We start from the raw sequence: 230686 nt of genomic DNA, 5'->3' as shown, positions 1-230686 counted from the left end.
ACCTCCACCGCCGTGTCGTTCCAGGCGGTGAGCAGCTGCCCACGCTCCTGCTCACCGAGCAGCCGGGCCCGGCCGATCGGCAGCGACGGGTCGGCCGTCAGCTGCGCCAGCAGCCGCTGGAAGCGCGCCAGGAGCCCTTCGACGGTGGCCCGGTCGAACAGGTCGGTGGCGTACTTCAGCGTGCCCGCGATGCCGGCCGGCGCGCCGTCGGCGCCGTGCCGCTCCAGCACGTTGAGGGACAGGTCCACCTTGGCGGTCTCGATGTCCACCGCCTCGCCGCTGACCTCCAGCCCCGGCAGGGTGAACCCGCCGGACGGGTCGTCCTGGAGGACCAGCATCACCTGGAAGAGCGGGTGGTGGGAGGTGGAACGGCGCGGGTTGAGCAGTTCCACGAGGTGGTCGAAGGGCACGTCCTGGTGCGCGTAGGCGGCCAGGTTGGTGTCCCGTACCCGTTCGAGCAGTTCCCGGAAGCTGGGGTCGCCGGAGGTGTCCGTCCGCAGCACCAGCGTGTTGACGAAGAAGCCCACGAGGTCGTTGAGCGCGTCGTCCATCCGGCCCGCGACCGGCGATCCCAGCGGAATGTCCGTCCCCGCGCCGAGCCGCGTCAGCAGCGCGGCCAGCGCCGCCTGCAAGGCCATGAAGACGGTGCCGCCGGAGGCGCGGGCCAGCTCCGCCAGCCGCGCGTGCGTCGCCGCGTCCAGCTCGAAGGGCACCGCGGCACCCGCGTACGAGGCCACCGCGGGGCGAGGGCGGTCGGCGGGCAGGCTGATCTGCTCGGGCAGCCCGGCCAGCGCCTCGCGCCAGTAGGCCACCTGCTGTCCGTACATGCTCTCCGGGTCGTCCTCGTCGCCGAGCAGCTCGCGCTGCCACAGCGTGTAGTCGATGTACTGCACCGGCAGCGGCTCCTGGTGCGGCGCCGTACCGCGCTTGCGTGCCTCGTACGCCGTCACCACGTCACGGGCCAGCGGCCCCATGGACCAGCCGTCGCCGGTGATGTGGTGCAGGAGCAGCAGCAGGACGCAGTCATCCGGGCCCAGCTCGAACAGCTGGGCGCGGAAGGGCAGCTCGGCGGTCAGGTCGAAGGGGTACCGGGCCGCCTCGTCGAGGGCGGCGGGCAGCTCCGCCTCGGTGACCGTGCGGCGCTCCCAGCCGAAGTCGGCGTCGGCGGCGTCCAGCACCACCTGGTGCGGTTCGCCGTCGGTGACGCGGAAGACGGTGCGCAGCGCGTCGTGGCGGACCACCGCGTCGTGCAGCGCCGCCCGCAGCGCCTCGTGGTCGACGGTGCCCTTCAGACGCAGCGGCAGCGGCATGTTGTACGTCGCCGACGGGCCTTCGAGCTGGTGCAGGAACCACAGGCGGCGCTGCGCGAAGGACAGCGGGACCAGGTCAGGGCGCGGCATCGGGCCCAGCGAGGTGCGGGTCGGGCCGCCGAGACCGAGCTGTTCGACCAGCCCGGCCACCGTCGGCGCCTCGAACAGCACCCGGAAGGGCAGTTCCACGTCCAGTTCGGCACGCACCCGGCTGACGAGCCGGGTGGCGAGCAGCGAGTGCCCGCCCAGGTCGAAGAAGCTGTCGTCGAGGCCGACCCGGTCCACGTCCAGCACCTCGCGGAACAGACGGCACAGCGTCTCCTCCTGCGGAGTGCGTGGGGCACGCCCGTCGTCGGCCGCGGCACCGGCCGCGTAGTCCGGTGCGGGCAGGGCCCTGCGGTCGAGTTTGTCGTTGGGTGTCAGCGGGAGCCGGTCCAGCAGCAGCACGGCGGCCGGGACGAGGTGTTCGGGCAGCCGCTCGGCCAGGTACGCGGTGAGGGCGGCGGGCTCGGGCGCGGCCGTGCCGTCCGGTACGGCGTAGGCGACGAGCCGCTGGTCACCGGGGGTGTCCTCGCGGACGACGACGACAGCCTGCCGTACCCCGTCGAAGCCGGTCAGCACGGACGCGATCTCGCCGGGCTCGATACGGAAGCCGCGGATCTTGACCTGTTCGTCGGCCCGGCCCATGAATTCGAGCTGGCCGTCGGCGCGCCACCGCGCCAGGTCGCCGGTCCGGTACATCCGCTCGCCGGACGCGAAGGGCGAGGCCACGAACCGTTCCGCCGTCAGCCCGGCGCGGCCCGCGTAGCCACGGGCCAGCCCCGCGCCCGCCGCGTACAGCTCACCGGTCACCCCCACCGGCACCGGGCGCAGACCGGCGTCCAGCACGTACGTACGGGTGTTGGCGATCGGGTGCCCGATCGGCGCGGCCGTCGCGTCCATGGCCCCGCTCATCGAGACACAGACCGTGGACTCCGTCGGGCCGTACGCGTTGACGACCTCGCGGCCGCCCGCCGACCAGCGGGCGATCAGCTCCGGCGGCGCGGCCTCACCGGCCAGTACCACCGTCGTGAGCGCGTCCAGCGCCGTCTCGGCGCCCGCGGGGACCGCGCCCAGCACGGACGGCGGCAGCGTCAGGTGCGTCACCCGGTGACCGGCCAGCACCTCCTGGAGCGCCTCGCCGACCAGCCGCCCGCCCTCGGGCACCACCAGCGTGGCGCCGGACCCGAACGCCATCACCAGTTCCCACCAGGCGGCGTCGAAGCTGGGCGAGGCGAATTGCAGGACCCGGCTGCCCGCCGTCACCCCGAGCCGCGCGGCCTGCGCGTACGCCAGGCTCGCCACACCCCGGTGGGTGACCACGACGCCCTTGGGGCGCCCGGTGGAGCCGGAGGTGTAGATGACGTACGCGGGGTTCTCCGGTGCGACGGCCACACCCGGGTCGGTGACCGGGAAGCCCGACAGTTCCCGGCGCAGCACCGCCTCGTCCAGGACCAGCACCGGCGCGGCGTCGGCGAGAATGAACTCCCGCCGCTCCCGCGGGTATTCGGGATCGACGGGCACGTAAGCGCCGCCCGCCTTGAGGACGGCGAGGATGGCGACCACCATCTCCACCGACCGCGGCAGCACCACACCCACCAGCTGCTCCGGACCCACGCCCTGCCCGGCCAGCCAGTGCGCCAGCCGGTTCGCCCGCGCGTCCAGTTCGCCGTACGACAGCGACTCTGTGCCGCAGACCACCGCGAGGGCGTCCGCGTCCCGGCGCACGTGGCCGGCGAACAGCCCGGCGAGGGTGGCGGCCGGTACCTCGGCGGCCGTCCGGTTCCACCCGTCCACGATCCGGGCGCGCTCGTCACCGGTCAGCAGCTCGACCTGGCCGAGCCGCAGCGACGGGTCGGCGGTCACCTGCTCCAGCAGCCGCGTCCACCGGCCCAGCAGTCCCTCGACCGTCACCCGGTCGAACAGCTCGGTGGAGTACTGGACGGCGGAGACGACACCCTGCGGCGCGCCGTCCGCACCGTGCCGCTCCACGACGTTCAGTTCGAGGTCGGCCTTGGAGATGCTGAGGTCGACGCCCTCGACGTCCACCTGGATGCCCGGCAGCGTGAAGCCGGCCTCCCCGGCGTTCTGGAGGCCGAGGATGACCTGGAAGAGCGGGTGGTGGGAGGTGGAGCGCTCCGGGTTGAGGAGTTCCACCAGGTGCTCGAACGGCACGTCCTGGTGGGCATAGGCGGCCAGGTCGGTGTCCCGGACGCGGCCGAGCAGCTCCTCGAAGCGGGGATCGCCCGAGGTGTCCGTACGGAGCACCAGCGTGTTGACGAAGAAGCCCACCAGATCGTCGAGAGCATCGTCCATCCGACCCGCGATCGGCGAACCCAACGGAATGTCCGTCCCGGCCCCAAGACGCGTCATCAGCGCCGCCATACCGGCCTGGAGCACCATGAACACCGTCGTGTTCGTCCGCCGGGCCAGCTCCACCAGCCGCCCGTGCAGCTCCGCGCCCAGCTCGAAGACGAGCGACGCTCCCTCGTAGGAGGCGATGGCCGGACGCGGCCGGTCGGCCGGGAAGGTCACCTGCTCCGGCAGGCCCGCCAGCTGCTCACGCCAGTACTCCACCTGCCGCGCGTACACGCTGTCCGCGTCGGCCTCGTCGCCCAGCAGCTCACGCTGCCACAGGGAGTAGTCGGCGTACTGCACGGGCAGTTCGGCCCACTGCGGGGCCTCGCCCTGGACGCGGGCGGTGTAGGCGGCGACCACGTCGCGGGCCAGCGGGCCCATGGACCAGCCGTCCCCGGCGATGTGATGCAGCAGGAGCAGCAGCACACAGTCCTGCGGCCCGGCGGCACCGGCCGTGCCGGTTTCGAAGAGCAGCGCGCGTACCGGGACGTCCGTGGCCAGCTCGAAGGCATAGCGTGCCGCCTCGTCGAGGGCGGCGGGCAGCTCGTCCTCGGTGACCGTGCGCCGCTCCCAGCCGAAGTCCGCCCCCTCCGGGTCCAGCACCCGCTGGTACGGCTCGCCGTCGCGCTCCGGGAAGACCGTACGCAGCGACTCGTGCCGCCCGACCACGTCCCGCAGCGCCGCGTGCAGCGCCTCCGCGTCCACCTCCCCCACCAGCCGCAGGGCCAGCGGGATGTTGTACGTCGCTGAGGGGCCCTCCAGCTTGTGCAGGAACCACAGGCGGCGCTGCGCGAACGACAGCGGCACCCGCTCGGGGCGTACCGCCCGGGTCAGCGCCGTACGGGCCCGGCCGTCGGCCGTCGCCAGACGCGCGGCCAGCCCGGCCACCGTCGGCGCTGCGAACACGTCCTTGATCGGCAGCTCCGTCCCCAGAACGCTGCGGACGCGGCTGACCAGGCGGGTGGCGAGCAGCGAGTGCCCGCCCAGATCGAAGAAGCTGTCGTCGACACCGACCCGGTCCACGCCCAGCACCTCGGCGTAGAGCCCGCACAGGACCTCTTCCTGCGGGGTCCGCGGGGCGCGGCCGTCCGCACCGGCCGCGTACTCGGGTGCGGGCAGGGCCTTGCGGTCCAGCTTGCCGTTGGGTGTCAGCGGCAGCCGGTCCAGCACCATCACCGCCGACGGCACCATGTACTCCGGCAGCCGCTCCGCCAGGTCCGCGAGGAGGCCGGCAGGGCCTGCGGCAGCACCGTGGCCGTCCTCGGGCACCACGTACGCGACGAGCCGCTGGTCGCCCGGGGTGTCCTCACGGACGACGACCGCCGCCTGCCGTACGCCCTCGGACCGGGCCAGGAGCGAGGCGATCTCCCCCGGCTCGATACGGAAGCCGCGCAGCTTGACCTGCTCGTCGGCGCGGCCCAGGTACTCCAGCTGGCCGTCGGCGCGCCACCGCGCCAGGTCACCGGTGCGGTACATCCGCACGCCCGGCTCGAACGGCGAGGCCACGAAGCGCTCCGCCGTCAGCCCGGCCCGGCCCGCGTAACCACGGGCCAGCCCCGCACCGGAGACGTACAGCTCACCGGTCACGCCCACCGGCACCGGCCGCAGTCCCGCATCCAGCACATACACCTTGGTGTTGGGGACCGGGCGGCCGATCGGCGCGACGTGCCCGTCGGCCGTGCCGCTCATCGACACACAGACCGTGGACTCCGTCGGGCCGTACGCGTTGACGACCTCGCGCCCGCCCACCGCCCACCGGGCGATCAGCTCCGGCGGCACCGTTTCACCGGCCACCAGCACGGTCCGCAGCGCGGGCAGGCGCGCCTCGGTGCCGGGCGGCAGGGCGCCCAGGACCGACGGCGGCAGCGTCACATGCGTCACGCCGTGCTCCGTGAGCACACTGGCGAGGGCTTCGCCGACCAGCCGGCCGCTCTCCGGCACCACGAGCGCGGCGCCCGAGGAGAACGTCATCACCAGTTCCGCCCAAGCGGCGTCGAAGCTGGGCGACGCGAACTGGAGCACCCGGCTGCCCGGGCCGACGCCCAGAGGACGGCCCTGCGCGTGGGCCAGGCTCGGCACGCCGCTGTGCGTCACCAGCACGCCCTTGGGGCGCCCGGTGGAGCCGGAGGTGTAGATGACGTACGCCGGGTTCTCCGGTGCCACGGCCACACCCGGGTCGGTGACCGGGAAGCCCGACAGGTCCCGGCGCAGCGCCGCCTCATCCAGCACCAGCACCGGCGCGGCGTCGGCAAGAATGAACTCCCGCCGCTGCTGCGGGTATTCGGGATCGACGGGTACGTAAGCGCCACCGGCCTTGAGAACGGCGAGGACCGCGATCACCATCTCCACCGACCGCGGCAGCACCACACCCACCAGCTGCTCCGGACCCACGCCCTGCCCGGCCAGCCAGTGCGCCAGCCGGTTCGCCCGCGCGTTCAGCTCGCCGTACGACAGGGTCAGGGTGCCGGACAGTACGGCAGGGGCCTGCGGGTCCCGCCGGACCTCGTCCTCGAACAGCCCGGCCAGCGTCTTCGCGGGCAGTTCGGTGCCGGTGGCGTTCCAGTCGGCCAGCAGGCGGGTGCGCTCCTCGGGCGTCAGCAGTTCCGCCCGGCCGATGGGGCGCGCCGGGTCCGTGACGGCCTGCTCCAGCAGGCGTGTCCAGCGGGCCACGAAGCCCTCGACGGTGGCCCGGTCGTACAGCGCCGTGGCGTACTCGGCCAGCGCCTCGATCCCGGCCGGCTCGCCGGTCCCGCCGTACTGCTCGGCCACGTTGAAGACCAGGTCGGCCCTGGCCACGCTGAGGTCGACGCCCTCCACCTCGACCTGGAGACCGGGCAGTCGGAAGGCGGCTTCCTGGCCATTCTGGAAGCCGAGGATGACCTGGAAGAGGGGGTGGTGGGAGGTGGAGCGCTCGGGGTTGAGGAGTTCCACCAGGTGCTCGAACGGCACGTCCTGGTGGGCGTACGCGGCGAGGCTCGACTCCCGTACGCGGCCGAGCAGTTCCTCGAAGCTGGGATCGCCCGAGGTGTCCGTCCGCATCACCAACGTGTTGACGAAGAAGCCCACCAGATCGTCGAGAGCATCGTCCATCCGACCCGCGATCGGCGAACCCAGCGGAATGTCCGTCCCGGCCCCCAGGCGCGTCATCAGCGCCGCCATACCGGCCTGGAGCACCATGAACACCGTCGTGTTCGTCCGCCGGGCCAGCTCCACCAGCCGCCCGTGCAGGTCGGCGTCGAGGGTGAAGGCCAGGTGGCCGCCCTCGTAGGAGGTGACGGCCGGGCGGGGGCGGTCGGCGGGGAAGGTCACCTGGTCGGGAAGGCCGGCCAGTTGCTCGCGCCAGTAGTCCACCTGCCGCGCGTACACGCTGTCCGCGTCGGCCTCGTCGCCCAGCAGCTCACGCTGCCACAGGGTGTAGTCCGCGTACTGCACCGGCAGCTCCGCCCACTGCGGGGCCTCGCCCCGGACGCGGGCGCCGTACGCCGCCATGACATCGCGGGCCAGCGGGCCCATCGACGAGCCGTCGCCCGCGATGTGGTGCAGCAGGAGCAGCAGCACACCGGTGTCGGCGTCGATGTCGTGCAGCCAGGCCCGGAGCGGGACCTCGGCGGCCAGGTCGAAGCCGTACCGGGCGGCTTCCTCCAGGGCGGTGGGCAGCTCGGCCTCGGTGACCGTGCGGCGCTCCCAGCCGAACTCCGCCTCATCCGGGCCCAGCACCAGCTGGTACGGCTCGCCGTCCCGGCTCTCCCGGAAGACGGTGCGCAGCGACTCGTGCCGCGCCACCACGTCCCGCAGCGCCGCCCGCAGGGCGTCCGCGTCGACGCCGCCCTTCAGGCGCAGCACCAGCGGCATGTTGTACGTCGCGGACGGGCCCTCCAGCTTGTGGAGGAACCACAGGCGGCGCTGCGCGAACGACAGCGGAACCCGCTCGGGCCGCTCCCTGCGCACCAGCGCCGTACGGGTCTCTCCCCCGGCCGCCGCCAGCCGGCCGGCCAGCGCCGCCACCGTCGGCGCGCCGAACACGTCCTTGATCGGGATCTCCACGCCGAGGACGCTGCGGACGCGGCTGACCAGGCGGGTGGCGAGCAGCGAGTGCCCGCCGAGATCGAAGAAACTGTCGTCGACACCGACCCGGTCCACGCCCAGCACCTCGGCGAACAGGGCGCACAGAGCGGCTTCCCGGTCGGTGCGCGGCCTGCGGCCGCTCGTGGTGGCGGCGTACTCGGGAACGGGCAGGGCCTTGCGGTCCAGCTTGCCGTTGGGCGTCAGCGGCAGCCGGTCCAGGACCATCACCGCCGACGGCACCATGTACTCCGGAAGCCGTTCGGCGAGGCGCGCGCGGGCCGCCTTGACCACGGCACCGATGCCACGGGCGGCGACGGGATTGTTGGTCCACGGGCCGCCGTCGGCGGCCGGCAGGTACACGCCCGACAGGGCAGCGTCTTCCGCTCCGGCCGGGAGGAGCACCGCGTCGAACCGCGCCACCGACCGCGCCGACCAGGTGGGAACCACATACACGCCGTGTTCCCGGCCGCGCGCGACCAGGTCTTCCGGGTCGACCGGGGCGCTACCGCCGAAGTCCTCGGCGTCCAGGCCGTCCAGGGCCCGTTCAGCCGCCACCTCGGCGGCCAGCCGCGCACTGGGGATGCCGGTGACACGCAGCGGCGCACCGTCGAAACCGGTCATTATGGCGGTCAGATCCAGCCCGGCGGCCCATATCAGCTGACGGACCCCGGACAGGTCCACGACCTTTTCGGGCGCCTTGTGCAGGACGACCTCGTAGCGGTGCCGGGTCAGCTCGTTGTGGTACGCGCCCGGCTTGAGCCGGATGTCCAGCGCGCCCACCCGCTCGTCCCGCTCCGTCAGCTCCGCGAAGAACTCCGGAGCGGTCACCAGCTCCTTTTCCAGCAGCACCGCCCGGTCCACGACCGCACGCGCTGACGCCCCACGCCCGGCGTTGACCGCAGCGTGCAACGCTCGCAGCGAACCGGCATGCCGCACGTCACCGATCACCAGCCGACCGCCGGGCGCAACGAGGGCGAGCAACTGGCCGACGACCTTGGCCAGGTACGCGCCATCCGGGAAGTACTGCACAACGGAGTTGATCAGTACGGTGTCGAAGTGACCGGCGGGCAGCCCCGTCACGTCGTCGGCGGCCTGGCTGCGCAGCCGTACGCGGTCGTCCAGACCCGCCTCGGCCACCTGCGCCGACAGCCGCTCGATGACCTCGGCCGACAGGTCCGTACCCCAGTACTCGTCCACGTCCCGCGCGAGGTGGGCCATCAGCAGACCGGCACCCACACCGACCTCCAGCACCCGGCGGCCACCGAAGCCGCGCACCCGCTCCACGATCGCGTCCCGCCAGGCCCGCATCTCGTCCAGCGGGATCGGCTCACCGGTGTACGAGCTGTCCCAGCCGGAGAAATCCTCACCGAAGGCGATGCCCTTCGTGCCCGTCTCGGCGTATACCGAGTCGTAGATCTCCCGCCACTCCTCGACCTGCGCGTCCCCGTCCGACTCCGCGCCGGCCCGCATCGCCGCGTCGAGGTCGGGCACCACGTACGCGGCCAGGCGCTGGTCACCGGGGACGTCCTCCCGCGCGATGACGGCGGCCTGCCGTACGCCCTCGGAGGCGGTCAGGGCGGACTCGATCTCCCCCGGCTCGATACGGAAGCCGCGAAGCTTGACCTGCTCGTCGGCGCGGCCCAGGTACTCCAGCTGCCCGTCGGCGCGCCACCGCGCCAGGTCACCGGTCCGGTACATGCGCACCCCGGGCTCGAACGGCGACGCCACGAACCGCTCCGCCGTCAGCCCGGCCCGGCCCGCGTAACCACGGGCCAGCCCCGCACCGGAGACGTACAGCTCACCGGCCACCCCCACCGGCACCGGCCGCAGCGCCGCATCCAGCACATACGCACGCGTGTTGGTGACCGGACGCCCGATCGGCGCAACCAGTTCCTCGGTCGTGTCGCTCATCGAGACGCACACCGTGGACTCCGTCGGGCCATACGCGTTGACGACCACGCGCCCGTCCACCGTCCACCGGGCCACCAGCTCAGGCGGCACCGCCTCACCCGCCAGCGCCACCGCCCGCAACTCCGGCAGTCCGGACTCGGCCCCGGCCGGAAGCGCCCCCAGTACGGACGGCGGAAGGGTCGCGTGAGAGATCCGCTGCTCGGCCAGCACCTCACGCAACGCCTCGCCGACCAGTCGCCCTTCCTCCGGCACCACCAGCGTGGCACCCGACGAGAAGGCCATCACCAGCTCCCACCACGCCGCGTCGAAACTCGGCGACGCGAACTGGAGCACCCGGCTCTCCGCCGAGACTCCCAGCCGCCGGGCCTGCGCGTACGCGAGGCTCGCGACGCCCTGGTGGGAGACCACGACGCCCTTGGGGCGCCCGGTGGAGCCGGAGGTGTAGATGACGTATGCCGGGTGCGCCGTGTCGACGTCGATCCCGGGGGCGTCCTCCGGATAGCCGGACAGGTCCCGGCGCAGCGCCGCCTCGTCCAGGACCAGCACCGGCGCCGCGTCGGCGAGGATGAACTCCCGCCGCTCACGCGGGTAGTCGGGGTCGACCGGGACGTACGCGCCACCGGCCTTCTGGACGGCGAGGACGGCCACGACCATCTCCACCGAGCGCGGCAGTTCCACCCCCACCAGCTTCTCCGGGCCCACGCCCTGGCCGGTCAGCCAGTGCGCCAGCCGGTTCGCCCGCGCGTCCAGCTCCCCGTACGACAGGGTCTCGGCGCCGTACACCACCGCGACAGCCTCCGGGGTGCGGCGCGCGTGCCCGGCGACGAACCCGGCGAGGGTGGTGCCGGGCACGTCGGCGGCCGTCGCGTTCCAGCCGGACACCACCTGGTCGCGCTCGGTGTCCGACAGCAGCTCCAGCTGCCCGACGCTCAGCGAAGGATCGGCCGTCACCTGCTCCAGCACCCGCACCCAGCGGGCCAGCAGGCCCTCGACCGTCGCGCGGTCGAACAGCTCCGTGGCGTACTCGACGACCGTCTCGATGCCCGTCGGACCGTCGGCCGCGTCGTGCCCCTCGGTGAGGGAGATGAGCATGTCGAAGCGCGAGGTGCCGGCGCTCACCACCTCGGCCTGCACCTGGAGGCCCGGCAGCCGGAAGTCCTCGCTCGGTGCGTTCTGGAGGACCAGGGCGACCTGGAACAGCGGGTGGTGGGCGGTGGAGCGCCGCGGGTTCAGGCGCTCCACCAGGTGCTCGAACGGCACGTCCTGGTGCTCGTACGCGGCGAGGCTGGTGCGCCGTACGCGGGCGAGCAGCTCCTCGAAGGCGGGGTCGCCGGACGTGTCGGTGCGCAGCACGAAGGTGTTGACGAAGAAGCCGATGAGGTCGTCCAGGCCCTCGTCGGTGCGGCCGGCCACGCCGCTGCCCAGGGGGATGTCGTGGCCGCCGCCGAGGCGGGTGAGCAGCGCGGCCATCGCGGCCTGGAGCACCATGAACACGGTCGTGTTCGACTGCCGGGCCAGCGCCACCAGCCGCCGGTGCAGCGCGGGGTCCAGGTCGAAGGCGAGGTGCTCACCCGCGTAGGAGGCCACCGCCGGGCGCGGGCGGTCGGTGGGGAAGCTCACCAGGTCGGGCAGGCCGGCCAACTGCTCGCGCCAGTAGGCGACCTGCTGGGCGAAGACGCTGTCCGGGTCGCTCTCGTCGCCGAGCAGTTCCCGCTGCCACAGCGTGTAGTCCACGTACTGCACCGGAAGCTCGGGCCAGTCCGGGTCGCGTTCCTCGGTCCGCGCGGTGTACGCCTCGACGACGTCACGGGCCAGCGGGCCCATCGACCAGCCGTCGCCCGCGATGTGATGGAGCAACAGCAACAGGACGTGGTCCTCCGGCCCGGTCTCGTACAGCCATACGCGGACCGGGACCTCGGTGGCCAGGTCGAAGGGGTGCCGGGCCGCCTGCTCCAGTGCCGCGCGCAGCTCCGCCTCCGGAACCTGCCGGTGTTCCCAGGCGAAGTCCGCGTCGGCGGCGTCCAGGACGACCTGCCGCGGCTCGCCGTCCACCTCGGGGAAGACCGTGCGCAGCGTCTCGTGCCGCGCCGTCACATCCCGCAGGGCCGCGAGCAGCGCCTCCGCGTCCACCTTGCCCTTCAGGCGCAGCGTCAACGGCATGTTGTACGTCGCCGACGCCCCCTCCAGCTTGTGCAGGAACCACAGCCGGCGCTGCGCAAAGGACAACGGGATCATGAGCTGTTTCCTTCTTCCTGCCCCGCACAGGGCAATGCGGCGCTGGTCGGTCGTCGGCCGGGTCGTCGGCCGGGCCGGGTGAGCGGCGTCGGAGGGACGGCGTCGGTGGACGCCGTCCGCGGGCGGCACGGCGGGCACACCGCGTACGGCGCCCCGGCGCAGGGCGCTGACGCCCGGCGGGAAAGGCACGCCGAATGGAGTCGGATGAAAAAGGGCCGGAATGACCGGCCGGGGTCGCCGGCCCGCTCCCTTGGGAGAAGGCCGGTATTTCCGGGCTCCGGCTGGTCGGTCCGGGGCAGGGAAAAGCAGGACGGGAATCCGGGCGGGCCGGGTTTTGAAGCCGTGTTCTCACACACCCGGGACGCATGTCAAGGGTGCACAGTCCCAGGACATCTCCACCGGTTACCCGTTCGACGAACTGCCGTACAAGGTGCGGCCGATGCATGAATCCAGGAAAGGACCGGGACGCACAACCGTGCGCGGGCGGTCACGTCTCCATGGACCGGCGCTCCGCCGGAGCCGTACGGAATGTCAGGGCGATCGCAGTGGGTGCGGCGGAACGGAATCCGCGCGGCACGCTGCCGCGTTCTCATGGGCGCGACTGGGCCACGGCCCCGGTCGTACGTCTTGTGGCATGGATACACAACCCCCGAAAGTGCACACCGTCCGGACCCGCTCCGGGTCCGTCGATCAAGCCATCGCGAGTTAATCAGCAGTCCCGCGAAGGCGTCAAGGAGATACCCGCGCCGCCCGGGCAGCTGCCCAACTGAGCCGCCGCAACAGGAGTATGCCCTGGTCAGCCGGGTTTCCCGGGCAACCCGGCGCTTCCCTGTCCGTACCCGCGCGGCGGCCCCGACGACCGCCCGGCGGGTACGGCGGCGGCATCGGCCGAAGGGGCCCGGTTCTTCGGCCCCACCCGGAATGGCGTCTTCGTTTTCCGGTCGGCCCGCACCCTGGCAGCGCAGTCCCCAGGGACGCCGAAGGTGACCTCCGCCGATACGCGGCGAGTTGCTACTGTGCAACAACGGAGCGGCCGCCTGGGCAACTCCCACCGACAGGCCACGGGGGATCGTGGCCGGCCGCCGGCGTACACCGCCGGGGCCGCAGAGGAACAGCGGCGACCACGGCCAGAGCGCCGACGCCGGCCAAGAAGCCTGAGGAGCAGGAGAATCCATGCCCAGCCGCATCATGCTGAATCCGGGTGACATAGCGACGCTGGACCTGACCGATCCGCGCACCCACGCCGAATACGACCTGTCCGAGGTCTGGCGGCATCTGCGCACCACACAGCCGTTCCACTGGCACCCGTCCACCGGCGGCGCACCGGGTTTCTGGGTCGTGTCCCGGCACGCGGATGTGTCCGAGATCTACCGGGACAACAAACGGTTCACCTCGGAAAAGGGAAATGTGCTCACCACGCTGCTGATGGGCGGCGATTCGGCGGCCGGCATGATGGCCGCGGTCACCGACGGGCCCCGGCATTCCGACCTCCGTAAAATTCTGCTCAAGGCGTTCTCGCCGCGCGCCCTCGAAGGCGTCGTGGACAACATCCGCCAGTCCACCCGCGCACTGGTCGCCGAGGCCATCGCCCGCGGGGAATGCGACTTCGCCGCCGACGTGGCCGCCGACATCCCGCTCACCGCGATCTGCGACCTGATGGGCGTACCCGAAGCCGACCGCGCCAAGGTGCTGGAGCTGACCGCGACGGCCCTCGGCAACGACGGCGCCGCCCAGTCGCCCGCCGCCGCCTGGCAGGCACGCAACGACATCCTCGCCTACTTCGGCACGCTGGCCGCCGAACGCCGCGCCAACCCGGGCGACGACGCGATCAGCGTGCTGGCCACCGGCACCCTGGAGGGCAAGCCGCTGACCATGGACGAGATCGTGGTCAACTGCTACAGCCTGATCATCGGCGGCGACGAGACCAGCCGGATGTCGATGACCGGCGGCGTACTCGCCCTCATCGAACACCCCGACCAGTGGCAGGCCCTCAAAAGCGGCCAGGCCGATATCGCCACCGCCGTCGACGAGATCCTGCGCTGGACCACCCCCGCCCTGCACTTCGGCCGCACGGCCCTGGAAGACATCCCGGTCGGCACCCAGGGCCAGGTGATCAAGGCCGGGGACATCGTCACGCTGTGGAACGACTCGGCCAACATGGACGAGGACGTCTTCGAGGCCCCGGAACGCTTCCGCCTCGACCGCACCCCCAACAAACACCTCTCCTTCGGCTACGGCTCCCACTTCTGCCTCGGCGCCTACCTCGGCCGGGCGGAAATCGCCGCCATGCTCAGCGCACTGCGCGACCTCGTCGCCTCGGTGGAACTGCGCGGAGACACCCGCCGCAACTACTCCAACCTCCTCAGCGGCGTGACCAGCCTGCCAGTCACCCTGCGGGGCGAGTAGTCGAGTAGTGGGGCGGCGGACCGCCCCCTCGGACCATGTGCGACGTGTGTACTTCTCCCCCGCCCTCCCCGAACGCCTCGGCTTCGTGCAGAAGTCGGCTTCCTGTAGAACGGACCGGTCAGGTCACCAGTTGAGGTAGCGAGGAGCGGATGAGCGTGAGCGCGTCGGTGGGCAGTGGCGGGGAGCTGAGCGATGAGCGGCTGGCGGCGCGGCAGGCGGAGTTGCAGGCCGAGGCCGATGCGGTCAGTGCCGACCTGGGGCTGGCGCGGCTGTTGTCGGAGGAAGGGGAGGCCGTGCGGGTGGGAAGCGCGGCCCTGGGGCTGATGGTGGTGCCGGATCTCGACATCACGGTGATCTGCCCGGAGCTGACGGACCGCACGAAGCGGGCGGTGGCCGGGATCGGGGCCGAATTAGCCGTGCACGACCGCGTGCGGCAGGTGTGCTTCCGCGACGACACCGGGCGCTGGAACACCGATCCCGGCTATCCGGACGGGCTGTACCTCAACGTCGACTGCCGCTCCGAGGCCGGGCGGGAGTGGACCCTGGACATCTGGTTCGTGGACGAGCCGGACCGCCAGCCCGACCTGGCACATGTCCGTACGCTGCCGCCGCGGCTGACGGACGCCCATCGGGCGCGCATCCTGCGGATCAAACAGGCGCTGGCCCTGCGGCCCGACGGCGGCGGGCGGGTGCCCAGTTACGAGGTCTACCGCGCGGTGCTGGAGGGCGGGGCCACGACGGCCGATGAGTTCGACCGGTGGTACGCCCGCCCGTAGGCGGCGGACGGTGATGGCGGGGCGCCGGGAGGCGGAGCCGGGTGCGTCCGGCTCCGCCTCTCCGACGTCCAGGCCGCGCGGGCCGTGCGGGCCGTGCGGGCCGTCCGAGCCGCGCGGGCCATCCGTCACCCGAGAATTCGAGGCCCTTCGGCGAGCGGCCGGTAGTCGTTGACGGGGAAGTAGTCCTCGGCCGTTCCCTCCCGGTTGACGTCCCAGGTGGCGCAGTGCAGCGATCCGCCGTATTCGAAGACGTCGCGGAAGGGCACGGGGAAGACCTCGAACCCGAGCTTGTCGAGCAGGTCCTGCAGCGGCTTCTCCCGCTCCTCGCACACCACCTTCGTCGGGGAGATGCTCAGCACGTTCATCGACAGCCACTTCGAGGACTGGCAGTACTTGGGCATCTCGTCGTTGGTCGACGTCGGCTGGGGCACGTCGACCAGTTCCCAGCCGTTGCGCAGGAACAGCTGTTCCTCGCCCTCGCGCAGCGGCCGTTCGGGGTTGGTCAGCACCAGACCCGGCCGCAGCGGCACGAAGGTGCAGTCGATGTGCGAGGGGAAGAAGTCGAGCGGGAAGTGCACCGGGTGAACCCGGAATCCGCGCGGCTCCAGGTGGCGCTTGAGCCAGTGGATGCCCGAGCGGTTGGTGGTCATCGACTCCTGTACGACGATGTCGCGGCCGAACCGGCTGATGTCGGCGGCGTCGAATACCACCTCGTCCTGCGTGACGCAGAATTCCGAGGAGTGCATCCGGCGGTGCCGCTCCTCCAGCGGCCATTCCCAGAATTCCTGGCGGTACATGGAGTCGGCCATCGACGGTTTGGGCGCCACGGTCCACACCATGCCGGGGTCGTTGTTCCAGTACGAGTAGACCAGTTTGCGGTACGCCTGGTATTCGAAGTAGCGGGCGCGGCGGGACATCGTGGCCTCGATGATCTCGTTGCCGAGCGTGATCATGACGTCCCTGGGGCACACCACGCAGTACTGGTTCTCCACCTGGAAGTCCGGCGTGCGCAGCGGGCTCGCCAGGTCGGGCGCCACGGGCCGGTGGACGGTGACGCCCTGCGATTCCAGCAGCCTCACCAAGCCGTCCAGCTGCTCATTGGCACGCTCGATCATCTCGGCCGGTTTGGGTCCGGTCGGGAAGGGAGCCGAACCGCCGTCCGGGGTACGCAGCTGCGGCCGGTGACCGGGCTCGGTCGGCTCGAAGCAGGCGTTGTCGGCGACTCCGACGACGATTTCGCGCAGCGGGTCCCATTCGTTCCAGGAATTGACCAGGTTCGTCGGCCGGCTCATGGTGTACGCCCTTTCGTTCGCGCTTCGGTGCGGGTGCTTCCGTGCTCGTGTCAATCCGTGCTCGTGCGTCTCATTACTGGCGCATTCCGGTGTTCGGGGTTTCCGGTACCGGTGCGCCGTGGTCTTCGCTCTCCATACGGCCGGGTCAGTCCGCGCCCCCGGTCCCCAGCGGGAAACAGCGCAGTCCGGGGTCGCCCAGATGGGCGGCGAGGGCGGCACAGGCGGGCCCGGCGCGGTGGCCCGGTGCGGGGGGCGAGATGGCGGTCAGCGCCGCGACGCCGTCCGCCGTGCGGTAATCGATCACCGATCCGCCGTGCCGGAGCCGCGCGGCGCCGTCCGCGGCGCCGTCCGCGTGGCCGGTACGCGCCACGGGCACCGTCAGCGCATACGACGGCGCCGCCGCCACCGCACGGCGTACGACCCGTTCGAGCGCGGCGCTGCGGATCCCCTCCAGCCCGGGCAGCTCCTCCTGAACCGCCCGGTTGAACAGGTAGACCGGGAAGTCCGGCAGCGCGGCCCGCAGACCGAGGCCGGAGGCGTGCCGCGGGTTGAGTTCGGTGGCCGTGAAGCCGTCGGGTGTCAGCAGCCCGTCCACGCTGAAGATGCCGCGGTAACCGGTGGTGCGGACCAGTTCCCGGCCCGCGCGCCGCGTGGCGTCGCGCATCTCGCGTTCGGCGGACGCACCCGGCCGCCAGTGGGTGGAGGAGCCGCAGAACAGCAGCCTGCCGGTGGCCGGGTCGCCGAGGGTGACGATCTCGATCGGTGCGAACACCGCGATGCCGTCGGGCAGCGCCATACCGAGCACGCTGCACGGCACGCCGTCCGCGAAGCGGGCGATCCGTACCCGGTCGGCCCGGTCGGCGAGGTCACGTACGGACTCCTGGAACCTGTCCGGGTCGGGGACCCAGCGCAGTCCCAGCGAATCGCCGACATGACCGCGCGTGGAGTCGGCGGCGGCCACGACGCCGGCTGGTCCGGCGATCTTCCCGATCCCGATCTCCTCCGGCGCCCGCCGCAGCGCCTCGACGTCGACGACGACATGGGGCGGCGAGGCCACTCCGGCGGCGTCCCACAGCCGGTCGATGGTGGTCTTGTCCTCGACGGCGGCCCATTTGGGGCGCCGCCACCCGTACACCTTCCGCCCGAGGAACTCGGCGACTCCCGTGCGGGGGGTGCCGAGTGCCAGCCAGCGCCGTTCGGGGTCCAGCCCGTCCAGCCACCGCCGTACCTCCTGGGACGGGTTCCGCAGCCATGCCTCGAACTCGGGCCGGGTCATCTCCGGGCCGGATTCCCGGCACTGGCGGCTGTGGGGGACGGCAGGTGCCCCGGGCCCCGGACCGGTGCGCGAGAGCACCGCTTCCACCCGTGCGCCGCACGCCCGCAGTTCGCCGACGAGCGAAGTGGCCCGGTGGTCGAAGTCGTCGAGCAGGAGTACCACGCCGCGACCGGACCACAGGCGCCGCAGTGCCTGGTTCACGGTGCCGAGGAGGTCGGCCTCCTCCGCGTCGGCCCCGGAAAGCGGGGTGTCCTCGGTGTCCTGCGGGCGTGATCCCGGGGCCCGCCCGGTGGTGCTGGTCATCGCTGTCCCTTCCGGCCGGCCGGATCACCGTCGCGCGGCCCGGCTGTCCGCGCGCACGGTGTCGTCCGCGCGAGCCTGAGATAGACGGCGGCGCCCAGGAGCAGCGCGCACGCCATGACGGTCCACGGCGCGCTGCCCGACGCCGACAGCAGCAGCGTGTGCACACCGGGGCCGAGCGCCCCCGACAGTCCCCACGCGAGCTGGTACAGAGCGCTGTAGCGCCCGGCGTCCTGCCGGGTGGCGAACGACAGCACGATGGTCATGGCGACCGCCCCGAACACTGCCTCGCCCAGGCTGAACACCAGGACGGTCAGCGCGATCCAGACCGTGGCGCCGGCCTTGTCGAACCGGCCGAGCGGGACCAGGGACGCCAGCGAGACCGCGATGAGCACGGCGGCCAGCGCCATCAGCCGCATCGGCCGGTACCTGCGGCCCAGCCACAGGGCCAGTGGCTGGAACGCCGGGATCGCCACACAGGACAGCACGTAGGCCACGGGGGGCAGCCACAGCGGCATTTCCAGTGAGCGGAGGTAGACGGGCAGGATCGAGTCGAAGGCGACGCTGGAGAGGGTGATGGACAAGGTGGCGCCGGTAAAGGCGAGGAAGGGGCGGTTGGCCAGGACCCCCCGGTAGGAGGGCCGGTCTCCCGCGCCCTTGCGTGGTACGGGTGCCGCCCTCAGGGGCCGCCCCACCCAGCGGAACATCATCCCGGCGACGGCGAAGCTCGCCGCGTTGACCAGGGGGATGGCGTGCCACAGGGTGGCGCCGCCGGCTTCCTGGAAGGAGGCGCCCAGGGCCACGGCCAGCGCGCCCACCCCGAGGCCGACGTTGCGCAGGGAGTTCATCAGGGCGAACAGGCCGCGCTGCGCGTGCTGGGTGGCGGTGACGCTGTCGACCAGGCCCGCGTGTGCCGCCCAGTAAAGCCGGTCGCCGAAGCTGATGGTGAAGGCGATGGCGGCGACCGTCACCGGGGTGTCCGCCAGCAGGTAACAGGGGAAGCCCACGGCCCGCAGCGCGCAGCTGAGCGTCGCGGCCGGGAACGGCCCCATCCGGTCCGTGATCACTCCGACGGCCAGCCCGCCCGCCAGCAGCGCGGCCAGCGCTCCCGTGCTCAGCGCGGAGCCGGCGGTGGTCAGTGCCATGCCCTGGCCGTAGGTGAAGTAGAGCAGGGAGAAGGTGATCCACACGCCGCTGCCCACGGCGTCCACGACCATCGCCGTCATGAAGGCACCCGTACGCGCCACGGGCCGGGTCACCGGTTCGCCGGGGGCGTCGGCCGCGCCGCGCCCCTCGCCGGCGGCGTCCGTACCTCCCATGCCACCCGACCCTTCCGTCTCCGAGGTCAGCCGGTCTCCCACAACGCCTCCCCCGACCACCAGTCCTCGACCGCTCGCAGTTGCGGCTCGACCTCCTCGCCACCGTCGACGCGGAAGATCAGCTCGGCGACGCTGTCCGTACTGGACCCGGGCCCCTGGTAGGACGTGCCCACCACGCCGTACGCGGCGAAGCGGTGGGCGCGGGGCAAGGGGCAGGCGGCGGGCAGGTGCCGCAGCATGCCGCGCCGGGGCGGGAACCAGGCCCATCCGTACCGGGAACGGGCGCCGTCCCGATCCGGTACGCCGACCGGCAGCCCGGCCTGTCCGCGCAGGTGCGCGGCGTAGAGGTTGACTCCCGTGGCGAGTTCGTACGCCTCCACGATCCCGCAGCCGCCGGGACGGCAGGCGATCTCGCACAGGAGGAGTCCGTCGTCCGGCATGTGGAAGAACTCGGCGTGGAAGGCGGTCACTTCCTCCACGGCGGGCAGCGCGGCGACCACGGCGGCGGTCGCACCGGCCAGCCGGTCCGCGAGGGGGTCCGACGGTGTCAGCATGCCGCTGATGCTCGGGGCGCCGTGGGTCGCCGTGTCGAGGTTGGCGTGCAGGTAGCGCGACGCGATGCCGTGCAGCACCTCCCCCTTCGCCATCAGCCCGTCCACGTGGCACACCACGCCGTCCACGAAGCGTTCGGCCAGCCAGGTGCCGTCGCCGGGAAGCTCGCACTCCCCTACAGCGCGGTGGTCGCGCAGTACCCGGACCCCGACCGAGCCGGCGCCGTCCGCCGGTTTGACCACCACCGGCAGACCGTGGACCGCCGCGAAGGACCGCAGTTCGCCGGTGTCGCGCACCAGGGCCATGGGGGGCACCGGGACGCCCTGCCGGGCCGCCAGCGCCTTCATCCGGTACTTGTCCCGGTAGGCCAGGGCACCGGCCACCGTCTGGCCGGGCAGCCCGTGGCGTTCCCTGGCCCGCGCCGCCCGCACCACGTCGATCTCCGCCGTGGTGATCACCCGTTCCACGTCCTCGTCCGCGCAGAGCGTGTCGATCAGCTCGTCGACCTCGGCCGACGCGTAGTCGTCCACGGTCACCAGCCGTGTGAAGCACTCCTCCGGCGGGCAGGGCCAGGGCCCGGTCAGGGCGGACTTCGCCGTCAGGACGATCAGGGACGCCTCCGGCAACCAGGCCGGCAGGTACGGGAGTATGGGCCTGCGGTTGAGCAGCAGCAACGCCATGGACGGTCTCTCCGGGGCAGGGGCAGAGGGAGGAGCTACTAGGGCATTCCGGTAACGCGTGGCGCCTTCCAGCGGGGGCGCCCGACCGGAGCTAGGACACGGGCTCCGAGCACTGGGCGATCAGTTGCCGCAGCGCCGCGGTGGCGTAGCAGCCGGACGGCAGCAGGAAGCTCACCTCCACAGCACGGCGCCCGGGGAACTCCTCGTCCGGCCCCTCCTCCTCGGCGGTCACCGTCGTCTGGATCACGGTGGGACGCACCGTGGGACGCTCCACGGGCCCGTCCTGGTACGCGTAGCGCATGTACGGCAGTTCGTGGCAGGCCGCCAGGAGCGCCGCCACGGCCCGCCCGGTGGTGGGGAAGCGGTAGGGCAGGCCGTCGACGCGGGTCTCCGCGGACTCCTCGGGGCAGCTGGTGGCCACCAGCTCCCGCACCTGGGCGTTCCATTCGTACGAGGAGTGCGCGGCCAAGTAGAAGGCCACGGTCCTGGGGTCGAGTTCGCGGAAGAGGTCCTGGTCCGTGCCGTCCCACCGCTCGGCGATCCCGCTTTCCGGAGCGCCGAGCCCGGCCAGTTCCCGCCGCGCCAGCGCCCAGTCCTCCTTCAGCAGGGCCTCGCCGACCAGGTGGGTGCGTTTGGGACCGCCTGGGACGCCGAAGCGCTGGGTGTCGTAGTAGTTGACGAACAGCAGGTTCATCCGGTGCCGGTCCGCGAGGCGGGCGGCGGTCGTCTCGTCCAGGCCGCGCAGTACCACCCGGAATCCGTTGCCGTTGAGCCGGCCGACGCGCAGCGGCTCACGCCCGTAGCCGTAGTGGCTCAGGCTCAGCAGCCGGTCCGGGCCCCTCTCCTCGACGAGTCCCGCCGATGTCAGTTCGCCGAGCGCGGCAGGCACCTTCAGCGGTACGGACAGCAGTTGCTCCGTGATGCCGTCCTCGTCCTTGAGGCCGGCGTAGCCCACGTCGCGGCTGGGTACCCCGAGCCGGTCCGCCACCAGCCGCACGGCCTCCATCGTGGTGTAACCGCGCTTGTGCAGCAGGAGGTAACGCTGGTCGGCGGCGGCCTCGTCGGTCAGCGCCAGGACCAGGTTCTCGCGTACCCGGAAGTCCTCCGGGCGGTGCTTGAGCACCAAGGTGCCGGTCATGTTCCGCTCCCCTCGCGTCCGGTGTGTTCCTGGGCGGACCACGCGGCGACCCGTTCGCCGATGACGAGGGCGACCAGGTGGGTGTTGGCCCGTATCGGCACCGGTATGACCGAGGCGTCGGCCACTTGGAGCCGCTCGGTGCCATGGACCCGGCAGCGGCCGTCCACCACGGCGTCCGAGTCGTGGGCGGGACCGATCCTGGCGGTGCCCATGGGGTGGTGCGCCGTCCGTGCCGCCTGGCGGATGTAGTCATCCAGCCGCTCGGACGAGCCGGCCGCCTCCGCGTCCACGGCGTCCATGCCGATGAGTTCCTTGGTCAGCGCGGTGAACGGGGGCTGCCGCAGCAGTTCCCGGCACAGCCCGACCCCGGCCCGCTGACGGCGCAGGTCCTCCGCGTCCGCGGTGTAGTCGATGCTGACGCGCGGCAGTACCTCCGGGGAGCGGGAGACCGCGGTGACGGTTCCCCGGCCCCGGGGTGCCATGAGGTTGGAGGTCACCATGAACGCCCGGCCGCCGGGCACCCGGTCGGCCAGGTGCGGGGCGTACACGTCGAGTTCCACGTGGTTGAGTACGTAGAGCTGCATGTCGTTGGGGAGGTCCGAGCCCGGTGCCGTGTACCGCAGGACGACCTGCGCGCACGGGTCGGACGGATCGCACAGTCCGGGGACGGGGATGACGCCGATGGGGACCTGGGAGTGGTCCGACAGCCCGGCGCCGACGCCCGGCAGGTCGGCGACGACGTCCACGCCGAGCGAGCGCAGGTGCGCGGCCGGTCCGACGCCGGAGCGGTGCAGCAGCGCGGGGGTCGCGTAGGCGCCGGCGCACAGGGTGACCCGGTCTCCGTACACCCGCGTGGTGCGGCCCGCGGAGACCGTCACGACACCGGTCGCGGTGTTTCCTTCGAACAGCACCCGGTCGACCAGGGTGTCGGCCGCGATCGTCAGGTTGGGCCGGCCGCGCGCGGGATCGAGATAGGCGGCCACGGCGGAGACGCGGCGTCCGCCGTCGGCGAGGTTCAGCGGCAGCGGCCCGACACCGGCGGACCCGGGCGCGTTGTGGTCGGCGACGTACGGATGGCCGACGGCGGTCGCGGCCTCCACCAGGGCGGCCGACAGCGGGGAGAACTCGGAGCGTGCGGGCCGGCGCAGCGGCAGCGGTCCGCCGGAGCCGTGGTGGGGGCCCGAGAAGTCCGCGTCGCTTTCCAGCCCGGTGAAGTACGGCAGGACGTCCGGCCATGACCAGTCGGTGCCGCCCGTCAGCTCCGTCCACCGGGCGAAGTCCTCCGGTTCGGGGCGCAGCGCGATACAGCTGTTCACCGCCGAGGAGCCGCCGACCACCCGGCCCCGCGGCAGCGGCAGCCGGGCGCCGTCCGGGCGTTCGGCCGTCAGTGACCAGTCGTGGTCCACCATCGACGGGGTGCACCCGTTGCGGAGGTCTTCAGGCAGGCGGGCGGGGTCCGGGTAGTCGGGGCCCGCCTCGATCAGCAGGACCCGGCGGTCCGGGTCCTGCGAGAGACGGGCCGCGAGCACCACTCCCGCCGGGCCCGCGCCGACGACGATGTCATCGAAGCCCTGACGCACCGGTACTCCTCTCCGTAGTGTGCGGTCCGGACGAAGCCGGTGCCGGCCAGGTCCCGGCCAGTCGCAGCAGCCAGCCCGACAGGTCGGCGGGCCGGGTGAAGCGCAGTACGTCCAGTTCGATGTCCGGGGCGTCGCGGGCCAGCGCCCGCACCTGGTCGGATGCCGAGTGCCGGGTGGCCCAGCCGTAGCGGAGGATGTTCTCCGGGTCGGTGAACACCGACCGCAGCGGCGGTTCCTGGTTTCCGCTCCACAGCACTTCCTTGTGCAGCGACCGCAGCAGGGTCCGCAGCACGAGGCTGGTCATCGTGGTACGTACCGGGTAGTCGAGCCAGATGAGCAGATCCGCCCGGCGCGCGAGCACGGTGGCCACCTCCGGGTAGTGCCACTCCGTGACCCAGCGGGGCTGTCCGGCCGCCCGGGCGACCTCTTGGGGGAACTCGGGACGCACCTGCCAGCCGGACTCGTAGTACAGCTCGTCCAGTTCGATACGGGGCAGCGCCAGCAGGCCGGCGCATTTGTCGGCGACCGTCGTCTTGCCCGCGCCGCTGCCGCCCGCGACCAGCACCCGGTCCGGCCGGCGCGGCAGGGCCGCCTGCGGATTGAGCATGTGCAAGACCACCGTCGGCGTTCCTCTCGCTCCGTTCCACGGGCCGCTGCCGGCCGTCGCAGCCATGATCACCGACCACCGGCGGATTGACACCCTGACAGGTGTACGGGTGTGTGCGGCCCGGCGGAGCTGCATGATCGTTGGCATGTCGCTTACCAACGGTGAGATCTCCGGCGTGGCCGCCGACATGGACGAGGGCCGCGCCCGTGAGCGTGACAGGCGCTACGTATGGCATCCGTGGTCCCCCGTGGGCGGTGCGGACCAGGACCGTCCGGTCCTGGTGTCCGGCCAGGGATACCGCGTACGGGACGCGGCAGGACGCGAGTACCTGGACGCCATGGCGTCGGCGATGAACGCCAGTTGCGGGCACGCGCACCCCGCGCTGATCGCGGCGGCCGAACGGCAGATGTCCCTGCTGCCGCACTTCGACCTGAGCGTGGGCACGCATCTGCCCGTCGGACGGGCCGCCGAGCGGATCGGCGCGCTGCTGCCGCAGGGGCTCGACCGTACGCTGTTCGTCAACAGCGGCTCGGAGGCGACCGAGGCCGCGGTGCGCATCGCGCACAACTACTGGACCAACAAGGGCGAGCCCAGGAACCGGATCGTCACCTTCGCCGCCGGCTACCACGGCACGACCTATGTCGCCCAGCACCTGTCCGGGCTGCCGACCAACGCCGTGTACGGCGGCGAGCCCTTCCCGGTCACCCGGGTACGGCCCTCGCTCCCGCCGAGGGAACTGCGCAGGCCCGAGGCGCTGCCCGTACTGGTCGAGGAGTTCGAACGCGCCGTACTCGACGGCACGCCGCCCGCGGCGGTGTTCGTGGAGGCGCTCCTCAACGTCGGCGGAGGAGTGATCCTGCCGGACGGGCTCCTGCGGGCGCTGCGCGACCTGTGCGACCGGACCGGGGCCCTGCTGATCGTGGACGAGGTGTTCTGCGGATTCGGCCGTACCGGGCGGATGTTCGGCTTCGAACACGACGGCGTCGCACCGGACCTGGTCACCATGAGCAAGGGTCTGAGCGGCGGGTACGTACCGTTCGCCGCGCTGACGACCACGGAGGCGGTCTACTCCTCCTTCGCGGCCGATCCGCTGATCGGCGGCCTGCGGTACGGGCACACCACGGGAGGACACGCGGTGGCGTGTGCGGTGGCCTGCGCCGTGCTCGACGTCATCGAGGAACGCAAGCTGGTCGAAGCGTCCGCGGTACTGGGCGAACAGCTGCTGGCGGGCCTGCGCCCGCTGCTGGACCACCCGGAGGTCAGCGACGTGCGGGGGCTGGGCCTGGTGGCGACGGTCGAGTGTGCCCGTCCCGAGGCGGCGGCGGACCTGGTCGCCGGGGCCAGGGCGCACGGTGTGCTCCTGCGCCGGCAGGGCACCGCCGTGATGGCCATACCGCCGCTGGTCATCGACGAGAGCGGCGTGGCGGAACTGGTGCGCGTAACGGGTCAGGCGCTTGCCGCCCTGTGACGCGCTGGTTGGGGAGCATCTTCAGGTGCTCTTCCCCGACCAGGCCGGAGCGCAGGGCCATCGCCACGATCGCTTCGCGCTTCCAGTAGCTGCGCTTCCCGTCGGCGGCCCCGGCCCATTCGCCCACCCGCAGCTTGTGCGTGGCCAGGTAGTCGATGTGGTGATTGACCGCGGCCCGGCTGATCCGGTACACGGGCCGGCAGCCCCTGAGCCGTTCGACCACCTCGGCGATCGTCGGCACCGCGCCGGGCGGGGAACCCCGCAACTGGGGTTCGCACAGGGCGACCAGGACCCGGAAATACACACAGCTTTCGTCGAGCCGGGGCCAGTTGGCGGCGCTTTCGGACAGCGAGGAGGGAGCCAGGTAATGCGGTTCGGGACCGAATACGTCGACCTTCCCGGCTCCCTTCGGCACCGGCAGAACGATCCGGGCCAGTTCGAAGGGAATGGGTATGTCCCGGCGGCGCGGCACCACCTTGACGAACTCCCCACCGCTCTCCATGTTCTCGACGAAGTAGGTGTCCTCGGCGTGCAGGTTCGTCAGGCACCAGTGTCCGTCCCGGGCCGTGACGACGGCGAGTCCATGCGGATGCGGGCCGGTGTCCGGGGCGAAGACCAGGGAATCCGCCCCCTCGTCGTACCGGATGACCGCGCCTTCGCCCTCGGTGAGTTCGCAGTGTCCGGCCGCGGCCGGACGAGCCAAGTCCCCGAGAATCCACCCGGAGAACCGAAGCGTCACAGTCCACACAATGCATACCCTTCTCCCGAACGGTGGTGCATGAAACTGAACATCGGCACCAGAAACAGAATTCACCGTTCCGCCGGCCGGGATCACAGTAACCGGGAATTTACATCCCGGGCAATGCCCTCATCTGATCTCCCGGAATACCCCGGTCGGCACGCTTACCAGCTCTGTGCCCGCCACGCACGATGACCAAAAGACGCCGGTGCCCGCCAAACGCCGAGGACGCGATAATGTCAATTTCCTTGTCACTGAACTCCGAGTTGCAGCCGGCCACGGCGAGTGGCGAGCAGGCGGTCTCGGCGGTCGCGAAACTCCAGGACTTCCTCACCGAGCAGGCGGAGGCCACCGACCAGGACGGCCGCTTCGCCCGGGACAGCGTGGACGCGCTGGTCGACGCCGGGGTGTTCGCCGCGAGCGTCCCCACCGACCTGGGCGGTTTCGGCGTCGAGCGGCTGCACGACCTGACGGTGATCACGTCCCGGATCGCCCGGGCCGACGCCTCGGTCGCGGTCGCCTACTACATGCACATCGCCCTGGCGTGGTACTTCGCCCGCGTCGTACGGTTCGAGGCGGACGGCGAGCCGGGCTACCTGCCGCGGGCGGAGTGGCTGGAAGCCATCGGCCGCCGCCGGATGCTGCTGTGCTCGGCGGTGGCCGAACGCGGCGCCGACTACTGGAATCTGGCCACCACGGCGACCGCCTCGTACAACGGCTGGGTGGTCAACGGCCACAAGATCCTGGCCTCCGTCTCCCCTGCCGCGACCCACTTCTACTGCCGGCTCAAGGCGGTACGCGGCGAAGGGAACCACCTGGCCAGCGCCATGATCCCCGCCGATACACCGGGCGTGCGGGTCGAGGACGACTGGCAGGGGCTGGGACTGCGCGGCTCCGGCAGCGGCAGCGTCCTGTTCAGCGAGTGCGTGGTGCCCGACAACGCGCTGATGGTACGCGGGCCGTGGGGCAAGCGGGACGCCGGGATGCTGGAGGGCCGCGCGGTCAGCGGCATGGGGCTCAACGGCGTCGGCCTCGGGATCGCCGAGGCCGCCCGCGATCACGCGCTGGAGGCCCTGACCAGGCCGTCGTCCAGCCGCAAGCGGTCGGGATCGGCCGTGAAGGCCGCCGTCACCGAGATGGAAGCCGCCCTGACCGCGGCCCGCGGCACACTCTCCGCGGCGCTGCAGGACTTCGACTCGCTGCTGCTGCGCAACAAGCCGCAGGTGGTCACCGATGACATGAGCCGGGCGATGATGAAGGAGTGCCAGCTCGTCAGCATGACCGTCGAGCGCGCCGCCACGACGGTCGTCGACCTCGCCATGCGCCTGACGGGCGGCGCGAGTTACCAGGCACGCCACCCCCTGGCCCGCGCCTACCGCGACGTACGGGCGGCGGCCTTCATGCCCCCTTACTCGCCGCCGGAGGAGGCGGTGGACTTCGTCGCCGACACCACGCTGGGGCTCCCGGAAGCCCGTACCCCGGGCCCCCAGGAGGGGGACCGGTGACGAGCCCCCCTTGAGTTTCCGCGGCACCTGCCGCCGCGGACACCCCTAGGCGACCGCCGACCCAACGACACCATGTCGCTACCGGTCCAGACCAGGGGTGATGCAGCGGGGTGCGAACTCCGCTGCGGCAAGTGCGGCCCGGCCCGGCTCCACGGGCCGGGCCGCAAGCATGCCGTGGGGTGCCGGTGTACGGCAGGGCGGGCCGGGTGACCGGTCACAGTCTGCGACAGTGCTCGGCCAGGCCACGCAATCCGGCTGTGAGGATGCCGGTCCGAAAGGTTTCCGTCAGCTCGTCGGTGTTGGAGCGATCGCAGTCGAAGTCCACCGACCAAGCGACGAACGTCTCATCGGTGGCGGTAAGAGGCACGACCCGCATGGTGGCCCGGTAGGACTGCACTGCGTACGGGGAACTGACGATGCCGTAAGTCAGCGATCGTCTGTGGTCGTCCAGCGCCAGGAGGGACTCGACCACGGTCTCCCCGTCGGCCATGGACAGAGTGCGGACGCAACCGACGCGGTCGGGGGCTTCCGCCTCCGCCAGGACGCAGCCTGCGACGGCCGGCTGCCAGGTGGCCAGGCCGCCGAAGTCGCGGACCACGTGCCAGACCGTGGCGACCGGGGCCGGGATGACGGCGCCGGCGAATGCTTCGGGCATGAAAGGACTCCGGTTCTGCAGAGGGAGGGGCCGGCGGACGGCCGCCGTAGCGGCTTGCCCCGATCTGCCCGTACGAGGACGGCAGGGGCATCGGTATGCGGTCGGCGGCGCGACCGTTCATGGCGCCGACGCTACGAGGGCGGCCGCGGATGCGGGAGGGTGCGCCGCGCCCACCCAGGGCGCGGGGCTGACGGCCCCGGGTGGGTGCAGCGCACCCACGCCCTGAGCTGCGCGAGGACTTTAGTGTGGCGGCCATGGAACGCGAGAACGAACTGGGTGACTACCTGCGCGCCCGTCGCGCGGCGGTCGCGCCGGCGGATGCCGGTCTGCCCGATGACGGGCCCCGGCGGGTGCCGGGGCTGCGGCGCGACGAGGTGGCGCTGCTGGCCGGGGTGAGCACGGACTACTACATCCGTCTGGAGCAGGGCCGTGAGCGGCACCCGTCCGAGCAGGTGCTGCGGGCGATCGCCGGGGCACTGCGGCTCGACGACGCGGCGGACGCCCACCTGTTCCGCTTGGGCCGGTCCGTCTTCGGAACGGCCGTTGCCGCGACGACCGTGGCTCCGGAGCTGCTGAGGCTGATGGACGCCATGCGCGAGGTGCCGGCCTTCGTGGTCGGTGCGGCGCAGGACGTACTGGCGGCCAACGCGATGGCGAAAGAGCTGTACGACGGTTTCGCCCGGTACGACAACCTGCTGCGGATGATCTTCCTCGACCCGTACGCGCGCGAGTTCTACGCCGACTGGGACCGCGCGGCGAGGATCGCGGTGGGCAACCTGCGGGCGTCCTCCTCGCAGTTCCCCAAGGACGAGCGGATCGAGCGGGTCGTCGGCGAACTGAGCGTGCACAGCCCCGCGTTCACCGGCCTGTGGGCGCGCTACGAGGTCCGTCCCCGTACGCACGAGGACAAGCACGCCCGCCACCCGCGGGTGGGAGAGATCCGTCTGCACTTCGAGGCGCTCGCCGTCACCAGCGCCCCCGGACAGCACCTGTCCGTCTACAGCGCGGAACCCGGCGGCGCCGGCGCCGACGCCTTGGTCCTGCTCCGCCGGCTGACCGAGCGGGAAACGGCCTCGGCGGACCGGGCCGCTCCCGCAGAGGAAGAAGAACTCCGAGCATGACCGCCTCTTTGTCGGACGCCGCCGGCACCTTCGAGGTAACCGGCAAGAAGGTCGCCCGTGTCGGTTTCGGCGCCATGCGCCTGACCGGGCCGGGGGTGTGGGGCGAGCCCGACGACCGGCGGGAGTGCGTCCGTATGGTGCGCCGCGCCGTCGGGCTCGGCGTGCAGCTGATCGACACCGCGTACGTGAGCGAGGAGACCGTCCGGGTGGCGATCCCTCCGCTACCGCGACGATGCGCTGATCGCGACCAAGGCCGGGCCGACCCGCAACGGGCCCGACGTGATCGAGACGGACGAAGGACCGGTGCGCCTCGGTCCGGTGGCGTGGCCGCCGGTCGGGCGTCCGGAGTACCTGCGCCGGCAAGCCCTGATGAGTCTGCGCCGACTCGGTCTGGACCACATCGACCTGTTTCCGTTTGGCCCGGGTCGATCCGAAGATCCCGCTGGAGGACCAGGTCGGCGAGCTGAAGAGGCTCCAGGATGAGGGCTTCAGGAGGACGAGGGCTCCAGGACGAGGGCAAGATCGTCGCGATCGGGCTGTCCCAGGTCACCGTCGGCCAGATCGAGCAGGCCCGCGCGGTCGCGGAAATCGCCACTGCCCAGAACCGCTACAACCTCACCGACCGCGGCTCCGCCGATGTCCTGGAGTACTGCACCCGCCACGGCATCGGCTTCATCCCCTGGGCGCCGGTGGCCCGGGTGAACCGGCCCGTACGGGCGGCCCGGTCGACCGGATCGAGACCACCCACCTCGCCGCCCCATCGCAGGTGGCGCCGGCCTGGCTGCCGGCCCGCTCCCAGGTTGTCCGGCCCATCCCCGGTACCTCCAAGGTCGCGCACCTGGAGGAGAACCTGGCGGCGGCAACCCTGCGGCTGAGCGACGCGGAGAGCGACGAACTGACCGCCGAGGCGTGATGGCCACCCCAGGAAGTCGGAACTCCCGCCCCTTCGTACCGCGGTCCGACCGCCTTCCCCTCTCCTTCCCCTCCCCTTCCCTGCTCCCGCTCCGTCCCTGCTCCCATCAAACCTGTTCCCATCAAAGAAAAGACGCTCGCCATGTTGCTGCCCTCCGATGAAGCGGGCCGAGGCCGCCCCGTCGTCCTGCTGCACGCCCGTCCCACCGACCGCACCATGTGGGACGCCCACCTTCCCCTGCTCGCCGACGCGGGCGTACGGGCCATCGCCCTGGACCTGCCCGGCCACGGCGACGCGCTCGTGCCCGACGGCCATGAGGCGGCTCCCTGGGGGGACGTACTCGACACGCTCGACCATCTCGGGGCCGACCGCTTCGTCCTGGCCGGGAACTCCCTCGGCGCCCTGGTGGCGCTCCAGATCGCCGTCACGGCGCCCGAGCGGGTCGAGGGCCTGGTGCTCGTCGGGTACCGGCCGCACGACCAGCCGGCCTCCCCACGTCTGCAAGCCGCCTGGGACGCCGAAAGGTCGGCACTCGGCGCCGGTGACCTGGACACGGCCGTGGCAGCCGGCGTCCAGGCATGGACCTCGGCCGACGCGACCGGCGAAGTACGCGAACACGCGGCCCGTATGCTGCGCCGCCAACTGACCGCACAACTCGCCCACGGCGAACCGTCACTGGCCCCGGACCCGCTCGGCAAAGGTGCGGAGGCGCTGCGTACGCTGACGGCTCCCGCCCTGGTCGGCGTCGGAGCACACGACATGCCGGACTTCTTCGAGGGCTGCGAGGCACTGGCCCGCACCCTCAACGCAGGCGAGACCGTGGTCATCCCCGCCGCAGGACACCTCGCACCGCTGGAACGGCCCACTTCGTTCTGCGCCCTGCTGCTGGACTTCGTTCGCCGGCTACCGCAGCGGTAGCGGTGGGGTCTGTCCCTCGCGGCGGGTGCCCGGCCGCACCGTCCCCGAGGCGATCACCACAATGCCGGATGGTGATACGCCGGTGACCGCCGTCTCGCACGGAGTGCGAGAGGCGGCCCGGCGTCCGGCCCCTACCGGCTTCATTGCCGGAGGTCCCAGATTGCGGCCTGTTGCCGCTTCACCTCCTCGATACGGTCTGCCGGGAGGAAATTGCGGAAGAGGCCGGACTCCCCCTCCGCGACTTTCACGAAAAGTTCGACGATCTCCTCGGGGTCCTTCTGGCTTTCCCCGGTCATCTCGCCGTAGTCGTCGGCGAGCCGGACCTCTACGCCGAGATCGGTGGTGAAGTGCTCGGCGCTGATGGACTTCTCCCGGTCGAACCAGACGCGTAGCGCGTCGCCCATCCGGTCGTTGAAACCGGTCCGGTACGGGCCCGGGTTGATGGTGCACACCTGGACGCCCAGCGGTTTCAGTTCGTCGTGCATCGCCTGGGCGATCGACTCGATGGCGTACTTCGACGCGCAGTACGGGCCGAGATACGGATTGGTCGTCAGGCCCGCGATGGACGACAGCCAGACGATGCGCCCGTTACCGCGTTCCACCATCTGCCGGGCGAATCCCTGGGCCAGGGCGAGATGGCCGAACACATTCACCTCGAAGACCCGCCGGACGAGTTCCAGGGGAATCTCGGCCAGCGGGCCCATTTCCCCGACGGCCGCGTTGTTGAACAGCACGTCCACGTCCCAGGCGTGCGCCTGGCTGCGGTGCAGCGCATCGGTGACGTCCAGATTCTCCACCTGGAGACCGATACCGCGCCGGTCCGCTTCCTCGATCAGCCCGGTCATCTGCGGGCGGTTCTCGGCGGCCGCGATGACATGGTGACCGCGTTCGGCGAGACGCAGGGCAGCGTCACGGCCGAAGCCGGAACCCGCGCCGGTAATGAGAATGCGCTTGCCGCCTGCCACGGCAATCTCCTTTCCGGGAGGGCCGGTTTACGACGGTCGGCCTCAACCCATTCGGCGTCGCAACACAAACAGTAGCCGAATGAATACCGGTTGTGCGTGAACCTCGGCGGGAGCGCGGCCCCGCCGAGGCTGACCGTGAAGCCGCTGGTGGCGCGTGGGGACATGCCAGGCCGATACCGCCGGGCCGTCAGGGCGAAGGGCGGGCTGCATCCGTTTCCCCGTCACTTCGCCAGGGCCGCGCGGAGGAACGCGAGGATTTCCTCCCGGGCGGCCTCGGCCTGTGGTTCCACGCCGGGCATGCTGAGGAACGCGTGCTTTGCGCCCGGGTATTCGGAAAGCCGCACGGGGGTCCCTGCTTCGCGCAGCCGCTCGGCATAGCGGCGGCCGTGGTCGGCGACCGCGTCCTGGGTGGGTACCACCACGAGCGCCGGGGCGAGCCCGCTCAGGTCGTCCGCGTACAGCGGCGAGAATGTGCGGGCATCGGCTCCCTGCGGGACGGCGAGCCGTTGCATGAGCTGCAGTTGCGGCAGGGCCCGGGTCGGGCTGTACGCGTACTCGGTGATCGAGGGGTAGTCGTATGCCGTCCCGGTCACATCGACCGCGGGATTGACCAACACCTGCGCCGTGAGCTCCAGGCCGGCCTCCCTGGCCCGGATAGCCGTCAGCGCGCTGATCAGCGCGCCGCAGCTCTCGCCGAAGACGGCCGCGCGCGCCGGATCGACGCCCCACTGCGCGGCGTGTCGCACCACGTGGTCGAGCACATCCCAGCCATCGTCGGCGGCGTTCGCGAGCGGGCTGTCCGGGGCGAGGAGGCGGTGCTCGACCGAGACCACGACGGCGGGCAGTCCCACGGAGAGGTGGCTGTTGATCCAGTCGGACTGCACCGCCGTGCCCACGAAGCCACCCCCGTGGACATGGATCACGAGTGGCAGGTCGGCCCGGGCCGCGGCTTCGCCGTCTTCCGTCGGCGCCGGCCGGTAGACCCGGACCGGAAGGTCGCGGCCGGGCAGCGCGATCGTCTGCCAGTCGATCGCGGCGCCGGCGGCCGGCTCCCCGAGGATCGCCCGCGCCGCGCCGGAGGCCCGGAAACGGTTCTCCGCCTCACGGTAGGTGCGCAGCTCCGCTGCCGTTATCACCGTGAAATCCGGCTCCGGCGGCCGTGTCGCGTCAGTGGTCTGGCTCATGTGTCCTTCTCTCCTCCCGGCCGAGGGCCGGGTGCGTCGTTGTGGCCGGACAGTGCGCCGTCCTCATTATGCACGCGGTGCGTGCAACAGCAAGTGCATGGTTTAGGCTGAGTCCTGACGAGAGGGGCGAGATGACTGGCCGCAGGCGTTGGTCGACCGAGGAGATCCTGGACACGGCGGTGGAGCTGCTGCACGCGAGCGACGCCGAGTCGTTCAGCGTGCGCAAGCTCGCCGCAGCGCTCGGGACCGACTCCTCCAGCCTCTACCGGCACTTCCGCAACAAAACCGAACTGCTGCGCGCGGTTGCCGACCGGATCCTGCTGGCCGCCATGGACGGCTACCGCCCCGAGGGCGACTGGAAGCAGCGCGTCACCGCCCTCGCCCTGCGCCTGCGCGAGGCCTTCGGCGAGCAACCCCAACTCGCCGCGGTGTGGGGACGGCATGGATCCGGCGGCGCCGGATCCCGATTGATCGTGGAGGAGCTGCTGCAGGCTCTGCGCACGTCCGGCCTGCCCGACGAGGAGATCCCGGTGCGATACCACCGCATCGCGGTCCTCCTCGCCGCACTGGTCACCTCCGAGGCCGGCATCGGCACCCTCACCCCCAAGGAGTACGAACAGGGCATGGAGCAGTTCCGCGTCGCGGTACTCGGCGCCGACCCCGCACGCTTCCCCGCCCTGGCCCACTTCGCCCGCGACATCCGCCCCCTAGGAGCAGACCGCCGCGCCGCATTCGAAGAAATCCTGGCCGCGCAACTCGCCCATATCGAGGCCCGGATTCCCTGATGTGCCGGATCGCGAGTGCGTTGTCGGCGCTGAGCCCACCGGGGGCGCGTCTGATGCCGCCCCGGACCGACCGGCCGCGGACACCACGCGGGCATCACACGCCGTCGTCAGCGCCCCACCTGCGCCAGCAGACCTGCCGGGGGCAGCAGAGCCAGAAGTGATACGCGCAGCCGGTGGCCGGCGCCGCCAACACGGCGGCGCGACCCTGCGCCGGGCCACACCGGCGGAGGTCCGGCACCTGGCCGTTCGACGCGCACGGCTTCCCCTGGACCGCGAAGGACGCCGTCACCGTCCCCCTCAAGGCCGACCCGAACGCCTGATCCTGCCCGGGGGCCTACGTTCCTACGGCATCCCCGGCGCACGTACGTCGAGGCACCGGGCGAGAGCCGCGGTGACGGTTGCCGCCTGGGCGGGCATGTGGTGAGCGGCCCAGGATGTGGCCAGGGCCAGGAAGGCGGTCAGGTCGCGTTCCACGTCTGTGAGCAGGTGGCGGAGTTCGGTGACGGGGAGGTCGATCGCCGGGCTGTCCTCCTGCCAGGCGTCCACGGTCAGGCGGACGGTGTCGCCGCGGCGTTCGGCGGTCGGGGACGGGTCGTGGCCGAAGCCGACGAAGCCGTCGCCGTCGAACACCCGGTGCCACTCGCGCCACTCCTCCAGCCCGTCGCAGCAGCCGGGCAGCACGGTGACGCCCGTATCGGCGTCGTGGACCCGCAAGCCGCCGGCCGCTATGAGGTGCTCGCTCGTCAGCAGCGTGTGGAGGAAGGCGCCGTACGGGTCGGAGGGCGGCGGGGAGGTGTCGTCCTCGGGGGCGACGGCGTTGGTGAAGGCGATCTGTGCCACTGCCGTACCGACCTCGGTCATCTCCATCCCACCGCCGAGCCGCAGGAAGGTGTACGGCTCGAAGTCGGTGACGGGCCAGAGGGCGAAATCGTCCGGGAGGTGGATTTCGAGGACCGGTTGCATGGTGATCACTGCAAGAGTGTCGCGCGTCCGGGGGCGGATGACGACGGCCGGGGTGCAAGGCCGGGCGTACCAGGCCGGCCCCCCGCGGTCAGACCGCGATCAGGCCGCGCTCAGCGTGGCGCGGATCGTTTTGCCGCCCGTGGGGGTGTCCAGGACGTCAATGGTGTGGGCGAGGGCGCAGACGATGAGGAGGCCGCGTCCGCTCTCGTCGCCGGGGGCGGGTGGGCGGAAGCGGGGGCGGTCCGGGCAGTCGTCGCTCACCTCGACCGTCAGGGTGTCGGCCGCGACGCACAGCCGCAGTCGGCAGCTGCTGCGGGTGTGGCGGGTGACGTTGGCGACCAGTTCGGTGACGATCAGGTAGGCGTCGGCCGGGTCGGCGGGCGCGGTCGCGCCGGCGATCACCCGGGTGAGGAAGGCGGCGGTCAGCCAGCGGGCCCAGAAAACCGTTTCCCGGGCATGGGGTAACAGGTATTCGGCACGCGTGGTCCGGACGCGGGCACGACGGGTACGCAACGTTCGGCTCACTCCCCCCAAGGGCCGGTCGGCCCCCTTGGGTCACGCCTCGGTGGCCGGATCGTAGCGGTTGGTCTGTACCACTCATGCCCGGTTCGAGTGACAGCCACGCACGGAAGTCGGATTCCGCCCCCGGAAGTCCACACCGCCGCTCGGGTACGTCCGGCCGCGCCAACGGCCACGAGCACCGGTGGCGCCGGTACCGGTTCCCACCCCCGCTCCGGTGGTCCCCTGTCCCGTACGGCACCTCGCACAGTGGCTGGGCCGCCGTTCAGTTGTCCGGGTTACGGATGCCTCCGGTGGGACAGCTCCGTGGCGGGTGCTTGTCCGCGCGGAATCGGGGCATCACACCGGATGAGGCCGACGGACGGGGCCGACGCGACGCCCTGGAAGGTGGTCGGCCCGCCCACTGCGTTCGGCCGCGGCTGCCCGGCCGTCCCTGCACATCGCCGGGGTAGGTCCACCGACGGAGGAGACGCCTGTGACCGGTCTCTGCTCACGCTACTTCCGTGGCCGCGGCACGCCCGCGCGCCGTCTCGTGCGCTCAGGACGCCGCTGGTGGCGGCAGGACCGCAGGCAGCGCGGGTGGGGCACCGGCGCGTACCGCCGGGGCGACGGACCGTGCTGGCGCGCGCGGCGCGACGGGGAGACGCTGGTGCTGTGGGTACGCGGCGACCTCGACCTGGAGCTGGCCCAGCGCCTCGGCCCGGCCCTGTCCCAGGTGTCCTCGCCCGCCGTACGCACGGTGGTGCTGGATCTGAGCGAGGTCAACTTCTTCGACTGCAGCGGCTTGCAGTGGCTGTGCGAGGTACGGGCCCGTGTGGCCGCGCACGGCGGGGAAACCTATCTGCGCCAGCCGCCCCGGTGCGTGTACCGCGTGTTGCAGTTGGTGCCGCTGACCCGGCCCTTCGCGCTGCTGGCCGCACCCGGCCCCGGCGCCACCCGCGCGGCGACCGGCGGTCGTTCGTCCCGCGGCGGTGCCCGCCGCCTCGCCACCGGCCGCCGCAGCGCCGTGTACGGGACCACGCGGCCGCACGGCGGCTGAGGGGCGTCCCGGCGGTCTACGCGACGGCCGGCCCGGAGTGACGCATGGGCCGGTCTCCGGGACAGCCGCGCCTGGTACCCCTGCCCGCCTACGGATAGCGTGTTCTGCCCGGCTCATGGGGTGTTGGAGCGGACGCCGCTCGGAGGTGCGAGATGCCGCACGCTGACGGGTTGCAGGTCAATATGGTCGCCGACTGCGACGCGTGCGCGGTGGTGCGCGTCAGCGGGGCCCTCGACCACATCGGGGAGCAGTACTTCCGTACGACGATGGGCGGCCATGTCGACGCCGGCTACCGGTACGTGGTCCTGGACTGCTCAGCTCTGGTCTACTGCAACTCCCGCGGCCTGAACTGCCTGCTCGGGCTGCACTGGCTGCTGAGCCGCCGGGGCGGCCGCCTTCTGCTGGCGGGTGTGGGCCGCCGGGTGCTGTGGATGCTGGACAGCACCGGCAGCAGGGAGGTGCTGGCCGTCTTCCCCACCGTCACCCGGGCCCTGGCCAGTCTGCCCGTCGCGCACCGCCCCGCCTGGCCGCCGACGTATCCGGTGAGCACGGGGCCGCCCGGAAAGTGAACGGGCCGGTGCGCCCGGCGTCTCGCTCCGGTCAGCCGCCGACTGACGGGGCGCCGGAGGTACCGGGCAGCGCGGGGTTGCCGCGCCGGGCGTCGTCGACGTCGGCGTACCGGGGGAACTGCTGGACGAGTCCGGTCAGTTGCAGCAGCAGCTCGATGGAACGGTGGTCGTAGACCAGGCGCAGCCAGCCGCCGACCGCCTCGCACCGCGTCTGCGCGGCGCGCAGTTCCTGCAGCCCGCTGCTGTCGATGAAAGTCACCCGCCGCAGGTCGGCAACGACGCAGGCCGAGAGTGCAGCATCGTTCCCTCTCAGCTCTTCGCGGAGCGCCTTCGCCGTCGCCAGGTCGAGTTCGCCCACCGGACGGACGACCCGGCAGCCCTCCTTCTGCTCCGGGCACCGGGTGTTCATGGCGGTCAACTCCTCGGCTGCTGCTGGTGGGTGGCGCGGCCCGCACGGCGGGCACGCGGCGGGGACTGCTGGCAGCTTACGGATCCCACCGGCGCAGACGAAGCAGAAGGTTCATGCATCAATGAAACTTTCGCGAAAGACCGCTTCCGATCGCCGGTTGACCGTTTTCGCCCGTATTCCCTCGCAGTCCGACCATGCCGTCACAACCGATCAGACGATATTCCGCGCAATCGTTCGACAGTTGATACTACGGACGGGTCGGGTGGCGGCCGGCCCCAGCCGCGGCCTTGAGGTATGGAGCGCGACCCCAGGAGCGGCCCGCGAAGACGAGCTCACTCCTGAGGCCGTGAGGACGGGTGGTCGAATGGACAGGTGGGCGGTGCGCCTCGGTCAGATGTCCGTCAGCACTTGTTGTCCGGGTGTACGGACCCGCCGTCGTCCAGGTTGCCGTTGTAGACCCAGCCGTTGATCTGCGTACCGTCGATGCGGACGTGCGTCCACTTGTTGCCTACGGAATTCTGCACCCAGCAGTGGTACTGGAGCACGACGGAAGTGCCGACCGTGGCGGTGACCGCGCAGTCCTGGCTGGGGCCGGTGCGGACCTTGGCGTCGCCGCCCTTGGCCGTGCCCTTGCCGGGCGACTTGTTCGACCAACTGGGGTGGGTACACGCGTCGGCGCCGGTGGGCGCGGCGCTGGCCGCGGGCGCCGTCGCGGTGAGCGTGGCGCCCGACAGGAGGAGCGGTGCGGCGACGGCCGCGGCGAGTCTGGCGCGCTTCGTCAAAGGGCTCACTTGTATTCCCCTTTGCTCTGCGGGCGTCCCGTACGGCCGCCCGGATGAACCTGAGCATGCCGTATACCCAAGTGAAACACGGGACCAGGGAAACATTTGACCAAAAATCGCTACTGCGGAGCCCATGGCCCGCGCCGTCCCCGCGACGCCCCCGCATCAGTCCGTGGCGAACGCCGACAGCAGCGTGTCGGCGCGCAGACACATCTCGTACGTCCCCGCCCCCACGATGACCACCGACAGCTCGTCGCCGCCGACGGCGTTCGCCAGCCGCACTTCCAGGGTGTCGCCACGCCCGACGAGGGGGTACGAGTACCAGCCGTCGGCGTCCGCGGCGTCGGTGGCCTTCACGCCGGCCTCGACGGCGGCCCAGTCGGTGTCGTCGAAGTCGTACCCGGCATAGCGCGACAGCAGCTCCAGGAACGGGCGCGCGCGGTAGGTCAGGATCCACCCTCTGATCGCCTCGGTCACGATCGTCCACCTCCCCTGGTCACGGATGCCCGTCGGCCCCGCCCACGCCGAGTATCCGGCGTACGGGCGGGGCCGTTCCCCCTTGGTCCTACGGCGCCATCTCGTACGTCCCGGACAGCGCCTCCACACGCTCCCAGACCCGGGCGGAACGGGCCTCGTCGACGACGGGGCGGCGGACCGCGGCCAGGGCCCAGCGCTGCTGGGCGTCGGTGGCGGAGTCCTTGCCGTGCAGTTCCACGGCGTACGCGGAGAAGTCCCGTACGAGGACGGCGAACAGCTCGTCGAGGACGTCCTCGTCCAGGCCGGTCAGGCGGGCCTGTTCCAGGATGAGCTGGCCGTGCACGACCAGCGCGAAGAGCTGGCCGACGGCGAGCAGCAGGTCGAGGTCGCGGCTCTGCTTCTCGTCGGGCGCGGCGGTGGTGACGAACTCGCACAGGGCGTCCGCCTGTTCGCGGAAGCGCGCGACGTTGGGCAGGGCCGCGTACGCGTCGAAGGCGGGGCGCCAGTCGTGGAACCGTACGGATCCCAGGCCGCGGGCCGGGCCCTGGCGGAAGAGGAAGGCGTCGTCGGCCGCGTCCAGGCGGGTGGGCACGGGCTCGTACGCGGCCGGGTTCAGCAGGTGGTTGCCCATGAACTTGAGGATCAGCGCGAGGTTGACGTGGACCGTGCCCTCCAGCTTCGGCAGCCCCCGGATCTCGGTGGCGGCCTGGGCGAAGTAGGTGTCCTTCTCGAAGCCCTTGGCGGCGATGACGTCCCACATGAGGTCGATGACCTTCTCGCCCTCGGTGGTCACCTTCATCTTCGTCATCGGGTTGAAGAGCAGGTAGCGGCGGTCGTCGGGGCCCGCGGAGCGGAAGTAGTCCACGGCGCGGTCGCTGAACAGCTTCATCCCGGCCAGGCGTACGTAGGCGTCGGTCAGCTCGCGGCGCACGTGCGGGAAGGCGGTGACGGGGCGGCCGTACAGGATGCGGTTGTGGGCGTGGGTGACGGCCTCGTACATCGCGTGTTCGCAGATGCCGATGGAGGCGGTGCAGAGGTTGAACTTGCCGACGTTGACGGTGTTGAGCGCGGCGTCGAAGGCGGCGCGGCCGGTGTGCAGGATGTCGTCCGGGCCGACGGGGTAGTCGTCGAGGCGGAACTCGCTGACGTACTTGGAGGAGTCGACGACGTTCTTCACCAGGTGGTACGCCGGGTGGCGGCTGTCGGCGGCGAAGAAGACATAGCCGTCCGGACCCTCGATGTCGGTGCGGCGGCCGAAGACGGAGACGAGTCCGGCGGCGTTGCCGTTGCCGATGTAGTACTTGGCGCCGCTCGCGCGGAAGCCGCCGTCGCCGTCGGGCTCCAGCAGCATGTCGGTGCTGTAGATGTCGGCGCCGTGCGTCTTCTCGGAGAGCCCGAACGCGAACACCTCGCCCTGGTCGAGGAGTTCGGCCGCACGGGCGCGGGCGGCGGCGTTGTCGCTCTGCCAGACCGGGCCGAGGCCGAGGATGGTGACCTGCCAGGCGTACCAGTAGTCGAGGCCGTAGAAGCCGAAGATCTCGTTGAGGGCGGCGATGCGGGCGGTGTCCCAGCGCTTGTCCGGGTGGCCGTCCGCCTGCTGGTCAGCGGGCTGCTCCCCGGCGGCGGAGGCCGGGGTGAGGAAGGTGGCGAACAGCTTCTCCTTCGCCGCGAACGCGAGGAAGTCCGCCAGCCAGGCCCGGGAGCGGTAGTCCTCGATCAGCCTGCGCTTGCCGCGGTTCTCGAACCAGTCGACGGTGGCGCGCAGCAGCCTGCGGGTCTCGGGGTCGAAGTGCGCCGGGTCGTAGGTGCGGGGGTTGAAGAGCAGCGGGTCGGCCATGGGACACGCCTTTCGGGGTCGGGTGAGGGTTGGGATACGGCTACGGGGGCGGGGTGGACCATCGGGCGCGCGTCGGCACGTGCGGCCGACCGGCGCTCACCTCTCGCTTCGCAGGCGGTGGAGCGTAGCGAGCACGTCCTCCAGCCAGGCGATCGTCATCCGCTCGTACGCGATGCCGCCGCGCAGGACGACGTGCTGGAGCTGCTGCCCGGCGTCGGGCGCCGCGGGCGCTTCGGGGCCCGTGAAGTCGCGCCGCTCCCCCGCGAGGTAGTGGGCGAGCCGGTCGGTGTGCGCCCGGTGGTGCCGTTCGACCTCGCGGATCAGCGCGGCCGGGTCGTCGAAGGCCGCGCCGCGGATCTTCACCGCGAGGTCGTGCCGTACGCTCTCGGGCTCGATCGGCTCGTGCAGCCACTGGGACAGGGCGGTGCGGCCGGGGGCGGCGACGGAGTACTCCTTCTTGTCCGGCCGCGCCTGCTGCGGCACCTCGCGGACGTCCACCCACCCGTCGCTCTCCATGCGCTTGAGGACGCGGTAGATCTGCTGGTGGGTGGCGGTCCAGAAGTAGCCGATGGACCGCTCGAACCGCCGGGCCAGCTCGTAGCCGGAGCCCGGTTTCTCCAGCAGGGAGACGAGGATCGCGTGTTCGAGCGCCATGCCCCGATCCTGCTATGCAACGAGTTGCATAGACAAGCGGCCCCGGGCAGGTGAGACGCGGGTCACCCGACCTGTGGCCGGGGCGCCGAGTGGCGGGCGGGGACCGCGGGACCGGCGGGCAGTCCTGTGGCAGACCTTGTCGCGGGAGCGCGGCAGTGCTGTGCCGGCCTGGAGAGGAGTTGACCACCATGCGCTTCCCGGACCGGCCGGTGGCCCGCCACCACCGCCGTACGACAACCATCTCCCGCCACGACCAGGCTCCCGTCCCGGTCACCCCGGCCGAGGACCCCGCAGCCGAGGTGCGGCGGCTGCGGGCCGAGAACGCGCAGCTGCGCGAGGCGATGGCGAGCCGCCCGCTGATCGACCAGGCCCGGGGCATCCTGATGGCCGACGAGGCGTGCACCGCCGCCCAGGCGTGGGACATGCTCCGCTACACCTCGCAGCACACCAACATCAAACTCCGCGAGGTCGCCGCGGCCGTGGTCGCCGGCGCGGCCGGACCACCGCCCCCGCAGCCGATCAGCGCCGCGCTACGGCGGGCGCGGGCCAGATTTCGGGCCCGTCGGCGGACGGCGGAGCGGAAGGAGTAGCGGCGGGGCAGGGCCGTACGCACCGGACCCCGCCGGCACACGGGCCGCGCAGCACACGTCACCACACCACAGGCAGCCTCACCACCCCGTCCGCCACCGCATTGGTCCGATACGCGATCTCCTCCACGGGGACGGCCAGCCGCAGTCCGGGGAAGCGGTGCCACAGGGCGCGGTAGGCGATGCGCAGTTCCATCCTGGACATCGCGGCGCCGATGCAGTGGTGGATGCCATGGCCGAAGGCGACGTGGGGCGCGGGGTCGCGGGTGGCGTCGAAGCGGTCGGGGTGCGGGAGGAAGGCCGGGTCGCGGTTGGCCATCTGGAGGGAGCACAGGACCTGCTCCCCCTTTTTGATCACCTGGCCCGCGACGGTGACGTCCGCCAGGGCGATCCGCCGCTGCGGTGCGTGCGCCACCGACAGGTAGCGCAGCAGCTCGTCGACCACGCGGTCCGCGGACGCGGTGCCGGCGTGCAGCGCGGCGAGCTGGTCGGGGTGCTGGAGCAGGACGAGGATGCCCAGGCTGATCATGCCGGAGACGTTGTCGAGCCCGGCGAGCATCATCAGGCCGCAGACGCCGCGCAGTTCCTCGTCGGTGATGCTGTCGCCGTGCTCGCGTACGAGCGTGCCGATGAAGCTGTCGTCGGGGTCCTTGCGACGGCGGCGCACCATCGCGCCGAGGTAGCGCAGGTAGGACTCGCCCGCGTCGGCCCGCTGCCTGCGCGGCCGGTCCTGCTCCAGCTGCCACTGGACGCGGCGCACGAAGTCCGTACGGTCGTCGCGCGGCACCCCGAGCAGTTCGCACAGCGCCTCGCCCGACACCGGGCGGGCGAACCGTTCCACCAGGTCGGCGGGCTGCCCGGCCTTCGCCACGCCGTCCAGGCAGCGCGCCACGACCTCTTCGATACGGGGCTCCAGCTGCCGCATCCGCCGGACCGTGAACGCCGGGGTCAGCATCCGGCGCAGCCGGGTGTGCTCCGGCGGGTCGTAGTCCATCAGGTGCCCGACGACCTCCGGGGGCCGGAAGCGGCTCGCGGTCCCGTACACCGGGCCGGAGGCGAAGCCGTTGCCGAACCGTACGTGGTCGCCGAGGACCTGGCGTACCTCGTGGTAGCCCGTGACCAGCCAGACCGTGGCGCGGCCGGCGTCCGAGTCGGGTATCGGGCCCATGTCGACTTTGCTGACCGGTGCTTTCCCGTGCAGCTCGCGGGTGTGGGCGTCGGGGCCGAAGGCGGCCCTGGGCGCTCGCTCGAACCGGCGGGAGGTGTCCTGCGGCATGTCGTCTCCTCGATCGTCACCGGCCGGGACCTTCCGCAGCCGGAACCCCTCACCAGGCGACGGGCAGCGCGTCCAGGCTGAACTGCCGCGTCTGCGCGGACCGGAAGCGGATGCCGTCCGGCGCCACCGCGGGCCGCAGCCCGGGGAACCGGCGCAGCAGTGCCGGGTAGGCGATGCGCATCTCCAGCTTGACCAGCGGCGCGGCGACGCAGTGGTGCATGCCGTGGCCGAAGGCCAGGTGCGGGGCGGACTCGCGGGTGATGTCGAACGCGTCCGCCCCCGGTCCGCCCTGCGCCCGGTTGACGGCGAACAGCGAGCAGGCGACCATCTCGCCCGCCTTGATCACCTGGTTCCCGATGGTCACGTCCTCCAGGGCGGTGCGGGGCGAGACGGTGTGGATGACGGTGACGTAGCGCAGCAGTTCTTCCACGGCCCGGTCGATCAGCTCCGGCCGTTCCCGCAGCAGCCGCAGCTGGCCGGGGTGGTCCAGCAGCGCCAGCGCGCCCAGCCCCAGCATGCTGGAGACCTGGAGGAAGCCGTCGGAGACGAAGGTCGCGCCGACACCCGCCAGTTCGTCGTCGCCGATGTCCGCGCCGTGCTCGCGCACCACGTGGCCGAAGAGGCCGTCGCCGGGGCTGCGGCGCTGCCGTTTGGCGAGCCGCACCATATAGGCCCAGTACGCCTTGCCGACGGCCGTCTGCTGTTCCGGGGGCGCGGATTCGTCCTGGGCGATGTCGAGATAGCGGGACAGTTCCGCCCGGTCGTCGCGGGGAATGCCCAGCAGCTCGCAGGTGATCAGCCCTGCCACGGGCCAGGCGAAGTTTCGCATGAAGTCGGTCGGCGGTCCGACGCGCTCCATGATGTCCAGGCACTCTTCGACGATCGCGGTGATGCGCGGTTCCAGCCGCCGGGTCCGCCGCGCCGTGAATTCCGGTGCCACCATGCGCCGGAGGCGGGTGTGGTCGGGTGGGTCGCACTGCAGGAGGTTGCCGGGTGCGGCGCGGGCCCCGGACGTGTCCTGGCCGTCGTCGGGCAGCCGGGAGCTGAAACGTTTCAGGTCGCCCAGCACCTCCCGGATTTCGGCCTCGCCGGTGGCCACCCACTTCACCCGGCCGAAGAGCCCGAATTCGACGTCGGCCACCACGAGCGGCGCCTCCCGGACCTGCCGCCGGAGTTCGGGAACCGGGTCGAAACGGTCCCGCCGCAGGTGGGCGGGTATCTGCTCGGGCCGGCCCGGCCCGGTGTCCGGCTGGTTCGTCCTGGTGTCCGGCTGCGTCATCGCGGCATCCCTTTCTCCGTCGTCGGCTGCGGACCGCCGCCCTGGCGGAGCGCGGCGACGGCGGCGGGTACGAGGTGGCCGTTCACCTCTCGGACGGCGCCGGCCTCGGACGGAGGGAGGCCGTTGGCCGGCGCCGGGTCGGTTCGGCCCGTGGTGTACGGGCGGAGAGACATGCGGACAGGGGCCGGGGAAACGGGGCCGGGGAAAGGCGGGCTCGAATACGCCTGGCCGTTCATCCTTCCCCTCTTCGGTTGGCAGCGCGCGGCCGTCGGTATGGCGCGCCCATGAGCGTCGGCAATGGATACGGAGCGGCATGGGATACGGAATTCAAGGAGCCGCCGGAACGCCCTCGAAACGTCGCGCCGATGCGCACGGCGGCTACCGCACCTTCATGTCCGGCTCGGAATACGACCAGCTGGGGTTCCATGTTTTCCGGACCGTTCGTTTCACTCTGCGATTGCCCGAGTACCGGGTCAACCGCAACCAGTTGGACGCCACGGATGAGGCTTCCGTGGCGTCCAACTGGTTCTTTTCCGTGTTCCGTTCACGCATCGGCCGCCGGCCGCGGACCGTCGGTCCGGGAATTCACCCCCCGACGTACTCCCGCAAATGCCGGGCCGTAAGCGTCTCCCCCTTGGCGACCAGTTCGGCGGGCGTGCCGGTGAAGACCACCCGGCCGCCGTCGTGTCCGGCACCGGGCCCGAGGTCCACGATCCAGTCCGCGTGTGCCATCACCGCCTGGTGGTGCTCGATGACGACGACCGTGTTGCCGTCGTCCACCAGACGGTCCAGCAGGGCGAGCAGCTGGTCCACGTCGGCCATGTGCAGCCCGGTGGTCGGCTCGTCCAGGACGTACGTCGTGGCCTTCTCGTTCATGTGGATGGCCAGCTTGAGGCGCTGCCGCTCGCCGCCCGAGAGGGTGTTGAGCGGCTGGCCCAGGCGCAGATAGCCCAGCCCGACATCGCCGAGCCGCCCGAGGATGGCGTGTGCCTGGCCGGTCGGGAAGAAGTCGTACGCCTGCGCCACGGACATCGCCAGCACCTCGCTGATGTCCTTGCCGCGCAGCTTGTACGTGAGCACCTTCGGCGTGAAGCGCTTGCCCTCGCACTCCTCGCACACCGACGCCACCCCGGCCATCATCGCGAGGTCGGTGTAGACCAGCCCGATGCCGTTGCAGTGTGGGCAGGCGCCTTCCGAATTGGCGCTGAAAAGGGCCGCCTTGACGCCGTTGGCCTTGGCGAAGGCGGTACGGACCGGACCGAGCAGTCCGGTGTAGGTGGCCGGGTTGGAGCGGCGCGAGCCACGGATCGGCGACTGGTCGGCGACGGCGACGCCCTCGCGCCCGGCAACGTATCCGTGGATGAGCGAACTCTTCCCGGAGCCCGCGACGCCGGTGACGACGGTCAGCACGCCGAGGGGTATGTCCACGCTCACGTCGCGCAGGTTGTGCCGGTCCGCGCCCTCGATCGCCAGGGTGCCGCGCGGTGTGCGCACCTGCTCGCGCAGTCGCGCCCGGTGGCCCAGGTAGCGCCCGGTCAGGGTGCCGGACGTACGGAGCCCCGCCACGTCCCCCGCGTAACAGATCCGCCCGCCGTCCGTACCGGCGCCCGGCCCCAGGTCGACCACGTGGTCCGCGATGGTGATGACCTCGGGCTTGTGCTCGACGACGAGCACCGTGTTGCCCTTGTCGCGCAGCCGCAGCAGCAGGTTGTTCATCCGCTGGATGTCGTGCGGGTGCAGGCCGACGGTCGGCTCGTCGAAGACGTAGGTGACGTCGCTGAGGCTGGAGCCGAGGTGGCGCACCATCTTCACGCGCTGCGCCTCGCCGCCGGAGAGGGTGCCCGCGGGGCGGTCGAGCGAGAGGTAGCCGAGGCCGATCTCCACGAGGGAGTCGAGCAGGTGCCGCAGGTTGGCGAGCAGCGGCGCCACGGAAGGGTCTTCGAGCCGGCGCAGGAACGCCGCGAGATCGCTGATCTGCATCGCCGAGCACTGAGCGATGTTGACGCCGTCGATGGTGGAGGAGCGGGCCGCGGCGCTCAGCCGGGTGCCGTCGCAGGCGCGGCACCCGGTGAAGGCGACGGCCCGGTCGACGAAGGCCCGGATGTGCGGCTGGAGCGCGTCCCGGTCCTTGCTCAGGAACAGCCGCTGGACCTTGGTGACGAGCCCTTCGTACGTCGTGTTGAGCGTGGCCTCCTTCACCTTGGTCGCGGGCTTGTACAGGAAGTCCTGCCATTCCCGCTCGGTGAAGTCCTTGAGCTTCTTGTCCGCGGGGAAGAAGCCGGAACCCGCCATGACCTGCCAGTACCAGGAGCCGATGGCGAAGTTGGGCACCGTGATGGCGCCCTCCTCCAGCGAGCGCTCGCGGTCCACGAGCTGGTCCACGTCGATCTCCGACACCTGACCCAGGCCCTCGCACACGGGGCACATCCCGTCGGCGCTGTTGAAGCTGAAGGCGGAGGAGGTGCCGATGTGCGGGGTGCCTAGGCGGCTGAAGACGATGCGCAGCATGGTGTATGCGTCGGTCGCGGTGCCCACGGTGGAGCGGGAGTTGGCGCCCATCCGCTCCTGGTCGACGATGATCGCGGCGCTCAGGTTGCGCAGCGCGTCCACGTCCGGGCGGCCCATGCTGGGCATGAACGACTGGATGAACGCGGTGTACGTCTCGTTGATCAGCCGCTGTGCCTCGGCGGCGATGGTCCCGAAGACGAGCGAGGACTTGCCCGACCCGGAGACCCCGGTGAAGACGGTGAGCCGCCGTTTGGGCAGGTCCAGGGACACATCGGCCAGGTTGTTCTCCCGCGCGCCGCGTACCTCGATGACGTGGTGCAGGTCCGCGGCGGACGGCTGGAAGCCGGAGAGGTCGGCGGGCATACGGATTCCTTCTCCTCGCGTACGGCGGCCCGGCGGGGACGGCCGGGCGGGAAACGGATCGGCGGCGGGGCGGGCGGCGGCCACGGGCCCCGGCGGCGTCCTCGTACTCTGCCACACTTTCCGCGTACGGCGTACTCTGTACGTTGTACAGAGATAATGGTGGCCGGACGGACGGACCGGGCGCCCGCACACGAACAGGACGGACCCATGGGCAAAGAACCGGGCGCCGACGCGGCCCGCACCCTGCGTCTGCTGTGGCGGGAGCCCGGCAGCGGACCGTCCCGGCGCGGCCCCAGGCAGGCGCTGAGCATCGACGCCGTCGTCGAGGCCGCCACCGCGCTCGCCGACGCGGACGGGCTGGACGGGCTGACCATGCGCAGCGTGGCGCAGCGGCTCGGCGTCACACCGATGACGCTCTATACGTACGTACCGGGCAAGTCGGCGCTCCTCGACCTGATGCTGGACGCCGCGTATCTGCGGATGCCGCGCGCGGCGCACGACGGCATGCCGTGGCGGGCGCGGCTGGAGGCGGTCGCGCGCGCGAACCGCGCGCTGTACCGGCGGCATCCCTGGGTGGCGGAACGGCCGGTCTCCCGCCCGCCGCTCGGCCCCGGGGTCATGGCCAAGTACGAACACGAACTGGCCGCCTTCGACGGGCTCGGCCTGGACGACGTGACGACGGACGCCGCGCTCACCTACCTGCTCGGCTTCGTGGACTCCGTCGCCCGCGCGGAATTCCACGCACGCGCCGCGGCCCGGGACAGCGCCCTGACCGATGACCAGTGGTGGGCTGCCCACGCCCCTGTCCTGGCCACGGTTTTCGACCCCTCCCGCTATCCCCGCGCGGCCCGCATCGGCAGCGCCGCAGGTGAGACGCATCAGAGCGCGTACGACCCGGAGCACGCGTTCGCCTTCGGTCTCGCGCGCGTACTGGACGGATTGGCCGCGCTCGTGGAACCGGGGCGAGTACCTCCGGAACACGGCGCCCCCTGATCCGGCGGGCGCCTCCCGAGTGGCCCCGCCCCGGCCGCTCCGGCCCGCGACCTGCCGTTTAGGGTGCGGCAATGACTTCGGAAAGCTATCTCTCGTCCCTGTTCTCGCTGGACGGACTGGTCGCCGTGGTGACCGGCGGCAGCTCCGGTATCGGCCGGGCCATCACCGGCGCCCTCACCCACGCCGGCGCGAGCGTGGTGATCGTGGCCCGCAGGGAGGCTGAACTCACCGCCACCGTCGATGAATTGACGGCCGACGGTGGCCGGGCCGCCTGGGTGAGCGCCGACCTCGGCACCCGGGAGGCCGCGCGCGCGGCGGCCGAGGAGGCAGCCGGGATCTTCGGCGAGCCCGACATCCTCGTCAACTGCGCCGGGGTCAACCTGCGGCCGCCGATGAGCGAGCTGGACGACGCGGTGTGGGACACCACGATGGCGGTGAACCTGGAGGCGCCCTTCGTGCTCGGGCAGCGGTTCGGCCCCGGCATGGCCGAGCGGGGTTTCGGGCGGATCATCCACGTCACGTCCCAGCAGGCGCACCGGGCGTTCGTCCGGAGCGGCGCGTACGGGGTGTCCAAGGGCGCGCTGGAGTCGCTGGCCCGCTCCCAGGCCGAGGCGTGGTCCCCGTACGGCGTCACCTGCAACACGCTCGTGCCCGGCTTCGTCCCCACCCCGCTGAACACCCGCCTGTCGTCCGACCCGGAGCAGGTGGCGGCGCTGGCCGCCCGCACCATGGTCGGACGCAACGGCCTGGCCGGGGACTTCGCGGGCGCCGCGGTCTTCCTGGCGAGCCGCGCCTCGGCGTACGTCACCGGGCAGTCGCTGTTCGTGGACGGCGGCCTGTCCGTCCACTGACCCGGCGCGTACGGTGAGGACCACGGCCGACGGCGAAGGAGTGGCACATGAACAGCCGCACGCCCGGGAAGGCGGGACCCTCCTGATGGACGCCATGGACACCACGAACGCCGGCAGCAGGGAACCCCTCACCGGGCGCATCGCGCTCACCCCGGCGGCCGCCGACCTGATCCGTACGCTGCGCGCCGCGCACGGTCCGCTGATGTTCCACCAGTCGGGCGGCTGCTGCGACGGCAGCTCGCCGATGTGCTACCCGGCGGGCGAGTTCCGTACGGGCGCGTCGGACGTGCTGCTGGGGCGGCTGTCCGTGGACGGCGTCGCGGAGGCGGTGGACTTCTGGATGTCGGCGGACCAGTTCGCGCGCTGGCGGCACACGCATCTGACGGTGGATGTCGTGCCGGGACGCGGCGGGGGCTTCTCGCTCGAAGCGCCGGAGGGCGTGCGCTTCCTGATCCGCTCGCGGCTGTTCACCGAGGAGGAGCGGGCGCGGCTGGGCGAGTGAGGCACGGCCGGGGCGCGTTGCCCAGGTAGCTGGTGAGGCCCCGCGCACGGGGGATGACGCGGGGCCTCATCCAGTTGAACGAGCGAAGGGGGTCCGGGGTTCCCCACCGGGGCGGAATTTCCCGAATATTTTTCCGCGGGCGCACGACACCGTTCTCATGCGGCCCGGCCCCGGCCATTTCCCGCTCCTCCTGCCTTCCTCACGCCTCGTCGTCGACCAGCCGTTCCAGCATGTCCTGGAACTCCACGTCCACGACCACCCGCAGCCCGTCACCGTCCGGCTCGCTCAGTCGCGTCATCTCGCCGCGCCGCCACCAGAACACGTTGGGGCTGATCGCCCCCGCCGCGTCCTCGTGGCCGGCCGCGGCGAACTGCGCCATCGCCTGGAGGGCCGGAACGACCTGCGAGTCATGGATACGGTGGAAGGCCAGCTGGTGGCGGAAGGGAAGGGCGACCAGCGCGCCGTCCGCGGTCAGCGGCGTACCCATGACCCGCTCGACCAGGTCCTCCAGGACCAGCACCCGGCTTGCGGTGAAGAACGAGTCGCCCAGCACCACCTCGAAGGACGAGCCGTCGCCGCGCCGTACCGTCTCGTGGCCCTCGACCGGCAGCGCGCGCAGGTTGTTCAGCGCCCTGATCCGCAGCTCGGCCACCTCGCCGAGGTCCGTCAGCGAGTCCTCGCTGAGCATCTGCACCGCCTCGGGCAGGTCCAGGGCGAGCACCTCGCGCAGCCCGGGGGCGGGCGCGCGTCCGTACCGGAAGGAGTCCGCGGGCGGCAGCGTCTCCTCGGCGACCACCCGCGGGAACAGCCGGGCCCGGATCTCGTCCTCCGACAGGGTTTCCATCGGCTGCGGCCCGTCCATCGTGCGCAGCACCTTGCCCACGTGATCGCGGATCATGGTGGGCCACACCCGCTCGCCGCGCCGGTCGCGATGGCAGACCGCGGCGAGATTGCCGAGCCCGAACTGCCGTCCCGCGGAGTCGGCGACCACACCGGCGTACACCGTGACCTCCAGGCCGCGCTCGGCGAACGCCTGGCGGACCTGTGACCGGAAAACGCCGCCCTCCCGCTCGGAGAAGAAGGAGAACTCCCCGTCGCGCGGGGCTTCGCGCGGATCCCGCTTCGGTCCACGGCGGAACAGGCCCATCTCTTCCTCCCGGCGACGGCCACGATGCCGCCGATCGTAACGGCTGCGCCGGAGCCCCTCGACCGGTCCCCCACCCGGTCACACCCGGCCTTCCCCGGCGCGCCGCGGCCCGGCCGGCCGAAGTCCTCCCTGGTGATCCTGCCCAGGACGGCAGCCGGTCATGGCGCCCGCGAGCAGCGGAAACGGGCGGCGGACCGGCCACCGGGGTACGCTGCGGGGCCCCCGGCACCGGCGGGGACGCGACGTCCGATTCCCGCCAGCCGCGGCGCCCGCGCGGCCGCACAGTGGAAGGTGACGGATGAGCCGGTGAACGGCACGAGAGCACAGAGAAAGGGGCCGGACCATGACGGCCACGACGGTCCACACCACACTCGCCAGCCCGCTCGGCGACCTGCTGCTGGTGGGTGAGCCGTCCGCCACCGCGCCCGGCGGCACGGCACTGGCCTCCCTGTCCGTACCGGACCAGAAGGGCGGCGCCACGGTCGGCCCCGGGTGGACCCACGCCCCGGCGGCCTTCACGGAGATCGCCACCCAGCTCACCGCCTATTTCGAGGGCACACGCACCCGCTTCGACATCGAGTACGTCCCCGGCGGCACCCCCTTCCAGCAGCGCGTCTGGCAGGCCCTGGAGGCGATCCCGTACGGCGAGACCTTCACCTATGGCGACATCGCGGCCCGCATCGGCGCCCCGCGCGCCGCGGTCCGCGCCGTGGGCACCGCCATCGGCCGCAACCCGCTGCTGGTCGTCCGCCCTTGCCACCGCGTCATCGGCGCCAACGGCACCCTCACCGGGTACGCGGGCGGGCTGCAGCGCAAGGAACAGTTGCTGCGTCTTGAGGGGGCGGGGTGTGTGGTGGGGGCTTTTACGGGGTGAGGCGGCGGTTGGTGCGGCCGGCTTCGATGAGCAACGACAGGCCGTCGAGGTGTGACCGCAGCCCGAGTTCGAAGAGGGCGTCGAGATCCAGGTCGTATCCGGCCGGACCGCAGCCCTCGACGACCCGCGCGAAGGTCGGGTAGGCGCCGGAAGCGATCAGCCGGGTGAGCACGGCGGTCTGGGTGTCGAGCCACTGCTCGTCCGAGAGCCCCGTTGCCCCCTGGGCCTGCGCCTCGCGTTCCAGGTGGACGGCCAGGCCCTGCACATGCGCGTACAGCAGTACGTTGATGTCGAGCATGGTCGCCGGGTCGAGGCCGTGTCCGTCGAGGGCGCTGAGCATCCACTCGGAGTAGGCGAGCATGTTGGGCAGCAGCAGCGGTCTGGTGAGCGGCCCGGTCTGGGCCAGCCAGGGATGTTTCCGGTGCAGCGCCCACATCGCCCGGGCGCCGGCCTCCAGCCGGGCCCGCCAGTCGGCCGGATCCTCGGCCGGGCGTGGCAGTTCCCCGAACACCGTGTCGGCCATCAGCAGCACCAGGTTGTCCTTGCCGTTCACATAGCGGTACGGCGACATGGCGGCGGTTCCCAGGCGCGCGGCGACGCTCCGCATGGACAGTGCGGCGAGTCCTTCCGCGTCGGCGATGGCAATGGCCGCGCGCACCACGCCGTCACGGCTCAACTCGCGCTCGGCTCCGGGTGCCTTGGCGGTGTGCCGGGCCGCGCCGGAGGCTTCCCGGACAGGCGCCACCACGGTGCCGACGCGTGCTCGGGTGTGCACCGTCCCCTCCTGCCGCAGAACGGTCAGTGCCTTGGTCGCGGTGGCGAGGGCGACGTTCCACTCCCGGGCGATCTGCCGGGTCGACGGAATCCGGTCCCCGGGGGCCAGCTCACCCTCTGCGATGCGCTGCCGGATGTCGTTGACGATGCGCTGGTAGGGCGGGGTGCGGTGTGCGGTCACCGGTGTGTTCCTCCATACACGGCCATATGTTCAGCTGCACAGGTCGGCTGTACTAGTACAGACCCTAGCAGGGAGGAGGCCGCGAACGGCTGCTTCTGAGCTAGTACAGCAGCAACTAATGCTGCTGGTCAGCCACTTGGCGAGGCTGCGCGTACGGCGTACATTCAGCGCGTACACCGTACAGAGGAGTCATGATGCAGACCGTTTCCCCACACCCCGCGCACGCCCGGACCGTGCTCGTCTCCGGCGCGAGCGTCGCCGGGCTCGCCCTCGCCCACTGGCTGCGCCGCCACGGCTTCGCGCCGACGGTGGTCGAGCGGGCCCCGGCCATACGGCCCGGCGGGCAGGCGATCGACGTGCGCGGCGCGGCGCTCGATGTCCTGGACCGCATGGACCTGCTGGCGGCAGCGCGTGCGGCGCGCACCCGGATGCGCGGGATGTCGATGCTCGACGCGGACGGCAACGAGCTGTGGCGCTCGACGGAGATGACGCTCAGCGGCGGCCGGCTGGACGGTGACGACATCGAACTGCTCCGTGACGATCTGACGGGGCTGCTGTACGAGCGGGCCCGGGACGGGGTCGAGTACGTCTTCGGGGACTCGATCGCCGCCCTCGACCAGCGTCCGGACGGTATCCGCGTGACCTTCGAACGCACCGAACCCCGGGACTTCGACCTGGTGGTCGGGGCCGACGGACTGCACTCGAAGGTGCGCGCTCTGGCCTTCGGGCCCGAAGAGCGGTTCATCCGTCATCTCGGGGCCTATGTCGCCGTGTTTGCGACGGACAACTTCCTCGGCCTGGAGGACTGGCAGATATGGGTCCAGGACGCCGACCGCGCGAGCCTGTGCGTCTATCCGGCGCGCGGCAACACCGAGGTCCGGGCCACCGTCGGATTCCGGTCGGAGCCCATCGGCCTCGACCACCGGGACACGGCCCGGCAGCGGGCGGTGATGGCCGAGCGGCTGGCTCACCTGGGCTGGGAGACACCCCGCCTGCTGAAGGCCATGCGCGAGGCGCCCGACTTCCACTGCGACGCGATGGCCCAGATCCAACTGGACCGCTGGGCGGACGACAGGGTCGCGCTGGTCGGCGACGCGGGGTACTGCGCTTCGCCGCTGTCCGGCCAGGGCACCAGCCTCGCACTGGTGGGCGCGTACGTTCTGGCGGCGGAACTGGGCCGGGCGAACGGGGAGTACAGTACGGCGTTCGCCCGCTACGAGCAGCGGATGCGGCCGTACGTGGCCCGCAATCAGGCCCTGGCCACGGAAGATATGTCGGGCGCCGCCGGAGAAGCGGCCCTCGACGCGGCGAAGGACGCGATCACGCTCGATGAGTGACGGCGCCCCAACACGGCCCGCCCGCATGCACGCGCGCAAGGAAAACGGCACCAAGCCCCCCAGACCCGGCGCCGTTTCCGCCTGCCGCTCCTCCCTTCCCCCCACCACCCGCGTACGCGGGCCGGGAGGAGCGGCCGGATCGCGGCCGGCCTGGGTCGGGCGATCCCCCGCATCACCCGACCCAGGCAGCCTCGACCGGGGGCCGTCCCGTGCGGGACGGGCTCCCGAAGCCCTGCCGAGTATATTGGCTCCGGGCCAGTCAACGCAGGGGCTATGCCATGACCGTTTTCGAGCGGTCTTCCCGGAGGGCCCCGGACCTGCGGCGCGCATCGCCGCACGACTCGTCTTTCGGCGCGTCAGTCACGGCCGCCACAGGGCTTTTCGTACACTTGAGCGACTTGGCGGCGGTGGAGCCGCCTCGACCAGTGAAGGGGCGGGGCGTGAGTGGCGCGGAGGGGCTCGCGGCGGTTGGTGACGGGGCGTATGTGGTGCGGAATGTGGGCAGCGGGCTGCTGCTGGAGGTCGAGGACGGCCGCAAGGGCAGTGGGGCGAACGTGCGGCAGGGGAAGGACGACGGCTCGCCGGGGCAGTTGTGGCGGATCACCGAGGTCCACCCGGGCAGCGGGCTGCGGCACCTGACCAACGTGGGCAGCGGCAAGCGCCTGGACGTCACCGGCGCCTCCACCGAGAACGGCGCCAACGTCCAGCAGTGGAAGGCCAACAACTACGGCGCGCAGGAATGGCTGCTGGAGCAGCATGTGGACGCGCCCGGCACCTTCACGCTGACCAACTACGCCAGCGGTCTGCTGCTGGAGGTCGCGGACGACAGCGCGGAGCCGGGGGCCAACGTCCAGCAGTGGGAGGACCGGGACCGTGCGGGCCAGTGGTGGAGGCTGGAGAGCCGCTGATCACTGCCGGACTTCGTAGGGCCCCCTCAGAATCCGGCGGCGCGCTCGATGCGGTCGAGCAGCCGGTGGCGGCGTACGGCGTGGGCGAAGTCCGGCACGTGGTGGGTGCCGTCCGCGAGGTCGGCGCGGATCTGCTCGTAGGCGTGGGCCACGGTGTACGCCATCTCCGTGCCGCGGCCGGCGAGTGCGGGCAGCGTGGAGTACGCGGCGGGGACCGGCAGTTCGGCGAGCGCGGCGTCCTCGCCACGGGCGCCGCGCACGGTCACCTGGCCGAACTGCAGGTGACCGGAGTCCCCGGTGAGCAGCAGGTCGCCTTCGGTGCCGTTGATCTCCCAGTGGAAGTTGGTGGCGCGGGACAGGCCGCCGCGGAAGTGGACCGAGGCCACCGCGCCGCCTTCGAGTACGCCGTTGACGGCGATCTGGTCCGGCACGTCCATCCGCGCCTGCTCCCCGGTCACCTGGTTGCGCACCTTCGGACGGCGGGTCGCCAGTGTGGCGTCGAGGTCGGTGAACTCGCCGAGCGCCATGGTCACGGCGTCGATGGTGTGACCGAAGGGAATGGTGAGCAGGGAGGCACCGTTGGTGCGGTCGAGGAGGTAGGCGCCGCCCGGCTCGAACTCCGCTCCCCAGCCGCGGCCGGAGGCGATGACGCTGGTGGACAGGACCTCGCCCACGTAGCCGTCGGCGATCAGGTCGCGTACGTACCGGATCTGGGGCGCGGAGCGGGCCTGGAGGCCGACGAAGGTGCGGATACCCTTGGCCTCGGCGACGGCGGCCAGCTCCTCGGCCTCCGCGAGGCCGTTGCCCAGCGGCCATTCGCTGAGCACCATCTTGCCGGCTTCGAGGGCGGTCAGGGCCAGTTCGCGGTGGTGCGGGACCTTGACGGCGACGACCACGAGGTCCACCTCGTCGCGCCGTACGAGTTCTTCGGCGCTGCCGAAGGCGAGCGGGATGCCGTACTTCTCCCCCGCGGCCCGCGCCGACTCCGGCGTGCTGGCGGACAGGGCGCGGACCTCGAAGCCCGGTACGGCGGCGAGCGCGGGCAGATGGGCGCGGGCAGCCCAGCCACGGGAGGCGCTGAGGCCGATGATGCCGACGCCGATGGGGGCGGAGGGGGTGTGGGAGGGCATGGCGAAGTCCTTTCGGCGGGTGGTGGGTGGCGCGGCGGCGGGCCGCCTGCCGCGCCGGGGCGAGCGATCATGACAGTAGCCCATGTTCGCATGAAAGTGAACATGGGCTTCTTCGGCGCCGACCGCGGGTGAGGGATACTGGGCGCATGGCCAGCCGTACGTCCTCCCCGCTGCTCCACCCCGACGAGCGGGACTTCGACCTGTTCGCCGTCATGAACGCGCTCACCGACCCGGTCCGGCTGAGCATCGTCCTCAGGCTCGCCGACGAGTCGGCGGTGCCCTGCGGCACCTTCGACCTGCCCATCGCCAAGTCCGCGCTCAGCCGCCATCTGCGCGTGCTGCGCGAGGCGGGCGTCATCAGCCAGCGGGACGAAGGCACCCGCCGGGTCAACTCCCTGCGCGCGGACGAGTTGGAGCGCCGCTTCCCCGGGCTGCTCGACCTCGTCCTGAAGGAAGGCGCCAACCGCGGCACGCCGCAGCCGGTCCCCGCCTAGGGACACTTTCTTCGTTCCGAACGCCGCATTCCGCCTCCCGGTGGGGTGCGGCGCTTTTTCGTTTGCCGTTCCTAGGGCTCCTAGGTTAAAACTAATACCCCTAGGCATACAAGAACGTACGGAGGGCACATGGCGCGGGCCGGGCTGACGGCGGAGCGGGTGACGCGGGCGGGGGCCGAGCTGGCGGACGAGATCGGGCTCGACCAGCTGAGCATGGCGCGGCTGGCGCGGCGGCTCGGCGTGAAGGACGCGAGCCTGTACTCGCACGTCCGCGGGCTGGAGGATCTGCGCGGGCGGATCGCGCTGCTGGCGGCGGACGAGAAGACGATCCGTATCGCGGAAGCGACCGCCGGGCGCGCGGGCAAGGAGGCGCTCGTCGCGTTCGCCAACGCCTGGCGGGAGTACGCCCACCGGCACCCGGGCCGCTACACGGCGACGCAGATCCCGATCGACATCGATCCCGAGCTGGCCGCGAAGGCACCCGGCCCGCGGCGCGCGGTCGAGCTGACGTACGGCATGCTGCGCGGCTACGGCCTGGCGGAGCCGGACCTGACCGACGCGGTGCGGCTGTTGCGCAGCACGTTCCATGGCTTTGTCGCCCTGGAGGCCGCCGGTGGTTTCGCGCACGCGCGCTCGCCGCAGCGTTCCTGGGACCGCGCCCTCGACGCCCTGCACACCCTCCTGGAGCACTGGCCCCCATCCCGAGAAGGAGACTCCTCATGACCGACCCGACCATCGGCAGACTGCGCGTGAGCGGCGCGACCCTGCACTACGAAGTGCGCGGCCGGGGACCGCTCCTGCTGCTGATCCCCGGCGGGACGGGCGGCGCGGCCTCCTTCGACGGCATAGCCGACGAGCTGGCCGCCACGTACACCGTCGCGGCCTACGATCCGCGCGGTCTGTCCCGGAGCCCGCTGGACGACCCCGGCGCCGAGCAGCGGGTGGCGGAACACGCGGAGGACGCGTTCCGGCTGCTGGAGTTGCTGTCGCCGGGTGAGCCCGCCCGGGTCTTCGGTTCCAGTTCGGGCGCGATCGCCGCCCTGCACCTGCTGACCGCCCACCCCGAACGCGTCGAACGCGTTGTGGCGCACGAGCCGCCGGTGGTGGAGGTCCTGCCGGACACGTCCGAGCACCGCGCGCTCATCGCGCGCGTACAGGAGACGTTCCGTACGCAGGGGCTGATGCCGGCCATGGCGGTGTTCGCCGCGGGCCTCAAGAAGGACGATGACACCGCCGAGCCGGCGCCCGCGCCCGAACTTCCGCCGGAGGCGGCGGCGCGCGCCGAACAAACACTGGCCGGCCTGCCGTTCTTCATCAGCCGCATCGTGCCCGCCTTCATGTCGTACGTCCCGGACCTCGACCGCCTCGCGTCGCTGTCCGACCGGCTCGTACTGGCCTGCGGGCAGGACTCGCGCGGCGAGCTGCCGTACCGTCCGGCCGCGCTCATGGCCGAGCGGTTCGGTACGGAGCTCCGGCACTTCCCCGGCGGGCATGTCGGCCTGAACACGCATTCCGTGGGATTCGGCGAGGCGCTCAAGAAGGCGTTGCTCGCCTAGGCGAGCAACGGCCGCTCCCCCTCCCGGCGGTCCGGAAGGGGGAGCGCAAGCATCATCGTGCTCAGGCGGTCAGCTGCACCTCGGTACCGGCCACCGGTGCCGCGTTCTTCACCCGGCGCACGGTGTCCGCCGCGCGGGGCGCGGTCGCGAGCTGCTGCCGGGCGACGGCAAGCGCGTCCTCGGGCCTGCGGGTGCCGGTGGAGACGCACAGTGTGTAGGTCACGTCCTCCAGCCGCCGGCGCGATGCGTCGCTGCCCTGCTCCGCGTGGTGGGCCCGCGCGGTCTCGTAGCGCTCGACAAGATCCCGCAGGACCGCGGGGTGGGCCATCAGCACGTGTCGTCCTCTTCTCGTCGTAGGAATATCGGCTACGGGAAACCCGTCAGGCTTCGACGCACAGGCCGGTACGCAACTTGCGGAGGGTACGGGCCAGCAGCCGGGAAACGTGCATCTGGGAAATGCCGAGCGCCTCCCCTATCTTCGACTGCGTCATTTCCTGGCCGAACCGCATTTCGATGATCTGGCGCTCCCGGTCGTCCAGTTCCTGGATGAGCGGGGCGAGGGCGTGCAGGTTCTCGACGGTCTCCATGGCCGGGTCGGTATCGCCCATGGTGTCGGCGACGGTACGGGCCTTGCCGTTGGCCGGGCCGTCGTCGGACTGCTCGTTGGGCGAGTCCAGGGAGCCGGCGGCGTAGCCGTTGGCGGCGATGAGGCCGTCCAGGACCTCTTCCTCGGTGATCTTCAAATGGGTGGCCAGGTCCTTGACCGTGGGGTCGCGGTCGAGGGTGCCGGCGAGCTCTTCCTTGGCCTTGGCGATTTCGACCCGCAGTTCCTGGAGGCGGCGCGGCACGTGCACCGCCCAGCTGGTGTCGCGGAAGAAGCGCTTGATCTCACCGACGATGTACGGGACCGCGAAGGAGGTGAATTCCACCTCGCGGGAGAGGTCGAAGCGGTCGATGGCCTTGATGAGGCCGATCGTGCCGACCTGGATGATGTCTTCCATCTCGCCGCTGCCGCGGTTGCGGAAACGGCCGGCGGCGAACCGCACCAGCGACAGATTCATCTCGATGAGCGTATTGCGCGCGTACTGGTATTCGTGCGTGCCCTCTTCGAGGACCTGGAGCCGGTCGAAGAACAGCTTCGACAGCTCGCGTGCGTCCTTGGGGGCGATCTTGCCCGCGTCCTCGACCCACGGCAGTCCCTCGGCAACGCCCGCTGCCCCGCTCGCCGGCCGGTCGGTGCCGGTCGTCTGGTCGAGCTCCACAGTCCGCACTGCTGCCGTTGTCATGACTCGCCCTTTCCTGAGTGTCGACGACGATGCGTAGGACCGGGTTCCCCGTTCGGCACCGGTCATTCCTCACAGATCAAAAACAGTCGTCGCAGGTGACGGACGTGACACCAGGTCACGCCAAGGGAGGGAGCAAGGCGGCATGTTGGGGCATTCGCCCGCAAGGGCCGTTAAGTTGGACAGATCGTGGCAAATCCCTTCACAGGTCCGTCCCTCCTGCCGACTTCACGTCCCGGACGCCGTCGTCCGCGGTGCCGCCGGAGGCGTCCCGCTGAACGCGTCCGCCGGAATGTTGGGCATGGCCTGGCTGGATATGCGGTAGCGGCCGTCGAGAGGTTTCTCGGCCCGGGTCACGTGGACGGTGAGCGGGCCGGCCCATTCGTAGCGGTGTTCCGCGGCGTGCCGGGCCAGTACGTCGGTCAGCTCCTGGCCGATCTGTGCTTCCCGCTCGCCGAGCTGTTCGTGTACGGCGGGGGCGAGTTCCACTTTGTAGGCGTTGGGGACGAGCACCCGGTCGTGGGCGGCCACCACGGCGTGGCCGTCGCACTCGCGTCGCAGGTCGTCGCACAGCTCGACCGGGTCGTTTCCGAGCACCTTGTCGACCAGCGCACTTTCCCAGTGCTCCACCGTCTTTTCCATGCGCGTGAGCAATCCCATGCCGGCCGGGTTCCCGGTTCCCGTGGTCCCATTCGGCGCGGTGGACGGCGGCGGGCGACGACCCGCGGTCCGCGTGGGTCCCGTACCGGTTACGGGTGCCGGATCTCCGGCGGGGCGGGCGCCTCGGGAGCCGGCGGGGCTTCCGGGGCGTCGAACGGCGGCGGTACCTCGGCCGTCGAGGACTTCGGCCGGGCCGGCCGCGGTGCGACGGGAGCCGACGGCGCGGCCGGGGTGCCGGGTACCGAAGGGGCCGGCGGCGGGGCGGGTGCCTCGGGTGCGGCCGGCTGCGGCGGAGCCGGAACGCGGGCCTCGGGTGTGTGGTTCTCGTGGGAAGCGGACATGGTGGTCTCCTTTTCGGTTGCGGGAGGGAATTGCCGGTACGTGGCGCGGGCCGGACGTGCGGCGCCGGGAAAAGCGCCTGCCGGTGTCCGTGTCACTGCGTGACGCGGCGGGCGAACGACCGCATGGCGAGCCATACGAACCCGGCCGCGCCCACGGCCAGGGCCGTGACGAAGGCCCACGTCGGCATGTGGCCGACCTGGGGTGTGAGGACGGCCCGAAGCCCCTCGTTCATGTAGACCATCGGGTTGAAGAGCACGGCGATCTGCAGCCAGGGCGTGCCGTCCAGCGACGACCACGGGAAGTAGACGCAGCCGAGCATCATCGCGGGGAACATCACCAGGGTGAACAGCACCTGGATCTGGCGCGGGTCGATCCGGGTGGCCAGGTACATGCCGATCGCGGCGGCCAGCACCGCGCCCGCGAGCAGGACGAAGACGAGCATCGGCCAGTTGGCGACCGACACCGCGGGGCCCTGCCCCTGGGCGTGCACCAGCAGCACGACGGGGAAGACGAGGACGCCCGCCACCAGGCCCTCGACGACGGCGGAGAGGATCTTCTGGAGTCCGAGCACCCGGACCGAGACCGGAGCGAGCGCCCGGTCCTCGATGGCGCCGGGCCCGGACAGCTCCATGACCAGGGGGAAGGTCACCGCGGCCATCGCCTGGAGGACCATGGAGGAGCCCACCAGGCCGGGCACCATGATGGTGGAGAACGCCTCTCCCCCGGGCCCGGCCCCGCCGCCGCCCACCTTCGGCAGCACATAGGCGAAGACGAAGACGAACAGCAGCGGCTGGATGACGATGCGTACGGCGCTCATCACGAAGTTGCGGCGCAGCACCCGGGCGTCGCGCGCCATCATGGCCGCGAAGGTGTGCAGGGCCCGGCTGCGGACGGCGGGCGCCTTCGTCAGTACGGTGGTGGTCATTCGCGGAACTCCCGTCCGGTCAGCGTCAGGAACACGGTTTCCAGGCTGGGGCTGATCTGGGACGCGTCGAGGACGGTGAGCCCGGCCTTGGCGGCCAGCGCGACCAGGTCGCTGAGCACGCCGTCGGCGTCCTTGGCGAAGACCCGTACCTGTCCGTCCGCGGCCTCCACCCGGTCGGCGCGCGCCATCGCGCGCACCGCGGCGAGGTCGAAGTCGCCGCCTTCGTGGACGACGGTGACGACGGTCTCGGCGCCGATCGAGTCGCGCAGCGCCTTGGCGCTGTCGCAGGCCAGTACCCGGCCGTGGTCGATCACGGCCAGCCGGTCGCACAGTGTCTCGGCCTCTTCCATGTGGTGCGTCGTGAGCAGGATCGTCTGCCCGTCGGCCTGGAGTCCGCGCAGGATGTCCCACAGGTGGAGGCGGGACTGCGGGTCGAGGCCGGCCGTGGGCTCGTCGAGGAAGAGCACGTCGGGGCGGTGGACCAGGGCCCGCGCGATCATGACGCGTTTGAGCTGTCCGCCGGAGAGTTCGAAGACGCGGGCCCGGCCGCGGTCGGTCAGGCCGAAGAGCGCGAGGAGGTCCTGTGCCCTGGCGCGGGCGGCGCGGCGGCCGAGGCCGAAGTACCGGCCGCGGAACTCCAGGTTCTCGGCCACGGTCAGCTCGATGTCGAGGGTGTTGTCCTGCGCCACCACGCCGATGCGCCGTTTGACCGCCACCGGGTCGGCGGCCACGTCCAGGCCGCAGATCCCGGCGTGGCCCGCCGAGGGACGGACCATGGTCGTGAGCATGCCGATGGTGGTGGACTTGCCGGCGCCGTTGGGGCCGAGCAGTCCGAAGAACTCTCCTTTCGGCACGCTCAGGGAGAGGCCGCGCACGGCCTCCACCGCGCCGCCCGGCCCTGGATAGCTCTTGCGCAGGCCGTCGGCGTGGATCGCCAGATTGCCGGACATCCGGGCACCTTCCTGTTGTCGCCGCCCGCTCGGTGCGGGACGTGTTGCGGTGGAATGGGTCATGGCGCCGGGCTCGCGTCCCGGTGCGGGCGGCCGTCCGCCGCCGTGGGCGGGTCGATCCGGAGGCGGCCGAGTTTCGCCCCGGGTTCCGCCGCGACCTGTCGCAGTACGCGGGTCAGCTGGGCGGCGAGCGTCTCCACGGCCGGCCGTTCGTACAGGTCGGCGCTGTACCAGATGACGCCCTCGACGCCGGCCGGGCTGCCGCCGTCCGACCTCAACTCGCGCAGAGTGACGGCCAGTTCGCTGCGGGCCGCGCCGCGGTTGCGGTGGGCGGGCCGGAGCGGCCGGGCCGTGAGGCCGGGCAGGTCCCAGGGCACTTCCGGCAGGTTCTCCATGCCGATGATCATCTGGAAGGGCCGGCGTCCGAGGCGCTCCTCGACGGGCTGGGACGGCAGGTCCTCGTGGGCGTACGCGGCGAGGTCGGCCTTGCGTACCCGGCGGACGAGTTCGGCGAACGCCGGGTCGCCGCCCGCGTCGGCGCGCAGCACCAGATGGTTGGCGAACAGGCCGACCACATCGCTCGTCGCGTCGTCGGCACGCCCGGCGGAGACGGTGCCCATCGGGACGCTCTCGGCGCCGCGCCGCGCCCACAGGGCGGCGACGGCCGCCCGCAGCACCATGAACAGGGTGGCCCGCTCGCGCCGCGCGGTCTCCAGCAGGGCCCGGTGCCCGGCCTCGTCCACCACGAAGGTGACCTGGCCGCCCTCGCCGGTGGGCGGGTCCGGCGGTGTCCGGACCGGGGCCAGCAGGGGCCGCTCCGGCAGGTCGGCGAGGACGCGGGTCCAGTACGCGAGGCGGCGGCCGAACGGGCTGTCCGGGTCGTCGAGGCGGGCCAGCTGCTCGTGCTGGCGTACGGCGAAGTCGGCGTACTGGAGGGGCAGCGGCGCCCACCCGGGTTCGCCGCCGGCCGCGCGTGCGGCGTACGCGATGGACAGGTCACGGGCGATCAGCCCGGTGGACCAGCCGTCAGCGGCGATGTGGTGCACCACGATCTGGAGCACGTGGTCGTCGGGTGCGAGAGCGAAGAGGGTGGCCCGGCAGGGCGGTCCGGCGGCGAGGTCGAAGGGGCGGGCGTGGGCCGTGTCCAGGGCGGCGGTCAGCTCGTCCTCGGTCACGGGTACGACGGGAAGGGCCACCGGGGCGGGCTCGGTGATCACCTGCCCGGCCGTCTCGATGAAGCGGGTGCGCAGGGATTCGTGGCGGGCGAGTACGTCGTTCCAGGCCGCTTCCAGGGCGTGGGGCCGCAGCGGGCCGCCGAGCCGTACCGTCAGCGGGATGTTGTACCGGCTCTCGCCGGAGAGCATCGAGCGCTGACCGGGTGTCAGCGGGATGGTGTCGGGGCGCGGTCCCGTGGCCGGTACGGGCTGCTCGGCGGCGTCGGCCAGGCGGAGGGCCAGGTCGGCCGGGGACGGCGCCTCGAACAGCTCGCGCACTTCCAGGTCCTTGCCGAGGACGGCCTGGACGCGTCCGACGAGCCGGACCGCCAGCAGCGAGTCGCCGCCGAGGTCGAAGAACCCGTCCTCCGCGCCGACCCGGGCGACGCCCAGGATCTCGGCGAACAGGGAGCACAGGATCTCCTCCACGGGCGAGTTCGGGCCGCGGCCGCGGTATCCGGCCGGGAGGTCCGGGGCGGGCAGGGCGGCCCGGTCGACCTTGCTGTTGACGGTCAGCGGCAGCGCGTCCAGTACCACCGTCGCGGACGGCACCATGTAGTCGGGCAGCCGCTCGGCGGCGAAGTCCCGTACGCCCGCCGCGTCCCCCACGACGTACGCGACCAGCCGTTTTTCGCCCGGCCGGTCCTCCCTGGCCAGTACCGCGACCTGCGTCACCCCGGGGCAGCGGGCGAGGACGGCCTCGATCTCGGCCGGCTCGATCCGAAAGCCCCGGATCTTGACCTGGTCGTCGGCCCGCCCCAGGAAGAGCAGTTGCCCGTCGTGGTTCCAGCGGACCAGGTCGCCGGTGCGGTACATCCGGGCGCCGCCCTCGTACGGGCACGCCACGAACCGTTCGGCGGTCGGTGCCGGACGGCCGAGGTAGCCGCGGGCGACGCCCTGCCCGGAGATATACAACTCCCCCGTGACCTCGGGCGGGACCGGGCGGAGCGCGGCGTCCAGGACGTAGACCCGCACCGCGTCGCGCGGGCCGCCGATCGGGAGGACCGCCGGGGCCGGTGCGCCGGGGCCGACGGCGAAGGTGGTGGCGCACAGGGTGGTCTCCGTCGGCCCGTACAGGTGGCTGACGGTGAGGCCGGGGCAGGCGTCCCGGACGCTCGCGACGGCCTCGGCCGGTACCGCGTCGCCCCCGGTCAGGACGTGCCGCAGACCGGCGAGGCACTCGGGCGTCTCCTGCGCGAGGACGCGGAAGAGCCCGGCCGTCAGGTGCACGGCCGTCAGCCCGTGGTCGGTGACCAGGCGGGCCAGCGCCTTCGCGGTGAGGTCGTCCGGTGGCGCGATCACCACCCGCCCGCCGTTGAGGAGCGGGACCCACAGTTCGAGGGTGGAGGCGTCGAAGGTGTGCGGGGCGTGGAAGAGGACGCGTCCGGTGGCGATGCCGTCCCAGCAGGCGTCGCGGGCGAGGGCGGTGACGTTGCCGTGGGTGGCGACGACGCCCTTGGGCTCGCCGGTCGAGCCGGAGGTGTACATCACGTACAGGCCGAAGTCCGGCGCGACGGTGGTCGTGAACGGGGTGTCGGCACGCTTGCGCAGGGCGTCCTCGATGTCGGCCTCCGTCAGGACGGCGGCGGGCGCGGCGTCGTCGAGCAGGGCCCGTACCCGCTTGGCGGGCAGGGCGGTGTCCACCGGTACGGCCACCGCCCCGGCCTTGGCTGTGCCGAGCAGCGCGACGACGAGTTCGGGCGAGCGGGCGAGGGTGACCACCACCCGGTCCCCCGGCCGGGTGCCGGCGGCATGCAGGTGCCGGGCGACCTGGTTGGCCCGCGCGTCCAGGCAGGCGTATGTCAGGGTCGTCCCGCCGGAGACCAGCGCGATGTCGTCCGCGTGCTGCCGTACGATCCGCGCGAACAGTTCCGGGACGGTCGTGGGCGCGGGGCCCGCGGCGCCGGTGTTGACGCCATGCAGAAGCCGGTCGGCCTCGCCGTCGACGAGGATGTCGATGTCACCGGCCTTGATGTCCGGGTCGGCCGCGAGCTGACCAAGAATGCTGATGAATCGGGCGGCCAGGAGTTCCGCACTGCGGCGGTCGATCAGCTCCGGGCGGTGGGTGAGCAGGAACAGCAGCTCGGGGCCCGGGAAAGCGGCCAGGCTGAGCGGGTAGTGGCTGACGTTGTGGGCGCGTACGGGAGTGAGCTTCAGCGGCGGCCCCTCCTCCTCCGCCAGGGGGCCACGCGGGAAGCTCTCGTAGACCAGCAGGCTGTCGAACTCCGCTCCGGGCCCGCCCGCGCGCTGGATCTCGCTGAGCCCCAGGTACTGGTGGGAGATCAGGGCGCCCTGCCGGGTCTGCACGTCGGTGAGCAGTTCGGCCACCGGCCGGTCGGCCGTCAGGGGCACCCGCACGGGAATGGTGTTGATGAACAGCCCGAGCATGCTCTCCACGCCGCGCAGTTCGGCGGGGCGGGCCGCGACCGTCGCGCCGAACACCACGTCGTCCCGGCCCAGCAGGCGGCCTAGGAGGAGCGCCCAGGCGCCCTGGACGAAGGTGTTGGGGGTCAGGCCGGAGCGGCGGGCCAGTTCGGTGAGCGCTTCGGTGGCGGTCCGGTCGAGTTTGGCGGAGACCTGTTCGTGTCCGGCGGACGGCGCCGGGCGGCTCGCCGACGGTGCCAGCAGCGTCGGTTCGCGCAGCCCGGCGAGGTCGGCCCGCCACGCGGCCCGGGACGCTTCCTTGTCCTGGGCGGCCAGCCAGCCGAGGTAGTCGCGGTAGGGCGGTACGGGCGGCAGGCCGGACGGGTCGCCGCCCGCCTCGTAGAGGGTCCACAGTTCGTGCTGGAGCGTGGGCAGTGACCAGCCGTCCATCAGGATGTGGTGGTTCGTGCAGATCAGCCGGTGCCGGTCCGGGCCGAGGCGCAGCAGCATCAGCCGGAGCAGCGGCGGTACGGCCAGGTCGAAGCGCCGTACGCGGTCCTCGTGGGCCAGCCGTTCCGCCTCCGCGAGGGCGGCTTCGGGCGGCCGGTCGCTCAGGTCGGCGTCCCGCCAGGGCAGTTCCACCCGGGCCGGGATGACCTGGACGGGCTGTTCGAGGCCCGGCGGCTGGCGGAAGCAGGCCCGCAGGGTGGCGTGCCGGGCCACCAGCGCCTGCCAGGAGGCGCGCAGCGCGGCCGCGTCGAGGTCGCCTTCGATGTCCACGGCGTCCTGGACCACGTAGGCGTCCTCGGCCCGCTCGTCGAAGAGGGAGTGGAAGAGCAGTCCCTCCTGGAGCGGCGTCAGCGGCCACACATCTTCTATGCGGCGTTCCACGGCATACCTCCCGTACCGGGTATTTCGTTGAAGTCGTCCTCCAGGGCCTCCAGCTGGCCGAGCGTCAGGTCGACCAGCGGCAGGTCCGAGGGGGTCAGGCCGCCCGCGTGCGGGGCCTCGCCGAGCGCGGCCAGCCCGGCCAGCAGGGCGGTCCAGCGGTCCGCCAGGTGCTCGGCCCCGTTCTCGGTCAGGACCCCGTCCAGCCACGACACCAGCAGCACCAGCTCCGGGCCGGTGTCGCCGTCGCGGACCAGGCCGCCGAACTCCAGCGCGTGCAGGGCGGGCAGCTGCGGGTCGGCGTCGGCGCCCATGGCGCGGGGGCCGGCCGGCTGCCAGTCGCCGGTGTCCGGGCCCGCGACGGCGAACCGGCCCAGGTAGTTGAATCCGACCGCGGGGGTGGGCAGGTCTCCGTATGCCTGCGCGGCCTGTTCCTTGACGCGTTTGAGCAGCCGGTCAGCGGCCGGGCCGCCCGCGCGCACCTCGTCGAGGTCGGTGACGCCCGCGTCCAGGCGGACCGGGCGCAGGGTGGTGAACCAGCCGACCGTCCGCGACAGGTCCAGGTCGCCGTCGCGGCCGTGCCCTTCCACGTCCAGGACGACCGGGCCCGGCCGGTCCTCGGTGAGGGCCGCGGCGAGCGCGGCGAGCAGCACGTCGCCGGTGGTGGCGTGGAAGGCGGCAGGCACGGTGGTCAGCACCGCTTCGGCCGTCCGCGCGGGCACGGTGAACGTGCGCTGCCGCATCTGCCCTTCGGTGCCCTGGACCGGCCCGGCGGGCCGTGGCCGGTAGGCCGCCGCCGCTCGACCGGCGTACGTACGGAACGCGGCCGCGACCGGCGCGAGCTCCGCGTCCGGCTCGGCCCAGGCCGCCGCGAGGTCCGGCAGCAGGATGCGCCAGGAGACCGCGTCGAAGACCAGGTGGTGCACGACGATCACGAGCCGTCCGGACCGCCCGCTCCCCCGGTCGAACCAGACCGCCCGCAGGGTGGTTCCGGTGCGCGGGTCGAGCCGGCCGGACGTGGCCCGCGCCTCCGCGTCGATCAGGTCCTCGAACGCCTCGCCCGTCAGCCCCGTGGCGTCGACGCGCCGGACCCGGTCCGGTACGGGTGCCGCGTCGCCGACTTCGAGGTACGGTTCCGCGCCGTCCGGGACGACCAGGCGGGCCCGCAGCATGGCGTGGTGGTCCACGGCCTTCTCGACGGCCCGGGTCAGCCGGTCGAGCCCGGCCCGCGCGGGGACCCGTACGACGGTCCACTGTGCGAAGCGGGCGGCCAGCACGTCCGGTCCGCCGCGGGCCGCCAGCTCCCGCATGATCGGGGTGAGGGGGACGACGCCCTCGCCGTCCTCGTGCCGGACGTCGTCCTCCGTGACGGGCTGGGCGACCAGGGCGAGCGCTTCCGGTGTCTTGTGCTGGAAGACCTCGGCCGCGGTGATCCGGTATCCGGCCTTGGCGGCGCGGGCGACGAGCAGCAGGGAGATGATGCTGTCGCCGCCGAGTTCGAAGAAGCTCGCGTCCGCTGCGACGGGAACGGACGGTTCCGTGGCGTCGTCCGGCGCCCCGATGCCGAGGAGTTCCGCGAAGAGGTGGCAGAACAGCGTCTCCAGCGGGGTGCGCGGAGCCCGTCCCGCCGATGCCGCCGTGTAGTCGGGAGCGGGCAGGGCGGCCCGGTCGACCTTGCTGTTGACGGTCAGCGGCAGCTCGTCCAGCACCACCGTCGCGGACGGCACCATGTAGTCCGGCAGCCGCTCGGCCGCGAAGTCCCGTACGTGTACGGAGTCTCCGACCACGTACGCCACCAGCCGCTTGTCGCCCGGCCGGTCCTCCCGCGCCAGCACCGCCACCTGCTCGACGCCCGGGCACCGCGCAAGCACCGCCTCGACCTCCGCGAGCTCGATCCGGAACCCCCGGACCTTCACCTGATCGTCGGCGCGCCCCAGGAAGACCAGGTTCCCGTCCCGGTCCCAGCGCACCAGGTCCCCGGTGCGGTACATGCGCCCGCCACCGTCGTACGGGCACGCCACGAACCGTTCGGCGGTCAGCGCGGCCCGTCCCAGGTAGCCGCGGGCGACTCCCTCACCGGCGATGTACAGCTCACCGGGAATGCCCACCGGGACGGGGCGCAGGAACCGGTCCAGGGCGTAGACCCGGGTGCCGTCGCGCGGGCGGCCGATCGGCAGGACGACCGGGGTCTGCGTACCGGGCGCGACGGTGTGAGTGGTGGCGCAGAGCGTCGTCTCGGTCGGCCCGTACAGGTGGTGCAGCGTGACGCCGGGGCACGCCTCGGCGACCCGGGCGACCGCCTCGGGCGGCACCACGTCGCCGCCGGTCAGCACATGCCGCAGGCCCGCGAAGCACTCGGGCGTCTCCTGCGCCAGCGCCCGGAACAGCCCGGCCGTGACATGCGCCGCCGTCACCTCGTGCTCCGCGACGAACCCGGCGAGCGTCCCGCCGTCCATGTCCACGGCCGGCGCGACCACGACGCAGCCGCCGCCGAGCAGCGGCACCCACAGCTCGAAGGCCGAGGCGTCGAAGGCATGCGGCGCATGGAACAACACACGCCCCGTCCCGATGTCCCCCCAGCACGCGTCGCGCGCGAGCGCCGCCGCACCGCCGTGGGTGACCATGACACCCTTGGGCGTCCCGGTCGAGCCGGAGGTGTACATCACGTACAGGCCAGAGTCCGGTGACACCCGTACCGGGGGCGGCGACGCGGGGAAGCCGTCGAGCACGTCCGCCGTCGGCACCTCGGTCACCACCAGCGCGGGGGCGGCGTCCTCCAGCAGGTACCGCACCCGCTCTGCCGGATACGCGGTGTCCACCGGCACGAACACGGCGCCCGCCTTGGCGATGCCGAGCAGGACGGTCACCAGCTCGGCGGTCCGGGGCAGCAGCACCGCCACCCGGTCCCCCGCGCCGACCCCCTGGGCATGCAGGTGGTGCGCGAACCGGTTCGCCCGCGCGTCGAGTTCCCCGTAGGTGAGGGTCAGCGCGCCGGACACGACGGCCGCCGCGTCCGGGTGGCGGGCCGTGGCATGCGCGAACAGGCCGGGCACGGTCCGTCCCGCGGCACCGGCGCCGGCCGGCCCGACGTTCACCCCGGACACCAGCCGCTCCCGCTCACCGTCCAGCAGAAGATCGAGGTCGCCCACCCGGGCCCGCGCATCGTCGGCGAACCGGCCGAAGACCGCCACCAGGCGCTCGGTCAGCGCCTGCGCGGTGGCCGGGTCGAACAGGTCGGTGGCGAACTCCAGCAGCCCGTCGAGGCCGCCGCCGTCCGGCCGCTCGCGCAGCACCACCGACAGGTCGAACTTCGAGCTGGTCAGCCCCACCGGGACGACCTCGGCGCCCAGGCCGGGGACCGCGAAGTCGGTGTCCGGCGCGTTCTGGAGGGCGAAGGCGACCTGGAACAGGGGGTGCCGGGCCAGGGAACGGACCGGGTTCAGCACGTCCACCAGGTGCTCGAAGGGCAGGTCCTGGTGGGCGTAGGCGGCGAGGTCGGCCTCGCGTACCCGCCGGACCAGGTCGGTGAAGGAAGGATTGCCCCCTGCGTCGGTGCGCAGCACCAGCGTGTTGAGGAAGTTGCCGACCAGGCCGTCCAGCGTCTCGTCCGTCCGGCCCGCGATGGGCGTGCCCAGCGGTATGTCCTCCGCGCCGCCGAGCCGGGACAGCAGCGCGACGACGGCGGCCTGCGCGACCATGAACAGCGTCGCGTCGCACTCCCGCGCGATCTCCTGGAACCGCCGGTGCACGGCGGCGTCCACGGTGAACGGCAGCATCGCGCCCCGGTGACTGGCCGTCGCGGGCCGGGGCCGGTCGAAGGGCAGCTCCAGCTGTTCGGGCAGGTCGGCGAGGGTATGGGTCCAGAAGTCGAGCTGCCGACCGAAGAGGCCGTCCTCGGTGTCCTGGTCGAGGAGGTCGCGCTGCCAGAGGGTGAAGTCGGCGTACTGGACGGGCAGCGGCGCCCAGTCGGGCGTACGGCCCTCGGCCCGCGCCGTGTAGGCGGCGGACAGGTCACGCATCAGGACGCCCATGGACCAGCCGTCAGCGGCGATGTGGTGCACGATGATCAGCAGGACATGCTCGGCCGGTGATATCTCGTACAGCGTGGCGCGCCAGGGCAGTTCGGTTTCGAGACGGAAACCGCGGGCGGCTTCGGCGGCCATGGCGGCGTCCAGCGCCTCGTCGCGGACAGCGGCCGTATCGATCCGCGCCGGTACGGCGGCCAGGATTTCCTGATGGGCGCTGCCGCCGTCGTCGGGGTAGCGGGTACGGAGGGTTTCGTGCCGCCCCACCACATCGCCCCAGGCCGCCTCCAACGCCGCGCTGTCCAAAACCCCGGTCAGACGAATAGCGAGGGGAATGTTGTTGGTCGGACTCGGCCCTTCCAGACTGTGCAGGAACCACATGCGCTGCTGTCCGAACGACAACGGCATGGGGTCGGGCCGCTCCGCCGGTACGAGAACAGGCCGCACCGCCTCGAATTCGTCCAGCCGCCCCGCCAGCCCGGCAACCGTGGGCGCCTCGAACAACACCCGTACCGAAATCTCCGCACCCAAGGCCCCCTTGATACGGCTGGCCAGCCGCGTCGCCAACAGGGAATCCCCGCCGAGGTCGAAGAACCCGTCATCGATACCGACCTGCTCCAGGCCCAGCACCTCGGCGAACAATCGGCACAGAATCTGCTCCTGCGGCGTACGGGGCGAGCGGTCCGAGACGGCATAGTCCGGCGCGGGGAGAGCCGCCCGGTCCACCTTCCCGTTGGCCGTCAACGGCAACTCGTCCAGCACCACCACCGCCGACGGCACCATGTAATCCGGCAACCGCTCCGCCGCGAATTCCCGCACCTGTACGGCATTACCGACGACATACGCCACCAGCCGCTTGTCGCCCGGCTGGTCCTCCCGTACGACGACCGCCACCTGGTCAACGCCCGGGACCTGCGTCAGAACGCCCTCGATTTCGGCGGGCTCGATGCGGAATCCCCGGATCTTCACCTGGTCGTCGGCCCGGCCGAGAAAGACGAGACGGCCTTCGTGGTCCCAGCGCACCAGGTCGCCGGTGCGGTACATCCGGCCGCCACCGTACGGGGACGCCACAAAGCGTTCCGCGGTCAGCGACGGACGGCCCAGGTATTCGCGGGCCACGCCCCGCCCCGCCACGTACAGTTCACCGGCCACACCCACCGGAACCGGACGCAGACAGCCGTCGAGAACGTATACCCGCACACTGTCCCGGGGGCCGCCGATCGGCAGTACGGACGGAACCTTCGAGCCCGGTGCGATCGCGAACGTCGTCGCGCACAGCGTGGTTTCCGTCGGGCCGTACAGGTGGCGCACCGTGACGCCGGGGCAGGCGTCCAGGACGCTCGCGGCTGCGTCGGCCGGTACGACGTCGCCGCCGGTCAGGACGTGCCGGAGGTCGGCGAAGCAGGCGGGGGTCTCCTGGGCGAGTACGCGGAAGAGGCCCGCTGTGACGTGTACGGCCGTGAGCGCGTACGTGTCGATGAGGCGGGCCAGGGTGTGGCCGTCGATGTCCGCCTCCGGTGCCACGACCACGCACCCGCCGTTCAGCAGCGGCACCCACAGCTCGAACGTCGACGCGTCGAAGGCATGCGGCGCATGGAACAGGACGCGCCCGGTGCCGATGTCGTCCCAGCAGGAATCCAGCGCCAGGGCGGCGACACCGCCGTGCGTCGCCACGACCCCCTTGGGCACGCCGGTCGAACCCGAGGTGTACATCACGTACAGGCCGGACTCCGGTGCGACGTCCACCGGCAGCGGTTCGGCCGGGAAGTCCCGTAGCGCGTCGTCCACTTCGGTGCCGCTCACCACCAGCGCCGGTGCCGAGTCCTCCAGCAGGAACCGCACCCGCTCCGCCGGGTACGAGGTGTCCACCGGCACGAACACCGCGCCCGCCTTCGCGATGCCGAGGAGCACGACGATCAGCTCCGCCGAGCGGGGCAGTGTGACGCCCACCCGGTCGCCCAGTGCCACTCCCCTGCTGTGCAGGTAGCGGGCGAATCGATTCGCCCGCGCGTCCAGTTCGCCGTACGTGAGGGAGCCCGCGGCGGAGATCACCGCTGTCTCGTGCGCGTACTGCCGCACGGTCCGCGCGAAGGCGGCGGGGACGGTTGTCGGCGCGGCTCCCGGGGCGCCGGTGTTCACGCCGTGCAGGAGCCGGTCGCGTTCGCCGTCGACCAGCACGTCGAGGCTGCCGAGGCGAGCGCCGGGGTCGGCGGCCAGCTGTCCGAGGACCTTGACCAGACGGCGGGCCAGGAGTTCCGCGTCGGCGCGGGTGAACAGGTCGGGGCGGTAGGTGAGCCGGAAGCGCTCGGCCATCGCGGTGAACGTCAGCGGGTAGTGCGCGGCGTCCCGGCCGCCGACGCTCGCCAGGTCCAGGTCCCCGGACACCGACCGCGCGGTGGTGGAGGTCAGGTCGAGCAGGTCGACGGGGTAGTTCTGGAAGACGGTCAGGGTGTCGAACAGGGTCCGGGTTCCGGCGATGTTCTGGACCTCGGAGAGGCTGAGGTGCTCGTGCGGCAGCAGCGCCGCCTGGGCGTCCTGGAGCCGGGTGAGCAGCTGGGCGACGGTGTCGGTGGGCGACCAGCGGGCCCGTACCGGCAGGGTGTTGATGAACAGGCCCACGGTGGTGTCGATGCCCGGTATCTCCGGCGGGCGGCCGGCCGTGGTCCCCCCGAAGACCACGTCGTCGCGGCCGGTCAGCGCGCCGAGGAGCACGGCCCAGGCGCCGCGCATCACGGTGCTGGCGGTGACGCCGTGCCGGCGCGCGAGGCCGGCCAGTTCCGTCACCAGCGGGGCGGGCAGTTCGACCCGTACCTCGTCGGGGTCGACCGGGGCGCGGTTGCCGGTCTCCGGCGCCACCAGGGTGGGCTGCGCGCCGTCGAGCGCCTGCCGCCACGCCTCGGCGGCGGCCGCGCCGTCGCGCCGGGCCAGCCAGGCGAGATAGCTGCGGTACGGGGTGACCGGGGGCAGGGCGCGTTCGTCGCCGCCGTTGCGGTACAGCTCGACCAGTTCGTTGGCGATGATCGAGGTGGACCAGCCGTCGCACAGGATGTGGTGGACGGTGAGCACGACGCGGGTGCGGGTGTCGCTCACGCGGATGGCGGTGAGCCGCAGCAGCGGCGGTGCGGCGAGGTCGAAGCGCCGGGTCCACTCCTCGCGCACCGCCTCGCCGAGGGCGTCGTCCCGGTGGTCGGCCGGTACGGCGCGCAGGTCCACCTCCTGCCACGGCAGGTCGCTCCGCTGCGGGATGATCTGCACGGTCTCGCCGGATTTGAGGGTGCGGAACCCCGCCCTGAGCGTCGGGTGCCTGCGCAGCAGCGCGTCTCCCGCCGACCTGAGGGCGTCCGTGTCGAGGCGGCCGTCCAGGTCCAGGACCACCTGGCCCCGGTAGATGTCCGTGGCCTGCGCGTCGTACAGGGCGTGGAACAGCATGCCCTTCTGCATCGGCGCGAGCGGCCACACGTCGGCCAGTCCGGGCTTGCTCACGGTCACTTTCCCCATTCCGTTTCGAGCTGGTCGATGTCGTCCTGCGTGAGGGAGATGAGATCGAGGTCCGACGGGGTACGGCCGCCCGCTTCGCCCTGCTCGGCACAGGCCGCCAGGGCCTCGGCGGCCCGGGCCCACGCCTGGGCGAGGCGCCGTATGCCGTCCTCGGGGACCAGCGCCGTGTCCCAGGCCCAGTGCGCCGTCAGCCGGGGGCCTTCGGCGCTGTCCTCGGTACGGGCGTCGAGGTCCACGGGGTGGGTGCGGACGCCTTCGGGCGGGTGGGGGTCGCCGGTGGCGGTCCAGGCGGTGGCCGCCCCCGGCTGGTCCGCGGCGGGGACGCGGCCGAGGTAGTTGAACAGAATCGGGGGTTCGGCGGAAGCGGCCAGCAGCCCGGCCGTCCGCGGGTTGAGGTGGCGGAGCAGGCCGTGGCCGATGCCGTGTCCGGGCAGCTCCCTGACCTGTTCCTTGACGCGTTTGAGCACGGTGCCGGCGTCGAGAGGGCCGGGTCCTTCCGCGCCGGGGTCGAGCCGGACCGGGTGAACGCTGGTGAACCAGCCGACGGTACGGGACAGATCCACGCCGGGGGCGAGGTCGCTCTCACGGCCGTGCCGTTCGAGGTCCACCAGGACGGCGCCGGGCCGGCCGCGCCAGTCGGCGACCGCGAGGACCAGCGCGGCGAGGAGCACTTCGGTGACATCGGCGTGGAAGGCCGCCGGGACGGTGGTGAGCAGCGCCGTCGTGGTGGCGGGCGGCAGGGTGGTGCTCAGTTCCCCGGTGCCGCCCGGGCCCATGGGCTTCGCCGGTGGGCGCGGGGCCGTCGGCCTCGTCGGCGGGAGCGGGGCCGTGGGCTTCGCCGGTGGGAGCGGGGCCGTCGGCCTGATCGGGAGGAGCGGGGCCGTGGGTGCGCCGATCCGTTTCCAGAGCGGCACTTCGGCGGCCCGTGCGGGGTCGTGGGCGGTTCGCCGCAGCAGTTCGGCCCAGCGGCGGAAGGACGTACGGACCGGGGGCAGCACCGGCTCGACACCCGCCGCCACGGCTTCGTGGGCGAGGGCCAGATCGTCGAGGACGATGCGCCAGGAGGCGCTGTCCACGCAGAGGTGGTGCGCGGCCAGGAAGAGCCGTCCCGGCCGGTGCGGCCCCGAGTCGAACCACACGGCTTGCAGCACGGTGCCGGTGCTCGGATCGAGGCGGCCGGTCGCGGCGGCGCACTGTTCGCGGACGATCGTGGCCGTGATCTGTGCGGCCGGGCCGGGCAGCCGGACCGTACGCAGCAGGTCCGCCGCCCGCACTGCGCCCGGCGGCCGGACGTGCAGGCCGCCGGTGCCGTCGTCGGCACCGGTATCGCTCACGGGATCGAGCCGGAACCGCAGGGCGCCATGGTGGTCCAGGACGGCTTGGAGGGCGGCGGTGAGTTCCGCGCCGGTGAGGCCGGTCGGCGTCCACACCATGGCGGTCTGGAACAGCGGCCCGGCCAGCGCGTTCCGGTCGGCGAGCTGACGCATGACCGGGGTGAGCGGCACGGGACCCGGGCTGTCGTCGTGCCGGGTCTCGTCCTCCGTGACGGGCTCGGCGACCAGCGCGAGGGCTTCCGGCGTCTTGTGCTGGAAGACGTCCGTAGCGCTGATCCGGTATCCGGCGCTGGCCGCGCGGGCGACGAGTTGGAGGGAGATGATGCTGTCGCCGCCCAGCTCGAAGAAGTTGGCGTCGGCGCCGATGCCGGGGGCCGGGTCCGCGTCGGGCGCACCCGTACCGGCCTCTCCCGTCTTGAGGCCGAGGACTTCCGCGAACATACGGCAGAACAGCGTCTCCAGCGGGGTGCGCGGAGCCCGCCCCGCCGATGCCGCCGCGTAGTCGGGTGCGGGCAGTGCCGCCCGGTCCACCTTGCCGTTGCCGGTGATCGGCAGCGCGTCGAGGGGGACGAGGGTGCCGGGGATCATGTAGTCCGGCAGCCGGTCGGCGGCGAAGTCCCGTATCCCGGCCGCGTCGCCGACGACGTACGCGACCAGCCGCTTGTCGCCGGGCCGGTCCTCGCGTACGACGACGGCCACCTGGTCCACGCCCGGGGCCTGCCCGAGCACGGCTTCGATCTCGGCGGGCTCGATCCGGAAGCCCCGGACCTTCACCTGGTCGTCGGCCCGCCCGAGGAAGACGAGATTCCCGTCCCGGTCCCACCGCACCAGGTCCCCGGTGCGGTACATGCGCCCGCCGCCGTACGGGCACGCCACGAACCGTTCGGCGGTCAGTGCCGCGCGGTCGAGATAACCGTGCGCGACACCGCATCCGGCCACGTACAGCTCCCCCGCCACGTCCGTGGGCACCGGGTGCAGATGGGTGTCCAGGACGAAGACGCGTACGCCGTCGCGCGGGCGGCCGATCGGCAGGACGGGCGGGGCTTCCGCGCCGGGCGGGAGGGTGTGGGTGGTGGCGCAGAGGGTGGTCTCGGTCGGTCCGTACAGGTGGTGGACCGCGGCGTCGGGGCACGCCTCGGCGACCCGGGCGACGGCTTCGGCCGGGACCACGTCGCCGCCGGTCAGCACGTGCCGCAGGCCCGCGAAGCACTCGGGGGTCTCCTGCGCCAGGACGCGGAACAGCCCGGCGGTCACGTGCACCGCCGTGAGCGCGTGCTCCGCGACGAGCCCGGCGAGCGTCGCGCCGTCCAGGTCCACCGCGGGCGCGACCACCACGCACCCGCCGTTGAGCAGCGGCACCCACAGCTCCAGGGTGGAGGCGTCGAAGGTGTGCGGGGCGTGGAAGAGGACGCGCCCCGTGCCGACGCCGTCCCAGCAGGGGTCGAGGGCGAGCGCGGCGACGTTCGCGTGCGTCGCGACGACGCCCTTGGGCGTGCCCGTCGAACCCGAGGTGTACATCACGTACAGGCCGGACTCCGGCGGCACCCGCACCGGCAGCGGGACGGCCGGGAAGTGCCCCAGCGCCTCCGCCACCTCGGAACGCGTCATGACCAGGACGGGGGCGGAGTCCTCCAGCAGGAACCGCACCCGCTCGACCGGGTGGGCGGTGTCCACCGGTACGGCCACCGCGCCCGCCTTGGCGATGCCGAGGAGCACGGTGACGAGGTCCGCCGAGCGGTCCAGCATCACCGCGACCCGGTCCCCCACCGTGACGCCCTTCGCGCGCAGGTACCAGGCGCACCGGTTCGCCCGCGCGTCCAGTTCCCCGTACGTCAGCGTGACGTCCCCGTACCGCACCGCGAGTGCCTCCGCGTGCCGGGCGGCGATCCGCTCGAAGCACCGCGGCACGGTCTCGCCCCGCGCCTCCGCCCGGTCCGGTGCCGCCGCGGCGGTGATTCGGCTCCGCTCGTCCTCGCCGAGCACGTCCACCCGGCCGGCCCGTACGGAGGGGTCGGCGGTGACCTGGTCGAGCACCCGCAGCAGACGGGCCACCAGGCCCTCGGCGGTGGTGCGGTCGAAGAGGTCGGTGGCGAATTCGAGATAGCACTCCAGGCCCGCGGCGGCGCCCTCGGCGTCCCGGCGTTCCCACATCAGGACCGACAGGTCGAACTTCGAGGTGGACATCTCCACCGGTACCAGCCGGGATACCAGCCCCGGGGCGTCGAAGTGCGTCTCGGGCGCGTTCTGGAGGGCGAAGGCGACCTGGAACAGCGGGTGCCGGGCCAGCGAGCGGACCGGGTTCAGCACCTCCACCAGGTGCTCGAACGGCAGGTCCTGGTGGGCGTACGCGGCGAGGTCGGTCTCCCGTACCCGGGCGACGAGTTCGGTGAAGGCGGGGTTGCCGCTCACGTCGGTACGCAGCACCAGCGTGTTGAGGAAGTTGCCGACCAGGTTGTCCACGGCCTCGTCCGTCCGGCCCGCGATGGGCGTTCCGAGCGGAATGTCCTCCCCGGCGCCGAGCCGCGAGAGCAGCACGACGACGGCGGCCTGGGCGACCATGAACAGCGTGGCGTCGCAGTCCCGGGCGATCTCCAGCAGGCGGCGGTGCGCGGCGGCGTCCACCGTGAAGGGCAGGAACGCTCCCCGGTGGGTCGCCACCGGCGGGCGGGGCCGGTCGAAGGGCAGCTTCAGGTGCTCGGGCAGCCCGGCGAGCGCCTCGGACCAGAACGCGGCCTGCCGGCCGAAGAGGCCGTCCTCGGTGTCCTGAGCGAGGAGTTCGCGCTGCCAGAGGGTGAAGTCGGCGTACTGGACCGCAGGCGGCGCCCAGCCGGGTGCGCGGCCGTCGGCGCGCGCCGCGTAGGCGGTCGCCAGGTCGTCGGCCAGCACGCCCATGGACCAGCCGTCGGCGGCGATGTGGTGGACCACGATCAGTAGCACATGATCGTCCGGTGCCGTCTCGAAGAGCGTGACGCGCCACGGCAGTTCGCTCTCGATGCGGAATCCCCGCTCGACGCCCGCCGCCAGCTCTTGTTCCACGTCGTCCGCGCCGACCGGCACGGTGGGGATACGTACGGCCACCTCCGCCGCGTCCGTGATGTCCTGGCGGGCGCTGCCGCCGTGCTCGGGGTAGCGGGTGCGGAGGGTTTCGTGCCGCCCCACCACATCACCCCAGGCCGCCTCCAACGCGGCAACGTCCAATTCCCCGGTCAGACGAATAGCGAGGGGAATGTTGTTGGTCGGACTCGGCCCTTCCAAGCTGTGCAGGAACCACATGCGCTGCTGTCCGAACGACAACGGCATGGGGTCGGGGCGTTCCGCCGGTACGAGTACGGGGCGTACCGCCTCGAATTCGTCCAGCCGCCCCGCCAGCCCGGCAACCGTGGGCGCTTCAAACAACACCCGCACCGAAATCTCCGCACCCAAGGCCCCCTTGATACGGCTGGCCAGCCGCGTCGCCAACAGGGAATCCCCGCCGAGGTCGAAGAACCCGTCATCAATACCGACCTGCTCCAGCCCCAGCACTTCGGCGAACAACCGGCACAGAATCTGCTCCTGCGGCGTACGGGGCGAGCGGTCCGAGACCGCATAATCCGGCGCGGGAAGAGCCGCCCGGTCCACCTTCCCGTTGGCCGTCAACGGCAACTCGTCCAGCACCACAACCGCCGACGGCACCATGTAATCCGGCAACCGCTCCGCCGCGAATTCCCGCACCTGTACGGCATTCCCGACGACATACGCCACCAGCCGCTTGTCGCCCGGCTGGTCCTCCCGGACAAAAGCCGCCACCTGGGCCACACCGGGGCACTGTCCGAGCACGGCTTCGACCTCGGCCAATTCGATGCGGAATCCGCGGATCTTCACCTGGTCGTCGGCCCGGCCGAGGAACACCAGACGCCCGTCCCGGTCCCAGCGGACCACATCGCCCGTCCGGTACATCCGGCCGCCACCGTACGGGCACGCCACGAAGCGTTCCGCGGTCATGGCCGGGCGGCCCAGGTATTCGCGGGCCACGCCCCGACCGGCCACGTACAACTCCCCGGCCACGCCCACCGGGACCGGGCGCAGGAAGCCGTCGAGGACGAAGACGCGCAGGCCGTCCCGGGGGCCGCCGATCGGCAGTACGGAGGGCACCTTCGAGCCCGGCGCGATGGCGAACGTCGTGGCGCACAGCGTGGTTTCCGTGGGGCCGTACAGGTGGTGGATCACGGCGGCGGGGCACGCCTCGGCGACGCGGGCGACGGCTTCTGCGGGAACCACGTCACCGCCGGCGAGGACGTGCCGGAGACCGGCGAAGCATTCCGGGGTCTCCTGCGCCAGTACGCGGAACAGCCCGGCGGTCACATGCACCGCCGCCAGGGAGTGGTCGTCGACGAGGCGGCTCAGGGTGTGGCCGTCAAGGTCCACCTCGGGCGCCACGACGACGCACCCGCCGTTCAGCAGCGGCACCCACAGCTCGAACGTCGAGGCGTCGAAGGCATGCGGCGCATGGAACAGAACGCGGCCCGTGCCGATGTCGTCCCAGCAGGAATCCAGCGCCAGGGCGGCGACACCGCCGTGCGTGGCCACGACACCCTTGGGCACGCCGGTCGAACCGGAGGTGTACATCACGTACAGGCCGGATTCCGGCGATACCCATACCGGCAGCTGGGCCGCAGGGAAGCCGCCGTCGGCCGCCTCCCGCGCCTCCGCCTCACCGACCACCAGGGCCGGTGCGGAGTCGGCGAGCAGCCACCGCACCCGCTCCGCCGGGTACGAGGTGTCCACCGGCACGAACACCGCGCCCGCTTTCACGATGCCGAGCAGCACGACGACCAGCTCCGCCGACCGGGAAAGCGTCACCGCGACCCGGTCGCCGGGTGCCACTCCCCTGCTGTGCAGGTAGCGGGCGAACCGGTTGGCGCGCGCGTCCAGTTCGCCGTACGTCAGCGACACATCGTCGGCCCGTACGGCGATCTCGGCCCGCGACCGCCGCACGGCCGCGTCGAACAGGCCGAGGACCGTGCGGTCCTCGACGGCCGCCGCTCCGACATTGACGCCGGAGACGAGGCGTTCCCACTCCCCGGGGGCGAGGAGTTCGACCTCGCCGAGCCGCAGGTCCGGGTCGGCGGCGACCTGGTCGAGCACCGCGAGCAGCCGGGTGATCAGGTGCTGGGCGCCGTCCGGGTCGAAGAGGTCGGTGGCGTACTCCAGGTAGCCCTCCAGGCCCGCGCCGCCGCTCCGCTCCGCCAGGCCGAGGGCGAGGTCGAACTCGACCGTCGCGGGCGGTACGGGGACCGGTGCCGCGGCGAGGCCGGGCAGGTCCCAGGCGGGGTGGAGGTCGTCCTCCATCACCAGCAGCACCTGGAACAGCGGGTGCCGGGCGGTCGACCGGACGGGCTTCAGGGCTTCCACGAGGTGTTCGAACGGGAGGTCCTGGTGGGCGTAGGCGGCGAGATCGGTGTCCCGGGCGCGGGCCACCAGTTCCCGGAACGTCGGATCGCCCGCGGCGTCGGTGCGCAGGACCAGGGTGTTGAGGAAGAAGCCGACGACATGGTGCAGGGACTCGTCGGTGCGGTCCGTGACGGGGGTGCCGAGCGGGATGTCGTCGCCCGCGCCGAGCCGGGACAGCAGCAGGACGACCGCGGCCTGGGCGACCGTGAACAGGGTGGCGTCGCAGTCGCGGGCGATCTCGCTCAGCCGCCGGTGCACCCGGGCATCGACGCTGAACGGCAGGACGGCGCCGCGGTGGCCGGCCGTGGCGGGCCGGGGCCGGTCGGTGGGCAGGGCGATCTGGTCCGGCAGGCCGGCGAGGGTCTTGGTCCAGTGGGCGAGCTGCTCGTCGAGCAGGCCATTGCGGCTGTCGAGGAGGTCGTGCTGCCAGAGGGTGAAGTCGGCGTACTGGACGGGCAGCGGCCGGAGGTCCGGCGCGCGGCCCGCGCCGCGTGCTGCGTACGCCGTCGAGAGGTCCCGGGCGAGGATGCCCATCGACCAGCCGTCGGCGGCGATGTGGTGCACGACCACGAGGAGGACGTGGGTGCCGTCGGGCAGCTGGAACAGCGTCGCCCGCCGGGGCGGTGCCGTGTCGAGGGCGAACCTGCGGCCGATGTGGTCGGCCAGGTCGGTGTCCAGGGCTTCCTCGGTGGTGGGGACCGTGCACAGGTCCTCGGCGCCGTCCCCCGCGTCCAGCACGAGCTGGTGGGGTACGCCGTCGCGCTCGGGAAACACCGTGCGCAGCGGCTCGTGGCGGGCGATCACGTCCGCCCAGGCGGCGCGCAGCGCGGGCAGGTCCAGGGCGCCGGTGAGGCGGACGGCCATGGCCATGTTGTAGGCGCCGCTGGTGTCCTCCAGCCGGTTCGCGAACCACATGCGCTGCTGCCCGAACGACAGCGGCAGGACATCGGGGCGCTCCGCCGGGACCACGGGCGGGCGGCCGGCGCCCAGGTCGTGCAGCCGTCCGGCCAGGCCCGCGACGGTGGGCGTCTCGAACACCACGGTGATCGGGATCTCGACGCCCAGGGCGGCGCGGGCGCGGCTGGTCAGCCGCATGGCCAGGAGGGAGTCGCCGCCCAGGTCGAAGAACCGGTCGTCGACGCCGACCCGCTCCAGGCCGAGAACCTCGGCGAACAGGCGGCACAGGGTCTGCTCGTGCGGGGTGCGGGGCGCGCGGCCCGTGGTGGCCGCCGCGTAGTCGGGGGCGGGCAGCGCGGCCCGGTCGACCTTGCCGTTGGCGGTCAGCGGCAGCGCGTCGAGGGTGATGACGGTGGCGGGGATCATGTAGTCGGGCAGCCGGTCGGCGGCGAAGTCCCGGAGGCCGGCGGTGTCGCCGACGACGTACGCGACCAGCCGTTTGTCACCGGGGCGGTCCTCCCGTACGACGACGGCCGCCTGTTCCACGCCGGGGGCCTGCCCGAGGACCGTCTCGATCTCGGCGGGCTCGATGCGGAAACCTCGGACCTTTACCTGGTCGTCGGCCCGGCGCAGGAAGACCAGACGGCCGTCCCGGTCCCAGCGCACCAGGTCGCCGGTGCGGTACATGCGCCCGCCGCCGTACGGGCAGGCCACGAAGCGCTCCGCGGTCAGCGCGGGGCGGTTCAGGTAGACGGGGGCCACGCCCCGCCCCGCGACGTACAGTTCGCCGGTCACGCCGACCGGCACCGGGCGCAGGGCGCGGTCCAGGACGAAGACCCGTACGCCGTCGCGCGGGCGGCCGATCGGGAGGACCGCGGGCGCCCGCGTGCCGGGCGGGAGGGTGTGGGTGGTGGCGCAGAGGGTGATCTCCGTCGGGCCGTACAGGTGGTGCAGCGTGGCCTGCGGGCATGCCTCGGTGACCCGGGCGACGGCTTCGGGGGGCACCACGTCGCCGCCGGTCAGGACGTGGCGGAGACCGGCGAAGCACTCCGGGGTCTCCTGCGCGAGGACGCGGAACAGTCCGGCGGTGACGTGGACGGCCGTCAGCGCGTGGCCGGCGGTCAGCCGGGCCAGCGTGGCGCCGTCCAGGTCCGCCGGCGGGGCCACCACCACGCAGCCGCCGTTGAGCAGCGGCACCCACAGCTCGAACGTCGAGGCGTCGAAGGCGTGCGGGGCGTGGAACAGGACGCGCCCGGTGCCGATGTCGCCCCAGCAGGTGTCGCGCCCGAGGGCCGCGACGCTGCCGTGGGTGGCCGTCACGCCCTTGGGCGCGCCGGTCGAGCCGGAGGTGTACATCACGTACAGGCCGGACTCCGGCGATGTCCGGGCCGGGAGCGGGACGGGCGAGAAGTCGCGCAGGGCGTCCTCCCGTGCCGCTTCCGGGCCGCTGATCACCAGCGTGGGCGCGGCGTCCGCGAGGAGGTAGCGCACCCGCTCGGCCGGGTAGGACGGGTCGACCGGTACGGCCACCGCGCCGGCCTTCGCGATGCCGAGGAGGGTGACGACCAGTTCCGCGGAGCGGGGCAGCAGGACGCCCACCCGGTCGCCAGGCGCCACTCCCCCGGTGCGCAGATACCGGGCGAAGCGGTTCGCTCGCGCGTCCAGTCCGGCGTACGTGAGGGTGTCCGCGCCGCAGATGACGGCGGGCGCGTCCGGTGAGCGTCCGGCCACCTCCGCGAACCGGGCGGGCACGGTCGTGTCCGGCGGGGCCGGACGGCCGGTGTTCACCTCGGTGAGCAGCCGCTCCCCTTCGCCGTCGAGCAGCGCCGCGACCCGGCTCACCGGCAGCGCCGGGTCCGCCGTCAGCTGGGCGAGGACCGCGGTGAGCCGGGCGGCGAGGGTGGCGGCAGTCTCCCGGTCGAAGAGTTCCACGTTGTGCCAGAGCCCGCCCTCGATGCCGCGCGGCGCGCCGTCGGCGTCGTGCCGCTCGCTCAGGTTGAGGTAGAGGTCGAAGAGACCGAACGTCAGGTCGTCCCGGGCGGCCTCGATGCCTACCCGCTCCGGTACGGCGGTCAGTCCGGCCAGGTCCCAGGCGGCGCCGGGCGCGTCCTCCATCACCAGCAGGACCTGGAAGAGGGGGTGCCGGGCCAGTGAGCGGTCGGGGTTCAGCACCGCGACGAGGTGTTCGAACGGCAGGTCCTGGTGCGCCTCGGCGGCCCGTTCCGTGGTGCGTACCCGCCGGAGCAGGTCGGTGAAGGCCGGGTCGCCGGTGAGGTCCGTACGCAGGACGAGGGTGTTGGCCGCGAATCCCACGAGCTCGTCGAGGGCGGGGTCGGTGCGGCCGTCGGCCGGGGAGCCGATGGGGATGTCCTCGCCCGCGCCCAGCCGCGAGAGCAGGACGGCCAGGGCGGCCCGTACCACCATGAGCGGTGTGGCGTCGCAGTCGCGGGCGAGCCTCAGGAGCGCCCGGTGGGTGTGCTCCGGGATGCGGACCGGGACGGAGCCGCCCTCGTGCCGGGGCTCGGCGGGGCGGGGCCGGTCGTAGGGAAGGTCGAGCTGGGCGGGCAGGCCCGCCAGGTTCCGCTGCCAGTAGGCGAGCTGGCGCCCGTACACGCTCTCCGGGTCCTGCTGTGCGCCGAGCAATTCCTGCTGGCGCCGGGCGAATTCCGTGTACGCGATGGGCAGCGGCCCCCAGTCCGGCTGCCGCCCCCGCGATCGGGCGGTGTAGGCCCGGGACAGGTCGCGGGCCAGGATTTCCAGCGACCGGCCGTCCACTGCGATGTGGTGCACCACCAGCAGCAGCACGTGCTCGCGGGCGGACAGGGCGTACAGCGTCGCCCTGCACGGCGGCTCGGACCGGAGGTCGAACTCCCGGCTTGCCTCGGCCGCGAGGGCCCCCGCCACCTCCTCCTCGGTGACGCTGCGTGACGCGAGCCCGGCGGGTGGCTCGTCCAGGACCCGTTGCCGGGCCTCGCCGTCCGCCTCGGAGAAGACCGTGCGCAGCGCCTCGTGGCGTCCCACGACATCGGCCCAGGCCGCCTCCAGGGCCGGGCGGTCCAGCGCGCCGGTGAGCCGGACGGCCGTCGCCATCGTGTAGGCGGTGCCGGTGTTCTCCAGCCTGTTGACGAACCACATGCGCTGCTGGCCGGACGACAGCGCAATGCCTGTCGACTCCGTCCGGGCAGCGCGGATTTTCCGGTTTCCGCGCACGCCGAGCTCCCCCCGTGAATTACAACGCCGCGCGGCCACAACTCTTTACGGGGCGCGCGGCGGCAGCTCTTGCGGCGAAGATACCCGTACGGTGGCGGCACCACGCAATGTCCAGCGATGCGGAAGTTTGACATCCAGAAAAGAAAAACAGCGATCGGTTCAGGGTGCGACAGGAGGGAATTCGACGCGGATTTCCAGGCCGCCGTCCGGCAGCGGTTCGGCATGCAGCCGGGCGTCGTGGGCGGCCGCGATGGCGGCCACGATCGACAGGCCGATGCCCTGGCCCTCGTGGCCGCCGAGGCGGGTCGTCCGCAGCCGTTGGAACGGCTGGAAGATCAGCTCGATCTGGGACGGCAGGATCTCGGGGCCGGTGTTGCGCACACACAGCGCCGGCCGGTTCCCGCGCAGGCCGGTCCAGACCCGTACCCGGCCGTCGGGCACGTTGTGGCGCACCGCGTTGTCGACGAGGTTGATGATCAGCCGTTCCAGCAGCGGCGGGTCGCCCAGGACCGCGGCCGGCGCGAGCTCGCTGTCGATCCGTACGCCCGGCGGCCCGTCACCGGCGCGGGGCTGCTCCAGGTATTCGGCGGCCAGCGCCGCCAGGTCGGCCGGCACCCGGCGGTCCAGGCCGCGCTGGCTGCGCGCCAGCGTCAGCAGCGCCTCGATCAGCTTCTCCTGCCGGGCGTTGCTGCCCAGCACCCGTACGCACGTCTCGCGCAGTTCGGCGGCGCTCGCGTCCGGGTCGGCGAGAGTGATCTCCAGCAGGCTGCGTTCGAAGGTGAGCGGGGTGCGCAGTTCGTGGGAGGCGTTGGCGACGAATCTGCGCTGCGCTTCGAACGCGCCCTCCAGGTGGTCGAGCAGCGCGTCGAAGGTGTCGGCCAGGTCCTTGATCTCGTCGGACGGGCCGGGCGCGCTCAGCCGCCGGTGCAGGTCGTTCGCCGAGATCGCCTTGGCGGTGTCGGCCATGGTCCGCAAGGGGCGCAGCGCCCGGCCAGCCACCACCCAGCCCAGCCACACCGACAGGAAGGTCAGCAGCGCCAGCGCTATGCCGGACGAGGTGAGCAGCTTTTCCAGGTAGTCGCTGCGCTGCTGTTGCAGCTGCTGTTCCAGGTCCACCGTCGGGGCCGGTACGCCGGTGGCGGCGCCGAGGCCGCTCGGGGTCACGCTCGCGGCCGGCGGGTTGGGCGGCTCGACGCCGGACCACGGCGGCCGGCCCGCCACCAGCAGGTAGACCACGGTGAGCAGCAGCACTCCGGTGACGAGGAAGAGCGCCCCGTACAACAGGGTCAGCCGCAGCCGGATGGTCCAGCGGACCCTGGTGGGGCGGCCGGGCGCGGGCCGGGCCGGACGCGGTGCGCGGCGCATCCCCGGCACCCTCAGATCCGGTAGCCGGCCTGGGCGACGGTCTCGATGAGCGGCGGGTCGCCCAGCTTGCGGCGCAGCCGGCTCACGGTGACCTTGACCGTGTTGGTGAATGGGTCGGCGGCCTCGTCCCAGGCGCGCTCCAGCAGTTCTTCGGCGGAGACCACGCGCCCGCCCGCCGACAGCAGCAGTTCCAGGACGGCGAATTCCTTGGGGCTGAGGTCCAGGCGCTTGCCCGCCCGCAGCGCGGTGCGCTTGCCGGGGTCCAGTTTGAGGTCGGCGTGGCACAGCACCGGGGGCAGCGCGGGCTGGCTGCGGCGGCCCAGGGCGCGGATACGGGCGACGAGTTCGGCGAACGCGAACGGCTTGGGCAGGTAGTCGTCGGCGCCGCCGGCCAGGCCCTCGACCCGGTCCTCGATGGTCGAGGCGGCGGTCAGCATCAGGACCCGCGCCGGGTAGCCCTCGGTGACCAGCGTCTGGCACACCTCGTCGCCGTGGACGCCGGGCAGGTCGCGGTCCAGGACGACGACTTCGTACCGGTTGACCGAGGTGCGCTCCAGCGCGGCCGTGCCGTCCAGGGCGACGTCGACCGCCATCCCTTCCCGGCGCAGGCCCGCGGCCAGCGTCTCCGCGAGTTCGCGATGATCCTCCACCACCAGAATCCGCATGGCCCCCACCAGTCGGCTCGACTCCGTTGATCGTGACCTTGCTCGCGGGGCGGTTACAGCGGCGTAAGGGCGCCGGCCGGGGTTACAGGCGCCTAACACCCGGCGTTCCGTCGCGGTAACCGCCCGGTTGGTGAACTGGCTTCCAGACGTCCAGCGTCCCAGAGGAGTTGACATGTCGGCACCGTCCGAAGAGGAAACACCACGCAAGAAGAAGCGCAGGCTGCTCGCCGTCCCGCTGCTCGTCGCGGCCCTGGCGGCCGGCGGGACCGTGCTCGTGCTGCAGACCGGCTCGTCGTCCGCGGCGCCGGCCGCGTCGTCGGCGAAGATCGGGGCCGCGGCGGCCACGTCGTCGGCATCGGCGTCGAGCAGTACGGGCGGATCCGGCGAGGACGCCTCGACGCGGGAGCAGCAGGCCGAGGCGTTCACCCAGTGCATGCGGGACAACGGGGTCAAGGACTTCCCCGGCATCACGATCAAGGAGAACGGACAGCTCCAGCTCAAGGGCGGGAGCAACGTCAACCCGGTCTCCAAGGCGTACCGGGCGGCGGCCAAGACCTGTGCGTCGAAGCTGCCGGAGGGCAGCAAGAGCCTGCCCAAGGAGCCCACCGCGGTGACGCCCGAGACACCGTCGCTCGGTTTCACCTGCACCGAGGACTGCCCTTCGACGCCCAAGGCGCCGAGCCTGCCTTCTGATTTCTGACCTGTAGGGGGTACGTCCAACCGCCTCAATTGGGCGGTTGGACATTCCCGGCATGCCAGGAATCCACAAAATCCGAACCGGCACTGCGACAAAATCCGACCTGTAACCGCGGCGTAACCGCCTGCCGGTCACCATGGAAGATTCGCACCCGTCCCGGTAATTCCGGCCACCGTTCGAATAACAGCCCCAATTCAGCTTCACGAGCATGACCCGGCGCCGAATTCGCCACCGCATCGGCCGCCGGGGACCGTGTGGCCCGCCGCGGCCGATCCCCCGTGCGCAGATGCGACGGCCGGGCGCCGCGCCCCGGTCCCCGGCGGTGCACCACCCCGTCCGGCCCGGGCCCGCCGGCCGCCGGACGGCCCGCCCCCGGGGCCGCCTGGTGGCCTCCTGACCGGAAACGTAATGTTTTCGTGGCAGAGCGGAACATAGGTACGGTGAGTCATCCCATAGGGTCGAGCGGTGATCGAACGTCGAAAAGGGGCCCACGCCCGGACCACCGCAGCCGCTCCGGACGGCCGATGGCCCGCCCTCCTCCTCCGGTGGTGGCGGGCCGGATACCTCCGCATACGCCGGCTCCGCCCGGCCTACCCGCGCCCGGGACGCACCGGTCTTCGGCGCTGGATACCCTCCTGGCGCCAGTCGCTGGGCCTGGGCGGCTCCTTCGTCGGCATCCTCACGGGGATCCTCGCGATCATGTACGCACGCACCGAGATACCCGCCGACCTCAACGCCTTCGCCACCCAGCAGGACAACGTCTACTACTGGGCCGACGGCACCGAGATGGCCCGCACCGGCGACATCAACCGGCAGGACATGCCGCTCGACTCCGTCCCCGAGAAGGTCCGGTGGGCCGCGCTGGCCGCCGAGAACGAGACGTTCTACTCCGACAGCGGCATCTCGCCCAGCGGGATCATCCGGGCCGCCACCCGGATGGTCACCGGCGGTGACACCCAGGGCGGGTCCACCATCACCCAGCAGTACGTCAAGAACGCCTACCTCAACCAGGACCAGACGTTCACCCGCAAGCTCACCGAGGCGTTCATCGCGATCAAACTGGACAACAAGATGTCCAAGGACGAGATCCTCGAACGCTACCTGAACACCAGCTGGTACGGACGCGGCACCTACGGCATTCAACGCGCCGCCCACGCCTACTACGGCAAGGACGCCTCGCAGCTGAACGTGAGCGAGGGCGCGTTCCTCGCCTCGCTGCTCAAGGGCGCGGCGCTGTACGATCCGGCGCTCGGCTCCGAGGCCCACAAGCGCGCGGTGGAGCGCTGGAACTGGGTCCTGGACCGGATGGTGGTCATCGGCAAGCTCTCCAAGGAGGAGCGGGACGGCTACACCCGCTTCCCCGAGCCGCAGGCCCCGCCCAAGCCCGCGGGGCTGACCGGGCAGAACGGCTACCTCGTCGAGACGGCCCGCGCCTACGTCGACGCGCACACCGACATCTCCGAGAAGGACTTCGCCCTCGGCGGCTACCAGATCCACACCACCTTCGAGAAGCCCCGGATGACGGCACTGGCCAAGGCGGTCGGCGCGGCGCGCGCCAAGCTCTCCCCGGACACCCGGCAGGCCGACCGCAATGTCCGCATCGGCGCGGCCTCGGTGACCACGGACGGGCGGATCGTGGCGCTGTACGGCGGGCCCGACTACCTCAAGCAGGGCTTCAACGACGCCAACTCCTCGGTGGTGCCCGCCGGCAGCGCCTTCACCCCGTTCGTCTACGCCGCGGCACTGCGCGACGGCGTGGAGCGCGAGCGCGGCAAGCCCCGTACGCCGGTCACCCCGGCCACGGTCTACGACGGCAACAACAAGATCACGCTGCTCACCCCGGAGGGGCCGTACTGGGACCGCGCCGGCAAGATCGCCAAGGCGGAGAACGACGGCGGGAAGTCCTGGGGCAGGATCCCGCTGAAGAGCGCGGTCGCGAACTCCGTCAACACCGCGGTCATGCAGCTGGGCATGGACGTGGGCCTGGAGCGGGTGGGCAAGGTCGGTGTGCAGACCGGGCTGCTGGAGAGCAGCCTCGGCGAGAAGCTGCCGTCGTTCGCCCTCGGCACCGCCACGCCCAGCGCGATCCGGATGGCCGACGCGTACGCCACGTTCGCGGGCCGGGGCCGGCACAGCGAGCCGTACTCGGTCGGCAAGCTCGTGCGCAACGGCAGCAACGTGGCGATCGGGAAGCCGTCCGTCAAGCAGGTGCTGCCGCAGAACGTGGCGGGCGCCGTGGACGACGCGCTGCGCGAGGCGGTCGCCCGGGGCAGCGCCACCGCGGCGAAGGCGGCCGGTACGGGCGCGGCCGGCAAGACGGGCACCGCGCAGGACAACACGTCCGCCTGGTTCGTCGGCTACCGCGGCACCCTGTCGACCGCCGTCTCGCTCGCCCGCATCGACCCGCACAGCCAGGAACTCCAGCCGCTGGACGGCATCGGCGGGCGGCACAAGGACATGGCCGGCAGCACGCTCCCGATCGACATCTGGACGCGCTACATGACCGCCCGCTGAGGGCCCGCGGCCGGTGCGTCCACCGGCCGCGTCCCGGTCCGCGGAGCTCACGGGCTTCGCGGACCGCGGCGGTGGCTACTTCACCACCGACGACCAGTCCGTGATCTGCGCCGGGTCCAGTCCGCGCAGCCGCTCCAGGACCGCGGGATCCTGGGCGTCCAGCCAGTCGGCGACCTGCTTGAAGGTGGCGCAGCGCACCTCCTTCTTGGTGCACACCGCCTTCACCACGTCCTCGATGGCCTTCATGTAGATGCCGCCGTTCCAGTCCTCGAAGTGGTTGCCGATGAACAGCGGCGCGCGGCTCCCGTGGTAGACGCGGTTGAACCCGTTGAGATATCCGTCCCGGGTCAGTTTCCGCCACTGCTCGTACTTCGCCGGGTCACCCTTGGTGTTGTCGCCGGACTGGTTGTAGAGGAAGTTGAAGTCCATGGACAGGACCTGCTTCTCGCTCTTCGGATACGGCAGCAGCTGGAGCGGGAAATTCCATATGCCGTTCTTCTTCGACGGCCACACCTGGAAGTCGCCCGGCGAGCTGGCGTCGTAGCGCCACTTGAAGTCCTTCGCGGCGGTGAGCAGGTTCTCCTGCCCCTCCAGGCACGGCGCGCGCCCGCCCACCAGCTCCTTCTCGTAGTCGAAGGGCAGCGGCGGCAGGTTCTTGTAGCCGGTGTTCGTCTTCCAGTTCTGGACGAAGGAATACGCCTGCTGGATCTCGCTCTTCCACTCCGCGGCGCTCCAGTCGCCGCCGCCCTTGGGCCCGCAGAAGTGGCCGTTGAAGTGGGTGCCTATCTCGTTGCCCTCCAGCCAGGCGCTCCGGAGCTGACGCAGGGTGTCCTTGATGTGCTCGTCCGTGGCGTAGGAAATCGCCGAGGCGCCCGGCTTGTGCTGCGGCGGCTTGTACATCGTCGCCTTGGATTTCGGCAGCAGATACGTACCGGTGAGGAAGTAGGTCATCTGGGCGTTGTTCTGCTTGGCGACCTCGCGGAAATGGGAGAAGAGATGGTCGTCCCCCTCCAGCGCGCCGTCCCAGGAGAACACCACGAACTGCGGGGGCTTCTCGCCGGGCTTGAGCTTGGCGGGCTTGGGCTGCTTCGGCTGCGGGCCGGTGTACGACGTCGAGCCGTCCCCGAGCACCCTGACCTTGCCGTCCCACTTCTCCTCGGGCTTCGGCGTCGGCGTCCCGTCCTTGCCCTTGCCGTCCTCCGGCGGGGCCGGCCGTGGCTGGGCGGAGTCCCGGGCCTGCCCCGTCTGCTTCCCGTCCCCGCCCTGGCCGTCGGGGCCGCAGGCCGACAGGCCGAGGGCGAGCGCCGCCACGGTGACCAGAGCCGGCGTGCCGAGCACGTTCCTCTTCGACATATTCCTACCCCCTGGCACCAAAACACGTGTTCTGGCGCAAGTATCACAGAGGCATCATGCTGCCCATCATCCCCCTGGTACCGCATATCACGTCACCGGGGCGGCCGGGCGGCGGCACCTTCCCGCGCGCCGCCCGGCCGGGCCGTCAGGTGCGGTAGGCGTAGTAGACCGCGTCCGGGTAGGACGCGATGATGCTCGCCACCGACTTCCGGTAGGTGTTGGTCGAGTGGTACGTCAGGTACGGCACGCCGTAGCTGCTGCGGTACGTCGTCATCATGGAGTGGTCCTTGGACCCGTCACCGTCGAAGTCCATTTGCATGACGTCGCCGATGTCCATCTGGTAGACGTTCGACAGACTGGTCACGCGCTTGGAGTTCAGCGCGTACCAGGACCACTCGTTGACCCCGAGCCAGCTGTCGGACTGGCCGCCCGCGTCGTACCACCACTTGCGGTAGTCCGACGTGGCCCCGCCCTCGGGCTTCCAGCCGCCGGCCTTCAGGGCCTGGCTGAGGAAGTTGGTGCAGTCGCCGCCGTCCGCGTTGAACTTGCGGTACTCGGGGTTGTAGTTCCGCCAGTACTTCTCCGTGTACGCGGCCATCGCGGCGTAGTCGTACCCGCCGGTCAGCTGCTTGCGGGGCGCGGCCCGCAGGGGCCGGGAGGTCGAGGCGGGCGGCGCGCTGGGCATGGTGTTCCCGTCGTCCGCGACCGCCGCCGCCCGCAGCGCCGGGGCGTTGATCGCGCCGGGCCCGTCGTCCTTGGAGCGGATGCCCGTCAGCTCCCACGTCCCGCCCGGGACGGCGGTGAAGTCGAGCTCGTGGCGGGCCTTGAAGCCGGTGGTGCCCGGTTCGTCGCCGCGGATCTTCTTGTACGTGAGCGTGGTGCTCTCGGTCACCTCGACCGTGGCGCGCCGGCCGGTGAGCCGGGTGCCGTCCACGGTGACCTTGGTGTCGGCGGCGGTGTATGCCTCCCCGAGGGCGGCGAGCCGCTGCTTGCGGGCGCGCAGGGTGGCGACCCCGGCGTTCTCGGAGCGCGCCAGGCCCGCCGACAGGCGCACCTGCTTGCGGGGCAGCGGGGCTATCCGCCCGGAGCGGGTGTCGAGCAGCGCGGCCGTGCGCTGCGTCAGCAGGGCGTCGGCGGTGCGGCTGAACGTTTCTGCGGTGGCCTGGTCCACCCCGCCGGTGCGGGGGGCCGCCGTCGCGGGCACAGCGGGCAGCAGTACGGCCGCCGTGGCGACGGTGAGCACCGTGCCGACGGCGGATCTGAGGGTCGTTGATCTCACGAATTTTCCCCTTTACACCCCGGCCCACCCGGGCCGGGCAGGGAATCTTTACACAAACTCCTCAGAATTGGATCAGGCGAGAGGGCTCCGATGCCGTCGCCGCCCGGCGGGCGGGGCGGGGGCAGGTGGCCCTACCGGCCGGCCGCCACCCGGCCCGCTCCCGCACCCCCGTGCCGCCTCGGGGCCGGCCCCGGCTCAGTCCGTCGCCGTACGCACCCAGGCCGTCGTCCACGGCGGCAGCTCGTCGCCGGTGACGGGCGCGGAGGACAGCAGTAGCGTGCCGGCGGGCAGCGGCCGTGGCGTGTCCGAGAGATTGGCCAGGCAGTGCCACCCGCCCGAACGCCGGAAGTGCAGCAGTCCCCCGGCAACCGCCTCGTCGTCACCGACCCACTCCAGCGCTTCGTCCGCGAGCAACTCCCGGCGCAGGTGCAACGCCTTCCGGTACAGCTCCAAGGGCGCCGTCGGCCGCCCCTCCTGCGCCTCCACGGACAGTTCGCCCCAGTACGGCGGCTGTGGCAGCCAGGACCCGCCGCTGCCGAAGCCGTACGAGCTTCCGGTGCGCCGCCAGGGCAGCGGCACCCGGCAGCCGTCCCGGCCCTTCGACCGGCCCTGGCTGCGGGTCCACACCGGGTCCTGCAAAGCGCCGCGGTCGAGGTCGGCGACCTCGGGCAGGCCCAGTTCCTCGCCCTGGTAGAGGTATCCGGCGCCGGGCAGCGCGAGCATCAGCAGGGTCGCGGCGAGCGCCCGGCGCAGCCCGTACTCCCGGTCGAGGGGCGGCTGCCGTCCGTCGGAGAGCAGCCACGCCTCCGCGTCGCAGCCCTCCGGCAGGCCGTGCCGGGAAGCGTGCCGGATCACGTCGTGGTTGGAGAGCACCCAGGTCGCGGTGGCCCCGGCCGCCCGCGCCCCGGCCAGCGCGGTGTCGATGGAGGCGCGCAGTTCGCCCGCGTGCAGCGACGCCTCCAGGAAGTCGAAGTTGAACGCCTGGCCCAGCTCCTGGGGCGTGGCGTAGGCGGTGCGGCGGGAGTTGCGTACCCACGCCTCGGCGACCGCGATCCGCGGCGGGTCGTAGGCGTCGAAGACCGTGCGCCACTCGCGGAAGATGTCGTGCACCTCGTCGCGGTCCCAGAAGGGGTGGCTGCCGTCCTCGGGCAGGTCCTGCGGGTCGTACGCCTCGACGGTGCCGATGTCGCGGAGCGGCGCGGCCAGGTCCTTGGCCAGGCCGTGCGCCACGTCGACCCGGAAGCCGTCCACCCCGCGGTCGGACCAGAAGCGCAGCGTCGTGCGGAACTCCGCGCGGACCTCGGGGTTGTCCCAGTTGAAGTCGGGCTGCTGCGGGGCGAAGAGATGCAGGTACCACCAGCCGTCGGGCAGCCGGGTCCAGGCGGGGCCGCCGAAGCACGACACCCAGTCGGTGGGCGGCAGTTCGCCGTCCTCACCTTTGCCCTCACGGAAGACGTACCGCTCCCGGGCCGCCGAGCCGGGGCCGGACCGCAGCGCCTCCTGGAACCAGCGGTGCTGGTCGGAGGAGTGGTTGGGCACGATGTCGACCATGACCTTCAGGCCCAGCCGGTGGGCCTCGGCGACCAGCGCGTCGAAGTCGTCGAGGGTGCCCAGGCGCGGGTCGACATCGCGGTAGTCGGCCACGTCGTAGCCGCCGTCGGCGAGTTGGGACGGATAGAAGGGACTGAGCCAGACGGCGTCCACCCCGAGGCCGGCGAGGTGGCCGAGCCGGGAGGTCACACCGGGCAGGTCGCCGATGCCGTCACCGTCGGAGTCGGCGAAGCTGCGCGGATACACCTGGTAGACGACGGCCTGCCGCCACCAGTGGCGGGTCTCGGCGGCACGGCCGGGCCGGCCGGGGCTTGCGGCGTGGTGCTGTGCGGTCACGTGACTGCCTTTCAGCTCGCGGTACGGGGTGGACGCCTGCGCCACCCCGGGGAGCGGCACCGGACGACGACGCCTCCGAGGCTCCAAAGGAGCGCGCCCCGGCCCCCACGTAATCTTTCCCGGACGACAAACCGCCCCGCGCCCACCAGGGCACCACAGCGAGGAGTTGACCATGGGCGCACCGGACGCGCAGGACACCGCCAAGCGGCTGCGGGCCGTCTGCGGGGAACTGTCGGAGCGGTTCTACGAGCGGGACGACGTGGTGCGGACGCTGGTGGTGACGCTGCTGGCCGGGCGGCACTCGTTGGTGCTCGGGCCGCCCGGGACGGCGAAGTCCGAACTGGCCCGGGAGCTCACCGGCCGGATCGACGGGGCCTCCTACTGGGAGATCCTGCTGTCCAAGTTCACCGCGCCGACGCGGATGTTCGGGCCCATCGACGTCGCCGCGCTGGCCCGGGGCGAGTACCGCCAGGTCTACGACGGGCGTGCCACGACCGCGCATGTGGCGTTCATCGACGAGATATTCAAATGCTCGACGGCCGCGCTCAACGAGACGCTGGGCTACCTCAACGAGCGGATCTACCACCCCGAGAACGGCGGCGCGCCGGTCCGCTGCCCGCTGATCGGCGCCATCACGGCGAGCAACGAACTGCCCGGCGGGGAGGACGCGGCCGCGATCTACGACCGGCTGCTGGTGCGGATCGAGGTCGGCTACCTGGAAGACCCCTCGAACTTCGCCGCGCTGGTCCGCTCCGCCGTCAGCCGCCCGGCGGCACCGGCACGGACGACCGTCGAGCTGGCCGCGTTGCAGCACGCCGTGACCGAAGCCGTCCCCGCGGTGGACGTGCCCGACGCCATCGTGGACGCCGTGTGCACGCTGCGCGCCGCCCTGCGCCGCAAGGAGCTCGTCGCCTCGGACCGCCGCTGGCGGCAGGCGGTGGGGCTGCTCCAGGCGTCCGCGTACCTCGACGGCCGCCCGGCGGTCGCCGAAGCCGATCTGTCGGTGCTGACGCATGTGCTGTGGGACTCCCCCGCCCAGCGCCCGACCGTCGAACGCGAGGTGCTGCACCTGGTCAATCCCGACGCCAAGGAAGCGCTCGACCTGGCCGACACCATCGACGAGCTGGAGGCCCAGCTCGACGCCATGGCCGGGCAGTCCCGCGAGGCGCTGAGCGAGTGGGTCATCAAGAACGCCCACAACACGCTCGCCAGGGCGGGCAAGCGGCTGGAGCGCCTGCGCGCGGAGGCGGCGGGCGCCGGCCGCTCGACCACCGCCATCGAACGGGTCGCCGGCCGCCAGCGCGCCGTCCGCGCCCGGGTGCTCACCGAAGCCCTCGGCGTGGACGCGAGCACGGTACAGGCCCAGCTCTGAACACGGCCGGCCGGGATACGGATATGAGCGGGACACCGAGCAGGCTCGACGAGCTGGCGAACCGGGCCGGGACGTGGCTGGGCCGGTCCCCCACCGCTGCCGAGGGGCACACCGCGGCCGTGGTCGCGGACCCGTTCGAGCAGATCGCGTGGCGCGACACCTACGCGCAGTCGGCGGGGCTGCGTGAGCTGGCCGAGGAGCTGGCCGAGCGCCACGACCACGCCGCCGACCTTTTGGCCGACGCGTTCCTGGCCGCCTACAAGGTCGGCCCCCGGCTGCGCGAGCGCGCGGAGATGGCCCCCTCCCGGCTGGTCAACCACCAGATCATCAACTCTCTCGTGGAGTCACCGGAGTTCGCCGAGCTGCACCGGGAGACGGCCGGCGACCCGTACGCCGCCGCCATGGCCGTACTCGCCCAGGCCACCGCGCTACGCGACATGCTGGAACGCTTCCGGCCCGCCCGGGAGCAGGCCGAGCGGGCGGCGAAGGCCCGGCAGGACGCCGAAGGCGCGGCGGCCGCGGTGGATGCGGCGCTTCAGCAGGCCGCCGCTGGGACCGGTGCGGACGGCACCGTGCCCGCTCCGGCCGCCGAGGCCGTACGACGGGCGATCGACTCGGCCGAGGCCGCCGGCGCCGCCGCGCGACGGGCCGCCCAGGGCGCCGGGCAGACCCTCGCGGCAACGGCCCCCGGCCTCCGCCCCACCGCGCGGAAGGCCGTGGCGCAGGCCGCCGGAACCGTACGGGAGGAGGCGGCGCTGATGCGGGCGTGGGGCGTCGGCCCCGGCGAGCTGGAGCGGCTGCCGTACGACGAGCGCGCCCGGCTCGCCGAGCGGCTGCGCACCAGCCGCCTCGCCCGGTGGGCCGAGCTGATCGGCCGCTTCCGGCAGATGGCCGACGGCGAACGCGCCCGCAAGGTCGAGAACGCCACCGGGGAGCTGATCGGCGTCACCCTCGGCGACGACCTCTCCCGCGTCATCCCCTCCGAGCTGGCCAACCTCGGCCTGCCCGAACTGCGCGCGGTGTTCGCCGCGCGCTACGCCGCCGGAGAGCTGATGCTCTACGACAGCCAGGGTGAGCGGGCCACCGGCCGGGGCGCCATCATCGCGTGCGTCGACACCTCGCACTCCATGTACATGGAAGGGCCCGGCGGCGGCACCCGCGAAGCGTGGGCCAAGGCGTGCGCCCTCGCGCTGCTGGACCAGGCCCGCCACGCGAAGCGCGACTTCGTCGGCATCCTCTTCTCCTCCGCCGGCAGACTCCGGGTCTTCCGCTTCCCGGCCGGGGAGCCCGCCCCCACCGCCCGGGTGCTCGACTTCGCGGAAACCTTCCTCGGCGGCGGCACCAGCTACCAAAGCCCCCTGTCCGCGGCCGTCGGACTACTGGAGGAGGAGTTCGACAACGCCGCCCGCGCCCGCGGCGACATCGTCATGCTCACCGACGACGAGTGCGACGTCACCGAGACATGGATGCGCGACTGGAACAACGCCAAGCACCGCCTGGACTTCCGCGTCTTCGGCGTGGCCATCGGCGCCCCCCGCGCCGCCGAGACCGACTCGGTCCTGGACACCCTGAGCGACAACCTCCGCTCCGTGGAGGACTTCATGGATGTGCAGGTGGCGGCGGACCTGTTCCGGGTGATCTGAAAGCGCGGCGATCACGCCGGCCTCGGCAGCCGCCTGCCGGCGCCGTACAGGCCCTCGCTTTCGACTCCCCCGACGAGTTGCGGGAGGACAACTCGTTGCCTGGAGCACGACGTGAGCCAAGTTGACACATAACCCCGGCTTTACTTCTCCTTGGTATCGCCTTGACCATCATTTGCCGGTAGCGTCCCGTCCCGATCGGTGCTCCCGATCGTCATCTGTTCGCCGGTTCCCCAGGGCCGTTGAATGCCACCGGAGGATGCATGCCCCGTCGTATCACCGCCGCCATAGCCTCCTGCACGCTGAGTCTCGGGGCCCTTGCCTCGGGCGCGGGCGTCGCCGCCGCGGCTCCGTCGGCCCCCGCCATCGACGCGCGCGCCGCGGCCGTGGACCGGTGCAGCTACCAGGTGGTCCGCTCCGACGACTCCCGCTACGCCTACTCCGTGCGAGGTGTCGTCGCCGGCAGCGCCCGCGAACTGCCGGTTCAGAAGGAGGACTTCGTGAGGTTCTCCGGCGGCTGGCTGAAGGTCGCCCAGGTCGACGCGTGTTCAGGCGGGCAGGGACCGGCTCCCGAAACGCTCAGCGTGGTCGGCAAGCTGGAGAACCCGGAATACTACGAGCCGTCCGTGCCACGCACGATCCGCAGCGACGCCGTCAAGCCCGGCGCCTCCTCGTTGATCCCGAAGGCGCCGGCGCTGACGTCCGTCACCCGGCTCGACGCGGCCACCGTCCGCGTCACCTGGGAACCCGCGCAGGGCAACCCGGACCGGGTTCTCCTGATGGAGCGCAAGCCCTTCTACAGCAGCGAGATCGACCTGTGGCACCCCTACACGTTCCAGCGGGACGCCCCGGCCGGAGCCACCTCGATGGACCGCAAGCTGGAGCGCAACCCCGGCGTTCCCCCGGCGAGCCGGTCGCACGCCTACTGGATGCGCGTGATCAAGGGCGGCTTCGTCAGCGACCTCCGGGCCGAGAAGCCGACCGCCGTGGAGCCGTAGCCGCCGGCTTTCCGAGCTGAGGCTGTCCTGGCCGTGCACAGAGCGGCACGATGGTGGGCGCCGCGTGTCCGGTTCGCTGACCTCGGGGGCGAAGGATGCTGGAGAAGTTCAGGGCGCAGGCTCGGGGGCGAAGGGCAGCACGTCGAACGCACGCCGACTACACCGGTGGCGTCTACGGTTCGCTGCTCGCCGCCTCCGTCGTGGTCGGGGCCAGTACGCTCGGCGCCTTCCCGAGGCTGGAGCTGGCGTTGCTGCTGCTGGCCACCGGGGTCGTCTTCTGGCTGGCGCACGTCCATGCCCAGCTCTTCGGCGCCCGTATGGCGCAGCGCACCCTGAACAGGGCGACCGTGCTGCACGTGTGCCGTGAGGAGTGGCCCATCGTGGAGGCCGCCGTGCCGTCCACGGTCGCCGTGCTGGTCAGTCCCCTGCTGGGCCTCGACATCCAGGGCGCGTTTTGGCTCGCCCTCGCCGTCGCGCTGATCAGCCAGATGGGCTGGGCCACCGCTGCCGCGCGGCGCGCCGGCGCCGTCCCGCGCCAAGTGGTCCTCACCGACGCGGTCAACCTCGTGATCGGTCTGCTGATCGTGGCCCTCAAGTTCGCGCTGAAGCACTGATCCCGGGGGCACGATGCGGCGGCCACCTCGGCCGAAAGCCTCCCGTACCCGCCTCGCGCCCGCTCCCTACGCCCCCTACGCCCCTTGCACGATCAGAATCAGATTGCCGCAGGCGTCGTCCAGCACCGCGGTGGTGACACCGCCCACCTCCAGCGCCTCCTGGGTGAACTCCGTCCCGAGCTCGCGTAGCCGGTCGTACTCCGCCCGGACGTCGTCCACGGCGAAGGAAGCGGCCGGGATGCCGTCCTGGGCCAGGGCCGTCTTGTACGGCGGGACCGCGGGATGGCCGGAGGGCTCCAGCAGGAGTTCGGTGCCGTCGGGGGCCTCCGGGGAGACGAGGGTGAGCCAGCGGGCCTCGCCCATCGGGATGTCGTGCTTCTTCTGGAAGCCCAGGACGTCGGTGCAGAAGCGCAGCGCCGATGTGCTCCAGGGGCCGGGTGTTCAGGTCGTGGAACCTGTAGCGGCCCTGGCGGCGTGTGGCGACCAGACCGGCGGATTCCAGGACGGCCGGATGCCGGCTGATCGCCTGTCGGGACAGGCTCAGGCCGTGTTTGGTCACCAGCCGCGCGCCAATCAAGGCGGGTTACGCCTTACGGAGGGCGTGTGCGGCCCGCCCGGCACGGTTACAGTCGGCGCTGTCCCGCCCGACGCCCGCACTCCGGAGCCGCTGATGACCACACCCCGGGACCTGTCGATCACCGCCGTGGAAGCGGGGGCCGGCCGCGCCGTGGAGCCGGGCGACCTGTCGCTCGCGCTCGCCGGGGCCGAGGTGATCGATCTGCTGGAGGCCGGCGCCCTCACGCTGGACGGCGACCGCATCGTGCCCGGCGGGGGCAGGCCGCCGGGCGATCCCCTGCTGTCCGAGGCCGCCGCCGCGCTGGTACGGCAGGAGCCCTACGAGTCGGTCGAGGACTGGCTGTGGCGCCGGGGCCGCGGCCTGTCGGAGGTCTATCGGCGCGTGCTCGTGGCGGAAGGACAGATGGCCCGGCGCCGTCGCCGGTGGGTGCCCGCGCGGGGCGGCCGGGTGGAGCCGGTCGACTCACCGGCCCGCCGTCACGCCGCCGACCGCTGGGCCTCGGGCGAGCCGGTCCTCGCCGCCCTCGCGGCCGCCGCCGGAATCCGCGACCGGGCGGCCGACGGCGACGAGGCGCCCGACATCGCCGACGACGCCGTGCTGACCGTGCTCGCCGCCGTCAACGAGGCGGTGGTGGAGCTGGAATCCGTACGGCAGCGGCGGACCGTGGAGAAGGCGGCCTTCGACAACATCTGGCGGGGCGCGTGAGGGCCGGAGGGCGGGCGGTCAGGCCGGCAGGCGGTGGGTGCGCTCCAGTGTCGTGATCAGGTCGTTGTAGAAGCGGGTCATGGCGGGGTACGTCATGACGGGCTCGGGGTTCCAGGGGGCGGTCTGGCCGGCGCGGACGGCCGGGAGGCTCTGCCAGACGCGGTTGGTGGCGAGCTGGTCGCGCTGGAGGCTGCTGGTGCGGACGTCCATGAGGATCAGGTCGGCGGGGTAGCGGTCGGCGTCCTCCCAGGAGAGCTTCTGCGCGTAGGCGCTGGTGCCCGTGGGCGGCACGACGACATCGAGGCCGAGGCCCTTGAGGTCGGGGAGGCCGGGCCATGCCTCGCGGGCCACGCGTAAGCCGTCCGGGTCCGCGGAGACGAACAGGACGCGCAGGCGGGGGCGGGCCTTGATGGTGTTCTTCAGGCGGCGGCGGGCGTCCTCGAAGGCCGTACGGTCATGGTCGCGGACCTCGCCGCCGAGCGCGTGGGCGAGCTGGGCGAAGCGGTGGACGGCCCGCGGGATCTCGGTGTGGTACACCTCCAGGCCGACGACCGGGGCCAACCGCCTTACGAAACCGAGGGTGTTGGGCTCTATCTGGTGCGCACCGAACTGGAGGGTGTCGACGACGAGATCGGGGGCGAGCCTGCCCAGGACTTCGAGGTTGACCTGTCCCCAGGTGCGGCCGAGCAGCGTGGTCCGGTCCAGGTCGACGCCGCCCAGGATGGCGGTGTTGACGCCCCCGCCGCTGGTCTGGATGCCCCCGTACACGCCGACGGCACGGATGCCGTACTCCCACAGGGCCGCCGCGGCGGTCGCGTACGCCACGACCGTACGGGGCCGCCGGGGCGCGCCGACGGACGTACGGGTGTCGTCGGTGAACGCCCACCGCCGGGGTCCTTCGGGGCGGGCAGCGGCCGGGCGGGCGCAGCCCGCGCTCACCAGGCCCGCTCCCACGGCCGCCGCACCGGCCAGGAGCCGCCGCCGGCTCCACGGCGCACCGTCGGTGTGCAGCATGGCTGATCCTCTCTCGTCGGTTCGCACCACTTTCCCTCGAAGATCATGGACGGCCTTGCGAAGTTAGGCCAGCCTTTCCATAGTCCTGCTGTGGCACATGTACCGGAACAGATCACTCAGTCGCCGCCCCCGCCGGGGCGGGCGAACCCCGCGGACCCGCCCCGGCGTTGGCCGCACCGGCGGTTACGCCTGGCCGCCGGGCTCGTGGTGGCGCTCGTCGTCCTGGCGGCGCTGGCCACGGCCGGCGTGATGATGGGCAGCAAGCCGCTGTCCGCGCATACGGTCGGGGACGCCCTGTTCCGTTTCGACCCGTCCGACACCGAGCACTTGGTGATCCGCTCGTTACGGCTGCCGCGCACCGTCGTCGGGCTGCTGGCGGGGGCGGCGCTCGGGCTGGCGGGCGCGGTGATGCAGGGCGTCGCCCGCAACGCGCTGGCCGATCCCGGTGTGCTGGGCGTCAATTCGGGTGCGGCGCTCTTCGTGGTCGCCGGGATCAACTTCTTCGGGGTCACCTCGCTGTCGGGTTATGTGTGGTTCGGGCTGGCGGGCGCGGCCGTCTCCGCCGCGGTGGTGTACGCGGTGGGTTCGATGGGCGCGAGCGGGGCGACCCCGCTGAAGCTTGTCCTGGCCGGGACGGCGACGACCGCGGTCCTCACGTCGGCCACCCAGGCCGTACTGCTTCTGAATGTCAGCGCGTTCGACCAGTTCCGGTTCTGGCAGGTCGGGTCGCTGGCCGGGCGGGACGAGGCGGTGGCCTGGCAGGGGGCGCCGTTCGTGGTGGCCGGCGCGGTGCTGGCGCTGGCGCTGGGCCGGTCGCTCAACCTGCTGGCGCTGGGCGACGACACGGCCAGGGCGCTCGGACAGCGAGTGGTGCGCGTACGCCTGGCCGCGGCGCTCGCGGTGGTGCTGCTGAGCGGCACGGCGACCGCGATGGCCGGGCCGATCGGGTTCGTGGGGCTGGCGGTGCCGCATGTGGCTCGCATGCTGACCGGCGCCGATCACCGCTGGCTGCTGCCCTATTCGATGGTGCTGGCGCCGGTGCTGGTGCTGCTGGCGGACCTGGTGGGGCGGCTGGTGATCCGGCCGACCGAGGTGCAGGTGGGCATCGTGACGGCGGCGATCGGCGCGCCGGTCCTCATCGCCATGGTGCGCAGCCGGAAGGGGGCGGCGCTGTGACGGCCGTGAGCGTGCGGACCAGGAGCGTCCGCGGCGCCGTGCGACGGCGGCGCGCCCGTCCCGTGGTGGTCGTGCTGGCCCTGGCGGTGCTGCTGACCGCCGTCGCCCTGCTGGTGGTCGGCGACTTCGTCGTACCGCTGCCCGAGGTGATCGGTGTGATCACCGGCCGGGCGGACTGGAAGAGCCAGTTGTTCGTCCTCGACATCCGGCTCCCCCGCGTGCTCACCGGGCTGCTGGCCGGTCTGGGGTTCGGCATGTCGGGCGCGATCTTCCAGAGTCTGGTACGCAATCCGCTGGCCAGCCCGGACGTCATCGGCATCACCTCCGGCGCGAGCGCGGCGGCCGCGACCTGCATCGTGGCGCTGGGGCTCGGCGGTATGGCGGTCTCGGCGGGTGCGCTGGCCGGGGCGCTGGTCACCGCCGTGGCGATCTATCTGCTGTCGTGGCGCGGCGGGCTGTCCGGCCAACGGCTGGTGCTGGTCGGGATCGGTGCGACGGCCCTGTTGTCCAGCCTGGTCTCGTACTTGATGACCAGCGCGGCGGTCTGGGACGCGCAGCAGGTGCTGATCTGGCTGACCGGCAGTCTCAGCGGCCGCACCTGGACGCACACCACGACGCTGGCCTGCTGTCTGGTGCCGCTGGCCCTGGCGGCTGCCGCGCTGGCCCGTCCTCTGAACGTGCTGTGCCTCGGTGACGACCTGGCCCGGGGCCTGGGCCTGTGGGTCGAGCGGAGCCGGCTCGCGCTGCTGCTGACCGGGGTGGGGCTGGCGGCGACGGCCACCGCGGCGGCGGGCCCGGTGGCGTTCGTGGCGCTGGTCTCCGCGCCGGTCGCCCGCCGCCTGGTACGCGACGGCGGGCCGGCCCTGGCGGCGTCGGCGCTGGTGGGTGCGCTGGTGACGCTGGTGTCCGACTTCGTCGCGGAACACGCCTTCACCCCCGTGGAGTTGCCGGTGGGCGTCGTCACGGGCGTGGTGGGCGGGCCGTACCTGCTGGTGCTGCTGGTGACGGCCAACCGGGCGGGTACGTCCGCGAGTCGCCGAGGAAGTCGACTTCTGAGGTGAGCGCCACGCCGGTGTGCCGCAGGACGGCGCGGTGCACGGTGCCGACGGCCTGCCCGAAGCTGGCCGCGCTCGCGCCCGACCGCGCGACCAGCGTGTAGTGCCGGGAGGAGACGCGGACGCCGTCGGCGACGGCCGTCCGCAGCCCGAAACCGGCCCGGTGGATCAGCCAGCTGGCGCTGACCCGGGTCGAGCCGTCGGGGAAGGAGTTCAGCGGGGCACCGGCCGCGCGCAGCCGCGCCTGCTGCGCGCCGGTGACCTCGGGGCTCAGGAAGACGCTGCCGACCGTACGGTGGTCGATGCCGGAGTCCTCCAGCACCATGCCCTTGCCGCGGCGCACGGTCAGCACGGCCCGCGCGGCGTCCCGGAGCGGCACCCGGCTGCCCACCGGGACGTCCAGGACGCCGGCGACGCTGCGGTAGGTGATGGGTGCGCTCAGCAGGGACGGCCGCAGCGCGAGGACCAGGGTGAGCAGCGTCCAGCGGGTGGTTCCCTTGAACTTGCTGGTGCGGTGGCCCAGGGCGCATTCGGCGGCGGACAGGGTCACCGCGCGGCCCAGCTTCCAGTCCCACGCCCGTACCCGCACGAGGCAGTCGCCGATCTCCTGGCCGTACGCGCCCACGTTCTGCACCGGGGTGGCACCGACCGTGCCGGGGATGCCGCTGAGCATCTCCAGCCCGGACAGGCCCTCTTCGACGGTCGTCTCGACCAGGTCCCGCAGCGGGTGGCCGACCTGCGCCTCGACCAGGACCCGCCCGTCGGGCGCGGTCCCGCGCACCTCGACGCCGCGGGTCGCCAGGCGCAGTACGGGGCGGCTGCTCCCCGCGTCGCTGACGAGGACGTTGCTGCCGTGCCCGAGGCAGAAGGGCGCGGTGCCGTACCGGTTCGCCCAGGCGACGACGGCGGGGAAGTCCGCGAGGTCCCTCAGTTCGGCGAGGGCGGTGGCCGGGCCTCCCAGGTGCAGCGTGGTCATCGGCGCCAGCGGTACTCCGTACGCGATGTGCAAAGTGTCCCTCCTCCAGACGCAACTGCCCGGTCACGGTCCGGCCGGGCGGCACGGAGGTCCGGTGGGCGGGACGCGCTGCCGCGTCACCGGCCGCGCCACGCAGCGGCGGGAACCGTACGGCACCGGCTCCCGCCGCGGCCCGCGCTCAGCCGCAGGAGGCCAGCCGGCGCGCCTCGTCGAGCACCTCCGCCGTGTCCTGGGCGATCTGCCGGGCCACCATCGCGTCGCAGCGCGCGAAGCGGCTGCGCAGCCGGGTCAGCCGGACGCGGGCGCGGTGCGAGGTGACCCGCTCCCAGAGCCCCAGCGCCTCCCAGGTCGCGGCCGCGGCGCCGTCCACGTCACCGTGCGCCAGCCGGGCCTCGGCCAGTGAGGTCCAGTGCAGCAGCCGGTTCAGCGGCTGGCTCTCGCCGAACAGCTCCAGCCCGCGCACCAGGTGGCGTTCCGCCCATGCGGACCTGCCGACATCCAACCAGGACCGGCCCGCGTCGGCGACCAGTACGGCGGGGGTCACCCAGGACGCCCACGGCTCGGTACGGCACTCGCCGTCGGCCTCGATCAGCTCCTGGGCCTCGTCCAGGGCGCGGCGGCAGCCCACCGCGTCCCCCAGCGCGGCGTACGCCCTGGCCAGCCGGCTCGCCAGCAGCGCCTGTCCCGGCCCGGGGGCCTCGTCCTGGGTGCCCTTGCGGGCGATCTGGATCAGCCGCAGCGCCTCCCGGCCCTGGCCGCTCCAGGTGAACCGGTAGCTCAGGCAGGAGATGACGTACGCGGCCAGCGCGCGGTCCCCGGCGATACGGGCGGAGCGCAGCGCGGCCAGGAGGTGGCGCTCGCTCTGGCCGGCCATGTCGAGGTCGGCGGCCATCCAGCCGACGACCTGGGCGAGTTCGGCGGCGGTGCGGTGCAGCCGCAGCCCGGTCGCGCGGCCGTAGCTGCACTCGGCGATGAGCTTGCGGGTCCACCGCAGCTCCTGCACCGCCCAGTCCATGACCAGCTCTCCGGCGCGCTCGTCGCCGAGGCGGCGCAGCTGGGCGCTGCGGTCCTCCAGCACCGACAGGATGTGGGGATCGACCTCCTCGCCGCGCAGCCGGCAGGTCATGGGCGGGTCGTTGCCCACGAGCCAGTCCACGGCGGTGGCGACCATGTCCTGCGCGGGCAGCGGGTCCGGCGCGATGCCCGCGGAACGCTGCCGCGGGAGCGTTGCCTTTTCGGCCACCGGAGCCGGAAATCGGTCCGGCCAGAGATCACGGACCGTGACCGGCTCCCCGAGCTTTTCGGACAGAATTCTCGCCACGATTTCGGGAAGTTGACGCCGCGGCAGGGAGCCTTTGAGCCAATTGTAGGGAGCCTTGTCGCTGATCGTGCCCCCGCCGCACACCCGGTTGATCTCGCGGGCGAGCCGGTCCGGGGACCAGGACAGTCTTTTCAGGCAGGCGGACAACGTTACGGAGTCGCTCACGGCAGCCTCGCCCCGCCGCCTAATACGCGCATGCCCGGGAGAAACCGCTCGCTCTGCTCGTACCGGTCGGACATACCGCTGTGCACAAAACCCCTCCAGCGCTCGCGAACGAAGCACTGGGCAGCCTAACCGGAGGCCGACAGGCGCAGATCACCACCAGCAGAAAATTATCGCAAAGTCGCTTTGCGTTATGCGCACGGCAATCCCGGTACCAACCGAAAGTGTGCTATAGGGCCAGGGCTTCGTCTCCTTCCGTGCGGGGCGCGGCCGCGGGCGCCTGCCCGGGACGCGGCGCGAGCAGCCGCCGGTACAGCAGGATCCCGGCGCCCAGGACGGCGGCGGCGAACACGAAGGGCGCGCCGAACGACCCGGTCACCTCCGCCAGCCAGCCGGTGAACACCACACCCGTCGTGGTGGCGGCGGCGTTGGCGAAGTTCATCAGCCCGCCGGCCGCGCCCACCGCGCCGGGCGGCGCGAGCAGGCCGGGCAGGCTCCAGGCCGCCGGGGCCGCGACCGCGAGCCCGCCGAGGGAGAGCGACATCCACCCCATGGCGGCCGGGCCGTTGGGCGCCGTACCCGCGAGGCCGACGGACGCGCCCACCGCGAGGCCGCAGGTCAGCACGGTCCTGCGGACCTTCATCGGGTCGCGTCCGCCCCGTACGAGACGGTCGGCCAGCCAGCCGCCGAGGGCGAGTTCGGCGACGGTGGCCACGATCCAGGGGACCGCCGAGTACAGGCCGGAGCCCAGGGTGCGGGTGCCGAACTGCCGCTGGAAGAACTCCGGCATCCAGGTCAGGACGACGTTGATGGCGTAGCCGTAGCAGGCGAAGCCGAGCGCCATCGTCCACAGGCGGCCGGAGCGCAGCACCGGGCGCAGGACGGAGCCGCGCGGCCGGTCGGTGACGCGCGCGCCGCCGGCCGCCAGGTGCGCGCGCTCGGCGGCGCCCAGCCGGGGGTGTTCGGCCGGGTCCCGGTAGCGCCACCACCACACGGCGGCGAACAGCAGGCTGAGCACGCCGGTGAACTGGAATCCGGCGCGCCAGCCCCAGGTGCTCACCACGAGGGCGAGCACCGGCAGCCCGATGACGTTGGCCAGTTTCGTGGCCCCGTCGAAGAGCGCGGTCGCGCGGCCGCGTTCGGCGGTGGGGAACCACGTGGCGGTGGCCTTCGCGGCGCTGAGCATGAAGGGCCCCTCGGCGATGCCCAGCAGCAGCCGCGAGACGATGATCAGGCCGAGCCCGCCCGCGACCGCGAGCAGCAGGCTGGCCACGCCCCACAGCGTCACCGCGACGCGGTTGAGCCACTTGACGCCGATCCGGTCCACCAGCGCGCCGGCCGGCAGCTGGACCAGCCCGTAGGACCAGCTGAACGCCGCGAGGACGACGCCCAGCCGGCTCAGGCTCCACCCGAACTCGTCGGCCAGCTGCGGCGCCGCGACGGACAGCACCGTACGGTCCGCGAAGTTGACGAGCAGGCCGCCCGCCAGGAGGGCGCCGATGCCCCACCGGGCGCGTCCGAGGGAAGACACCGGGCCCCTCTCACCTGCCGCCGGTGGCGCACAGGACGATGTTGGCGCGGAACAGCCGGCGGGGTTCCTCCTGCCGGATCTGCCGCACGCCGACCAGGCCGTGGTAGGCGCCGCCGGTGCCGACCGCGTGCAGGCTCTGCCACTGGCCGGACCACACGGCGGTGGAGTCCATCCAGCCGGACGTGACGACCGTGCCGTCCGGGAACTCGATCTCCTCGCGGTAGTAGGACAGCACATGGCCGTCCCGGGGGTGTTCGAACACCTTCCAGCCGCCGCCGGTGATGGTGCCCACGGTGGTCCCGTGGGCGTCGGTGAGGCGGTCCACGTGGGTGTTCCGGTCCCCGACCGTGGGCCCCACCGTGGTGGCGGCGTGAAAGGTGATGTCCGCGTGCTCGGCGAGCCCGGTCCGTACGACGCACCCCGTGCCGCTCTTGGTCTGCCCGACGTCCGGCAGCGGGCCGTCGAGGGCGGTCAGACACTGCGGGCACATCGCGGGAATGCCGGGCACCGGCAGCGGACTGGGGGTGGGGGTCATATCTCCCTCGTTTCACGGGTCGGTCGGGCAGCTATTTCGCCGGGGCGGCCGGTATTCAGCGGCGTCCGAGGCATCAAGAATCTAATGGTGCCGCGCCTCCGAATTCACTAGAACCGTCCGGCACCGGCGGTCCGGCGAGTACGGGAGCTCCGTCGGTCGGCACGAACAGCGTTCCGGACGCCGGGAAGGCACATTCTCGCCACCGCCCGGGAAAGGGACCGGCGAACCCGTCGCAAATGCTGTGCCGGTCCCTTTCCCCTGTCAACCGTTGGATGTCGGGCGAGAATACGCGAAGCGGAAATGTGGTCAGTGGTTCACACCGTGCCCACAACCTCCTTGGATGTACGCCCCCGGATTCCGAGGAGCCACATCGCGGCGAGTCCGGCGGCCAGGGTGATGACGCCCGCGAGGAGGAATACCGCGTCCAGCCCGTCGGCGTACGCCGTGCCCGGGGCCGGGCCGCTGTCCGGCACGTACTGGTGGAAGAAGGTGCCCAGCAGCGCGATGCCCAGGGCGAGGCCGAGCTGGCGGGCGCTGTTGGCGGCCGCGGCGGCGACACCGCTGTGCGCGGCGGGCGCGGCGGACATGGCGACGGCAGGCAGGACCGGCGAGACAAGCCCCGCGCCGACGCCGGTGATCACCAGTCCGGGGAGCAGCGCCGGCCAGGACGAGCCGGGCCCCACCATCAGCAGCACGAGGTTGCCCACGCCGACCACCACGGAGCCGCCGCCGAGGGTCCAGCGGGCGGGGATGCGGTGCAGGGCGCTGCCGACCAGGGCGGAGGTGGCGAAGAAGGCCGCCGGCTGGACGGTGATGACCAGGGAGGTGGCGAAGGAGCTGAGCCCCACGCCGTTCTGGAGCCAGAGGGAGAGCACCGGCAGGAAGCCGAACGCGGCCAGGTAGTAGCCGCAGGCGGCGAGGAGCATGCCGTCGAAGGCGGGCTTGCGGAACAGTTCCAGCGGGAGCATCGGGTGGGTGACGGCCCGCTCGACCAGGACGAAGACGACGAGCAGGACGGCGCCGACGGCGAAGCCGAGCAGGGTGGTGGTGTCCGTCCAGCCCGCCTCGCCGCCGCGGATGAAGCCGAAGGTGATGCCGATCGCTGCCAGGGTGAACGTCACGATGCCCGCCCAGTCGATGCGGGTCGGCCGGCTGGCGTCGTTGACCAGCACCTTCAGGGACAGGGCGATGGTGGCGGCGCAGACCGGCACGGCACCGTAGAAGATCCACTGCCAGGACAGGAACTGGGTGAGCATGCCGCCCGCGACGTTGCCGATGCCGGCCGCGGCGCCCGCGACCGCGCCCCAGACGGCGAACGCCTTGGCCCGGTCGCGGCCGGTGTAGGTCAGGCCGATCAGCGGCAGCAGCGTGGCGAACATCGCGGCGCCCGCGACGCCCTGGACCGCGCGGGCGGCGATCAGCACCCCGACGTCCGGGGCGAGGCCGCAGGCGAGGGTGGCGGCGGTGAAGACGGCCAGGCCGAGGACGTACAGGCGCTTGCGCCCCAGGTTGTCGCCGAGGGAGCCCATGCCGAGCAGCAGGCCGGCGAGGGCGAGGGTGTAGACGTCGACGATCCACTGGAGCGATCCGAAGCCCGCGTGCAGGTCTCGCGCCATCTGCGGCAGCGCCACCGTCACGATCGTCGCGTAGACGAGGAGCATGAAGGTGCCCAGGCATGTGGCGACCAGGGGGAGCCATTTGCCGGGGGTGGGGCGGGGAGTTGCGGGGGTCTGTGCGGGCGCGGGTGCCGGGGGTGCTTCTCCGACGGCAACGGGGCGCCCGTCGGCCAGTGGTGAATCCATGGGATCACTCTGCTGTAATGGTCTTATGCAGCTGAACCCTTACGGGGAGGACCCCGTCCGCTTCGTGACCGACCTCACCAACTCCCCGCCCACCAGCGCCTCCGAGCTGGCCGAACGCTGCGAGGCGGCGGGCATGGTCCTCGACCGGCCCGCCACGGACGACGACCTCGCCGAGGTGCTGGACTACCTCGCCCGCTGGGCGGAGGTCGTCGACGCCCCCACGGACGAGCGGCGCGCCGCCCTGCTCAACACGCTGCTCGCCGAGGCGTCCACCCACCCCCGGCTGACCGACCACGCCGACGGCGGCTGGCACATCCACTACCGCGAGGACGACCTCGGGGCCGCGGGCATCCTGCGGGCGGTGGCCAGCGTCGGCACCGCGCTGCACCTGACCGGCCTGGGCATGCACCGGCTGGGCCGCTGCGCACTGGCCGAATGCCCCAACGCCTACGCGGACTTCACCCGCGCCGGGCGCCAGCGGTACTGCTCGCACGCCTGCGCCAACCGCGACGCGGTGCGCCGCCACCGCGCCAAGCGCGCGGCCTGAGAAAGCCCCGGCGGGCGGCGGCACCGACATCGCCGCCGCCCGCCGGGGCCCGGCCGGGGTTCCTCAGTTCCCCCGCCCGTCCAGCACGGCCGCCAGCCGGGCCGGCGTGGCGTGCGTGAGCACATCGCGTACGGACACCTGCGTCCGCAGCACCTCGGTCAGACGGTTGGCGATGCGGGTCGCGAGCAGCGAGTGCCCGCCGAGTTCGAAGAAGTCGTCCTGCACGCCGACGGGTTCGTACTCCAGGAACTCCTCCCACAGCGCGACGACTTGCTTCTCCGTCTCGCTGTCCGGGGCAGCGTACGCCGTCCGCAGCCCGCCGGGCCGGGCCGTCCGCGTCTGCGGCCGCTCGGGGTGCCGCTCCTCCGAAGTGCCCGCCGTCTGCTGACCGCCGCGCGGCTCGATCCAGTACCGCTCGCGGGCGAACGGATACCCCGGCAGCGCGACCCGCCGCCGCGGAACCCGGTGCAGCGCGCGCCAGTCCACCTCCGCTCCCGCGAGCCACAGGTCACCGACGCCGGAGAGCAGGGTGGCCCGCTCGCTCTCCGCCTCCGTGGGCCGCGGCATCGTACGGACGACAGTCAGCCCCTTCCGCGCGCCGAGCGCCGCTCTGGCCAGCGAGGAGAGGGTGGTGCCCGGTCCGACCTCGACCAGGGCGCAACGGCCGGTGGGCAGGGCGGCGCGCAGCGCGTCGGCGAACCGTACGGGGCGGCGGATGTGTTCGCCCCAGTAGGCGGGGTCGGTGGCCTGCTCCGCGGTGATGGCCGCGCCCGTGACGCCGGAGGCGAACGGCAGCCGTGGCGCCGCCGGGCGCGCGGCCCGTACGGCGTCGGTGAACGGCGCGACGGCCGGTTCCATCATCGGGGAATGGAAGGCGTGCGAGGTGTGCAGCGGCCGGGCGGAGACGCCCTCGGCAGCGAGGCGCTCGGCCAGTTCGGCGACGAGGGGTTCGGGGCCCGAAGCCACGCACAGTTCGGGCGCGTTGACGGCCGCGATGTCCACGCCGTCCACGAGCAGTTCGCGTATCCGCTCCTCCGGGGCCTGGACCGACAGCATCGCCCCGGCCGGGCGTGCGGCCATCAGCCGGCCGCGCAGCGCCACCAGCCGCAGCGCCTCCTCGACGGTGAACACGCCCGCGAGGCAGGCGGCGACGTACTCCCCGAGGCTGTGGCCGGCCATGCCGTCCGGCGTGATGCCCCAGGAGGCCAGCAGCCGGGCGAGCGCGTACTCGACGGTGAACAGCGCGGGCTGCGCCACCTCGGTCGCCGTCAGCCGCTCTGCCGGAGCATCGCGGTTCAACAGCAATTCCCCCACGTCAAAGCCCAGTTCGCCGCGCAGCACCTCGGCGCAGTGGTCGAGGTGTTCGGCGAAGACCGGCTCCGCCGCGTGCAACTCGCTGCCCATGCCCGGGTACTGGGCTCCCTGGCCGGGGAACAGGAACACCGTCTTGAGCCGTCCGGTGCCGCTCTCCCCCGTGTGTTCCGCGTACGGCCCGCTCCCCGTACGGAGGAGGGTGCGGCGGTGGCGCATCGGTGACCGGCCGGTCTGCAGGGTGTACGCCGCGTCCGCGAGGTCCGGGGCGCCGGGCTCCGCGAGCCGGGCGGTCAGCCGTCGCGTCGCGGTGTCCAGGGCCTCGGGGCTCTTCGCCGACAGTACGAGCAGCTGCGGCCCGTCGGTCTTGGCTCCGTCGGCGGCCGTGGTGCGCGGTGGCTCCTCCAGGATCACGTGTGCGTTGGTCCCGCCGATGCCGAAAGCGCTGACCCCGATACGGCGCGGGAACTCCGCCGCATCCCAGGTGCGCAGCGCCGCGTCGACCCGGAACGGCGTCGCCGCGAAGTCGATGCGCGGATTGGGCTCGGTGAAATGCACCGTGGGCGCGAGCTGCCGGTGGCGCAGCTGGAGGACCGCCTTGATGAATCCGGCGATGCCCGCCGCCGACTCCAGGTGCCCGATGTTGCCCTTGACCGACCCGACGGAGCAGAAGCCGCTCGCGTCGGTGGTGTCCCGGAACGCCCGGGTGAGCGCCTTGATCTCGATCGGGTCGCCGATCGGGGTGGCCGTGCCGTGCGCCTCGACGGCCGTGACGCTGCGCGCGGGCACGCCCGCGACCCGCAGCGCCTCGCGGACCACCCGCTCCTGTCCGGCGACCCCGGGCGCGGTGAAGCCGACCTTGTCCGTACCGTCGTTGTTGACGGCGGACCCCTTGACGACGGCCAGCACGCGGTCGCCGTCGGCCAGCGCGTCGGCCAGCCGCTTGAGGACGACGACGCCCACGCCGTTGCCGAAGACGGTGCCGGCGCCGCGCGCGTCGAAGGGGCGGCAGTGGCCGTCCGGGGAGTGCACCATGCCGCGCTCGGCGAGGTAGCCCGCGCGCTGCGGCACCCGGACGCAGACCCCGCCGGCGAGCACCACGTCGCACTCGTCCACGAGCAGCGCCTTGATGCCCTCGTGCACGGCGACCAGTGAGGTCGAGCAGGCGGTCTGCACGCTGACCGCGGGCCCGGTGAAGCCGAGGCGGTGCGCGGTGCGGGTGGCGAGGTAGTCCTTGTCGTTGTGGATCTGCTGCTCGAACACGTCCGCGTCGAGCACGATGCGCCGGCCGCCCAGGAGGTTCGACATCCAGTACGCGGGCATGTTGGCCCCGGCGAAGATGCCGCCGCGGCGGACCGACGCCGGGTCCAGGGCGGCGTCCTCCAGGGCGTGCCAGGAGCACTCCAGGAAGAGCCGCTGCTGCGGGTCGAGCAGGGCGGCCTCGCGCGCGCTGAAGCCGAAGAACCGGGCGTCGAAGAGGTCGTGGCCCCCCAGGAGCGAGGCGACGCGGACGTAGTCGTCCCGCTCGAACAGCTCCCGTCCGATGCCCTCGGCGAGCAGGTCGTCCTCGCTCAGCGCGGTGATCGACTCCACGCCGTCCCGCAGGTTCGCCCAGAACGCGTCGAGGTCCGGGGCGCCGGGGAAGCGCCCCGCCATCCCGATGACCGCGATGTCCCGGGAAGCGGGCGTCATCGGGCGGTTCCGGGCGCGGGCCGCGCGGGCGCCGGGCTCAGCGCGTGCCGGGCGATGTCGTACGACGTACCGCCGTCCAGGGCGAGTTCGGCGCAGACCCGGCCGAACAGCGGGACGAGTTTGAACGCCCAGCCGGCGACGGAGACGACCACGTTCTCGCCGCCGTCGACGAGGCCCGCGGCCGTGCCCAGGTAGAACTGCCGCGACGGGTCGCCGGGCAGCACGGCCAGGCAGGTGGAGGTGCCGGTGGGCTCCGGGTCGACCCACGGCATGTGCGCGCGGACCCAGTCGGTGACCCGCTCGACGTGCCGCGGGTCGGGCACACCGGTGGCCCGGCTCGCGTGCTCCAGGGCGTTGACCTCGAAGTCCGGGCCGAGGCGCACCTCGTCGGAGGTGGACCAGGGGTTGGGTGGGAAGCCGTAGAAGAGGTTGGTGTCCTCCTCGGTGGGCTTCTGGAAGGCGAACCAGAACGGCCGCTGCACGGAGGCGTCCCGCTGCCGCAGGGTGACCAGCGCCATCTCGTACGCGTGCAGGTCCAGCGCGCCGCCGCCCCAGGGGGTGATGAGGTCGTTGGCCTGCGAGCCGTTGGCGAGGACGACCTTCGCGGCCCGGTAGGCGGCCCGGTCGGTGCGGACCGTCACCCCGTCGCGGTCCGGCGTGGCCTCCAGTACGGCCTCGTTGCCGCGCAGCACCGCGCCGTGCTCCTGGGAGAGCTGGAACAGCGCGGCGAGGGTGCCCCGTACGTCGATGGCGCCGCCGTTGCGCTGGAGGAACCCCTCGAAGTGGCCGGGGAGTCCGGTGAAGCCGTAGCGCTTCTCGATGTCCCGGGCGGTCAGCCATTCGTACGCCACGGACATCTCGTCCATGGCCCGCGCGGTGTCCGCGATGTGCCCTTCGTTGGTCTCCACCTCGACGTCGCCGAACCACAGGCTGCCCAGCTCGTGGATGAGTTTGCGGCCGGTCAGCCGCTCCAGCTCCGCCCACATCGGGCGGGTCTGAAGGGTCAGCGCGAAGATGTCCTTCTGGGTGTACTGCACCCGCCAGTGGCGTTCGGCGCCGCTCGATCCGGAGCGCTCGTTCAGGAAGCCGTACTGGTCCAGTACGAGGACCCGGTGCCCGCCGCGCCGGGCCGCGTGCCAGGCGGTGGACAGGCCGATCGGCCCGCCGCCGACGACGATCAGGTCATAGGTCTCGATGCCGCTCATGGACACTGCTCCTTAGGTGTACTGCCCGGTGGCATGCGGAAGCGCTCCGGCGAGCGCGGAGATCACGGCCTGCCGGCCGTCCCGGAGGTAGAAGTGACCGCCGGGGAAGCGCAACAGCTCGAAGGGGCCGGTGGTGAAGTCGCGCCAGCGGGCGACGTCCTCCGGGGAGACCGCCGGGTCGTCACGCCCGCACAGGGCGGTCAGCGCGGCGGTGACGGGCTCGCCGTCGTAGGGCTCGTAGCCGTCCAGCATCCGGTAGTCCGCGCGCGTCAGCGCGGCGACGAACTCCTTGAGTTCGGGGCTGCGGCGGACGTCGGAGGCGGCGCCCCCGAGCCGTTCCACCACCTCCAGGACCCCGTCGTCGTCCCGTTCGTGGACGTCCTGGGGCGGCAGCTCGCCGGGCGCGTACTGGCCGGAGACGACCAGCCGCTCCGGCCCCGGCAGGCCCAGCCGCTCCCAGTGGCGAGCCACTTCGTAGGCGATCAGGGCGCCCATGCTGTGCCCGAAGAAGGTGACCGGGGCGCCGTCGAGTTCGGCCGTCAGCTGGGCGGAGACGCCCTCCACGACCTCCTCCACGGTCTCGGCGAAGGGCTCCTGGAGCCGGTCCTCGCGGCCGGGGTACTGGATCACCAGCAGCTCCGTGGCGGGCGGCAGCGTGTCCCGCCACGGGCGGAAGAAGGAGGCGCCGCCGCCCGCGTGCGGGAAGCAGACCAGGTGGTGGGCGGCGGGCTCGGCGCCGGGGAGGCGTTTGACCCAGGCGGAGCGGGCCGTGTCGCTCATCGCGTGCGTGCTCCTTGCGGTGGTGGGGTGGGGTACGGACGGCGGGCGGTCCGGGTCATGTCCCGGCGGCGGTCCGGGCGGCGATGTCCTTGCGCAGCGCGGCCTTGTCGATCTTCCCGATGCCGGTCAGCGGCAGCGCGGACACGGTCTCCAGCCGTTCGGGGAACTTGTAGCGGGCCAGCCCCCGGTCCTCCAGGAACCGCCGTACCGCACGCAGGTCCAGCTCCTCCCCCGCTTCCGCTGCACCGGCGGCGGGCACCGCGTAGAGGCAGACCGCCTCGCCGTACAGCGGGTGCGGCATGGCGACACCGGCCACGTCGGCGATGCCCGGGTGCTGCCGGGCGATCTGTTCCAGCTCCTCGGCGGAGATCTTCTCGCCGCCGCGGTTGATGACGTCCCGCACCCGGCCCTCGACCAGGACGTTGCCCCGCGCGTCGAGGCGGACCAGGTCGCCGGTGCGGTAGAAGCCGTCCGCGGTGAAGGAGGAGGCCGTGGCGTCGGCGTTGCGGTAGTAGCCGGCGACGGTGTACGGGCCGCGGGTCAGCAGTTCCCCCATCTCCCCGGCCGCCACCTCGGCGCCGTCCGCGTCCACGACCCGCAGCTCGTCCAGGGGCGAGGCGGGGGCGCCCTGCGTGCCGTCGGCCGTCGCCACCGGGTCGTCCAGGCGGGTGTAGCACAGCAGGCCCTCGCTCATGCCGTAGCACTGCTGGACCGTGGCGCCCAGCACCTCGCGCAGCCCGGCGGCCAGGTCGGCGGACGGCCGCGCGCCGCCCACCTGGATCACCTCCAGGCTCGACAGGTCGTACGTCCGCTCGCGGGCCGCGGCGATCCACTGGAGGGCCAGCGTCGGCACCAGGGTGCTGTGGGTGACCCGCTCGCGCTCGATCAGCTCCAGGGCGTGCCGGGCGCTGGCGGGCGTGGTCAGGACGGCCGTGCCGCCTGCCGACAGGGTGCCGAGCAGGCCGGGGCAGTTCATGACGAAGCCGTGTTCGGCGGGCATCACGACGAGGTTGACGGTGCGCTCGGTGACTCCGGCGAGCACGGTCGCCGTGCGGATCATGTAGCCGTAGCCCTCGTGGGTGCGGGCGATGGCCTTGGGCAGGCCGGTGGTGCCGCTGGAGAGCAGGAAGACGGCGGCGTCGTGGGGCGCGGCGCCCGGTGCTTCGGCCGGGGGCGGCACCGGGCCGCTCGCGCCGGGCTCCGGGCGGCACAGCTCCGTGAGGTCCACCAGGGTGCCGTCGGCGTCGCCCGCGCCGCGGACCAGCAGGTGGCGCAGGTCCGGGTGGCGGGCGGAGAGGTCGCGGGCGGTGGCGAGCGCGTCGGATCTGCGGGTGCCGCGTTCGACGGCCAGGGCCACCGGGCGGGTGACGGAGACGATGTGGTCGAGTTCGTGGGCGCGGAACGCCGGGAGGATGAGGACCGGCGGGGCGCCGATCTCCAGCAGGGCGAGCACCAGCACGACGTACTCGGTGCTGTTGGACAGTTGGACGCCCACCCGGTCGCCGGGGCCGATGCCGAGCCCGCGCAGCCGTCCGGCCGCGGCCCGTACGGCGTGGCCGAGTTGCCCGTACGTCGTCCTGCGCTCGCCGTCGACCACGGCGCAGCGGTCCGGGTCGGTGCGGAATCGTTCCGCGATCCGGGCGCCGACCAGTTCGTCCGTCCACACGCCCGCGGCCCGGTAGCGGGTGGCGCGTTCGGGGTCGATGGCGGGGACCATCGGGTCGAGCGGGGCGCGGGCGGCGGAGGCCGTGGGGCCGGTCACGGTCATGACGGGCTCCCCGCGGGGGCGATGCGCTCGGCCAGCCGGCCGAGCGTGTAGTCCTCCTGGTCCCACAGGTCGATCTCCACGCCGAACCGCTTCTTCAGTTCGAGCTGGAGGTCCGTCGTCTCGACGGAGTCCAGCCCCAGTTCGGCACGCAGCCTGACGTCCGGGCCCGCCTCGTCGAGCAGGGCCGCGTCCAGCCCTATGTCCGACAGGGCCCGCAGGACATCGTTCATGGACACAACCGACTCCTTCGCTGCCTTCGATTTCCTTGGGGCGGGCGGCCCGACAGGTGCCGTCCGCCGGGCCGGCGCCCCGGTTCCGCGCCGTACCGCCCCGTCATTCCGCCTGTTCGCGGTGTGCCAGGCTTTCGGCGAACTCCGCCCACAGCCGCCCGCAGGCGCGGGCCGTCTCCGCCAGGGCCGGGAGGCAGTGCGGCGGGACCTCCGCGGCCAGCCGGTCGCCGTCGGCGAGCACGGCTTCCTGGGCGATCAGCAGCCGCAGCAGGGCCCGGCCGGTGTTCGTGGACCGCAGCGCGACGTCCTGCCGCAGGAACGGCAGGCGCTCCAGGGCCACTTCGCGCGGGGTGCCGCGCCGGTGGACGGTGCCGGGTTCCGCCGCGCCGTCGGCGGTGCGGCCGTGCACCTCGATCCGCCGGACGGCAGCGGCGGCCTCGCTCTGCTGTACGGGCAGCAGGTCCCGGCCGTTGCGCAGGCGCCGGCTGACGTCCTGCGCGGTGCCCAGGGAGATCCCGGCCCGCTGTGCGACCTCCCGCAAGGAGGCCGTGGGGTTCTCGCGGAGGATCCGCCCGGCGCGCAGCCGTCCCTCGGCCGTACTGGCCGGGCGCACCCGGCCGTCCCGCCCGAGCCGCGCGGTGTTCAACTGCGGAGCGTCCGCGCTCGAACGCCGGCGCAGCGCGGCGATGGTCTTCGCGGACAGCCCGGCGACCTCGGCCAGCGACCGGTCCGAGCAGTACGGGAAGTCCCGCAGGATGCGCCGGGCCGCGGCCTTGCGGTCCGCCGTGGTCAGCGGCAGCCCGTGCGCGGCGTTGGTCCGTACAGCGTGCACGAACCCCTCCCGCTCCGTACCGCGGAAGAGTTCCGCGCTGATCTCGGACCCGCCGCGCAGGATCGCCGCCTGGACCCGGTGGGCGCCGTCGAGCACCCGCATGGTGGCGCGGTGCACGAAGATCGGCGGCAGCCCGGCCGGGTCCGCCTCGGCGAGCGCCCGTACGTGCGCCATGTCGCAGCCCGCGAGCCGGGGCGAGCCCGACAGGTCCAGCGCGCTGATGCGTACGGTCACCGGCTCGCGCGGGGCCGGGGGCGGCGCCGGCAGGTGGGTGCGCACGTCGTCGCCCACCGGCCCGGGCAGCGGCCCGGCCGGCAGTGCCTCTTCCCAGGGCATCGGTCGTCCCTCTTCCCCCTCGCGCTCCCCGCCGCTACCGGCCGAGGTCCGCCGCGGCCGACGCCAGCGGGGCCGCGGCGCCGCCGTTCAGCTCGGCCAGCGACTCGTCCAGCGCGTCGACGAGGTAGTCCACCTGGGAGGGCGTGAGCCGGGGGTGGCACGGCAGGTTGAGGTGCTGGTCGAACCACAGGCGTTCGGCGACCGGGCACTCGCCGCGCAGGTGGCCGCGGTGGCGCCACTCGGGCAGCAGGTGCTGCGGGAAGTAGCGCAGCTGGATCTCGACTCCCCTGCGGTCGAGACCCAGCACGAGCTGGTCGCGCAGTTCCTGGCGGTCGGCGAAGCAGGTGTAGAGGTGGTACGCGTGCTCGCTGTGGGCGGGCGCGGACTGGGGCCGTACGAACGGGTAGCGGGAGATCACCTCGTCCAGCCGGGCGGCGATCGCGCGGCGGGTGGCGCCGGTGGCCGCCAGCCGGCCGAGCTGGACCTGTCCGACGGCCGCGGCGGCCTCCGACATCGTCGCGTTCGTCCCGGCCCGGCGCAGCCGCCGTACCGAGTCGCTGTAGACGGGCGTGGCGTACTTCATCCACGGCAGGACGATCGGCTCGACCGTGTCGCTCAGGTCGGACCGGACGATCTCGGCGTCGATGTCGTTGGAGCGCAGCCGGTCCAGCCGTACGGCCCAGTCGTCCCGGTCGCAGGTGACCATGCCGCCCTCGCCGAGGGTGGTGATGTTCTTGGCGTTCTGGAAGCTGAACGTGGCGATGTCGGCGAGGGACCCGGGCGCCCGGCCCCGGTAGCGGGCCCCCAGCGCGTGCGCGCAGTCCTCCAGGACGAGGAAGCCGTGCCGCCGGGCCAGCGCCATGATGGCGTCCATCTCGGCCGGGCAGCCGCCGTAGTGGACCAGCAGCAGGGCCTTGGTACGCGGGGTGATCAGTGCCTCGACGGCGGACGCGTCGATGTTGAGGGTGTCCGGGTCGATGTCGCAGAACCGGACCCGTACGTCGTAGTCGAGCAGCGGCTGCACGGTCGCCTGGTAGGTCTGCGGGGTGGCGATCACCTCGTCGCCGGGCTCCAGGTCGAGCATGCGGATCGCCAGTTCCAGGGCGACCGTTCCGCTGGTGACGGAGATCGCGTGCTTGCTGCCGACCGTCCCGGCGAAGGAGCGCTCGAAGCGTTCCCGCCGGCCGCCCATCGACAGCGGCGTGTCCTCGTGGATGAGTTCCGTCAGTACGGCCACCTCGGCCTCGGCCAAGATGCTGCCCCGCTTGCCCCAGGGCACGACATAGCTCCGGTCCATCAGATCCCCCAGCTCGTCTCGTGCACGGCGGTCGGTTGCCGCGTTCCATGACAGTCGAGGGCCGGGTGTTAATGAAGGGTCAGCGGAGGTCAGTAAGGTCAGTTAGGTCAGAACGGGGGCCGCTGCGGGGGCGGAAGCGGAACGCTGTGGGACGGAGACGGTCGGCGCGTGGGGCGGGTGTTGGCAGGCGTCCAATGATCTGCGTGCTGTCCGTGCGAGGGCTCGGGCTGCCGTGTCCATGCGGCCAGGAGCCGAAGTGCCTCTTCGGAGCTGGAGCCTGCCTCGGCGGTGTAGACACTCAGCCGCTGGTCCGGATCGGCGGGCAGGGTGAGGGACTCGTAGGTGAGGGTGAGCGGGCCGGCGACCGGGTGGTGGAAGTGTTTGCTGCCGTGCGTGTGCCGGTACACGTTCTGGTCGGCCCACCAGCGGCGGAAGTCCTCGTCCGTGATGGAGAGTTCGCCGACGAGTTCGGCCAGCAGCGGATCGTGGGGGTGGCGTCCGGCGTAGAGCCGGAGCGAGGCGACGATGTCCTGGGCGTGGGTCTCCCAGTGGGTGTACAGCGAGCGGGCGGTCTCGTCGCAGAACATGAACCGCACCAGGTTCCGCTCGCGGGGCGGCAGCGCGTCGAAGTCGGTGAGCAGCGCACGTGCCATCCGGTTGGACGCGAGGACGTCCAGTCGCCGCCCCAGCACCAGGGCGGGGGTGTGCTCAAGGATGCGGAGCAGGTCGCGCAGCCCCGGACGGACCTGCTGGGGACGCGTCGCCGTGCGGCGGGGCCTGCCCGCGGCGGGCTTGGCGAGCTGGAACAGGTGGGTGCGTTCGACGGGGTCGAGGCGCAGCGCGCGGGAGATGGCGTCCAGCACGGTCTCGGAGACGTTCAGCCGGCGTCCGCGTTCCAGGCGTACGTAGTAGTCGACGCTCACGCCCGCCAGTTGCGCGATCTCTTCGCGGCGCAGTCCCGGCACGCGCCGATGGCCGCCGTCGTCGGACAGGCCCGCCTGGCGCGGGGTGATCCGTGCCCGCCGGGAGCGCAGGAACTCACCGAGAGCTGTGTTGCGGTCCATGCCGTTCACGATAGGGCCCGAATGCGCGCCGACGGCCCGCGAAAGGGGGACCGCCAGTCCCCCGGTCCGGCTGTCCCCAGGACGGAGCGGACCCCTCGGAAGCCGGTCGGCAGCCGATTCCGGTGCTGAAGTGGAACGCGTCGAGACCGGCCGGGGCCCAGCCGTCCCGGTCGGCCTCTGTTCGCATCGCACGAAGGGAACTCCTGTGTCGGACACCAAGACATTCCTGATCACCGGCGTCAGCACCGGCCTGGGCCACGCTCTCGCGCACACGGCGGCGGCCGCGGGCCACCGGGTGGTGGGCACGGTGCGCACGCCCGCCGACGCACGGGCCTTCGAGGCGCTCGCCGGCGACACGCACGCCCGCATCCTGGACGTGACCGACCATGACGCGGTGCACAGGGTCGTGGACGGGACCGAGCGCGACCTGGGCCCGGTCGACGTACTCGTCGCCAACGCCGGGTACGGCCACGAGGGCCTCTTCGAGGAGTCGTCGATGGACGACCTCCGCCGGCAGTTCGAGGTGAACGTCTTCGGAACCGTGGCGGTGATCAAGGCCGTGCTGCCGCACATGCGGGAGCGCCGTTCCGGTCACATCATCGCCGTCACCTCAATGGGCGGGTTGATCACCATGCCGGGGCTCGGCTTCTACCACGGCAGCAAGTTCGCGGTGGAGGGCATCCTCGAAACGCTCGGCAAGGAGGTCGCCGATTTCGGCATCCATGTCACCGCCGTCGAGCCGGGCAGTTTCCGGACCGACTGGTCCGGCCGCTCGATGATCCGCACACCCCGGGTGATCGCCGACTACGACGAGCTGTTCGAGCCGCTGCGCGACTGGCGCATCCGCGCCGCCGGAACCCAGCCGGGCGACCCGGACAAGGCCGCGGCCGCGGTGCTGCGCATGGTGGCGGCCGACCGGCCGCCGACGCGCCTGCTGCTCGGCACCGACGCGCTCCGGCTCGTCCGGGCCGGACGCGACGCCTTCGACCGCGAGATGCTGGCCTGGTCCGAGCTGTCGGCCTCGACCGACTTCGACGACGTCAGCCGGTCCGCCTGATGGCCCTCTCCATCGGAGCCCTGGCGCAGGCTGCCTCCGGGGGAGGCTGACCGCGAGGCGGGGTTGCCCCGCCGCTGCGCAGCGGCGGGGCAACCCCTACGGACTTCACCGCGAAGTCACCGGCCCCCACCACCCCCGACCGTCGGCAGGTAACGCGGCGCCTTCCAAGCATCCAGCCGGTGTTCCACCGCGGCCCCCAGGGACAGCAGCGCGGCGTCCTGGTGGTTCCCGGCCGTCAGGAGCACGCCGACGGGCAGCTCGCCCACGGAACCGGCCGGCACCGACAGTGACGGGTAGCCGGCCACGGCCGCGGGCGTGGAGGACGGGATCACGTCGTTGTCGCCCCGTGCGCAGTCGGTCGTCCAGGCGGGCGGGTTCGTCGGCGCGGCGATGGCGTCCAGCCGGTGGGCGGCCAGGGTCTCGTCGATGGACCGCCGGGAGAGGTCCTTCAGCTCGGCGCGCATCGCCCGGTACTTGGGATCGGTGGTGGGCGGCGCGGCGAGCGCCTGCTCGAACAGCTCCTGGCCGGGGAAGCAGGTCTGCTCGGCCGGGTGGCTCCGGGTGAACTCGATGAGCCCGGCGAGGTCGCGGGGCCCCTTCCGGGTGGCGAGGTAGGCGTCGATGTCCCGGTGGAACTCGCTCAGCAGGGCCGGGAACTCCAGCTCGGCGAGGCGCTTCTGGTACGGCGGGGTCACCTCGACGACCTGGGCACCCGCCGCCCGCAGCTTCGTCGCCGTACGGGTCATCACCGCGTCCACCCCGGGCCCCAGCTCCGGCAGCCGCCACAGCCCGATCCGCTTGCCGCGCAGGCCACCGGCCCGCGCGGCCTCGTCCACGCCCGCCGGGGCGGTCGCGTGGCGTGTGCCGTCGCCGCTCAGCGCCGCGAGGGTGAGCGCCACATCGGTCACGTTGCGGGCCATCGGCCCCGCGGTGTCCTGCTCGGCGGAGATCGGCACCACGCCGTTCCCGCTGACCACCCCGAGGCTGGGCTTGAGACCGGCCACCCCGTTCATCCCGGCCGGGCACACGATCGAGCCGTCCGTCTCGGTGCCGATCGCCACCTGCGACAGCGACGCGGCGAGGGCCGCGGCCGAACCGGAGGAGGACCCGCACGGGTTGCGGTCCAGTACGTACGGGTTGCGGGTCTGCCCGCCCACCGCCGACCACCCCGATGTCGGCTTCGTGGAACGGAAGTTGGCCCACTCCGAGAGATTGGTCTTGCCGAGGATCACCGCGCCGGCCTCGCGCAGCCGGGTCACCAGCGTGGCGTCCTCGGTCGGCGGGTTGCCGGCGAGCGCGAGCGAGCCGGCCGTCGAGAGCAGGCCGCGGGTGTTGACGTTGTCCTTGACCAGGACGGGGATGCCGTCCAGCGGCCCCAGCGTGTCGCCGCGCCGGTGCCGGGCGTCGCTGGCGGCGGCCTGGCGCAGGGCTGTCGGATCGGTCCGCAGCACCGAGTTGATCTTCGGGTCGACGGTCTTGATGCGGTGCAGATAGGCGCGGGTCAGCGCCGAGGACGTCAGGGAACCGTCAGCCATGCGGTCCTGCAGCTCCGGGATCGTCACGGTGTCGAGATCGACCCCGAGCGCAGCGGCGGGGCCGGCGGGCGGCGCGGCGCCGCCGCCGGGTTCGGCGGCCTCCGCGCGCAACTCCGGCGTGCCCGTGACAAGAGAACCCGTGACCAGGACGGCGAGCAGTGCGGCCATTCTCCTTTTCACCATGAGCGGTAGCCGACTACACGCCGCGCACCTGGCGCAAGGGCCGTGGCATGTTCACACACTTCACTCCCGTCACTGCGCACGCGTCGGTCTCCGCCGGTACGGTACGGCCGACCCGACCTGCCGCACCCGGCAGCACCTGGAGCGCAACCGGCCCGAGCCCCACGAAAACCCGTTGGGCCGACCACGGCGCCCCTGCTAGCCTTCCGGCGGCCGTGCGAAAGAACGAGGAGGTGGTACCCGTGAACGCAGTATCGACATGGGTGCTCCCCTCCGGGGTCACGGTCGGGCGATAGGTCGTCCGGGAGCGCCGTTCCAGCGCACTCCCGAAAGGCACGACCATGCACGTCACTTCCCTGCGGTTCACTTCCGAAGAGCCTCTCGACGGCGGCGTCCTCGCCCGTGAATTCACCCTCGGCGAGATCCCCGGCACCCTGTGGACGCCCGGATCCGCACCGGCCCCGCTGATCCTGATCGGCCACAACGGCGGCCTGCACCGGCGCGAGCCCCGGCTGGTGGCCAGGGCCCGGCACTCCGCGGCGCGCGGTTACGCGGTGGCCGCCATCGACCACCCCGGCCACGGTGACCGGCCCCGTTCCGCCGCCGACGAGCAGGCCCGCGCGGACCTCCGCCGGGCCTTGGCGGCAGGCGAGCCGGTGGACGAGATCTTCGAGTCCTTCGTCGGCCCGCTGGTCGAAAAGGCGGTTCCGGAATGGCGGGCCACCCTGGACGCCCTCCTTGCGCTGCCCGGGATCGGCGGCCCGGTCGGGTACTCGGGGATGACCGCCGTCGGCATCCGGCTGGCGGTGTCCGAACCGCGCATCGCGGCCGCCGGTTTCTTCGCCGGGGGATACGTGCCCCGGGCCCAGCGCGAGGAGGCCCGGCAGGTCACCATTCCGCTGCTGTTCCTGTTGCAGTGGGACGACGAAGGGAACCCGAGGCAGCGGGCCCTGGACCTGTTCGACGCCTTCGGCACCAAGGAGAAGACGCTGCACGCCAATATGGGCGGGCACACCGGCACCCCGTGGTTCGAGGCGGAGGACGGGGACCGGTTCTTCGGGCGGCACCTGAAGTAGGGGCGAAGACCTGCCCCGGGCAGGCCGGGAGGCAGCTCCCTCACCGGCCTGCCCGGAACTCGCCCTACCAGATGCCCACTTCGCCGCACTCCCACAGTTCGGTGCGGTGCGCGCCCACCAGGGCTCCGATCCGGCGCAGCGCGGCGTCGGCGGGTCGCGGGTCGAGCCGGCGCCCGTCGCGCAGGCGCAGGGCCACGTGGCCGTCGGCAGCCTCCTTGGCGCCGATGACGGCTTGGTACGGCACGCGGCGGTCCTCCCGGATGCGGGCGCCCAGGCTGCCGCGTTCCGGCCCGGCGAGCCGGGCGCGCAGCCCGAGGCGGGCGCAGCGCTCGGCGACGGCCTCGGCAGCGGCCACCTCGCTGTCGGAGATCGGCAGGATCACCAGCTGGGTGGGGGCGAACCAGGCGGGGAAGGCGCCGCCGTGCTCCTCGATGAGGTGGGCGACGGCGCGCTCCACGCTGCCGATGACGCTGCGGTGGACCATGACCGGGCGGTGCCGGGCGCCGTCGGGTCCGATGTAGTGCAGGTCGAACCGCTCGGGCTGGTGGAAGTCGATCTGGACGGTGGACAGGGTGGACTCCCGCCCGGCGCTGTCGGCGACCTGGACGTCGATCTTCGGCCCGTAGAACGCCGCCTCGCCCTCGCCCTCCTCGTAGGGCAGTCCGGAGCGGTCGAGGACCTCGGCGAGCAGGGTGGTGGACCGCTCCCACATTTCGGGTGCGGCGACGTATTTGCCGCCCGGGCCCGGCAGCGAGAGCCGGTAGCGGGACGGCCGGATGCCGAGCGCCTCGTACGCCCGCCGGATCATGCCGAGGGCGGCCTGCGCCTCGTCGGCCGCCTGGTCCAGGGTGCAGAAGATGTGCGCGTCGTTGAGCTGGATCGCCCGTACGCGGCTCAGCCCGCCGAGCACCCCGGACAGCTCGGCCCGGTACATGCCACCCAGTTCGGCCATCCGCAGGGGCAGTTCGCGGTAGCTGTGCGCCCGGGAGCGGTAGATCACCGCGTGGTGCGGGCACAGGCTGGGGCGCAGCACGACCTGCTCACCGCCGAGGTCCATCGGGGGGAACATGTCCTCGTTGTAGTGCGACCAGTGGCCGGACAGCTCGTACAGCTCGCGTTTGCCGAGCACCGGCGAGTACACGTGCTGGTAGCCCGCCCGGCGTTCGGCGTCGCGGACGTACTCCTCCAGGGTGTGCCGTACGGTCGCGCCGTCGGGCAGCCAGTACGGCAGTCCGGAGCCGATCAGCGGATCGCTGCCGAACAGGCCGAGTTCGCGGCCGAGTCTGCGGTGGTCGTACATGGTGGTCTCCTCGCGTGCGGCGGGCGAGTGACCGGACGGCGAAGCCCCGGGGCACTCGCCCCGGGGCTTCTGCTGGATCAGGTGTCAGCGCGCCGGGACCGTGTCCGGCGTCGTCGTCATCGCGGCGCGCTTCATGCCGGCGACCGTAGCAGGCGGGCCGATCCGGGCGGTACGGGTTTTCCGCGGCCGCCGTGGTCCGCCGTGCCCGGATGCGGGGCGGTCGTCAGCGCAGTCGCCGTACGAAGATGTCCGTCGCCCCGTTGGTGTCGCCCGGCACCAGGTCGGCGCTGGCGCTGGTGAAGGCCACCAGCCGGCCGCGGCGGTCGGGCGACACCCCGTAGGAGCCCTCGGCGGGCGGTCCGCCGTCCGGGGTCGAGCCGAGCCGGGTGACCTCGCCGCTGCGCAGGTCGCGGGCGAACACGTCCCAGGTGCCGTTGGTGTCGTCCGGTACCAGGTCGGGGGCGTTGGTGGTGAAGAAGGCGGTCCGGTTGTCGGCGCTGAGGCCGGCGCCGGTCACACTGCCTGTCGGGCGGCCGCCGTCCGGCCGTGCGGCCAGTCGTGCGTACGCGCCCGTGCGCAGGTCGCGGGAGTAGAAGCCCCACCACCCGGACTCGTCGCCCGGCAGCAGCGCGTCGCTGGTGTCGAAGAGGAGGTACCGGCCGTCCGGCGAGAAGTGCAGGCCGTACTGGACGCGGGCCGGGATGCCGTTCTGGTTGTACGCGCCCGCCCTGGTCCCGCCGGTCCGCAGGTCGTGCACGCCGAACGACACGTACGGCGGCTGCGGCCTGGCGATGCCCGGCGCACCCTGGGGCCAGGGGAACAGGTTCTTCGCCTCGGTCGTGAAGGCCACCTGCCGCCCGTCGGCGCTGATGACGGCGTTGTCGGAGGCCGCGTCGGCCTGCGTACCGTCACTGGCGACGCTGACGCGCCGCGTGGTCCCCCGCTGCCGGTCGCGGACGAAGACGTCCGCCCGGTCGTTGGTGTCCCCCGGCACGAGGTCGGCGCGCAGCGAAGTGAAGGCGAGGTAGCGCCCGTCGGCGCTGATCGAGGGCAGGAAGCTGCGCCCGGCGCCCGGGTCGCCGTCGTGCCGGGTGATCAGCTCGGTGGTGCCCGTGCGGCGGTCGCGGAGGAAGACGTCCATGCCGTCGCCGGAATCGCGCGGGTCGAGGGTGCTGGACGGCGAGTCGAAGGCGACGTACCGGCCGTCGGCACTCACCGCGTGCACATAACCGGGTTCGTACCCCGGCGAGCCGTCCGGGTTCGCGCTGACGAGGTCCACCCGCCCGGTCCGCAGGTCCTTGGCGTACAGCTGGATGCCGGTCCCCTCGGGCGTACCCGGTACGAGGTTGCGGGCCTGGCTGGTGAAGACGACGACGCGTCCGTTCGCGCTGAGCACGGCGCCGGAGGAGTCACCGTCGGCCTGGGCTCCGGTGGCGCTGACGCTGACCCGCCGCGCGCTCCCCCCGGCCGTACCGGTGTCCGCGCCGAGGGCGGACGCGGCGGGCAGCGTCGTGACACAGGCCGCCGCCAGCACTGCCAGGACAGTGGTCCATCGCTGCACGTTTCCTCCCCAGCCCCACGGACACCGGACGCAACAGCGCAAGCCAACTGCACGCCGGCATCAGGGACAACGGCGGAACCGGCCATGCCGCGGCCCGTGCCGGTCAGTGCGGTACGGGCCGGGGCCGGGTCAGCTTCCCAGGTGGAGGGGGCCGCTCCAGTAGGAGTAGTCCGCCTCACTGAGGTCGGTGCCGAACTCGACCTCCGCCTTGTCGGCGGCGTCGGGCGGCAGCGAGAAGGCGTACTTCCCGACGACCTGCCTGCCCGGCAGGAGGTATCCGTCGATGACCTTCTGCCGCCCGCTTCCGTCGATCACCAGCTCCGCCGATGCGCCGTCGGCGTCGTTGACGCGGGGCAGGCCGGCCTGCCCCGCGTCGACCCGCTTCTTACCGGTGTTGACGACCGTGATCGTCACCTGGACCGCCTTGTTGCCCTTGGCGTGCCCGTGTGCGTACTGGTCCGGGACGAACGGCTCCGGCTCGGCGACGGTCACCTTCAGACCGTTCGGGAAGGTGTACGTCCCGCCGAACGGCAGGTGCCGGGCCTTTTCCTCCCGCGCGGCCTTCTCCCGCTCCGCCTTCTCGGAGGCCGCCGTCTTCTTGGCCTCCGCGCGCACCTCGTGGGCGGCCTCCTTCACCAGCACGGCGGCGAAGATCCCGCAGAGGATCGAGACGGCCAGGCCGAGGCCGCCCAGAATCATGCCGACCATGGCCATCGTCCCGTTCGTCGCCTGGCCCCTGCGGGCATGACGCATCCCGATGATGCCGAAGATCACGGCCAGCAGCCCCGGCAGCCAGGTCATCCAGAACAGGAAGACGAGCACCCCGAGCACCAGGCTGACGATGCCGAGGACCAGGGCCGTGATGCCCATGCCGTTGCGCGGCGGCCGGGCGGCCAGCAGCGGATCCGTCTGGTACGGGGTCCAGGGTGCGGACGCCGGGTCCGGGGCCGGTCCGGGCGGCGGCGGGCTCCACGGATCGCGGGCCTCGGCCGCCGGCTCACCGGACTGGTGGCCGTCGGACGGAGGGGACACACTCATACACAGTCCTCGATATCAGGTCTATCAAGACAAACGGTTGACATTACCAGTCGTTCTGTTCGCACCGTGCTCAGGACGCCCCCTGGCCGCTCACCGCGCCCCGCAGCGCCGCGTCCCGGACGCCGCAGAATGCCTTCGCCGGGTCCTCGAAGTAGCGCCACGGCAGCGCGTCCACATAGCCGTCCACGTCCCGGAACTGGATCAGGGCCGCCTCGTACCGCTCCTGCCGGGTCAGGAAGTACGCCAGCAGATGGCGGGCCTCCGCAAGCCTGGGGTGGTCCGGCCGCGCCGCCGCGACATCCGCCAGCGCCGCATCGGTCATGCCCCGGACCTCCGGCCAGCCGAACGCCTCGGACGGCGCGTCGTCGTGGTGGTGCTCGAACCAGGCGAGCAGCCGGATGACCGTCAGCAGACTGCCGGGCGGCGCCGACGCCGCGGCCTGCCCCGCGAAGTCACGGGCGGTCTCTGCGGAGCCGTGCCACTTCGCGCACCAGTACTGGAGCGCCGCCGCGTGGGCCTCGTAGTGGTACGGGGCGCGGGCGGTGACCTCGTCCCACAGCGCGAGCATCGCCTCGTGCGGGGCGTTCAGGCCCTTGTAGAGCGGGATTTCCTTCAGGTACGGCGTGGGGTCCTCCGGCAGGGCCAGTTTCCGCGCCCGCGCGAAGTCCTCCCGCGCCTCCTCCAGCACCCGCAGGAACCCGGCGGCCTGCTCGCCGGTCACGTGCTTGGCCCAGGCTCCGGTCCGTATCTCCCAGGCCAGCGCCACCTGCGCCGCGGCCCGTACGACCGCCGCGTCCGGGTCGTCCGGGCGCGCGGCCTGCCAGGCCCGCAGCCATGCGTCGTCCCGGGCCGCGTGGTCGGCGACGATGTCCACCAGGTAGGAGCGACGCTCCCAGTCCGTGCCCGCGGCGGCGATCGCCTGGGCGGCGGGCTGCCATTCGCCCCGGGCGAGGGCCGCTTCCACGGCGTCCGCCTCGGGGTCCGGGAAGGACCGGTTCGTGTTCTGCTTGTCCCTCGGCACCAGATCAGCACCGGCTGCCGCGGCGAGCTTGGACGTACGTCTGCGCTTCACCAGCCAGACGACGAGCGAGACCACGAGGATGGTCAGGGGGATCATTCCGTGCATGAAGTGGGGTGGTCCGTTCGGGAGTTGGTGGGTTTGTGGGTCGAAGTTCAGGGGGTTCGCGCACTGCGGGGTGTGCGTGCGACGGGTTGGCCGTGCGGGTACGTGCAGGTGTCGGCGCGCCGGGCCGGTGGGCGAAGAGCCCGTGGCAGTTCAGTTCGCGAGGAGGACCCGTAGTGGCGCCGTGTCCGGGTCGTCCGCGAGGGCCGCCCGTACGGCCGCCGCCAGCGGTTCCGTCAGGTCCCGCGCCTCCGGCAGCCGCAGCCGTGGCGGTGTGGACCAGGAGAGCGTCCAGCGCGCCCCGGCCGCTTCCACCAGGGCCAGTTCGGCCAGCGACCGCGTCCCGCATTCGAGCACCGGCCGCAGGAATTCCCGCGCCGCCCGGCCGCTCGCCCGCGCCGCCTCCGGCGACTTGGGCAAGTGGTCCGCGACCTGCCACAGCCGCCCCGCGTCGATGGCGTCCAGCAGGGCCGCCAGGTCCCGCGCGGCACCGGCCGCGGAATCCCTGGGCTCCCGGGCGTCCATCGGGAGTGTACGCACCATCTTCGCATCCGCCTCCGACAACGCCGTACGCAGCGCCTCCGCGTCCGCCTCCGCCAGCGCGTGTGCCGCCCGGTGGATCAGCTCCGGCCAGTCGGCCCGTTCCATGGCCAACGCCTCCGGTGTGAGGAGGACGCGCTCCAACTCGACCAGCAGGCGCCCGGGTTCGCGCAGCAGCGCCAGCGCGGGCCGCGCCGGATCGGCCGCCCGGCCGTCGTCGGGCAGCGCTTCGATCAGCCGGATCCGCTCGGCCACGGGCGGGTGCGAGTCGTACGGCGACCCGTTTCCCGGTCCCGGTTCGCCGCGCAACTCTGCCAGGTCGGACCGCAGCTCCGGGTCGGCGAGCACGTGCCGTACGCCGCCGCAGACCTCGCCGGGCGGCGGGAGCAGGGCCGCGCGAGCGCCCAGCGCGACGTACTCGTTCAGGTAGAAGTCGTGTACGACGTCCAGCACCGCGATCTCGCGCAGCGCCGACGAGGTGGCGTCACGGCCCGCGACGCGGGCGGCCACGCGGTCGGCGGCGAGTTCCTGCCCACGTCCGACGCTGTTCGTGGCGCGCAGATAGAACCGTGCGTACGCCTGGAACGGCCGGGCCATGGAACCGTAGCCGAAGCCGGTCCGCCCGCCACCCCCCAGATCGATGCTCCGGCCCTCGCGCACCGCCTCGCCGGCCGGCCGGCCGGCCCTGCCGCGCCCACGCACGGTCCCTGAGCTTGCGCCGCGGCGCCTGAAACCCCTCGACCGTACGCAGCACGCTGTCCCGGCCGCGCAGGGTGATGCCGGCGAGCCGGGTGTCCGCGTTGCCGTAGTGACCCAGCTCGTGGGCGATCACCGAGTGCAGCTGCGGTTCGGTCAGGCCCATCAGCAGCGGCACGCCGAGGTACAGGCGGCGCCGTCCCGGCAGCAGGCCCAGCAGCCGGGCGTCCTCGCGGACGGCCGCGTTGACCTCTTCGGTGAGGAGGATCGCGTCGGGGGCGCGGGTGCCGGTGCGCTCGGCGAGCGAGCGGACGGCGCGCCACAGCTCGGGCTGTTCGGCGTCGCTGACGGCCAGTCCCTCGGTCTCGGGTACGCCGTTTCCACTCCCGCGCTTGCGGCTGCCGCCGGCCGCGCCGAGCGTGAAGACGCCGCGCAGGACCGGGAGGCCCAGCAGGGCGCAGAGGACCGTGACCGTGAGCGCGGCCACGGGCGGCGCCCAGGCCCGGGCCGCGAGGGCGGCGCCGGTGAGCAGGGCCAGTACGGCGAGGGCGAGCACGTAGAAACCGGCCAGCAGGATCAGTGCGCGCAGCGCGCGCAGCGATGTGCCCACAGGGCAGAGTCCCCCCACAAACAGAAAAACGGAGCGAGAGGATCATATGTGCGATTTGAAGGGCGCACGCACCATTTTCCGGGATTGGATGACGGACCGGGCACGCCCCCTATATGCCAGGGCCATGCCAAAGCGCGGACGGCCGCGGGCTAGTCTGCGGTGATCCACTTTCCGGCCCGCGTGCCCGGCGCACACGTCTCCACCCAACGAGGGAACCCTTCATGTCCACGCCTCCCCCAGCGCAGAACGGTGGCTACCCCCCGTACGGCCACCCCGCGCAGCCGCCGCAGGGCCCGCCCCCGCAGGGCCAGGCGCCGTACGGCCAGCAGCCTTATCCGCAGGCCCCGTACCCTCAAGCCCCGTATCCGCAGGCTCCCTATGCACAGGCTCCGCAAACCCCTCAGGCCCCGCAGGCCCCGTACGGCCAGGCGCCCAACGGCGGCCCCGGCGGGCGACCGCCGCGGCAAGTGCGCATCCCCGGCATCGTGCGGGCGCTCATCGTTCTGCTGATCTTCGGTGGGATCGGCGCGTGGGTGGTGATGCACCAGGACGAGTACAACGCCGAGAGCAGGAAGCGGCCCAAGGCCGACCCGCAGAGCGTCACGGCCGCGAAGGTCGGCGACTGCCTCCAGCAGACGGGCGGTACGGACAAGGAACCGGAGCTCAAGATCATCGACTGCGGGAACGCGGCGGCGAAGTACAAGGTGGCCAAGGTCGGCGCGGGCACCGGCTGCGAGCCCGGACAGGCCGACTACCGGAGGTTCGACAAGTACGACCGGGAGGTCATGAGCCTGTGCATGACGCACGTCGACGCCAACCGGTGACCTCGTACGCTCACGCCATGACGTCCCACAAGGCCCCGCACCTCCACTCCGACCCCAATAGCGACCCCGATACCGCCTTCGATGTCGACGCGATGCTCGCGGACCTGAGGACCCTCGTCGAGATCGAGTCCCCGTCGCGCGATCGCGACGCCTTGGCCGCATCGGCGCGCACGGTCGCCGCCGTACTCGAAAAGCGCCTGGGCGGGCAGGCCACCCTCATCGAGAGCGCAGCCGGCCCGCACGTCCACTGGTCGGGCGGCGGTGACCCGAACGTGCTGATCCTGGGGCACCACGACACGGTCTTTCCGCTCGGCACCCTGGCCCGCCGCCCGTTCAGGGCCGAGAACGGGCGGGCGACCGGGCCCGGCGTCTTCGACATGCTGGGCGGCCTGGTCCAGGCGGTCCACGCGGTGGCGTCGCTCGCCGACCGGTCGGGCGTGGAATTCCTGGTGAGCGCCGACGAGGAGGTCGGATCCCACTCCTCCCGGAGCCTCATCGAGGAACGGGCCCGTGCCTGCGGCGCGGTCCTCGTGGTGGAGGGTGCCGGTGAGGGCGGAGCCCTCAAGACCGGCCGCAAGGGCTGCGGCACCTTCCACGTCACCGTCACGGGCCGGGCCTCGCACGCGGGCCTCGAACCCGCGGCGGGCGTCAACGCCCTGGTCGAAGCGGCCCACCAGGTGCTGGACATCGCGGCGCTCGGCCGCCCCGGCATCGGTACGACGGTCACCCCGACCGTCGCGTCCGCCGGAACCCTGGACAACGTCGTCCCCGCGGAAGCGACCATCACCGTGGACGTACGGGTCGAGACGGCCGACGAGAAGGACCGCGTCGAATCGGCCTTCGCGGCGCTCTCCCCCCACCTGGACCAGGCGGAGATCACCGTTCGGGGCGGCATCGGCCGCCCCCCGATGCCCGAGTCCGCGTCGGCCGAACTCTTCGCTCTGGCACAGCGGTTGCTCCCCGGCGTCGAAGGCGTGGCGGTCGGCGGCGGCAGCGACGGCAACTTCACGGCCGCACTGGGCGTACCGACACTCGACGGCCTCGGAGCCGTGGGCAGCGGCGCCCACGCCGACCACGAGTACGTGGTGATCGAGGCCATGCCCGAACGGGCGCGCCTGGTCGCGGGACTGGTGGAGGCGATCCGCTCCGTACGGGGCGGCCGCGACCAGGAGCGTTCGGACCCGGAGGCCCGACCGCTGGACGCCTAGCCACTGGTGCCTAGCCGTTGTCGGGCCCGTCGGCGGCAGGCCCGACCAGGACGGGCTTGACGACGCGCCCCGTGGCAGCGGCTTCCGCGGCGGCCTCGATATCGGTGAAAGGGAACTCGGTGATGAGTTTTTCGAGCGGAAGCCGTCCCTGCCGGTAAAGGTCGATCAGTTCTGGAATGGCCTTGGCCGGTACGGCGTCGCCTTCGGTCACCCCGCGCAGGGTGAGGCCCTTGGTCAGCACCGGCAGGGTGTCGAATTGCGCCGTACCGATACCGACCAGGGCGAGCGTGCCCCGTTTGCGCAGGGCGCCGATCGCCTGGGACACCACGGCCGGCTTTCCGGTCGTGTCGATCGCGTAACGCGGCCCTCCGTGAGTGAGATCGCGGAGGGCCGCCGCCACATCGTCCTCGGTGGTGGGGTCGATGACCGCCGAGGCGCCCAGTTCCATGGCCAGCGAGCGGCGCGCGGCGATGGGATCGACGGCGATGACGGTGCAGTCGTCGGCGACGGCGGCCATGACGGCACTCAGGCCGACACCGCCGGCACCGAACACGGCCAGCGTGGCGCCCGGTGACGGGCACAGAACCGTACGGACCGTACCGACCCCTGTCTGAACACCGCACCCCAGAGGAGCAGCAACGGCCGCGGGGATATCCGCGGGAATCTTGACGGTGTTGCTCTCGGTGGTGAGGCAGTGCGACGCGAAAGCGGACTGGCCGAAGAAGTTCCCGTGGACCGGGGCGCCGTCCGTACGGGAAAGCGGACTACTGCCGTCGGGCCGACAGCCACCGGCATTCAGAGCCCCGGCGTCCTCGCAGTAAGCAGGCTCACCCACCGCACACTGCGCACAGCCACCACAACTCCGGTACGTCAGGCACACGGTGTCCCCGGGCACAAACCCGCTCACCGCGTCCCCCACCGCCTCGACGACCCCGGCCCCCTCATGCCCGAAGACCATCGGCAGCCGCTGCGGCGGCCACATCCGCCGCATGCTCAGGTCGGTGTGGCAGATCCCCGCAGCGGTGATCCGCACCAGCATCTCGTCCGCCCTGGGCGCTTCAAGCTCCAGCTCCTGAACGCCGAAGGGCCCACCGGGGACTTCCACCAGAGCCGCTCGTATCCGCAACGCACACGCTCCCTCACTAGTCACAGGCGCGAAGACACGTCTTCCGCACCCGTACCGAAACCTCGACGCACGGTATCGGTATGGCTATCGGCGTTGTCGCGCGGCAGGGGCGCTCGGATTCACGCGGTCGGCGGCCGCGTCCCGTTGTCGACCTCGGCGGCTCGGGCAAGGGCTTCGTCCTGGCCGTCTCGCGGCGCTGGCCCGAACCGGAGCGGGCGTACCGCCGCTGGCACCGTGCGCGCGCCGAGAACGACTTCGCGCTCGGTGCCGTGCAAATGGTGCAGGTGCGAGCTGACACCTGGGTTGCCAACATGGTCGCGCAACGCGGGATGAAGACCGGCAGCGGCGGCTCGCCCATCCGTTACGAGGCCGTCGAACGCTGTCTGCACACCGTCGCCGACCAAGCCCTCGCCCACCAGGCATCCGTCCACATGCCGCGCAACGGCTGCGGTCTCGCCGGTGGCAAGTGGGAACGCATCGAGCCGATCATCAACAAGACCTTGTGCGCCCGCGGCGTACCCACCACCGTTTACGCCGCTTGAGCGGCTTCCGTCTGCCGTCGGTACCGGTAGAACGCCCACCCCGTGTACCCCACCGCCGGTGCGGAAACGGCCGGCACCAGCCACCACGGGAGCCCGAGCAGCAGGGTCAGGAAGCCCACGGCGGCGCAGGTGATCGCCATGGCTATGAACAGGGGTCTGCCGTACGGGCGCCAGGTGAAGGGGGCGTGGGATCGGGGACTGGTCAGCCGGACGGTGCCGAAGAGCAGGGTCATGGCGGCCAGCAGGCCCAGGAACGTGCCGAGGGCGGCTGTCATCTGGGGCTCGTCGCGTGGTGCGTCGGAGGTGGTTTGTTCCGCACCCGCTTTGCTGATCGTCATGACGCGGCCGCGCCAGACCGTACCGGTGATCCGGTCGCCCGGCTCGAGTGTTTCGAGCACCGGATCGGGGTCACCGAAGACCGCTTCCCCGTTACCGGCCGGCGCGCCGGACAGGGTCGCCTTGTAGCTGCCGTTCCGCCCGCCTCTGACTTCCGTGTTCTCGACCGTGAACGAGACCGTACGAAGGCAGTCGTGCGCCACTTCCGGCCGCGGGTGGGCGGGGCACGGTCGGGCGGCCACGTAGTCCCGGTAGTGCTTGATGTCCGCGGGCAGCCACGCGGCGAAGGTGACGTAGCAGGACAATGCCGAGATGGCGGCCAGCGCGATCAGTGCGATGCCGGTGAGACGTGCCCGGCCCGGGGAACGGTGGGCGGTCCGGCCGGTTCGGGGCGGGGGCAGTGGCGGGCCGTCCGTCCCGTGGGGCGTGTTTGCTCGCGTCGTCGTCATGGTTCGCCGTCTTTCCTGGCCTGGTCCGTAGCGCCGGCCTCGCGAGCGCCGCTCCGGGCCTGGCGCCCCAGCCTTTCCCGGCCCGAGGTCGACGCATCATGCGTAGAGCAGGCAAGAGTTGACGGCTTCTTGCTGCCATGGTCCGGCAATGACGGGCCCGATCGCGAAAACCAGGTGCGAATAGGCATATTTGCATCCGTATACTTGCGCGGACTCACAGCTGCACAGAGGAGGTGGACAGTGAAACTCGCCGAAGCACTGGCGGAACGCGCGGAGGCGGCGCGGCGTGTGGAACAGCTGCGTGCGCGCGTCGTCAGCAGCGCGCGGTACCAGGAGGGCGAGACGCCCGCCGAGGACGCGGCCGAACTGCTGGCCGAGGCGGACGAGGTGCTGGCCACCCTGGAGACGCTGATCCGGCGCATCAACCGCACCAACGCCGCCGTGGACATGGGCCGGCACGGCACGCTCACCGACGCGCTCGCGCGCCGGGACGTGCTGCGGCTGCGTCACTCGGTGGTCACCTCGGCCGCGGACGCGGCGGCGGGGACGGGCGAGCGCGGGTACGGCCGGCAGCTCCGGTCCGAGCTGCTGACGCTTCCGGCGCTGCCGGTCGCGGAACTGCGGCGGCAGGCGGACCTCATCGCGCGGGAGGTCCGGGAGATCGACGTGGCGATCCAGCGGACGAACTGGGAAGCCGATCTGCTGGACTGAGCAGGCGGCCGGCAGCGGACGCCGATGTGGAGCAGGTAGTCGTTCCGGAGGCGTGCACACACCGAGGGCCGGCGGTTTTCCGGCCCACTCCTGGTGCGTGAAGAGCAACGCTGGGGTTCGATTCCCCACTGACAGTGCAGCTCAGCATCGCGTACAGGTAAGGGTGCACAGCGCACAGCACATCACCACGTGCAGATCCGGGGCGGCGAGGGCGGGTTCGGGGTTTCCACATCGTGCGGTACGGGGCGGGCGAGGCAGGGTTGACACGGCACGGCCCCGTCACTCCCCCGCCGCGCTCCCCTGCTCCTCCTGCCGCACCCTCTTATTACGCGCCCCCACCACCAGCCCCGTGGCCACGCCCGTCGCCGCGAGCGCTGCCGGGACCATCCAGCCACGGTTGAAGACGTGGCCGAAGGCGTGGTCGAGGGAGAGCCTGCCGGGGCCTGTGATGCCGAGGCCGGTGGCTGTCAGGCCGAGGTAGGCGGGGTGCTCGTAGCCGCCGTCCTGCGCGAAGAAGCCGTTGGGCTGGTGTACGACGGCGGCACCCGCCATCGCTCCGGCGGCGGCCGCGCCGGCGGCCGGGGTCGCCAGGCCCAGGGCCAGCAGCACACCGCTGCCGACCTCGGTGAGCCCCGCGACCGTCGCGTTCGCCTTGCCCGGTACGTACCCGACGGACTCCATGAACTGGCCGGTCCCCTCAAGCCCGCCGCCGCCGAACCAGCCGAACAGCTTCTGTGCGCCGTGCGCGGCCAGCACACCGCCTGCGCCTGCCCGGAGCAGCAGCAGGCCCAGATCTCGTCGGTCGAAACAGGTCACGGTGACTCCTGGAGCAGCTGGCAGGGACAGTCCCCTCCGCGTGCCCATCGTCGCTCCCCCGACCCGTCGCGGCCTCGTCCACTCGGCCATTCAGGTGAGGGGCGGGGAGCATCCGGGGCGGAGGACCGGTGCCCGCCGGTGTCAGTGTGTGTGCCGGGTCTCAGTGTGTGTGCCGGGGCGGGTCAGCCGGCTCCCCAGCCGCCGTCCAGGGGTACGGAGGCGCCGTTCACGTAACCGGCGTGCGGCGAGCACAGCCACAGCGCCGCCGCGGCGACCTCCTCGGGCTCCAGCAAGCGCTTGATCGGTGACCGGGCCAGCAATACGTCATTGAGCACGTCCGCGGGGTCGATCCCGTGCGCGGCGGCCTGGTCGCGGATCTGCTTCTCGACCAGCGGCGTACGGACGTAGCCGGGGTTGATGCAGTTGCTGGTCACGCCGTGCTCCGCGCCCTCCATGGCCGTGACCTTGCTCAGCCCCTCCAAGGCGTGCTTCGCGGCGACGTAGGCGGCCTTGTAGGCGCTCGCCCGCCGCCCGTGGACGCTGGAGATGTTCACGACCCTGCCCCAGCCGTTCGCGTACATGTACGGCAGCGTGCGCCGCAGCAGGAGGAACGGTGCGGTGACCATCACCTGCTGCATCAGCGCGAACCGTTCCGGCGGGAATGCGGTGAGCGGGGCCACGTGCTGGAATCCGGCGTTGTTGACGAGGATGTCGGCCTCGGCCGGCAGCCGCTCGATCGCGGCGGGATCGGCCAGGTCCGCGATATGCGCCCGGCCGCCGATTTCCGCGGCGACGGCTTCGGCCGACTCGACGTCCTTGTCGACCACGTGCACCGCGGCCCGCGCCGCCGCGAAGGCGATGGCGCACGCTTTGCCGATACCGCTGCCGGCACCGGTCACGAGGGCGGTTCGCCCGCTGAGGTCTATGGCATCGACGGGAAACGAGGAGGGGGGCGGCGTGGTGGGAATCATGGTGAAGAACGGTAAGGGCAGCGCGGCCCGGTGCCTATGCCTGGTGGCCCACGATCCGTGATCCGCGGTGGCGAGTTCACGCCACGGGCCCGCGAACTCGCCGTCCGTACGGGCAGAATCGAGAGGAACCCGCCGTCCACGGAGACCGGATAAGTGGGACTAATAAGGTCCGGTGGCACAGGGAAGGGTACGGATAGCGTGTTGCGTTTTATTGTGATCTAGAGAAATCGGGGTTCGCGCTCAATCGGTACGTCGGGAGCAACACGGCCCCGGCGTACGGTCCGCCCGTGGGATACGCCTTTCCCCCACGGGCATCGCTTTGCCGGGCAGCGTCAACCGGGCCATTCCTTGCCAGGGTTGGTGACAGCGCCCCTGACTTTCCGCGCATGTGCCACGGTCGGCTTCGGTGTGCGCGTGGTGCGCGTCCTCGGTGTCCGACCCGACGGAGGGGGATTCCGTATGCCCAGCGTCGTCGTCATCCATCCGGTGAAGTCCGGCGTCAAGTACAAGAAGGCGGTGCGGGACCGAGGGCACAGGCTCATTTCGGTGTACGCCTTCAACGAAGAGCTGCTGGAGAAACGCCGGCCCGACCACGCGGACGGGGACGACATCTCGCTCTACGCACGGGATACCGAAGGTGTGCTGGAACGTCTGGAGCCGTACCGCGACGATGTCCGCGCGGTCCTCTCCGGCAACGATTCGTCCGCCGGCCTCGCCGACCATCTGGCCCACGCGCTCGGTCTTCCCGGGAACTGCGTGGAACTGGCCCGTGCCCGCAGCCACAAGGACGTCATGCGCCGGGTTGCCGAGCAGGCGGGGCTGCGCATTCCCCGGTACCGGCTGGTCGGTTCGGCCGCGGACATTCCCGTCACGGCTCGCGAGGTCGGGTTCCCGGCCATCGCGAAACTCATCTCCGGGGACGGCTCCCACGGTGCCGCGCTGCTGGCCGACGAAGCGGCGCTGACCGGCCTCCACCGGCTGGAGACAATCGACCATTTCCGCGAACCGGTCCGCAGGTGGCTGGTGGAACAGTACGTCCGCGGCCGGGAAATCGCGGTGAATACTATGAACTATGGCGGGAAACACTGGCTCGACGCCACCTTCGACCACCGCCACCTCAACGACGCCGTCCCAGGAATGAATCCGTCCGCCGAGACCCTGACCTGGTGGATGTCTCACCAGTGGATCGGCCGGCTGCCCGAGCTCAGCTGCGTACGGGGTGTCGGAAACACCCCGTACCTGGGCCACCTACCGTGGGAAATGAGCGCTGTGCGATGAGGGCACGGGGAACGGGGTCCGACCGGAAGATCGTCGTCAATGAGATCTTCGGTCCGACGATCCAGGGCGAGGGCCCGTCCATGGGGCGCAGCTGTTCCTTCGTCCGGCTCGGCGGGTGCAATCTGACGTGTACGTGGTGCGATACGCCGTACACCTGGGACTGGGCCGGGCGCAGCGACGCGGGCACGGCGTACGACCCGAAGGCCGAATTGCACGCGATGAATGTCGCGGAGGTGGCGGAACGGCTCCTGGTCACGGACGTCCGGCTCGTCGTCGTCTCCGGCGGCGAACCGCTCCAGCAGCAGCGGACCGTGGCCCGCCTCTGCCGCCTGCTGGGCGAGAGCGGGGTATCGGTCGAGATCGAGACCAACGGCACCCTTTCCCCGTCGCCGGAGTTGGTGGCGGCGCGGCCCCGTTTCAACGTCTCGCCCACATTGCGGCACAGCGGCATGGGCCCGGAACAGACCGTGGTGCCGGAGGCGCTGCGGGCCCTGAACGCCACACGCGGCGCCGCCTTCACATTCGTCTGCCGGGATCCGGGGGACCTCGATGAGGTGGCGGACATCGTCGCCCGGTACGGGCTGGAGTCCGTCTGGATCATGCCGGAGGGGCAGGACCAGGAAACGCTGTCCGACCGTCTGGCGTTGCTCGCCGACGCCGTCGTGGCGCGGCGCTGGAACATCTCGACGCGTATCCATGTGCACGCGTGGGGCAATCGCAGGGGGGTGTGATGATGAAAATCGTCTGGCAGAAACAGGAAATGCCTGATGCGACGGTCGATGTCGGGCGGCTCGAAGAGCCGGCGCGGCAGATCCTCGTCGAGATCGGTGAGGACCCGACCCCTGCGGGGCTGCTCGAAACGCCACGGCGTTATGCCAAGTGATGGAAGGAGTTCGTGGAATACGACGCGGGGAAAGTGGACACCCTGTTCGAGAGCGGCACCCTGGGGCAGACGGTCATGGTCTCCGGCATGACCGTGTAGCGGCACGCTGCTCGGGCTGTCGAAGTTCGCCCGTATCGCGCACAAGCACGCACACAAACTGCAGGTACAGGAACGTCTCGTGAGCGATATCGCGGACGAGATCGCCGACATCACCGGTACGGACGATCTGGCCGTGGTGGGTCGGGGGGAACATCTCTGTATGACCATGCGGGGTATCCGCACGCCGTCGACCATGTCGTCCTCCGTTTTCCGCGGTGTGTTCGAGAAGTCGGAGCACGCCCGGGCGGAAATCTTCGCCCAGCTCGGCGCGAAGTGACGTGCGAAGTGACGACGGACGGCCCGCGCACCGGCCGCGGCGGCGCTGCCGTACGGCGTGCACCGGCGCACCGACGATCGAGGAGACCCCCTGTTGGCGACGGATCTGGTGCGCAAGTACCGGCTGCTCTTCGCGGTACCCGGCTTCCGCCTGTCGGCCGTCGCCGCGCTGACGGCCAAGCTCCAGCCGGGCATGTACGCGGTGTCCCTGCTGGCCCTGGGGTCGCACCATCTCGATTACGGCGGCGCCACCCTGGTGGTCGCGGCCGCGTCGTTCGGCGCGATGACCACGCCGCTGCGGGGCAGGCTGCTCGACCGGTACTCCTACGCCGCGGTGCTGTGGCCGCTGCTCGCCCTGCACCTCGGCACGCTGCTGCTGTTCGTCGCCGCCGCGCGTGCCCACGCCGACCTCACCGCGCTGTTCTGCCTGTCCGTACTGGCCGCCGTCAGCCTGCCGCCCATCGGCACCCTCACCCGCGTGATGTGGCGGAAGGCGGTCCCGGGTGACCTGCGGACGACCGCGCTGGCCCTGGACTCCGTCCTGGCGGACTTCGGCTTCATGATCGGCCCGGTCGCGGCGGTCGCCCTGGCGCGCAGCATCACACCGGATGCCGCGCTGCTGGTCTGCGGGCTGCTGGTGTCCGTCGCGGTGCCGCTGGGCCTGCGCGGCGCCGGTGCCCGGGCGCTCAAGGAAGCGCCGACGCGGGAGCATTGGGCCGGCCCGCTGCGCTCGGCGGCACTGCGCCGGGTCTTCAGCGTCGCGTTCTGTTTCTTCCTCGGTGTGAACGTCATGGAGGTCTCGCTGGCCTCCTACGGGCGCAAGGGCGAGGTGACGCTGGCCGGCGGAGCGCTGCTGAGTCTCATCGCGTTGGCCAGCATGGCGGGCGGCGCACTGCTCGGCGGTCTCCCCACCCGGGCCGCCCAGCGCCTGATGCACCCCACTGTGCCCCTGGGCGGAAACGCGGTATGTCTCCTGCTGCTGGCCGTCGCGAGCTTCGTCCACCCCTTCCTCGTCCCGCTGGCCTGCCTGCCGGTCGGCTTCTGCCTGGGCCCCTGCTTCGCCTCCGTATACGGCACGGCAGCCGACCACGCGGGCAAGGGCGAGGAGGCCGAGACGCAGTCGTGGGTGGCCGGGGCAATGATGGCCGGCGGTGGGCTCGGCGCGGCGGTCGGCGGCTGGTCCCTGGCACACGGCGGACTGGCCGGAGCCCTGCTACTGGCCTCGGCGGCCTGGGCCGCCGGTGCGGTCTGCGGGGCGCGCGTCCCGCGTCTGCGCCCGGCCGTGGAGGGGCCGCGCGTCGCTTCGGAGGCGTCGGCCGAGTGAGGCGGATGGGGGTGGCCGAACGAACCCTCCAGTAGGACTGCCGCACCCCTGTCAGCCCCCTGGCCGGCACCACCGACCACACCTGCCGCGCCAACGTCTCGGCCGGCAGGGTGCCGTCGAGTTCCAGGTCGCAGTCGTGGCGGGCGGGTTCGACGTGCCGGTCGTGGGCGTCGCGGCGGTGGCGGAGGTAGTTGTGCAGCAGGACGTCGAGGGGGAAGCCGTCGCGCAGGCACTTGCGCTGGATCTTTCTTACCAGCCGGAGGCCGGCCGGGAGGTCGACGAAGACGTGGAAGCGTGCGCACGCCACCTGGGGTACGACACGGCAGGCGGACAGGCCGTCGACGATGGCCATCGAGTGGGAGACCAGCGCCGCTTCGGTGTCGAGGGCGAGGCGCGCGATGTCCAGCGACCGGGGATCGCCGAAGTCCAGGTGCGGTACGCCGTTCTCGTCGAGGAACCACACACCGCTGTCCGGCGAACGGAAGTAGTAGTCGGCGGCGTGCAGCCGCGGCGCTCCCCGGCGGACCGCCCGGCAGCTACCCGTCCGCGGCCAGCGACGCGACGAGATCGGAGGCGGCCAGGAGGCGCGCCTCCCCCGCGTCCAGTCCGGCCGGGTGCAGCGCGAACACCTCCGCCTGCCCGGTCAGCGGCAGATCGCCGCGCAGCAGGTACGCCAACTGGGCCTGTCCGAGGTCCGGGGTCCCGGCGGCGTCCGTCGCCGGTGTCCCGATCCGGCCGGCGAACTCCGCCGTGTCCTCGCCGTCGCGGCGCCGGTAGGTGCTCGCCGAGCCGTCGTGGTGGCGCATCACGACGGTGCGCGCGCGGGCGGCGGCCTGCCAGGTGGCCAGTTCGCCGAGGCCGATCCGGGCGCCGGAGGCGAACAGGCCCGTCAGGCCCCGGCCGAGCGTGGCCAGGGCGTCCGCGTGGCGGTGTACGGCGTGGTGGGTGCCGGTGACGCCCTTGACCACGTCGAGCCAGCGCATCGTACGGCCCGCCACGTCCAGGACCATCGGCACCGCGGCGCGGACCCGGCCCGTCAGGTCGAAGCGCTGCTCCACCTGGCGCGGGTCGAACACCGGCCCCTCGTTCCCCGGCCGGTCGCGGACCATCAGCCCGGCGAACGCCTCGTCCAGGTCCTCGAACGCGACGTTGTTGTAGGAGAAGACCACGGCGACCGCATAGCGGACACCGGCCGCTGCCAGCCGGTCCAGGTCGAGATCCACGAACTCCGCCGCGCCCCGCGGCGCGGGTGCGCTGGTCAGGTCGCCGGAGTGCACCGCGGCGTCCTTACGGAAGCGCAGGTCGGTGTAGTCGCAGGTGCCGGTGTGCTGCCAGTCGGCGGTGTACAGCGCCACGCTCAGGTCCAGATCCGTACGGCCGGAGACCGCGCTCTCCATCCAGTGCAGGAACAGGCGCACCGTACGGCCCTCGGGCACCGGCAGTTCACTGCCGCGCGGCAGGGTGACGAGGGCACGCGAGGCGGTGCGCTCCGCGAACGGAGCGATGACACCGTTGAGTCCGGCGTCGACCACCGCCAGGTCCACCGGTGGCCGGGCGGCGGCGCGGCGCAGCAGTTCGCCGGTCAGGACGGTCACCGTACGGGCGACGGCGTCCGCCGGCAGCGGGCCGCGCTCGTCCGCGACGATGTGCGCCTTCGCGTTGCCGCCCTTGGGGAAGAAGACGCGGTCGTGCTGCTCGGGGGCCGTACGGGTCCGGATCTCGCCGAGGGCGGAGAGCAGCACCGCCGGGGACGCCTTCCGTACGGCCTTGTCCAGCGCGGTCAGCACCTCGCCGACGCGGTCGCCGTTCTCGGCCGCCAGCCGCAGCAAGTGGTCCAGACGGCGCAGCAGTTCGCCGGGGCGCTGGGCGAGCAGGGTGACGGCGGCGGGCACGTCCCGGTCCGCCAGCGCGGCTTCGACCCGGGCGGGCCAGTGCGGCAGGCGGACCCGGTCGCCGGAGGCGTCGGCGTACGGCAGGGTCCGCGCCGCCGCGCGCAGCCGCTCGGACAGGGCGTCGTCGCTGAGCCGTACCTCGCGCAGTACGGCGATGGCGAGCGCGGCCCGCGGGTAGCGCTCGGCGTATTCGAAGGGGTGCAGGCGCTCGGCGGCGTGCTTCCACGCCGTCGGGTGGCGGCGCATGTCCTCGACGGCCAGGGCCGGTTCGAGCCGGTCGAGTACGGACAGCAGAGCGCGGCGCAGCGGGCGCGGCACCGGGGCGAAGCGGGGTACGTCGACCAGGCCGGCGTCGCCGCCGGAGCGCACCACGAGCAGCCGCAGCACGTCGGTCGCGGTGTCGATGAGGCCGGCGGCCACGGGGAGCGTCACGGTGTGCGCGGCCGGTTCGGCGAGCAGCCAGGCGAGGAGCCGGGCCTTGGTTTCGCGGCCCGGGACGGTGCGGGGCAGCCAGGTCAGGTCGGTGCGGTCCCGGGAGTCCAGGAGGGTGTGGAGGTCGTCGGTGTCCTGCGGGCTCAGCGCGCCGGTGCGGGCGAGGAGGGTGTTCAGCTCGCGGCCCGCGTCGGCCGTACGGGCGGCGAGGTCGCCGCCGTGAGCGAGGACGCGCAGGCGCTCGGGCAGGGCGCGGCCGGGGTCGGCGTCCGGGCGCGGTGCCTGCGGGCTCAGGAACGGGTCGTCGGCGTCGAGGCGGCGGTGGCAGACCGGGCAGCCGGAGAAGTCCTTGCCGTCGAAACACCTACGGCACACCAGGTGGGCGCACGGCGCGAGGGCGTGCACCGTCCCGTCCGTACCGCACAGGACGCACGGCTGCCGGGGCTTCTGGAAGAGGTGAGCCAGCACGCGGGCGATATAGAAGGCGCCGGTGTCCGCGGGTGTGGTCTCCGGGAAGCCGCGGAAGAGCGGGCTGTGGTCGCGGTCCGCGCCCAGGGCGTGATCGAGGTCCGCGAGCAGGGCGCGGCCCGCTACGGTCAGCGCCCCGGTGTCCAGTACGGCCAGGGCCTGACGTAGGCCGGCGGACATCAGGTAACCGCGTTCCAGGAGGTCGGCCTCCAGCAGCGAGACACCCGCGAGGCCGTCCACCGTCGGGCGTGCCGTGGCCCCGGCCGTGGCGGCGGGCAGGTAGACCGCGCCGCGACGGGACAGGAGTACGGCGGCCAGGCTGCGGCGGCTGTCGGTACGGGTCGTGCTGATGGTGAGCGTCATGGCCTTCCTCCCCCGCCCGGCGGGAACGCCGGGGCCACGCGAATTCCTGCGAAATACGTGCGCAAGCCGGCCTGTCGGTTTTTCTGCCGCTTCGCGCCGTGGTGAACGTATCAAGTCCCGAAAGCGTGTCGCATCCGCATTGAGTTGCGACCCGAGCGCAGGAAGAGCAGCTGGTCAGCGGGCGGGTGGCCGAGATCGAGCCGGCGGCACGGAAAAGACGTTGAAGCGGGGCGGAAAGTGAGCGCGCTCATTTTTCGATGGAGGAAAGTGAGAAGGAAGCACGCTGCGGAGCCGCCCCGCGTGGCACACATTAGCAAGCCCGGGTAAGCGGCGAAATGGATTTATGGGCGGGGCTGCGGGCTGCTGCCGCCGGGCCCCGCCCCACCCGTGACCTACCTAACCCCCACGCCAGCTTGCCTAAAGGCTTTAGGTAAGAGCATACTCGGTCACGCCAAACGAAAGGAAGCCCATGGCACGCGTAGGGCTGACCACGGAACGTCTGACCCGGGCGGGCGCGGAACTGGCCGACGAGGTCGGCTTCGACCAGGTCACCGTCTCGGCGCTGGCCAGACGGTTCGACGTAAAGGTCGCGAGCCTGTACTCGCATGTGAAGAACTCGCACGACCTCAAGACCCGGATCGCCCTCCTCGCCCTGGAGGAACTCGCCGACCGGGCCGCCGACGCCCTGGCCGGGCGGGCGGGCAAGGACGCCCTGACCGCCCTGGCGAACGTCTACCGCGACTACGCCCGGGAGCACCCCGGCCGCTATGCCGCGGCGCAGCTCAGGCTGGACCCGGCGACGGCCGCCGCCAGCGCGGGCGTGCGGCACGCGCAGATGACGCGGGCCCTGCTGCGCGGTTACGACCTGTCGGAGCCGGACCAGACGCATGCCGTACGGCTGCTGGGCAGCGTCTTCCACGGTTACGTGAGCCTGGAGCTGGGCGGCGGCTTCAGCCACAGCGCTCCCGACACGCAGGAGACCTGGACACGGGTCCTGGACGCGCTCGACGCCCTGCTGCGGAACTGGCCCGCGACCTGATCAGGACCGGGCCCCGCACCGAACACTCCCCCACCACACCTACAGGTAAAGGTCATGCACACCAACCACGACTGGATCACCACCCCCATCACCGCCGACCTGCTGCGCGGCGCCCTCGACGTGGAGCGCACCGAGCGCGGCGTGCTGCCGCACCGGCTGCCCGCGTGGGCCCGCGCCCAGAACGTCGACGGGCAACTGGCCATGGCCGAGTCGCAGCCGTCGGGCGTGCGGCTGGTCTTCCGTACCCGGGCCACCGCCGTCGAACTGGACGCACTGCCCACCAAGCGGGTGTACGTGGGCGTCCCGCCCCGGCCGGACGGTGTGTACGACCTGGTCGTCGACGGCCGCCCGGCAGGCCGGGCCGTCTTGCCGGACTGCGGTAACACCCTGACCATCGACATGGCCGCCGGGACCGCCGAGCAGCGGCCCGGCCCGCCCGGCACCGTCCGCTTCACCGGCCTGGCCGACGGCCCCAAGGACGTCGAGATCTGGCTGCCGCACACCGAGACCACCGAACTCCTCGCGCTGCGCACCGACGCTCCGGTCGAGCCCGTCCCGGACCGGGGGCGCCTGGTGTGGCTGCACCACGGCAGCTCGATCAGCCACGGCTCCGACGCGGCGAGCCCCACCACGACCTGGCCGGCGCTCGCCGCGTCCCTCGGCGGCGTCGAACTGATCAATCTGGGGCTGGGCGGCAGCGCCCTGCTCGATCCGTTCACCGCCCGTACGCTGCGGGACACGCCGGCCGACCTGATCAGCGTCAAGATCGGCATCAACCTGGTCAACGCCGACCTGATGCGGCTGCGCGCCTTCACCCCCGCCGTCCACGGCTTCCTCGACACGATCCGGGAGGGCCACCCCACCGCGCCGCTGCTGGTCGTCTCCCCCATCCTGTGCCCCATCCACGAGGACACCCCCGGCCCCTCCGCCCCGGACTTCTCCTCCATCAGCTCCGGTCAGCTGCGGTTCCGGGCCGCGGGCGACCCGGCGGAGGTCGCGAGCGGGAAGCTGACGCTGGGCGTCATCCGCGACGAGCTGGCCCGGATCGTGGCGCAGCGGGCGGCCCAGGATCCGAACCTGCACTACCTGGACGGCCGCGAACTCTACGGCGCGGCGGACGCGGCCGAGCTGCCGCTGCCCGACGGACTCCACCCGGACGCCGCCACCCACCGCCGCATCGGCGAGCGCTTCGCCGGGCTGGCCTTCACCGGCGAGGGCGCCTTCGCGGACGGCCGGGCCGCCTGATCCGGACGCCGCCCGCCGGTCACCCCTGGTGGGAGGCGAACAGGTCGAGCAGCCGCTCCAGTCCCCGGTCGCCGAACATCAGGTCCAGGTTGGCCGCGGCCTCGGCGGCGGACGCCTCGCTGCGCGGGAAGAGGGCCTGCTCGTACGCGGCGAGGGCGGCTTCGGTGTCGCCGGGGTGGGCGGCGACGGCCCGGCCGAGTTCGGCGCCGTCCAGCATGGCGAGGTTGGCGCCCTCCCCCGCGAACGGGGACATCAGATGGGCGGCGTCGCCGAGCAGGGTGACGCCGGGGGTACGATCCCAGCGGTGCCCCACGGGCAGGGCGTGGATGTGACGCGGTACGAGCGGCCCGTCGGCGTCGGCGACCAGGGCCCGCAGCCGGTCGTCCCAGCCGTCGAAGTGGGCCAGGACGGCCTTCTTGGCGCTCTCGGTGGCGGAAGCACCGAAGTCGATGGTGTCGAGCCATTCCGGGCCGGTCTTCACCGCGGTGTAGATGTGCAGGCTGCCGTCGGACTCGCGGTGGGCGAGGAAGCCCTTCCCGTCGCCGAGGCTGAAGAAGGAGCCGCCGCCGACGAGGGCGGCGCTGTCCGGGTGGCGGGTGTCGGCGTCCAGCAGGTCGGATTCCACGAAGGAGATGCCGGTGTAGGCGGGGGTGGCCGGGGAGACCAGCGGCCGGATCCGGGACCAGGCCCCGTCGGCGCCGACGAGCAGGCCGGTGGTGCAGGCCGTACCGTCGGCGAACGTCACCTCGTGCCGTCCGCCGCCCAGCGCGCGGGCGCCGGTGACCTTGTTGCCCCAGCGGACGGTGCCCTCGGGCAGCGAGTCCAGCAGCAGGTCGCGGAGCCGGCCGCGGTCCACCTCGGGCCGGGTGCCGTCGCCCTCGTCCGTCTCCTCCATCCGTACGGTGCCGTACTGATCGACGATGCGTGTCGCCTCGCCGCCCCGAAGGACGAGCGCGCGGAACGGCTCGTGGAGGTCGGCGGCGCGCAGGGCCTCCTGTCCCGCGTCGTCGTGGATGTCGAGCATGCCGCCCTGGGTACGGACGTGCCGGCCGGCCTCGCCTTCGAGGACGACCGCCTCGATGCCGTGCACGTGCAGGACGCGGGCCAGCGTCAGACCGCCGAGACCGGCGCCGACGATCGCGATGGGGTGGTGTGTGGTGGGCATGGTGGTTCCTCGATTCGGTGGTGGCGTGCGAAGGAGTCGGCCGAGGGCGTTCAGGACGGCCGGGGCGTGGCCGCGGCGCCGTTGACGACCATGCGGAACGTCCAGGCGAGCCGCTGTTCGGGCGTGCCGGAGAACAGGTCGTCGCCGAGGGCGGCGATGCGCGGGTACGTATCGGGCGTGGCCTGCCGCAGCGCACTGACCAGGGCGTTGTGCTCCTCCTCCGCGCCCGGGTCGCGGTCGCGGGTGGACTGCTCGGCCGCGGTGGCGGTGGCCACCTGGAGCAGGATGTCCACGCCCCAGGCCGCCCGATCACCCGGGACGCCGCCCTCGTGCAGCAGGGAGAGGACCGCCTCGACCAGCGCCAGATAGTTCGGCCCCGAGGGGCGTGCGACCAGCGCGGAGTGCGCGAGGCTCGGGTACTGGAACAGGGTGCGGGTGTACGAGCCGAGCAGGTCCACCAGCTGCTCGCGCCAGTCGCCGGACGCACGGGCCGGGCCGAGGTCCACCGCGCCGAGGAGTTCTTCGAGGATCGCGGCGTGCAGCTCGGCCGTATTGGCCACGTACACGTACAGCGACGCGGGGCCGGTGTCGAGCTCTTTGGCCAGGCGGCGCATCGTCACCCGCTGCAGCCCCTCCGACCGCATCAGGGCCACGGCGGTGGCCACGATGCCTTCGTGGGTGAGGGCGGGCTTGGCGGGGCGCTCGCGGCGGCTGGCTGGGGTCATGCCTCCACCGTAACGAACATGTTCGTTACGAACAAGTTCGTTCAGCTCTCCTTTCAGCACGCGGTAAATCGCGGTGCGGCGCGCGGGGCGCACTGGCTAGGTTGGCGACCGTGATCGATCTGACCGCATTCCTTACGCTGCTGCGCGCCGATGGCGGGGACGCCGGCTGGGAGCCCGTGACGGACGGCGAGTCCGGGGCCGCCGTCTTCCGCTCGGCCGACGGTTCGCGCTACGCCAAGTGCGTGCCCGCCGACCAGGTCGCCGCTTTGGAGGCGGAGCGGGACCGGGTGAGCTGGCTGAGTACGCAGGACATTCCCGGGCCGCGCGTCCTCGACTGGCGCGTCGGTGCCGCCGGGGCCGGGCTGCTGACCAGCACCGTCGAAGGGATTCCCGCCGACCGGGCGTCGGCCTCGATGCTGCGGGCGGCGTGGGAGCCGATCGCGGACGCCGTGCGGCGGTTGCACGAACTGCCACCGGAGAAGTGCCCGTTCACGCGCGAACTCGGCGAAATGTTCTCCATGGCCCGGGATGTCGTCGCGCGGGAAGCGGTCAATCCGGACTTCCTGCCCGAAGAGCAGCGGCACACGCCGCCCGGCGAACTGCTCGCGCGCCTCGCCCCGTACGTCGGGCAGCGCCTCGCGCAGGAAGCCGCGCAGACCGTCGTCTGCCACGGGGACCTGTGCCTGCCCAACATCATCCTCGATCCGGACACGCTGGACGTGGCGGGCTTCATCGACCTCGGCCGCCTGGGACGCGCCGATCCCTACGCCGACCTCGCACTGCTCTTCGCCACCGCCCGCGAGACGTGGGGCGACGACGAGCGGTGGTCACAGTCGGCCGAAGAGGAGTTCGCCGCCCGGTACGGAATCGCCCTCGACCGGGACCGCGAGCGGTTCTATCTGCATCTCGACCCCCTGACCTGGGGATGAGCCCGCCCTACCCGGAGATGAGCCCGCGGTTCGCCGACGCGGCGCGGCGCAGCGCCAAGGCCGCCAGCGCTTCCGGAGCGCCGTCCTGGCCCCGGATGCCGGGAAAGGCGTTGATGTCCACGATGAGCGGGGAGCCGTCGCCCGCGTCGATGACGTCCACGCCGTAGACGTCCAGCGCGAAGACCTCACCGGCCCGGCGCACCATGTCGGACCAGCCGGGCGGCAGATCCGCGAGGGCGAGCGGCAGCGTGGGCCCGCGCCCCTCGGGCGAGAGTTCCGAGCGGCGCAGGGCGGCGAAGAGCCGGTCCCCCACCGCCCAGAGTTTGTGGTCCCACCCGCTGTTCGGAACGAATTCCTGGACCACGACTGGCTCCCGCGGGTGCGCGGCGGCGAGCGCGCGCAGCTGCTCGCCGCTGTCGACGCGGGCCACCAGATCGTGCTTGCGGCTGTGCCGGCTCTTGACCACCACCGGGCCGGGGAGCCGCGGCCCGTCGGCCAGTTCGGCGAGCGTGGCGTAGGTACGGGTGCCCGCGAAGGGGAGGCCGGCTTGCCGCGCGTACCGCGCCATCGCCGTACGGTCCTGGAGCAGCGCGGTCGCCGCGGCCGAATTCACCACGGGGGCGCCGCGTGCCTCCAGGGCACGGGCCAGGGCGAGGGCTTGCGGCGTGTGAGCTTTGAGCAGGTGGACATCGGCGCGCGGCTCGGGGCCCTCCCCCGCCGTTTCCGGATCCAGCGTCACCACGTCGTGCTCGGGGGTGAGCAGGGCGGTGGCGGCGGCCAGCAGCGGGTGAGCGGGGTCGCGCGTGATCAGGGCGATCCTCACGCGCCCTCACCCGCCACCGCGGGAATGTGCACAGGGGCCGGGTCCTGTACCGACGCCGCAGCCTGCGCGGAATCCACGGCCTGCGCGGGGAGAACGACCTCCACGGGACCCGCGCCGGAAACGGAAACAGGATCGGGATGCGCCCGGACCGCCAACGACGCCCCACCGACCGCACCGTGCTGTTCCCCTGTCAGGCCGTCGGCAGCGGCCCCCTGCCCGGCGCGCGCCAGCCCCAGTACGGCCCGTGCCACCCGCGCCACCGCGTCCGGAACCTGCCGGAAGCTGGGGAAGTCGTTCACGTCGACGACCACCGGGCCGTCGGGCCCCAGCAGGACGTCCACGCCGTACAGATCGAGGCCGTACACCGCGCCCACCTGGTCCACGATCGCGGCCACCTCGGCCGACAGCGGCACGCGGCGCTCGCGTACCGCGTGCTCGGGGTGGAGCGGGGAGCGGCGCTCGGTGGCGTGCAGCTCGCCGCCGACGCAGTAGACCTTGATGTCGATGCCCGAATTGGGCACATACGGCTGGGCGATGAGCAGGCCCTCCCGCGCCAGTGCGGGGACCATCGCGGCCAGCCGGTCCGGCGACGCGACCAGGTGTACGGCCCGGCCGGAGCTGCCGTCGGCGGGCTTGACGACGAGCGGGTACTCCGAAGCGGGCAGCTCCGCCAGCAGTTCGGGCCGGGCCGCGGCGTAGGTACGGGGCAGCGGCAGCCCCCGGGCGCGGCCGATCGCCGCGGCCAGCGCCTTGTCCCGTACGCCGCGGATGGACCGGGCGTCGTTGACCGTCGTCATCCCGGCCGAGGCCGCCGCTTCGAGCAGGGTCAGTCCGGGTCCGCCGGACACCGTCTTGAGCACCCACGCGTCGTGGGTGCCCGCCCGCACCGCCTCGGTCATGTGCAGCAGGGAACCGCCCGGCCGCAGCACGTCCACCTGGTGGCCCCAGGCGGTCAGTTGACGGATCACCTCGTTCGGCATGCCGTCGTGACGGTAGTTTTCCTCCACCAGGAAGCAGAGCCTCATCGATCTTCCTTGTAGTCCGCCGAGCCTGCCCGGCGCGTTGCGAGACCACAGGATGTCATGCGCCGCGCGGGGTGCTCGCCCCGGCGTCGGCGGCGGGCCCGGAGGACACCGACCCCGGCAGGTCCGACGGGCTCAGGACGGGCTGCCGGGCGCGGGCTCGTCGTGCGCGTGCGCGGCGCGCTCGGCGCACAGGCAGCCGACGCCCTTGCCGATCCACTCCCGGCCGATCCACTGCGGGCGGCGCCGGATCATCAGGTCCGCGATCTCGTCGGCGATCGTCTGCTCGTCGGCCGCCGAGTCCCGGCGGAGCCAGGTCTCCTGCCGCAGCTCCGCGAGATAGTCGCGCACGTCGGCGAGAAGTTGCGGGCCGCCGAGCCCGCCGTGGCCCGGTACCACGGTCCGCGGGCGCCGGGCCGCCAGCCGCTCCATGACCGCGAGCCAGCGGGTGCCGGAGACGTCGGTGTCGTGCGGCGGGAACCACGGGAAGACGGCGAACTGGCCCGCTTCCACGAGGTCGCCGGTGAACAGCACGTCCGCGTCGGGTACGCCGATCACCTGGTCGCCCTTGCTGTGCGCGCGGCCGGTGGCCCGCAGGTGCACGACCCGGCCGCCCAGGTCCAGGTCGTACGACCGGTCGTAGACGATGTCGGGCCGTACCAGCCGGACTCCCTCCAGCTGACGCGCGGCCGACTCGCTGAGCTGCCGGAACATCTCCAGGTAGCCGGGGCCCTTCGTCTCCAGGTCCGCGGCCTGGTCGCGGTTGGCGAGGTAGGTCGCGGCGCCGGTGAAGACCTCCGCGCCGAAGGCGTGCTCGGGGTGGAAGTGTGTCGTCGTCAGGTAGAGCTTGCGCCCCCGTGCGTGGTCCGCCGCGAATTCCAGGACCCGTTCCGCGTTGCGGGGGCCCAGGCCGGTCTCCACGACCAGGACGGCGTCCCGGCCGCCGATGATGCCGATGTTCGGCACGAGCTGTACTCCCCGGTCGGGAATGACCAGCAGGTCGTGGGCGATGTCCTGGGCCCCGGCGACGTGCACGACGGGGTCCGGCCCGGTGTGTTCGACCGCCTTCGGCGCCCCGGCCGCGTTCGTCATCTCGGTCACGTCTGTCATCTCGTCGGCTCCTCAGCGTCGCGATCCGGTACGCCGTCGAGTCCACCGTCCGCGCTCCGCGGCGTCCAACACCGATCGCGTCGGCCCGATACCGCATCGGTATCGTTGCTGGATGGAGCTACGCGTACTGCGCTATTTCGTGGCGGTCGCCGAGGAACGCCACTTCGGCAGGGCCGCGACGCGGCTGCACATGACCCAGCCGCCGCTGAGCCGTGCCGTCCGGCAGCTGGAGGCCGATCTCGGCTGTACGCTGCTGGACCGCTCCCCCACCGGGGTCTCCCTGACCGCTGCCGGGGCCGTGCTGCTGGACGAGGCCCGTACGCTCCTGGCGCAGGCCGACCGGGCGCGCGTGCGGGTGGCCGCGGCGGCGGGTACGGCCACCCTGACGGTCGGCACCCTCGCCGACAGCGCCGAGGAGGCCGGAACGTGCCTGGCCGCCGCGTACCGGGACCGTCACCCCCACGTACACATCCGCATCCGCGAGGCCGACCTGAGCGATCCGACCGCCGGGCTGCGCGCCGGGCTGGTCGATGTGGCCCTGACCCGCGCGCCGTTCGACGCCTCGGGCCTCGCCACCCGCGTGCTGCGCTCGGACCCGGTCGGCGTGGTGCTGCGCGCGGACGATCCGCTGGCCGGGCGCGGCAGTCTGCGCCTCGACGAGCTCGGCGACCGCCGGTGGTTCCGGCTGCCCGAGGGGACCGATCCCCTCTGGAACGCCTACTGGGCCCGTCGCCCGGACACCGTCCGGTGCGAGGGCCCCGTCGTACGGACCGTTCATGAATGCCTTCAGTCCGTGCTGTGGAACGGAACAGTGGGGCTGGCCCCACTGGTCCGCTCCCTGCCGGACGGGCTCACCGTGGTCCCGCTGACCGACATGCCGCCCAGCCGCCTCGTCATCGCGTGGCGCGGCGGCGATGCCGGTCCGCTCGTCCGTTCCTTCGTGCAGCTCGCGGCCGAACGCTGGAACCGGAAGGGAGCGTAGCCACGGTGCGGCCGTTACGGAATCGTGTTGACCATGTACCACCAGTACGCGTTGACGGCGGCGACGACCGTGCCGGCGGCCGAGAGCGTGAGGTAGCGGCCCGACAGTTTGTTCCTCAGCGAGACCGCTCCACCGGGGCCGACGGTCTTGAACCAGTGGGCCGCGTCGCCGTTGCCGTCCCGGATGAAGACCCCCTCGCCCTGGCTCTGCAGCGTGCGGCCGACCTGCTCGGCGTCGGTGTTCACCAGCGTGATGGAACCGTCGGCGTTGCTGGTCTGGAGCCACACGGCGTCGTCGTGCCGGTTGCCGTACCAGAGCCGGCTGGCCTGGCACATGACCGAGCCGTAATAGTCCGCGTCGCCGAGCCACTGGTCGGGCTTGTCCTGGGGCGCCAGCACGTACGTGTGGCCCTGCTGGATGGTGGCGGCCGCGGATGCGGGGCGGGCCTGGGGCGCGTCGGCGGGGACCGCCGCTGCCGAACCGGCGGTGAGCACGGTCAGGGCGGCCGCGCACGCCAGTGCCGCGGTATATCTGCGCATGGTGATTCCTCTCGTATTCTTCGGGGAAACGCGTGTCCGGATGAGGGCCCGGGAAAAGGGTTCCGCGTGGCGGGGATTCAGCCCTTCATGAGGGTGAAGGTGACCGCGGTGTTGTCACCACTGCCCCCGTCGCGTCGGCAGGTGTATCCGACCGGGACGGAGCACGAGTAACTGTTGCTGCCCGTGTAGGGGTTGTTCCAGGAAATGCTCACCGAGCCGATCCCGAACATGTTGTATTCGGCCTTGCCCTGCGTGCCCGTCATGAATCCGTTCGACTCCGACTGCCAGATTCCGTTGGACATCGGGTACACGCGGTCCGGGGGCAGCAGGTTCTCGCTCCACGTGCCGTGCTCCAGGCTCGACGACGTACGGGTCAGCTCGCTGGAGGTGCGGTTCTGGAACGTGACGTGCGTACTGCGGGCCGCGGACGCGGCGCGCGTCCCGCTCTTCGGCGCCCTGGCCGCGGCGGCCCCCCACGGCTTGCTGATGGTGAACGTCACCGTCGCGTTGTCGCCGCCGCCACCGGAACGCGAACAGCTGTAGCCGGCGGGCACGTCGCAGCTGTAACTGTTGCCGCCCACATACGGGTTGTTCCAGTGGAACGAGACCTCGCCGCCGTCCCCGAGGGAGTACCGCGCGTCTCCCTCGGTCCCGGTCATCATCCCCGAGGAGTGCGAGCCCCAGTAGGCGCTCCTGTTGCCCTCGATCGTCTCCGGCGGCGTCGCGTCGTCCCAGACACCGTGCGAGAGCGACGAGTAGTTGCGGTACATGGTCGTCGAGGTGTTGTTGACCACGTTCACCCGGGTGCTGCGCGCCGACTGCGCCGACGCCGCGGATTTCTGCGCGGTGGTGTCCGCCGTCGCGGCGGCCGCGGAAGAAGTCCCGGCCGGGGCGAGCACCGCCGCGACGGCGAGGGCCGATACGGCGATGGTCTTGCGTGCCCGAATCGATGCGCGTGCCGCGCGGGTTTCGCGCCGCGCGCCGCGGCGGAATTCTGTGGTGGCCGACATAGGTGTCTCCTGCTCCTCGTCGCGAAGGGATTCCGAAGGCTTTCCGAAGGCATTCCGGATTCCGGTTCCGTCAACGGTCCCGATTGCGGTTCCGATTGCGGTTCCGATTGCGGTTCCGGCTGCTGAGAAGAGTCTGCTGAGGCGGCCTAACGCCGATGTAACGCGGAATCCGGGGCGTGCGTCGCGGGGCCGTTAGCCCGCCGTGAGGAAGCCGGCCGGAGGAAGCCGGTCGCGCGCCCCGTCGCGGCGGAGCCGGCCGGCCGTACGCGATGGCCTATTTCCGACCTTGTTCCGCTTCTGACGTGAGCATGGCCCTATGACCTCGTAAGATGCCCTCGGTAACGACTCGGCCAGGGGAGACAACGCTGATGGACTTCCGGCTGCTCGGGCCGGTGTCGGCCTTCTCGGAAGACATACAGGTGCCGCTCGGGCCTCCCAAACGCCGGGCCGTACTGGCGCTGTTGGTGCTGGCCGAAGGCACCCCCGTGAGTGCCGAGCGGATCGCCGAGGCACTGTGGGACACCGAGCCCCCGACACACGCCCGTACCATCGTTTACGGCCATGTCTCGGCCCTGCGCGGCCTGCTGAGCACGGAACCCGCGGCAAAGCTCGCCACCGAGGGCGGCGGTTACACGCTGCACGCACCGCCGGAGTCGGCGGACGTGTGGCGCTTCCGCACGCTGGTACGCCGGGCCTCGGACGGGCCTGCCGCCGAGGAGTCGGCCGCGCTGCTGCGCGAGGCGCTGGGGCTGTGGCGGGGCCAGGCGCTCGGCGGGGCGGGTGACACGCCGCTGATGGCCGCGGCGGCCGACCGGCTGACCGAGGAACGGCTCGCCGCGCTGGAGCAGTTCGCCGCGGCGCTGCGCGCCTGCGGCCAGGGTGCCCAAGCGCTGGCACTGCTGCGGCCCGCCGCCGAACGCCATCCGCTGCGCGAGTCCCTGATCGCGGCCGCCGTACGGTCGTTGCACGACGCCGACCGCCAGGCCGAGGCGCTCGACCTCTATCACCGTACGCAACGCCTGCTCGCCCAGGAGCTGGGCGTCGATCCCGGTGCCGCGCTGTCCGAGGCGTATCTCGCGATCCTGCACGCCCGCCCGGTGGAGCGGCCGGCCGCCGGCCGGTCCGCCTCGGAGGGGAACACAGCGGCACCGTCCGAGGCTCCGGCGCTCCGGCCCAATACCCCGGATGCCGCCCCGCCGCCCTGCCTCCTCCCGCGCGCCCCGGCCGGGTTCGTGGGCCGTACGGAAGATCTCGACCGGCTCACCGAGACCGTACGGTCGGGCAGTCCGCCGCTGAGCGTGGTCACCGGTCCGGGCGGGGTCGGCAAGACCTCACTGGCGGTGCACTGGGCGTACGCGCACGCCGGCGAATTCCCCGACGGCATCCTCTACGCCGACCTGCACGCCATGGATCCGGACGGCACCGGCCCCCAGCCGGCCGGTGTCCTGCACGACTTCCTCCAGGCGCTCGGCGTCGCGGAGGAACGCCTGCCGGCGGACGCGCGCGCCGCGGAACACCTCTACCGCTCGCTGCTCACCGGCCGCCGCGCCCTCGTCCTGCTCGACAACGCCCGCGACTCGGCCCAGGTGCGTCCGCTGCTTCCCGGCACGCCCGGCTGCACCGTGCTGGTCACCAGCCGCAACCGGCTGGAGGGGCTGGTGGCCACCGACTGCGCCCGGCTGCTGCCGCTGGAACGGCTGGCGCCCGAGGACGGCGTACGGGTCCTGCGTACCGTCATCGGTGATCTGCGCGTGGCGGCCGAGCCCACCGCGGCCGAGGAACTGGCCGCGCTCTGCGACGGTCTGCCGCTGGCGCTGCGGCTGGCCGCCGCCCGGCTCGCCGCACGTCCCCGGCTGGCCCTGCGGGCGATGGCCGACGACCTGGTGGACGAACACCAGCGGCTCTCCCTGCTGTCCGGGGAAGACCTGGGCGTAGCGGCAACCCTGCGGCTGAGCGTGCAGCAGCTGCCGCCCGCCGGTGCGCAGCTCTTCCGCCAACTGGCGCTGCACGTCGGCTCCGAACTCGACGGCGCCGCCGCGGCGGCGCTCAGCGGTCTCTCGCCCGCCGGGACACGCACTGCCCTGGACGAGCTGGCCGCCGCCCACCTCGTGGAGGAGTGGACCGGCGACCGGTACCTGATGCACGACCTGACCCGGCTGTACGCGCGCTCCTGCGCGGACGGGGCCGACCCGGCGGGGCTGCACCGGCTGCTCGTGCACTACCTGGCCGCCGGCCAGGCCGCCGCGGCGGCGGCCGAGCCCGGCAGCCAGCCCTGCGCCGCGCTGCCCCCGGGCGTGTCCCCGCCCGGGGCGCCGCCGGTCTTCACCAACCGTGCCGAGTCCATGGCCTGGTACGTCACCGAGCGCGCCAACCTCACCGCCGCCGTGGCCGCCGCGGCCGACGCGGGACACCCGGACCTGGCCTGGCGCATCGCCGTCCATCTGTGGCCGCTGATCGTACGGCAGGTGCACGACGGCTGGGAGCCGACCCTCGAACGTGCCCTGGCCGCCGCGACCTCGCTGGGCGACCCGGACGCCGAGTCGCGGCTGTGCTCGCTGCTCGGGTGGGTCCTCACGGAGAACGGGCAGCACACCGCGGCGCTGGAGCACCTGAGCCGCGCACCGGACCTGGCCGTACGCGCCAAGGACCCGCGCGGCCAGGTGATCGCGCTGATCAACTGGGCGGCCGCGCTGGAACGCGTCGGCGACCTGTCCGGCGCCGGAACCCGGCGGGAACAGGCCGCGCGGATGGCACACGCCCTCGGGCACCCGCACACCGAGACCCTGGCCCTCTACCACCTGGCGGCCCACTGCCTCTCCGCCGGGCGCCCCGACGAGGCGCTGGCCCACGGCCTGCGGGCCCTGGACATCGCCCCGGACCAGATGTCGGACGAGCGCCGGGTGCTGCTCCTCGACACCTGCGGCGCGGCCCTTCAGCGCCTCGGCCGTGAGGGTGAGGCCCGCCGCTGCTTCGCCGAGGCGGCGGCCCTCGCCGGGCCCGTGGGGCCGGGCGGAGGGCCGGCGGCGGAACACGAAGGCGGCTCGGCGGGAGGACATGTGCGCGCCCTCGCGGGCTGAGGGGGGCCCGCGAGGGCGCGGTACGGCGTGCCGCGCCGCCTCGGCCTCACCGCACCGTGAAGGTCACCGAGGCGTTGTTGCCGGAGCCGCCCGACCGCTCACACGAGTGGCCCCCGGAAGCGGTGCAGGTGTACGAGTTGCTGCCGACGTACGGGTTGTTCCACTTCACGTAGACCTCTCCGAAGCTCGTCACATAGACAGCCTCCCCCTCGGTGCCCGTCGCGAAGCCGTCCGACTGCGACTGCCAGGCCGCCGAGGACCACGCGCCGATCACCTCGGCCGGGTAGGAGTTCGCCTGCCACTCGCCGTGCGTCAGACTGGCCCACTTGCGCGTCATACTCACGCCGGTCTGGTTGTTCAGCGTCACATGCGTACTGCGCTGGGCCTGGGCCGCCGACGCGGACGACTGCACCGCCGACTGCGCCGCCGGCTGGGCCGCCGCGACACCGGTCCCGACCGTCACACCGGCCAGCAGCGCGGCGGCGCCCACCGTCGCCACCCGCCGCGTGAGCCGCCCGCCCGCACGCTTCTTCGCGTTCCCGTACATGTCCGTCTCCCTCTCCGCCGCGGACGCGTCCGCGCTCCGCTCCCAGTCTGTCCGGCCGTCCTGCTCCGGACGGCCGAAGCAAACGCTGCCGTAGGCGCCTAACGGTCTTGGTGGGGCGGACCTAACGCCCGGGCGTTAGCGCGCCGGGCCGCGTTCCACGGTGATGTAACGTGTGCCATTAACTACTGACTATTACCTGGCCGTTGCCGCGGCCACGGCTTCGGGGGGCTCGATGGTTGCGGACCTGGTCAGGACCTGGGTGGCGGGCTGGGCCGTGTCCCGGCGGACGCACCCGCCGGTCGCCAAGCCGTGGGGGCTCTTCATCGAGGTGACCGACAGCCCCGGCGAAGTGGGACGCCATGTCCTGCCCCGGACCGAGGAAGCGTGGGTCCGCAGCGCCGCCGCCTCGGTGTCGGCGCCGCGGACCTGGATGAAGATGCCCGCGGGGTCGGCGGCGATCGGCTCCTGGCTGCCTCAGGGGTGGGTGCGGGAGGAGGACGGGCATCTGATGGCCGTTGACCTGATGGCCACGCACCCGGTCGCGCCCCAGGGGTACACGACGGCCGTGGAGACCGTGGGAGCCGTCACCCATGTGCGAATACTGGACGCGGCGGGCGAGCAGGCGGCCAAGGGGCAGATGGCGGCCGTCGGGGAAGCCGTGGTCGTGGACAAGGTGGTGACCGAGGAGGCCCACCGGCGGCGCGGCCTGGGCTCCTTCGTGATGCGTACGCTCGCCGACCGCGCCCTGGAGCAGGGCGCCGCCCTCGGCGTCCTCGGCGCGACCGACGCCGGGCGCGCGCTGTACGAGACGCTGGGCTGGAAGAAGCACACGACGCTGGCGGAGTACGTCTACCAGCCCTGACCCCGACTCCGGCGGTTCATAGCCGCGCACATTCCTGCGCTCCATCGTGATCACCACCGTCTCGGACAACGAGAGCCGCAATTCCGGCCATCCTGATTGGCCGGTTCTTCGCGTTATGGCCAAAAGCGACGTGCTCGCGGTGGCGTGAAGCGGCGGTCGAGACGCGGCCGCACCGGTGCTGTCCAGTGGGTGAGACAGACCCCCAAACCACCCCCTCCGGACGCTCAAGCCCCAGCTCTCGCGGGCGTCACAGAAACACCACAGGTCCTCCACAACCTCTGCGGCGGACAAAGTCGGCATGCCTTCCAATTCAGGTCACAAGAGGACAAGAGGTATTGACCGAAGCCGGCTCACCGGGGGTCTCGTGCTGACCAAAACCATTCGTTGACACTCCATAAATGAACTCTTTACTGTGACGCGCAAATACCGGACCACTACCTCATTTCAGCTGTCAGTGAGCGGTCATGCACCGTTCACCATTTGCACGTGCGCACTTTTTCTGAAGTTTGCCGGCCGGTTTCCCGTCCCTGAACGGCCTGAACAACGCGACTCGAACGCAGCATTCAAGAAGAAGGAGCAACGGTGACCCCCGCACTCGCCGCACAGCAGTCCCTCAGCCTGTCCGAGGCCGAAACTCAGAAGCTCTGGCAACTCTCCCGGCTCGCCGCCGGCGCTTCCGAAGCATCTCCGCTGGCGCTTTCCGGCCTCCTTCTCGATCTGCCGAAAGCCGTCCGCACCGCACTGCTGGAATTCGCCGAGGGCAGCGGCGACTCCGGATTCTTCCTGCTGCGCGGCGTGACCCTCGGGGACCTTCCCCCCACCCCCACCGTCCACCACTCGGGCGCCCTGCGCGGCCACCCCACCGACGGCACCCTCACACTGGTGGCGGACCTGCTCGGCTCGCTCGTCGGTTACCAGGACGAGAAGGACGGCGACCTCATCCACGACGTGCACGCGGTGCCCGGCGAGGAGAAGCGGATCGAGAACAGCGGATCGGTGGCCTTCGACTTCCACACGGAAAACGTCCACCACCCGCTGCGCCCCGACTATCTCGGCCTGCTGTGCCTGCGCCAGGACCACGATCGGGTGGCGGCCACCCGCGTCGCCTCGGTGCGCGAGGCGGTTCGGCACCTGACGCCCGAGCAGGTGGCGGTCCTGCGCACCCCGCAGTTCTACAGCTCCTACCCGACCTCCTTCACCCGGGGCCGGACCGGCCCGGTGCCCCGCTCCGGCCCGCACCCGGCGATCTTCGGTCCGGAGGACCGGCCGTTCATGCGCTTCAACTCGCACACCACGCACGCCGCCGACCCCGAGGCGACGGTGGCGCTCAAGGCGCTGGCCGAGGCGCTGGAGGCGGTCTGCCACAACGTCGTACTGGAGCCCGGCGACCTCGTCGTGGTCGACAACCACGTCGCGGCGCACGGCCGCAGCCCGTTCGTCCCGCGCTACGACGGCCAGGACCGCTGGCTGCGCCGGTTCTACTCCGTACGCTCCATCCTCGGCTGGACGCAGCACATGATGACCCGTCAGCGCGTCATCCCGACGATGGAGGAGATCCAGGGCGTCCTCTGAGGCACGCCCGCCTCCCCGCGTGATCGCGGCACCCCGCCGAGCGCGGCCGCTCCCCCACTGCGCGGCCGGCCGCTTCGCATCCGCCCTGCCCGCGCAGCCGCCCGGACTGCGCGCCTTCTTTGACTGAGGACCGGAACACCGTGGATTTCTTCGACGTCATAGGGCTGCTCACCGCCGCCGTGGCCGCCGGGTGGGTGGACGCCGTGGTCGGCGGGGGCGGGGTGCTGCTCATCCCCGTTCTGCTGCTCAGCTTCCCCCACCTGCCCCCGGCGACCGCGCTGGGCACCAACAAGATCGCCGCGATCACCGGGACGGCGACCGCCGCCGCGATGTACGCACGGCGGACGGTACTGGACCGCAAGATCCTCGTACCGGCCGCCGCCTGCGCGGTGCCGGCCGGGGCGCTCGGCGCCTTGTCCGCCGCCACCGTCCCCACGGCGTACTTCCGGCCGGTCATCATGGTCCTGCTGATCTCGGTCGCCCTGTTCGTGGCCCTGCGGCCGAACTTCGGCACCCAGCCGCTGGCGCGCGAGGTGACCCGGCGGCGGCGCGTGATCGCCGTACTTCTCGGCGGCTGCGTGGTCGGTTTCTACGACGGGCTGTTCGGACCCGGAGTGGGCACCTTCCTGATCATTTCCTTCACCACGCTCCTGGCGACGCAGTTCCTGGAGAGCGCGGCGATGTCGAAAGTCATCAACGCCTCGTCCAACCTCGGCGCCCTGGTCGTCTTCGCGGTCCAGGGAAACGTCCTGTGGACGCTGGGGCTCGGCATGGCCGTGGGCAATGTGACCGGCGCGATGATCGGTTCGCGCATGGCCCTGAAAAAGGGATCCGGATTCGTCCGTACCGTGCTGGTGCTCGTGGTGATCGGCATGGTGACGAAGATGGCGTTCGATCAGTTTGCGTGACGACGCCACAATTTCGGGGCACGTCCGGAAATCCCGCGCCGCCCATAATCCAGCACCACCAGTAATAACGCACCGCCAGCAATTCAGCACGTCCAGCACTTGATGGGAACGACAAGAGAATTCATCCGCCACACACGTGACGAGAGACCGGAGGCCAGCCTTGGACACCGTACGGAATCTCGATGAACTGCTGACCCTGCCGGATTTCGAAGCCGCCAGTGATCAGGTGCTCGACCAGGGCTGCCGGGCGTACGTGGCCGGCGGCGCCGGCACCGACCGCACCGTGCGCGCCAACATCGCGGCGTTCGACGACATCTGGCTCCGCCCGCGGGTGCTCGCCAGCACGACGACCGAGCCCCGCACCGAAGTAAGCGTCCTCGGGCACCGCATGGCGATGCCCGTCCTGCTCGCCCCGACGAGCCCGCAGCGGCTGCTGCACGAGGACGCGGAGATCGCCACGTCCCTCGCCGCCGAGGCGGCCGGGGTGGTGCCCATCGTCAGCACCGACAGCCACGTCCCCTTCCCGGAGATCGCCAAGTCGTCCGGCGCGGCCTGCTGGTTCCAGCTCTACGCCTACCGGTCGCGGGACGACATCGCCGCGACGCTCGACATGGCCGAGTCCGCCGGTGCGTCGGCCCTGGTGGTCACGGTCGACGCCAGTCATGCCGCGCTGCGGGTGCACGCCCAGCGCGCCGGGTTCGCCACCCCGGGCCATGTGGACTTCGGCACGCTGCGCGCGCTCGGCATCCTGGAGGGCGAGGTGCCGGCCGGGGCCCGTATCGACCGGCTGGCGCTCAGCTGGGCGGACCTGCTGTGGATCCGCGGACGCACCCGGCTGCCCCTCCTGGTGAAGGGCGTGCTGCGGGCCGAGGACGCGCGCCGCTGCCTGGACAGCGGCGCGGACGGCGTCATCGTCTCCAACCACGGCGGGCGGCAGCTCGACGGGGCGGTGCCCAGCGTGATCGCCCTGAGCGAGGTGGCGGCCGCGGTCGCCGGCCGGTGCACCGTGCTGGTCGACGGCGGTATCCGCTCCGGCGTCCACGTCGTCAAGGCCCTCGCCCTCGGCGCCGACGCGGTCTGCCTCGGCCGGCCGTACCTGTGGGGCCTGTCGCTGGCCGGGCGCGAAGGGGTCGAGGCGGTGCTGCGGCTCCTGCGCCGGGAGATCGAGGACACGCTCCGGCAGCTGGGCGCCGCGGACGTGGGCGAGCTGGGGCCGGACTTCGTGGCCAAGGCGGGTGCCGGGGCGGCCTGAGAGGCACCGCTCCGCGGGCCGCGCCCGTGCCCGTATCCGCGCCCGCCCCGTACCTCGGCCCGCGCCCCGTAAGCGCCCCGCCCCTTTCTCACCCCCTTACCAATATGACGACTTTCCGAGAACGGAGACCCACCATGTTCCACTTCTCGCGCGGCATCCCCCCGCAGGAAGCGATCCCCTCGCGGCAGATCGCCGAGCACACCGCGGCCGTCCTGCGGGAGCACGAGGACCGGGTGTTCCAGTACGCGCCGATCGGCAACCACACCGGTGACGCGGCGCTGCGGGAGCAGCTCGCGGCGTTCCACTCGGTCGGCGCCGACCAGATATTCGTCACGAACGGTTCCCTCCAGGCGCTCGACCTGCTGGCCGCGCACCTCCTCGCGGGCGACCGCAAGATTGTCTACGTGGAGGCGCCCACCTACGACCGCGCGGTGCAGATCTTCGAGCGGCACGGCGGGCGGGTCTCCGGCGTCACGCTCCAGCACGACGGCCTCGACCTGGACGCGCTCGAAGCGCGGCTGGCGACCCGGGTACCGGCGTTCGTCTACGTCATCCCGGACTTCCAGAACCCGAGCGGCGTCACCATGAGCGAGGCCAAGCGCCGCCGCCTCGTCCAGCTCGCCGAGACCCACGACTTCCTCATCCTGGAGGACATCCCCTACCGGGAGCTGCGGTACGACGGTACGGCGCCCGCCGGTTTCTTCGAGCTGGCGCCCGCCGGGCGGGTGCTCACCATGGGCTCGCTGAGCAAGATCCTCAGCCCGGGGCTGCGCGTCGGGTACGTCATCGGCGAGGCCGCCACGCTCGGCGCCCTGGCCGCGCTCGCGGAGGGCACCTACCTCTCGCCCGCCCCGCTGCTCCAGGCGGTCGCCGCGCAGGCGCTCCGCGCGGGCCTGGCCCAGGAGAACGTGGCGCGGGTCCGCGAGCTGCTCGGCCCGCGGCACGACGGCGCGGTCAAGGCCGTACGCGAGCAGTTGGGCGAGGACGCGCTGCTCGCCGTACCGCACGGCGGCTACTACGTGAGCGTGCACCTGCCCGTCGCCACGGACGAGAGCACGTTCCTCAAGGCCGCCACGGCCGACGGCCTGAAGCTGACCCGGGGCTCGGGCTTCTACCCGGCCGACGCGGCGCCGCCGGAGGGCAAGGTCTTCCTGCGCCTGCCGTTCCAGTCCTTCGAGCCGGACGAGTTCGCGGCCGGCGTCGAGCGGCTGGCAGCGGTGGCGTCGAAGGGCTGACACCCGGACGCGGTACGGGCCCCGGGCGGAACGACTTCCGCCCGGGGCCCGCGGGCTGTCTCAGCAGGCGGGAGCCCCGCACGCGGCACCGCGGTGCGGGCGCCGGTGCCCCGGGCCTCAACGGATGGCCCACCGTCGAGACGGCGCTGCGCCGGCGGAGGCGTCCGGCATGGCCCGGACCGTACTGCGGCAGGTCGAGAAGCCCCGCGAGCGCGTACGGGCATACGGGCACGGGCACGGGCGTACCGAGCCACGACAACTCGTCGGCCGCCTGTCATCACCTTCTGAACGCTTGCCGGGGCCCCACCGCGAAACCCTCAACACGCAACCCGCCACAGCCAAGCCCCGAATGCCGACGTACCAGCGCCAACCCGGCATACCCTCACCCCAATCGTGCACTCTCCCTTGACGCCCCGTTCCGACTGGCGCCACTATCCCCACGCAAGAGAGCGCTCTCTTCCGTACAAGCCTTCGTTCCTTGAACCCGAGCGAACCGGCGGACCGGTAGATCGCGATCCCTTCACACCCCCCACCCCTCCCCCAGGCACATCTCGCTCAACGAGCCCACGATCGAACGAGCCGATGACCCAGGAGACTTGTCATGTCCCTATCCCCCTCACGCCGCAGAATCATCGCCACAGCGGCCGCCGCCCTCCCCGCCGCCGCCCTCCCCGCCATCGGCCTGGCCACCGGAGCCGGGACGGCGTCAGCGGCGTCCGCGCTGCCGGGCGGCGGCGACCTCGGGCCGAACGTGATCGTCTTCGATCCCGCCACCCCGGGCATCCAGGCCAAGCTGGACGAGATCTTCAAGCGGCAGGAGTCGGACCAGTTCGGCCGCGGCCGTTATGCGCTGCTCTTCAAGCCGGGTACGTATCACGGGCTCAACGCCCAACTCGGCTTCTACACCTCGGTGATGGGCCTGGGTCTGTCGCCCGACGACACGCTCATCAACGGTGATGTGACGGTCGACGCCGGCTGGTTCGGCGGCAACGCCACCCAGAACTTCTGGCGTTCGGCGGAGAATCTCGCGCTGAACCCGGTCAGCGGCACCAACCGTTTCGCCGTCTCCCAGGCGTCGCCGTTCCGCCGTATGCACGTCAGGGGGAATCTGAACCTCGCGCCGGACGGCTACGGCTGGGCCAGCGGCGGGTACATCGCCGACTGCCGGATCGACGGCACCGTGCAGCCGTACTCCCAGCAGCAGTGGTACACCCGTGACAGCGCCGTCGGCGGCTGGCTCAACGGCGTGTGGAACATGGTCTTCTCCGGTGTCGAGGGCGCTCCCGCCCAGTCCTTCCCCGACCCGCCGTACACGACGTTGCCGACCACGCCGGTCTCCCGCGAGAAACCGTTCCTGTACCTGGACGGCGGGGAGTACAAGGTGTTCCTGCCCGCGCTGCGCACCGGCGCCCGCGGTACGAGCTGGGGCCGTGGCACGCCGCAGGGCACGTCGCTCCCGCTGAGCCGGTTCTACGTGGTCAAGGAGGGGGCGACCGCGGCGACCGTCAACGCCGCTGTCGCGCAGGGGCTGCACCTGCTGTTCACGCCCGGTGTCTATCACGTCGACCGGCCGATCCAGATCACGCGGCCCGGCACCGTGGTGCTCGGAATCGGCTATCCGACGATCGTCCCGGACGGCGGGGTGAGCGCGCTGCGGGTCGCCGACGTGGACGGTGTACGGCTCGCCGGTCTGCTCGTCGACGCCGGGCCGCGGAACTCCGAGGTGCTGGTGGAGATCGGCCCGGCGGGCGCGTCCGCCGGACACGCCGCCGACCCGATCACGGTGCAGGACGTGTTCGTCCGCATCGGCGGCGCGGGCGCCGGGAAGGCCACCACCAGCCTGGTGGTCAACAGCAACCACACGATCATCGACCACACCTGGATCTGGCGTGCCGACCACGGCGACGGGGTCGGCTGGGAGACCAACCGGGCCGACTACGGGGTGGTCGTCAACGGCGACGACGTACTGGCCACCGGGCTGTTCGTGGAACATTTCAACAAGTACGACGTGCAGTGGAACGGCGAGCGCGGCCGTACGGTCTTCTTCCAGAACGAGAAGGCGTACGACGCGCCCGATCAGGCGGCCGTCCAGGACGGGGCCGTCCGCGGCTTCGCCGCCTACAAGGTCGCCGATTCCGTCACCACGCACGAGGGCTGGGGCCTGGGCAGCTACTGCTACTACAAGGACGCCCCGACGATCGTCCAGGACCACGGTTTCGCCGCGCCGCGCCGGCCCGGGGTGAAATTCCACGATCTGCTCGTGGTCTCCCTCGGCGGCAAGGGCCAGTACGCCCACGTCATCAACGATCACGGCGCGCCCACTTCGGGCACGGACACCGTCCCGTCGAAGGTCGTCTCGTACCCCTGATCCGTGTGTCCGTGCCGTTGGGTGGCACGGCCTGCCTCCCGTACGGCGGTGGACCATCCGGAGCGCGTACGGAATGTCGGTGTTTGCCGGTGTTCGTTGCGGGTAGTCAGCGGACCGCAGATGATCTTCGAAGCCCTTGGAGGCACGGCATATGAGCGATCAGACACCGTCACAGGCGGAAGGTGAACGGGACGACGACCAGGAGGCCGCGGACCGGCGGGGCACCTCCCGGGGCCGTGAGGACACGCCCCGTTCCACCCCGTCCCAGGCGGAGGGCGAGCGCGAGGAGGAGACGGGACAGGACAAGAGCTGAGACCGGCCGGCTCCGCAGGGGCCGCATGGGCGGCGGTGCGCGGGGATACTCGCGCGTGGGCGCACGGTTACGGTCCGGCGCGGGAAGGAGCCCTGGTGAACGCGCCGGAAGAGGTCCCCGGCACCGGTCCGGTTCCGGGCCCGTACCCACCACCGCCCTGGCATCTGAAGGGCCACCTGTGGGGCGGCCTGTTCCCCGCCGAGTCGGTGCCGGCCCCGCCTCCGGACCTCTCGCGCCTGCTGCCGCGCACCCTGGCCGTCTTCCTCATCCGGTACCGCGCGGGAACCCTCCGCTACGACGAGCTGATCGTCGGCACGCCCGTGCGCCGCGGCCGGCGGGCCGGTCTGTACGTCCAGTGGATCTGGGTGGACGACGAGCGGTCGCTGTGGGGCGGCCGTCGCATCTGGGGCGTGCCCAAGCGACTGGCCGAGTTCCGCTGGGACGGCTCGCGCGTCCGCGTCACCGGCGGCGAAGGGCCGGTCGCCGTACTGGACGTGACGACGAAGCTGCCGTCGCTTCCCCGTATCCCCCTGCCGATGACCGGTTTCGGCTCCCTCGACGGAGCGCGGACGGTCGCCACCGCGCGGTTCAGCGCCCGGCCGGCGGCCGCTTCCTTGCGGGTGGCCGAGTGGCCGGCGCGGCTGCCCGCACTCCGCCGCGCCGATGCCCGTATCCGCTTCGCCGCGACCTCGTTCGACATGCTCATGCCCGCCCCGGCGCGGTACCCGGCACCGACTGCCACCTGACGTGCCGTCACGGGCAGATCGGTGATCGGGTGCCCGATGGGGCCTGTGGTGCGCAAGAGTGGGAACAAGCCACACGTGGCTGAAGTTACCGATCCTCTGCTGGACCTCGTACGGCGGCGCCGTGAGCCGGTGGTCGTCCAGACCGTCCGGTCGACCGTGGCCGCCGTGCTCGCCTATGTCGTCGCCCTGGTGCTGAGCAGTGAGCCGGCACCGCTGACCGCGCCCCTCACCGCGCTGCTGGTCGTCCAGGTCACGCTGTACGCGACGCTCACCACCGGGATGCGCCGGGTCAACGCGGTGGTGGTGGGCGTGCTGATCGCCATCGGGTTCAGCGCGCTGGTGGGGCTGACCTGGTGGAGTCTGGGCCTGATCATTCTCGCCGCGCTGGTGATCGGCCGTTTCGTACGGGCCGGTGAGTTCGTGCCGGAGGTGGCGATCAGCGCCATGCTGGTGCTGGGCGTGACCCGGGTGGCCGAGACGGCCTGGGACCGGGTGCTGGAGACGCTGATCGGCGCCGGCGTCGGGCTGCTCTTCAACGTCCTGTTCGTCCCGCCGGTGTGGGTGCAGCCCGCCAGTGCGGCCATCGAGGACCTGGCGGGCCGGATGCGGCGGCTGCTCGTGTGCCTCGGGGACGAGGTGGGCGGGCACATCCCCGTATCGGAGGCCGCGGCCCGGCTGCACGAGGCGCGCCGCCTGGACCACGACATCGTGCAGGTGGACGCCGCGCTCCGGCAGGCGGAGGACAGCTTGCGGCTCAACCCCCGGGTCAAGGAGGGCACGCTGTACCGTGTCGTGCTGCGCACCGGCCTGGACACCCTGGAGATCTCCGCGGTGGTGCTCCGTACGCTGTGCCGCACGCTGACCGACCTGGCCAAGGCGCGGACGCAGGAGCACCTGTTCGCGCCGCACATCGCCACCGCCCTGCACGAGGTGTTCCAGCACATGGCCCGCGCGGTCGAGAGCTTCGCCGTGCTGATCACCACGCAGGTCGGCGCCAACGCCGAGGAGGCCGAGGCGCGGCTCGCCGAGGAACTGGCCCGCAGCCGCGCGAGCCGCGACGTGGTCGCGCACCTGCTCCTGGGCGGGGTGCAGGAGCATCCGCGCCAGTGGCAGTTGCACGGTGCGCTGCTGGCCGAGATCGACCGCATCCTGGACGAGCTGGACGTGGAGAAGCGCAGCCAGCGGCTGATCGAGGAGCTGGACCGGGAATCGCGTGAGCAGCGCGAGAAGTACCGGCTGGTGGACCGGCTCCGGGGCCGGATAAACGTCACCCGTACAAGCGACCGCACCGCGAAGCCGCAGGGGCCGGTGCCGTAACGGCCGTGATCCCCGGGGCCGGGCTCGGCCTGGGCCCTCAGTCCCCGACCCGTACGCCGTACTCCCGCACCCACATGTCGAACTCGACGAGCCGTTCCGTCGATGATCGCGAGCCTGCGATGGCCGAGCAGCGCGTGTTCCAACACTCATACCCCGCCGGCGTCGGGGCCCCGGCAGACCGTGGTCGCGGTCATCGCCCGCGCGGTATCCGTCTACGCGACGCGCCGTACCGCTGCGCGTCGGCGGACGCCACCACCAGCGACCACCCGTACGACTACCACCAGGGCGTGTCCGTGTGGTTCCGCTCGCTGTTCACCTTCGATCCGGACGTGGCCGCCATGGCGCACGCGCCGGTCGGTTATCCGGCGCGGCCGTACATCGTCTACCGCTCGCGCGGGCGGCAGGCGGCCGGGCGGCCGGTGCGGGGACCTCTCGTCCACGCGGGGTCCGGGCGCGGACGAGAGAAAGACCACAATGCCGTACGCGGACGGTGCGGGCCGTTCGATCGGGTGTGGAGTGGGTACACCGGTCAGATGAGGTTTTTCATCCCGATTGATACGGGACGTTCCCTTGGGGCGCACCGTCCCGGCACACGGCGGGCGCCGGGAGTCGCGCACCGTACGGCTACTGCTCCAGCAGCCCCTTGCGCAGATGTTCCAGGGTCCGGGAGAGCAGCCGCGAGACGTGCATCTGGGAGATGCCCAGCTCCGCGCCGATCTGTGCCTGCGTCATCTCCTGGACGAAGCGCATTTCGATGATGCGGCGCCGGCGGTCGTCCAGCTCGTGCAGGAGCGGGGCGAGGGCGTTGAGGTTCTCGACCAGCTCCATGCCGGGGTCGTCGTCGCCCATGACGTCGGCGATGGCGCGGCTCTCGCCACCCGCGCCGGGGCCGTCGGCGGGGGTGTCCAGCGAGCCCGCCGTGTAGCCGTTGCTGGCGGCGATCGCATCGACGACCTCGTCCTTGCCGATCTTCAGCCGGGCGGCCAGCTCGGGCACGGTGGGTTCGCGGCCCAGCGACCCGGCGAGCTGCTCGCCCGCCCGGGACAGCTCGACCCGCAGCTCCTGGACCCGGCGGGGCACGTGCACGGCCCAGGTGGAGTCGCGGAAGAAGCGCTTGATCTCGCCGACGATGTACGGGACGGCGAAGGTGGAGAACTCCACCTCGCGTTCCAGGTCGAACCGGTCGATGGCCTTGATCAGTCCGATCGTGCCGACCTGGATGATGTCCTCGGAGTGCCCCTGGTCCTGGCCCCGGCCGCGGAAGCGGGAGGCGGCGAAGCGGACCAGTGAGAGATTCATCTCGATGAGGGTGTTGCGTGCGTACTGGTACTCGGCCGTTCCCTCTTCCAGCGTGGCGAGCCGGGCGAGGAACAGTTTCGAGAGCTCCCGGGCGTCCCGGGGCGCCACCTTGGTCGCGTCGCGGACCCGCGGCAGTTCGGGCGCCTGCGCCGGCGTCCGAGGTCCCGCTGCACACCCTTGTACGGCAAGCATGGTCACGTCTTCACCCTTCACGGTACGTACGGTCAGGTGCACCTGCCCGACTCTTAGGTGTTCAACCCTTGCCAGTGGGAAACAGTTGCCCATACGGCCGGAGAAAAACCGGCCGGGGCGGGGCCGGCGTGCGGCCGCGGCGATCCGGCCTTCATGCCCTTGGCCGCGCTCGGTAACATTTGCCGGACGGCAACAGAAGATCGCGTGCGGTTGAGTACGCACCGCACGAGCAGCACATCCCGCGCGCTTGTGCTCCAGCCAACCACCAAGAAAGGACCGTGGGTTGAGTTCCACCGAGGCCGCGGCACGCGAGCGTGTCATCGGCGCGCTGCGCGCACAATCCGACACCGTCTCCGACCGCTGGGTACAGCTCCAGCTCGCCCAGGAGGAGATGCGCGACATAGTCAGCGAGCGCGAACTGCGCGAAGAGGCCGACATCTTGCTCGGCGCCCTCCTACAGGGCCTGGAGAGTGACGTTCCGGCCCAGCGCCTGGTGGCCACCGACCGGTCGCTGCGCCAGGCCGTGACCGATATCTCGATGCGCCGGGCGCGGGGCGGCGCCATGCCGACCGTCACGTCGATGGCCGTCCTCTCGCTCAAGGAAGCGCTCCTGGAGGCGGTACAGCGGCAGACCCGGGACACCGACGAGCTGTTCACCACCGCCGTGCTGATCAACCGGCTGCTGGACGCGGCCGGCGCGCTCTCCTTCGAGACGTACGTGGAGGGCCGCGAGGAGATCATCCGCCGGCAGAGCCGCCAGCTCCTGGAGGTCTCCACCCCCGTCGTCCGGCTGTGGCGGCAGGTCCTGGCCGTGCCCCTGATCGGCACCCTGGACACCACCCGCACCCAGGTGGTGATGGAGAACCTGCTGGAGGCCATCCAGGAGCACGAGGCCCTGGTCGCCATCATCGACATCACGGGTGTGCCGACCGTGGACACCGCGGTCGCCCAGCACCTGATGCAGACCGTCAACGCGGTCCGGCTGATGGGCGCGGACTGTGTGATCAGCGGCATCCGGCCGTCCATCGCGCAGACCATCGCCCAGCTCGGCATCGACCTGTCCACCATCCTGACCCGCGCCACCCTCGCCGACGCGCTGGCCGCCGCCGTCAAGCTCACCGACGAGGCCGCGCACCGGCCCTCCGGCCGCGTGCGGGAGAACCCGTGAACGCCCGGCCCACCCCGGGCGTGCCCATCCTCAGGCTGGGCGACGTCCTGGTGACCGGGCTGCTCAACGAGCTGGACGACGCCACGGTGGTGGCCTTCACCGAGGAGCTGACCACCCGCATCACGGCCGACCGGGCCCGCGGTGTGCTCATCGACATCTCGCGCCTGGAGATCATCGATTCCTTCGTGGCGCGGACGCTGATGGAGCTGACCACCATGGCGCGCCTGCTGGGCGCCCGGGTGATCGTCGCGGGCATGCGGCCCCCGGTGGCCATGACCCTGGCCGAACTGGGACTGAGCCTGACCGGTGTGGAGACCGCCCTGAACGCGGAGCACGGCATGGCGGCCCTGGGCTGGCACCAGAGTCCCCGTCCCTCAGGAGAGGTACCGCATGAAGGGACCCGGTGAATACGGCGGTACCGGCCGCGCCGGTACCACGACCCTCGACGGCGGGGACCCCGAGCGGTCCGCGACGGTGCTCACCGTACGAACCGAACAGGACCTGCTCGCGATCCGGCACGCGGTGCGCGACGCCACCCTCCGGGTGGGCTTCAGCATCGTCGACCAGACCCGGGTGGTGACGGCCGCCAGCGAACTGGCCCGTAACGCCTATGTCCACGGAGGAGGCGGCACGATACGGATCGAGTACCCGACCCGGCCCGGCGCGGTGGGCCTGCGGCTGACGGTCGACGACGCCGGACCCGGCATCGCCGACATCGACGCGGCGCTCACCGACGGCTACACCACCGGCGCGGGGCTCGGGCACGGCCTGGGGGGCGCGCAGCGCCTGATGGACGAGTTCGAGATCCGTACCCGGGAGGGCGGCGGTACGACGGTGACCGCGACCCGGTGGGCCGACCGTTGACCCTGCCCCCCGCCGCGTACCCGTCGGCGTACATCCCCGTCGACCACTACAGCGCCGTGCACCTGGCCGCGCAGGCCGCGCGGTCGGTCGCGCAGCGCTGCGGGCTCCAGGGGGCGCTGCCCGACCAGGCCGCGGTGATCGCGTCCGAGCTGGGCAGCAATCTCGCCAAGCACGCGGTGGACGGGGCGCTGTACGTCCAGGAGCTGCCGCTGGGGAGAGGAGTGGAGATCATCGCCGCGGACCGCGGGCCGGGCATGCCGGAGCTGCAGCGCTGCCTGGCCGACGGGTACACGACGACCGAGACGCTCGGCGCCGGGATGGGCGGCGTGAACCGCATAGCCACCAGCTTCACCGTCCGTACCCGCGAGCCGGGCGGCACGGTCTCCTGTGCCCGGCTCACATCGCCCGAGGACGCCGGGACCGCGCGCCGGGCGGTGGGCGCGGTCTGCGTGCCCGCCGAGCGGGAGGAGGTCAGCGGTGACGCCTGCGCCGCGACCGAGACCGAGCAGGGGCTGACCGCGATCGTGGTCGACGGGCTCGGGCACGGCCCGGAGGCGTCCGAGGCGGCGCAGATCGCGCTGCGCACCTTCGCCAGGGCGTCCGACCAGCCGCTGCCCGGGCTGCTGACCACCGTCCACCGTGCGCTGCGCCGCAGCCGGGGCGCGGCCGTCGGGCTGCTGCGGCTGCACGCCGGTCGCGCCCAGTACTGCGGCATCGGCAACGTACGGTGCATGACGCTGACGCAGCGGGACATCCAGCACCGCCTGACCGGCCAGCCGGGGGTGGCGGGGCTGGAGATACCGCGGCCGCTGGTCCGCGACATCCCGTGGGAGCCGCACTTCACCGCCCTGCTGCACACCGACGGCATCGACCACCGCTGGGCCTACAGTCCGGACCCGTTCCTCGTGCGTCTGCCCGCGCCGCTGCTGGCCACGGCCCTCGTGCACGGCCACCGCCGCAGCCGGGACGACGCGACCGTCCTCGCCGCCAACCTCCACCAGAGACTTTCGTGAGACGTCACACCTTCCACGCGCTGCCGGCGCTGCGCCACGCCGTGCGCCGGCTGGGCACGGCCAACGCCCTGCCCGTCGAGACCCGGGCGCGCCTCGTGCTGTCCGTGAGCACGCTGGCCGACTCGGTGCTCCGGGCCGGCTACGGAGTCACGCTGGAGTCGGCCCGTACCCGTACGAAGGACCGTTCCTCCGCGGGCGGTTCCCTGGCCGTCACGCTGCGTACCCCGGCCCCGGTGCTCGCGCCGCCGGCCGGGGCCGAACTTCCGCTGCCCGCGCAGGTGTCGTCCGACGCGGCCACCTGGCACGTACCGCTGCCGGCCGGGACCCCGGAGATCCGGATTCCCGCGGGACGGCATTCGGACGACGCGACGACCGGCGGCAGCGGGCGGCTGCGCGGCCCCGGCGGTACGCCGGCGGGCGCGTCCGGCGGCGACGGGGACGGCGCGGTGTCGGACCCGGTGACGGAGAACCGGCTGCTGGAGGAGGAGCTGCGGGTCGCGCTGGCCCGGGTGGACTCCCTCGCCGCCGACCAGCGCCGTCTGACGCACGAGCTGGCCGAGACCAACAGCGGTGTGCTGGCGCTGTACGTACAGCTGGAGGAGCGCGACGAGCAGCTGCGTACGGCGCACGGCCACATCCTGCGCGAGCTGGAGGACGCGCTGCGCCCGCCGCCGATCGCGGTGGACGGGCTGGAACTGGCCGTGCACTACGCGCCGGCCGGCACCGACGCGCCCACCGGCGGCGACTTCTACGACTGGTTCATCCTGCCGGACGGGACGGTCCACATCACCGTCGTCGACGCGCTGGGACACGGGGTGCGCAGTACGCGCAGCGCGCTGAACGTTACGCACGCGGTCCGTACGCTCGCACTGGAGGGCCACCCGCTGAAGTCCATCGTGGCCCGCACGGACGAGATCCTTGAGCCGCTGGACCCCGAGCTGATGGCCACGGTGCTGCTGGCGCGGATCGACCCGGTCAGCGGGGATCTGCAGCTCGCCAACGGCAGCCATCCGCCGGCCCTGGCCGTGCGGGACTCGGGCGAGAAGGAGTATCTGGAGGTGCGCGGGCGCGGGGTGGGCTATCCCTTCCCCGGCAGTGAGCGGGTGCTGCACGCGAAGCTGGACGAGGGCGACCTGCTCGTGCTCTACACCGACGGGCTCACCGAGAGCCGGCGGGACCCCAGGGAGGGCGAGCAGCGCCTGGCCGAGAGCGCGCGGCGGCACCGGCACCGGCCCATCGGGGAGATCCCCGGCGCCATCGCCGAGGACATGCACACCGTCGTGCTGCACCCCGACGACACGCTGGCGCTGGCCGTCCGGCTGTCGCCGCGTCCGCGCTGAGGCGCGCCGTCGCCGCGCTCAGGGCGCTCAGGCCGTGGCCCGGCCCGTCCGGGCGACGACGGCGCTGACCGTCTTGCCCCGGGCGGTGGTCTCCACGGAGGTGGCCGCGGCGAGGCGGCGGACCATCGGCCAGCCGAAGCCGCCGCCCTCGCCGCGCACGTCCGGGTTCCGCTCGCGGGGCGGGACGGGGCTGGAATCGGCCACGCTCACCGTCACCGTGTCGGCGGCGGCCGTCAGGCTCAGGGTGCAGGTGGGGGTCCCGGTGTGCCGGACGGCGTTGGTGACGAGTTCGGAGACGATCAGGACCACCGCGTCCGAGGCGTCCCGGTCCAGCGGCGGGCCCAGCCCTTTCAGCAGGTCGCCGGCGACGTCCCGGGCGACGGCCGCCGCTTCGGGGCAGTTCTCCAGCGTCACCACCAGCGACGGCGCTGCGGAAACCCTGTCGGGTGCCGTGGCGCTGCTCATCGGGGCTCACCTCGTTTCCCGTTCGACCGTAAGGCGTACAAGTAGGCAGCTTTCCCGCCAGGCAACCGGGCAATCCCGCCGTCACATACGGAACGGCGAGTTCCCGATGGGGTGATAACCCGGCGGGCGGATTGCCGGTAACCGCTGCCGCACTCCCCGGGTACCCGCTCCGGCGCGGGGTACCAGGGCAACTCCGGACCGCTCGTGGATACGGCCGGACGGCAATCCCGGCCGCGGGTGAATACGGCCGCCGGCGGCTGTCACCGTGCGTGTCCGGGTGTATTCGCTCCCGAGATCAAGGAGGTTCACCCCATGTCGTCCTCGCTGCTGGAGAGTGTGGACATCGAGGCACCCGTCGCGGTGAGCTGGGCGCTGTGGTCGGACGTCACGCGGTGGCCGAGGTTTCTCAGCCACGTACGGCTGGTCGAGCGCCTGGACGACACGCATTTCGCCTGGCAGCTGTCGCTGCCGGGGGCGGACAAGAATTTCGTGGCGGAACTCACCGAGGTCAAACCTCTTGAGCGCATCGCCTGGAAAACGACGGAGGGTGTCCATCACGCGGGAGTCGTCACCTTCCACCGGCTCAGTGACACATCAAGCCGTGTCACGCTGCAAATAGAGTACTCACCGGAAGGTTTCGTGGAGCATCTGGGGGCCCTGACGAACCTGGACTCCACCCTCGCCAACTACGACCTCGGGGAATTTAGGAAACTCGCGGAGACGGCCGCGGCCGGCTGAGGCAGCTACTCCCCCGCCGGCTCCACGGCCGCGCCGTCGGCCGCCGCCGCTTCCGCGACCGTGCCGTACAGCGGGAGCACCCCGTCCAGGCCGGTCAGCTCGAAGAGGCGGCGCAGGCCGGGCGAGGGGGCGGCCAGGCGGAGCCGGGTGCCCAGGGCGGCGTGCTGCTGCAGGAGGATGTTGACCGTCGTGGAGTCCGCGAATTCCACCTCGGCCAGGTCGACGACCACCGGCCGCGCCGCTCCATCGCCGTCCCGGGGCCCGGCGCCCGCCTCGCACAGGGCCGCTTCCAGCGGCGCGACGGTGTCGATGTCGAGCGGTCCGGTGACGATGATCACCAAGGCGTCCCCGGCGCGCTGTCCTTCCCGTATCCGTACCTGTGTCGGCCGGTCTGAGCTGGGCTGTGGATGCACGGTGGTCCTCGGTCGGTGACGGGTCGGCGGCCCGGCCGGACTCCCGGTCCGGCCGGATGGAGTGATCAACAATAGAAGCGATTGTTGCCGTTTGACAATATTCCAGAAAGGCAACAATCTTGTCCCCGTCACTGTGCAACACGGCTCTGCCCGGAGTGACTTCGGATCGAGAAGCGGGGCCTGAATGACTTCACGCAGTGTCCGCGCTGTCCGCACCGAGCGTGCGGCCGGCGGGGACCGTACGGCTGCCCTCGGCCGCACGGTGCACGGCGGCCGCCCTGTGGAACGCCGCCAGGCCGGACGCCAGATCGGCGACCTGCGCCGGGTCCATACGCGCCACGATGGCGGCGACCTCGCTCTTGCGGGCCGCCCGGTACTCCTCCAGGAAGGCGCGCCCGCGCAGACTCAGCCGCAGCTCGACCTCGCGCCGGCTCGTCGCGCTCGGACAGCGCTCCGCCAGGCCCATGGCCTCCAGACGGTCGCACAGACGACTCACCGCGGGCGGACGCGAGCCGAGTGCGTCGGCGAGGGCCCGCAGGTTAGTACCCTCATGATCCTCGATCACCAGGAGAGCCCGCAGCTGGGACGGCGACACCTGCGCCGAGCGTGCCGTCTCCTGGCCACGACCCCACAGCACCTCCAGCAACTCGGAGGCGGCAAGGGTGGCCTCGGTCACCTGTTCGTGCTGCGACTGGCCGGGAAAACGGGACACACGACCACTCTGTCACCCTCCGGCCGCCCGCGTCAGCCCGGCCATGTCTGAATCCACCGAAATAAGAATGTTTGAGAGCCCGTGACCCTGAGCTGTGATGTGGAAAGAGCCGTTCGCGCATCGGCACCGCACGCATTGGTGGACACGCTGCGCGAAGCACTCGCCGCGGCCTACGGAGCCACATCCGTCCACCTGTTCCTCGCGGATTACGGGGGCACGGTGCTCAGGCCCTTCGCCTCGCTCGGCGAGGACCCGCCCGGCGTACTGTCCATCTCCAACAGCCCGCAGGGGCGTGCCTTCGGCAGCCAGGAGCCGCACGAGCGGCAGGTCCGGCAGGGCGACGCGGTCGATCACCACCTGCCGGTGACGGTCCGCGGCGAACGGCTCGGCATCCTGACCGTACGGCTGCCCGCCGGGCGCAACGTACCGGGCACCGCCGAGGAGCTCGCGCACGCCGCCGACCTGCTCGGCCACGAGATCCTGGTCGCCGAGCGGGACACCGACGTCTACCAGCGGGCCCGCCGCACCAACCGGCTCACCCTGGCCGCCGAGATGCAGTGGCAGCTGCTGCCCGCGCGGGCCTGCGTGGCCGAGGAGTACGCCATCGGGGCGCAGCTCGAACCGGCCTACGCGATCCACGGCGACAACTACGACTGGGCGGCGGACGCGGACGAGCTGACCCTCGCCGTCACCAACGGCATGGGCACCGGCATCGAGGCGTCCCTGCTCACCCACCTCACGGTCAACGCGCTGCGCAACGCCCGCCGCGCCGGTATCGGCATCGCCGACCAGGCGGCCCTGGCCGACCAGGCCCTCTACGGGCAGTACCGCGGCTCCGCCTACGTCTCGACGCTGCTGCTGCGCTTCCACCTCGCGACCGGCCGGGTGGAGGTCGTGGACGCGGGCTCCCCGCAGCTGTGGCGGCGCCGGGGGCGCACCATCGACCGGGTGCCGCTGGAGCCGCAGCTGCCGCTCGGCATGTTCGAGGAGACGCAGTACGTGGCGCAGGAATTCGAGGTGCTGCCCGGCGACCGGCTGCTGTTCGTCAGCGACGGCGTGTACGGGGCGGTCTCGCCACCGGGCGAGGAGTACGGCGAGCACGCCCTCGCCCGCGCGATCCACGCCACCAGCCTGCTGCCCGCGGCGAGCGTGCCCCGCGCCGTGCTGCGCGACCTCGCCGAGTACCGCGACGCGGAGTCGATGGACGACGCGCTGGTGCTGTGCCTGGACTGGTTCGGGCGGCCGGAGGACCGGGAGCGGTAGGGCGTTCGTCCGGCGGCCGGGGCGCGGGGGCGCTCGTCCGCACGGTCAGGTGACCGCCCCGCAGGCCCCGGCCAGTGCGGTCACCTCGGCCCGCGCCGCGTCGAGCGAGGCGGCCGCCGACGGCCGGAATCGGGCCAAATGCGGGACGAGATGAGCCAACGTCAGCTCGGCTCCGATGACCCGGACGGCGTCCTCCGCCACCCCGAGCCTACGGAAGTACGCCCGCAGGTACGGCGTCTGGAAGTCCCACCCCTCCCGCGGGGTTCCCGGCCCGTACGCCCCGCCCCGGGAGCTGATCACCACCACCCGCACCCCCTTCAGCCGGCTCTCCCCGGTCCCTGGATCGGTGAACGCCCCGGGGAAGGCCACCCGGTCCAGCCACGCCTTCAACGCGGCGGGCACCGAGAAGTTGTACATCGGCGCCCCGATGAGCACCGTGTCGGCCGCCAGCAGTTCGTCCACCAGCGGGCGGGTCAGCGCCCACGCCCGCCGCTCGGCCGGGCCCGCGATCAGCGCGTCCACGCCGTCCGGCGGGACGAGGCCGCGTTCTTCCACGCGCCGGCCGAGCGAGCAGTAGGCGGTGTCCAGCGGGGGTACGGGGTCGGCGGCCAGATCCCGGTGGCGGTATCCGGCCGCCGTGCCGTGCGCGGCGCGCCAGGTCTCGGCGTACAAGGCGGTCAGCTGCCTGCTGACCGACCCGCCGGAGCGGTCGGCACTGGAATCCAGGTGGAGCAAGGTCGGCATCGGTTCTCCTGTCACTTCTCGCGCGGTGCGTCCGTCCTTACCCGTGACGCAGCAGAACGAGGAAAGGTGACCGGTGAACGCGCGCGACGGGCTGGCGGAACGTTTCGAGGAACAGCGGGGCCGGCTGCGGGCCGTCGCCCACCGGATGCTCGGCTCCCCGGAGGCGGCCGACGACGCCGTACAGGAGGCGTGGCTGCGGCTGAGCCGGGTGGACGCGGACGCGGTGGACAACCTGGACGGCTGGCTGCGGACGGTGGTGACGCGCATCTGCCTCGACGTGCTGCGTACGCGCACGTCGCGGCGGGAGGACCTGGCGGAGCCACCGGCTTTCGACGAGCTCCCGGTCCGGGCGGAGGGGCCCGAGGCGGCCGCGCTGCTGACCGACTCCGTCAGCCGGGCGCTGCTGGTGGTGCTGGACCGGCTGGGCCCCGCCGAACGCGTCGCGCTCGTCCTGCACGACATGTACGCCGTGCCGTTCCACGAGATCGCCCCCCTCGTGGAGCGCACCCCGGTCGCCACGAAGAAGCTCGCCAGTCGGGCGCGCCAGAAGGTACGGGGCACGCCCGCCGTCCCGCCGGCCGACCTGGCCCGGCACCGCCGCGTCGTCACGGCGTTCCTGGCGGCCGCGCGCGCCGGTGACCTCCCGGCGGTCCTCGCCCTGCTGGCCCCCGATGTCGTACGCCGTGCCGACCCCGCCGTCCTGCCCCCGAGCGTGGCGCCCGAGCTCCGCGGCGCCCGGGCCGTGGCCGAGGGCACCCTGCTGTTCGCCCACCGCGCCCGCGAGGCCGAACCGGCCCTCGTCGACGGCGCCGTCGGCCTCCTCGTGGCGCCCCGGGGCCGCCTGCGCATCGCGCTGACCTTCACCGTCGAGGACGGCCTGATCACCGGCTACGAGGTGATCGCCGCCCCGGCGCGGCTGCGGGGACTGGCGATCGGGCTGCTCGACTGACCGCGGCGCCTCGCTCCAGACCAACCCCGCGGAATTGGCCATGTTGTCCGGGCCCGCCTCCGTACAGACTCACCACCCGTCACACCGACACCGAACGAACGCGGAGGCGACCGGTATGGAACACCAGCACGGGGGCGGCGGCGGACCACACCAGCGACGCACAAAAGGGCGCACCGCCGCTCCGCCGTCCCGCCCCGGTGACCGGCCGAAGATCGCGATCATGGATGCCGGGATCGGGCTGCTGGCGGCCGCCTCCGTCGTACGCCGGCTGCGTCCCGACGCCGACCTCGTCCTCTCCTCGGATCCTGACGGCATGCCCTGGGGGCCGCGCTCCGCGCGGGACATCACCGCCCGCGCGCTCGCCGTCGGCGAAGCCGCGGCGGCGCGGCGTCCGCACGCGCTGGTCGTCGCCTGCAACACCGCGACCGTCCACGCGCTGCCCGCCCTGCGGGCCCGCTTCGAGCCGGAACTGCCGGTCATCGGCACGGTCCCGGCGATCAAACCGGCGGCCGTGGACGGCGGCCCCCTCGCCGTCTGGGCCACGCCCGCCACCACCGGCAGCGCCTACCAGCGCTCGCTGATCCGGCGGTTCGCCGGGGGTACGGCGGTCACCGAGGTACCGTGTCCCGGGCTCTCCGACGCGGTGGAGCAGGGGGACGAGGACGCGATCGGCCGCGCGATCGCCGCCGCGCGGCGCACCCCGGCCGGGGTCAGGAGCGTCGTCCTCGGCTGTACCCACTACGAACTCGTCGCCGAGCGCATCCGCGCCGCGCTGGCACACCCCGGTCTGCCGCCCCTCGTTCTGCACGGCTCGGCCCCCGCGGTCGCCGCTCAGGCCCTCCGCCGCACCGGCCACCCGCCCGCGCCCCACTCCCCCGCCGACGGCACCCTGACCGTCCTCCTCAGCGGACGCGAGGCCGCCCTTCCGGGCCCGGCGCTCACTTATGCGGAGGGCCGGCTTCTGCTGCGGGGGCCCGGGCGGGCTCCGGTGAGGCGGAGGCCACTCCGGCCGGCCGCCGCGGCAGCAGGAACGGAGTCGTCAGGATGAGGGCGCCGGCGAGGGCCATGGCGGTACGGGGGCCGGTGAGGGCGGCCAGCAGGCCCCACAGGGCGGTCAGGGCCGCGGTGGTGAGTTTGCCGGTCGCCGACCAGGCGGAGAGCGTACGGGCGACGCGGTCCGGCGCGGTGAGGTCCAGCCGGTGGGCGGCGAGCAGCGGGTTGAAGACACCGATGCAGACGATCATCGCGAACTCGACGGCCATGACGAGCAGCAGCCCGGACACACCGGGGTGGACGAAGGCCAGGCCGATCAGCCAGCAGGCCCGCAGCGTCCCGGCCGTGCGCAGGACCCGGTGCTGTCCGAAGCGCGCGACGAGCGGACCGGCCAGGCGCGAGCCGAGCAGACCGCCGAGGCAGGGCACCGCGAAGGCGAGGGCGTACTGCCAGGGCGGGAAGCCGAGGGGGCCGAGCATGAGGACCGCGGCCAGTGGCGCTGTCGCCATGATCAGGCCGTTGACCAGGACGGAGTTGAGGAACAGCGGGCGCAGGACGGGGTGGGCGAGGATGTGCCGCCAGCCCTCCAGGAGCCCGGCGGCGCGTGCCGTCGGCGGTGCCCCGTCCCGTACCGGACGCGGTTCCCCGCCGCCGATCGCCCGGATGCCGGCGGCCGACAGCAGATAGCTGACCGCGTCGGCCAGTACGGTCGTCACCGGCCCGAACAGCCCGGCCGCGGCGCCGCCGAGCGGCAGGCCGAGCACGGTGGAGGTCCACTGCGTGGCCTCGAACCGCCCGTTCGCGACGATCAGGTCCGGCGGCCCGACGAGGGCCTTCAGGCAGGCGCCGGCGGCCGCGTTGAAGGTGATGTCGGCCGCGGCGATCACCATGGACACGACCAGCAGCTGGACGAAGCCGAGCCGCCCGAGCAGGTACGCGGCGGGGATGCTCAGCAGCAGCCCGCACCGGACCAGATCCATCGCGATCATCACCGGCCGCTTGCGCCGGAACTCCACCCACGGGCCGAGCGGCACCGCCAGCACGGCCCCCACCGCGGGCCCGACCGCGGCGAGCGCCGACACCTGGGCGGGCCCGGCGTGCAGCACCAGGACCGCGATCAGCGCGAACGCGTCGAAGGCGAGCGAGGTCCCGAACGTACTGACCGCGTACGCCGCCCACAGCCACCCGAAGGACCGCCCCAGCGACCGTTTGGCCCCCATACCCCGCCCCGCACCTTTCCTCGTGTCCACCTGCCCGACGGATCGTCGGGCGGAGACATCACAGCGGGCGGGCGGGGCGGAAGCAAACAACCGTGGGTGACCCCGGCGACAACCGGTGGTTGTGCGCGCTCCTCTAGAGTGCTCCCGTGGATCTCCATGCCGTACGCACCGTCGTCGCCGTCGCGGACTCCGGGCAGTTCCGGGAAGCCGCCGCGCTGCTGTCGATCACCCAGCAGGCCGTCTCCAAGCGCATCGCCGCGCTGGAGAAGGACCTCGGGGTACGGCTCTTCGACCGCACGGCGCGCGGGGCGCGGCTCACCATCGACGGGCAGGCGTTCCTGCCGCACGCCCGCGAGCTGCTGCGCGCCGAGGAGCGGGCGGCCGCCTCCGTACGGCCGGGGAGCCGGGCGCTGCGCGTGGACGTGATCGGGCGCCGGCTCGCACCGGCCGACCTGGTGCGCGACTTCCACCGCGCGTACCCCGACACCGCGCTCGACGTGGTGACCCTCTTCGACGCGGACGCGGCGCTCGCCGCCGTACGGTCCGGCACGATCGACGCGTCGTTCCGCGCCGTGACCGCACCCGCACGGCAGCTGCCCGACGGCATCGAGGCGGTACGGGTCCACGACGAGCCCGTGCAGCTCGTCACCGGGCCCGCCCATCCGCTGGCCGACGCGCGCGCGGTCACCCCCGGCGGGCTCGCCGGGCACCGGATCTGGATGCCGGGCATCGTCACCGGCACCGAGTGGGCGGCCTACTACGACGACCTCGCCGCCGCGTTCGGGTTCACCATCGAGGTGACTGGCCCCGACTTCGGCACCGAACCCCTCCTGGACACCATCGCCGACTCCCCGCGCATCGCGACACTCGTCGGCGCGTGGACGCGGTTCGCCTGGCCCGCCGAACACGACCTGCGACGCGTGCCCCTGCACCACCCGACACCGGTCTACCCGCACTCCCTCATCTGGCACCGCGACAACCCGCACCCCGCACTGGCCGCGCTCCGCGACCATCTGCGCGGCCGGTACACGGCGCCCGCCGCACAGCCGGGAGAGCGGGGCGACGAGGTGTGGGCACCGGAATGGGCGGAGTGACCGGGTAGGGAGTCCGGCTCGTCGGGAGCCGATCAAGAGGTCACTTCACCGGGCAGGCCAGACAACTCCCGTTGTTTCGCGCTACCTTCACCTACCGCTCGGCTCAACGGGCGTCTCAGTACGGGCCGTTCACGTTCCGTACGGGCACCGGACACGTTACCTACCGGTAAGCCGTCACACGCACCCCCCAGACTCCCCCTGCTTTCCCCTTCAACCACCCTTCCGACATGAAGGAGCCCCTTCGTGGCCACCTCCCGCAGCGTCCGGTCGGCGACGCTCGCCCTCGCCACGGCACTCGCCGCGCTCGCCGTCGCGGCCGTCCCCTTCCCGGCCGGGGCCGCCCCGTCCGCGCCGCCCGCCGTCACCCCGCGGGCCGAGACCCCGGCCCTGCACGACGACGCGGCCGGGGGCGAGGCCGACGCCGACGACCCGGCGATCTGGCGCGACGCCGCCGACCCGGGCCGCAGTCTGGTGATCGCCACCGCGAAGAAGGGCGGCCTGCGGGTCTACGACCTCGACGCCCGCGAGGTGCAGTCGCTGCCCGCGCCCGCCGCGCCCGGACCCGGGCACGCCGCCGGACGGTTCAACAACGTCGACCTGGTATCCGGGCTGCGCCTGTCGTCGGGCCGCGCCGACCTCGCGGTGGTCAGCGACCGCGGCAACGACCGGCTGCGCTTCTACCGGATCGACCGCGACCGCGCGGGCGGCCCGCTCACCGACGTGACCGACCCCGCGGCCCCGCCGGTCTTCTCCGCCTCCCAGCAGGAGATCGACGAGCAGCGCACCGCCTACGGGCTGGCCACCTGGACCGACCAGGCCACCGGCCGCTCGTACGCCCTGGTCAGCCGCCGTGAGCGGACGACCCTCGCGCTGCTGGAGCTGACGCCGGGCGCCGGCGGCACGGTCGGCTACCGCAAGGTCCGCACCCTGGACCTGCCCGCCGCCTTCCGCCTGCCCAACGGCAAGAAGTGGTCCCCCTGCGCCGAGCCCGGCGAACTCCCTCAGGTCGAGGGCATGGTGGTCGATGCCCACAACGGCACGCTGTACGCGGGGCAGGAGGACGTGGGCATCTGGCGGCTGCGTGCCGATCTGACCGGCACGCCGAAGCTGATCGACAAGGTCCGCGAGTACGGCGTACCGGCCACGTACGACGACGCGGCCGGGAAGTGTGTCGCGGGCGCCGACCCCGGCTACGGCGGCAAGCGGCTGACGGCCGACGTCGAGGGCCTGACGCTCGTCGAGGAGCCCAAGGGCGACGGCTATCTGCTGGCGTCCAGCCAGGGTGACAACACCTTCGTCGCCTACGACCGCGAGATATCCGACGACAACGAGTACGAGGGCGGCTTCCGCGTCGCCCCCGCCTCGCCGGCCCTGGACGGCTCGGAGGAGTGCGACGGTGCCGCCGCGCTGAAGGCGCCGCTGGGCGCCAAGTATCCGAACGGGCTGCTGGTCGTGCAGGACGGGCACGACGCGCCCGGGGACCCGGCGCGCCCCTCCACGAACTTCAAGTTCGTGGACCTGAGGGACGTGCTGAAGGCCGTGGACGGCTGATCCGCGGGCCGCGCGGCGCGGTTCGTACACCTGCTCTCACCCGCGGCGGATGACGCATGCCGCGCCGGGCGGCGCTGCGATGCGGCCATGGCTGGACACCGCGCCACCGAAGGCCCGCTGGGCGCCGCCCTGTTGCTCGGGCCGCGGCTGGCCCTGGGCGCCGTGGCCGCCGCGGGTACGGTGGCGGCCACGGCGGCCGTACGGGTCGCGGACGGCGTCGGCGACGCCCGGCGCGCCGTGCTGCGGCGGCTGGTCGCGGCGGTCGTCGGCCAGCTCGACCTGGAGGCCCTGGTGGCCCGGGTGGACGTGAACAAGGTGGCAGAGCGCATCGATGTCGACCGGGTCGCCGACCGCGTCGACGTGGCGCGGGTCGCGCGGCGCGTGGACGTCGACGCCGTACTGGACCGGGTCGATCTGGCCGGTTACGCGCGGCAGGTGCTCGAAGAGATCGATGTCGGCGCGATCGTCCGGGACACGGGCGGCGACCTGACCGGCGAGGCGCTGGACGCCGTACGGCTGCGCGGCGCGCGGGCGGACCGGCTGGTGGACGCCGTCACCGACCGGCTGCTGCGCCGGACTCCTTCGTGACGCGGCCCTCCCCCGCGGACGGCCCGGCCCGGTTCCAGGGCCGGGCCGCGGGGCTGGTCTCCCGTACGGTGGCGGCCGTCGCGGACATCCTCGTGGTGCTCGGCATCGCCGTACTGGCCGACCTGTTCGCCGGTGCCGTCCGCTTCCTCGTGCTCGGGCCGCCGTTCGCCCCGCCGAAGCTCTCGGACTGGCTCACCGGCGTTCTCGGCTTCGCCCTCACCGTCGGCTATCTGGCCGTGAGTTGGACGGTGACCGGCCAGACCGTGGGAGCCCGGCTGATGGGGCTGCGTGTGGTCCGCCGGCCGGGGCGGCCGCTCGGCGCCGGCCGCGCCCTGCTGCGGGCCGTGCTGTGCGTCGTCTTTCCGCTGGGGCTGTTCTGGACGCCGCTGAGCAGGCGTGACGCGTCCGTCGCCGATCTCGTCGTGCGCAGTGCGGTGGTGTACGACTGGTACGGCGGACGGGCCCGCGACGGTCAGCGGCCGCTGCCCTGACCGGCCACGGCCCGCTGCCGGGGCAGCAGCGTGGCGGCTACGAGGCCGCCGCATCCGATGACCGCCAGCACGATCAGCGCGGCGGCGTAGGAGCCGACGGCCAGGTCGGCGACGAGGATGGTGCCGGCGATCGCCGTACCGAGCGACGAGCCGAGGTTGGACACGCTGCGCGACAGGCCGGAGATCTCCCCCTGCTGCTCCTCGGGGAAGCTGGACTGCACCACGTTCACGGACGGGGTGAGCATCACACCGAGGCCCAGGCCGATCAGGAGCAGTCCGGGGGTGCTGGCCCAGGCGCTCTGCGCCCCGCCCGCCAGGGCGAGGAGCGTGACGATGCCGCCGACGGTCACGACGAAGCCGGTCGTCACCAGGGTCCGCGGGGTGCGCCGCTTCGCGAAGCGCTCGGCGGCGAGCGAGGACGCGAGGAGGCCGACGGTGGCCGCCGTGAAGATCACTCCGGTCTGGATCGCGTTGTAGCCGCGGACGACCTGGAAGTAGGCGGACACCACGAAGGAGACGCCCATCAGGACCATCCACTGGAGGCACTGCGTCACCAGGCCGAGGTTGGACGTGCGGTCGCGGAACAGGCTCATCGACAGCAGCGGTTCGGCGCCGGCCCGCTCCTTGGCCCGTATCCAGCGGAAGAACCAGGCCAGCACGGCGGCCCCGAGCACCAGCAGCCCGGCCGTCAGCCAGCCGTTGTCGTCGGCGGCGAGGATACCGGCGACGACGAGGGTCAGGCCGACGGCGGACAGGACCGCCCCGCCGGTGTCGAAGGAACGGCCGGGCTCCGGGGGCAGCGGATCGGAAATCCGGCGGCTCAGGACGACGATCACCACGATGACCAGCGCCTGGAAGACGAAGGCGGCCCGCCAGCTCAGCCCCGAGGTGATCAGCCCGCCGATCAGCGGCCCGGCGGCCGCGCCGATGCCGCCCATCGCCATGATCGCGCCGAACGCGCGGGCGCGGGCGGCGGTGTCCGTGAAGTACAGCGTGGTGAGGATGTAGACCGGCGGGATGAGCAGGGCCGTGCCGATGCCTTCCAGGAGGGAGTTGCCGAGGATCAGGACGCCGAGGCCGGGCGCCGCCGCGCTGAGCAGGGCGCCGACGCCGTAGACGGCCAGGCCCGCCACCAGGCACCGCTTGCGGCCGAAGCGGTCGGTCAGCTTGCCGCCGGGGATCATCAGCGCGGCCATGACCAGCAGGAAGATGGTGATCGCGAGCTGCACCCCCTGCACGGTGGTGTCGAGGTCCTCGCTGATGTCGTTGATCATCACGTTCATGTTGGAGCCGGCGAAGCTGCAGATGAACTGGGCGAGCGCCAGCGGCACCAGCACATGCCGCGGTGGTTCCTGCGCGCTGCCGCTGGTCCCCGGTCCGGGCGGTACGGCCATCGTCTCGCCTCCGATCGCTGGGCGCCCGGCGTACGGTGCGCGCCGTACGCCGGGCGCGTGCATCCTCCCGGCCGGTTGATCAGCTGTCGTCACCCGGCGGGGGTGACGACGGACGGCATCGCGTCCCGGTCCGGGGCGAGGGCGAGGACGTGGGTGGCCCAGGGCTCCAGGTCGACGAAGAGGCCGGGGCCGGTCAGCTCGTCCCCGTCGCGGTCGTACCGCGCACCGGTCAGCAGCTCGGCCAGCTGCCAGGAGCCGGTCTCCGGTTCGCGCCACGGCAGCCGGATACGGCCCTGGGCCGCATGCTCCGAGAGGTTGACGGCCGTCAGGAACCGCCCGGCGGGGCCCGCCCAGCACCAGGTGAGGACGTTCCTGGCGGAGTCGTTGTCGGGCCAGCCCGTGCACTCCAGCAGCTGCCACTGCCCGGTCCGCATGCCGCTGCGGTGCACGGCGGCCAGCAACTTCTCGTGGAACGCGCGCAATTCGGTGTCGATGGGCTCGTCCGGGCGCCGGTCCAGGAAGACGGGCAGCCGGGTGCGGCGTCCCGTGAACTGGCCCTCGTGCCACAGCGTCGCCCCGGGCAGCGTGGCGATCATGATGGCCGCCGCGCGTTCCTTGGCCGGGTGCAGTGTCTGTGCCGCCCTGGGCTCGTCGTGGTTCTCCAGGAACCGTACGAGCTTGCGCTGGTACGCCTCGTCCGCCGTCAGGTGCTGCCGCACCGCCTCGGGGCCCTCGTTCAGGATGCGGTCGTAGAGGCGCTTGTCGTAGCAGAAGTCGAAGCCCTGCTGCTGGAGGGCCCATTCGAGGTCCCAGTACGCCTCGGCGATGAACGTCATGCCGGGGTGCCGCTCGCGTACGCCGCCGATGACCGTGGGCCAGAACTCGTCCGGCGGCGGGGTTCCGGCGCGCTGCCCCCAGGTGCGCAGGAAGATGTCGTTCATCAGCAGCATCGCCATGTCGCAGCGCACCCCGTCGCAGGTCTGCCCGATGCGGGTCAGCTCGTCGGCGGTCGCCCGCCGCAGGGCGGGCTCGAAGGCGTTCAGCTGCACCACGTCCGGCCAGGGCGGGAAGAACGGGTCGCGGCCGCGGGCGAGGACGGCGGTGCCGGTGTCGAGGTAGGCGGCCGGATCGTGCCGCAGGTCGTCGGCGGTGCCGCGCACGAAGTACTCGGGGTGCGCGGACACCCAGGGGCTGTCCGGGGCGACGTGGTTGGGCACGTAGTCGAGCAGCAGGCCGATGCCCCGCCCGTCGAGTTCGGCGCGCGCGGCGGCCAGCCCCTCGGCGCCGCCGAGCGTCGCGTCCACCTCGTAGCGCCGGATGCAGTACGGCGAGCCGGCGATCTCCTCCTCCCGGATGCCGGGGACGGCCTGGGCGAACGCGATGCGCAGGGACTGGTCCCACAGGGCGATGCCGCGGCCCTGCGGGCTGCGCTCCCACACCCCCATGAGCCAGACGGCGTCCACGCCGTGCGGGGTGATCTCGTCCCACGCGTCCTTGGGCACATCGCCGAGCCCGGCCGGGCGTCCGGTGCGGCGCCGGATCTCGCGCAGCCACACCCGGGTGTTGACCTCGTGGACGACGGGCTGCGCGGGCAGCTGGGTCATGGCCTCTCCTTCCGGCCCGGATCCGCCAGGAAGTCGCCGGGCGTGAGCGTGCCGAAGAGCTGCATCTGGGCGGCGACCAGGCCCGTCCAGCCGGTCTGGTGGGCCGCGCCGATGCCGGCGCCGTTGTCGCCGTGGAAGTACTCGTGGAAGAGGATCAGGTCGCGCCAGTGCGGGTCGTCGCGGAACTTGTGCTGCCCACCGTAGACGGGCCGCCGCCCGTCCTCGCCGCGCAGGAAGATCCGGGCGAGCCGGCGCGAGATCTCCTCGGCCGCCTGGTACAGGGTCATCCGGACGCCCGAGCCGGTGGGGCACTCGACGGTCAGCTCGTCGCCGTAGAAGCCGTACAGGTTCAGCAGCGCGCGGATGACCAGGGCGTTCATCGGGAACCACACCGGGCCGCGCCAGTTGGAGTTGCCGCCGAACATTCCGGTGTCGGATTCGGCGGGCAGGTAGGCGACCCGGTACTCCTCGCCGTGCACCCAGAAGGTGTACGGGTGCTCGGCGTGGTAGCGGGAGAGGGACCGGATGCCGTACGGGCCGAGGAACTCGTCCTCGGACAGCAGATGGCCGAGCACCCGCAGCAGCCGCTTCTCGTCCACGACGGACAGCAGCCGGGCGCCGCCGGCCACGCCCGCCTGGGCCGAGGCCATGGTGACGTTCAGCGAGGGGTGGCGGTCGGCGAAGCGGCGCAGGCGCTCGTTCAGGCCCGCCACCCGCTCCAGCTGCCGCGGCCGGAAGACGGTCGAGGCGCACAGCGGCAGCAGGCCCACCACCGACCGGACCTTGAGCCGTACGGCCTGCCCGTCGGGCAGGCGCAGCACGTCGTAGAAGAACCCGTCCTCCTCGTCCCACAGTTCGTCGCCGAGGTCGCCGACGCGGTCCATCGAACCGGCGATCCACAGGTAGTGTTCGACGAACTTCAGCACCAGTTCGTCGTAGGCGGGGTTGTGCTCGACCAGTTCCAGCGCGATCTGGAGCATGGACTGGCAGTACAGGGCCATCCAGGCGGTGCCGTCGGCCTGTTCGAGCCGGCCTCCGGTGGGCAGCGGCGCGCTGCGGTCGAAGACGCCGATGTTGTCCAGGCCCAGGAAGCCGCCCTGGAAGAGGTTGCGGCCCTCGGGGTCCTTGCGGTTGACCCACCAGGTGAAGTTGGTCAGCAGCTTCTGGAAGACGCGTTCCAGGAAGGCGGGGTCGGCCTGGCCCGTGCGGCGTTCCTGCATCAGGTGGACGAAGTACGCGGCCCAAGCGTGCACGGGCGGGTTGACGTCCCCGAAGTTCCACTCGTAGGCGGGGACCTGCCCGTTGGGGTGCTGGTAGACGTTCTGCAGGAGCAGTTCGAGCTGCTGCTTGGCGAAGTTGTTGTCCACCACCGACAGGGCCACGGCGTGGAAGGCCAGGTCCCATGCGGCGAACCAGGGGTACTCCCACTTGTCGGGCATGGAGATGATGTCGTCGGCGACCATGTGGAACCACTCGCGGTTGCGGATGCCGGGCCGCGGCAGGCTCCACGGGTCCATGCCGTGTTCGGCGAGCCAGGTCTCCAGGTCGAAGCCGTAGTACTGCTTCGACCACAGCATCCCGGCGAGGGCCTGGCGCAGCACCCGGGCCTCGTCCTCGTCCGCGCCGCGCGGGGTCAGCTCCCGGTAGAAGGCGTCGGCTTCGGCGATGCGCTCCTGGAAGACGGTGTCGAAACCGCGGTCCAGGGACAGCGACGATCCGGTGGGGGCGAGCCGCAGCCGCAGGACCTCCTCGCCACCGGCGGGGACGGTCAGGGTGTAGTGCGCGGCCGCCTTCGTGCCCTCCCCGGCCGGGTTGACGGCCCCGGCCTCTCCGTCGACGACCGCGCGGCCGATGCCGTCCTTGACGTACGGCGTGCGGTTGGGAGTGCCGAACAGCCGCTCGTGGTTGGTCTCGTTCTCGGTGAACAGCAGCGGGACCGCGCCGGCGCAGCGCAGGTCGTAGCTGCCCAGTTCGGGGTGGACGGCCCGGACGGTGGCCGTACGGCGCGGCCCTTCGGCCGCGGTCAGCGCGGGCCGGGCGGCGCCCTCGTGCCAGGACCAGGTGTTGCGGAACCACAGGGTGGGCAGCACGTGCGCGGTCGCCTCGTCAGGGCCGCGGTTGGCGACGGTGATCCGGATCAGCACGTCGTCGTCGGCGGCCTTGGCGTACTCGACGGTGACGTCGAAGTACCGGTCGTCGTCGAAGATGCCGGTGTCGAGCAGCTCGTACTCGAACTCCTGGCGGCTGCGGGCCTGGTTGACGGCCACCAGGTCGTGGTACGGGAACTCGGCCTGCGGGTATTTGTACAGGTAGCGCAGGTAGGAGTGGCTGGGCGTGCTGTCGAGGTAGAAGTAGTACTCCTTCACGTCCTCGCCGTGGTTGCCTTCGCCGTTGGTCAGGCCGAAGGCGCGTTCCTTGAGGATCGGGTCGCGCCCGTTCCACAGCGCGAGGGCGAAGCACAGGCGCTGTTTGTCGTCGCAGATGCCGCCGAGCCCGTCCTCGCCCCAGCGGTAGGCGCGGGAGCGGGCGTGGTCGTGCGGGAAGTACGACCAGGCGTCACCGCCCGCGCTGTAGTCCTCGCGGACCGTGCCCCACTGGCGTTCGCTCAGGTAGGGGCCCCACAACCGCCGTCGCTCCTCGTCGGCCGGACCTGCCGGTTCCGCGCCCGTCTGTGTGCTCATGGCTGCCTCCCTGCCTGCCGCGGGCTCACCCGGCGCCAGACTGGCCCCGGCCGCCCGGGAGCCGCCTCACCTCGGGCGGGTGACGCGGCGGGCCGCGCCTCCCGGCTGGATGGAGGCGACCCCGCGCGCCGGCCCCCAGTCCGTGCGGCCGGCCGCTCCACCAGGAGGCTGTGATGGCAGATCTCGTCGTACTCGGATTCTCGGACCGGGAGAAGGCGGACGCGGTGCTGCGGCTCGCCAAGGACCTGTCGCGCCAGGAACTGCTGGACCTGGACGACGCGGCGCTGGCCTGGCGGACCATGGACGGCAAGATCCATGTCCGCCAGTCGTACAACCCCACCGCGACCGGCGCGGCCGGCGGCGCCCTGTGGGGCACGCTGTTCGGGATGCTGTTCCTGATGCCGGTGTTCGGCGCCGCGGTGGGCGCGGCCACCGGCGCGGTCGCCGGCAAGCTCTCCGACGTCGGCATCAACGACGCCTTCGTCAAGGAGATCGCGGGCACCCTCGAACCGGGCAGGGCCGCGGTGTTCGCGCTGGTCCGCCGCTCGACACCGGACCGGGTACGGGAAGCGGTACGCCCCTTCAACCCCAGCGTGATCCGTACGTCGCTGACCAAGGACCGCGAGGACGAACTGGTCGCGGCGCTGCACGCGGGCTGAAGCGTCCCGCCCCGCCGCGGCATCTCACCCGGGTGAGAACTTCACCCGGGTGAAACGCCGCCCGCCGCGCTGCCCGTGCCACCGTGCCCGCCCGACACTTGCCTGAGCCGCACCACCCTCCCGCTCCGAGAGCGAGGTGCCGCCCATGGGTGACACGGAGCAGCGCGACGGGCCCACGCCCGGCACCGCGGTGCCCGCCCTGCCGGGCTGGCTGGTCCCCAGACCCCGGCTGACGGACCGGATCTCCCGGGGCGTCCTGGGGCCGCTGACGGTGGTCGTCGGCCCGGTGGGCGCCGGGAAGTCGGCGCTCGCCGTGGAGTGGGCGCACCACGGCCGCTCTCCCGGGCCGGTGGCGTGGGTGACCTGCGACGGCCGCGACGAGCAGCCCGGCGTCTTCTGGCCGCGGGTGATCAGCGCGTTGGGCGCGGACGGGCCGGACGTGCCGGTCTCCGGCGGTCCCGGGCTGGTGGCCGCGCTGGCGGCCCGGCTGGCCGGGCGGCGCGACCCGGTGGTCCTGGTCCTGGACGACTTCCACACCGAACCCGGCTCGCCGACCGCCGAGGACATCATCGCCCTGCTCAAGCACGCCGCGCCCGTACTGCGCCTGGTGGTGCTCGCGCGCCGGGACCCGCCGCTGCACCTGCACCGCCTGCGGCTGTCCGGCGAACTCACCGAACTGCGCACCGCCGACCTGGCCTTCGACGACCGGGAGACGGCCGCGCTGCTCGCCCAGCACGGCGTCGAGGTGTCCAAGCAGGTGGTGAGCGCCCTGCGGCAGCGCGCCGACGGGTGGGCGGCGGGGCTGCGGCTCGCGGCCATGTCCATGGAGAAACAGCCGTGTCCCGAACGGTTCGTGGCGCAGTTCGCCGGGGACGACGAGGCGGTGGTCAGCTATCTGGTGGAGGAGGTCCTCGACGTGCAGTCGCCGGGCATGCGGCGGCTGCTGCTGACGACGAGCGTCCTGGAGCACGTCAACGCCGAGCTGGCAGCGGAGCTGGCGGGCGAGGAGGCGGGCGGCCACTTCGCGGCGCTGGTCCGGGAGAACTCCTTCCTGCGGCCCGACGGGCACGGCTGGTACCGCTGCCACCGGATGTTCGCCGATGTGCTGCGGATGTGCCTGCGCCACGAGACGCCGGGGCTCGTGCCCGAGCTGCACCGCCGGGCCGCCGGCTGGCTGGGGGCGCACGGGCTGCTCGCCGACGCCGTACGGCACTGGCTCGCGGCCGGTGACCAGGGGCGGGCCGGGCGGCTGATCGTGAGCCGGCTGGCGGTCGGCCAGGTGCTGGGCCTGACCGGGGAGCGTCTGCCGGACGATCTGGTACGGCAGCTGTCCGAGGCGCCCGACGCGGACGCCACCGAACCCGAGCCCGTGCTCGTCGCGGCGGCCTCGGCCCTCGCGCACGGCGACGACGCGGCCTGCGCCGGATTCCTGGACCGGGCCGCGCGGCTCGTCGCGGAACTCCCCACGGGCCAGGGGGACCGTGTCACCCACTGCCGTCTGACCCACGCCGTGATCCGCATGGCCCAGTCGCGCTCCCGGGCCCCGGACGCCGCCCGGGCCGCGGCGGCCGAGGTGGAGAGCCTGTGCGCGGGGCTGTCGCGGACGGTGCTGTCGGCGCACCCGGAGATCCCGGCCCTCACCCTGGCGATCCGCGGCCACGGCGAACTGCGCGACGGCGACCTCCAGGCCGCGGCGGTCTCCCTCACCGCGGGCCTCAAGGCCGCGAGCTCCGCCGGGAACGGCGTGCTGCGCCGGGACTGCCTCGTCGAACTCGCCCTGTTGGAGGTGTTGCGCGGCCGCTTCCGCGCCGCCGGTGAACTCGCCACCCGGTCCTGCCAACCGCCGCTGCCCACATGGACCGCCACGGACCCGTCCCGCTCCTCGCTGCACGTCGTACGCGCCTGGATCGGCCTGGCGCGCGGCGAACCCACCCGGGCCCGCCGCGAACTCGGTCACGCCCGCACCGCACTGCGCGGCGCGCCCGATCCGTTCCTCACCGAGGTCTGCTCCCTGGCCGCGGGACTGGCCAAGGCGGCGGAGCGCAGCGGGCCGCCGGCCGTACGGATCGGTGACGCCGTCGCCGGCTGCCGGCTGCCGTCGGGGCTGCTGCGGGCGGTGGAGCCGGTGTGCGCCGCCGCGCTCGACTCCTCCGGCGGCGCGCGGACCCGCGTCCTGGCCCGCCCCGGGCCGCCCCGCACCGCGTCGGCCCCGGCCCCGGACCCGGTCGAGCGGCTCAGCGTACGGGAACGCGAGGTGCTCGGCCGCCTCGCGCAGATGATGACGACCGAGGAGATCGCCACCGACCTGTATCTGTCGGTCAACACGGTCAAGACGCACCTGAAGAGCGTCTACCGCAAGCTCGCCGTGACCCGGCGGTCGGCCGCGGTGCGGCGGGCCCGCGAGCTGGAACTGCTGTGAACGGCCGGGCCGCCGGGGTGGAGCGAAGCCTCCGCCCCGGCGCTCCCCCGCTTACTTGAACTGCCCGGGCCGGTAGTCGCCCGCGGGCTGCTGGACGATCACGTTCATCCGGTTGAAGGCGTTGATGAGCGCGATCAGGGACACCAGCGCGGCGAGCTGCTCCTCGTCGTAGTGCTTGGCGGCGTTCGCCCAGACCTCGTCCGGGACCCCGCCGGCCGCGTCCGCGATCCGGGTGCCCTGCTCCGCCAGCTCCAGTGCGGCGCGCTCGGCCTCGGTGAAGACCGTGGCCTCCCGCCACACCGCCACCAGGCTCAGACGTACCGCCGTCTCACCGGCGGCGACGGCCTCCTTGGTGTGCATGTCGGTGCAGAAGCCGCACCCGTTGATCTGGCTCGCGCGGATCTTCACCAGCTCCTGCGTCGCGGCGGGCAGGCCCGAGTCCGTGACGGCCTGTCCCGCCGAGACGAGGTGCTTGAGGAACTTGCCGGCGGTCGGGCTGCCGAAGAGGTTGAGACGGGCGTCCATGGTGGTTCTCCTCTGTGGTGTTCATTCGCCGCTGTTCGACGGCTGCACCCCTATGACGGGACGGCCCGGCCCGATGTGACAGGGGTGGCGGTGACCTGCGTCACTCCCGGCCGGGGCGCTGATGGAGGAGCCCCCGCTCCCTGGCCCGGCGCAGCGCCTCGGCCCGGGAGTGGGCGCCGAGTTTGCGGTAGACCGCGCGGGTATGGCTCTTGACGGTGTTGTGCGACACGAACAGGTCGTCGGCGATCCGCCGCAGCGGGTCCCCGGTCTGCAGGCGCCGGAGCACGGTCAGTTCCCGTGCGGTCAGCGGCTCGGCCGGTGGCGCCGGATTCCGTACGGTCCGGGCCCGCCGGGGCGCCGAGGCCAGCACCGCCGCCGCCTCGTCCACCAGGGCCGCAGCGGACCGGGGGTCGTCCAGCCCGTCCGCGATGTCCACGAGGAGGTCGGCGACCCACACCAGGCAGGCCGTCACGGCCGAGTTCGCCGACCGGGCGTCGCCGCCCAGTTCCTGGAGCCGTACACGCAGATCGGACGCCCGTCCGGGCTTCTCCGGCCCGGCCGGACGGCGGCTCTTCGGCGCGGTGCGCAGCGCAGCGGGCATGCCCTCACCTCCCGGCGGCAGGCGGTACATGTGCAGCGTCGCGTGGCGGGGCCCGGTCCGGAAGGGACCTTACGGCCCTTCGGCGGGCGCGGTGCGCCCACCGGACGCCCCGGGCAGCCGGCGCACCTCCAGCAGCTCCAGCCCCAGCGCCTGGATGCGGTCGAGGACGCCGTACAGCGCGGCCTGGTCGAGGCCCGCCCCGTACAGCACCGTCTCGGCCGGGCGCAGCCGGACCGTCAGATCACCGAACGCCGATGCCAGGGCCGCACCGACCCTGCCCCGGACCCGGATCTCGAAATCGCCGCCGCCGGACGGCGTTCCGGCCCGCCCGGGCCCCGCACCCGCCTGCGCGCCCATGGCGTCACCTCCGCTGCGGCGGCCTGGCCTCCCCGCCATTCTCGCCGGGCGACGGGCGGCGGCCTCACCTCACAAGGGTGACGGTGGGCCGGTGTCCGCCCGGACTCATCCCCGGCGGGTGAACCGGGCGCGGGGCCGGGCGGTGGATGCTCGGCCCACCGAGGAGGAGGTTCGGGCATGGCTGAGCAGACTTCGGCAGGGCAGAGCCGGCAGAGCGCACCGGCACCGGAGCCCCACATTCGCCCGGTCACGATCGGCGGGGTCGTGTTCGCCGTGTGCATCCTGTCCGTCGTGGGGGCCTACCACGTGATCGCGGGCCTCGCCGCGATCATCGACCACAACTTCTACCGGTCGCAGCAGAACTACGCCTACGACTTCAGCGTCAGCGGGTGGGGTTGGATCCAGCTGATCTCCGGCATCGTCATCGTCGCGGCCGCGTTCAACCTTTTCAGCGGCCGCACCTGGGCGCGCGCCGTCGGTATCGGCGTGGCGGTGGCCAGCATGCTGGAGACCTTCTTCTTCACCCCGTACTACCCCGTGTGGTCGGTGGTCCTCATCGCGCTGGACGTGCTGGTGATCTGGTCCCTGGCCACGTACGGGCACCGGGAGGCCCACAAGGTCTACAACGCGCCGTTGTAGACCCGGGGCCGGGCGGGAGGCCCGAGAGAGGAGGCGCCGTTCCGGCGGTGGCCGGGCGGCGCCTCGTAATGCCGGGCGGCGAGCCGCCCGCCGGGAGGAGGACACCATGGCCGACGCCGGGCGCACGCATCCGTCACCGCAGGAGCGGGCCGCGCGCGGCCGGGCCGCCCGCGCGCTGGTGCCGCGTTCCCGGCACGCGGAGTTCGCGCCCGCGGCCGACCGGCCCGATCCGGTCGCCGTCGTCGAGCGGCAGTCGGCGAGCAGGCTCCCGGAGCTGGTGCCGCTCCGGTACGGGCGGATGCTCGAATCCCCGTTCCGCTTCTTCCGCGGGGCCGCCGCCGTCATGGCGGGCGACCTGGCCGGTACGCCGTCCACCGGGCTGCGGGCCCAACTGTGCGGGGACGCGCACCTGTTGAACTTCCGGCTGCTCGCCTCACCGGAACGGCACCTGATCTTCGACATCAACGACTTCGACGAGACGCTGCCCGGCCCCTGGGAGTGGGACGTCAAACGGCTGTCAGCCAGCCTCGTCATCGCCGGGCGCGCCAACGGCTTCGGCGGGCCGGAGCGGGCCCGGGTGGTGCGGGAGACGGTCCGCGCGTACCGCGAGGCGATGGACGGCTACGCCGGGATGCGCAACCTCGACGTGTGGTACGCGCGGATCGACGCGGACGAGCTGTACGGCGCGCTGAGCGAGGGCTGGGCCAAGGAGGACCGGCGGCGGGTCTCCCGGGTCCTCGCCAAGGCCCGTACCCGCGACCACCTCCAGGCCCTGAACCGGCTCGCCCTCACCGTCGGCGACGAGCTGCGGATCGCGCCCGACCCGCCGCTCGTCGTGCCGCTCGGCGACCTTCTGCCGGACGTCGAACGCGCGCACCTGGAGCAGCAGTTGCGGGAGCTGGTCGATCGTTACGCGCGGACGCTCCAGGCCGACCGGCGGACGCTCCTCGCGCAGTACCGGGTGGCCGACATGGCCCGCAAGGTGGTTGGTGTCGGCAGTGTGGGCACGCGCTGCTGGATCGTCCTGCTGCTCGGCCGGGACGACACGGACCCGCTCCTCCTCCAGGCCAAGGAGGCACAGGAGTCGGTGCTCGCGCCGTACGCCGGGCCGGGCCCCTTCTCGAACCAGGGGGAACGGGTCGTCAGCGGGCAGCGGCTGATGCAGGCGGCCAGCGACATGTTCCTGGGCTGGGAGCGGGTCGAGGGCCTGGACGGGCGGCAACGCGACTTCTACTTGCGCCAGTTGCGCGACTGGAAGGCCATCCCCCAGGCCGACACGATGTCGCCCGGTCTGATGCGCCAGTTCGGCCGGCTGTGCGGCACCACGCTGGCCCGGGCCCACGCCCGGTCCGGTGACCGGATCGCCATCGCCGCCTACCTGGGCCGCTCCGACGCCTTCGACCGCGCGCTCGCGGAGTTCGCCGAGCGCTACGCCGACCAGAACGAGCGCGACCACCGGGCGCTGGCCGAGGCGGCGCGTACCGGCCGGGTGGCCGCGGCGTCAGTCGCCTGACGGCTCATCGGGCAGTCCCAGCCGCCGCCGGAGGGACCCCGTATGGGCCAGCACTTGCCCGACGGCGATGCCGACCACGACGGTGGCGAAGAAGAGAATCAGCCACGACAGGAGCGTGAAGACGGAGCCGAGCTGCCCGTACCGCTCGACGCTCCGCGTCAGCGCGCGCGGCAGCCAGAGCCCGGAAGCCCAGGAGAACGCCACCACGCCCACCCCGGCCAGCAGCGCCCCCGGCAGCAACGGCAGCCAGCGCACCCGCCCGGCGAGCAGCAGATGCTGGGTCCACCACCACATCGCGACGGCTCCCACCATCTGGAGGGGCACCCCCAGCCCCGGCCCCGCGCCGAACGCCCGGTGCAGCAGCCCCTGGTACAGGAGTGCCACGATCCACACCACGAGCCACAGCGCCCAGCGCCAGGCCACGATCCGGGCGCCCGAACGCGGCAGGTGCCAGGAGCGTTCACACACCCGCTGAAGAACCCGCGTGAAGGCGGTGGCGGACAGCAGGGCGACCAGCACACCGACCGTTCCCCAGCTGTGCAGCGCCTGGTCCCGGCCCCCGTTGGCCACGGCCACCTGCGCCAGCACCGGACTGTCCGCACCGACCAGGGAACGCAGCGAGCTCAGCAGCTCCTGCCGCACGGCATACGGGCAGAAGGACGACACCGCGATCAGCATCGGCAACGCGGTCAGGAACGCCTGCGCCGCCAGCCGGGTCGCGAGATCCAGGATGTTGACGCTCACCAGTTGCCGCACGATACGTCCCGCCAGCGGCCGGGCGAGACCGGTGAACGCCATCATGCTGCCCTCTCACGGCAGGGGGAACCGGCCCGGCCAGCCTCGCTGCTGGACGGGCGGCGCGTGTCGCCCACCGGGGGTGAGGGAGGCCGCCCGGGGCCGGAACACCCTCTGTACCTACTAGTATGTATGCTCGCCTGGCGAGGACGCGGGACCGGCACGGGCCCGCACGTCGGGAGGAGACCCACCATGCCCTTTGTCCGCATCGACGCCCTGCGGGCCGACGGCGAGCGGCTGGACGCGCTCGGCCGCGCCGTCCACGACGCGCTTTAGGAGACGATCGGCATTCCGCCGGAGGATCTGTTCCAGGTACTGAACGGCCATCATGGCGCCAACAGCACACTGCGCTACGGGAGTTACCTCGGTCCGGACCGCGATGACGGCATCGTCTACATCGCTATCACGATGCGCTCCGGCCGCACCCCCGCACAGAAACAGGCGCTCTACCGGCGGATCGCCGAACTCGCCCACGCCTACGCGGGCGCGGAACCGCGGAACGTGTTCGTCACCGTCACCGAGAACACGTCGGCGGACTGGTCCTTCGGCCACGGGCTGGCGCAGTACGCCGGGAGTTGACGACAGGTCCGCCCGCCGGTCCCGGGCTCAGCAGGGCCGGACATACCCGACCAGGGTCCAGTCGGCGGTTCCGGAGCTGTACGCCGGGCCGGTGTTCCAGAGTTCCCTGCCGGCCCTGTTGTAGAAGCGGGCCACGGTGCCCGGTGTCTGGTTGTTGACCCAGGTGCCGTTGCCGGCCAGGCTGGGGAGGGGGAAGTAGCCGCAGGCGTGGTAATCGTAGGCGTTTCCGTTGGCCCAGATGCACAGGTGGCCGTACGGGCACGCCGGCTTGACCGGGGCCTTGGAACGGTCGGCCTGGGCGGCGGTCAGCCCTGCCCGCTGCGTCTGGGCGGCGAAGCCGGTGGAAGCGGCAGTGGGAGTGCCGGCGGTCGCCGCGCCCGTAAGGCCGAGCACCGAAGCGGCGGCGAAGGTGGCGGCGGCGATCAGCAGTGCGGTCGGTTTGCGGACGGCCACGGTGGTCCCCCTTGGGTTCCCTGGTCCCGGAGCCGGTTACGGACCGGCCTCCCGACCAAGATGACGGGTGGGGTGCGGGTCGGCCACGCGATTCCGGTCGCTTTGCGCTCCGCGTGTGGCCGGGAACCGGAGGGCGTACGGAATGCGAACGCTACGCCCCGGACGTACCGGGGTCCCCGTCGCTCACACCGTCGTCGAAGACCACGGTCAGCGGCCGCCGCCCGTCGCTGGTCGTCGTGCGCAGGCCCTCGGCGATACGGGAGTAGAAGGCGCTGGTCAGCGCCCAGGTTCCGTCCAGGTGGCTCTCGTCGCGGGTGTGGCGCAAGGAGATCAGCGCGCCGATGAGGGAGCGGCCGGACAGTACGGCCCGTACCCGGCCGTCACCCTGGTCCGCGAGCTCCCAGGCGCCGCGGAAGTGCTTGTTGTCAGCGGCGCAGGTGGCGAAGAACTCCCATGACTCGCGATGGCAGACCAGGGCCACCGTCCCGGCCTTGGCCGCCTTCAGCAGCAGCACGCCGTGGTCGATGTCTTCCTGGGTTTCGCGGCTGATGTGGTCGTCGCCCTCTTCGTCCTCGAAGGGGGCGAGGGCTGGGGTGGCGCCGGGTACGGCGTCCTCCGGCGGGCCGGGTTCTTGCCCGCCGCCCTCCGCGAGCGGCGGGAACGGCGGCTCCTGCCCGGCGTCGACCGGCTCCGGCTCCGTCCACCCGGGGGCTTCCCCCTCGTCAAGTGGCTCCGGCGCCTCGGTGGTTGCCGTACCGAACAGCGGATGCCGCGCCAGAGCGTCCAGCGTCTGCTGGAGCCCGGCGATCGACTCCCGTACCTCGCGCACCTCCTGCCGCAGCTGCGACACGGTCCGCTCCGTCTCCGCGGCGGCGGTGGCGCCGCGGTGGGCGCGGTCGCGGGTCTCCCGGCCGTCGGCGCGCAGCTCCGCCGCCTCCGCGTCGATACGTTCCAGGACTTCGCGCCGCGAGTCGTCCAGGCTTCGGCCCAGGCCCGCGATCTCCTCACCGAGTGCCTTGCGGACGTTGAGCAGAGCCGCCATGAGGTTCTTGTCGCGTCCCACCAATACCCCCGTACTGCACGTGTTCCGACGGTGTAGGCGGGGATGCTGCCCGGGCGGGCCGGGCGTTGATGCGTCCCGGCCCCTTCCGCCGTGCCGGCCGGTCGCAACCGTCCGAAAAGGCGCCCTCGGAGGGGCGACTGTGCGCCACTCCCCCGCACTCGCGCCCGACCGGCGCACACCAGGACGTGCCCGGGGCACGGGTGCTCAGCGGCCGAGCACCATCCACTGGGCCGGCAGGTCGATACGGACCCCGTCCGCGCGGTTCTCCGTCATCACCAGATCGATCTCGCCGTGGGCCGGCACGGACAGGCCGAGGTCGTGGAAGAACCGCGGGATGGCGGCGTCGTCCACCTCGGCCGGGGTCAGGCCGTGCCGGAAGATACTGGCCAGCTTCGGCGGCGGGCCGTCGGGCCCCTGGGCGGCGTGGGCCAGGACGTCCTTCGCCCGGGACAGCAGCTCGACGACGAAGGCACGGCCGCGGGCACCGATCAGGGTCGCGACGGCGGCGGCGACCGCCGGGCGGGCGTCCGGTTCGCTCTGGTGGATCACCGCGCGCAGATAGACGTTCACGTCGCCCAGCCGCTCGTGGAGGCGGCGGACGGCGTCCTGGTCGGTGGCGTCGAGCTGTTCGAAGCGGGCGGTGTGCCCGGTGTCGGCACGCCGCGCGTGGCCGACGGCGGCCTCGGCGAGGTCGACGCCGACGGCCTGGGGGAAGTGCCGGGCCAGGTAGCGGGTCTGGGTGCCGGTGCCGCAGCCCAGGTCGACGATGGGCAGCGCGGTGTCGGCGTGAGGGGCCAGCAGCGGCAAGTGGCGGGCCGCGCCCAGTTCGGCGGCACAGTCGAAGATCGCGGCGCCCGGCTCGTCCGGCGTATCGCGCCAGTAGCTCTCCCACGCTTCCCGGTAACGCTTCGATACGTCCATGGGGCCTCCCGCTCCGCCGGTACGTGCGTTTCTGCCGTGCGTTTCTGCCGTTCGCTCCTGCCGTGGGTTATCTCCGGCGGATCGCCCGCCAAGCTACGCGGTCAAACGTTCACCCGGCCTTCGCAGGCTCGCCGTCGCGGCCGACCGCCGACTCATCGCTTCAGGTCAGGCACCGTCGGCCGCCGTGTCTCGGCCGGGTGGGCGGCGCTCTCGCACAAGGCCGCGAGCCCGTCCCCGATGCCCTGGCCGCGCACCTCCACCAGGCCGTCGGTGCACATCACCAGGTGGTCGCCGGGGGTCGCTTCGCGGATGACCGTCTCGAACGGCACGCCGCCGTCGCCGATCGGCGCCCCGGTGGGCAGGTCGAACAGCTCGCTGCCGCCGTCCGCGGCCCGTACCAGCACGGGCGGGACACGGCAGGCGTCGGTCAGGTGCAGCCGGACCGCGTGCGAGGCGTAGACCGCGTACAGGCAAGTCGCCAGGCAGCTGGGCGAGGTCGCCGAGGTGGCGGAGCAACTGGGCGGGTGGCAGGTCCAGGGCGGCGAGGGTCTGTACCGCCGTACGGAATTGCCCTATCGAGGCCCCGGCACGGTCGGTGACCTCGTAACCCCCATCAAGTCCGCCCGGCCCGACGGGCATAGGCGCGGGCCGCGCGGGCGCGGTCGCCGCAGCGGGTGGAGCACCAGTGGCGGCGGCCGTGGCGCAGCAGGTAGCGGGTGCAGGGGGCGGAGCCGCAGGCGGTGAGGCGCTCGGCGTCGGGCGAGGTCAGCAGGTCGGCGGCGTCGGCGGCGAGGGCCGCCAGGGCGTGGTCGACGATCTGCGTGGTGGGGTGCGGGGTGGCGCGGTAGGGGCCGTCCTTGTCGTCCCAGCACAGCAGGGGGGCCGTGGGGACGCGGGTCATGGCGTCGTTGACCGCGGTCAGGGCGGCGGGCAGGGCGGGCAGGCCCTCGACACGGGAGGCGAAGAGCGCCCGGATCTGTTCGCGCAGGGAGCGCAGTTGCGCCGCGCACATCTCCCGCAGGCCCGCGTCGGCCGGGGCGAGACCGCGTTCCGTGAGCCAGTGGTTCGCCGACGCGGGGGTCCCGAGCTGGTCGATGCAGTGGCCGCCGGGCAGGGCGATGGTGCTGTTGGCGAGCGCGAGAGACGGGTAGCGCTCCGCGCCGGGCGCGGGCGGCGGGGCGTGCTCCGCGGTCACGGTCTCTTCCATGACCTCATGGTAGGCCACCCCTTCAAACATGAGTCTCACGGAAAGGCTTGCGCTTATCCGTGATACCCACTTACCTTTGCCTCACGGTTCATCCGAAACCATCCGTGAGGTGATGCTTCGTGTCCGCCGCTCCTTCAGCAGCCGAGACGTTCCCCGTCCGCGTCCTCGGCGGCCCGACCGCCTTCTTGGAGTACGGCGGCCTGCGCTTCCTGACCGATCCGACCTTCGACGGCCCCGGCGACTACGCGGCCCCCGGCCGACCGGTCCTGACCAAGACCGCGCCCTCCGCCGCCGCCCCCGCCGACCTCGGCCCCGTCGACGTCGTCCTGCTCTCGCACGACGAGCACGCCGACAATCTCGACACCGCCGGCCGGGCCCTGCTCGCCGACGTCCCGCTCACCCTCACCACCCCCGGCGGCGGACAGCGCCTCGGGGAGAAGGCCAAGGGGCTGGCGGACTGGGAGACCGTCGAGTTGAAACGCCCCGACGGCGGCACGGTCACCGTGACCGGCGTACCCGCCATCCACGGCCCCGGCCCGCGCGAGGAGGTCGAGCCGGTCACCGGTCAGGTCGTTGGTTTCGTCCTCACCGGAGAGGGCCTGCCCACCGTCTACGTCAGCGGCGACAACGCCTCGCTCGACGCGGTCAGGGAGATCGCCGGACGCTTCGCCCCGGTGGACACCGCCGTCCTCTTCGCCGGCGCCCCTCGTTTCCCCATGCTCTACGACGGTGGGCTGCTCGTCCTGGACAGCGCCCAGGCCGCCGAGGCCACCCGTATCCTCGGTGCCCGCCGTGTCGTTCCCGTCCACCACGACAGCTGGGCCCACTTCACGGAAGGCCGCGAGGAGTTGGAAGCCGCCTTCGCCGCCGCCGGCCTGACCGACCGTCTGGACCCGGAGTGGTCCCGGCGGGCCTGAGACGTCACACCGCCAGCAACGGTACCGGCAGCCGCCGGGCGGGTGGGGCACCTTGCCACCGGCCTGGCCGGGCAGCGGACGTCTGCCCGGCCAGGCCCGCTCGCAACTGCGGTTCAACTGTTGGTCGCTATCGCTACCGGGTCAGGAAACCCGCTCCAGCACCCACCTGTTGTTGTACGTCCCCGGGCCCAGGCTCGTCCGGCAGTCGACGCTGTAGGACGTGCTCACCGGCTGCCAGCCCTCCGGCGGCACCATGGTGGCGCATACCTCGACCCGGGAGCCGACCGGCAGGCCGGCCACCTGCGTGATGGTCTTGATGTTGGGGATGTCGGTCGCCCCGCAGGCCTCGCTCTTGCCCCAGCGCACCTCAAGCCATCCGGACGGGGTGACCTCGGACCGGCACAGCGTCTTGGTCTCGCCGGGCTCGGCCTGGGCCGGGGTCACCGTCACGGCCGCCAGCACGGCCGCGCCCACGAGCGCCAGCGCGGCGCGGCGAACCCGCCCGGTGCCGCCTGCCGCTCCGTTCACGCCTTCCGCTCGGCTTCCGAGTCTGATGTGTTCCGTGTGCTCCATGTGAACTCCTCCTGATAGGTGACGTACCGGCCGCCGGGGCCTCCGGCGGCCGTCATCGGGCCGCCGTCATCGGACGGCGGACAGCAGGCTCACCCGCCCGGTCCCCGGCGACGCCGGGTCGAAGGCCGGCGGGACGGGCCGGGCGTGACCCCGGGCCAGGCCGGTGAGCGGCTCTTCGGTGGCGCTCCAGCCGTGGGAGGCGAGCCAGTCGCCGGGCGGGCGCGTCATCTCGTTCGTCCACAGCGAGGACAGCAGGTTCACGACGCCTTCCGGCGAGGCCGCCGCCGCTTGCCGCGCCTGGTCCGAGTTGATCATCGACCGGGTGACGTGCTCCATGGCGAGGTGGCTGCCCGGCGCCGACAGCGCGCTGATCCGGCCCAGCAGACGGTCCGCCGCGTCCTCGGTGAGGTAGACCAGTACGCCTTCGACCAGCCAGGCCGTCGGCTCGTCCGTGCGGAAGCCGTGCCCGGCCAGCGGTACGGTCCAGTCCTCGCGCAGGTCCGCCGCGATCACCTCGCGCCGGCAGCGCGGCGATTCGCCCCGCAGGACGTGTTCCTTGAAGGCGAGCACATCGGGCTGGTCCAGTTCGAACAGGCGGGTTTCGTCCGGCCAGTCCAGCCGGAAGGCGCGGGTGTCCAGACCGGCCGCGAGCACGACCACCTGGCAGCAGCCCGCCGCGTACGCCTGGCGGAAGTAGTCGTCGAAGTACCGGGTGCGCAGCGCGAAGTAGTCGCCCATGGCGTCGGCGAACCGCTCGCCCGGCCCGCCGCTCCACACCGCCTGCTGTTCATGGCCCGCCGCGTCGAGGAACCGCCCGGCCAGGCGGTCCTCGAAGAGCCGGTCCGGCCGTCGGCTCTCGGCGGCGCGGGCCATGCCCACGACCAGCGCGGTACTGCTGGCCCCGGCCAGGAGTGCGGGTCCGTCGCTCATGCCGTTCGTTCTCCGATTCGTGTGGATGCCGCTCATGCCGTTCGTGCTGTCTTGCGCACGGGTCCCGCTCACGCCGCCGTACGCGACGCGACGCGCTCGCGGTACGCCTCGCGGTCGAAGCGCACGCCGCCCCGCCAGACCGCCTCGATCGAGCGGGTGGCGGTGATGTCCGTGGTGGGGTCGCCCGCGACGAGTACGAGGTCCGCGCGCCGCCCCGGCGCGATCACCCCGCGGTCGCTCAGCCCGAAGCGCGCGGCCGGTGCCGCGGTGGCGGCGGTGAGCGCCTCGGCCGGAGTCAGGCCGGCCTCGACGAGCAGGGCCAGTTCGGCGTGCAGACCGGCGCCGTGGACGACCGGGCAGGCGCGTCCCGGCCGGTGGTTGGCGTCGGTTCCGGCCAGCACCGGCACGCCCGCCCGGTGCAGGCGGGCCACGCTCGACAGGGCGTGGCGGAAACGGTGTGCGGGCAAGGGGTGTTCCACGCACAGGCCCTCGCGGCCTTCCGTGATCGCGGCGCGGGCGTGGTCCGAAAGGAAGGCGGCGATCCGTGGACCGTCGGCCAAAGACCGGGTGACGCCGGTGGCGGACCGGGGCGCGGACACCTCCAGCATCGCCAGGGTGGGGATGACGACGCGCCTCGCCTCCGCGGCCCGGCGGACGAAGGCGTCGTCCAGGGCCGCTTCCAGCGGGAGGTGCGTCAGTACGTCCACACCGCTGTCGAGGGCGCGCCGCGCGGACCACACGGCGGAGACGTGGGCCACGCTGAGCAGGCCCCGGCGGCGCGCGGCGTCGGCGAGCGCCGTCACGGTCGCCGGTTCCAGCGCGGGCAGCGACCTCCCGTGATTCACGCCGTCATCCACCATGATCTTGATGAAGTGCGCGCCCTCCGCCTGCCGGGCGGCGACGAAGGCATCCGCCTGCCCGGGCCCGGCGACGGTCGGCAGCGTCGGCATGGTGACGGCGGGATGCCCACCCGGCGCGCTCGCCAGCAGGCCCGCGCTGCGCAGGTCGGCGAGGTCGTGGCGCTCGCCGGCCAGCCGGCACAGGGCCCTGGTGTCCTCCGGCGGGCCCATGAACATGTCCAGTTCGGTCGTCACGCCGAAGGCCAGCGCCTGTTGAAGGTTGCTCTCGGCGCCGAACACGTGCGTATGCGCGTCGATCAGCCCCGGCAGCAGCGTCCGGCCCGTCCCGTCGATCACCTCGGCCGACGACGGCGGCCGAGACCCCGGGTCCGTGTCGACGCGGGTGATGACGCCGTCGGCGCACTCCACCGAGCCGATGCCCGGCACCGACGTGCCGTCGAAGATCCGTACCCCGTCGATGATCACCGGCTGCATCCGTCTCACCGTCCGATCGCGAGCGCTGTGGACCCGTAGAAACACAGCAGGTTGAAGAAGAGCACGAAGCCCATCGCCGGGAGCATCAGCCCCGACGGCCGCTTGCGCAGCAGGAAGCGCCACGCGCCGAGCGCGGGGAAGACCAGGGCGGCCGCGGGCAGCAGGCCCGCCCGGCCCAGCAGCGCGAGCCCCAGCACCACGGCGCCCACGGCGAGCGCCAGGCTGATCGCGGCGCTGCCGCGCGGGCCGAACACCTGCGAGTACAGCCGCGCCTGTGGATCCTGCCGCCACTCGGTCTTCCGCGCGAACTCGAACTGCAGGAAGGCGCAGGCGAACATGGCCAGTAGCGGCACGGCCCGCCAGTCGGCGTCGATGCCGCCGGTCAGCAGGGAGACGTAGAGGTAGACCGACAGGAGCAGCTGTACCGGGTAACTGACCAGGAGACCGGCCACCAGATTCTCGCCGAGACGCGGGAACCGGCGTTCCAGCACGGCCAGGAACAGCGTGTACGCCAGGCCGAGCAGGATCAGCAGCACGGACAGCGCCGAGACCAGCGCGTTGAGCGCGACGACGAGGACGGTGATCAGCACCATGGCGCCGCGCAGCTCCGCGACCGTGATGGCGCCCGTCACCAACGGCCGGTCCGGGTTGTGCCGCCGGTCGTAATCCAGGTCCTTCTGCTCGTCGGCCATCCGGACGAAGAGCAGGGCCAGGACCACGCTCGCCGCGCGGACCGCGGTCGCCCACGTGGGCGTCCACGGTGCGGCGGTCTTCGTGATCTCTCCGGCGGTGCCCTCCAGGGTCACGGTCCACAGCACGCCGTAGGTGACATAGATCTGCGGGCGGAACATCCGCAGGACGAAGCGGCCCAGCCGGGCCGACGCCCGGACGGCGGCCGGGGTGCGGTTCACCGCGGTGTTCACTGCTGCCACCTGTTCCAGGACACGACCTCGTCGAGCGGCTGGCGCGGGGTGGGGCGGAAGCCGGACTCCCCCGTCGTGTGTCCGACGGCCACCAGGGCGACCTGGGTCATCTCGTCGGCCGGGATGCCGACCAGCGCCGCGACCTCGCGTTCGTGGGCGAGGTGCACCGTGGTCAGCGCGGTGCCCAGGCCACGGCTGCGGGCGGCGAGCATGAAGCTCCACACCGCCGGATAGACGGAGCCGAAGAAGCTCGACTGCCGGGCGAGCGGCGCGTCGTGGGGCAGTCGCCCGCGGGTGCCGGCCAGGACGAGGGCGGGCACCTGGTGCAGGTGGTCGGCGAGGTGGCGCACGCCGGCCACGGCCCGCTCGCTCATCGCCGCAGGGGGCGCGGCGTCGAGATAGGCGTCCGAGGCGGCCTTGTAGTACTGCGCGATCCCCGCCTTCGTCTCCGGATCGTCGATCACCAGGAACCACCAGTTCTGCCGGTTCCCGCCGTTGGGCGCGTGCAGGGCGAGCCGGAGGCACTGGGCGAGCAGGGGCCGGGCGACCGGCCTGGTCAGGTCGAGCCGACGGCGCACGGTGGGCGTACGGGTCAGCAGCCCGTCGATGTCGAGGGTGGCGGGGCCGTCGCTCATCGCGTCCCGGCCTCCGTGCCGGGCCTGGTCAGGCGCACCTCGCCGGCGGCGATGACGCGCCCCTCCTGCCGCATGGTGGTGTGCAGGACGGCGTGCGTCCCGTCGCCCTGTAACAGGACGCTCTCGCAGGTGACCGGCAGGTCCAGCTCGCCGATGGCGGTGAAGCGGACGCTGATCCCGGTGAGCAGGGCCGCTGCCGAGGGCAGTGTGCCGGTGGCGGCGGCGGTGGCGATGCCCAGCTGCCGGAACGACTCCAGGGTGAGCATGCCGGGGACGTGGTCGACGTAGTGGTCGAACAGCACGGGGTGGCGGGTGTCGACGACGAGCCGCGCCGTCCCCGTACCGGCGGCGTCGGGCGACACGCGTAAGGAGGAGAGCACCACGTTGGCGGTATCGCGGCGGTCGACCAGGGCCTCCTTGATCCGCGGCGGCGGTTCGGGGGCCTGGATGCCCAGGTGTGGCGGCAGCCCCAGGGCGATCCGCCCCTCTTCGCGCATCGTCTGCCACTGTTCCGGCGGCACCCAGGACATGCCGCATTCCAGTGTGGCCGCCACATGGTCGCCGATCATCGCGCTGTAGCGCAGCCGCGCTCCCCGTACGCTGCCCGTACGGTCGCGGAAGCGACGCAGGATGTGGCAGCGCAACACCACTTCGGTGGGGACGACGCTGACCGCGAGCGCGGCCGGGTCCGCCTCGTGCAGGGCGATCTCGCGCAGGATGAACTTCGTGCCGAAGGGCATGCCGAACAGGTCGTGTCCCAGCATGATGAGCGTCTGCCGGGCCGCTTCCACCAGCACCATCGGGTCGTAGAGGTGCCCGCAGCCCGCCGAATCCCGGTAGAAGGCGTGCGAGCGGGGGATCTGCACCCCGACGTCGAGGGTGTCCTCGTCCCGGGCGAGTGCGCCGGTGACCAGCACCTCCGTGATGCTCGACCGATGGACGAGCTCCCGGGGCACCGTGCGGCTGAATTCCACCGTGTCCATGCTTCTCCTCCGTGTCACCTGGCCGCGAGCCGCGCCATGTGGCGCTGCCAGTCGTGCACGCCGACCCCGTCGAGTACGGGCGCCAGTCCCTTGCGCTTCATCGGCAGGACGTGGGTGCCGACAATCACCACGTCCCAGGGGTCGAGCGGCAGCCCGGCCCGCCAGACGGCCTCCAGCAGCCGCCGGTATCCCTCGGGCGACCGGGCGGCCTGCCGGGCCGCGCGCAGTTCGTCCCGGACCGCGCCGGGCTGTGCCGCCTCCTCCGCTTCCGCCACGGCCGCCTTGAGGCGTTCCGCCGCGGGCTCGAAGGTGAGGTCCCGCCGGGGTACCTCCGCGTGCAGTTGGTCGGCCAGTTCGCGCGCCCGCGCCGACCGGTCGTCGCCCGCCAGCGCGTCGGCGTAGACCCGCTCCCGCCGGGCGGTGTCGAAGTGGATGCCCAACTCCCGTGCCACGTCGGCGGGTTCGTCGGGGGTGTGCACGAGGTTGAGCAGATAGCTGTAGCGGCCGATTTCGTACCGCAGCTGGCCGGGGATCCGGGCCTGGGGGTCGGTCGGGCCTTTGCGCTCGGTCATGACGACCGACGCGGGCGCGGCGCCGGTCTGGTCCGCCTCCGGGCGTACGACGAGCACCACCGCGTCGCAGGAGTCCATGAACAGGTCGGCGAGGCGGCGCCGTTGCGGTGTGGCCAGGTTCCACTGGTAGTACCACAGCGACCGTACGGCGGTGCGGGTGAGCCGGGTGCGCTCGGCGGCCACGATCCGCAGTCCGTTGCGGGCCAGCCAGTCGACCGTCACCGGTATCTGCCTGCTGACCACCGCGTCGGGTTTGAGCAGCAGCGCGGCGTGCCGGTGGAGGAAGCCGTCCGGGTCGGCGGTGAGGGTGCCGAGCTGTTCGTAGCTCTCCAGGAAGTAGGTGTCCGCGGCGAACAGGGCGCGTTTGCGCGAAGTGCAGCTGAGGGCGGGGGAAAGGTCGTCGCCGAAGGGGCGCGGGTCCGCGGTGTCCCAGGTCATCGGCCGGCTCCGTTCGCGTCGTCGGCGGCCGGGCCGGTGCCGGCCGGCGGGGCGCCCAGGTAGCCCGATTCCAGGCAGTGGTTGATCAGCTTGCGCAGGAAGTCCGGCCCGTCCGCGGGCGTCGCGCGCACGCCCAGCGCCGCGGTGTGGGAGGCGTCGAACGTCATCCGGCGCCGGAAGTAGCTCTCGTACAGCGAGACGATCCGCTCGTAGTAGCGGCGTTCGCGGGTGGGCAGGCGCTGGGCGTCGAAGCTCGTCGGGGGGACGAACCGCGGCACGTGGAACGAGGGGTACTCGGCCATCACGTCGGAGAAGTCCCGCAGGGTCAGCGGCGCTCCCGCCGCGTGGAAGGTACGGCCCTCCGCCTCGTCGAACCGCTCGGTGACCCGGGTGATGACGTCCGCCACGTAGTCGACCGGCACCAGGTCCAGGCGCGCCTCGTACAGGCCGGGGACGGAGCGGACCTTGCCCTCGGTGGTCAGCTTGAGGATGACGTAGATGTTCTTGTAGTCGCGCACCACGCCGGTGTGCTCGTCGCCGACGACGATGCTGGGACGCACCACCGCGGCGCGCACCCCGTCGGCCCGTGCCTTGTGCACCAGCGTCTCGGCCCGCAGCTTGCTGGCCTCGTAGCCGTTGGCGAGCCGCTGGCCCTGGTCCAGCTCCGTCTCGCGGATCAGCCCGTCGCGCTCGCCGCAGACGTACGCGGTGCCCACGTGCACCAGGCCGGCGCCGCCGGCGCGGGCCAGCTCGATGAGGTGCGCGGTGCCGTCGACGTTGACCGTGCGGTAGTCCTCCTCGGGACGGCCGAAGTCGGTGATCGCGGCACAGTGCACGATGCGGTCGATCCCGCCGCCGGCCAGTTCCGCGTAACCGGCCTCGGTCAGGCCGAGGCGGGGCCGGGTCACGTCGGCGGGCAGGCACCGGACGGTGGCGGGGTCCAGCGGGGTGCCGTCGTTGCGCACCAGCGTCTGCTGCCGGTGGACCACGGCGGTGACCTCGTGCCCGGCCGCCGCGAGCCGGGCGGTGACCTCCGCGCCGACCAGCCCGGACGCGCCGGTCACCAGGATCTTCAGTCGCCGTGTCATCGAGCCGCCTCCTGTCGCTGTTCCGCCGTGCGCCGTGCCCCGGTCGTGCGGGGCGGGTTGATGGGTGATGTCACTGTTCCTCCGTCAGGCCGAGGCGGCGTGGGGCTGCGCCCCTCCGCTGGACAGCAGATCGCCCGCCTCGTCGATGGGCAGGTCCGCGTCGAGGTGTGCGCCCAGGCGCAGCCAGTCGTTACCGGCCTCCAAGGTCTGCCGCCATGCGTCCGGGGAGTCGAAGGAGGACGGGAAGCGGTCCGCGCCCGTGGCCCGGCGGACCAGGGCCACGAAGTCGTCCAGCGCCGTCAGCGCGGCGTCCCCTTGAGGGCCGGAGGCGATCGTGAGGGTGTCGAGCTGTCCGGCCCGCGCCCGGATGGCGTCGAGGTCGTCCCCGTCCGGCAGAAGCGACAGCCGGCGAACGACCTCGGAGTCCGGCGGCAGCGGGTTGACGGCGTACGAACTGAGCACCCCGCGCAGGGCGAACCGCAGCATCCGCAGGGCGCTGAGCTGCGCGACGCTCCACTGGCCGCGGTCGAGGGCGCCGACGAGGTCCTCGCGGGCGTTCTCCACCAGGACGTTGGACCACACCAGGGTCATCGCGGCGGCGCTGAACCGGCGGGCGGGCACCGGCAGGAGGTCGATCGCCTCCGCGCCGCCGGCCGTCGCGCCGCCCACGGCGATGATGGGCCGTGCGGTGCTCGGCGGCGGTGTGACATCGCCCGCGGGGGCGGCCAGCGGCAGGCCGGGCACGATCGGCCCGTCTCCCTGCCAGGCCACCCGCACCAGTCCGTACCGCAGGAATTCGGCGATCAGCGGGCCCGCCTGCGGCGCACCGGCCGCGTCCGCGGCGGCCAGCGTCTGTTCCAGGGTCCGGCCGAAGACGAGGGAGCGCCAGGCCCGTGCCGCCCGGTCCCCGAGGACGAACACGTCCTGCCGGCCGCGTACGACGTGCACGCGCTCACCGGTCTGCCAGGTGGTGACCCCGGCCCCGGCCACGGTGATCCGTCCGGCTTCGGGGGTGGCGCCCGTGACACCGAGATCCGCCGCGAGCCGGACGCCTTCGGTGACGTACGCGTCGGCGCCGAGGCCGGAGGCGGACGGTGAGGCGAGCGTCAGGTACCGGGCGGCCGGCGGGTGGTCGCCGATCCGGCCCAGCTGCTCGGGCAGCCACTTGGGCTCCAGATAGGTTTCTCCCCGGCCCGCGGCCCAGGACTTCACGGCCTGGAGCAGCCCGGCCTCGGTCCAGGCCGCGGCCTCCTGCTCCTGGCCGAGCTGCCGCAGGGCGAGCGCGTACCGGATCGACTGGCGGGCGGCGCGCGCCCACCACTCGCCCACGGTGGTCCGGAAGTCGTCGAAGGACATCAGGTCCTTGACCTTCGCCACCAACTCCGGTTCGCGCAGCGGGAAGCTGCGCAGCAGCCGCTGGCAGCGGTTCAGCAGGTCCTCCGCGCCCGGACCGTTGGCGGCGGCGGCCGTGACCGCGGCGAACTGCTCCGCGATCTGGCGTACGGAACGGGTGCGGACCTCGACCCGCCGCCCATCCACGAACAGCAGCGACGGCATGGTCGGCAGGTCGGCGTCACCGTCGGCGATCAGGAGGAAGTCGATGTCGGACGAGGAGTTGCCGAAGCCCTCGGCGATCGATCCTTCCAGCACCACGGCGCAGCCGTCCGTGGCGCGGATCTGCGGCAGCGTCTTGTCCAACAGGTTCTGCAGGTATTCCTCGCTGAGGATCACACGGGCCTCCTGGTCGTGGCTTGCGGGATGGGGCGGTGCCGCGGGGGCCGGACGGCCGGCGCGCTACGCACCCGCCGGGTCCTTCGCGGCCTCGGGTCCGGCCGCGCCGCCCGCCGCGTCCGGGGCGTCGGCCAGAATCCGTACCGACCCCGTCGCTCCGTCCACCCGCAGGCGCATGCCGGTCTCCAGCTCCGCCATCAGGCCCTTGACCTGGACGACCGTCGGAATGCCCAGCTCCCGGGCGACGATCGCCACATGCGTCAGCGGGCTGCCCCGCTCGATGACGAGCGCCGAGGCGGACGGCAGGGCGGCGACCCAGCCCGGGTCGGTGCGGTAGGTCACCAGCACGCCGCCGTTCACGTCCACGGGGGTGTCCGTGACCACGGCGGGGGCCTCCACCACACCGGGGCAGCACGGGGTGCCGCGCAGCTCCTGGACGCCCGTACGTGCCGCCGGGCCCGTCGTGAAGCCGGCCTGCTCCAGGTTGCCCCGCCGGTAGGGCGCACCGCGCGTGACGAAGCGGGACGGTGCGGACAGCTGCCCGTCCTGCGCCTGCTGGCGCTTGCGCAGCTCCACCAGGCCGCGCAGGCCGGTGTTTCCGGTCGTGCCCTCGTAGACGCCGCGCAGCTCCTCCAGGCGCAGGAAGAAGACGTCGTTCCAGTGCTCGATCGCCCGCGTCCGGGCGAGGTCGCGCCCCATGGCCCGCAGCATCCGCTTCGCCGAGCCGAACGCGCGGGTACGGCAGAACCGCAGCCGCTCCCGGTTGTACAGGGAGCTCTGTGCCTTGCGGCGGACGACGTCGTAGACCAGCCGGCGCGGCCCGCGCAGGTGGGCGTCGAGGTAGGCGTCGGCCTTCCGGCCGGGATCGGCGTCGACCTCGGACAGCGCGGTGCGTACCAGGGCGAACAGAGCCGAGGGGTCTTCCCGCAGGTCGGGGACTTCGAGCTTGAGTTCGTCGAGGCTGCGGTAGCCGTACGCGGCGATGTACGCATCCACCGCCGCGAGGAATTCGGTGTGGCCGTTCCCGCGCAGGGCCGCGAAGGTGTCCTCGGCCGGGGTCTCCCGGATGAGGCGCTCCAGCGCGGCATCCGCGCGGACGGTGACCGCGAGGCGCGCCAGCGCGCGGGCGGGTTCGATGGACTCCACGCGCGGGCCCGGGCTCGCGGCGCTCCAGGTGAGCCATTCGGGGGCATCGGGCAGCCAGCGCCGGTTGAGCAGGGCGAGCCCGCCGATGGACCACAGGATCGCCGCGTCCAGGGTCTGCATCGGACCCCACTTCTCCAGCAGGTCCTTTTCCAGGGCGCGAAAACGCCGGTAGACGTCCTGGCCGTCCAGCGCGTCGTAGTCGACGTTGTCGAATTCCCGGTACGCCGCGTAGAAGTACGCCATGAAACGCTCGACCGAGCGGTTCATGGTGAGGAACCGGTGGACGAAGGCCGCCACCGTACGGGCGCGGGCCAGCCGGTCGCGCGGGGACGCCGAGACGGTGTACGGACGGATCGCCTCCGCCGTTTCGTCGTCGAGTCCCTCCTCGACGCCGATGGCGATTTCCAGGACTTTTCTGTTGAGCTTGTACAGGGGCGCGATGCGCACCATCCGGTACCAGTTGAACAAGTTGTAGTACACCCGGCCGTGGAAATAGCCGAGCATCTGCGGGGCCCATTCCTCGATCTCGCGCAGCCCGGCCCGGGGCACGCGAAGGGCCCGCGCATAGTTCTCGTAGACCTTGCCGTAAACATGGGCCGCGAAACTGAAGGTCAACGGCGAGACGATGCCGGAGAAGCTTTCGACGATGTTGGCGTTGTCCCAGATCCGGATTTCGCCGTCGGCGGGTTCCGCCGCGCCGTCAGGCGGTGCGGCGTACTCCGGCAGCGCGGTGATGGGGCGGGCCTGGAGAATCCACAGGACATCGCCCGCGAACGCCCACTCGATGTCCTGCGGGGTGCCGAAGACCGCTTGGACGCGCCTCCCGGCCTCGTGCAGGCGCGCCAGTTCCTTCGGTGTCAGCGACAGCTTCTCCCGCTCGGCCGGCGGCACTTCGCTGATCTGGCACCCGGCGCCCGACGCGGGCGCGTGGTAGCGCTCCCGCTTGTCGCCCAGCACGGTTTCGGCCACCTCGCCGGTGGCGGCGTCGAGCGTCACGGTGTCGGCGTCGACCGCCCCCGAGACCAGGCCCTCGCCCAGCCCGTAGACCGAACTGACCACGTAGCGGCGCCGGTCGCCGCTCACCGGGTCGGCGGTGAACAGCACGCCGCTGCGCTCGGCGGCCACCATCTCCTGTACGACGACGGCGAGTCCGGCGCCGTGCAGCGGCAGCCCGTGGTGCAGCCGGTAGAGCAGTAATCGTTCGGAGAAGGCCGACGCCCAGCACTTCTTGACGTGCGCCTCGACCTCGGCGAGCCCGGTGACGTTCAGGGAGGTGGCGAACTGCCCGGCGAAGGAGAGCCGCGCGCCGTCCTCCTCGGCGCCGGAGGAGCGGACCGCGACCCGGCCGCCTCCCGCCCGCGTGTAGGCGTCCGCGATGACCGACGCCGCCCGCCCGGACAGCTCCGCGGCCTCGACGAGGCCGGCCAGCTGCCCGGAGACGCGTTCCGCCGAGTCCGGGGTGACCTCGTCGAGCAGCTTCCCGATCCGCCCCGACTCATCGAGCGCGGCGATGCACTCCTGGAAGACGTCGAGACCCACCACCGCCCATCGCGGTACGTCGATCCCGTTGCCCGAAAGGGCAAAAAGATTTGCCCCTTTGCCGCCCGCTGCGCGCGCGACCTCACCTGGCGGACTTTCGGCGATGATGGCTCGCATGAAACCCCAAGCTTTCCGATACGCCATGGCCTGAACCACGCTCCGCGTGGCAGTGCGGACACCGCTTTGCCCGAACGGTCATTCACGTCCGAGCGGCAATTCGGTGAATATTTCGCCGAGCGTAGCAGCGCCCCGGACGGCCTCCGCCGGACTGCCCGCGCAACTAAGGTTTTCCCTAGCGACCGTTGAATTGCTCAGCGGCGGCCGGGCGGCGGGCATCTACTGTCCCTGCCGGGCCCGTCCCTCCTGCTTCCGGCTGATTGTTCTCCCCGACCATCGGCGAATCCCTGGCGAACCGCAGCCTGACCGAAGGTTCACAACTCGACAGACGCTGGAGTATGGAGAGAAATATGCTTCGCCTTCCCCCCGGATCGCGTCAGCCTGCCTTCCTGCAGACCCTCCACATGCGCGATCCGGTCCGCTACTTCGAGACGTTGCGCCGGCGCTACGGTCCGGTGTTCCGTATGAAATTGCTCGGCTTCCCGCCCCAGGTCGTGGTCTCGACCGCGGAGCTGGCCGCGGAGATCTACCGTATGGACGGCGACGGCAACCGCGCCGGAGCGCTGCGCGCGGGGTACGTGCCGTGGGTCGGACAGCACTCGCTGCTCACCAACGACGGCGAGGAATGGTGGCGCCACCGCAAGCTGCTCAGCCCCACCCTGCACGGCAGGTCCATCGCGAACTATCCCGAGCTGATCGCCGAGATCGCCGCGAAGGACATCGGGACGTGGCCGCTCGGCAGGCCGTTCACCCTGCGCGAGCACATGCAGGCCATCACCCTGGAGGTCATCCTGCGGCTGGTCTTCGGGGTCCGGGACACCGAGCAGGGGGCCCGGTTACGGGCCGGTCTCATCGACCTGTCCAAGGCCACCGGCTCCGCCGCCCTGTTCCTGACGCCCGCCCGGCTGCGGGCCTGGGCGCAACGGTCTCCGCTGGCGATGCGCCTGCCGTTCCTGCCGACGACCCGCGCCGCGCAGGCCGTCGAGACGGTGGACCACATCCTGTTCGCCGAGATCGCCCGGCGCCGGGCCGAGGAGGACGCGGACGCCGACGACGTCCTGGGGCGGCTGCTCCGCGCCCGGGACGACCAGGGCCGCCCGCTCAGCGACCAGGAGATCCGCGACGAACTGCTCACCCTGCTGGAGGCCGGCCTGGAGACCACGGCGACCGGCCTGTCATGGACCTTCGAGCGGCTGATGCGCAATCCGCGGGTGCTCGCGCGGCTCCAGGAGGAGGTGGAGCAGGGCGAGGACGACACCTACCTCGACGCGGTCGTCAAGGAGGCGCTGCGGTCCCGTCCGGTGATCTTCGGCATGGGGCGGCTGCTGGACAAGCCGTTGCGGGTCGGTGGGTTCGAGGTGCCGGCCGGCTGGGTGGCCATCCCGATGTTCTCGCTGATCCTCCAGGACCGTGCGGTGTACCCGGACGCCGGGGAGTTCCGGCCGGAACGCTTCCTCGGTGAGGGCGCCAAGGCGGCGCAGAAGTCGTTCCTGCCGTTCGGCGGCGGCCGCCGTTACTGCGTCGGCGCCCAACTCGCCACGCTGGAGATGAAGATCATCACTCGCGAGGTGCTCCGGCACGTCCATCTGGCCCCCGCCGACCCCGCGCCGGAGGCCCAGCGCATGTGGCACGCCACCCTCATCCCCGGCAAGCAGGTCGTCGCGGTGGCCCGCAAGCAACCGCCGAAGCGGCGGGCGCCGGTCCAGGAGGCGAAGTGCCCCGTACATCCGGCTCTTTCGGACGACGCGGGGTAACGGGCGGCGAGGCAGCGGAACGCCCCCGCCGCCGCCCGGTTGCCGGTGCTCGCTCCGGCCACCGGAAGGGAACACGCCGCCCTCCGGGGGCGGTCCGGCGGCAGCACCGTCAACCGAAGTGGGCCAAGAATGGAGGAACGGGCGCCCGGCGCCCTGCGGAGCGGCACGTTCCGGTTGGTGGCCGGCGGGTCGCGGCTGGTCAGCCGTCGGACCGCTCGTCACACCCGCCAGAGGCCATGGCCAACGCCTGGGGAATTTGCCAGGGGGCCCACTTCCGTACCGACGGGACGGGAGTGAACGAACAACGCGGAGCAGGCGCGGGAGCACTCTGTGCACTGGCACGATTTGGTCCACCGCGCACGGCGGAGCGGACCGCCGCCGCGGCATCTGGTGGGAGCCAGTCGACGTATGCCGTACACACCCGGCCGCGCGACGCGCCGGTGGGGAATCAGGGAGTCGCTCATGTCTGTCCAGCAGTCCGTCGCCGCGTGCGGCACGGTCCGGTCCCGCTTCGGCCCGGGAGAGACCGCCATCGTCATCGTGATCATCGCGCTGGCGGTGCTCATGACCCTGCGCGGCCTGCCGCTGCCCGAGGTGACGGCCGTGCTCACCAGCGCCGGCCTGCTCGCGGTGACCGTGATCCAGGCCGGGCAGGGGCGTACGGTGCGCGGCGCCGGGCGGGCCCTGCTGTCCTGCGGCCCGGCGTGATGCCCGGCGATGCCGCGCCGACGGGGGCGCCCGATGGCGCCGGTCCTGACGCCGAACCACGGGGCGGGCCGGCTCGCGCTGGAGCTGCGCCGGGCCCGTTCCCGGCGCGACCTGTCCCGGCCGGAACTCGCGCACAAGATCGGCCGGTCGCTCACGACGGTCCAGCGGGCGGAAGCCGGCCGGATCAGGCCGCCGTGGCCGGTGATCCGGGACATCGCCGCGGTCTGCGGTATGGACCTCGACACGGCGGAGGACCTGTGGCGCAAGGCCGGGCGGCCGGGGCGGACCCGCCGTACGGAAGCGCCGCTGCTGAGCCTGGTCCGTACTCCCGGGGACCTGGCGGCGGTCCTGCGGCGGGCCTGGGAGGACGACGGCGCCCCGTCGCTGCGGACGATGGAGGCGCGGGCGGAGCGGCTGGCCCGGACGTACGCGCCGCTCTCGCGGATGTCCGCCTGGCGCATCCGCGAACGCAAGCAGACGCTCTCCTCGCTCCACCAGCTCTACGCCTACCTGATCGCCTGCGAAGTCGCGGAGGAGGACTTCCCGGCGTGGGAGCAGGCGTGGCGCCGGGCCGGTCACCACGAGGAGCGGTCGCCGAGACCTGCGGCGCGGGCCGGTCAGCGCCGCACGACCTCCCTGGACAGAGCGGCGGCGCTGATGCGGCAGGCCGGCCTCCTTCCCTGTGAGCCCTTCCCCGGGCGCCACACGCCCTGGACCGCCCGGTGCCGGTCCTGCGGGAAGCTCAGCCGGTACAAGTTCTCCCAGGTACTGGAAGGGACCTCGTGCCCGGTCTGCCACCACCCCCACGCGGTGCTGTACGCGGGGCCGGAAGAGGTCTGATGAACGGTTCGTACGGGACCGAACGTCGAGGAGGACCGTGGGCAGCCCGGAGAGCTCCGTGTGGGGCGGGGAGCGGCTGGACCTCGATGCCTATCTGGCACGCATCGGGTACGCGGGCGAACGCGCACCGACGCTGGACGTGCTGACCGCGCTGCACGCCGCGCACCTCACCGCGCTCCCCTTCGAGAACCTGGAAGTCGTCCTGGGCCGGACGGTCCGGCTCGACGTGGAATCCCTCCAGGCGAAAATGGTCCGGCGCCCGCGCGGCGGCACCTGCTGCGAGCACACGCTTCTGTACGCCGCGGCGCTGGAAGCGATCGGCTTCACCTTCACGGCGACCGCCTCGCGCGTACGCATGCACGAGCCCCGCACCCGCCCGGCCACCCACGCGTCGCTGCGGGTGGAACTCGACGGCGCGGAGTGGTTCACCGACGTCGGCTTCGGCGCCGAAAGCCCCCGCGCTCCCCTGCGGTTGCGGGACGGCGAGATCTTGCGGCAGGGCGGCTGGACGTACACCCTGGCGCGCGAGGAGGGCCCGACGCCGGGCACGCAGGGCCCGCTGGTGCTGCGGCGGCTGCGGCAGGACGGCTGGTTCGACCTGTACGCCATCGGAACCGAGCCGCGCTTCCCCATCGACTTCACCGTGACCAGCCACTTCACCTCCACGCACCCGCTGTCGCCCTTCCACGGCACGCTGCTGGTCCAGAAGTCCGCAGCCGACCGGCGGCTCGTTCTGCACCACACCCAACTCACCACGTATCTCCCGGATCTCTCGACGGACAGACGTCAGGTGGCGGCGAAGGAACTGCCCGTCGTGCTGAGTGAGGAGTTCGGGGTCGGCCTCGATGCCGAGGACGCCGCAGCACTCGTCGCGCGCTACGAGTGAGGAGAGGGGGTGCGGGACACCCGGATACGAGCCCCCCAGGCACGGTCCGTCCTGGCTGGACCGTACGCCCTGCCGCAGCCTCATAGGGCAAGCACGTGAACACCCCTTGAAAGGCACGGCATGAACTCCACCCTGAGCACGCACGGCGACGGGCCCACGGACGCCACCACCCCCGGCAAGGTCGTCCTGATCACCGGTGCGAGCAGCGGCATCGGCGAGGCGGCCGCGCGCCGGCTGGCCGCCGACGGCCATCGCGTCTTCCTCGGCGCACGGCGCACCGAGCGGCTGGCGGCGCTGGCCGAACGGCTCACCGCCGACGGGCACACGGCGGCGTACCGGCGGCTGGACGTCACCGACGCCGCGGACGTACGGGCCTTCGTGGACGCCGCGCGTGCCGCCTACGGGCGGATCGACGTCCTCGTCAACAACGCCGGTGTGATGCCGCTGTCGCCGCTGGAGGCGCTGCGCACCGAGGAGTGGGACCGGATGCTCGATGTGAACGTGCGCGGTGTGCTCCACGGGATCGCCGCCGCCCTGCCCGTGATGCGGGCGCAGGGCGGCGGGCACTTCGTGAACATCGCGTCGGTCGGCGCGTACGAGGTGTCGCCCACCGCCGCCGTCTACTGCGCCACGAAGTTCGCGGTACGCGCGCTCTCCGAAGGGCTGCGGCAGGAGTCCGGCGGGGACATCCGCGTCACCGTCGTCTCCCCCGGCGTCACCGAGTCCGAACTCGCCGACGGCATCGGCGATCCGCTGGCCCGGCAGGCGATGCGGGACTACCGCGCGGTGGCCATGCCGGCCGCCGCGGTCGCCTCCGCCATCGCCTTCGCGGTCGGGCAGCCCGCGGAGGTCGACGTGAACGAACTCGTCGTCCGGCCGACCGCGAGCGCCCAGTAGGCCCTGGGGCCGGTCAGGTCAGCGAGCGGAGCCAGCCGGTCAGGATGCGGTTCACCTCGTCGGGCCGCTCCTGCTGGACCCAGTGCCCGCAGCCCTTGAGCAGGTGCGCGGCGGAGAGACCGGGGAGGGCGGCGGGGAAGGCTTCGATGGCGTCGGCCATCCAGGTGGTGGACGAGTCGTGTTCGCCGCCGATGAAGAGGGAGGGCTGCGTGAGGGGGGCGCCGTCCCAGGGGGCGAGGTCTTCCCAGTCCCGGTCGACGTTGCGGTAGCGGTTGAGCCCTCCGGTAAGGCCCGTACGCTCGAACTCCTCGGCCAGGGCGTCGAGTTCGGCTTCCGAGAGCCAGGCCGGGCGGGCGTCGCGGACGAACCGGTCGGCCATCTTCCGGCCGGACGGCACGAAGAAGCAGCTGGGGCTGCCGTCGGGGGCCATGGTGTCGGCGGACAGGCTGGCGTAGAAGCCGGCCAGCCAGCCGCGGACGTCCGGCTCGATCTCCGCCTCCGCCCGGCCGGGCCGCTGGAAGTAGCCGACGTAGAACTCCTCGTCGCCGCCGACCATGCCGAAGGCGTCGGTCGGCCGGACGCCGTTGCGGGGTGCGTACGGCACGCCCAGCAGTCCCACGGCGGTGAAGACATCGGGCCGCAGCAGCGCGGTGTTGGCGGCGATGGTGGCACCCCAGTCGTGGCCGACGACGGTCGCGGTGTCCTCGCCCAGGGCGTGCACGACCGCGACGTTGTCGGCGACGTGTGCCGTCATCCGGTACGCCGCGACCTCGGCCGGCTTCGAGGAGCGCCCGTATCCGCGGACGTCCAGGGCGACCGCGCGAAAGCCCGCGGCGGCCAGGGCCGGCAGCTGGTGCCGCCAGGAGCGCCAGGTCTCGGGGAAGCCGTGGAGCAGCAGCACCAGCGGTCCGGTGCCCTGCTCGACCAAGTGGATGCGTCCGCCGGGGACGTCCACCAGCCGGTGCGCCGCGCGGTGTCCGTCGTGGGGCGGGGTGGCTGTGTCGGTGGGCTGGGGCATGGCGGTCTCCTCGTCCGGTCGTCCGGCGCCGTGCGGCGCGTCGCCACTGCGATCATCGAGGGGAATTCGCGCCGTGCCCAAGGGTCTTTGCCGGTTCGGCAAATCGGCCGGTGGAGCCGCCGGTACGGGCACCGGCAATTCGGCCGGCGGAACCACCGGTACGGGGCGCCGCACGCGGTGTGCGGCGCCCCGTACCGTCCGGGCCCCGGCCGGGGAGGCAGGCCGTACCGTACGGTCAGGCGCCGACCGCCTCCCGGTGCGGTGCTGCCTCCGCCAGCGACCGCAGCGCCTCCGGGAGCGCCGCCGCGTGTATCACGCCCAGCCGCTGGGTGGCCCGGGTGAGCGCCACATACAGGTCGCTCGTGCCGAACTCTGCTGGTTCGACCACGAGCACGGTGTCGAACTCCAGGCCCTTGGCCTGCCGCGGGTCGAGCAGCACGACCGGGCGGGTCAGATCGACGTCCTGCCCGGCGGACACCTCCGGCAGGGCGGCGGACAGCGTGGCGTACAGGGCGGCGTGGTGCGGCTGCGGGGCGATGACCGCGAGCCGGCCCTCCGCCGCGCCGTCGGCGCCGAGCTCCCCTTCCTGCGCACGGGGCTTCGCGCCGCCGACGGTCTCCCGTACGGCCGCGTCGGCGACCGCCCGCGGCAGGTCGCCGGCGGCGGCCCCGAGCGCCCAGGGGCGTACGCCGGTCGAGCGGATCGAGCTGGGCGGTTCGAAGCCGGGGTGCACGGAGCGGGGCACCGCCGCGGCGATGTCCATGATCTCGCGCGGTGTCCGGTAGTTGACGCCCAGCCGCACGTGCTCCCAGCGGTCGTCCACGTACGGCGCGAGGATCGTCTCCCACGTGCCGCAGCCGCCCGGCTCCGCGGTCTGCGCCGGGTCGCCGACCAGTGTCATCGAGCGGGTCGGGCAGCGCCGCATCAGCAGCCGCCAGGTCATCGCGGACAGTTCCTGGGCCTCGTCCACGATGATGTGGCCGAACGCCCAGGTGCGGTCGGCCGCCGCCCGCTCGGCGGCGCTGCGGTGGTCGGCCTCCTCCTGCCGGTCGGCGAGCCGGTCCGCGTCGATCAGGTCGTGCGCGGCCAGCACCTCGGAGTCCTCGTCGTCCTTGTCCTCGAACTCCTGGGTGCGGGAGCCGTACGAGAGGTCCAGCACACCCTGCGCGTACTTGATCCGCTCCTGACGCTCGGCCTCCTCGGCGGCGCGCGCCGCGGAGTCGTCCTCGCCGAGGAGTTCGGCGGCCTCGTCCAGCAGCGGCACGTCGGCGGGCGTCCACGCGTCCTCGGCCGGCCAGGGCCCGTGGTGGCCGGGCGTGCGGCGGATGGCGTCCGCGTCGGCGTCCGGCAGGTGCACGGGCTCGGCGAGGAAATCGGCGACCAGTTGCTGCGGCGTGAGCGAGGGCCACAGTTCCTGGATGGCGGCGTGCACCTCGGGAGCGGCCGCCACCGCCTTGCCGAGCTGCGCGATGTCGTCCGGGCCGAGCAGGTTCGGGCCGCCGTAGGGGTCGGCGCCGATCCGGTCGGCCAGCTGCGCGGTGAGCGCGTCGATGACGTGGAACGCGAAGTACGGGCGGGCCAGGTTGTGCGGCAGCCGGGTGGCGCGCGCGTGCTCCCGGGCCGCCGCCGCGATCTCCGCGTCCAGCACCAGCTCGCCGTCCTCGTGGTCGATTACGAGGGCCGGTTCGGGCAGGGCCTGCCGGTCGCGTACGTACGCCGCCAGCGCGTCCGCCATCGCCGCGCCGCCCTTGATTTCGGCGGCCCGCGGGGTGTCGGTGCCGGTCGCGACCACGCCGGGGAACAGCTCGGCGGGCGTGGCGAGCAGGACGCCCGTCTCGCCGAGCGAGGGCAGCACCTCGTCGATGTAGCCGAGGAAGGCCGGGTTGGGGCCGACGATCAGCACGGCCCGGCGGGCCAGCAGCTCGCGGTGCTCGTACAGCAGGTAGGCGGCGCGGTGCAGGGCGACGGCGGTCTTGCCGGTGCCCGGACCGCCCTCCACGACCAGCACACCGCGGTGCGGGGCGCGGATGATGCGGTCCTGCTCGGCCTGGATGGTCTGCACGATGTCGTGCATCCGGCCGGTACGGGCGGCGTCCAGGGCGGCCAGGAGCACGGCGTCCGCGTCGGTGCCCTCATGCCCGGTGCGTTCGGTGTCGGTGAGGTCCAGGATCTCGTCGTGCAGGGCGGTGACCCGCCGCCCCGAGGTGGTGATGTGCCGCCGGCGGCGCAGCCCCATGGGGGTGTGCCCGGTGGCGAGGTAGAACGGACGGGCGACCTCGGCCCGCCAGTCGACGACCAGCGGCGTACGGTCCGCGTCGTCCCGGCGGATGCCGATCCGGCCGATGTGGTGGTCGGCGCCGTCCTGGAACGCCAGCCGCCCGAAGCACAGGCCGTTCTCCCCCGCGTCGAGGGCGGCCAGCAGCCCGGACTGCTCGGCCACCGTCACATCGCGCTCCAGCCGCGCCTGAAAGTTGTTCCCCTCCAGCGGCAGCGCCCGCTTGACGGCGGACTCGGTTCCGGCCCGCAGTTCGGCGAGGCGCTCGTAGAGCAGATCGGTGAATTCCTGCTCCTGCCGCAATTCCTCGTTTGACAATTCAGCTCCGCTCGGATACCGTGTCTTCTAGTGGCTAACCATGCATGAAGAAATTCATCAGACATGGAAACGCCCAATATACGCAGAGAAACACCCCGTCCGTCAATACGGTCCGGGGTGTTTCTGCGTTTGCGTGCGGTGCCGCGAGCGGCGGGCGGGGACGGTGACACCGGTGGGGTCGGCGGGCCGCATCCGGGCTATGGAGGCCCCCTCCACTCAACTGACGAATTCCACACTCTCGAAACGACTGTGGGAGACCTGCTCGTTCGCGTAGATCTTGGCGTCCGCCGTGCCGGGACAACCCGGCCTGGTGAACAGCAGCACCACCTTGTCGGTGCGGTTGGCGGCATGACCCTCGCCGCGGATATCGATGCATCGGTCGGCCTGCGGATTCGCCAGCACCTCCCGAAGCGGAGCCAGAGAATAGGAGAAGTAGCCGCCGGCGGAGCCGTGCCCGACAAAGCGCACGCTGCTGAAGACGGCATTCCGCTGCCGCTGCCCCGGCTGGAGGACGCCTTCCAGACCGGAGCAGTTGGCACCCCGGAAGAGCTGGGCCTCATAACGCGTCTGATTCTCGACCGGACCGTCGCCCTCCATCGCGTAGCAGGTGCCGACACGGGGCGCTTGCAGCGCCTCCTCGACCGGCGGGGGCGTATAGGTGAACAGGCCCCGCGTGGCCCATGCAGTGCCCGGCTGCAGGGCCAGGGCCACGGCGGCCACCATGCTCACGGCAAGGGAGGAGCGATTCACTGCGGGGCCTTTCAGAGGGGGAAACGTACGGGCGGGGGCGGTGGGCCCGGAGGCCCACCGCCGCAGGATCAGCTGGGGAATTCCACACTTTCAAAGGTGATGTCGAAGGCGTGCTGCTTCGGCCTGATCCGCTCCGCACTCCCGACACAGCCGGCACGCCGGAAGACCAGAGCGGTCCGGTTGGTCTGGTTCACGGCGTGCCCGTCACCCGCGCGGTTGTAGCAGCGGTCGAGGGAGGGATTGTCGAGGGTCTCCTGATCACCGCCCGCGGTGGTGTACAGGAAGACACCGTCAGCGGAGGCATAGGAACTGCCCGCCAGGCCGACGGTCAGGACAAGGGCGGTGCCGACGGAGGCCAGGGCCATCGAGATGCGCTTCATCAGTTCTCCTCAGTGGGGAAACAACCACACGGCGAGAGCACGTGCGGGGAACGGGGGCGGCGGGTCGACCTCCGGTGGACACCGGGAGGGCTCGCCGTGCCAGTGCCGCTCGCCCGCGGAGCCCCCGGTCGCGGACGGCGGCCGGCCGGGTCGGTGACGCTGTCGCGGACCGGGTCCGGACTCGACGCATCATGTGAACTCCCTGGGCAAGTACGGCTCATGGGGGCATCGTGCCCATTCGCGACAAGGGTGATCGTTTCCGCACTGCCGAAGATCGGGGCAACGGGGGCACTTTTGTAAAGGGGACTGCTACTCGCGCCGGGCGTGCGCGCCAGCGCCCAGCCCAATGACCGGCGGGGGTACGGTGGTTGGCGGCCTCATGACACTGCAGGAGGGGCGCATGCGAAGGTGGCAAGGATGCGCAGGACGGCGCGGCAGCAGTCGCGAGCGCCGGTGGCGGCGGGTCGCGGGCGCCACCTACACCTGTAGCTCGATCAACTACCCGCCCTGTGCGTCGGGTTACCAGCGGCCGTTGCCCGTACCCACCCCGCCCCCGGACGCCTCGCCGGGTAGTGCGGTAGCAGCGGACGCGCGCTCATCCACGAAGCCCGGCCCTACTGTGCGGGCCAGGCTTCGTCACCGTGCACAACCGGCAGTTTCTCGCAGTTCCCGGCACCTACCGGTAGAAGCTCGCAGAGGCCTGGCTTGCCGTTTTCCCACTCGTCTCCCAGTCGATCACGGCCAACTGGCCGCGGACCGCCCACCGGTGAAGTGGGCCTGACGGGCAGGGATCGGCAGCCGGAAAACGTCACCGCGCCGGGCGGGGCAGAGCGTCATATCGGCCCGGCCGCTACATAAGTAGACCGGCCTCGCTCCGCGTGCGGACCATGCGGCGAGTCAGGCCGGAGCCGGCGCGCCTGCGATGATCGTGCTCGACGTCGTAGCGGGACTCCTACAAAGCTGCTGCCTTGGTGGCACGGCCGTCGCCGCACCACACCTCCGGTCTCGATCACCCACGCCCTCTGCGCCCTTCAGCCCCCTACCAGGAGGACGACGACATCGACGAGGCATGCCCAGCGCCTGCAGGTAGCAGCGTGATCAGACCACTAGGCGCTGTTTCTCGGATCATGTGCGGAGCCAGATGATGAGTGCTGCGAGGGTGACGGTGCCGAGGTGGAGGTAGGCCCGCTTGTCGTAGCGGGTGGCGGCGGCGCGGAAGCCTTTCAGGCGGTTGTCGGCTCGCTCGACGGTGTTGCGTTTCTGGTAGCGCTCGCCGTCGAATCCGGTGGGTCGACCGCCGCGGGAGCCGCGGTTGAGCCGGTTTCTGCGCTGGTCACGCCGCTCGGGGATGGGGTGGGCGATCCCGCGGCGTCGCAGGTAGCGGCGGTTGTACCGGGACGTGTAAGCCTTGTCGGCCAGGACATGCTCAGGCCGGGAGCGCGGCCGCCCGACTCCGAGGCGGGGGACGGCTATCTGCTGCAGTACTGACTCGAGTTGCGGGCCGTCGCCATAGTGACCGGGAGTCAGCGGGAGGGCGAGGGGCCGGCACCGTCCGTCGGCGGCGAGGTGAATTTTGGTGGTGAGGCCGCCGCGGGAGCGTCCCAGGCACTCGCCGAGGCGACCACCTCCTCCAGCCGGACGGCCAGTCTCCGCAGAACCGGATCGGCCTCGTTCGTCCCTGCGCGGGCCCCTTTCTGAAAAGCCGCGGGCAGCGGTGCCCTGCGGGCGCCGGCGGCATGCTGATGGGCTCGCACCGCGGTGGAGACCACCGACACGTCCCAGTCGACCCGGCCCGCCGCGTCCTCGGCGGCCTGGATCTGCGCCAGCAGCATCTTCCAGGTGCCGTCCGCCGACCAGCGGCGATGACGCTTATAGACGGTCTCCCAGGGCCCGAACCGCTCGGGCAGGTCCCGCCACTGCACGCCGGTCCGCACCCGGTAGAGCACCCCGGCCGGTGGTCACTCCACCGGCCTCCACGCGTCCCGCCCCGGGGCAGAAACGACTCCAGGCGGCCCCACTCCGCGTTCGCCAGATCCCCACGACCCATGCCTCCAGCCTGACGTCGACACCCCTTCCGCGTCCGAAGATCCGAGAAACAGCGCCTAGGTGTATTGATCACGAGCATTGTTAACGATGTCGGGGCTTGATCGTGGCGAAGACCTCCGGTGTGGTGGAGCTGACTAGGACTGCACCGCACGGAGGTCTTCGTGTCTCACCGTAATGCCCGGCTGACCATTCACGGCAGGCGGCCGCTCATCGAGCGTGTCCGCACAGGCCGCCCGGTTGCGCATGTCGCCGCCGATATGGGCGTCTCCCGCGTCACGGCCCACAAATGGTGCGCCGCTGCCACACCGCACTCGGCTGCCAGCCACCGATCAGCCGCGTGAACAACCCTCTGGGCCAATACACCTAGCGGAACCCGTCTGAATTATGCGTTTAGCTCGGATAGGGATGTTGTGTGGGTACTTCCCGGCGGGTGGGGGCGGGGCTAGCGTCGGAGG

182 protein-coding genes and 6 pseudogenes (1 of these 188 only partly in view) are annotated in these 230686 nt (G+C 72.4%); 80 read left to right on the top strand and 108 right to left on the bottom strand.

Annotated features, from left to right (window positions below; all coding sequences use genetic code 11):
- A protein-coding gene (locus tag CP984_RS39765) for a non-ribosomal peptide synthase/polyketide synthase (protein WP_003982969.1) crosses the window boundary here: on the bottom strand, positions 1–11918 show its 5' portion. It extends 10129 nt beyond the left edge of the window; only the first 11918 of its 22047 coding nucleotides appear in the window; it begins with the start codon at positions 11916–11918; the stop codon falls past the left edge of the window.
- Positions 11919–13091: 1173 nt separating this feature from the next.
- Between CP984_RS39765 and CP984_RS39760 the strand changes: the two genes are divergently transcribed.
- Positions 13092–14324 (top strand): cytochrome P450, encoded by a 1233-nt coding sequence (locus CP984_RS39760; RefSeq protein ID WP_151416130.1) that lies wholly within the window; start codon positions 13092–13094, stop codon positions 14322–14324.
- A 149-nt stretch (positions 14325–14473) separates the two neighbouring features.
- Positions 14474–15100 carry a hypothetical protein gene (locus CP984_RS39755; RefSeq protein ID WP_003980628.1) on the top strand — a complete coding sequence of 209 codons (627 nt, stop codon included), beginning with the start codon at positions 14474–14476 and terminating at the stop codon, positions 15098–15100.
- Positions 15101–15225: 125 nt separating this feature from the next.
- On the opposite strand, the gene CP984_RS39750 is transcribed toward CP984_RS39755, so the two are convergent.
- From CP984_RS39750 to CP984_RS39720, 7 genes are all read right to left on the bottom strand, one after another.
- A complete protein-coding gene (locus CP984_RS39750; protein ID WP_003980629.1) occupies positions 15226–16392 on the bottom strand; it encodes a glycine amidinotransferase in 1167 nt (388 codons plus the stop codon).
- A gap of 145 nt (positions 16393–16537) precedes the next feature.
- On the bottom strand, positions 16538–17971 hold the full coding sequence (locus CP984_RS41700) for a hypothetical protein (protein ID WP_176564563.1): 1434 nt from the start codon (positions 17969–17971) through the stop codon (positions 16538–16540).
- Positions 17968–19287, bottom strand: a complete 1320-nt coding sequence (locus CP984_RS39740; RefSeq protein WP_100246509.1) for an MFS transporter — start codon at positions 19285–19287, stop codon at positions 17968–17970. The genes CP984_RS41700 and CP984_RS39740 overlap by 4 nt, the downstream gene beginning before the upstream one ends.
- A gap of 26 nt (positions 19288–19313) precedes the next feature.
- Positions 19314–20519: an ATP-grasp domain-containing protein gene (locus tag CP984_RS39735; protein ID WP_003980632.1), complete on the bottom strand. Its 1206-nt coding sequence runs from the start codon at positions 20517–20519 to the stop codon at positions 19314–19316.
- Positions 20520–20610: 91 nt separating this feature from the next.
- Positions 20611–21657, bottom strand: a complete 1047-nt coding sequence (gene truD, locus CP984_RS39730; RefSeq protein WP_003980633.1) for a tRNA pseudouridine(13) synthase TruD — start codon at positions 21655–21657, stop codon at positions 20611–20613.
- Complete coding sequence (locus tag CP984_RS39725) at positions 21654–23237, bottom strand: GMC family oxidoreductase (protein ID WP_003980634.1); 1584 nt, start codon at positions 23235–23237, stop codon at positions 21654–21656. The genes truD and CP984_RS39725 overlap by 4 nt, the downstream gene beginning before the upstream one ends.
- Positions 23218–23844: a P-loop NTPase family protein gene (locus CP984_RS39720; protein ID WP_003980635.1), complete on the bottom strand. Its 627-nt coding sequence runs from the start codon at positions 23842–23844 to the stop codon at positions 23218–23220. The genes CP984_RS39725 and CP984_RS39720 overlap by 20 nt, the downstream gene beginning before the upstream one ends.
- Before the next feature lie 145 nt (positions 23845–23989).
- Here CP984_RS39720 and CP984_RS39715 point away from each other — a divergent pair, with 145 nt between their 5' ends.
- Positions 23990–25312 (top strand): aminotransferase family protein, encoded by a 1323-nt coding sequence (locus tag CP984_RS39715; protein WP_032920472.1) that lies wholly within the window; start codon positions 23990–23992, stop codon positions 25310–25312.
- On the opposite strand, the gene CP984_RS39710 is transcribed toward CP984_RS39715, so the two are convergent.
- Complete coding sequence (locus CP984_RS39710; RefSeq protein ID WP_003980637.1) at positions 25248–26015, bottom strand: hypothetical protein; 768 nt, start codon at positions 26013–26015, stop codon at positions 25248–25250. The genes CP984_RS39715 and CP984_RS39710 overlap by 65 nt on opposite strands.
- A gap of 272 nt (positions 26016–26287) precedes the next feature.
- Here CP984_RS39710 and CP984_RS39705 point away from each other — a divergent pair, with 272 nt between their 5' ends.
- Entirely contained in the window at positions 26288–27556 is a 1269-nt protein-coding gene (locus CP984_RS39705; protein WP_030178492.1) for an acyl-CoA dehydrogenase family protein, read from the top strand.
- A 214-nt stretch (positions 27557–27770) separates the two neighbouring features.
- Here CP984_RS39705 and CP984_RS39700 read toward each other — a convergent pair whose 3' ends face one another.
- Positions 27771–28211: an SRPBCC family protein gene (locus CP984_RS39700; protein WP_003980639.1), complete on the bottom strand. Its 441-nt coding sequence runs from the start codon at positions 28209–28211 to the stop codon at positions 27771–27773.
- Between the two features lie 254 nt (positions 28212–28465).
- On the opposite strand from CP984_RS39700, the gene CP984_RS39695 reads away from it, so the two are divergent.
- The 3 genes and pseudogenes from CP984_RS39695 (at position 28466) to CP984_RS39685 (ending at position 31163) form a co-directional block, all read left to right on the top strand.
- Complete coding sequence (locus tag CP984_RS39695) at positions 28466–29332, top strand: helix-turn-helix domain-containing protein (RefSeq protein WP_003980640.1); 867 nt, start codon at positions 28466–28468, stop codon at positions 29330–29332.
- Positions 29329–30245: pseudogene (locus CP984_RS39690) on the top strand (aldo/keto reductase). Before CP984_RS39695 ends, CP984_RS39690 begins: the two are co-directional and overlap by 4 nt.
- A 141-nt stretch (positions 30246–30386) precedes the next feature.
- Complete coding sequence (locus CP984_RS39685; protein ID WP_003980642.1) at positions 30387–31163, top strand: alpha/beta fold hydrolase; 777 nt, start codon at positions 30387–30389, stop codon at positions 31161–31163.
- A 140-nt stretch (positions 31164–31303) separates the two neighbouring features.
- On the opposite strand, the gene CP984_RS39680 is transcribed toward CP984_RS39685, so the two are convergent.
- Positions 31304–32128: an SDR family oxidoreductase gene (locus CP984_RS39680; protein WP_003980643.1), complete on the bottom strand. Its 825-nt coding sequence runs from the start codon at positions 32126–32128 to the stop codon at positions 31304–31306.
- Positions 32129–32349: 221 nt separating this feature from the next.
- Positions 32350–33312, bottom strand: coding sequence for an alpha/beta hydrolase (locus CP984_RS39675; protein WP_003980644.1), 963 nt, complete (start codon positions 33310–33312; stop codon positions 32350–32352).
- Positions 33313–33443: 131 nt separating this feature from the next.
- On the opposite strand from CP984_RS39675, the gene CP984_RS39670 reads away from it, so the two are divergent.
- Complete coding sequence (locus CP984_RS39670; protein ID WP_003980645.1) at positions 33444–34097, top strand: TetR/AcrR family transcriptional regulator; 654 nt, start codon at positions 33444–33446, stop codon at positions 34095–34097.
- Positions 34098–34439: 342 nt separating this feature from the next.
- Here CP984_RS39670 and CP984_RS39665 read toward each other — a convergent pair whose 3' ends face one another.
- A complete protein-coding gene (locus tag CP984_RS39665; RefSeq protein ID WP_030178487.1) occupies positions 34440–35060 on the bottom strand; it encodes a hypothetical protein in 621 nt (206 codons plus the stop codon).
- Between the two features lie 99 nt (positions 35061–35159).
- Positions 35160–35573 carry an ATP-binding protein gene (locus CP984_RS39660; protein WP_003980647.1) on the bottom strand — a complete coding sequence of 138 codons (414 nt, stop codon included), beginning with the start codon at positions 35571–35573 and terminating at the stop codon, positions 35160–35162.
- A 481-nt stretch (positions 35574–36054) separates the two neighbouring features.
- Here CP984_RS39660 and CP984_RS39655 point away from each other — a divergent pair, with 481 nt between their 5' ends.
- Positions 36055–36618: an STAS domain-containing protein gene (locus tag CP984_RS39655; RefSeq protein WP_003980648.1), complete on the top strand. Its 564-nt coding sequence runs from the start codon at positions 36055–36057 to the stop codon at positions 36616–36618.
- Positions 36619–36770: 152 nt separating this feature from the next.
- The gene (locus tag CP984_RS39650) at positions 36771–37187 is read left to right on the top strand and encodes an STAS domain-containing protein (protein WP_003980649.1); all 417 of its coding nucleotides are present in this window, start codon (positions 36771–36773) and stop codon (positions 37185–37187) included.
- 31 nt (positions 37188–37218) lie between these two features.
- On the opposite strand, the gene CP984_RS39645 is transcribed toward CP984_RS39650, so the two are convergent.
- The 5 genes from CP984_RS39645 to CP984_RS39625 all read right to left on the bottom strand — a co-directional run bounded on the left by CP984_RS39645 (position 37219) and on the right by CP984_RS39625 (position 41346).
- On the bottom strand, positions 37219–37596 hold the full coding sequence (locus CP984_RS39645) for an STAS domain-containing protein (RefSeq protein ID WP_003980650.1): 378 nt from the start codon (positions 37594–37596) through the stop codon (positions 37219–37221).
- A 401-nt stretch (positions 37597–37997) separates the two neighbouring features.
- A complete protein-coding gene (locus tag CP984_RS39640) occupies positions 37998–38387 on the bottom strand; it encodes an SH3 domain-containing protein (protein WP_226048756.1) in 390 nt (129 codons plus the stop codon).
- A gap of 156 nt (positions 38388–38543) precedes the next feature.
- On the bottom strand, positions 38544–38855 hold the full coding sequence (locus tag CP984_RS39635) for a hypothetical protein (RefSeq protein WP_003980652.1): 312 nt from the start codon (positions 38853–38855) through the stop codon (positions 38544–38546).
- A gap of 88 nt (positions 38856–38943) precedes the next feature.
- Positions 38944–40692, bottom strand: a complete 1749-nt coding sequence (locus CP984_RS39630) for an acyl-CoA dehydrogenase family protein (RefSeq protein ID WP_003980653.1) — start codon at positions 40690–40692, stop codon at positions 38944–38946.
- 96 nt (positions 40693–40788) lie between these two features.
- Positions 40789–41346: a PadR family transcriptional regulator gene (locus CP984_RS39625; protein ID WP_003980654.1), complete on the bottom strand. Its 558-nt coding sequence runs from the start codon at positions 41344–41346 to the stop codon at positions 40789–40791.
- Between the two features lie 188 nt (positions 41347–41534).
- On the opposite strand from CP984_RS39625, the gene CP984_RS39620 reads away from it, so the two are divergent.
- Positions 41535–41936, top strand: coding sequence for an ANTAR domain-containing protein (locus CP984_RS39620; RefSeq protein ID WP_003980655.1), 402 nt, complete (start codon positions 41535–41537; stop codon positions 41934–41936).
- A gap of 58 nt (positions 41937–41994) precedes the next feature.
- Here CP984_RS39620 and CP984_RS39615 read toward each other — a convergent pair whose 3' ends face one another.
- From CP984_RS39615 to CP984_RS39605, 3 genes are all read right to left on the bottom strand, one after another.
- Complete coding sequence (locus tag CP984_RS39615; RefSeq protein ID WP_003980656.1) at positions 41995–43209, bottom strand: cytochrome P450; 1215 nt, start codon at positions 43207–43209, stop codon at positions 41995–41997.
- A gap of 49 nt (positions 43210–43258) precedes the next feature.
- On the bottom strand, positions 43259–44488 hold the full coding sequence (locus tag CP984_RS39610; RefSeq protein WP_003980657.1) for a cytochrome P450: 1230 nt from the start codon (positions 44486–44488) through the stop codon (positions 43259–43261).
- Positions 44489–45073: 585 nt separating this feature from the next.
- Positions 45074–47359, bottom strand: coding sequence for an ATP-binding cassette domain-containing protein (locus tag CP984_RS39605; protein ID WP_003980658.1), 2286 nt, complete (start codon positions 47357–47359; stop codon positions 45074–45076).
- Between the two features lie 207 nt (positions 47360–47566).
- On the opposite strand from CP984_RS39605, the gene CP984_RS39600 reads away from it, so the two are divergent.
- From CP984_RS39600 to CP984_RS39590, 3 genes are all read left to right on the top strand, one after another.
- Complete coding sequence (locus tag CP984_RS39600) at positions 47567–48352, top strand: TetR/AcrR family transcriptional regulator C-terminal domain-containing protein (RefSeq protein WP_003980659.1); 786 nt, start codon at positions 47567–47569, stop codon at positions 48350–48352.
- Positions 48353–48423: 71 nt separating this feature from the next.
- Positions 48424–49203, top strand: a complete 780-nt coding sequence (locus tag CP984_RS39595; protein ID WP_003980660.1) for an SDR family NAD(P)-dependent oxidoreductase — start codon at positions 48424–48426, stop codon at positions 49201–49203.
- Positions 49204–49288: 85 nt separating this feature from the next.
- Positions 49289–49705 carry a DUF779 domain-containing protein gene (locus CP984_RS39590; protein WP_003980661.1) on the top strand — a complete coding sequence of 139 codons (417 nt, stop codon included), beginning with the start codon at positions 49289–49291 and terminating at the stop codon, positions 49703–49705.
- Positions 49706–49904: 199 nt separating this feature from the next.
- Here the strand turns inward: CP984_RS39590 and CP984_RS41695 are convergent, their stop codons facing one another.
- Entirely contained in the window at positions 49905–50852 is a 948-nt protein-coding gene (locus CP984_RS41695; RefSeq protein WP_003980662.1) for a hypothetical protein, read from the bottom strand.
- Between the two features lie 343 nt (positions 50853–51195).
- On the opposite strand from CP984_RS41695, the gene CP984_RS39585 reads away from it, so the two are divergent.
- Positions 51196–51726: a methylated-DNA--[protein]-cysteine S-methyltransferase gene (locus tag CP984_RS39585; RefSeq protein WP_003980663.1), complete on the top strand. Its 531-nt coding sequence runs from the start codon at positions 51196–51198 to the stop codon at positions 51724–51726.
- On the opposite strand, the gene CP984_RS39580 is transcribed toward CP984_RS39585, so the two are convergent.
- Positions 51716–52681 carry a TetR/AcrR family transcriptional regulator C-terminal domain-containing protein gene (locus tag CP984_RS39580; RefSeq protein ID WP_003980664.1) on the bottom strand — a complete coding sequence of 322 codons (966 nt, stop codon included), beginning with the start codon at positions 52679–52681 and terminating at the stop codon, positions 51716–51718. The two genes, CP984_RS39585 and CP984_RS39580, sit on opposite strands and share 11 nt — an antisense overlap.
- Positions 52682–52872: 191 nt before the next feature.
- Between CP984_RS39580 and CP984_RS39575 the strand changes: the two genes are divergently transcribed.
- Complete coding sequence (locus CP984_RS39575) at positions 52873–54018, top strand: FAD-dependent monooxygenase (RefSeq protein ID WP_003980665.1); 1146 nt, start codon at positions 52873–52875, stop codon at positions 54016–54018.
- A gap of 440 nt (positions 54019–54458) precedes the next feature.
- Positions 54459–54926 (top strand): RICIN domain-containing protein, encoded by a 468-nt coding sequence (locus tag CP984_RS39570; RefSeq protein ID WP_030178459.1) that lies wholly within the window; start codon positions 54459–54461, stop codon positions 54924–54926.
- 26 nt (positions 54927–54952) lie between these two features.
- Here CP984_RS39570 and CP984_RS39565 read toward each other — a convergent pair whose 3' ends face one another.
- Positions 54953–56056 (bottom strand): Gfo/Idh/MocA family protein, encoded by a 1104-nt coding sequence (locus tag CP984_RS39565; RefSeq protein WP_003980667.1) that lies wholly within the window; start codon positions 56054–56056, stop codon positions 54953–54955.
- A gap of 146 nt (positions 56057–56202) precedes the next feature.
- Between CP984_RS39565 and CP984_RS39560 the strand changes: the two genes are divergently transcribed.
- The 3 genes from CP984_RS39560 to CP984_RS39550 all read left to right on the top strand — a co-directional run bounded on the left by CP984_RS39560 (position 56203) and on the right by CP984_RS39550 (position 58106).
- Complete coding sequence (locus tag CP984_RS39560) at positions 56203–56550, top strand: ArsR/SmtB family transcription factor (protein ID WP_003980668.1); 348 nt, start codon at positions 56203–56205, stop codon at positions 56548–56550.
- 129 nt (positions 56551–56679) lie between these two features.
- The gene (locus CP984_RS39555; RefSeq protein ID WP_003980669.1) at positions 56680–57273 is read left to right on the top strand and encodes a TetR/AcrR family transcriptional regulator; all 594 of its coding nucleotides are present in this window, start codon (positions 56680–56682) and stop codon (positions 57271–57273) included.
- On the top strand, positions 57270–58106 hold the full coding sequence (locus tag CP984_RS39550) for an alpha/beta hydrolase (RefSeq protein WP_003980670.1): 837 nt from the start codon (positions 57270–57272) through the stop codon (positions 58104–58106). The genes CP984_RS39555 and CP984_RS39550 overlap by 4 nt, the downstream gene beginning before the upstream one ends.
- Positions 58107–58167: 61 nt before the next feature.
- On the opposite strand, the gene CP984_RS39545 is transcribed toward CP984_RS39550, so the two are convergent.
- From CP984_RS39545 to CP984_RS39495, 11 genes are all read right to left on the bottom strand, one after another.
- Positions 58168–58434 (bottom strand): DUF5133 domain-containing protein, encoded by a 267-nt coding sequence (locus tag CP984_RS39545; RefSeq protein WP_202480905.1) that lies wholly within the window; start codon positions 58432–58434, stop codon positions 58168–58170.
- A 52-nt stretch (positions 58435–58486) separates the two neighbouring features.
- Positions 58487–59392, bottom strand: a complete 906-nt coding sequence (locus CP984_RS39540) for an RNA polymerase sigma factor SigF (protein WP_032920468.1) — start codon at positions 59390–59392, stop codon at positions 58487–58489.
- A 225-nt stretch (positions 59393–59617) separates the two neighbouring features.
- Positions 59618–60031 (bottom strand): DUF3662 domain-containing protein, encoded by a 414-nt coding sequence (locus CP984_RS39535; RefSeq protein WP_003980673.1) that lies wholly within the window; start codon positions 60029–60031, stop codon positions 59618–59620.
- A gap of 107 nt (positions 60032–60138) precedes the next feature.
- Positions 60139–60390: a hypothetical protein gene (locus tag CP984_RS39530; protein WP_003980674.1), complete on the bottom strand. Its 252-nt coding sequence runs from the start codon at positions 60388–60390 to the stop codon at positions 60139–60141.
- A gap of 92 nt (positions 60391–60482) precedes the next feature.
- Complete coding sequence (locus tag CP984_RS39525; protein ID WP_003980675.1) at positions 60483–61316, bottom strand: ABC transporter permease; 834 nt, start codon at positions 61314–61316, stop codon at positions 60483–60485.
- Entirely contained in the window at positions 61313–62266 is a 954-nt protein-coding gene (locus CP984_RS39520; RefSeq protein WP_003980677.1) for an ABC transporter ATP-binding protein, read from the bottom strand. The genes CP984_RS39525 and CP984_RS39520 overlap by 4 nt, the downstream gene beginning before the upstream one ends.
- A gap of 59 nt (positions 62267–62325) precedes the next feature.
- Complete coding sequence (locus tag CP984_RS39515) at positions 62326–66735, bottom strand: non-ribosomal peptide synthetase (RefSeq protein WP_078605225.1); 4410 nt, start codon at positions 66733–66735, stop codon at positions 62326–62328.
- Positions 66720–74246: a non-ribosomal peptide synthetase gene (locus tag CP984_RS39510; RefSeq protein WP_003980679.1), complete on the bottom strand. Its 7527-nt coding sequence runs from the start codon at positions 74244–74246 to the stop codon at positions 66720–66722. Before CP984_RS39510 ends, CP984_RS39515 begins: the two co-directional genes overlap by 16 nt.
- A complete protein-coding gene (locus CP984_RS39505; protein WP_129820868.1) occupies positions 74243–85126 on the bottom strand; it encodes a non-ribosomal peptide synthetase in 10884 nt (3627 codons plus the stop codon). Before CP984_RS39505 ends, CP984_RS39510 begins: the two co-directional genes overlap by 4 nt.
- Positions 85127–85285: 159 nt before the next feature.
- Positions 85286–86491: a sensor histidine kinase gene (locus CP984_RS39500; protein ID WP_003980681.1), complete on the bottom strand. Its 1206-nt coding sequence runs from the start codon at positions 86489–86491 to the stop codon at positions 85286–85288.
- Between the two features lie 11 nt (positions 86492–86502).
- Positions 86503–87156, bottom strand: a complete 654-nt coding sequence (locus CP984_RS39495; RefSeq protein WP_003980682.1) for a response regulator transcription factor — start codon at positions 87154–87156, stop codon at positions 86503–86505.
- 172 nt (positions 87157–87328) lie between these two features.
- Between CP984_RS39495 and CP984_RS39490 the strand changes: the two genes are divergently transcribed.
- Entirely contained in the window at positions 87329–87856 is a 528-nt protein-coding gene (locus tag CP984_RS39490) for a hypothetical protein (protein ID WP_003980683.1), read from the top strand.
- Between the two features lie 696 nt (positions 87857–88552).
- Positions 88553–90367 carry a transglycosylase domain-containing protein gene (locus CP984_RS39485; protein WP_226048755.1) on the top strand — a complete coding sequence of 605 codons (1815 nt, stop codon included), beginning with the start codon at positions 88553–88555 and terminating at the stop codon, positions 90365–90367.
- Between the two features lie 75 nt (positions 90368–90442).
- Here the strand turns inward: CP984_RS39485 and CP984_RS39480 are convergent, their stop codons facing one another.
- The 3 genes from CP984_RS39480 to CP984_RS39470 form a co-directional block, all read right to left on the bottom strand.
- Positions 90443–91720 (bottom strand): polysaccharide deacetylase family protein, encoded by a 1278-nt coding sequence (locus tag CP984_RS39480; RefSeq protein ID WP_003980488.1) that lies wholly within the window; start codon positions 91718–91720, stop codon positions 90443–90445.
- Positions 91721–91865: 145 nt separating this feature from the next.
- Positions 91866–92999, bottom strand: a complete 1134-nt coding sequence (locus CP984_RS39475) for an amidase domain-containing protein (protein WP_226048754.1) — start codon at positions 92997–92999, stop codon at positions 91866–91868.
- Between the two features lie 195 nt (positions 93000–93194).
- Positions 93195–94886, bottom strand: coding sequence for a glycoside hydrolase family 13 protein (locus CP984_RS39470; RefSeq protein ID WP_050504655.1), 1692 nt, complete (start codon positions 94884–94886; stop codon positions 93195–93197).
- 172 nt (positions 94887–95058) lie between these two features.
- Here CP984_RS39470 and CP984_RS39465 point away from each other — a divergent pair, with 172 nt between their 5' ends.
- The 4 genes from CP984_RS39465 to CP984_RS39450 all read left to right on the top strand — a co-directional run bounded on the left by CP984_RS39465 (position 95059) and on the right by CP984_RS39450 (position 99510).
- Positions 95059–96258, top strand: coding sequence for an AAA family ATPase (locus CP984_RS39465; RefSeq protein ID WP_003980485.1), 1200 nt, complete (start codon positions 95059–95061; stop codon positions 96256–96258).
- A gap of 23 nt (positions 96259–96281) precedes the next feature.
- Positions 96282–97901: a VWA domain-containing protein gene (locus tag CP984_RS39460; RefSeq protein WP_003980484.1), complete on the top strand. Its 1620-nt coding sequence runs from the start codon at positions 96282–96284 to the stop codon at positions 97899–97901.
- Between the two features lie 260 nt (positions 97902–98161).
- Positions 98162–98896, top strand: coding sequence for a hypothetical protein (locus CP984_RS39455; protein WP_003980483.1), 735 nt, complete (start codon positions 98162–98164; stop codon positions 98894–98896).
- A 95-nt stretch (positions 98897–98991) separates the two neighbouring features.
- Positions 98992–99510, top strand: coding sequence for a hypothetical protein (locus tag CP984_RS39450; protein ID WP_003980482.1), 519 nt, complete (start codon positions 98992–98994; stop codon positions 99508–99510).
- Positions 99511–99585: 75 nt separating this feature from the next.
- On the opposite strand, the gene CP984_RS39445 is transcribed toward CP984_RS39450, so the two are convergent.
- Both CP984_RS39445 and CP984_RS42450 read right to left on the bottom strand, forming a co-directional pair.
- Complete coding sequence (locus CP984_RS39445; RefSeq protein ID WP_050504653.1) at positions 99586–99924, bottom strand: VOC family protein; 339 nt, start codon at positions 99922–99924, stop codon at positions 99586–99588.
- Positions 99890–100084, bottom strand: a pseudogene (locus CP984_RS42450) (ArsR/SmtB family transcription factor); the annotation flags it as partial. The pseudogene CP984_RS42450 and the gene CP984_RS39445, both read right to left, overlap by 35 nt.
- 96 nt (positions 100085–100180) lie before the next feature.
- Between CP984_RS42450 and CP984_RS39435 the strand changes: the two are divergent.
- Positions 100181–100792 carry a GPP34 family phosphoprotein gene (locus tag CP984_RS39435; protein ID WP_003980480.1) on the top strand — a complete coding sequence of 204 codons (612 nt, stop codon included), beginning with the start codon at positions 100181–100183 and terminating at the stop codon, positions 100790–100792.
- 18 nt (positions 100793–100810) lie between these two features.
- Here the strand turns inward: CP984_RS39435 and CP984_RS39430 are convergent, their stop codons facing one another.
- Positions 100811–101806 (bottom strand): ABC transporter substrate-binding protein, encoded by a 996-nt coding sequence (locus CP984_RS39430; RefSeq protein ID WP_003980479.1) that lies wholly within the window; start codon positions 101804–101806, stop codon positions 100811–100813.
- A gap of 204 nt (positions 101807–102010) precedes the next feature.
- On the opposite strand from CP984_RS39430, the gene CP984_RS39425 reads away from it, so the two are divergent.
- Both CP984_RS39425 and CP984_RS39420 read left to right on the top strand, forming a co-directional pair.
- A complete protein-coding gene (locus CP984_RS39425; RefSeq protein WP_003980478.1) occupies positions 102011–102982 on the top strand; it encodes a FecCD family ABC transporter permease in 972 nt (323 codons plus the stop codon).
- 5 nt (positions 102983–102987) lie between these two features.
- Positions 102988–104043 (top strand): FecCD family ABC transporter permease, encoded by a 1056-nt coding sequence (locus CP984_RS39420; RefSeq protein ID WP_371281636.1) that lies wholly within the window; start codon positions 102988–102990, stop codon positions 104041–104043.
- Here CP984_RS39420 and CP984_RS39415 read toward each other — a convergent pair.
- From CP984_RS39415 to CP984_RS39395, 5 genes are all read right to left on the bottom strand, one after another.
- A complete protein-coding gene (locus tag CP984_RS39415) occupies positions 103943–105046 on the bottom strand; it encodes a UDP-N-acetylmuramate dehydrogenase (protein WP_003980476.1) in 1104 nt (367 codons plus the stop codon). The two genes, CP984_RS39420 and CP984_RS39415, sit on opposite strands and share 101 nt — an antisense overlap.
- 145 nt (positions 105047–105191) lie before the next feature.
- On the bottom strand, positions 105192–106499 hold the full coding sequence (locus CP984_RS39410) for a hypothetical protein (protein ID WP_003980475.1): 1308 nt from the start codon (positions 106497–106499) through the stop codon (positions 105192–105194).
- A gap of 226 nt (positions 106500–106725) precedes the next feature.
- The gene (locus tag CP984_RS39405) at positions 106726–108027 is read right to left on the bottom strand and encodes an MFS transporter (protein ID WP_003980474.1); all 1302 of its coding nucleotides are present in this window, start codon (positions 108025–108027) and stop codon (positions 106726–106728) included.
- A 10-nt stretch (positions 108028–108037) separates the two neighbouring features.
- Positions 108038–108562: an allene oxide cyclase barrel-like domain-containing protein gene (locus CP984_RS39400; protein WP_003980473.1), complete on the bottom strand. Its 525-nt coding sequence runs from the start codon at positions 108560–108562 to the stop codon at positions 108038–108040.
- A 314-nt stretch (positions 108563–108876) separates the two neighbouring features.
- Complete coding sequence (locus CP984_RS39395) at positions 108877–110364, bottom strand: MFS transporter (protein ID WP_100246496.1); 1488 nt, start codon at positions 110362–110364, stop codon at positions 108877–108879.
- Positions 110365–110389: 25 nt separating this feature from the next.
- On the opposite strand from CP984_RS39395, the gene CP984_RS39390 reads away from it, so the two are divergent.
- Positions 110390–110911, top strand: a complete 522-nt coding sequence (locus CP984_RS39390) for a CGNR zinc finger domain-containing protein (RefSeq protein ID WP_003980471.1) — start codon at positions 110390–110392, stop codon at positions 110909–110911.
- Between the two features lie 63 nt (positions 110912–110974).
- Here the strand turns inward: CP984_RS39390 and CP984_RS39385 are convergent, their stop codons facing one another.
- The 8 genes from CP984_RS39385 to CP984_RS39350 all read right to left on the bottom strand — a co-directional run bounded on the left by CP984_RS39385 (position 110975) and on the right by CP984_RS39350 (position 121426).
- Positions 110975–113914, bottom strand: a complete 2940-nt coding sequence (locus tag CP984_RS39385) for a type I polyketide synthase (protein WP_003980470.1) — start codon at positions 113912–113914, stop codon at positions 110975–110977.
- A complete protein-coding gene (locus CP984_RS39380; RefSeq protein ID WP_003980469.1) occupies positions 113911–115119 on the bottom strand; it encodes an NAD(P)/FAD-dependent oxidoreductase in 1209 nt (402 codons plus the stop codon). Before CP984_RS39380 ends, CP984_RS39385 begins: the two co-directional genes overlap by 4 nt.
- A gap of 12 nt (positions 115120–115131) precedes the next feature.
- Positions 115132–115899: a thioesterase II family protein gene (locus CP984_RS39375; RefSeq protein WP_003980468.1), complete on the bottom strand. Its 768-nt coding sequence runs from the start codon at positions 115897–115899 to the stop codon at positions 115132–115134.
- A gap of 55 nt (positions 115900–115954) precedes the next feature.
- Complete coding sequence (locus CP984_RS39370) at positions 115955–117667, bottom strand: (2,3-dihydroxybenzoyl)adenylate synthase (protein ID WP_003980467.1); 1713 nt, start codon at positions 117665–117667, stop codon at positions 115955–115957.
- Positions 117664–117897 (bottom strand): acyl carrier protein, encoded by a 234-nt coding sequence (locus tag CP984_RS39365; RefSeq protein ID WP_003980466.1) that lies wholly within the window; start codon positions 117895–117897, stop codon positions 117664–117666. Before CP984_RS39365 ends, CP984_RS39370 begins: the two co-directional genes overlap by 4 nt.
- Positions 117898–118000: 103 nt before the next feature.
- Positions 118001–119065 carry a hypothetical protein gene (locus CP984_RS39360; RefSeq protein ID WP_003980465.1) on the bottom strand — a complete coding sequence of 355 codons (1065 nt, stop codon included), beginning with the start codon at positions 119063–119065 and terminating at the stop codon, positions 118001–118003.
- Positions 119066–119099: 34 nt separating this feature from the next.
- Positions 119100–120362, bottom strand: a complete 1263-nt coding sequence (locus CP984_RS39355) for a DegT/DnrJ/EryC1/StrS family aminotransferase (RefSeq protein ID WP_003980464.1) — start codon at positions 120360–120362, stop codon at positions 119100–119102.
- Positions 120363–120469: 107 nt separating this feature from the next.
- Positions 120470–121426 (bottom strand): helix-turn-helix transcriptional regulator, encoded by a 957-nt coding sequence (locus CP984_RS39350; RefSeq protein WP_003980463.1) that lies wholly within the window; start codon positions 121424–121426, stop codon positions 120470–120472.
- A 205-nt stretch (positions 121427–121631) separates the two neighbouring features.
- Between CP984_RS39350 and CP984_RS39345 the strand changes: the two genes are divergently transcribed.
- A complete protein-coding gene (locus tag CP984_RS39345; protein ID WP_003980462.1) occupies positions 121632–122483 on the top strand; it encodes an oxidoreductase in 852 nt (283 codons plus the stop codon).
- A gap of 116 nt (positions 122484–122599) precedes the next feature.
- Here the strand turns inward: CP984_RS39345 and CP984_RS39340 are convergent, their stop codons facing one another.
- A complete protein-coding gene (locus CP984_RS39340) occupies positions 122600–124201 on the bottom strand; it encodes an amidase family protein (protein WP_030178403.1) in 1602 nt (533 codons plus the stop codon).
- Between the two features lie 353 nt (positions 124202–124554).
- Here CP984_RS39340 and CP984_RS39330 point away from each other — a divergent pair, with 353 nt between their 5' ends.
- The gene (locus CP984_RS39330; RefSeq protein WP_176564617.1) at positions 124555–125274 is read left to right on the top strand and encodes a dienelactone hydrolase family protein; all 720 of its coding nucleotides are present in this window, start codon (positions 124555–124557) and stop codon (positions 125272–125274) included.
- A gap of 64 nt (positions 125275–125338) precedes the next feature.
- Here CP984_RS39330 and thrS read toward each other — a convergent pair whose 3' ends face one another.
- The 6 genes from thrS to CP984_RS42440 all read right to left on the bottom strand — a co-directional run bounded on the left by thrS (position 125339) and on the right by CP984_RS42440 (position 132142).
- Complete coding sequence (gene thrS / locus CP984_RS39325; RefSeq protein ID WP_226048863.1) at positions 125339–126652, bottom strand: threonine--tRNA ligase; 1314 nt, start codon at positions 126650–126652, stop codon at positions 125339–125341.
- A gap of 145 nt (positions 126653–126797) precedes the next feature.
- On the bottom strand, positions 126798–128135 hold the full coding sequence (locus tag CP984_RS39320) for a TolB family protein (RefSeq protein WP_129820870.1): 1338 nt from the start codon (positions 128133–128135) through the stop codon (positions 126798–126800).
- 129 nt (positions 128136–128264) lie between these two features.
- Positions 128265–129173: a DUF4190 domain-containing protein gene (locus tag CP984_RS39315; protein WP_030178400.1), complete on the bottom strand. Its 909-nt coding sequence runs from the start codon at positions 129171–129173 to the stop codon at positions 128265–128267.
- Positions 129174–129243: 70 nt separating this feature from the next.
- Positions 129244–130290 (bottom strand): DUF4034 domain-containing protein, encoded by a 1047-nt coding sequence (locus CP984_RS39310; RefSeq protein ID WP_003980456.1) that lies wholly within the window; start codon positions 130288–130290, stop codon positions 129244–129246.
- A 159-nt stretch (positions 130291–130449) separates the two neighbouring features.
- The gene (locus CP984_RS42445; RefSeq protein WP_226048752.1) at positions 130450–131433 is read right to left on the bottom strand and encodes a M48 family metalloprotease; all 984 of its coding nucleotides are present in this window, start codon (positions 131431–131433) and stop codon (positions 130450–130452) included.
- A complete protein-coding gene (locus tag CP984_RS42440; RefSeq protein WP_050504651.1) occupies positions 131321–132142 on the bottom strand; it encodes a M48 family metallopeptidase in 822 nt (273 codons plus the stop codon). Before CP984_RS42440 ends, CP984_RS42445 begins: the two co-directional genes overlap by 113 nt.
- 221 nt (positions 132143–132363) lie before the next feature.
- Between CP984_RS42440 and CP984_RS39300 the strand changes: the two genes are divergently transcribed.
- Positions 132364–132966, top strand: a complete 603-nt coding sequence (locus CP984_RS39300; protein WP_129820871.1) for an LppU/SCO3897 family protein — start codon at positions 132364–132366, stop codon at positions 132964–132966.
- Positions 132967–133058: 92 nt separating this feature from the next.
- The gene (locus CP984_RS39295) at positions 133059–134174 is read left to right on the top strand and encodes a M20 family metallopeptidase (RefSeq protein ID WP_050504654.1); all 1116 of its coding nucleotides are present in this window, start codon (positions 133059–133061) and stop codon (positions 134172–134174) included.
- A gap of 10 nt (positions 134175–134184) precedes the next feature.
- Here CP984_RS39295 and CP984_RS39290 read toward each other — a convergent pair whose 3' ends face one another.
- Entirely contained in the window at positions 134185–135300 is a 1116-nt protein-coding gene (locus tag CP984_RS39290; RefSeq protein ID WP_030178396.1) for an NAD(P)-dependent alcohol dehydrogenase, read from the bottom strand.
- 80 nt (positions 135301–135380) lie between these two features.
- Here CP984_RS39290 and CP984_RS39285 point away from each other — a divergent pair, with 80 nt between their 5' ends.
- Positions 135381–135842, top strand: a complete 462-nt coding sequence (locus tag CP984_RS39285; RefSeq protein ID WP_003980452.1) for a macro domain-containing protein — start codon at positions 135381–135383, stop codon at positions 135840–135842.
- On the opposite strand, the gene CP984_RS39280 is transcribed toward CP984_RS39285, so the two are convergent.
- A complete protein-coding gene (locus tag CP984_RS39280; RefSeq protein ID WP_050504650.1) occupies positions 135830–136627 on the bottom strand; it encodes a hypothetical protein in 798 nt (265 codons plus the stop codon). The two genes, CP984_RS39285 and CP984_RS39280, sit on opposite strands and share 13 nt — an antisense overlap.
- Before the next feature lie 240 nt (positions 136628–136867).
- Here CP984_RS39280 and CP984_RS39275 point away from each other — a divergent pair, with 240 nt between their 5' ends.
- Entirely contained in the window at positions 136868–137338 is a 471-nt protein-coding gene (locus tag CP984_RS39275) for a DIP1984 family protein (RefSeq protein WP_003980450.1), read from the top strand.
- Between the two features lie 279 nt (positions 137339–137617).
- Here the strand turns inward: CP984_RS39275 and CP984_RS39270 are convergent, their stop codons facing one another.
- The gene (locus CP984_RS39270; RefSeq protein WP_003980449.1) at positions 137618–138154 is read right to left on the bottom strand and encodes a DoxX family protein; all 537 of its coding nucleotides are present in this window, start codon (positions 138152–138154) and stop codon (positions 137618–137620) included.
- Between the two features lie 182 nt (positions 138155–138336).
- The gene (locus CP984_RS39265; RefSeq protein WP_030178387.1) at positions 138337–139125 is read right to left on the bottom strand and encodes a 3-hydroxybutyrate dehydrogenase; all 789 of its coding nucleotides are present in this window, start codon (positions 139123–139125) and stop codon (positions 138337–138339) included.
- A 459-nt stretch (positions 139126–139584) separates the two neighbouring features.
- Here CP984_RS39265 and CP984_RS41690 point away from each other — a divergent pair, with 459 nt between their 5' ends.
- From CP984_RS41690 to CP984_RS39245, 5 genes are all read left to right on the top strand, one after another.
- Entirely contained in the window at positions 139585–140403 is an 819-nt protein-coding gene (locus tag CP984_RS41690) for an ATP-grasp domain-containing protein (RefSeq protein ID WP_003980447.1), read from the top strand.
- On the top strand, positions 140400–141134 hold the full coding sequence (locus CP984_RS39255; protein ID WP_003980446.1) for a 7-carboxy-7-deazaguanine synthase QueE: 735 nt from the start codon (positions 140400–140402) through the stop codon (positions 141132–141134). The genes CP984_RS41690 and CP984_RS39255 overlap by 4 nt, the downstream gene beginning before the upstream one ends.
- Positions 141134–141286: a hypothetical protein gene (locus CP984_RS42435; protein WP_003980445.1), complete on the top strand. Its 153-nt coding sequence runs from the start codon at positions 141134–141136 to the stop codon at positions 141284–141286. Before CP984_RS39255 ends, CP984_RS42435 begins: the two co-directional genes overlap by 1 nt.
- 106 nt (positions 141287–141392) lie before the next feature.
- On the top strand, positions 141393–141662 hold the full coding sequence (locus CP984_RS42430) for a GTP cyclohydrolase I (RefSeq protein WP_226048862.1): 270 nt from the start codon (positions 141393–141395) through the stop codon (positions 141660–141662).
- Positions 141663–141755: 93 nt separating this feature from the next.
- Positions 141756–142985, top strand: a complete 1230-nt coding sequence (locus tag CP984_RS39245; RefSeq protein WP_003980443.1) for an MFS transporter — start codon at positions 141756–141758, stop codon at positions 142983–142985.
- Positions 142986–143521: 536 nt separating this feature from the next.
- On the opposite strand, the gene CP984_RS39240 is transcribed toward CP984_RS39245, so the two are convergent.
- On the bottom strand, positions 143522–146140 hold the full coding sequence (locus CP984_RS39240) for an MXAN_6230/SCO0854 family RING domain-containing protein (protein WP_003980442.1): 2619 nt from the start codon (positions 146138–146140) through the stop codon (positions 143522–143524).
- Between the two features lie 469 nt (positions 146141–146609).
- Here CP984_RS39240 and CP984_RS39235 point away from each other — a divergent pair, with 469 nt between their 5' ends.
- Both CP984_RS39235 and CP984_RS39230 read left to right on the top strand, forming a co-directional pair.
- On the top strand, positions 146610–147179 hold the full coding sequence (locus tag CP984_RS39235) for a TetR/AcrR family transcriptional regulator (RefSeq protein ID WP_003980441.1): 570 nt from the start codon (positions 146610–146612) through the stop codon (positions 147177–147179).
- Positions 147180–147233: 54 nt separating this feature from the next.
- A complete protein-coding gene (locus tag CP984_RS39230; protein WP_003980440.1) occupies positions 147234–148424 on the top strand; it encodes a GDSL-type esterase/lipase family protein in 1191 nt (396 codons plus the stop codon).
- Positions 148425–148443: 19 nt separating this feature from the next.
- Here CP984_RS39230 and CP984_RS39225 read toward each other — a convergent pair whose 3' ends face one another.
- Positions 148444–149589 (bottom strand): FAD-dependent oxidoreductase, encoded by a 1146-nt coding sequence (locus CP984_RS39225; RefSeq protein ID WP_003980439.1) that lies wholly within the window; start codon positions 149587–149589, stop codon positions 148444–148446.
- 50 nt (positions 149590–149639) lie between these two features.
- A complete protein-coding gene (locus tag CP984_RS39220; protein WP_003980438.1) occupies positions 149640–150314 on the bottom strand; it encodes a TetR/AcrR family transcriptional regulator in 675 nt (224 codons plus the stop codon).
- Positions 150315–150424: 110 nt separating this feature from the next.
- Between CP984_RS39220 and CP984_RS39215 the strand changes: the two genes are divergently transcribed.
- On the top strand, positions 150425–151243 hold the full coding sequence (locus CP984_RS39215) for an APH(3'') family aminoglycoside O-phosphotransferase (RefSeq protein ID WP_003980437.1): 819 nt from the start codon (positions 150425–150427) through the stop codon (positions 151241–151243).
- 7 nt (positions 151244–151250) lie between these two features.
- On the opposite strand, the gene CP984_RS39210 is transcribed toward CP984_RS39215, so the two are convergent.
- The 3 genes from CP984_RS39210 to CP984_RS39200 all read right to left on the bottom strand — a co-directional run bounded on the left by CP984_RS39210 (position 151251) and on the right by CP984_RS39200 (position 154198).
- Positions 151251–152066 carry an ATP-grasp domain-containing protein gene (locus CP984_RS39210; RefSeq protein WP_003980436.1) on the bottom strand — a complete coding sequence of 272 codons (816 nt, stop codon included), beginning with the start codon at positions 152064–152066 and terminating at the stop codon, positions 151251–151253.
- Complete coding sequence (locus tag CP984_RS39205; protein WP_003980435.1) at positions 152063–153091, bottom strand: ribosome assembly protein YhbY; 1029 nt, start codon at positions 153089–153091, stop codon at positions 152063–152065. Before CP984_RS39205 ends, CP984_RS39210 begins: the two co-directional genes overlap by 4 nt.
- Positions 153092–153223: 132 nt before the next feature.
- Complete coding sequence (locus CP984_RS39200; protein WP_003980434.1) at positions 153224–154198, bottom strand: MBL fold metallo-hydrolase; 975 nt, start codon at positions 154196–154198, stop codon at positions 153224–153226.
- 112 nt (positions 154199–154310) lie between these two features.
- Here CP984_RS39200 and CP984_RS39195 point away from each other — a divergent pair, with 112 nt between their 5' ends.
- Positions 154311–155180 (top strand): LysR family transcriptional regulator, encoded by an 870-nt coding sequence (locus tag CP984_RS39195; RefSeq protein ID WP_003980433.1) that lies wholly within the window; start codon positions 154311–154313, stop codon positions 155178–155180.
- Positions 155181–155194: 14 nt separating this feature from the next.
- On the opposite strand, the gene CP984_RS39190 is transcribed toward CP984_RS39195, so the two are convergent.
- A complete protein-coding gene (locus CP984_RS39190; protein ID WP_003980432.1) occupies positions 155195–155719 on the bottom strand; it encodes a hypothetical protein in 525 nt (174 codons plus the stop codon).
- 77 nt (positions 155720–155796) lie between these two features.
- A complete protein-coding gene (locus CP984_RS39185) occupies positions 155797–156729 on the bottom strand; it encodes a hypothetical protein (RefSeq protein ID WP_003980431.1) in 933 nt (310 codons plus the stop codon).
- A 368-nt stretch (positions 156730–157097) separates the two neighbouring features.
- On the opposite strand from CP984_RS39185, the gene CP984_RS39180 reads away from it, so the two are divergent.
- Positions 157098–159806 (top strand): AfsR/SARP family transcriptional regulator, encoded by a 2709-nt coding sequence (locus CP984_RS39180; protein ID WP_003980430.1) that lies wholly within the window; start codon positions 157098–157100, stop codon positions 159804–159806.
- Between the two features lie 46 nt (positions 159807–159852).
- Here the strand turns inward: CP984_RS39180 and CP984_RS39175 are convergent, their stop codons facing one another.
- A complete protein-coding gene (locus tag CP984_RS39175; RefSeq protein WP_003980429.1) occupies positions 159853–160353 on the bottom strand; it encodes a hypothetical protein in 501 nt (166 codons plus the stop codon).
- A 232-nt stretch (positions 160354–160585) separates the two neighbouring features.
- On the opposite strand from CP984_RS39175, the gene CP984_RS39170 reads away from it, so the two are divergent.
- The 9 genes from CP984_RS39170 (at position 160586) to CP984_RS39135 (ending at position 170926) form a co-directional block, all read left to right on the top strand.
- Positions 160586–161215: a GNAT family N-acetyltransferase gene (locus CP984_RS39170; protein WP_003980428.1), complete on the top strand. Its 630-nt coding sequence runs from the start codon at positions 160586–160588 to the stop codon at positions 161213–161215.
- 582 nt (positions 161216–161797) lie between these two features.
- Positions 161798–162787, top strand: coding sequence for a TauD/TfdA family dioxygenase (locus tag CP984_RS39165; RefSeq protein WP_003980427.1), 990 nt, complete (start codon positions 161798–161800; stop codon positions 162785–162787).
- A 140-nt stretch (positions 162788–162927) separates the two neighbouring features.
- Positions 162928–163695 carry a TSUP family transporter gene (locus tag CP984_RS39160; RefSeq protein WP_003980426.1) on the top strand — a complete coding sequence of 256 codons (768 nt, stop codon included), beginning with the start codon at positions 162928–162930 and terminating at the stop codon, positions 163693–163695.
- A 160-nt stretch (positions 163696–163855) separates the two neighbouring features.
- On the top strand, positions 163856–164947 hold the full coding sequence (locus tag CP984_RS39155; protein ID WP_003980425.1) for an alpha-hydroxy acid oxidase: 1092 nt from the start codon (positions 163856–163858) through the stop codon (positions 164945–164947).
- 134 nt (positions 164948–165081) lie between these two features.
- A complete protein-coding gene (locus CP984_RS39150; protein WP_003980424.1) occupies positions 165082–166182 on the top strand; it encodes an aminotransferase-like domain-containing protein in 1101 nt (366 codons plus the stop codon).
- 601 nt (positions 166183–166783) lie between these two features.
- Positions 166784–168550 (top strand): hypothetical protein, encoded by a 1767-nt coding sequence (locus CP984_RS39145; protein WP_003980423.1) that lies wholly within the window; start codon positions 166784–166786, stop codon positions 168548–168550.
- 151 nt (positions 168551–168701) lie between these two features.
- Positions 168702–168863 (top strand): hypothetical protein, encoded by a 162-nt coding sequence (locus CP984_RS41685; protein WP_003980422.1) that lies wholly within the window; start codon positions 168702–168704, stop codon positions 168861–168863.
- Positions 168864–168958: 95 nt separating this feature from the next.
- Complete coding sequence (locus tag CP984_RS39140) at positions 168959–169609, top strand: acetoacetate decarboxylase family protein (RefSeq protein WP_003980421.1); 651 nt, start codon at positions 168959–168961, stop codon at positions 169607–169609.
- Between the two features lie 36 nt (positions 169610–169645).
- Complete coding sequence (locus CP984_RS39135) at positions 169646–170926, top strand: FUSC family protein (RefSeq protein ID WP_100246494.1); 1281 nt, start codon at positions 169646–169648, stop codon at positions 170924–170926.
- A 624-nt stretch (positions 170927–171550) separates the two neighbouring features.
- On the opposite strand, the gene CP984_RS39125 is transcribed toward CP984_RS39135, so the two are convergent.
- Positions 171551–172417, bottom strand: a complete 867-nt coding sequence (locus CP984_RS39125; RefSeq protein ID WP_032920421.1) for an RNA polymerase sigma factor SigF — start codon at positions 172415–172417, stop codon at positions 171551–171553.
- Between the two features lie 283 nt (positions 172418–172700).
- Here CP984_RS39125 and CP984_RS39120 point away from each other — a divergent pair, with 283 nt between their 5' ends.
- Genes CP984_RS39120 through CP984_RS39100 form a run of 5 tightly spaced genes read left to right on the top strand, consistent with a single transcriptional unit; the run spans position 172701 to position 176802 of the window.
- Positions 172701–173585: an STAS domain-containing protein gene (locus CP984_RS39120; protein ID WP_003980417.1), complete on the top strand. Its 885-nt coding sequence runs from the start codon at positions 172701–172703 to the stop codon at positions 173583–173585.
- Positions 173582–173992, top strand: coding sequence for an STAS domain-containing protein (locus tag CP984_RS39115; RefSeq protein WP_003980416.1), 411 nt, complete (start codon positions 173582–173584; stop codon positions 173990–173992). The genes CP984_RS39120 and CP984_RS39115 overlap by 4 nt, the downstream gene beginning before the upstream one ends.
- Positions 173976–174449 (top strand): ATP-binding protein, encoded by a 474-nt coding sequence (locus CP984_RS39110; RefSeq protein ID WP_003980415.1) that lies wholly within the window; start codon positions 173976–173978, stop codon positions 174447–174449. Before CP984_RS39115 ends, CP984_RS39110 begins: the two co-directional genes overlap by 17 nt.
- Positions 174446–175462, top strand: coding sequence for a SpoIIE family protein phosphatase (locus CP984_RS39105; protein ID WP_030178344.1), 1017 nt, complete (start codon positions 174446–174448; stop codon positions 175460–175462). The genes CP984_RS39110 and CP984_RS39105 overlap by 4 nt, the downstream gene beginning before the upstream one ends.
- Positions 175459–176802 carry a PP2C family protein-serine/threonine phosphatase gene (locus CP984_RS39100; protein WP_003983506.1) on the top strand — a complete coding sequence of 448 codons (1344 nt, stop codon included), beginning with the start codon at positions 175459–175461 and terminating at the stop codon, positions 176800–176802. The genes CP984_RS39105 and CP984_RS39100 overlap by 4 nt, the downstream gene beginning before the upstream one ends.
- Positions 176803–176829: 27 nt before the next feature.
- On the opposite strand, the gene CP984_RS39095 is transcribed toward CP984_RS39100, so the two are convergent.
- Positions 176830–177267, bottom strand: a complete 438-nt coding sequence (locus CP984_RS39095) for an ATP-binding protein (protein WP_003983505.1) — start codon at positions 177265–177267, stop codon at positions 176830–176832.
- Between the two features lie 312 nt (positions 177268–177579).
- Here CP984_RS39095 and CP984_RS39090 point away from each other — a divergent pair, with 312 nt between their 5' ends.
- Positions 177580–178005 (top strand): SRPBCC family protein, encoded by a 426-nt coding sequence (locus tag CP984_RS39090; RefSeq protein ID WP_003983504.1) that lies wholly within the window; start codon positions 177580–177582, stop codon positions 178003–178005.
- Between the two features lie 5 nt (positions 178006–178010).
- Here the strand turns inward: CP984_RS39090 and CP984_RS39085 are convergent, their stop codons facing one another.
- Both CP984_RS39085 and CP984_RS39080 read right to left on the bottom strand, forming a co-directional pair.
- Positions 178011–178346, bottom strand: coding sequence for an STAS domain-containing protein (locus CP984_RS39085; RefSeq protein WP_003983503.1), 336 nt, complete (start codon positions 178344–178346; stop codon positions 178011–178013).
- Positions 178347–178608: 262 nt separating this feature from the next.
- A complete protein-coding gene (locus CP984_RS39080) occupies positions 178609–179130 on the bottom strand; it encodes a MarR family winged helix-turn-helix transcriptional regulator (protein WP_003983502.1) in 522 nt (173 codons plus the stop codon).
- A gap of 138 nt (positions 179131–179268) precedes the next feature.
- On the opposite strand from CP984_RS39080, the gene CP984_RS39075 reads away from it, so the two are divergent.
- Complete coding sequence (locus CP984_RS39075; protein WP_003983501.1) at positions 179269–180393, top strand: PP2C family protein-serine/threonine phosphatase; 1125 nt, start codon at positions 179269–179271, stop codon at positions 180391–180393.
- 45 nt (positions 180394–180438) lie between these two features.
- Here the strand turns inward: CP984_RS39075 and CP984_RS39070 are convergent, their stop codons facing one another.
- On the bottom strand, positions 180439–181137 hold the full coding sequence (locus tag CP984_RS39070) for an FMN-dependent NADH-azoreductase (RefSeq protein WP_003983500.1): 699 nt from the start codon (positions 181135–181137) through the stop codon (positions 180439–180441).
- Between the two features lie 73 nt (positions 181138–181210).
- On the opposite strand from CP984_RS39070, the gene CP984_RS39065 reads away from it, so the two are divergent.
- Positions 181211–182086: a sigma-70 family RNA polymerase sigma factor gene (locus CP984_RS39065; RefSeq protein ID WP_003983499.1), complete on the top strand. Its 876-nt coding sequence runs from the start codon at positions 181211–181213 to the stop codon at positions 182084–182086.
- A gap of 220 nt (positions 182087–182306) precedes the next feature.
- Complete coding sequence (locus tag CP984_RS39060; RefSeq protein ID WP_003983498.1) at positions 182307–183134, top strand: glutamate racemase; 828 nt, start codon at positions 182307–182309, stop codon at positions 183132–183134.
- Here the strand turns inward: CP984_RS39060 and CP984_RS39055 are convergent.
- Positions 183025–184299 (bottom strand): MFS transporter, encoded by a 1275-nt coding sequence (locus CP984_RS39055; protein WP_003983497.1) that lies wholly within the window; start codon positions 184297–184299, stop codon positions 183025–183027. The genes CP984_RS39060 and CP984_RS39055 overlap by 110 nt on opposite strands.
- A 146-nt stretch (positions 184300–184445) precedes the next feature.
- On the opposite strand from CP984_RS39055, the gene CP984_RS39050 reads away from it, so the two are divergent.
- The 4 genes from CP984_RS39050 (at position 184446) to CP984_RS39035 (ending at position 188023) form a co-directional block, all read left to right on the top strand.
- Complete coding sequence (locus tag CP984_RS39050; protein ID WP_003983496.1) at positions 184446–185393, top strand: LysR family transcriptional regulator; 948 nt, start codon at positions 184446–184448, stop codon at positions 185391–185393.
- A 243-nt stretch (positions 185394–185636) separates the two neighbouring features.
- The gene (locus CP984_RS39045) at positions 185637–186944 is read left to right on the top strand and encodes a phytase (RefSeq protein WP_003983495.1); all 1308 of its coding nucleotides are present in this window, start codon (positions 185637–185639) and stop codon (positions 186942–186944) included.
- 87 nt (positions 186945–187031) lie between these two features.
- The gene (locus CP984_RS39040) at positions 187032–187532 is read left to right on the top strand and encodes a hypothetical protein (protein WP_003983494.1); all 501 of its coding nucleotides are present in this window, start codon (positions 187032–187034) and stop codon (positions 187530–187532) included.
- Complete coding sequence (locus tag CP984_RS39035; protein ID WP_003983493.1) at positions 187529–188023, top strand: RDD family protein; 495 nt, start codon at positions 187529–187531, stop codon at positions 188021–188023. The genes CP984_RS39040 and CP984_RS39035 overlap by 4 nt, the downstream gene beginning before the upstream one ends.
- On the opposite strand, the gene CP984_RS39030 is transcribed toward CP984_RS39035, so the two are convergent.
- The 3 genes from CP984_RS39030 to CP984_RS39020 form a co-directional block, all read right to left on the bottom strand.
- Positions 188005–189417, bottom strand: coding sequence for an MFS transporter (locus tag CP984_RS39030; RefSeq protein ID WP_003983492.1), 1413 nt, complete (start codon positions 189415–189417; stop codon positions 188005–188007). The two genes, CP984_RS39035 and CP984_RS39030, sit on opposite strands and share 19 nt — an antisense overlap.
- Positions 189418–189506: 89 nt before the next feature.
- Positions 189507–191021, bottom strand: coding sequence for an alpha-amylase family protein (locus CP984_RS39025; protein ID WP_003983491.1), 1515 nt, complete (start codon positions 191019–191021; stop codon positions 189507–189509).
- Positions 191018–193702 carry an MGH1-like glycoside hydrolase domain-containing protein gene (locus CP984_RS39020; RefSeq protein WP_003983490.1) on the bottom strand — a complete coding sequence of 895 codons (2685 nt, stop codon included), beginning with the start codon at positions 193700–193702 and terminating at the stop codon, positions 191018–191020. Before CP984_RS39020 ends, CP984_RS39025 begins: the two co-directional genes overlap by 4 nt.
- A 173-nt stretch (positions 193703–193875) precedes the next feature.
- Between CP984_RS39020 and CP984_RS39015 the strand changes: the two genes are divergently transcribed.
- A complete protein-coding gene (locus CP984_RS39015) occupies positions 193876–194361 on the top strand; it encodes a DUF1269 domain-containing protein (protein WP_003983489.1) in 486 nt (161 codons plus the stop codon).
- 145 nt (positions 194362–194506) lie between these two features.
- On the top strand, positions 194507–196780 hold the full coding sequence (locus tag CP984_RS42420; protein ID WP_003983488.1) for a LuxR family transcriptional regulator: 2274 nt from the start codon (positions 194507–194509) through the stop codon (positions 196778–196780).
- Positions 196781–196831: 51 nt separating this feature from the next.
- Here the strand turns inward: CP984_RS42420 and CP984_RS39000 are convergent, their stop codons facing one another.
- The 3 genes from CP984_RS39000 to CP984_RS38990 all read right to left on the bottom strand — a co-directional run bounded on the left by CP984_RS39000 (position 196832) and on the right by CP984_RS38990 (position 198263).
- Positions 196832–197305: a carboxymuconolactone decarboxylase family protein gene (locus CP984_RS39000; protein WP_003983487.1), complete on the bottom strand. Its 474-nt coding sequence runs from the start codon at positions 197303–197305 to the stop codon at positions 196832–196834.
- Between the two features lie 100 nt (positions 197306–197405).
- Positions 197406–197906: a response regulator transcription factor gene (locus tag CP984_RS38995; RefSeq protein ID WP_003983486.1), complete on the bottom strand. Its 501-nt coding sequence runs from the start codon at positions 197904–197906 to the stop codon at positions 197406–197408.
- A 69-nt stretch (positions 197907–197975) separates the two neighbouring features.
- A complete protein-coding gene (locus CP984_RS38990; protein WP_003983485.1) occupies positions 197976–198263 on the bottom strand; it encodes a hypothetical protein in 288 nt (95 codons plus the stop codon).
- 177 nt (positions 198264–198440) lie between these two features.
- Here CP984_RS38990 and CP984_RS38985 point away from each other — a divergent pair, with 177 nt between their 5' ends.
- Both CP984_RS38985 and CP984_RS38980 read left to right on the top strand, forming a co-directional pair.
- Complete coding sequence (locus CP984_RS38985) at positions 198441–198902, top strand: DUF7144 family membrane protein (RefSeq protein ID WP_003983484.1); 462 nt, start codon at positions 198441–198443, stop codon at positions 198900–198902.
- A gap of 106 nt (positions 198903–199008) precedes the next feature.
- Entirely contained in the window at positions 199009–200415 is a 1407-nt protein-coding gene (locus CP984_RS38980) for a DUF2252 domain-containing protein (RefSeq protein ID WP_003983483.1), read from the top strand.
- On the opposite strand, the gene CP984_RS38975 is transcribed toward CP984_RS38980, so the two are convergent.
- Complete coding sequence (locus CP984_RS38975; RefSeq protein ID WP_003983482.1) at positions 200404–201216, bottom strand: YhjD/YihY/BrkB family envelope integrity protein; 813 nt, start codon at positions 201214–201216, stop codon at positions 200404–200406. The two genes, CP984_RS38980 and CP984_RS38975, sit on opposite strands and share 12 nt — an antisense overlap.
- Positions 201217–201402: 186 nt before the next feature.
- Between CP984_RS38975 and CP984_RS38970 the strand changes: the two are divergent.
- Positions 201403–201789, top strand: a pseudogene (locus CP984_RS38970) (tautomerase family protein).
- A 27-nt stretch (positions 201790–201816) separates the two neighbouring features.
- Here the strand turns inward: CP984_RS38970 and CP984_RS38965 are convergent.
- From CP984_RS38965 to CP984_RS38945, 5 genes and pseudogenes are all read right to left on the bottom strand, one after another.
- Entirely contained in the window at positions 201817–202242 is a 426-nt protein-coding gene (locus CP984_RS38965; RefSeq protein ID WP_003983481.1) for a hypothetical protein, read from the bottom strand.
- 151 nt (positions 202243–202393) lie between these two features.
- On the bottom strand, positions 202394–203305 hold the full coding sequence (locus CP984_RS38960; protein WP_050504649.1) for a hypothetical protein: 912 nt from the start codon (positions 203303–203305) through the stop codon (positions 202394–202396).
- A 204-nt stretch (positions 203306–203509) separates the two neighbouring features.
- On the bottom strand, positions 203510–204226 hold the full coding sequence (locus CP984_RS38955; protein WP_003983478.1) for a class I SAM-dependent methyltransferase: 717 nt from the start codon (positions 204224–204226) through the stop codon (positions 203510–203512).
- A 191-nt stretch (positions 204227–204417) separates the two neighbouring features.
- Positions 204418–204814: pseudogene (locus CP984_RS38950) on the bottom strand (PP2C family protein-serine/threonine phosphatase); the annotation flags it as partial.
- A 25-nt stretch (positions 204815–204839) separates the two neighbouring features.
- Positions 204840–205433, bottom strand: coding sequence for a CGNR zinc finger domain-containing protein (locus CP984_RS38945; protein ID WP_030178313.1), 594 nt, complete (start codon positions 205431–205433; stop codon positions 204840–204842).
- A 119-nt stretch (positions 205434–205552) separates the two neighbouring features.
- On the opposite strand from CP984_RS38945, the gene CP984_RS38940 reads away from it, so the two are divergent.
- Complete coding sequence (locus tag CP984_RS38940) at positions 205553–206350, top strand: MBL fold metallo-hydrolase (RefSeq protein ID WP_003983475.1); 798 nt, start codon at positions 205553–205555, stop codon at positions 206348–206350.
- Between the two features lie 141 nt (positions 206351–206491).
- Here CP984_RS38940 and CP984_RS38935 read toward each other — a convergent pair whose 3' ends face one another.
- The 10 genes from CP984_RS38935 to CP984_RS38890 form a co-directional block, all read right to left on the bottom strand.
- Positions 206492–206923, bottom strand: coding sequence for a hypothetical protein (locus tag CP984_RS38935; protein WP_003983474.1), 432 nt, complete (start codon positions 206921–206923; stop codon positions 206492–206494).
- 66 nt (positions 206924–206989) lie between these two features.
- A complete protein-coding gene (locus CP984_RS38930; protein WP_003983473.1) occupies positions 206990–207853 on the bottom strand; it encodes an SAM-dependent methyltransferase in 864 nt (287 codons plus the stop codon).
- 68 nt (positions 207854–207921) lie between these two features.
- The gene (locus tag CP984_RS38925; RefSeq protein ID WP_030178308.1) at positions 207922–209187 is read right to left on the bottom strand and encodes an amidohydrolase family protein; all 1266 of its coding nucleotides are present in this window, start codon (positions 209185–209187) and stop codon (positions 207922–207924) included.
- Between the two features lie 5 nt (positions 209188–209192).
- Entirely contained in the window at positions 209193–210110 is a 918-nt protein-coding gene (locus tag CP984_RS38920) for a UbiA family prenyltransferase (protein ID WP_050504554.1), read from the bottom strand.
- Positions 210107–210745, bottom strand: coding sequence for a nitroreductase family protein (locus CP984_RS38915; protein ID WP_003984551.1), 639 nt, complete (start codon positions 210743–210745; stop codon positions 210107–210109). The genes CP984_RS38920 and CP984_RS38915 overlap by 4 nt, the downstream gene beginning before the upstream one ends.
- Complete coding sequence (locus CP984_RS38910; RefSeq protein ID WP_003984549.1) at positions 210742–211728, bottom strand: ScbA/BarX family gamma-butyrolactone biosynthesis protein; 987 nt, start codon at positions 211726–211728, stop codon at positions 210742–210744. Before CP984_RS38910 ends, CP984_RS38915 begins: the two co-directional genes overlap by 4 nt.
- Positions 211729–211742: 14 nt before the next feature.
- Entirely contained in the window at positions 211743–212738 is a 996-nt protein-coding gene (locus tag CP984_RS38905; RefSeq protein WP_003984548.1) for a nucleoside-diphosphate kinase, read from the bottom strand.
- Positions 212735–213826: an SDR family oxidoreductase gene (locus CP984_RS38900; RefSeq protein WP_003984547.1), complete on the bottom strand. Its 1092-nt coding sequence runs from the start codon at positions 213824–213826 to the stop codon at positions 212735–212737. Before CP984_RS38900 ends, CP984_RS38905 begins: the two co-directional genes overlap by 4 nt.
- Positions 213827–213910: 84 nt before the next feature.
- A complete protein-coding gene (locus CP984_RS38895; protein ID WP_003984546.1) occupies positions 213911–215557 on the bottom strand; it encodes a hypothetical protein in 1647 nt (548 codons plus the stop codon).
- A 63-nt stretch (positions 215558–215620) separates the two neighbouring features.
- Positions 215621–218359 carry a phosphoenolpyruvate synthase gene (locus CP984_RS38890; RefSeq protein WP_050504553.1) on the bottom strand — a complete coding sequence of 913 codons (2739 nt, stop codon included), beginning with the start codon at positions 218357–218359 and terminating at the stop codon, positions 215621–215623.
- 338 nt (positions 218360–218697) lie between these two features.
- On the opposite strand from CP984_RS38890, the gene CP984_RS38885 reads away from it, so the two are divergent.
- The 5 genes from CP984_RS38885 (at position 218698) to CP984_RS38865 (ending at position 223444) form a co-directional block, all read left to right on the top strand.
- Positions 218698–220113, top strand: a complete 1416-nt coding sequence (locus CP984_RS38885) for a cytochrome P450 (protein WP_317985629.1) — start codon at positions 218698–218700, stop codon at positions 220111–220113.
- A gap of 462 nt (positions 220114–220575) precedes the next feature.
- Positions 220576–220821 carry a hypothetical protein gene (locus tag CP984_RS38880; RefSeq protein ID WP_003984541.1) on the top strand — a complete coding sequence of 82 codons (246 nt, stop codon included), beginning with the start codon at positions 220576–220578 and terminating at the stop codon, positions 220819–220821.
- A gap of 33 nt (positions 220822–220854) precedes the next feature.
- Entirely contained in the window at positions 220855–221661 is an 807-nt protein-coding gene (locus tag CP984_RS38875; RefSeq protein ID WP_003984540.1) for a helix-turn-helix domain-containing protein, read from the top strand.
- Between the two features lie 37 nt (positions 221662–221698).
- The gene (locus CP984_RS38870; RefSeq protein ID WP_003984538.1) at positions 221699–222547 is read left to right on the top strand and encodes an arylamine N-acetyltransferase family protein; all 849 of its coding nucleotides are present in this window, start codon (positions 221699–221701) and stop codon (positions 222545–222547) included.
- Positions 222548–222667: 120 nt separating this feature from the next.
- Positions 222668–223444 carry an SDR family oxidoreductase gene (locus tag CP984_RS38865; protein WP_003984537.1) on the top strand — a complete coding sequence of 259 codons (777 nt, stop codon included), beginning with the start codon at positions 222668–222670 and terminating at the stop codon, positions 223442–223444.
- Between the two features lie 13 nt (positions 223445–223457).
- On the opposite strand, the gene CP984_RS38860 is transcribed toward CP984_RS38865, so the two are convergent.
- The 5 genes and pseudogenes from CP984_RS38860 to CP984_RS38840 form a co-directional block, all read right to left on the bottom strand.
- On the bottom strand, positions 223458–224462 hold the full coding sequence (locus CP984_RS38860) for an alpha/beta fold hydrolase (RefSeq protein ID WP_003984536.1): 1005 nt from the start codon (positions 224460–224462) through the stop codon (positions 223458–223460).
- Between the two features lie 235 nt (positions 224463–224697).
- The gene (locus CP984_RS38855) at positions 224698–227040 is read right to left on the bottom strand and encodes a HelD family protein (protein ID WP_003984535.1); all 2343 of its coding nucleotides are present in this window, start codon (positions 227038–227040) and stop codon (positions 224698–224700) included.
- 231 nt (positions 227041–227271) lie between these two features.
- A complete protein-coding gene (locus CP984_RS38850; protein WP_129820873.1) occupies positions 227272–227766 on the bottom strand; it encodes a hypothetical protein in 495 nt (164 codons plus the stop codon).
- A 107-nt stretch (positions 227767–227873) separates the two neighbouring features.
- Positions 227874–228185 carry a hypothetical protein gene (locus CP984_RS38845; protein ID WP_003984533.1) on the bottom strand — a complete coding sequence of 104 codons (312 nt, stop codon included), beginning with the start codon at positions 228183–228185 and terminating at the stop codon, positions 227874–227876.
- Between the two features lie 1125 nt (positions 228186–229310).
- Positions 229311–230232, bottom strand: a pseudogene (locus CP984_RS38840) (IS5 family transposase).
- 160 nt (positions 230233–230392) lie between these two features.
- Here CP984_RS38840 and CP984_RS38830 point away from each other — a divergent pair.
- Positions 230393–230521: pseudogene (locus tag CP984_RS38830) on the top strand (IS481 family transposase); the annotation flags it as partial.
- Positions 230522–230686 lie beyond the last annotated feature (165 nt).

The sequence above is a fragment of the Streptomyces rimosus genome (assembly GCF_008704655.1).
In the GTDB taxonomy this organism is placed as follows: Bacteria; Actinomycetota; Actinomycetes; order Streptomycetales; family Streptomycetaceae; genus Streptomyces; species Streptomyces rimosus.
The sequence above is the reverse complement of the archived record's forward strand: the minus strand, read 5'-3'. Positions and strand labels throughout refer to the sequence as shown.

What these genes read in the sequence shown, in the direction of transcription:
- CP984_RS39030 (WP_003983492.1), bottom strand. Translation starts at nt 189,417, where the DNA reads ATGGCCGTACCGCCCGGACCGGGGACCAGCGGCAGCGCGCAGGAACCA.
- CP984_RS39705 (WP_030178492.1), top strand. Translation starts at nt 26,288, where the DNA reads ATGTCAATTTCCTTGTCACTGAACTCCGAGTTGCAGCCGGCCACGGCG.
- CP984_RS39125 (WP_032920421.1), bottom strand. Translation starts at nt 172,417, where the DNA reads ATGCTTGCCGTACAAGGGTGTGCAGCGGGACCTCGGACGCCGGCGCAG.
- CP984_RS39520 (WP_003980677.1), bottom strand. Translation starts at nt 62,266, where the DNA reads ATGTCCGGCAATCTGGCGATCCACGCCGACGGCCTGCGCAAGAGCTAT.
- CP984_RS41695 (WP_003980662.1), bottom strand. Translation starts at nt 50,852, where the DNA reads ATGGGCCTGTTCCGCCGTGGACCGAAGCGGGATCCGCGCGAAGCCCCG.
- CP984_RS39465 (WP_003980485.1), top strand. Translation starts at nt 95,059, where the DNA reads ATGGGCGCACCGGACGCGCAGGACACCGCCAAGCGGCTGCGGGCCGTC.
- CP984_RS39590 (WP_003980661.1), top strand. Translation starts at nt 49,289, where the DNA reads ATGGACGCCATGGACACCACGAACGCCGGCAGCAGGGAACCCCTCACC.
- CP984_RS39185 (WP_003980431.1), bottom strand. Translation starts at nt 156,729, where the DNA reads ATGTCGGCCACCACAGAATTCCGCCGCGGCGCGCGGCGCGAAACCCGC.
- CP984_RS39070 (WP_003983500.1), bottom strand. Translation starts at nt 181,137, where the DNA reads ATGCCGACCTTGCTCCACCTGGATTCCAGTGCCGACCGCTCCGGCGGG.
- CP984_RS38910 (WP_003984549.1), bottom strand. Translation starts at nt 211,728, where the DNA reads ATGGACACGGTGGAATTCAGCCGCACGGTGCCCCGGGAGCTCGTCCAT.
- CP984_RS38890 (WP_050504553.1), bottom strand. Translation starts at nt 218,359, where the DNA reads ATGCGAGCCATCATCGCCGAAAGTCCGCCAGGTGAGGTCGCGCGCGCA.
- CP984_RS39200 (WP_003980434.1), bottom strand. Translation starts at nt 154,198, where the DNA reads ATGACAGACGTGACCGAGATGACGAACGCGGCCGGGGCGCCGAAGGCG.
- CP984_RS39700 (WP_003980639.1), bottom strand. Translation starts at nt 28,211, where the DNA reads ATGCCCGAAGCATTCGCCGGCGCCGTCATCCCGGCCCCGGTCGCCACG.
- CP984_RS38900 (WP_003984547.1), bottom strand. Translation starts at nt 213,826, where the DNA reads ATGACACGGCGACTGAAGATCCTGGTGACCGGCGCGTCCGGGCTGGTC.
- CP984_RS39400 (WP_003980473.1), bottom strand. Translation starts at nt 108,562, where the DNA reads ATGACCCCCACCCCCAGTCCGCTGCCGGTGCCCGGCATTCCCGCGATG.
- CP984_RS39340 (WP_030178403.1), bottom strand. Translation starts at nt 124,201, where the DNA reads ATGGTGAAAAGGAGAATGGCCGCACTGCTCGCCGTCCTGGTCACGGGT.
- CP984_RS39240 (WP_003980442.1), bottom strand. Translation starts at nt 146,140, where the DNA reads ATGACGCTCACCATCAGCACGACCCGTACCGACAGCCGCCGCAGCCTG.
- CP984_RS39280 (WP_050504650.1), bottom strand. Translation starts at nt 136,627, where the DNA reads ATGACGACGACGCGAGCAAACACGCCCCACGGGACGGACGGCCCGCCA.
- CP984_RS42420 (WP_003983488.1), top strand. Translation starts at nt 194,507, where the DNA reads ATGGGTGACACGGAGCAGCGCGACGGGCCCACGCCCGGCACCGCGGTG.
- CP984_RS38995 (WP_003983486.1), bottom strand. Translation starts at nt 197,906, where the DNA reads ATGCCCGCTGCGCTGCGCACCGCGCCGAAGAGCCGCCGTCCGGCCGGG.
- CP984_RS39175 (WP_003980429.1), bottom strand. Translation starts at nt 160,353, where the DNA reads ATGTACGGGAACGCGAAGAAGCGTGCGGGCGGGCGGCTCACGCGGCGG.
- CP984_RS38975 (WP_003983482.1), bottom strand. Translation starts at nt 201,216, where the DNA reads ATGATGGCGTTCACCGGTCTCGCCCGGCCGCTGGCGGGACGTATCGTG.
- CP984_RS39760 (WP_151416130.1), top strand. Translation starts at nt 13,092, where the DNA reads ATGCCCAGCCGCATCATGCTGAATCCGGGTGACATAGCGACGCTGGAC.
- CP984_RS38955 (WP_003983478.1), bottom strand. Translation starts at nt 204,226, where the DNA reads ATGGACGTATCGAAGCGTTACCGGGAAGCGTGGGAGAGCTACTGGCGC.
- CP984_RS39110 (WP_003980415.1), top strand. Translation starts at nt 173,976, where the DNA reads ATGAAGGGACCCGGTGAATACGGCGGTACCGGCCGCGCCGGTACCACG.
- CP984_RS39370 (WP_003980467.1), bottom strand. Translation starts at nt 117,667, where the DNA reads ATGACCGTGACCGGCCCCACGGCCTCCGCCGCCCGCGCCCCGCTCGAC.
- CP984_RS39645 (WP_003980650.1), bottom strand. Translation starts at nt 37,596, where the DNA reads ATGAACACCCGGTGCCCGGAGCAGAAGGAGGGCTGCCGGGTCGTCCGT.
- CP984_RS38990 (WP_003983485.1), bottom strand. Translation starts at nt 198,263, where the DNA reads ATGGGCGCGCAGGCGGGTGCGGGGCCCGGGCGGGCCGGAACGCCGTCC.
- CP984_RS39390 (WP_003980471.1), top strand. Translation starts at nt 110,390, where the DNA reads ATGCAGCTGAACCCTTACGGGGAGGACCCCGTCCGCTTCGTGACCGAC.
- CP984_RS39205 (WP_003980435.1), bottom strand. Translation starts at nt 153,091, where the DNA reads ATGAGGCTCTGCTTCCTGGTGGAGGAAAACTACCGTCACGACGGCATG.
- CP984_RS39605 (WP_003980658.1), bottom strand. Translation starts at nt 47,359, where the DNA reads ATGCCCGCCGACCTCTCCGGCTTCCAGCCGTCCGCCGCGGACCTGCAC.
- CP984_RS39550 (WP_003980670.1), top strand. Translation starts at nt 57,270, where the DNA reads ATGACCGACCCGACCATCGGCAGACTGCGCGTGAGCGGCGCGACCCTG.
- CP984_RS39350 (WP_003980463.1), bottom strand. Translation starts at nt 121,426, where the DNA reads ATGGACCGCAACACAGCTCTCGGTGAGTTCCTGCGCTCCCGGCGGGCA.
- CP984_RS39480 (WP_003980488.1), bottom strand. Translation starts at nt 91,720, where the DNA reads ATGTCGAAGAGGAACGTGCTCGGCACGCCGGCTCTGGTCACCGTGGCG.
- CP984_RS39585 (WP_003980663.1), top strand. Translation starts at nt 51,196, where the DNA reads ATGACGGCCACGACGGTCCACACCACACTCGCCAGCCCGCTCGGCGAC.
- CP984_RS39135 (WP_100246494.1), top strand. Translation starts at nt 169,646, where the DNA reads ATGGGGCCTGTGGTGCGCAAGAGTGGGAACAAGCCACACGTGGCTGAA.
- CP984_RS39090 (WP_003983504.1), top strand. Translation starts at nt 177,580, where the DNA reads ATGTCGTCCTCGCTGCTGGAGAGTGTGGACATCGAGGCACCCGTCGCG.
- CP984_RS39285 (WP_003980452.1), top strand. Translation starts at nt 135,381, where the DNA reads ATGGCTATCGGCGTTGTCGCGCGGCAGGGGCGCTCGGATTCACGCGGT.
- CP984_RS39540 (WP_032920468.1), bottom strand. Translation starts at nt 59,392, where the DNA reads ATGACAACGGCAGCAGTGCGGACTGTGGAGCTCGACCAGACGACCGGC.
- CP984_RS38885 (WP_317985629.1), top strand. Translation starts at nt 218,698, where the DNA reads ATGGAGAGAAATATGCTTCGCCTTCCCCCCGGATCGCGTCAGCCTGCC.
- CP984_RS39020 (WP_003983490.1), bottom strand. Translation starts at nt 193,702, where the DNA reads ATGAGCACACAGACGGGCGCGGAACCGGCAGGTCCGGCCGACGAGGAG.
- CP984_RS39485 (WP_226048755.1), top strand. Translation starts at nt 88,553, where the DNA reads ATGTACGCACGCACCGAGATACCCGCCGACCTCAACGCCTTCGCCACC.
- CP984_RS42435 (WP_003980445.1), top strand. Translation starts at nt 141,134, where the DNA reads ATGATGAAAATCGTCTGGCAGAAACAGGAAATGCCTGATGCGACGGTC.
- CP984_RS39675 (WP_003980644.1), bottom strand. Translation starts at nt 33,312, where the DNA reads ATGAGCCAGACCACTGACGCGACACGGCCGCCGGAGCCGGATTTCACG.
- CP984_RS39555 (WP_003980669.1), top strand. Translation starts at nt 56,680, where the DNA reads ATGGCGCGGGCCGGGCTGACGGCGGAGCGGGTGACGCGGGCGGGGGCC.
- CP984_RS39060 (WP_003983498.1), top strand. Translation starts at nt 182,307, where the DNA reads ATGGATGCCGGGATCGGGCTGCTGGCGGCCGCCTCCGTCGTACGCCGG.
- CP984_RS39095 (WP_003983505.1), bottom strand. Translation starts at nt 177,267, where the DNA reads ATGAGCAGCGCCACGGCACCCGACAGGGTTTCCGCAGCGCCGTCGCTG.
- CP984_RS39735 (WP_003980632.1), bottom strand. Translation starts at nt 20,519, where the DNA reads ATGGCGTTGCTGCTGCTCAACCGCAGGCCCATACTCCCGTACCTGCCG.
- CP984_RS39595 (WP_003980660.1), top strand. Translation starts at nt 48,424, where the DNA reads ATGACTTCGGAAAGCTATCTCTCGTCCCTGTTCTCGCTGGACGGACTG.
- CP984_RS39565 (WP_003980667.1), bottom strand. Translation starts at nt 56,056, where the DNA reads ATGCCCTCCCACACCCCCTCCGCCCCCATCGGCGTCGGCATCATCGGC.
- CP984_RS39715 (WP_032920472.1), top strand. Translation starts at nt 23,990, where the DNA reads ATGTCGCTTACCAACGGTGAGATCTCCGGCGTGGCCGCCGACATGGAC.
- CP984_RS39720 (WP_003980635.1), bottom strand. Translation starts at nt 23,844, where the DNA reads ATGCTCAATCCGCAGGCGGCCCTGCCGCGCCGGCCGGACCGGGTGCTG.
- CP984_RS39575 (WP_003980665.1), top strand. Translation starts at nt 52,873, where the DNA reads ATGATGCAGACCGTTTCCCCACACCCCGCGCACGCCCGGACCGTGCTC.
- CP984_RS39180 (WP_003980430.1), top strand. Translation starts at nt 157,098, where the DNA reads ATGGACTTCCGGCTGCTCGGGCCGGTGTCGGCCTTCTCGGAAGACATA.
- CP984_RS39750 (WP_003980629.1), bottom strand. Translation starts at nt 16,392, where the DNA reads ATGAGCCGGCCGACGAACCTGGTCAATTCCTGGAACGAATGGGACCCG.
- CP984_RS39170 (WP_003980428.1), top strand. Translation starts at nt 160,586, where the DNA reads ATGGTTGCGGACCTGGTCAGGACCTGGGTGGCGGGCTGGGCCGTGTCC.
- CP984_RS39195 (WP_003980433.1), top strand. Translation starts at nt 154,311, where the DNA reads ATGGAGCTACGCGTACTGCGCTATTTCGTGGCGGTCGCCGAGGAACGC.
- CP984_RS39625 (WP_003980654.1), bottom strand. Translation starts at nt 41,346, where the DNA reads ATGGCGCTCGAACACGCGATCCTCGTCTCCCTGCTGGAGAAACCGGGC.
- CP984_RS39755 (WP_003980628.1), top strand. Translation starts at nt 14,474, where the DNA reads ATGAGCGTGAGCGCGTCGGTGGGCAGTGGCGGGGAGCTGAGCGATGAG.
- CP984_RS39310 (WP_003980456.1), bottom strand. Translation starts at nt 130,290, where the DNA reads ATGATCCCCCTGACCATCCTCGTGGTCTCGCTCGTCGTCTGGCTGGTG.
- CP984_RS39385 (WP_003980470.1), bottom strand. Translation starts at nt 113,914, where the DNA reads ATGACGCCCGCTTCCCGGGACATCGCGGTCATCGGGATGGCGGGGCGC.
- CP984_RS39560 (WP_003980668.1), top strand. Translation starts at nt 56,203, where the DNA reads ATGGCCAGCCGTACGTCCTCCCCGCTGCTCCACCCCGACGAGCGGGAC.
- CP984_RS38860 (WP_003984536.1), bottom strand. Translation starts at nt 224,462, where the DNA reads ATGCCCCAGCCCACCGACACAGCCACCCCGCCCCACGACGGACACCGC.
- CP984_RS39380 (WP_003980469.1), bottom strand. Translation starts at nt 115,119, where the DNA reads ATGAGCGGCATCGAGACCTATGACCTGATCGTCGTCGGCGGCGGGCCG.
- CP984_RS38980 (WP_003983483.1), top strand. Translation starts at nt 199,009, where the DNA reads ATGGCCGACGCCGGGCGCACGCATCCGTCACCGCAGGAGCGGGCCGCG.
- CP984_RS39365 (WP_003980466.1), bottom strand. Translation starts at nt 117,897, where the DNA reads ATGAACGATGTCCTGCGGGCCCTGTCGGACATAGGGCTGGACGCGGCC.
- CP984_RS38935 (WP_003983474.1), bottom strand. Translation starts at nt 206,923, where the DNA reads ATGGAGCACACGGAACACATCAGACTCGGAAGCCGAGCGGAAGGCGTG.
- CP984_RS42445 (WP_226048752.1), bottom strand. Translation starts at nt 131,433, where the DNA reads ATGGCCCGGCCGTTCCAGGCGTACGCACGGTTCTATCTGCGCGCCACG.
- CP984_RS38915 (WP_003984551.1), bottom strand. Translation starts at nt 210,745, where the DNA reads ATGAGCGACGGCCCCGCCACCCTCGACATCGACGGGCTGCTGACCCGT.
- CP984_RS39490 (WP_003980683.1), top strand. Translation starts at nt 87,329, where the DNA reads ATGTCGGCACCGTCCGAAGAGGAAACACCACGCAAGAAGAAGCGCAGG.
- CP984_RS38925 (WP_030178308.1), bottom strand. Translation starts at nt 209,187, where the DNA reads ATGCAGCCGGTGATCATCGACGGGGTACGGATCTTCGACGGCACGTCG.
- CP984_RS39145 (WP_003980423.1), top strand. Translation starts at nt 166,784, where the DNA reads ATGTCCCTATCCCCCTCACGCCGCAGAATCATCGCCACAGCGGCCGCC.
- CP984_RS39300 (WP_129820871.1), top strand. Translation starts at nt 132,364, where the DNA reads ATGTCCACGCCTCCCCCAGCGCAGAACGGTGGCTACCCCCCGTACGGC.
- CP984_RS39360 (WP_003980465.1), bottom strand. Translation starts at nt 119,065, where the DNA reads ATGCCCTGGGAAGAGGCACTGCCGGCCGGGCCGCTGCCCGGGCCGGTG.
- CP984_RS39665 (WP_030178487.1), bottom strand. Translation starts at nt 35,060, where the DNA reads ATGCAACCGGTCCTCGAAATCCACCTCCCGGACGATTTCGCCCTCTGG.
- CP984_RS39430 (WP_003980479.1), bottom strand. Translation starts at nt 101,806, where the DNA reads ATGCTGCACACCGACGGTGCGCCGTGGAGCCGGCGGCGGCTCCTGGCC.
- CP984_RS41690 (WP_003980447.1), top strand. Translation starts at nt 139,585, where the DNA reads ATGCCCAGCGTCGTCGTCATCCATCCGGTGAAGTCCGGCGTCAAGTAC.
- CP984_RS41685 (WP_003980422.1), top strand. Translation starts at nt 168,702, where the DNA reads ATGAGCGATCAGACACCGTCACAGGCGGAAGGTGAACGGGACGACGAC.
- CP984_RS41700 (WP_176564563.1), bottom strand. Translation starts at nt 17,971, where the DNA reads ATGACCAGCACCACCGGGCGGGCCCCGGGATCACGCCCGCAGGACACC.
- CP984_RS39740 (WP_100246509.1), bottom strand. Translation starts at nt 19,287, where the DNA reads ATGGGAGGTACGGACGCCGCCGGCGAGGGGCGCGGCGCGGCCGACGCC.
- CP984_RS39650 (WP_003980649.1), top strand. Translation starts at nt 36,771, where the DNA reads ATGCCGCACGCTGACGGGTTGCAGGTCAATATGGTCGCCGACTGCGAC.
- CP984_RS39535 (WP_003980673.1), bottom strand. Translation starts at nt 60,031, where the DNA reads ATGGAAAAGACGGTGGAGCACTGGGAAAGTGCGCTGGTCGACAAGGTG.
- CP984_RS39615 (WP_003980656.1), bottom strand. Translation starts at nt 43,209, where the DNA reads ATGCCGCAGGACACCTCCCGCCGGTTCGAGCGAGCGCCCAGGGCCGCC.
- CP984_RS38845 (WP_003984533.1), bottom strand. Translation starts at nt 228,185, where the DNA reads ATGAAGCGCATCTCGATGGCCCTGGCCTCCGTCGGCACCGCCCTTGTC.
- CP984_RS39685 (WP_003980642.1), top strand. Translation starts at nt 30,387, where the DNA reads ATGTTGCTGCCCTCCGATGAAGCGGGCCGAGGCCGCCCCGTCGTCCTG.
- CP984_RS38905 (WP_003984548.1), bottom strand. Translation starts at nt 212,738, where the DNA reads ATGACCTGGGACACCGCGGACCCGCGCCCCTTCGGCGACGACCTTTCC.
- CP984_RS39670 (WP_003980645.1), top strand. Translation starts at nt 33,444, where the DNA reads ATGACTGGCCGCAGGCGTTGGTCGACCGAGGAGATCCTGGACACGGCG.
- CP984_RS39220 (WP_003980438.1), bottom strand. Translation starts at nt 150,314, where the DNA reads ATGACCCCAGCCAGCCGCCGCGAGCGCCCCGCCAAGCCCGCCCTCACC.
- CP984_RS39460 (WP_003980484.1), top strand. Translation starts at nt 96,282, where the DNA reads ATGAGCGGGACACCGAGCAGGCTCGACGAGCTGGCGAACCGGGCCGGG.
- CP984_RS39235 (WP_003980441.1), top strand. Translation starts at nt 146,610, where the DNA reads ATGGCACGCGTAGGGCTGACCACGGAACGTCTGACCCGGGCGGGCGCG.
- CP984_RS39495 (WP_003980682.1), bottom strand. Translation starts at nt 87,156, where the DNA reads ATGCGGATTCTGGTGGTGGAGGATCATCGCGAACTCGCGGAGACGCTG.
- CP984_RS39435 (WP_003980480.1), top strand. Translation starts at nt 100,181, where the DNA reads ATGACCACACCCCGGGACCTGTCGATCACCGCCGTGGAAGCGGGGGCC.
- truD (WP_003980633.1), bottom strand. Translation starts at nt 21,657, where the DNA reads ATGACCGGCACCTTGGTGCTCAAGCACCGCCCGGAGGACTTCCGGGTA.
- CP984_RS38985 (WP_003983484.1), top strand. Translation starts at nt 198,441, where the DNA reads ATGGCTGAGCAGACTTCGGCAGGGCAGAGCCGGCAGAGCGCACCGGCA.
- CP984_RS39355 (WP_003980464.1), bottom strand. Translation starts at nt 120,362, where the DNA reads ATGGACCGGAGCTATGTCGTGCCCTGGGGCAAGCGGGGCAGCATCTTG.
- CP984_RS39225 (WP_003980439.1), bottom strand. Translation starts at nt 149,589, where the DNA reads ATGCCCACCACACACCACCCCATCGCGATCGTCGGCGCCGGTCTCGGC.
- CP984_RS38875 (WP_003984540.1), top strand. Translation starts at nt 220,855, where the DNA reads ATGGCGCCGGTCCTGACGCCGAACCACGGGGCGGGCCGGCTCGCGCTG.
- CP984_RS39315 (WP_030178400.1), bottom strand. Translation starts at nt 129,173, where the DNA reads ATGAGTGTGTCCCCTCCGTCCGACGGCCACCAGTCCGGTGAGCCGGCG.
- CP984_RS39040 (WP_003983494.1), top strand. Translation starts at nt 187,032, where the DNA reads ATGGCTGGACACCGCGCCACCGAAGGCCCGCTGGGCGCCGCCCTGTTG.
- CP984_RS39055 (WP_003983497.1), bottom strand. Translation starts at nt 184,299, where the DNA reads ATGGGGGCCAAACGGTCGCTGGGGCGGTCCTTCGGGTGGCTGTGGGCG.
- CP984_RS39620 (WP_003980655.1), top strand. Translation starts at nt 41,535, where the DNA reads ATGCGCTTCCCGGACCGGCCGGTGGCCCGCCACCACCGCCGTACGACA.
- CP984_RS39015 (WP_003983489.1), top strand. Translation starts at nt 193,876, where the DNA reads ATGGCAGATCTCGTCGTACTCGGATTCTCGGACCGGGAGAAGGCGGAC.
- CP984_RS39630 (WP_003980653.1), bottom strand. Translation starts at nt 40,692, where the DNA reads ATGGCCGACCCGCTGCTCTTCAACCCCCGCACCTACGACCCGGCGCAC.
- CP984_RS39545 (WP_202480905.1), bottom strand. Translation starts at nt 58,434, where the DNA reads ATGGCCCACCCCGCGGTCCTGCGGGATCTTGTCGAGCGCTACGAGACC.
- CP984_RS39255 (WP_003980446.1), top strand. Translation starts at nt 140,400, where the DNA reads ATGAGGGCACGGGGAACGGGGTCCGACCGGAAGATCGTCGTCAATGAG.
- CP984_RS38880 (WP_003984541.1), top strand. Translation starts at nt 220,576, where the DNA reads ATGTCTGTCCAGCAGTCCGTCGCCGCGTGCGGCACGGTCCGGTCCCGC.
- CP984_RS39450 (WP_003980482.1), top strand. Translation starts at nt 98,992, where the DNA reads ATGCTGGAGAAGTTCAGGGCGCAGGCTCGGGGGCGAAGGGCAGCACGT.
- CP984_RS39025 (WP_003983491.1), bottom strand. Translation starts at nt 191,021, where the DNA reads ATGACCCAGCTGCCCGCGCAGCCCGTCGTCCACGAGGTCAACACCCGG.
- CP984_RS39295 (WP_050504654.1), top strand. Translation starts at nt 133,059, where the DNA reads ATGCTCGCGGACCTGAGGACCCTCGTCGAGATCGAGTCCCCGTCGCGC.
- CP984_RS39230 (WP_003980440.1), top strand. Translation starts at nt 147,234, where the DNA reads ATGCACACCAACCACGACTGGATCACCACCCCCATCACCGCCGACCTG.
- CP984_RS39265 (WP_030178387.1), bottom strand. Translation starts at nt 139,125, where the DNA reads ATGATTCCCACCACGCCGCCCCCCTCCTCGTTTCCCGTCGATGCCATA.
- CP984_RS39695 (WP_003980640.1), top strand. Translation starts at nt 28,466, where the DNA reads ATGGAACGCGAGAACGAACTGGGTGACTACCTGCGCGCCCGTCGCGCG.
- CP984_RS39600 (WP_003980659.1), top strand. Translation starts at nt 47,567, where the DNA reads ATGGGCAAAGAACCGGGCGCCGACGCGGCCCGCACCCTGCGTCTGCTG.
- CP984_RS39150 (WP_003980424.1), top strand. Translation starts at nt 165,082, where the DNA reads ATGTTCCACTTCTCGCGCGGCATCCCCCCGCAGGAAGCGATCCCCTCG.
- CP984_RS39610 (WP_003980657.1), bottom strand. Translation starts at nt 44,488, where the DNA reads ATGACGCAGCCGGACACCAGGACGAACCAGCCGGACACCGGGCCGGGC.
- CP984_RS39500 (WP_003980681.1), bottom strand. Translation starts at nt 86,491, where the DNA reads ATGCGCCGCGCACCGCGTCCGGCCCGGCCCGCGCCCGGCCGCCCCACC.
- CP984_RS39000 (WP_003983487.1), bottom strand. Translation starts at nt 197,305, where the DNA reads ATGGACGCCCGTCTCAACCTCTTCGGCAGCCCGACCGCCGGCAAGTTC.
- CP984_RS39530 (WP_003980674.1), bottom strand. Translation starts at nt 60,390, where the DNA reads ATGTCCGCTTCCCACGAGAACCACACACCCGAGGCCCGCGTTCCGGCT.
- CP984_RS39190 (WP_003980432.1), bottom strand. Translation starts at nt 155,719, where the DNA reads ATGCGCAGATATACCGCGGCACTGGCGTGCGCGGCCGCCCTGACCGTG.
- CP984_RS39455 (WP_003980483.1), top strand. Translation starts at nt 98,162, where the DNA reads ATGCCCCGTCGTATCACCGCCGCCATAGCCTCCTGCACGCTGAGTCTC.
- CP984_RS38945 (WP_030178313.1), bottom strand. Translation starts at nt 205,433, where the DNA reads ATGGAAGAGACCGTGACCGCGGAGCACGCCCCGCCGCCCGCGCCCGGC.
- CP984_RS39395 (WP_100246496.1), bottom strand. Translation starts at nt 110,364, where the DNA reads ATGGATTCACCACTGGCCGACGGGCGCCCCGTTGCCGTCGGAGAAGCA.
- CP984_RS39525 (WP_003980675.1), bottom strand. Translation starts at nt 61,316, where the DNA reads ATGACCACCACCGTACTGACGAAGGCGCCCGCCGTCCGCAGCCGGGCC.
- CP984_RS38930 (WP_003983473.1), bottom strand. Translation starts at nt 207,853, where the DNA reads ATGAGCGACGGACCCGCACTCCTGGCCGGGGCCAGCAGTACCGCGCTG.
- CP984_RS39375 (WP_003980468.1), bottom strand. Translation starts at nt 115,899, where the DNA reads ATGAGCGACACGGCCCGCTCCGCCTGGGTCAAACGCCTCCCCGGCGCC.
- CP984_RS38865 (WP_003984537.1), top strand. Translation starts at nt 222,668, where the DNA reads ATGAACTCCACCCTGAGCACGCACGGCGACGGGCCCACGGACGCCACC.